Origin of the sequence: Mesorhizobium sp. M0001, assembly GCF_040324255.1 — a bacterium.
Lineage (GTDB): Bacteria > Pseudomonadota > Alphaproteobacteria > Rhizobiales > Rhizobiaceae > Mesorhizobium.
Genome location: NZ_JAMYVS010000002.1, coordinates 421,003 through 645,761 on the forward strand (window position 1 = coordinate 421,003; position 224,759 = coordinate 645,761).

The 224,759-nt window shown below is 63.4% G+C and carries 214 protein-coding genes, 3 tRNA genes and 1 pseudogene (2 of these 218 only partly in view); 101 read left to right on the forward strand and 117 right to left on the reverse strand.

What is annotated here, in order from left to right:
• A protein-coding gene (locus NKK50_RS07005) for an ABC transporter substrate-binding protein (RefSeq protein ID WP_352543218.1) crosses the window boundary here: on the reverse strand, window positions 1–762 show its 5' portion. It extends 531 nt beyond the left edge of the window; the window shows 762 of its 1,293 coding nt (coding positions 1–762); its start codon is at window positions 760–762; the stop codon falls past the left edge of the window.
• A gap of 317 nt (window positions 763–1,079) precedes the next feature.
• Between NKK50_RS07005 and NKK50_RS07010 the strand changes: the two genes are divergently transcribed.
• Genes NKK50_RS07010 through NKK50_RS07040 form a run of 7 tightly spaced genes read left to right on the forward strand, consistent with a single transcriptional unit; the run spans window position 1,080 to window position 7,395 of the window.
• Window positions 1,080–2,354 (forward strand): extracellular solute-binding protein, encoded by a 1,275-nt coding sequence (locus NKK50_RS07010; RefSeq protein WP_352460753.1) that lies wholly within the window; start codon window positions 1,080–1,082, stop codon window positions 2,352–2,354.
• A gap of 49 nt (window positions 2,355–2,403) precedes the next feature.
• Window positions 2,404–3,336 (forward strand): carbohydrate ABC transporter permease, encoded by a 933-nt coding sequence (locus tag NKK50_RS07015; RefSeq protein ID WP_352543219.1) that lies wholly within the window; start codon window positions 2,404–2,406, stop codon window positions 3,334–3,336.
• Window positions 3,333–4,190: a carbohydrate ABC transporter permease gene (locus tag NKK50_RS07020; protein WP_352543220.1), complete on the forward strand. Its 858-nt coding sequence runs from the start codon at window positions 3,333–3,335 to the stop codon at window positions 4,188–4,190. Before NKK50_RS07015 ends, NKK50_RS07020 begins: the two co-directional genes overlap by 4 nt.
• Window positions 4,187–4,927, forward strand: coding sequence for a PIG-L deacetylase family protein (locus NKK50_RS07025; RefSeq protein ID WP_352543221.1), 741 nt, complete (start codon window positions 4,187–4,189; stop codon window positions 4,925–4,927). The genes NKK50_RS07020 and NKK50_RS07025 overlap by 4 nt, the downstream gene beginning before the upstream one ends.
• On the forward strand, window positions 4,924–5,799 hold the full coding sequence (locus tag NKK50_RS07030) for an ROK family protein (RefSeq protein WP_352543222.1): 876 nt from the start codon (window positions 4,924–4,926) through the stop codon (window positions 5,797–5,799). Before NKK50_RS07025 ends, NKK50_RS07030 begins: the two co-directional genes overlap by 4 nt.
• A complete protein-coding gene (locus NKK50_RS07035) occupies window positions 5,796–6,566 on the forward strand; it encodes a GntR family transcriptional regulator (RefSeq protein ID WP_023683130.1) in 771 nt (256 codons plus the stop codon). Before NKK50_RS07030 ends, NKK50_RS07035 begins: the two co-directional genes overlap by 4 nt.
• A gap of 37 nt (window positions 6,567–6,603) precedes the next feature.
• Window positions 6,604–7,395: a sugar isomerase domain-containing protein gene (locus NKK50_RS07040; RefSeq protein ID WP_352543223.1), complete on the forward strand. Its 792-nt coding sequence runs from the start codon at window positions 6,604–6,606 to the stop codon at window positions 7,393–7,395.
• A 62-nt stretch (window positions 7,396–7,457) separates the two neighbouring features.
• Here the strand turns inward: NKK50_RS07040 and rsgA are convergent, their stop codons facing one another.
• Entirely contained in the window at window positions 7,458–8,471 is a 1,014-nt protein-coding gene (rsgA, locus tag NKK50_RS07045; RefSeq protein WP_352543224.1) for a ribosome small subunit-dependent GTPase A, read from the reverse strand.
• Window positions 8,472–8,657: 186 nt separating this feature from the next.
• On the opposite strand from rsgA, the gene NKK50_RS07050 reads away from it, so the two are divergent.
• On the forward strand, window positions 8,658–8,795 hold the full coding sequence (locus NKK50_RS07050) for an endonuclease/exonuclease/phosphatase family protein (protein WP_023691904.1): 138 nt from the start codon (window positions 8,658–8,660) through the stop codon (window positions 8,793–8,795).
• 459 nt (window positions 8,796–9,254) lie between these two features.
• Here NKK50_RS07050 and NKK50_RS07055 read toward each other — a convergent pair whose 3' ends face one another.
• A complete protein-coding gene (locus NKK50_RS07055) occupies window positions 9,255–10,850 on the reverse strand; it encodes a GMC family oxidoreductase (RefSeq protein WP_352543225.1) in 1,596 nt (531 codons plus the stop codon).
• Window positions 10,851–11,155: 305 nt separating this feature from the next.
• Here NKK50_RS07055 and NKK50_RS07060 point away from each other — a divergent pair, with 305 nt between their 5' ends.
• From NKK50_RS07060 to NKK50_RS07075, 4 genes are all read left to right on the forward strand, one after another.
• Window positions 11,156–12,226 carry a sugar ABC transporter substrate-binding protein gene (locus NKK50_RS07060; protein ID WP_023744122.1) on the forward strand — a complete coding sequence of 357 codons (1,071 nt, stop codon included), beginning with the start codon at window positions 11,156–11,158 and terminating at the stop codon, window positions 12,224–12,226.
• Window positions 12,227–12,385: 159 nt separating this feature from the next.
• Window positions 12,386–13,369, forward strand: a complete 984-nt coding sequence (locus NKK50_RS07065; protein ID WP_023733555.1) for an ABC transporter permease — start codon at window positions 12,386–12,388, stop codon at window positions 13,367–13,369.
• Window positions 13,370–13,374: 5 nt separating this feature from the next.
• Entirely contained in the window at window positions 13,375–14,877 is a 1,503-nt protein-coding gene (locus tag NKK50_RS07070; protein ID WP_352543306.1) for a sugar ABC transporter ATP-binding protein, read from the forward strand.
• A gap of 4 nt (window positions 14,878–14,881) precedes the next feature.
• Window positions 14,882–15,850, forward strand: a complete 969-nt coding sequence (locus NKK50_RS07075) for an ABC transporter permease (RefSeq protein WP_352543226.1) — start codon at window positions 14,882–14,884, stop codon at window positions 15,848–15,850.
• Between the two features lie 74 nt (window positions 15,851–15,924).
• Here the strand turns inward: NKK50_RS07075 and gloA are convergent, their stop codons facing one another.
• The gene (gene gloA, locus NKK50_RS07080; protein WP_023726498.1) at window positions 15,925–16,335 is read right to left on the reverse strand and encodes a lactoylglutathione lyase; all 411 of its coding nucleotides are present in this window, start codon (window positions 16,333–16,335) and stop codon (window positions 15,925–15,927) included.
• Window positions 16,336–16,495: 160 nt separating this feature from the next.
• On the opposite strand from gloA, the gene NKK50_RS07085 reads away from it, so the two are divergent.
• A complete protein-coding gene (locus tag NKK50_RS07085; protein WP_352543227.1) occupies window positions 16,496–17,932 on the forward strand; it encodes an FAD-binding oxidoreductase in 1,437 nt (478 codons plus the stop codon).
• 3 nt (window positions 17,933–17,935) lie between these two features.
• Complete coding sequence (locus NKK50_RS07090) at window positions 17,936–18,730, forward strand: FadR/GntR family transcriptional regulator (RefSeq protein ID WP_023671079.1); 795 nt, start codon at window positions 17,936–17,938, stop codon at window positions 18,728–18,730.
• 323 nt (window positions 18,731–19,053) lie between these two features.
• On the opposite strand, the gene NKK50_RS07095 is transcribed toward NKK50_RS07090, so the two are convergent.
• From NKK50_RS07095 to NKK50_RS07110, 4 genes are all read right to left on the reverse strand, one after another.
• On the reverse strand, window positions 19,054–19,941 hold the full coding sequence (locus tag NKK50_RS07095; RefSeq protein ID WP_352543228.1) for an AraC family transcriptional regulator: 888 nt from the start codon (window positions 19,939–19,941) through the stop codon (window positions 19,054–19,056).
• Window positions 19,942–20,271: 330 nt separating this feature from the next.
• On the reverse strand, window positions 20,272–21,039 hold the full coding sequence (locus tag NKK50_RS07100; RefSeq protein ID WP_352543229.1) for a DUF1829 domain-containing protein: 768 nt from the start codon (window positions 21,037–21,039) through the stop codon (window positions 20,272–20,274).
• On the reverse strand, window positions 21,036–21,566 hold the full coding sequence (locus NKK50_RS07105; RefSeq protein WP_023713329.1) for a hypothetical protein: 531 nt from the start codon (window positions 21,564–21,566) through the stop codon (window positions 21,036–21,038). Before NKK50_RS07105 ends, NKK50_RS07100 begins: the two co-directional genes overlap by 4 nt.
• A 154-nt stretch (window positions 21,567–21,720) precedes the next feature.
• Entirely contained in the window at window positions 21,721–22,626 is a 906-nt protein-coding gene (locus NKK50_RS07110) for an NAD(P)-dependent oxidoreductase (protein WP_023710864.1), read from the reverse strand.
• A 122-nt stretch (window positions 22,627–22,748) separates the two neighbouring features.
• Between NKK50_RS07110 and NKK50_RS07115 the strand changes: the two genes are divergently transcribed.
• From NKK50_RS07115 to NKK50_RS07125, 3 genes are all read left to right on the forward strand, one after another.
• The gene (locus NKK50_RS07115) at window positions 22,749–23,489 is read left to right on the forward strand and encodes a FadR/GntR family transcriptional regulator (protein WP_023710865.1); all 741 of its coding nucleotides are present in this window, start codon (window positions 22,749–22,751) and stop codon (window positions 23,487–23,489) included.
• Window positions 23,490–23,733: 244 nt separating this feature from the next.
• A complete protein-coding gene (locus NKK50_RS07120) occupies window positions 23,734–24,720 on the forward strand; it encodes an aldo/keto reductase (RefSeq protein ID WP_023710866.1) in 987 nt (328 codons plus the stop codon).
• 208 nt (window positions 24,721–24,928) lie between these two features.
• Window positions 24,929–26,077, forward strand: a complete 1,149-nt coding sequence (locus NKK50_RS07125; RefSeq protein WP_352543231.1) for an extracellular catalytic domain type 1 short-chain-length polyhydroxyalkanoate depolymerase — start codon at window positions 24,929–24,931, stop codon at window positions 26,075–26,077.
• Window positions 26,078–26,130: 53 nt separating this feature from the next.
• On the opposite strand, the gene NKK50_RS07130 is transcribed toward NKK50_RS07125, so the two are convergent.
• The 4 genes from NKK50_RS07130 to NKK50_RS07145 all read right to left on the reverse strand — a co-directional run bounded on the left by NKK50_RS07130 (window position 26,131) and on the right by NKK50_RS07145 (window position 28,772).
• Window positions 26,131–26,751 (reverse strand): hypothetical protein, encoded by a 621-nt coding sequence (locus NKK50_RS07130; protein WP_050596050.1) that lies wholly within the window; start codon window positions 26,749–26,751, stop codon window positions 26,131–26,133.
• A gap of 183 nt (window positions 26,752–26,934) precedes the next feature.
• Window positions 26,935–27,540, reverse strand: coding sequence for a general stress protein (locus NKK50_RS07135; RefSeq protein ID WP_023750125.1), 606 nt, complete (start codon window positions 27,538–27,540; stop codon window positions 26,935–26,937).
• A gap of 31 nt (window positions 27,541–27,571) precedes the next feature.
• A complete protein-coding gene (locus NKK50_RS07140; RefSeq protein WP_023671088.1) occupies window positions 27,572–28,324 on the reverse strand; it encodes a DUF4142 domain-containing protein in 753 nt (250 codons plus the stop codon).
• Window positions 28,325–28,583: 259 nt separating this feature from the next.
• Window positions 28,584–28,772: a hypothetical protein gene (locus NKK50_RS07145; protein ID WP_023671089.1), complete on the reverse strand. Its 189-nt coding sequence runs from the start codon at window positions 28,770–28,772 to the stop codon at window positions 28,584–28,586.
• 129 nt (window positions 28,773–28,901) lie between these two features.
• On the opposite strand from NKK50_RS07145, the gene NKK50_RS07150 reads away from it, so the two are divergent.
• From NKK50_RS07150 to NKK50_RS07165, 4 genes are all read left to right on the forward strand, one after another.
• Window positions 28,902–29,276 carry a hypothetical protein gene (locus tag NKK50_RS07150; RefSeq protein ID WP_023750126.1) on the forward strand — a complete coding sequence of 125 codons (375 nt, stop codon included), beginning with the start codon at window positions 28,902–28,904 and terminating at the stop codon, window positions 29,274–29,276.
• Between the two features lie 195 nt (window positions 29,277–29,471).
• A complete protein-coding gene (locus NKK50_RS07155; RefSeq protein ID WP_023671091.1) occupies window positions 29,472–29,681 on the forward strand; it encodes a hypothetical protein in 210 nt (69 codons plus the stop codon).
• A gap of 516 nt (window positions 29,682–30,197) precedes the next feature.
• A complete protein-coding gene (locus NKK50_RS07160) occupies window positions 30,198–30,746 on the forward strand; it encodes a dihydrofolate reductase family protein (protein WP_023698777.1) in 549 nt (182 codons plus the stop codon).
• A 692-nt stretch (window positions 30,747–31,438) separates the two neighbouring features.
• Window positions 31,439–31,873: a hypothetical protein gene (locus NKK50_RS07165; protein ID WP_023671095.1), complete on the forward strand. Its 435-nt coding sequence runs from the start codon at window positions 31,439–31,441 to the stop codon at window positions 31,871–31,873.
• Window positions 31,874–32,282: 409 nt separating this feature from the next.
• Here the strand turns inward: NKK50_RS07165 and NKK50_RS07170 are convergent, their stop codons facing one another.
• The 7 genes from NKK50_RS07170 to NKK50_RS07200 all read right to left on the reverse strand — a co-directional run bounded on the left by NKK50_RS07170 (window position 32,283) and on the right by NKK50_RS07200 (window position 39,235).
• Window positions 32,283–33,095, reverse strand: a complete 813-nt coding sequence (locus NKK50_RS07170) for an SDR family NAD(P)-dependent oxidoreductase (RefSeq protein ID WP_023704072.1) — start codon at window positions 33,093–33,095, stop codon at window positions 32,283–32,285.
• A complete protein-coding gene (locus tag NKK50_RS07175) occupies window positions 33,095–34,087 on the reverse strand; it encodes a sugar phosphate isomerase/epimerase family protein (protein ID WP_023704071.1) in 993 nt (330 codons plus the stop codon). Before NKK50_RS07175 ends, NKK50_RS07170 begins: the two co-directional genes overlap by 1 nt.
• Window positions 34,088–34,113: 26 nt before the next feature.
• Window positions 34,114–34,881, reverse strand: coding sequence for an SDR family NAD(P)-dependent oxidoreductase (locus NKK50_RS07180; RefSeq protein WP_023700956.1), 768 nt, complete (start codon window positions 34,879–34,881; stop codon window positions 34,114–34,116).
• A 29-nt stretch (window positions 34,882–34,910) separates the two neighbouring features.
• Complete coding sequence (locus NKK50_RS07185) at window positions 34,911–36,017, reverse strand: ABC transporter ATP-binding protein (RefSeq protein ID WP_352543232.1); 1,107 nt, start codon at window positions 36,015–36,017, stop codon at window positions 34,911–34,913.
• 25 nt (window positions 36,018–36,042) lie between these two features.
• Window positions 36,043–36,948 (reverse strand): carbohydrate ABC transporter permease, encoded by a 906-nt coding sequence (locus NKK50_RS07190; RefSeq protein ID WP_023671100.1) that lies wholly within the window; start codon window positions 36,946–36,948, stop codon window positions 36,043–36,045.
• Window positions 36,941–37,876, reverse strand: a complete 936-nt coding sequence (locus NKK50_RS07195) for a carbohydrate ABC transporter permease (RefSeq protein WP_023700958.1) — start codon at window positions 37,874–37,876, stop codon at window positions 36,941–36,943. Before NKK50_RS07195 ends, NKK50_RS07190 begins: the two co-directional genes overlap by 8 nt.
• 93 nt (window positions 37,877–37,969) lie before the next feature.
• Window positions 37,970–39,235 (reverse strand): ABC transporter substrate-binding protein, encoded by a 1,266-nt coding sequence (locus NKK50_RS07200; RefSeq protein WP_352543233.1) that lies wholly within the window; start codon window positions 39,233–39,235, stop codon window positions 37,970–37,972.
• A 145-nt stretch (window positions 39,236–39,380) separates the two neighbouring features.
• On the opposite strand from NKK50_RS07200, the gene NKK50_RS07205 reads away from it, so the two are divergent.
• The gene (locus NKK50_RS07205) at window positions 39,381–40,586 is read left to right on the forward strand and encodes an ROK family transcriptional regulator (RefSeq protein ID WP_023671103.1); all 1,206 of its coding nucleotides are present in this window, start codon (window positions 39,381–39,383) and stop codon (window positions 40,584–40,586) included.
• Window positions 40,587–40,615: 29 nt separating this feature from the next.
• On the opposite strand, the gene NKK50_RS07210 is transcribed toward NKK50_RS07205, so the two are convergent.
• Window positions 40,616–41,656 carry an aminopeptidase gene (locus NKK50_RS07210; protein ID WP_031197615.1) on the reverse strand — a complete coding sequence of 347 codons (1,041 nt, stop codon included), beginning with the start codon at window positions 41,654–41,656 and terminating at the stop codon, window positions 40,616–40,618.
• A gap of 238 nt (window positions 41,657–41,894) precedes the next feature.
• On the reverse strand, window positions 41,895–42,128 hold the full coding sequence (locus NKK50_RS07215; protein WP_023671105.1) for a hypothetical protein: 234 nt from the start codon (window positions 42,126–42,128) through the stop codon (window positions 41,895–41,897).
• 185 nt (window positions 42,129–42,313) lie between these two features.
• Between NKK50_RS07215 and NKK50_RS07220 the strand changes: the two genes are divergently transcribed.
• Both NKK50_RS07220 and NKK50_RS07225 read left to right on the forward strand, forming a co-directional pair.
• Window positions 42,314–44,314 (forward strand): AI-2E family transporter, encoded by a 2,001-nt coding sequence (locus tag NKK50_RS07220; RefSeq protein WP_023833638.1) that lies wholly within the window; start codon window positions 42,314–42,316, stop codon window positions 44,312–44,314.
• Window positions 44,315–44,443: 129 nt separating this feature from the next.
• On the forward strand, window positions 44,444–44,602 hold the full coding sequence (locus NKK50_RS07225) for a hypothetical protein (RefSeq protein WP_023744144.1): 159 nt from the start codon (window positions 44,444–44,446) through the stop codon (window positions 44,600–44,602).
• Window positions 44,603–45,033: 431 nt separating this feature from the next.
• Here the strand turns inward: NKK50_RS07225 and NKK50_RS07230 are convergent, their stop codons facing one another.
• Entirely contained in the window at window positions 45,034–45,402 is a 369-nt protein-coding gene (locus tag NKK50_RS07230) for a response regulator (RefSeq protein ID WP_023747091.1), read from the reverse strand.
• Between the two features lie 155 nt (window positions 45,403–45,557).
• On the opposite strand from NKK50_RS07230, the gene NKK50_RS07235 reads away from it, so the two are divergent.
• From NKK50_RS07235 to NKK50_RS07245, 3 genes are all read left to right on the forward strand, one after another.
• The gene (locus NKK50_RS07235; RefSeq protein WP_031203896.1) at window positions 45,558–47,351 is read left to right on the forward strand and encodes a PAS domain S-box protein; all 1,794 of its coding nucleotides are present in this window, start codon (window positions 45,558–45,560) and stop codon (window positions 47,349–47,351) included.
• A 192-nt stretch (window positions 47,352–47,543) separates the two neighbouring features.
• The gene (locus NKK50_RS07240; RefSeq protein WP_023704064.1) at window positions 47,544–47,837 is read left to right on the forward strand and encodes a hypothetical protein; all 294 of its coding nucleotides are present in this window, start codon (window positions 47,544–47,546) and stop codon (window positions 47,835–47,837) included.
• Between the two features lie 409 nt (window positions 47,838–48,246).
• Entirely contained in the window at window positions 48,247–53,205 is a 4,959-nt protein-coding gene (locus NKK50_RS07245) for an autotransporter outer membrane beta-barrel domain-containing protein (RefSeq protein ID WP_155923521.1), read from the forward strand.
• A 162-nt stretch (window positions 53,206–53,367) separates the two neighbouring features.
• Here the strand turns inward: NKK50_RS07245 and NKK50_RS07250 are convergent, their stop codons facing one another.
• From NKK50_RS07250 to NKK50_RS07275, 6 genes are all read right to left on the reverse strand, one after another.
• Entirely contained in the window at window positions 53,368–54,600 is a 1,233-nt protein-coding gene (locus NKK50_RS07250) for a MalY/PatB family protein (protein WP_050591263.1), read from the reverse strand.
• Between the two features lie 49 nt (window positions 54,601–54,649).
• Window positions 54,650–55,774: an amino acid ABC transporter permease gene (locus tag NKK50_RS07255; RefSeq protein ID WP_502896489.1), complete on the reverse strand. Its 1,125-nt coding sequence runs from the start codon at window positions 55,772–55,774 to the stop codon at window positions 54,650–54,652.
• Between the two features lie 18 nt (window positions 55,775–55,792).
• A complete protein-coding gene (locus NKK50_RS07260; RefSeq protein ID WP_023735056.1) occupies window positions 55,793–56,980 on the reverse strand; it encodes an amino acid ABC transporter permease in 1,188 nt (395 codons plus the stop codon).
• 171 nt (window positions 56,981–57,151) lie between these two features.
• Entirely contained in the window at window positions 57,152–58,165 is a 1,014-nt protein-coding gene (locus NKK50_RS07265) for an amino acid ABC transporter substrate-binding protein (RefSeq protein WP_023735055.1), read from the reverse strand.
• Between the two features lie 152 nt (window positions 58,166–58,317).
• Entirely contained in the window at window positions 58,318–59,277 is a 960-nt protein-coding gene (locus NKK50_RS07270; RefSeq protein ID WP_023700965.1) for a LysR family transcriptional regulator, read from the reverse strand.
• A gap of 283 nt (window positions 59,278–59,560) precedes the next feature.
• Window positions 59,561–59,650, reverse strand: a tRNA-Ser gene (locus NKK50_RS07275).
• A 361-nt stretch (window positions 59,651–60,011) separates the two neighbouring features.
• On the opposite strand from NKK50_RS07275, the gene NKK50_RS07280 reads away from it, so the two are divergent.
• The 4 genes from NKK50_RS07280 to NKK50_RS07295 all read left to right on the forward strand — a co-directional run bounded on the left by NKK50_RS07280 (window position 60,012) and on the right by NKK50_RS07295 (window position 62,969).
• Window positions 60,012–60,743 carry a DUF2569 domain-containing protein gene (locus NKK50_RS07280; RefSeq protein ID WP_245271389.1) on the forward strand — a complete coding sequence of 244 codons (732 nt, stop codon included), beginning with the start codon at window positions 60,012–60,014 and terminating at the stop codon, window positions 60,741–60,743.
• 111 nt (window positions 60,744–60,854) lie between these two features.
• A complete protein-coding gene (locus tag NKK50_RS07285; protein WP_023691865.1) occupies window positions 60,855–61,178 on the forward strand; it encodes a hypothetical protein in 324 nt (107 codons plus the stop codon).
• 251 nt (window positions 61,179–61,429) lie between these two features.
• Window positions 61,430–62,419 (forward strand): BMP family lipoprotein, encoded by a 990-nt coding sequence (locus NKK50_RS07290; protein ID WP_023671120.1) that lies wholly within the window; start codon window positions 61,430–61,432, stop codon window positions 62,417–62,419.
• An 88-nt stretch (window positions 62,420–62,507) separates the two neighbouring features.
• Entirely contained in the window at window positions 62,508–62,969 is a 462-nt protein-coding gene (locus NKK50_RS07295; RefSeq protein ID WP_023704058.1) for a GNAT family N-acetyltransferase, read from the forward strand.
• On the opposite strand, the gene NKK50_RS07300 is transcribed toward NKK50_RS07295, so the two are convergent.
• Together NKK50_RS07300 and NKK50_RS07305 are read right to left on the reverse strand one after the other, a co-directional pair.
• Window positions 62,964–63,353 (reverse strand): hypothetical protein, encoded by a 390-nt coding sequence (locus tag NKK50_RS07300; protein WP_352539059.1) that lies wholly within the window; start codon window positions 63,351–63,353, stop codon window positions 62,964–62,966. The genes NKK50_RS07295 and NKK50_RS07300 overlap by 6 nt on opposite strands.
• A 13-nt stretch (window positions 63,354–63,366) precedes the next feature.
• The gene (locus tag NKK50_RS07305) at window positions 63,367–63,573 is read right to left on the reverse strand and encodes a SlyX family protein (RefSeq protein ID WP_196813821.1); all 207 of its coding nucleotides are present in this window, start codon (window positions 63,571–63,573) and stop codon (window positions 63,367–63,369) included.
• Between the two features lie 221 nt (window positions 63,574–63,794).
• Here NKK50_RS07305 and NKK50_RS07310 point away from each other — a divergent pair, with 221 nt between their 5' ends.
• The 6 genes from NKK50_RS07310 to deoA all read left to right on the forward strand — a co-directional run bounded on the left by NKK50_RS07310 (window position 63,795) and on the right by deoA (window position 70,083).
• Complete coding sequence (locus NKK50_RS07310; protein ID WP_352539060.1) at window positions 63,795–65,327, forward strand: ABC transporter ATP-binding protein; 1,533 nt, start codon at window positions 63,795–63,797, stop codon at window positions 65,325–65,327.
• The gene (locus NKK50_RS07315; RefSeq protein ID WP_023817233.1) at window positions 65,324–66,463 is read left to right on the forward strand and encodes an ABC transporter permease; all 1,140 of its coding nucleotides are present in this window, start codon (window positions 65,324–65,326) and stop codon (window positions 66,461–66,463) included. Before NKK50_RS07310 ends, NKK50_RS07315 begins: the two co-directional genes overlap by 4 nt.
• A gap of 1 nt (window position 66,464) precedes the next feature.
• Window positions 66,465–67,436, forward strand: coding sequence for an ABC transporter permease (locus NKK50_RS07320; RefSeq protein WP_023683182.1), 972 nt, complete (start codon window positions 66,465–66,467; stop codon window positions 67,434–67,436).
• A gap of 107 nt (window positions 67,437–67,543) precedes the next feature.
• Window positions 67,544–67,936, forward strand: a complete 393-nt coding sequence (gene cdd, locus NKK50_RS07325) for a cytidine deaminase (protein ID WP_023683183.1) — start codon at window positions 67,544–67,546, stop codon at window positions 67,934–67,936.
• Window positions 67,937–67,948: 12 nt separating this feature from the next.
• Window positions 67,949–68,764 (forward strand): purine-nucleoside phosphorylase, encoded by an 816-nt coding sequence (locus tag NKK50_RS07330; protein WP_023749829.1) that lies wholly within the window; start codon window positions 67,949–67,951, stop codon window positions 68,762–68,764.
• Window positions 68,764–70,083, forward strand: a complete 1,320-nt coding sequence (gene deoA / locus NKK50_RS07335; protein ID WP_352543235.1) for a thymidine phosphorylase — start codon at window positions 68,764–68,766, stop codon at window positions 70,081–70,083. Before NKK50_RS07330 ends, deoA begins: the two co-directional genes overlap by 1 nt.
• 9 nt (window positions 70,084–70,092) lie before the next feature.
• Here deoA and NKK50_RS07340 read toward each other — a convergent pair whose 3' ends face one another.
• The 3 genes from NKK50_RS07340 to NKK50_RS07350 form a co-directional block, all read right to left on the reverse strand.
• The gene (locus tag NKK50_RS07340; RefSeq protein WP_023695614.1) at window positions 70,093–70,656 is read right to left on the reverse strand and encodes a TIGR02281 family clan AA aspartic protease; all 564 of its coding nucleotides are present in this window, start codon (window positions 70,654–70,656) and stop codon (window positions 70,093–70,095) included.
• A 129-nt stretch (window positions 70,657–70,785) separates the two neighbouring features.
• Window positions 70,786–71,415 carry a uracil phosphoribosyltransferase gene (gene upp, locus NKK50_RS07345; protein ID WP_023671129.1) on the reverse strand — a complete coding sequence of 210 codons (630 nt, stop codon included), beginning with the start codon at window positions 71,413–71,415 and terminating at the stop codon, window positions 70,786–70,788.
• A 121-nt stretch (window positions 71,416–71,536) separates the two neighbouring features.
• Window positions 71,537–72,508, reverse strand: coding sequence for an adenosine deaminase (locus NKK50_RS07350; protein WP_023695615.1), 972 nt, complete (start codon window positions 72,506–72,508; stop codon window positions 71,537–71,539).
• A gap of 134 nt (window positions 72,509–72,642) precedes the next feature.
• Here NKK50_RS07350 and ubiE point away from each other — a divergent pair, with 134 nt between their 5' ends.
• From ubiE to coaBC, 3 genes are all read left to right on the forward strand, one after another.
• Window positions 72,643–73,419 (forward strand): bifunctional demethylmenaquinone methyltransferase/2-methoxy-6-polyprenyl-1,4-benzoquinol methylase UbiE, encoded by a 777-nt coding sequence (ubiE, locus tag NKK50_RS07355; RefSeq protein WP_023691856.1) that lies wholly within the window; start codon window positions 72,643–72,645, stop codon window positions 73,417–73,419.
• A gap of 31 nt (window positions 73,420–73,450) precedes the next feature.
• The gene (gene ubiB / locus NKK50_RS07360; protein ID WP_023671132.1) at window positions 73,451–75,025 is read left to right on the forward strand and encodes a 2-polyprenylphenol 6-hydroxylase; all 1,575 of its coding nucleotides are present in this window, start codon (window positions 73,451–73,453) and stop codon (window positions 75,023–75,025) included.
• A 67-nt stretch (window positions 75,026–75,092) separates the two neighbouring features.
• Window positions 75,093–76,559, forward strand: coding sequence for a bifunctional phosphopantothenoylcysteine decarboxylase/phosphopantothenate--cysteine ligase CoaBC (gene coaBC, locus NKK50_RS07365; RefSeq protein WP_352543236.1), 1,467 nt, complete (start codon window positions 75,093–75,095; stop codon window positions 76,557–76,559).
• Between the two features lie 120 nt (window positions 76,560–76,679).
• Here the strand turns inward: coaBC and NKK50_RS07370 are convergent, their stop codons facing one another.
• From NKK50_RS07370 to NKK50_RS07405, 8 genes are all read right to left on the reverse strand, one after another.
• Entirely contained in the window at window positions 76,680–78,116 is a 1,437-nt protein-coding gene (locus NKK50_RS07370) for an MFS transporter (RefSeq protein WP_023735050.1), read from the reverse strand.
• 193 nt (window positions 78,117–78,309) lie between these two features.
• Window positions 78,310–78,789: a DUF992 domain-containing protein gene (locus NKK50_RS07375; protein WP_023671135.1), complete on the reverse strand. Its 480-nt coding sequence runs from the start codon at window positions 78,787–78,789 to the stop codon at window positions 78,310–78,312.
• Window positions 78,790–78,878: 89 nt separating this feature from the next.
• Window positions 78,879–79,352 carry a DUF992 domain-containing protein gene (locus tag NKK50_RS07380; protein ID WP_023671136.1) on the reverse strand — a complete coding sequence of 158 codons (474 nt, stop codon included), beginning with the start codon at window positions 79,350–79,352 and terminating at the stop codon, window positions 78,879–78,881.
• A gap of 259 nt (window positions 79,353–79,611) precedes the next feature.
• Entirely contained in the window at window positions 79,612–80,466 is an 855-nt protein-coding gene (locus NKK50_RS07385; RefSeq protein ID WP_023671137.1) for a tetratricopeptide repeat protein, read from the reverse strand.
• Between the two features lie 203 nt (window positions 80,467–80,669).
• Entirely contained in the window at window positions 80,670–80,948 is a 279-nt protein-coding gene (gene rpsU / locus NKK50_RS07390) for a 30S ribosomal protein S21 (protein WP_023671138.1), read from the reverse strand.
• Between the two features lie 176 nt (window positions 80,949–81,124).
• Window positions 81,125–81,511 (reverse strand): SET domain-containing protein, encoded by a 387-nt coding sequence (locus NKK50_RS07395; RefSeq protein ID WP_023671139.1) that lies wholly within the window; start codon window positions 81,509–81,511, stop codon window positions 81,125–81,127.
• A gap of 105 nt (window positions 81,512–81,616) precedes the next feature.
• Entirely contained in the window at window positions 81,617–82,375 is a 759-nt protein-coding gene (locus NKK50_RS07400) for an SDR family oxidoreductase (RefSeq protein WP_352543237.1), read from the reverse strand.
• Between the two features lie 134 nt (window positions 82,376–82,509).
• Window positions 82,510–82,878: a DUF2568 domain-containing protein gene (locus tag NKK50_RS07405; protein ID WP_023695619.1), complete on the reverse strand. Its 369-nt coding sequence runs from the start codon at window positions 82,876–82,878 to the stop codon at window positions 82,510–82,512.
• A 202-nt stretch (window positions 82,879–83,080) separates the two neighbouring features.
• Between NKK50_RS07405 and NKK50_RS07410 the strand changes: the two genes are divergently transcribed.
• The 6 genes from NKK50_RS07410 to NKK50_RS07435 are packed head-to-tail and all read left to right on the forward strand — an operon-like array spanning window position 83,081 to window position 88,930.
• Entirely contained in the window at window positions 83,081–84,334 is a 1,254-nt protein-coding gene (locus NKK50_RS07410; RefSeq protein WP_023725217.1) for a sarcosine oxidase subunit beta, read from the forward strand.
• A complete protein-coding gene (locus NKK50_RS07415) occupies window positions 84,334–84,756 on the forward strand; it encodes a hypothetical protein (RefSeq protein ID WP_023710913.1) in 423 nt (140 codons plus the stop codon). Before NKK50_RS07410 ends, NKK50_RS07415 begins: the two co-directional genes overlap by 1 nt.
• Before the next feature lie 12 nt (window positions 84,757–84,768).
• The gene (locus NKK50_RS07420; protein ID WP_023683197.1) at window positions 84,769–85,080 is read left to right on the forward strand and encodes a sarcosine oxidase subunit delta; all 312 of its coding nucleotides are present in this window, start codon (window positions 84,769–84,771) and stop codon (window positions 85,078–85,080) included.
• Window positions 85,077–88,070, forward strand: a complete 2,994-nt coding sequence (locus tag NKK50_RS07425) for a sarcosine oxidase subunit alpha (RefSeq protein WP_352543238.1) — start codon at window positions 85,077–85,079, stop codon at window positions 88,068–88,070. The genes NKK50_RS07420 and NKK50_RS07425 overlap by 4 nt, the downstream gene beginning before the upstream one ends.
• Window positions 88,063–88,647, forward strand: coding sequence for a sarcosine oxidase subunit gamma (locus tag NKK50_RS07430; RefSeq protein WP_023691852.1), 585 nt, complete (start codon window positions 88,063–88,065; stop codon window positions 88,645–88,647). Before NKK50_RS07425 ends, NKK50_RS07430 begins: the two co-directional genes overlap by 8 nt.
• 52 nt (window positions 88,648–88,699) lie before the next feature.
• The gene (locus tag NKK50_RS07435; protein ID WP_023691851.1) at window positions 88,700–88,930 is read left to right on the forward strand and encodes a hypothetical protein; all 231 of its coding nucleotides are present in this window, start codon (window positions 88,700–88,702) and stop codon (window positions 88,928–88,930) included.
• A gap of 138 nt (window positions 88,931–89,068) precedes the next feature.
• On the opposite strand, the gene NKK50_RS07440 is transcribed toward NKK50_RS07435, so the two are convergent.
• Window positions 89,069–89,302 carry a DUF680 domain-containing protein gene (locus NKK50_RS07440; RefSeq protein ID WP_023671148.1) on the reverse strand — a complete coding sequence of 78 codons (234 nt, stop codon included), beginning with the start codon at window positions 89,300–89,302 and terminating at the stop codon, window positions 89,069–89,071.
• A gap of 186 nt (window positions 89,303–89,488) precedes the next feature.
• Entirely contained in the window at window positions 89,489–90,133 is a 645-nt protein-coding gene (locus NKK50_RS07445; protein ID WP_023671149.1) for a TetR/AcrR family transcriptional regulator, read from the reverse strand.
• A gap of 153 nt (window positions 90,134–90,286) precedes the next feature.
• On the opposite strand from NKK50_RS07445, the gene NKK50_RS07450 reads away from it, so the two are divergent.
• A complete protein-coding gene (locus tag NKK50_RS07450; protein ID WP_352543239.1) occupies window positions 90,287–91,081 on the forward strand; it encodes a hypothetical protein in 795 nt (264 codons plus the stop codon).
• A 250-nt stretch (window positions 91,082–91,331) separates the two neighbouring features.
• On the opposite strand, the gene NKK50_RS07455 is transcribed toward NKK50_RS07450, so the two are convergent.
• The 3 genes from NKK50_RS07455 to NKK50_RS07465 are packed head-to-tail and all read right to left on the reverse strand — an operon-like array spanning window position 91,332 to window position 93,687.
• The gene (locus NKK50_RS07455; protein WP_023728438.1) at window positions 91,332–92,363 is read right to left on the reverse strand and encodes a phosphotransferase family protein; all 1,032 of its coding nucleotides are present in this window, start codon (window positions 92,361–92,363) and stop codon (window positions 91,332–91,334) included.
• Window positions 92,360–92,875: a MaoC family dehydratase gene (locus NKK50_RS07460; RefSeq protein ID WP_280790513.1), complete on the reverse strand. Its 516-nt coding sequence runs from the start codon at window positions 92,873–92,875 to the stop codon at window positions 92,360–92,362. The genes NKK50_RS07455 and NKK50_RS07460 overlap by 4 nt, the downstream gene beginning before the upstream one ends.
• Window positions 92,872–93,687: an SDR family oxidoreductase gene (locus tag NKK50_RS07465; protein ID WP_023695624.1), complete on the reverse strand. Its 816-nt coding sequence runs from the start codon at window positions 93,685–93,687 to the stop codon at window positions 92,872–92,874. Before NKK50_RS07465 ends, NKK50_RS07460 begins: the two co-directional genes overlap by 4 nt.
• A 126-nt stretch (window positions 93,688–93,813) precedes the next feature.
• On the opposite strand from NKK50_RS07465, the gene NKK50_RS07470 reads away from it, so the two are divergent.
• The 3 genes from NKK50_RS07470 to NKK50_RS07480 are packed head-to-tail and all read left to right on the forward strand — an operon-like array spanning window position 93,814 to window position 96,306.
• Window positions 93,814–95,052, forward strand: coding sequence for an acyl-CoA dehydrogenase family protein (locus NKK50_RS07470; protein WP_023686451.1), 1,239 nt, complete (start codon window positions 93,814–93,816; stop codon window positions 95,050–95,052).
• Complete coding sequence (locus tag NKK50_RS07475) at window positions 94,955–95,257, forward strand: zinc-binding dehydrogenase (protein WP_084558271.1); 303 nt, start codon at window positions 94,955–94,957, stop codon at window positions 95,255–95,257. Before NKK50_RS07470 ends, NKK50_RS07475 begins: the two co-directional genes overlap by 98 nt.
• 11 nt (window positions 95,258–95,268) lie before the next feature.
• A complete protein-coding gene (locus NKK50_RS07480) occupies window positions 95,269–96,306 on the forward strand; it encodes a zinc-binding dehydrogenase (RefSeq protein ID WP_023744172.1) in 1,038 nt (345 codons plus the stop codon).
• A 181-nt stretch (window positions 96,307–96,487) separates the two neighbouring features.
• Here NKK50_RS07480 and NKK50_RS07485 read toward each other — a convergent pair whose 3' ends face one another.
• The 3 genes from NKK50_RS07485 to NKK50_RS07495 all read right to left on the reverse strand — a co-directional run bounded on the left by NKK50_RS07485 (window position 96,488) and on the right by NKK50_RS07495 (window position 101,778).
• On the reverse strand, window positions 96,488–99,619 hold the full coding sequence (locus NKK50_RS07485; protein ID WP_023671158.1) for an efflux RND transporter permease subunit: 3,132 nt from the start codon (window positions 99,617–99,619) through the stop codon (window positions 96,488–96,490).
• The gene (locus NKK50_RS07490; protein WP_023744173.1) at window positions 99,616–100,779 is read right to left on the reverse strand and encodes an efflux RND transporter periplasmic adaptor subunit; all 1,164 of its coding nucleotides are present in this window, start codon (window positions 100,777–100,779) and stop codon (window positions 99,616–99,618) included. Before NKK50_RS07490 ends, NKK50_RS07485 begins: the two co-directional genes overlap by 4 nt.
• Before the next feature lie 171 nt (window positions 100,780–100,950).
• Window positions 100,951–101,778, reverse strand: a complete 828-nt coding sequence (locus NKK50_RS07495) for a MurR/RpiR family transcriptional regulator (RefSeq protein WP_023686446.1) — start codon at window positions 101,776–101,778, stop codon at window positions 100,951–100,953.
• Window positions 101,779–101,925: 147 nt separating this feature from the next.
• Between NKK50_RS07495 and NKK50_RS07500 the strand changes: the two genes are divergently transcribed.
• From NKK50_RS07500 to NKK50_RS07570, 15 genes are all read left to right on the forward strand, one after another.
• Window positions 101,926–102,744, forward strand: a complete 819-nt coding sequence (locus NKK50_RS07500) for an N-formylglutamate amidohydrolase (protein ID WP_023686445.1) — start codon at window positions 101,926–101,928, stop codon at window positions 102,742–102,744.
• Between the two features lie 17 nt (window positions 102,745–102,761).
• On the forward strand, window positions 102,762–104,306 hold the full coding sequence (locus tag NKK50_RS07505) for an amino acid permease (RefSeq protein ID WP_023691842.1): 1,545 nt from the start codon (window positions 102,762–102,764) through the stop codon (window positions 104,304–104,306).
• Window positions 104,307–104,384: 78 nt separating this feature from the next.
• Window positions 104,385–105,941: an amino acid permease gene (locus NKK50_RS07510; RefSeq protein WP_023744174.1), complete on the forward strand. Its 1,557-nt coding sequence runs from the start codon at window positions 104,385–104,387 to the stop codon at window positions 105,939–105,941.
• Between the two features lie 79 nt (window positions 105,942–106,020).
• Complete coding sequence (locus NKK50_RS07515; protein ID WP_023744175.1) at window positions 106,021–107,391, forward strand: glutamine synthetase family protein; 1,371 nt, start codon at window positions 106,021–106,023, stop codon at window positions 107,389–107,391.
• 88 nt (window positions 107,392–107,479) lie between these two features.
• The gene (locus NKK50_RS07520; protein ID WP_023744176.1) at window positions 107,480–107,935 is read left to right on the forward strand and encodes a DUF7662 domain-containing protein; all 456 of its coding nucleotides are present in this window, start codon (window positions 107,480–107,482) and stop codon (window positions 107,933–107,935) included.
• Window positions 107,932–108,351 carry a type II toxin-antitoxin system VapC family toxin gene (locus tag NKK50_RS07525; protein ID WP_031197611.1) on the forward strand — a complete coding sequence of 140 codons (420 nt, stop codon included), beginning with the start codon at window positions 107,932–107,934 and terminating at the stop codon, window positions 108,349–108,351. Before NKK50_RS07520 ends, NKK50_RS07525 begins: the two co-directional genes overlap by 4 nt.
• A gap of 13 nt (window positions 108,352–108,364) precedes the next feature.
• On the forward strand, window positions 108,365–109,750 hold the full coding sequence (locus NKK50_RS07530) for an aldehyde dehydrogenase family protein (protein WP_352543240.1): 1,386 nt from the start codon (window positions 108,365–108,367) through the stop codon (window positions 109,748–109,750).
• 18 nt (window positions 109,751–109,768) lie between these two features.
• The gene (locus NKK50_RS07535; protein WP_023744178.1) at window positions 109,769–110,941 is read left to right on the forward strand and encodes an iron-containing alcohol dehydrogenase; all 1,173 of its coding nucleotides are present in this window, start codon (window positions 109,769–109,771) and stop codon (window positions 110,939–110,941) included.
• A 239-nt stretch (window positions 110,942–111,180) separates the two neighbouring features.
• Window positions 111,181–112,287 carry an ABC transporter substrate-binding protein gene (locus NKK50_RS07540; RefSeq protein ID WP_023671169.1) on the forward strand — a complete coding sequence of 369 codons (1,107 nt, stop codon included), beginning with the start codon at window positions 111,181–111,183 and terminating at the stop codon, window positions 112,285–112,287.
• A gap of 63 nt (window positions 112,288–112,350) precedes the next feature.
• Window positions 112,351–113,265, forward strand: coding sequence for an ABC transporter permease (locus tag NKK50_RS07545; RefSeq protein ID WP_023671170.1), 915 nt, complete (start codon window positions 112,351–112,353; stop codon window positions 113,263–113,265).
• A complete protein-coding gene (locus tag NKK50_RS07550; RefSeq protein ID WP_023671171.1) occupies window positions 113,262–114,053 on the forward strand; it encodes an ABC transporter permease in 792 nt (263 codons plus the stop codon). Before NKK50_RS07545 ends, NKK50_RS07550 begins: the two co-directional genes overlap by 4 nt.
• A gap of 30 nt (window positions 114,054–114,083) precedes the next feature.
• Complete coding sequence (locus NKK50_RS07555) at window positions 114,084–115,148, forward strand: ABC transporter ATP-binding protein (protein WP_023725205.1); 1,065 nt, start codon at window positions 114,084–114,086, stop codon at window positions 115,146–115,148.
• A gap of 148 nt (window positions 115,149–115,296) precedes the next feature.
• Window positions 115,297–116,850 (forward strand): cation:proton antiporter, encoded by a 1,554-nt coding sequence (locus tag NKK50_RS07560; RefSeq protein WP_023704038.1) that lies wholly within the window; start codon window positions 115,297–115,299, stop codon window positions 116,848–116,850.
• A gap of 88 nt (window positions 116,851–116,938) precedes the next feature.
• Entirely contained in the window at window positions 116,939–117,847 is a 909-nt protein-coding gene (locus NKK50_RS07565) for an endonuclease/exonuclease/phosphatase family protein (protein WP_023833586.1), read from the forward strand.
• Window positions 117,848–117,854: 7 nt separating this feature from the next.
• On the forward strand, window positions 117,855–118,700 hold the full coding sequence (locus NKK50_RS07570; protein WP_023833585.1) for an EamA family transporter: 846 nt from the start codon (window positions 117,855–117,857) through the stop codon (window positions 118,698–118,700).
• A gap of 119 nt (window positions 118,701–118,819) precedes the next feature.
• Here the strand turns inward: NKK50_RS07570 and NKK50_RS07575 are convergent.
• The 14 genes and pseudogenes from NKK50_RS07575 to NKK50_RS07640 all read right to left on the reverse strand — a co-directional run.
• Window positions 118,820–119,083, reverse strand: a pseudogene (locus NKK50_RS07575) (MFS transporter); the annotation flags it as partial.
• A gap of 115 nt (window positions 119,084–119,198) precedes the next feature.
• Complete coding sequence (locus NKK50_RS07580; RefSeq protein WP_023683219.1) at window positions 119,199–119,516, reverse strand: Dabb family protein; 318 nt, start codon at window positions 119,514–119,516, stop codon at window positions 119,199–119,201.
• Between the two features lie 20 nt (window positions 119,517–119,536).
• Complete coding sequence (locus tag NKK50_RS07585; protein ID WP_023833584.1) at window positions 119,537–121,165, reverse strand: GMC family oxidoreductase; 1,629 nt, start codon at window positions 121,163–121,165, stop codon at window positions 119,537–119,539.
• 12 nt (window positions 121,166–121,177) lie between these two features.
• On the reverse strand, window positions 121,178–121,939 hold the full coding sequence (locus tag NKK50_RS07590; RefSeq protein ID WP_023825182.1) for a 3-ketoacyl-ACP reductase: 762 nt from the start codon (window positions 121,937–121,939) through the stop codon (window positions 121,178–121,180).
• On the reverse strand, window positions 121,936–123,438 hold the full coding sequence (locus NKK50_RS07595) for a GMC oxidoreductase (RefSeq protein ID WP_023833583.1): 1,503 nt from the start codon (window positions 123,436–123,438) through the stop codon (window positions 121,936–121,938). Before NKK50_RS07595 ends, NKK50_RS07590 begins: the two co-directional genes overlap by 4 nt.
• 5 nt (window positions 123,439–123,443) lie before the next feature.
• Window positions 123,444–124,559 (reverse strand): ABC transporter ATP-binding protein, encoded by a 1,116-nt coding sequence (locus NKK50_RS07600; RefSeq protein ID WP_023671180.1) that lies wholly within the window; start codon window positions 124,557–124,559, stop codon window positions 123,444–123,446.
• A gap of 20 nt (window positions 124,560–124,579) precedes the next feature.
• Window positions 124,580–125,539, reverse strand: coding sequence for a carbohydrate ABC transporter permease (locus tag NKK50_RS07605; RefSeq protein ID WP_023671181.1), 960 nt, complete (start codon window positions 125,537–125,539; stop codon window positions 124,580–124,582).
• Window positions 125,536–126,486 (reverse strand): carbohydrate ABC transporter permease, encoded by a 951-nt coding sequence (locus NKK50_RS07610; protein WP_023671182.1) that lies wholly within the window; start codon window positions 126,484–126,486, stop codon window positions 125,536–125,538. The genes NKK50_RS07605 and NKK50_RS07610 overlap by 4 nt, the downstream gene beginning before the upstream one ends.
• A 253-nt stretch (window positions 126,487–126,739) precedes the next feature.
• On the reverse strand, window positions 126,740–127,993 hold the full coding sequence (locus tag NKK50_RS07615) for an ABC transporter substrate-binding protein (RefSeq protein ID WP_032888198.1): 1,254 nt from the start codon (window positions 127,991–127,993) through the stop codon (window positions 126,740–126,742).
• A gap of 58 nt (window positions 127,994–128,051) precedes the next feature.
• Window positions 128,052–129,563 (reverse strand): aldehyde dehydrogenase family protein, encoded by a 1,512-nt coding sequence (locus NKK50_RS07620; protein WP_023833582.1) that lies wholly within the window; start codon window positions 129,561–129,563, stop codon window positions 128,052–128,054.
• Window positions 129,564–129,573: 10 nt separating this feature from the next.
• The gene (locus NKK50_RS07625) at window positions 129,574–130,350 is read right to left on the reverse strand and encodes an enoyl-CoA hydratase/isomerase family protein (protein ID WP_023744185.1); all 777 of its coding nucleotides are present in this window, start codon (window positions 130,348–130,350) and stop codon (window positions 129,574–129,576) included.
• On the reverse strand, window positions 130,343–131,944 hold the full coding sequence (locus NKK50_RS07630; RefSeq protein WP_023833581.1) for an acyl CoA:acetate/3-ketoacid CoA transferase: 1,602 nt from the start codon (window positions 131,942–131,944) through the stop codon (window positions 130,343–130,345). Before NKK50_RS07630 ends, NKK50_RS07625 begins: the two co-directional genes overlap by 8 nt.
• Window positions 131,941–132,951 (reverse strand): Gfo/Idh/MocA family protein, encoded by a 1,011-nt coding sequence (locus tag NKK50_RS07635; protein WP_023833580.1) that lies wholly within the window; start codon window positions 132,949–132,951, stop codon window positions 131,941–131,943. Before NKK50_RS07635 ends, NKK50_RS07630 begins: the two co-directional genes overlap by 4 nt.
• Window positions 132,948–134,006 carry a LacI family DNA-binding transcriptional regulator gene (locus tag NKK50_RS07640; RefSeq protein WP_023744188.1) on the reverse strand — a complete coding sequence of 353 codons (1,059 nt, stop codon included), beginning with the start codon at window positions 134,004–134,006 and terminating at the stop codon, window positions 132,948–132,950. Before NKK50_RS07640 ends, NKK50_RS07635 begins: the two co-directional genes overlap by 4 nt.
• A gap of 229 nt (window positions 134,007–134,235) precedes the next feature.
• On the opposite strand from NKK50_RS07640, the gene NKK50_RS07645 reads away from it, so the two are divergent.
• The 7 genes from NKK50_RS07645 (at window position 134,236) to NKK50_RS07675 (ending at window position 139,589) form a co-directional block, all read left to right on the forward strand.
• The gene (locus NKK50_RS07645; protein WP_023744189.1) at window positions 134,236–135,390 is read left to right on the forward strand and encodes a dihydrodipicolinate synthase family protein; all 1,155 of its coding nucleotides are present in this window, start codon (window positions 134,236–134,238) and stop codon (window positions 135,388–135,390) included.
• Window positions 135,391–135,494: 104 nt separating this feature from the next.
• Entirely contained in the window at window positions 135,495–136,565 is a 1,071-nt protein-coding gene (gmd, locus tag NKK50_RS07650) for a GDP-mannose 4,6-dehydratase (protein ID WP_023686427.1), read from the forward strand.
• 9 nt (window positions 136,566–136,574) lie between these two features.
• Window positions 136,575–137,540, forward strand: coding sequence for a GDP-L-fucose synthase (fcl, locus tag NKK50_RS07655; protein ID WP_352543241.1), 966 nt, complete (start codon window positions 136,575–136,577; stop codon window positions 137,538–137,540).
• Between the two features lie 81 nt (window positions 137,541–137,621).
• The gene (locus NKK50_RS07660) at window positions 137,622–137,828 is read left to right on the forward strand and encodes a hypothetical protein (RefSeq protein WP_081732499.1); all 207 of its coding nucleotides are present in this window, start codon (window positions 137,622–137,624) and stop codon (window positions 137,826–137,828) included.
• A gap of 406 nt (window positions 137,829–138,234) precedes the next feature.
• A complete protein-coding gene (locus tag NKK50_RS07665; protein WP_023671192.1) occupies window positions 138,235–138,699 on the forward strand; it encodes an Hsp20 family protein in 465 nt (154 codons plus the stop codon).
• Between the two features lie 181 nt (window positions 138,700–138,880).
• Window positions 138,881–139,186, forward strand: coding sequence for a DUF982 domain-containing protein (locus NKK50_RS07670; RefSeq protein ID WP_023701027.1), 306 nt, complete (start codon window positions 138,881–138,883; stop codon window positions 139,184–139,186).
• 115 nt (window positions 139,187–139,301) lie between these two features.
• Entirely contained in the window at window positions 139,302–139,589 is a 288-nt protein-coding gene (locus NKK50_RS07675) for a DUF982 domain-containing protein (protein ID WP_031197745.1), read from the forward strand.
• Window positions 139,590–139,696: 107 nt separating this feature from the next.
• On the opposite strand, the gene NKK50_RS07680 is transcribed toward NKK50_RS07675, so the two are convergent.
• A tRNA-Val gene (locus NKK50_RS07680) sits at window positions 139,697–139,771 on the reverse strand.
• A 115-nt stretch (window positions 139,772–139,886) separates the two neighbouring features.
• Window positions 139,887–140,249 (reverse strand): cell cycle two-component system response regulator CpdR, encoded by a 363-nt coding sequence (gene cpdR / locus NKK50_RS07685; protein WP_023671195.1) that lies wholly within the window; start codon window positions 140,247–140,249, stop codon window positions 139,887–139,889.
• 164 nt (window positions 140,250–140,413) lie between these two features.
• On the opposite strand from cpdR, the gene NKK50_RS07690 reads away from it, so the two are divergent.
• Window positions 140,414–141,355 carry an N-formylglutamate amidohydrolase gene (locus tag NKK50_RS07690; protein ID WP_023704024.1) on the forward strand — a complete coding sequence of 314 codons (942 nt, stop codon included), beginning with the start codon at window positions 140,414–140,416 and terminating at the stop codon, window positions 141,353–141,355.
• 337 nt (window positions 141,356–141,692) lie between these two features.
• Window positions 141,693–142,466: a histidinol-phosphatase gene (gene hisN / locus NKK50_RS07695; RefSeq protein WP_023671197.1), complete on the forward strand. Its 774-nt coding sequence runs from the start codon at window positions 141,693–141,695 to the stop codon at window positions 142,464–142,466.
• Window positions 142,467–142,478: 12 nt separating this feature from the next.
• On the opposite strand, the gene NKK50_RS07700 is transcribed toward hisN, so the two are convergent.
• The 4 genes from NKK50_RS07700 to NKK50_RS07715 all read right to left on the reverse strand — a co-directional run bounded on the left by NKK50_RS07700 (window position 142,479) and on the right by NKK50_RS07715 (window position 144,960).
• Window positions 142,479–143,309 (reverse strand): helix-turn-helix domain-containing protein, encoded by an 831-nt coding sequence (locus tag NKK50_RS07700; protein WP_352543307.1) that lies wholly within the window; start codon window positions 143,307–143,309, stop codon window positions 142,479–142,481.
• A gap of 125 nt (window positions 143,310–143,434) precedes the next feature.
• The gene (locus NKK50_RS07705) at window positions 143,435–143,668 is read right to left on the reverse strand and encodes a DUF1127 domain-containing protein (protein WP_352543242.1); all 234 of its coding nucleotides are present in this window, start codon (window positions 143,666–143,668) and stop codon (window positions 143,435–143,437) included.
• Window positions 143,669–143,671: 3 nt separating this feature from the next.
• Complete coding sequence (locus tag NKK50_RS07710; protein WP_352543243.1) at window positions 143,672–143,833, reverse strand: hypothetical protein; 162 nt, start codon at window positions 143,831–143,833, stop codon at window positions 143,672–143,674.
• A 167-nt stretch (window positions 143,834–144,000) separates the two neighbouring features.
• A complete protein-coding gene (locus NKK50_RS07715; RefSeq protein WP_023828232.1) occupies window positions 144,001–144,960 on the reverse strand; it encodes an alpha/beta fold hydrolase in 960 nt (319 codons plus the stop codon).
• Window positions 144,961–145,417: 457 nt separating this feature from the next.
• On the opposite strand from NKK50_RS07715, the gene NKK50_RS07720 reads away from it, so the two are divergent.
• Entirely contained in the window at window positions 145,418–145,885 is a 468-nt protein-coding gene (locus NKK50_RS07720) for an Hsp20 family protein (RefSeq protein WP_023671202.1), read from the forward strand.
• A gap of 157 nt (window positions 145,886–146,042) precedes the next feature.
• Window positions 146,043–146,807, forward strand: a complete 765-nt coding sequence (locus NKK50_RS07725; protein ID WP_352499066.1) for a sulfite exporter TauE/SafE family protein — start codon at window positions 146,043–146,045, stop codon at window positions 146,805–146,807.
• Here the strand turns inward: NKK50_RS07725 and NKK50_RS07730 are convergent.
• Together NKK50_RS07730 and NKK50_RS07735 are read right to left on the reverse strand one after the other, a co-directional pair.
• Window positions 146,804–147,700 (reverse strand): MBL fold metallo-hydrolase, encoded by an 897-nt coding sequence (locus NKK50_RS07730; protein WP_352543244.1) that lies wholly within the window; start codon window positions 147,698–147,700, stop codon window positions 146,804–146,806. The genes NKK50_RS07725 and NKK50_RS07730 overlap by 4 nt on opposite strands.
• Window positions 147,701–147,718: 18 nt before the next feature.
• Window positions 147,719–148,768 carry a threonine aldolase family protein gene (locus NKK50_RS07735; RefSeq protein WP_023686416.1) on the reverse strand — a complete coding sequence of 350 codons (1,050 nt, stop codon included), beginning with the start codon at window positions 148,766–148,768 and terminating at the stop codon, window positions 147,719–147,721.
• A gap of 507 nt (window positions 148,769–149,275) precedes the next feature.
• On the opposite strand from NKK50_RS07735, the gene gltB reads away from it, so the two are divergent.
• Window positions 149,276–154,027 (forward strand): glutamate synthase large subunit, encoded by a 4,752-nt coding sequence (gene gltB, locus NKK50_RS07740; RefSeq protein WP_352543245.1) that lies wholly within the window; start codon window positions 149,276–149,278, stop codon window positions 154,025–154,027.
• A gap of 140 nt (window positions 154,028–154,167) precedes the next feature.
• Window positions 154,168–155,622, forward strand: a complete 1,455-nt coding sequence (locus tag NKK50_RS07745; RefSeq protein ID WP_023686414.1) for a glutamate synthase subunit beta — start codon at window positions 154,168–154,170, stop codon at window positions 155,620–155,622.
• Here NKK50_RS07745 and NKK50_RS07750 read toward each other — a convergent pair.
• Window positions 155,619–156,824, reverse strand: coding sequence for an SGNH/GDSL hydrolase family protein (locus NKK50_RS07750; RefSeq protein WP_023744195.1), 1,206 nt, complete (start codon window positions 156,822–156,824; stop codon window positions 155,619–155,621). The genes NKK50_RS07745 and NKK50_RS07750 overlap by 4 nt on opposite strands.
• A gap of 103 nt (window positions 156,825–156,927) precedes the next feature.
• On the reverse strand, window positions 156,928–158,151 hold the full coding sequence (locus NKK50_RS07755; RefSeq protein WP_023744196.1) for a lytic murein transglycosylase: 1,224 nt from the start codon (window positions 158,149–158,151) through the stop codon (window positions 156,928–156,930).
• Between the two features lie 206 nt (window positions 158,152–158,357).
• On the opposite strand from NKK50_RS07755, the gene galU reads away from it, so the two are divergent.
• Complete coding sequence (gene galU, locus NKK50_RS07760) at window positions 158,358–159,263, forward strand: UTP--glucose-1-phosphate uridylyltransferase GalU (RefSeq protein WP_023671956.1); 906 nt, start codon at window positions 158,358–158,360, stop codon at window positions 159,261–159,263.
• Here the strand turns inward: galU and NKK50_RS07765 are convergent, their stop codons facing one another.
• Complete coding sequence (locus NKK50_RS07765) at window positions 159,264–161,048, reverse strand: outer membrane beta-barrel protein (protein WP_352543246.1); 1,785 nt, start codon at window positions 161,046–161,048, stop codon at window positions 159,264–159,266.
• Window positions 161,049–161,198: 150 nt separating this feature from the next.
• Here NKK50_RS07765 and NKK50_RS07770 point away from each other — a divergent pair, with 150 nt between their 5' ends.
• Complete coding sequence (locus tag NKK50_RS07770; protein WP_023686410.1) at window positions 161,199–162,194, forward strand: KpsF/GutQ family sugar-phosphate isomerase; 996 nt, start codon at window positions 161,199–161,201, stop codon at window positions 162,192–162,194.
• An 88-nt stretch (window positions 162,195–162,282) separates the two neighbouring features.
• Here the strand turns inward: NKK50_RS07770 and NKK50_RS07775 are convergent, their stop codons facing one another.
• The 12 genes from NKK50_RS07775 to NKK50_RS07830 form a co-directional block, all read right to left on the reverse strand.
• Window positions 162,283–162,747 carry an NfeD family protein gene (locus tag NKK50_RS07775; protein WP_352543247.1) on the reverse strand — a complete coding sequence of 155 codons (465 nt, stop codon included), beginning with the start codon at window positions 162,745–162,747 and terminating at the stop codon, window positions 162,283–162,285.
• A 37-nt stretch (window positions 162,748–162,784) separates the two neighbouring features.
• Window positions 162,785–163,735 (reverse strand): SPFH domain-containing protein, encoded by a 951-nt coding sequence (locus tag NKK50_RS07780; RefSeq protein WP_023695711.1) that lies wholly within the window; start codon window positions 163,733–163,735, stop codon window positions 162,785–162,787.
• Window positions 163,736–163,893: 158 nt separating this feature from the next.
• Window positions 163,894–164,958 carry a ferrochelatase gene (gene hemH / locus NKK50_RS07785; protein WP_023683248.1) on the reverse strand — a complete coding sequence of 355 codons (1,065 nt, stop codon included), beginning with the start codon at window positions 164,956–164,958 and terminating at the stop codon, window positions 163,894–163,896.
• Window positions 164,959–165,114: 156 nt separating this feature from the next.
• A complete protein-coding gene (locus tag NKK50_RS07790) occupies window positions 165,115–167,142 on the reverse strand; it encodes a 5'-nucleotidase C-terminal domain-containing protein (RefSeq protein ID WP_352543248.1) in 2,028 nt (675 codons plus the stop codon).
• Between the two features lie 197 nt (window positions 167,143–167,339).
• A complete protein-coding gene (locus NKK50_RS07795; RefSeq protein ID WP_023671949.1) occupies window positions 167,340–167,717 on the reverse strand; it encodes an Omp10 family outer membrane lipoprotein in 378 nt (125 codons plus the stop codon).
• A 188-nt stretch (window positions 167,718–167,905) separates the two neighbouring features.
• The gene (locus NKK50_RS07800; RefSeq protein WP_023691759.1) at window positions 167,906–169,351 is read right to left on the reverse strand and encodes a homospermidine synthase; all 1,446 of its coding nucleotides are present in this window, start codon (window positions 169,349–169,351) and stop codon (window positions 167,906–167,908) included.
• 126 nt (window positions 169,352–169,477) lie between these two features.
• Window positions 169,478–170,716 (reverse strand): hypothetical protein, encoded by a 1,239-nt coding sequence (locus tag NKK50_RS07805; RefSeq protein ID WP_023833566.1) that lies wholly within the window; start codon window positions 170,714–170,716, stop codon window positions 169,478–169,480.
• A gap of 2 nt (window positions 170,717–170,718) precedes the next feature.
• Window positions 170,719–171,642 (reverse strand): heme-dependent oxidative N-demethylase family protein, encoded by a 924-nt coding sequence (locus tag NKK50_RS07810; RefSeq protein ID WP_023704010.1) that lies wholly within the window; start codon window positions 171,640–171,642, stop codon window positions 170,719–170,721.
• A gap of 52 nt (window positions 171,643–171,694) precedes the next feature.
• Window positions 171,695–172,357: an aminotransferase class IV family protein gene (locus NKK50_RS07815; protein WP_032888325.1), complete on the reverse strand. Its 663-nt coding sequence runs from the start codon at window positions 172,355–172,357 to the stop codon at window positions 171,695–171,697.
• The gene (locus NKK50_RS07820; RefSeq protein ID WP_023833564.1) at window positions 172,306–173,451 is read right to left on the reverse strand and encodes an aminodeoxychorismate synthase component I; all 1,146 of its coding nucleotides are present in this window, start codon (window positions 173,449–173,451) and stop codon (window positions 172,306–172,308) included. Before NKK50_RS07820 ends, NKK50_RS07815 begins: the two co-directional genes overlap by 52 nt.
• A gap of 163 nt (window positions 173,452–173,614) precedes the next feature.
• Window positions 173,615–174,331, reverse strand: coding sequence for a helix-hairpin-helix domain-containing protein (locus NKK50_RS07825; protein WP_023751323.1), 717 nt, complete (start codon window positions 174,329–174,331; stop codon window positions 173,615–173,617).
• Window positions 174,332–174,745: 414 nt separating this feature from the next.
• Window positions 174,746–176,584, reverse strand: coding sequence for a M3 family oligoendopeptidase (locus tag NKK50_RS07830; RefSeq protein ID WP_023833563.1), 1,839 nt, complete (start codon window positions 176,582–176,584; stop codon window positions 174,746–174,748).
• 145 nt (window positions 176,585–176,729) lie between these two features.
• Here NKK50_RS07830 and NKK50_RS07835 point away from each other — a divergent pair, with 145 nt between their 5' ends.
• The 3 genes from NKK50_RS07835 to NKK50_RS07845 all read left to right on the forward strand — a co-directional run bounded on the left by NKK50_RS07835 (window position 176,730) and on the right by NKK50_RS07845 (window position 180,678).
• Entirely contained in the window at window positions 176,730–178,268 is a 1,539-nt protein-coding gene (locus NKK50_RS07835) for a sigma-54-dependent transcriptional regulator (RefSeq protein ID WP_023686396.1), read from the forward strand.
• Window positions 178,269–178,657: 389 nt separating this feature from the next.
• The gene (mepK, locus tag NKK50_RS07840) at window positions 178,658–180,484 is read left to right on the forward strand and encodes a peptidoglycan L,D-endopeptidase MepK (protein WP_352543249.1); all 1,827 of its coding nucleotides are present in this window, start codon (window positions 178,658–178,660) and stop codon (window positions 180,482–180,484) included.
• Between the two features lie 120 nt (window positions 180,485–180,604).
• Window positions 180,605–180,678 (forward strand) — tRNA-Gln (locus NKK50_RS07845).
• A 137-nt stretch (window positions 180,679–180,815) separates the two neighbouring features.
• Here NKK50_RS07845 and NKK50_RS07850 read toward each other — a convergent pair.
• Entirely contained in the window at window positions 180,816–181,454 is a 639-nt protein-coding gene (locus tag NKK50_RS07850; protein ID WP_023704005.1) for a 2-dehydro-3-deoxy-phosphogluconate aldolase, read from the reverse strand.
• A 174-nt stretch (window positions 181,455–181,628) separates the two neighbouring features.
• Between NKK50_RS07850 and trhO the strand changes: the two genes are divergently transcribed.
• Window positions 181,629–182,555 carry an oxygen-dependent tRNA uridine(34) hydroxylase TrhO gene (gene trhO / locus NKK50_RS07855; RefSeq protein WP_023704004.1) on the forward strand — a complete coding sequence of 309 codons (927 nt, stop codon included), beginning with the start codon at window positions 181,629–181,631 and terminating at the stop codon, window positions 182,553–182,555.
• A gap of 23 nt (window positions 182,556–182,578) precedes the next feature.
• Here trhO and NKK50_RS07860 read toward each other — a convergent pair whose 3' ends face one another.
• Window positions 182,579–182,941, reverse strand: coding sequence for a YybH family protein (locus NKK50_RS07860; protein WP_023733472.1), 363 nt, complete (start codon window positions 182,939–182,941; stop codon window positions 182,579–182,581).
• 203 nt (window positions 182,942–183,144) lie between these two features.
• Between NKK50_RS07860 and NKK50_RS07865 the strand changes: the two genes are divergently transcribed.
• On the forward strand, window positions 183,145–183,882 hold the full coding sequence (locus tag NKK50_RS07865) for a tellurite resistance TerB family protein (protein WP_023671935.1): 738 nt from the start codon (window positions 183,145–183,147) through the stop codon (window positions 183,880–183,882).
• A 357-nt stretch (window positions 183,883–184,239) separates the two neighbouring features.
• Complete coding sequence (locus NKK50_RS07870) at window positions 184,240–185,001, forward strand: SDR family oxidoreductase (protein WP_023683264.1); 762 nt, start codon at window positions 184,240–184,242, stop codon at window positions 184,999–185,001.
• A gap of 12 nt (window positions 185,002–185,013) precedes the next feature.
• Here the strand turns inward: NKK50_RS07870 and NKK50_RS07875 are convergent, their stop codons facing one another.
• The gene (locus NKK50_RS07875) at window positions 185,014–186,198 is read right to left on the reverse strand and encodes a pyridoxal phosphate-dependent aminotransferase (protein WP_023707642.1); all 1,185 of its coding nucleotides are present in this window, start codon (window positions 186,196–186,198) and stop codon (window positions 185,014–185,016) included.
• Window positions 186,199–186,281: 83 nt separating this feature from the next.
• Here NKK50_RS07875 and NKK50_RS07880 point away from each other — a divergent pair, with 83 nt between their 5' ends.
• The 4 genes from NKK50_RS07880 to denD are packed head-to-tail and all read left to right on the forward strand — an operon-like array spanning window position 186,282 to window position 189,215.
• Entirely contained in the window at window positions 186,282–186,968 is a 687-nt protein-coding gene (locus NKK50_RS07880; protein WP_023701049.1) for a GNAT family N-acetyltransferase, read from the forward strand.
• Between the two features lie 15 nt (window positions 186,969–186,983).
• A complete protein-coding gene (locus tag NKK50_RS07885) occupies window positions 186,984–187,955 on the forward strand; it encodes a cation diffusion facilitator family transporter (RefSeq protein ID WP_023707643.1) in 972 nt (323 codons plus the stop codon).
• 58 nt (window positions 187,956–188,013) lie between these two features.
• A complete protein-coding gene (locus NKK50_RS07890; RefSeq protein WP_023671929.1) occupies window positions 188,014–188,220 on the forward strand; it encodes a hypothetical protein in 207 nt (68 codons plus the stop codon).
• An 11-nt stretch (window positions 188,221–188,231) separates the two neighbouring features.
• A complete protein-coding gene (denD, locus tag NKK50_RS07895; RefSeq protein ID WP_023671928.1) occupies window positions 188,232–189,215 on the forward strand; it encodes a D-erythronate dehydrogenase in 984 nt (327 codons plus the stop codon).
• A 10-nt stretch (window positions 189,216–189,225) separates the two neighbouring features.
• Here the strand turns inward: denD and NKK50_RS07900 are convergent, their stop codons facing one another.
• From NKK50_RS07900 to NKK50_RS07915, 4 genes are all read right to left on the reverse strand, one after another.
• A complete protein-coding gene (locus NKK50_RS07900; RefSeq protein WP_502896490.1) occupies window positions 189,226–190,392 on the reverse strand; it encodes a nickel/cobalt transporter in 1,167 nt (388 codons plus the stop codon).
• 8 nt (window positions 190,393–190,400) lie between these two features.
• The gene (locus tag NKK50_RS07905; protein WP_023671926.1) at window positions 190,401–191,069 is read right to left on the reverse strand and encodes a DUF1007 family protein; all 669 of its coding nucleotides are present in this window, start codon (window positions 191,067–191,069) and stop codon (window positions 190,401–190,403) included.
• Window positions 191,070–191,158: 89 nt separating this feature from the next.
• Window positions 191,159–192,058, reverse strand: a complete 900-nt coding sequence (locus NKK50_RS07910) for a LysR family transcriptional regulator (protein WP_023671925.1) — start codon at window positions 192,056–192,058, stop codon at window positions 191,159–191,161.
• A 2-nt stretch (window positions 192,059–192,060) separates the two neighbouring features.
• Window positions 192,061–193,260: an amidase gene (locus tag NKK50_RS07915; RefSeq protein WP_023740970.1), complete on the reverse strand. Its 1,200-nt coding sequence runs from the start codon at window positions 193,258–193,260 to the stop codon at window positions 192,061–192,063.
• A gap of 536 nt (window positions 193,261–193,796) precedes the next feature.
• Between NKK50_RS07915 and odc2 the strand changes: the two genes are divergently transcribed.
• Both odc2 and NKK50_RS07925 read left to right on the forward strand, forming a co-directional pair.
• Window positions 193,797–194,930 (forward strand): ornithine/lysine decarboxylase, encoded by a 1,134-nt coding sequence (gene odc2 / locus NKK50_RS07920; protein WP_023671923.1) that lies wholly within the window; start codon window positions 193,797–193,799, stop codon window positions 194,928–194,930.
• 147 nt (window positions 194,931–195,077) lie between these two features.
• Window positions 195,078–195,749: a GNAT family N-acetyltransferase gene (locus tag NKK50_RS07925; protein WP_023833562.1), complete on the forward strand. Its 672-nt coding sequence runs from the start codon at window positions 195,078–195,080 to the stop codon at window positions 195,747–195,749.
• A gap of 69 nt (window positions 195,750–195,818) precedes the next feature.
• Here NKK50_RS07925 and NKK50_RS07930 read toward each other — a convergent pair whose 3' ends face one another.
• The 7 genes from NKK50_RS07930 to flhA all read right to left on the reverse strand — a co-directional run bounded on the left by NKK50_RS07930 (window position 195,819) and on the right by flhA (window position 201,390).
• Window positions 195,819–196,103: an SCP2 sterol-binding domain-containing protein gene (locus NKK50_RS07930; protein WP_023714024.1), complete on the reverse strand. Its 285-nt coding sequence runs from the start codon at window positions 196,101–196,103 to the stop codon at window positions 195,819–195,821.
• Between the two features lie 194 nt (window positions 196,104–196,297).
• A complete protein-coding gene (locus tag NKK50_RS07935; protein WP_023714023.1) occupies window positions 196,298–196,846 on the reverse strand; it encodes a hypothetical protein in 549 nt (182 codons plus the stop codon).
• Between the two features lie 28 nt (window positions 196,847–196,874).
• The gene (locus tag NKK50_RS07940) at window positions 196,875–197,291 is read right to left on the reverse strand and encodes a hypothetical protein (protein ID WP_023671919.1); all 417 of its coding nucleotides are present in this window, start codon (window positions 197,289–197,291) and stop codon (window positions 196,875–196,877) included.
• A 13-nt stretch (window positions 197,292–197,304) separates the two neighbouring features.
• On the reverse strand, window positions 197,305–197,877 hold the full coding sequence (locus NKK50_RS07945; RefSeq protein WP_023703994.1) for a rod-binding protein: 573 nt from the start codon (window positions 197,875–197,877) through the stop codon (window positions 197,305–197,307).
• 291 nt (window positions 197,878–198,168) lie between these two features.
• A complete protein-coding gene (locus NKK50_RS07950) occupies window positions 198,169–198,552 on the reverse strand; it encodes a hypothetical protein (RefSeq protein ID WP_023740974.1) in 384 nt (127 codons plus the stop codon).
• A 1-nt stretch (window position 198,553) separates the two neighbouring features.
• Entirely contained in the window at window positions 198,554–199,306 is a 753-nt protein-coding gene (gene fliR / locus NKK50_RS07955; protein WP_023686374.1) for a flagellar biosynthetic protein FliR, read from the reverse strand.
• A complete protein-coding gene (gene flhA / locus NKK50_RS07960) occupies window positions 199,303–201,390 on the reverse strand; it encodes a flagellar biosynthesis protein FlhA (RefSeq protein ID WP_023671908.1) in 2,088 nt (695 codons plus the stop codon). The genes fliR and flhA overlap by 4 nt, the downstream gene beginning before the upstream one ends.
• A 122-nt stretch (window positions 201,391–201,512) precedes the next feature.
• On the opposite strand from flhA, the gene NKK50_RS07965 reads away from it, so the two are divergent.
• Window positions 201,513–201,812 (forward strand): putative quinol monooxygenase, encoded by a 300-nt coding sequence (locus tag NKK50_RS07965; protein ID WP_023817284.1) that lies wholly within the window; start codon window positions 201,513–201,515, stop codon window positions 201,810–201,812.
• 39 nt (window positions 201,813–201,851) lie between these two features.
• Here NKK50_RS07965 and NKK50_RS07970 read toward each other — a convergent pair whose 3' ends face one another.
• Window positions 201,852–202,166 (reverse strand): hypothetical protein, encoded by a 315-nt coding sequence (locus NKK50_RS07970; RefSeq protein ID WP_155923513.1) that lies wholly within the window; start codon window positions 202,164–202,166, stop codon window positions 201,852–201,854.
• Window positions 202,167–202,336: 170 nt separating this feature from the next.
• On the opposite strand from NKK50_RS07970, the gene NKK50_RS07975 reads away from it, so the two are divergent.
• The 8 genes from NKK50_RS07975 (at window position 202,337) to NKK50_RS08010 (ending at window position 209,113) form a co-directional block, all read left to right on the forward strand.
• On the forward strand, window positions 202,337–202,603 hold the full coding sequence (locus NKK50_RS07975; protein ID WP_023744218.1) for a hypothetical protein: 267 nt from the start codon (window positions 202,337–202,339) through the stop codon (window positions 202,601–202,603).
• A 90-nt stretch (window positions 202,604–202,693) separates the two neighbouring features.
• Window positions 202,694–203,347: a helix-turn-helix domain-containing protein gene (locus NKK50_RS07980; protein ID WP_027049833.1), complete on the forward strand. Its 654-nt coding sequence runs from the start codon at window positions 202,694–202,696 to the stop codon at window positions 203,345–203,347.
• Window positions 203,348–203,384: 37 nt separating this feature from the next.
• On the forward strand, window positions 203,385–204,461 hold the full coding sequence (locus tag NKK50_RS07985; protein ID WP_023686368.1) for an extracellular solute-binding protein: 1,077 nt from the start codon (window positions 203,385–203,387) through the stop codon (window positions 204,459–204,461).
• A 22-nt stretch (window positions 204,462–204,483) separates the two neighbouring features.
• The gene (locus tag NKK50_RS07990) at window positions 204,484–205,356 is read left to right on the forward strand and encodes an ABC transporter permease (RefSeq protein WP_023671903.1); all 873 of its coding nucleotides are present in this window, start codon (window positions 204,484–204,486) and stop codon (window positions 205,354–205,356) included.
• Window positions 205,356–206,153 (forward strand): ABC transporter permease, encoded by a 798-nt coding sequence (locus tag NKK50_RS07995; protein WP_023671902.1) that lies wholly within the window; start codon window positions 205,356–205,358, stop codon window positions 206,151–206,153. The genes NKK50_RS07990 and NKK50_RS07995 overlap by 1 nt, the downstream gene beginning before the upstream one ends.
• The gene (locus NKK50_RS08000) at window positions 206,150–207,265 is read left to right on the forward strand and encodes an ABC transporter ATP-binding protein (protein ID WP_023735029.1); all 1,116 of its coding nucleotides are present in this window, start codon (window positions 206,150–206,152) and stop codon (window positions 207,263–207,265) included. The genes NKK50_RS07995 and NKK50_RS08000 overlap by 4 nt, the downstream gene beginning before the upstream one ends.
• A gap of 35 nt (window positions 207,266–207,300) precedes the next feature.
• Window positions 207,301–208,686, forward strand: coding sequence for an NAD(P)/FAD-dependent oxidoreductase (locus NKK50_RS08005; RefSeq protein WP_023710965.1), 1,386 nt, complete (start codon window positions 207,301–207,303; stop codon window positions 208,684–208,686).
• A gap of 58 nt (window positions 208,687–208,744) precedes the next feature.
• Window positions 208,745–209,113 (forward strand): cupin domain-containing protein, encoded by a 369-nt coding sequence (locus NKK50_RS08010; protein WP_081725355.1) that lies wholly within the window; start codon window positions 208,745–208,747, stop codon window positions 209,111–209,113.
• A gap of 23 nt (window positions 209,114–209,136) precedes the next feature.
• On the opposite strand, the gene NKK50_RS08015 is transcribed toward NKK50_RS08010, so the two are convergent.
• The 16 genes from NKK50_RS08015 to fliF form a co-directional block, all read right to left on the reverse strand.
• Window positions 209,137–210,780, reverse strand: a complete 1,644-nt coding sequence (locus tag NKK50_RS08015) for an MFS transporter (RefSeq protein ID WP_352543250.1) — start codon at window positions 210,778–210,780, stop codon at window positions 209,137–209,139.
• A gap of 223 nt (window positions 210,781–211,003) precedes the next feature.
• The gene (gene asnB, locus NKK50_RS08020; protein ID WP_352543251.1) at window positions 211,004–212,872 is read right to left on the reverse strand and encodes an asparagine synthase (glutamine-hydrolyzing); all 1,869 of its coding nucleotides are present in this window, start codon (window positions 212,870–212,872) and stop codon (window positions 211,004–211,006) included.
• A 71-nt stretch (window positions 212,873–212,943) separates the two neighbouring features.
• The gene (fliQ, locus tag NKK50_RS08025; protein ID WP_023671896.1) at window positions 212,944–213,210 is read right to left on the reverse strand and encodes a flagellar biosynthesis protein FliQ; all 267 of its coding nucleotides are present in this window, start codon (window positions 213,208–213,210) and stop codon (window positions 212,944–212,946) included.
• 24 nt (window positions 213,211–213,234) lie between these two features.
• A complete protein-coding gene (gene flgD, locus NKK50_RS08030; RefSeq protein ID WP_023671895.1) occupies window positions 213,235–213,642 on the reverse strand; it encodes a flagellar hook assembly protein FlgD in 408 nt (135 codons plus the stop codon).
• Window positions 213,642–214,085: a flagellar biosynthesis repressor FlbT gene (gene flbT, locus NKK50_RS08035; RefSeq protein WP_023695743.1), complete on the reverse strand. Its 444-nt coding sequence runs from the start codon at window positions 214,083–214,085 to the stop codon at window positions 213,642–213,644. The genes flgD and flbT overlap by 1 nt, the downstream gene beginning before the upstream one ends.
• Window positions 214,082–214,429, reverse strand: a complete 348-nt coding sequence (flaF, locus tag NKK50_RS08040; RefSeq protein ID WP_023671893.1) for a flagellar biosynthesis regulator FlaF — start codon at window positions 214,427–214,429, stop codon at window positions 214,082–214,084. The genes flbT and flaF overlap by 4 nt, the downstream gene beginning before the upstream one ends.
• 30 nt (window positions 214,430–214,459) lie before the next feature.
• Window positions 214,460–215,503: a flagellar hook-associated family protein gene (locus NKK50_RS08045; protein ID WP_352543252.1), complete on the reverse strand. Its 1,044-nt coding sequence runs from the start codon at window positions 215,501–215,503 to the stop codon at window positions 214,460–214,462.
• 3 nt (window positions 215,504–215,506) lie between these two features.
• Window positions 215,507–216,961 (reverse strand): flagellar hook-associated protein FlgK, encoded by a 1,455-nt coding sequence (flgK, locus tag NKK50_RS08050; protein WP_023735027.1) that lies wholly within the window; start codon window positions 216,959–216,961, stop codon window positions 215,507–215,509.
• Window positions 216,962–217,137: 176 nt separating this feature from the next.
• The gene (locus tag NKK50_RS08055; protein ID WP_023691731.1) at window positions 217,138–218,391 is read right to left on the reverse strand and encodes a flagellar hook protein FlgE; all 1,254 of its coding nucleotides are present in this window, start codon (window positions 218,389–218,391) and stop codon (window positions 217,138–217,140) included.
• Between the two features lie 91 nt (window positions 218,392–218,482).
• Complete coding sequence (locus NKK50_RS08060; protein WP_023683295.1) at window positions 218,483–219,151, reverse strand: response regulator transcription factor; 669 nt, start codon at window positions 219,149–219,151, stop codon at window positions 218,483–218,485.
• A 220-nt stretch (window positions 219,152–219,371) separates the two neighbouring features.
• Window positions 219,372–219,959 carry a transglycosylase SLT domain-containing protein gene (locus tag NKK50_RS08065; protein ID WP_373432824.1) on the reverse strand — a complete coding sequence of 196 codons (588 nt, stop codon included), beginning with the start codon at window positions 219,957–219,959 and terminating at the stop codon, window positions 219,372–219,374.
• Window positions 219,892–221,277: a flagellar hook-length control protein FliK gene (gene fliK, locus NKK50_RS08070; RefSeq protein ID WP_023686354.1), complete on the reverse strand. Its 1,386-nt coding sequence runs from the start codon at window positions 221,275–221,277 to the stop codon at window positions 219,892–219,894. Before fliK ends, NKK50_RS08065 begins: the two co-directional genes overlap by 68 nt.
• Window positions 221,274–222,704, reverse strand: coding sequence for a MotC family chemotaxis protein (locus NKK50_RS08075; protein ID WP_023744229.1), 1,431 nt, complete (start codon window positions 222,702–222,704; stop codon window positions 221,274–221,276). The genes fliK and NKK50_RS08075 overlap by 4 nt, the downstream gene beginning before the upstream one ends.
• The gene (locus NKK50_RS08080; protein WP_023686352.1) at window positions 222,701–224,047 is read right to left on the reverse strand and encodes a MotB family protein; all 1,347 of its coding nucleotides are present in this window, start codon (window positions 224,045–224,047) and stop codon (window positions 222,701–222,703) included. The genes NKK50_RS08075 and NKK50_RS08080 overlap by 4 nt, the downstream gene beginning before the upstream one ends.
• A 31-nt stretch (window positions 224,048–224,078) precedes the next feature.
• The gene (locus NKK50_RS08085; protein WP_023686351.1) at window positions 224,079–224,705 is read right to left on the reverse strand and encodes a hypothetical protein; all 627 of its coding nucleotides are present in this window, start codon (window positions 224,703–224,705) and stop codon (window positions 224,079–224,081) included.
• A 3-nt stretch (window positions 224,706–224,708) separates the two neighbouring features.
• Window positions 224,709–224,759, reverse strand: the 3' portion of a protein-coding gene (fliF, locus tag NKK50_RS08090; RefSeq protein WP_023686350.1) for a flagellar basal-body MS-ring/collar protein FliF. It continues 1,590 nt past the right edge of the window; the window shows 51 of its 1,641 coding nt (coding positions 1,591–1,641); its start codon lies beyond the right edge, outside the window — the gene reads right to left on this strand; it ends in the stop codon at window positions 224,709–224,711.

Here is a 224,759-nt window from a genome sequence, read left to right on the forward strand (position 1 = left end):
ATTGTCGAGGAAGGGGCCGGTGGTGTTGGCGTCGGCTGTCGCCATCGACGGCACGCTGGCGCCCGACTTGATCAGGTCTTCATAGAGCTGGAAAGTCTCCGCGGCCTGCGGGCTGTCGAGCACCGGCTTGCCGTCCTTGACCAGGTCGCCGCCATTGGAGACCAGCAGCGAGGCGAAGGGGTGGACGACGCCGGCCGCCCAGGAGTTGATCATGCCGAAGCCTTGCTGTCCCGCATCCTGGTTGGTCAGCTTCTTGGCCGCATCCTTGAACTCGTCCCAGGTCTTGGGTGGCGCCGCGATGCCGGCCTGCTTGAACAGCGCCTTGTTGTAGTTCAGCGCATAGACGTCGATTTCGTTGGGGATGCCGTAGAGCGTGCCGCCGACCGAGGCGGCGCTGGTGATGCCCGCCGGCCATGCGGCCTTGACCTCGCTGGCCACCGCATCGGGGGCGGGCGCGACCAGCTTGTCGCGCGCCAGTTCCGGCAACCAGAGATCGTAGATGCCGCCGATCGTCGGGCCGTCCGCGCCGCCGCCTTGCGAGCGCAGCGTGGTCAGGAGGTCGCCGAAGGGGACGGCGCGCACGGTGACGCTGACATCCGGATTGGTCTTGGCATAATCCTTGGCCGCCGCTTCCAGCAGCGCGACCGTCTCCGGCGACCAGTGGGTGAGATAGGAGATGTTGACCGACTGCGCCCAGGCCGTGGCGGGCAGGATGGCGAGGCCTGCGGCCAGTGCCAGTTTCGACGTCCAGGCAAACGACATTCCTCATCCTCCCTATTGGTTCGCATGAGGTTATGACAAGTCAGCGCGGCGACGCAAGGGCTTGCTGGCGAAAAAGTCTCACATGGTACGGTCACAGATTTCTTTGCGGCGCTGGAATGTGGGTATTTGTCGTTATGTAACAAACAGTTGCGGGTACTGCAATGTCGCGAGGGGGCCAAACGCCGCCATTCCTGAGGCGCAGCAGACCTCTTGCGAATACCGCTATGTCATTATAATGACTTTTGCCGAACCAATGGCTTCTCACGGCACGGGAACGCCGCGGGACGCCAAGCACAGAGAACAATGGGAGACTGGCAATGAGCATGCTTTCACTTCACCGGCGCGCAGCGCTTAGGCTGATCGGCGGCCTTGCCGCCGCCTGCGCCGGCGTCTTTGCCTCATTGCCGGCGCGAGCCGCCGACAGCACGGTGACGCTGTGGAGCTGGCGCACCGAGGACGAGGCGGCGATGCGCCGCATCTTCGATGCCTTCGAGGCGAAGAATCCCGGCATCAAGGTCGCCATTCAGTTCACGCCGGATGCCGACTACCAGAACCGGCTGAGCACGGCGCTGCGCGGCGGGCGCGGGCCCGACATCGCGCAGCTCAAGGCCTATGGCGAATTGCAGCCCTTCGTCGAGGCCGGCTATCTCGACGCGCTGGACGACAGCGTGCCGGAGCTGAAGAACATGGAGGACGCGGCGCTTGGCGGCGCGCGCGGCCGCAGCGACGGCAAGCTCTATGGCGTGCCCTACTCGGTGCCGATGATGGGCGTCTTCTACAACCAGGATATTTTCACCGCCCAGGGCATCGAGATCCCCAAGACCTACAAGGATTTCACCGCTGTCTGCGAGAAGCTGAAGGCGGCCGGCATCACGCCGATCGCCACCGGTGGCGCCAACGGCTCGGCCTGGGAGCTGGAGATCGCCGTCGGCGCGGTCGGCCCGACCATCTATGGTCCTGATTTCTACGACGAGATGATGAGCGGCAAGGCGACCTTCCAGGATCCGCGCTATGTGGCGGCGCTGAAGCGCTTCGCCGAGCTGAAGCCGTATTTCCCCGACGGCTTCGCCGGCATCGACTACACCACCGCCACGCAGCAGTTCATCGGCGGCAAGGCGGCGATGTTCCTCGGCGGTTCGTTCGAGAACGGCAGCTTCAAGGCGCAGAACCCGAAGCTGAAATTCTCGATCTTCCCGTTCCCCGCCGACGATGCCGGGGCAAAACTCTACACCTCGGCCTTTTCCGACGGCTCCTATGGCCTGGTCTCCGAGAGCCAGAACAAGGAAGCCGCGACCAAGGTGCTGGGCTTCATGGCTTCGGCAGAGTTCGCGCAGATGTTCGCCGACGAGCTCGGCTGGCCGCCGGCCCGCACGGATGTGACGGTGAAGGATCCAGTGCTGGCCTCGATGATGGAGATGGCGAAGAATTCGACGCCCTATCTGACGCTGGTCGGCTTCCGCTGGCAGTCGCCGACGGCGTCTTCGGTGCTGCAGTCGGAGATCATCGACATGGTCGAAGGCAACATCGCGCCGGAGAAGCTGGCGGCCGACATGCAGGCCGCAGTCGCCACCTGGTTCAAGCCGAAGCAGTAGGCGCGGCCGGTCGCAAAGCGGCCGCGCCTCTCACGGACCAGAAAAGCGCATGAGCACCCTTCGCCGCACCAGCAGCCTTCGCCGCACGCAGCAGCGCATGGCCGTGCTGTTCACCCTGCCGGCGCTGGCGGTCTATGCGCTGTTCGTCCTCTATCCCCTGGGGATGTCGCTCTGGGGCAGCTTCTTCGTCTGGAAGGGGCTGCGCATGGTCGAGTTCGCCGGCCTGTCGAATTTCTCAAGGCTGTTCGTTTTCCCCAGCGGCGCGCGGCTCTACGGCGCGCTGTGGCACAACACCGCCTGGTTCTTCGGCATCATGCTGTTCCAGAACGGAATCGGGCTTTTGTTCGCCTGGCTGCTGTTCCTGCGCGACAGGGGTGCTGCGTTCTTCCAGTCGGTGTTCTTCTTTCCGGCGGTGCTGAGCCCGGTCATCGTCGGCGCGCTGTGGCGGTTGCTTTTGGCACCGGGCGGCGTCGTCGAATGGGCGCTGAACGGGCTTGGCCTGCACCAGGGCAGCCTGACCGTGCTCGGCAACAGCCACACCGCGCTCGCCATGCTGATCGCCGTCGATGCCTGGAACTGGATGGGCCTGCCGGTGCTGATCTACACGGCAGGTCTGCGGCAGATTTCCGGCCAGATTTTCGAGGCGGCAAAACTTGACGGCGCCGGCAATGCGCGCATGCTGTTCTCGATCGCGCTGCCGCTGCTGATGCCGGCGCTGGGCACGCTGACGACGCTGTCGTTCATCAACACCTTCAACCAGTTCGACATCGTCTATGTCATGCAGGGCGTGCAGGGCAATCCGGCCTATTCGACCGACACGCTGGTGACCTACTTCTACCGGCTGGCCTTCGGCGCGGAAGGCGCTGTCGGCATCACTGATATCGGTCTGGCGCTGGCGCTCGGCACCATGCTGTTCTTGATCCTCAGCATCGGCACGCTCATGATGCTGCGCTTCTTCGACCGCCGCACGGTGCAGCTATGAGCGCGCTGGCGATTTCGCAAAGGCCGGCCATCTCTCGGCAACTGGCGCGGCTGCCCGGCTGGACGGTGCTGATCGTATGGACGGCGGCTGTGCTGTTGCCGCTCTACATCCTCATCGTCTCCTGTTTCAAGACCACGGCCGAGATCTACGACAACAGGCTCGGCCTGCCGCAAAGCTTTGCCTTCGATAATTTCGTCAACGCCTGGACGCGCGCCGATCTCGGCCAGAATTTCATCAACAGCCTGATCGTCACCGGCGGCGCTGTCATCCTCACCATCGTCGTCTCGGCCATGGCCGCCTATCCGCTCAGCCGATACAGACTCGGCTGGAATGCCATCATGCTCGGCCTGTTCCTGTCAGGCATCATGCTGCCGATCCGGCTCGCCTCGGTCGAACTGTTCACGCTGATGCGCAATCTTGGCCTGCTGGATTCGCTGACCGGGCTGATCCTGGTCTATTCGGCGATCCGCATTCCCTTCGCCGTGTTCATCTTCGCCAATTTCATGCGCGTCTTGCCCTCCGAGTTGGACGAGGCGGCGCGCATGGACGGCGCCGGCGAGGTGCGCATCCTGTTCCAGATCATCCTGCCGATGGTCAAGCCGGCGGTGTCGATCGTGGCCATCTTCACCGCGATCGCGGTGTGGAACGATTTCTTCTTCCCGCTGATCTTCATCTTCGACGACCGCTACAAGACGGTGCCGCTGGCGATCAGCGTCTTCGTCGGCCAGTTCCGCACCGACTGGGTCCTGGTGTTCGCCTCGCTGGCGATCTCCATGGCGCCCATCCTGATCATGTATTGTTTGCTGGCCCGCCAGATTCGCGAAGGGGTCGGCACCGGAGGAAGCATGAAATGATCGAAGACAGGATCTACGCCGCGAAATCCATCCTGGTGGTCGGCGCGCACGCCTTCGATGCCGAGGTGATGGCCGGACCGCTGGCCGCCGCCGCCGTCAAGCGCGGTGCCGCCGTGACCTTCCTGCATCTGACCATGGGTGAGCAGGGCCATCCGTACCTGGTTCCCGCGCATTATTGCTTGCAGAAGGAAGAGGAAGCGGGCAGCGCGGCGGCGCGGCTCGGCGTCACCATGCGTGGCTTTGGCCTGCGCGACGGCTTCCTACCTACAGACGATCAGACGGCGCTCGAAGTGAGCGACATCATTCGCGAGCTGAAACCCGAGATCGTCATCACCCATTGGCACGGCAGCTGGCACAAGGACCATCGCGCCGCCGCGCATTTGACGAAGACCGGCATCTTCTTCGCCGGACTGCCGACCGTTGCCAGCGACCATCCGGCGCACACGCCGCAACTGCTTCTGTTCGGCGAGAACTGGGAGGACGATGACGGATTCCGGCCCGAGCATCTCGTCGATGTCAGCGACGGGTTCGAGGCCTGGCGCGACGCGGTCATGGAGTATGAACTGGCGCGCGGGCTGAGCAGCTTCCCCTATGTCGACTATTACAGTTCGCTCTACCGGCTGCGCGGCTGCCTGCGCGGCACGCGCCATGCGCAAGCCTTCACGGCGGCGTCGCATTCGTGGAATGCCGGCAGCGGCCTGTTCTCGCTCCCCTTCGGCAAAGGGTCCGGTCGATGACGCGGGTACTCGCCATCGATCTCGGCGGTACCAATCTGCGCGCCGCCATCTCCACCGGCGACGTCAACGCGCTGGAGATGCTTGGCAGCGAGCCGGCGCCGGCAACCCTTGATGCCTTCACCGCCCGCATCAACGCGCTGTGCGCGGAGGCCGGGTCGGTCGAAGCGCTTGGCATCGCGGTGCCGGGACTGGTCGAGGGCCCGGTCTGCCGCTGGATTCCGAACCTGCCGTTCGTCGACGGCGTCGACATCCAGACGCTGTTTCCCAAACTGCGCGTAGCGCTCGGCAATGACGCGCAGATCGCGCTGCTGGCCGAGGCCGTCGAAGGCAGCGCGAAGAACATGTCGGATGCGATACTGCTTGCCATCGGCACCGGCATCGGTTCGGCGGTGCTGGCCAATGGCCGTATCGTTGCCGGCGCGCATGGCGGCGCCTGCTCGTTCGGCTGGGCCTGCGCCGACGTGAGGGATCATGGTGAAGAGCGCAGCGGCTGGCTGGAGCGTGTCGCTTCCGGTCGCGCGCTCGATGGCCTTGCCGGCCAGATCGGGCTGGCCGACGGCCGCCAACTGATCGCCGCTGCCCAGGCCGGCGAACTCGCCGCACTCACCTTGCTTGAACTGCCGGCACGCCAGCTCGGCACCGCGCTTGCCGGCGCCGTCGCGCTGCTCGATCCACAGGCGGTGCTGATCTCAGGTGGGCTGGCCGATGCGATGGACGTGATCCGGCCGCCGCTGCTTGCGGCGCTGCGGCGCCAGCTGCCGCCGCATCTGCGCGGCATCGAAATCAAGTCCGGTCAATTCGGCTCCCGCGCCGGTCTTGTCGGCGCGGCGCTGGCCGGCGGTGTGGGGCAAGGGTGGAGGCAGGTGCGATGAGCGAAGCAAGCTTTCAGCAGCCGGACCGCAGACGGCCGGAGCCGCTCTGGTATCAGGTCGAAGAGGCGATCCGCGCCATCGTCAAGAGCGGCGAATGGGCAACGGGCGACCAGATCCCGGCGGAGGACAGGCTGTGCGCCCTGTTCGGCGTCAGCCGTATCACGCTGCGCCACGCGCTGCGCAATCTCGAGGAGGCCGGGCTGCTCAGGCGCGAACATGGCCGCGGCACGTTCGTGCGCTCGACCACGCTGGTCGCCGGCACGCGTGAGCTGACCAGCTTTACCCAGGAGATGGGCAATATGGGCGTGGTCGCGGGCTCGCGTCTGCTCGACTGCAGCCTGACCACCGCCAACGCGGCGGCTGCCGGCGCGCTGGAGATCGAAGAGGGCGATCCGGTGGTGCGCATTCGCAGGCTGCGGCTCGGCAACAACGAGCCGATCGGCATCCAGACGGCGCAGCTGTCGGCGGTGCGCGTGCCGGGCTTCCTCGATGCCGGCCTGCTGCAGGGCTCGCTCTACGAGGCGCTGGAGCGCCATTACGGGATCGTGCCGGTGGCCGCGCGGGAGAACTACCGGGTCGGCGCGGTCGGCGCGGCGGACGCCGAACTGCTCGACCTCGCCGTCGGCAGCCCGGCCTTCGTCGTCGAACGCATCACCACCGACGAGCGCGGCCCGTTCGAATTCACCGTCTCGATCATGCGCGGCGACCGCTACGAAATCCGCTCGACGCTGCGCGCCGGACGCGTGCCGCTGAACCCGAGAAGCTGATCCATTCCAGACCGACACAGCAAACAGGAGTACCCACGTGTCCGATCTCTACATCCACCGTCTCGCCGCCCTCATCGACCAGGCTGCGAAAGCCAATGAAGAGGCCTTTGCACAGGCCGCCAGCCGCTTTGCCGACTCCCTCGAGGGCGGCGGGCTGGTGCATCTCTATGGCTCCGGCCATTCGGTGCTGCCGGTGCAGGAAGTGTTTCCGCGCTATGGCAGCTATGTCGGCTTCAACCCGCTGACCGACCCGCGCGTGATGTGGCACAATGTGCTCGGCGCCGGCGGCGTGCGCGAGCTTTTGTGGCTGGAGCGTACGGAAAGATACGCCGAAAAATTCCTCGACCACCAGCCGCTCAACAAGGGCGATTCCATCATCATCTTCGGCCATAGCGGCCGCAACTCGTCGGGCATCGACACCGCGCTCTACGCCAGGAAGCGCGGCATCTTCGTCGTCGCGGTCACCAGCAAGAACAATCTGGACAAGCCGGCGACGCACTCCTCCGGCAAGCGGCTGGCGGATGCCGCCGACCTCGTCATCGACACCTGTTCGCCGATCGAGGACGCCATCGTGCCGGTCGAGGGCTGGAGCCGGCCGGTGTCGGGCTCATCGACGGTGCTTGCCATGATCCTGGCGCATGAGCTGATCGCGCGCACGGCCGAGCAGCTCGCCAAGCGCGGCATCGAACTGCCGGTCTTCGCCTCGCCGACCATTGCCGGCGTGACGCTGCACGACACCGACGTCATCTACGGCGTCTACCGCGAGCGCATGCTGGAGGCGCAGCAGAAGCACCTGCCGACCTTCCAGGCAACGATGCGCGGAGAGTGAAAGCACGGAGGCCCGGCACATGGCCAGGCCTCCAATTTCTCTCGCTGGAATTTTCCGGATGTTCAACGCCGCTTCGGGCGCGCGACAGGAGATTTGTTGCCGCGCGGGCCGCTCTGAACCGGCGTGTTGCCCTGGTTTTCCTCCGACAGCTTGCGCCAGCGGGCAAGGCGCTCAGGGTCGAGCGTACCCGCCTTCAACGCAGCCTGCACCGCGCAGCCCGGTTCGTGGACATGGGTGCAGTCGCGGAACTTGCACAGCGGTGCGAGCTCGGTGATTTCGGCAAACAGCGTGTCGATGCCGGATGCGACGTCGCTGACATGCAGCGTGCGCATGCCCGGCGTGTCGATCACCCAGCCGCCGCCGGCAATGGCGTGCAGCGATCTGGCTGTGGTAGTGTGGCGACCCTTGGCATCGTGCTCGCGAATGCCCGCCGTCTGTTGCGGCGATTGCTGCGCCGATCCGGCCAGCGTGTTGACCAGCGTCGATTTGCCGACCCCGGAGGAGCCGACCAGCGCCACCGTCTGCCCTGCGCCACACCAGGGAGCAAGCGCCGCTGCGGCATCGGCGACGCGCGGGTTCAGCATCACCACGGCCAGTCCACGCTGCAGGGCGGCGGCCTGGCTTTGGTAAGCCTCGGCATCATCAGCCGTGTCGGCCTTGGTCAGCAGGATCACCGGCGTCGTTCCGGCCTCGTTGGCCAGCGCGAGATAGCGCTCGAGCCGGGCGATGTTGAAATCGGCATTGCAGGACGTCACGATGAACAGCGTGTCGACATTGGCCGCGGCCAGCTGCGGGATCCTGCCGCCCTGCGTGCGGCGCTCCAGCACCGTCTTGCGGGTCAGGCGGCGGCACAGCAGATGCGTATGCGGTTCGACCAGCACCCAGTCGCCGACGGCGTATTCGCCGGTGTTGGCATTGGCCGGCAGCGTCAGATCCACTGGCCCTGCCCGGGACAGGCCGGCCAAGCGGTCGCGGTGCACCGAGGCGATCCGCGTCGGGACGAGGTCTGCCTCATCGGCTTCAAGCTGGTCGCCGAAGAAATCCGTCCAGCCCAGGCTTGCGAGGGAGGCCGTCACGGCTTTGACCAGGGGGACGGCGTCACAGACATCGGAGAGTATCCTTTGGCAAAATGGGCGCGGACCCTCGGGGCGGTTGTTCAAGCCGTGTATGGGCGGCATGGCGGAATTTGGCAAGCCGAACCGCGCCGATGGCCGAGCCGTTTCGCGCACCACGTTGGAACGCATCGCGGCGGTGGTTCGTTGATGCGCTTACGCGTCGTTACTCTCAATGTCTGCAACACGGAAGGCGAACCGGAGCGCCTGGCGGCCATCAACCGGGAGCTGAGGCGGCTCGACCCCGATCTGTCGCTCTCCAGGACGTCGTCCAGACAGCCGATGTGAAATCCCTCGATACGCTGCCGATGGTCTTGATTTGCATGCCACGCATCAGGCCTCGTCGTCGACCTCGAAGTTGGCAGGGACGGCTGAGGATGGCAGGTCGAGAAGCCTGCCAAAAGGGGGAGGGGGATGGCCGGTACCGCAGGGGGCGGGGGGTTGGGATGGGGTTGCCTGAAGCACCGGCCAAAGCGGGACAAGTCCCACGCCCACAAGCTAGCAGAGCTTGGATCGGTTCATATGGTGTGATCGCGGAACTGGCGCAAAAGCGCTTTCACATCCCCGCGCAGGCGTCGGCAACGAGCCCGCAACCGGGGGTTTCCGGTCGGTTGGTGGGTTGCGCAAGCGTCGGTTGAAGGCGCTGCGGGAGGCTGTCGTTTTTAGTGCGGTTCGAGTGCTATGCGCTCAGCGACAGGTGCTCAAGGCAGGGCAATCGCGTGGCGCCACCACATGCGATTGTCCTGCTTACGCCACCGGCAGCGTTCGCCCCGTAATCAGATCCGCAGCCTTCTCCGCAATCATGACCACGGCCGCGTTGGTGTTGGAGGACACGATGCTTGGCATGACCGAGCTGTCGCAGACACGCAGGCCTTGCAGACCGCGCACGCGCAACTCGGGATCGACGACGCTGTCGGCATCGCCGCCCATCCGGCAGGTGCCGACTGGGTGATAGGCGCTGCGGCCATGTTCTCGGGCGAAGGCTTCGAGTGCTGAGCGCCCCTGCATCGCCTTGCCGGGCAGATGCTCGCGGCTGATGTATCTGGCGAAGGCTGGCTGCGACAGGATTTCGCGGCTGATCTCGATGCCGTCGATGGCGCGTTCGAGATCATAGCGCTCGGCGAACGGGTTGGGGTCGATGATGGGCGCATCGCGCAGGTCCGCGGACTTGAGCGTGACGCTGCCGCGCGAACGCGGGCGCACATGGTAGGAGTTCAGCGTGCAGCCATTGCCGCCGGGAACCGAGCCGATGCCTTCCTCAACGCCGGCGCCGGGCAGGAAATGGAACTGGATGTCCGGCGTCTTCTCCGCGCGGTCGCCCCACCAGAAGCCGCCGGACTCTACAATGTTGGAGGCCACCGGCCCCTTGCCGAACAGCGCATATTCAAGACCGGCGACCGCTTGCCAGCGCTTCTTCTTGTAACGGTCGATGCCGTGCGGTCCGTTGAGCTCGGCGACGACATCGACGTCCATGTGATCGTGCAGATTCTGGCCGACGTTTTTGGAATCGTGGACCACCTCGATGCCGTGCTGGCCGAGATGCACGGCCGGGCCGATGCCGGACAGCATCAGCAATTTCGGCGAGCCGATGGCGCCGGCGGCGACGATGACTTCGCGCTCGGCGCGGAGCAGTTCGGTGCGGCCATTGACGATGATCTCTACACCGATGGCGCGGCCGTTCTCGACCACGATGCGGCTGACCGAGGCGTCGGTGCGTAGCGTCAGATTCTTGCGGCCGAGCGCCGGCTTCAGATAGGCGACCGCCGTGCTCGAGCGTTTCCCCCGACGCGTCGTCGTCTGGTAGAAGCCGGCGCCCGCCTGCTTACCGGCGTTGAAGTCGGCGCGGAAAGGAAGGCCCGCCTGCTGCGCCGCCTTGACGAAGATGCGGGTCAGCGGATGCGGCGCGCCGCTGGAGACGCCGAGCGGGCCGTCAGTGCCGTGCTGCGCATCGGCAAAAGTGTCGTTGCCCTCGGAGCGGACGAAGTAGGGCAGCACGTCGGCATAGCTCCAGCCGGCACAGCCATTCTCAGTCGCCCAGCCGTCATAATCCTCAGGGCAACCGCGGGTGAACACCTGGGCGTTGATCGAGGAGCCGCCGCCCAGCACGCGGGCCTGCGGATAGACCATGGTGCGGCCGTCGATCTCCTTGCCGGGCGCGGTGTCATAACCCCAGATCAGCGGCCCCGACGTCATCTTGAAGAAGCCGACCGGCAAATGGATGTAGCGGTCGGTGTCGGGCGGACCGGCCTCGAGCAGCACGACGGACACGTCCGGGTCCTCGCTCAGCCGGGCGGCCAGAATGCAGCCAGCCGAACCGCCGCCGACAATGATGTAATCCGTCATTTCCACTCCCGGGTTCTCTTTGTTGGAGCATGATCTCCGGACAAAACGGTTTCCCGATTTGTCCGAGAAAACCGGTTCCCACTTCTAGGGATCATGCTCCGGCGGGCGATGAAAATCACCGCCCCTTCCTCTTGCGCGCGACGATCTCAAGTCGCTTGTGCCACGTCAAGAGAAAGGGTATGGTTATCGTGTTGAAGGGTTGTCGTACAAGTGGAGGAGCTTGACGATCCTCACCAGGAGGTCCCGGCCGCGCTCCCTGCGCAAGATGCCGGGCGGAACAGAATTCAATCGGGAGGTTTCGAGGTATGAACGACACGAAGAATTTTGCGGTCAACCGGCGCACGCTGATGATGGGCGCCACCGCCGGCGTGGCGGCACTCGCGATGCCGAGCGTGCTGCGCGCGCAGGAAAAGCCGACGCTGGTGACGTCGATCCGCTCGCTGTCCAACCCCTATCACGCGGTGTGGAAGACCGGCGCGGAAGCGTATGCCAAATGGGCCGGGCTGGAACACGTCACGCTGGTTTCGGAAGGCAACAGCGAGAAGGGCATTGCCGACATCAAGGCGATGCTGGCCAAGACCGGCGGCAACATGGTGCTGAATTCCGATCCCAACGACACGCCCGATGCGCGCCCGATCGTCGAGGCCTGCGCCAAGGCCGGCGCCTATGTGGTGACGCAGTGGAACAAGCCTGGGGATCTGCACCCGAAGGATTTCAACCCGAACTATGTCTCGCATATCGAGTTCGACGGCATCGACAGCGGCAAGACCATCGCCGAGATCCTGTTCAAGACCATTGGCGGCAAGGGCGGCATCGTAGCGCTCGGCGGCCTGATCTCGACCACGGCGGCGATCGAGCGCAAGAAGGGCCTCGACGCAGCCCTTGCTGCCAACCCAGACATCAAGCTGCTCGACTTCCAGGTCGCCAACTGGAAGTCGACCGAAGCCTTCGACCTGATGGGCAATCTGCTCACCCGCTTCGGCGACGACATCAAGGGCATCTGGGCGGCCAATGACGATATGGGCTCGGGCGCTCTGGAAGCGTTGCGTGCCGAAAATCTCGCCGGCAAGGTGCCGATCGTCGGCGTCGACGGCATCAAGACGGCGGTCGATGCGGTGCGCACCGGCGAATTCGCCTGCACGGTCACTTCGGATCCGTTCTGGCAGGGCGGCATGGGTCTAGCCATCGGCTACAACGCCAAGATCGGCAAGTTCGACCCGACCAAGGAGCCCCCGGAGCACCGCGAGTTCTACGGCAAGGCGGTGCTGATCTCGCACGACAATGTCGAGGAATATTACAAGACCAATGTCGATGCGAAGCCCGAGATCGACTGGAACGATCTGTGGGGCCGGGTCACCGGAGCAATCCGCACCTGATCCATCGGAGTGGGCTGCAACTCCCTGGCGGCCCGCTTCCTCCCGCAGCCGTCGCGATCCCCTTGTCGCGACGGCTGTCACCAGCAGACGGGAAGCGGTTTCTTGACAATCCATACAGAACCCCTGAAGTCCGTTTCGGACATCGAGCGGACGACGCCCATGACACCGTTCCCCGGCCGCATCGCGACATTCCTGGGCGGCAGGCGCTGGCGCAGCCTGGCGCCGCTGGCGGTGCTGATTGTACTCTGCGTACTCATCGCCATTGCCAACCCCAATTTCATCGAGCTGCGCAATCTGGTGCGGCTTGCGAATTCCGCCGCCGTGCCGCTGACGCTGGCGATGGGGCTGACCTTCATCATCCTGATGGGCAGCATCGACCTCGCAGTCGAAGGCACGCTTTCGGTGGCGGCGATGGTGCTTGTGCTGCTCGCCGCCAATGACGGCAACGGCAACGACTATGGCTGGTGGGCGGTGCTCGCTGCCATCGCCGCCGGCACCGCCATGGGCTTCGTCAGCGGTCTCGTCCAGGCCATGCTGCGCATCCCGTCCTTCATGGGCACGCTCGGCATGTGGTTCATCGGCCTCGGCCTGTCGGTCTATATGCTGGGCGGCACGGCGATCAAGCTGAACGACGCCTCGATCCGCGACCTGGCCTTGCACCGTTTCCTCGGCCTGCCGGTGGCGGTCTGGGTTGCGTTCGGCGCGTTCCTGCTCGCCACCGTCATCCAGTATCACACCAAGCTCGGCCGCCACATATTGGCGATCGGCGGCGACGAGGATGTCGCCAAGCTCTCGGGCGTCAATGTCGTGCGCGTGCGCATCACCGCTTTTGCGCTGGCCGGTTTCTTCTTCGGCATTGCCGGTGTGCTTGCCGCCGCACAGCTCGGCCAGTCGCACGCCGTCATCGGCGACGGCAGGCTGTTTGCAGCGGTCACCGCAGTGGTCGTCGGCGGCACCGCTTTGACCGGCGGCGAGGGCGGCGTCGTCAACACGCTGATCGGTGTGCTGATCGTCACCGTGCTTGCCAATGGCATGATCCTGCTCGGCATCTCGCCCTACATCCAGCAGACGGTGCAGGGTCTGATGATCATCGCCGCGGTGGCGCTGTCGCTCGACCGTGTCCGCCTGAAAATCGTCAAGTGAACGCCATGCTGCAGGCGTCCAACATCATCAAGAATTTCCCCGGCGTCCAGGCGCTGCGCGACGTCTCCATCGAGGTGCGGCCCAATGAAGTTGTCGGGCTGATCGGCGAGAACGGCGCCGGCAAGTCGACGCTGATGCGGGTGCTGGCCGGCGGCTACCGGCCGGATGGCGGCTCGCTCACGCTGGATGGCGAACAGCTGCGCATGCGCAACGCCCGTGATGCGGCCAGGCATGGCATCGGCATGGTGTTCCAGGAGCAGTCGCTGGTGCTGAACCTGACGGTTGCCGAAAACATCTATCTCGGCGGAGAGGACCGCTTCACCCGCTTCGGCCTCGTCAATTGGCGCGCCATGAACGCGGCGGCGCGGCGGCAACTGGCCAAGATCGGCATCGACATCGACGTCACCGCGCGCACCTCCGAACTCACCTTCGCGGCGCGCCAGATGGTCGAGCTCGCCAAGGCGCTGACCCTGGAGGAAGTGGTCGAGCGGCAGTTGCTGATCCTGCTCGACGAGCCGACCTCGGTGCTCAACGCCGCCGACATCGAGGTGCTGTTCGCGCGGGTGCGCTCGCTCAAATCCCGCGCCAGCTTCGTCTTCGTCTCGCACCGCCTCGACGAGGTGCTCAATATCTCCGACCGCGTCTACACGATGAAGGATGGCGCCGTCGTTGCCGAACATCGTGCAGCCGAAGTCACCGCGCCGGAGCTGCACGAGATCATGGTCGGGCGCGGCCTGCAGGCCGAATATTTCCGCGAGGCCCGCCAGCTGGCGCCGCGCGATATCGTGATGGTCGAGGCCAAGGGGCTTGGCGCCAACGGTTTCTATCACGGCGTCGATCTCTCGATCCGGGCCGGCGAGATCGTCGGCATTGCCGGCGTTGTCGGCTCCGGCCGCGAGGAGGTGACGCGCACCGTTGGCGGCTTCGTCCAGCATGATGCCGGCGAGATGAAAATCGCCGGCGATGCCGTGCGCTTCTCCTCGCCGGAGCCGGCGGTGCGCAAGGGCGTCGGCTATGTCCCGCGCGAGCGCCGGCTCGAAGGGCTGGTGATGTTCCTGTCGATCGCGGAGAACATTTCGCTGGCCGATCTCTCCAGCGTCATGCGCCATGGCGCCATCGATTATGGCAAGGAGCGCCGGCTTGCCGCCGACTGGATCAAGCGGCTGCGCATCAAGGCGCCCGGCCCCGATGCCGCCTGCCGCAAGCTCAGCGGCGGCAACCAGCAGAAGGTGGTGCTGGCGCGCTGGATGACGGCGGGCTCGCGCATCCTGGTGCTCGACCATCCCACACGCGGGCTCGATGTCGGCGCCAAGGAAGAGGTCTACGAATTGGTGCGCGACCTCTCCGCGCAAGGCGTGGCGATCCTTTTGATTTCCGACACGCTGGAGGAAACGATCGGCCTGTCGCACCAGGTGCTGGTAATGCGCGATGGTGCAATCACCGCGCGCTTCGATGCCAGCCCGGGCAACAAGCCGAACCAGGTCGATCTTCTCAGGGCAATGGTGTGAGCCGATGAATGAAGCGTTCTCCATCAGGCGGGTTTTCGAGGGCAAGTGGACGCAAGGCGCCATTCCGCTGGTGCTGCTGGTCGGCCTGCTTTTGATCATCGAGATCGCCGCGCCCGGCTTCCTGACCGGCGAGACCGTGGCGCTTTTGTTTGCCAACACTGCCGTGCTGTTCATCCTGGCGACCGGCGTCACCTTCGCCATCCTGCTTGGCGGCATCGATTTGTCGATCCAGGCGGTGGCATCGCTGGCCAGCGTCATCCTGGCGCAATTGCTGCCTTCGCTCGGCCTTGCCGCCTTTCCGGTGGCGATCCTGTCGGGGCTTGCCTTCGGCATCCTGAGCGGCGTCGTCCACGTCAAGCTGCGCGTGCCGTCCTTCGTCGCGACGCTCGCCACCGGCGGCGTCGTCACCGGCTTGGCGCTCTGGGTCTCCAATGGCCGCGCCATCACGATCGAGGAGGATGGTCGCGAAAACACCGCCTGGATCAACGCCACTGTCGCTGGCATTCCCGTGGTGGTGCTGATTTCGGCGGTGATCGGCATCGCCGCCTTTCTGGCGCTGCGCTACACGCGCTTCGGCCGCCAGGCGATCGCGGTCGGCGCCGGCGAGCCGGCGGCGTGGGCCGCGGGCATCAATGTCGACCGCACCAAGATCATCGCCTTTGCCGCGTCGGGTATGCTCGCGGCCATCGCCGGCATCGTGCTGGCAGCCAGGCTGTCGAGCGGTTCGCCGGTGCTGGCCAACCAGCTGCTGCTGCCGGCCATCGCCGCCGTCATAGTCGGCGGCACGGCGATCACCGGCGGGCTCGGCGGCGTTGCCCGCACGGCGGTCGGCGCGCTGATCATCTCGATCGTTCGCATCGGCATGACCTTTGTCGGCGTCAACATTTTCCTGGAAAACATGGTGTTCGGCGCCGTGCTCATTGCCGCCGTCGCCATCACCATCGACCGCAGCAAGATCGCGGTCATCAAGTGATCCCGCCTCCCAGGCAAGCGCGGACAGGACGGGACCGCATCGGCGCGAGGCCGATGCGGTCCGGCCCGATCGGATCACATCGTGTCGAGGCCGATCAGCTCGATCTTGTAGCCGTCGGGGTCTTCGACGAAAGCGATGTGGGTGGTGCCGTGCTGCATCGGGCCGGGCTTGCGCTGGATCTTGGCGCCGCGCTTTTCCAGTTCGGCGCAGACGGCGTAGATGTCGTTGACGCCGAGCGCCAGATGGCCGAAGCCGGTGCCGATCTCGTAGGGCTCCTCGCGGCCCCAGTTCAGCGTCAGCTCGACGACGGCTTCCTTTTCCTCGGGGCCGTAGCCGACAAAGGCGTTGGTGAACTTGCCGCCGGGGTAGTCGTCGCGGCGCAGCAGGGTCATGCCAAGCACCTCGGTGTAGAAGGCGATCGACTTGTCGAGGTCGAGCACCCTGATCATGGTGTGCATATAGCGAAAGCCCGGGGCGTCGCTCATTGGGGGAGTCCTCCGAATTCTGTGATTTGCGGGTCTGATCATCCACATCGAACGCTTGACGGCAAATGGCCTCGCTTGATGTTCTAAATCAGGGTTGTATGATAACACGACAACGCAGGTATTTGTCCAGTCGTTTTGCCAAGGGGCCCAGAGCCAATCCATGAATGCCGCGCCCTCCGCATCGCAGATCGCAGCCCTCGCCGGCCTGCTGCCGAACGGTGGGCAGCTGACCGATGAAGCGGATCTGGCGCGCTTCAGCCGCGATTGGTCGGGCGATCATTTCGGCCGGCCGCTGGCCGTGGCGCGGCCCTCTTCGGTGGAGGAGATGTCGGCGCTGATGCGGTTCTGCCATGCCGAGCGCATTCCGGTGGTGCCGCAAGGCGGCCTGACCGGGCTCGTGGGCGCCGCAGTGGCGGCGGATGGCGGCGAGATCGTCATCTCGCTGGAGCGCATGAACCGTATCCGTTCGATCAGCCCGATCGACTTTGCCATGGTGGTCGAGGCCGGCTGCATCCTCGAGGACGCCAAGCGCGCGGCCGAAGCGAGCGACTGCCTGCTGCCGATCACCTTCGGCGCGCAGGGCAGCTGCCGCATCGGCGGCAATGTCGCCACCAATGCCGGCGGCTTCAACGTGCTGCGCTACGGCATGACGCGCGACCTGGTGCTTGGCCTGGAAGTGGTGCTGGCCGACGGCCGCATCTGGAACGGGCTGAAAGTGCTGCGCAAGGACAATCGCGGCTATGATCTGAAGCAGATCTTCATCGGCTCGGAGGGCACGCTCGGCATCGTCACCGCGGCGGCGCTGAAGCTGTTCCCCAAGCCGACGCAGATCGAAACCGCGCTGGTCGGCTTGCGCTCCGTCGAGGACGCGATGGCACTCTATGCAAGGGCGCGGCGCGATTGCAGCGATTTGCTCACCGCCTTCGAGCTGATCCTGCGCGGCGGCATCGAGATCACCATGCGCGAGGGCAAGGATTTTCTCGATCCGCTCAGCCAGCCCTATCCCGTCTACGTGCTGATCGAGGTGTCGTCGGGCGGGCTGATCGACCTCTCCAATATGCTTCTGGATTTTCTCGGCAGCGTCGAGGACATCGTCGAGGACGGCGTCATCGCTTCGACCAGGGCGCAGGGCGAGCGGCTGTGGCTTTATCGCGAGATCATGGTCGAGCGGCAGGGCAGGGGAGGCCGCTACCTGCGCACCGATGTGTCGGTGCCGATCTCCAGGCTTGCCGATTTCGTCACCGATGCGCTGGCCGCCTTGGAGAAAGCCCGGCCCGACGCCCTGGCTGTCACCTACGGCCATGTCGGCGACGGCAACATCCACCTCAACGTCGTGCCGCCGGAAGGCATGGGCACCGAGGCGATGGAACATCTGTTCGAGCAGGCGGAAGCCGAGATCTTCACTGTCGTCGACCGCTATGGCGGCTCGATCAGCGCCGAGCACGGCATTGGCCGGGTCAAGCAGAAGGCATTCCTCGACCGCATCGATCCGGTGACGCTCGACCTCGCCGCCGGCATCAAGGACGCATTCGACCCGCGCCACATTCTCAGCAACGGCCGCATTCTGGCGCCGGCACCCGCCGTCGACTATAGGTGAGCGATGACGCTGAAACTCGACAAGGTCAATCGCGGCCCACACCTCTCCACTCTGGTGGCCAGTTCCATCTCGCGCGAGATCGCGCAAGGGCGGCTGAAGCCGGGTGACCAGCTGCCGACCGAGGCGGCGCTGGCAACCACTTTCGGGGTCAGCCGCAACGTGGTGCGCGAGGCGATCGCGCGGCTGCGCTCGGAAGGCCGAATCTGGTCGCAGCAGGGGCGCGGCGCCTTCGTGGTCGAGAGCAACAACCCGACGGTGCTGACCATCGACCATGAGACGCTGCAGCGCGCCGACTCGTTTCGCAATCTGTTCGAACTGCGTGGCATCCTCGAAGTGCAGGCGGCGGCCCTTGCCGCAAAACGGCGCAGCGACGCCGATCTCAAAGCCATGGGCGATGCGCTGTCCGGCATGCGCGCCGCCCCCTATGGCAGCGTCGCCTGGCTGCGCAGCGACCTCGAATTCCACCGCACCGTCGCCGAGGCGACGCGCAATTCCTACATGGGCCAATTCCTGGTCTTCGTGTCCGAGCGGGTGCGCGAAAGCATTCTCGCCGCCGGCAACCAGCAAAAGTCGGACGACATGGCCCGCATCACGCTCGGCGAACATGAGCGCATCCTGAGAGCGATCCGTGCCGGCGACGCCGAAGGGGCGCAAGCCGCGATGCGCGACCATCTGGCGGGCGCGGCGCTGCGGGTGGGGTTGCATGAGGGGGAAGCTGCGGAGATAGCGCCGGGGCCTGAGGCAGCGTCTCCGGTACGGCATTCGCGGTTGCGGAAGGCTGTGCGCGGGCAGGCTTAGGGATAGCCTTGCCTTGTCCGCGCGCTGGGCCAATCGCCTATGGCGGCGCTGACCCCCACTCCGTCTCGGCTTCGCCGAGCCACCTTGCCGGGGCGAGCCACGGGTCTCGCCCGTCCTTCGGACCCCCCATTTCATGGGGGATGAGGAAATGCCAATCTCCGAGATCGCAGCCCTTCAAAAGCTTTGGTTTCCTCTCCCCCACGAATGTGGGGGTAGAGGTGGCTCGGCGAAGCCGAGACGGAGTGGGGGAGCGCCATATCAGATTTCACACGGTCGTCGGCTCAACCAGCTCAGGGCCGGAGATAGGCCGCCACCCCACCGCGCTATTTCAGCGGCAGAAACAGCTCAAGCACCACTTCGCGCACCGGTCCGTTCGACGAAAAGTGCCGCTGGCAATAGATCGGAAAGTCGCGCGCCTCCTCGCCGCTGGCCGGAAGCCATTCGCGGTAGAGGTAGAGCGCTGCGGGCTCGAGATTGTTGGTGTTGCCGGGATAGCGCAGCACCGCGCAGCGTCCGCCGGGGATCACGCCGGCCTTCATCTGCGCGGCCTCGATCGGCCCGCCTTCTACCGGCAGGTCGGTTCCGGCACAAATATCCATGCTGTAATCGGCCGGGTTCGCCGGCTCCCTTTCGGAACGGAAGATGTTGAAGGTCGGGCTTGTCTCGGGCGAGAGCCCGGCCGCCTTGCGCCAGGCGATGAAGCGCTGGATGGTGTCCTGGAGCGTCGCCCGGTCGCCGCGATGCTCCATGATCGCCACCGGCGTCGGCGGCACATCGCGGATCATCACGTCGGCGGGTTCGAAGATTATCTGCATGAGCGTGGTCCTTGCTTTGTCGAGCGGCCCGAAGGCCATGAGCCACGCCCCCCAGTCGGGAGACTTCCGGAACGACGAAGGCGATTGTCCGAACCGTTGCCGAAAGGCGCGGGCGAAGGCATCCGGTGCGTCGTAACCGGCATCCATCGCTATGTCGGTGACGCTTTGGGCGTCGCTCTCGGCAAGCCGGTACGAAGCGCGCTTCAGGCGGGCGAGCTGGACATAGCGATGCACGGACAAGCCGAAGGTTGACGTGAACTGCCGGTGGAAATGGTATTTCGAGAACGCCGCGACGCCGCTCAACGCTTCCAGGCCCAGATCGCCGTCCAGATGCTGGTCGATGTGGTCCAGCACCCGCTGCATCCGGGCATGGTAGTTTTCAAGTGGCGTCTTCATTCCGTGTCTTCCGTGGCGGCACCAGATAGGCGCTCCGGGGCATGTCGCGCTCGACCGATCTTGCGGTTTGACATGGATGGGCTGGTGGGCGCCAGCGGGTGCTAGAGGCGCACCTGATCTGCCTGAGATTGAAGCGGCCGCGGAGTCAGTGTCACGGGCGCAGGAGGTTGCGTCCGGTGCGGCATTCACGGCTGCAGAAGGCCGTGCGCAATCGGGCTAGGGTGTAAAGGTACGCCGAAGACACCCAAAGCGATGCCCGCTAAGGCAAAAGACGCCCGCGTTCTCCGCTACGACTGACGTGGAGTGCGCCAAGCATGAGGCCGAAGAATTTCATAACACTTTGCGATGTCGCTCATAGCTCAACGCTCTCTGTGTACCCTGCGCGAAAGACGCCAAGGGTACGAGATCAGCAACTTGTTCCATCAGCGCTGCATCATCGTGCTCAAGGGCACGGTCAAACACCGCGAAGCGTTCATTTGGCTCGTTGAGCGCAGCCTTCACGTCGGAAAACGCGACGTACTTTGCAGCAATCGAGTTATGATGCGGCGCGACAGCATCAATAAGCAAGATCGGCGCGGCGTCACGCCTTACAACCGCAAAATCAAAAACATGCTGCTTGCCGCTCTTGCCGCGCAAACTGAATCTCTCCTCCGTAGGCATATCCTTCGGGACTGTCTTCTCAAGAATACGGCCTATCCGCTCCTTGAGAGATGTTTCTGCGGCAGCCACAAACTTTGCTACAGCGGCATTCGCGGTCGCAGCGGAAGCGTTTGCTACAGCTAGGATAGCCGCCGTAAGCCATTCTTTGTCTGAAACACGAGCCACAAGGACATTGCCTCGCTCAGTCAGATTGAAGCGCGCCGCCTGCTCTTCCATGACGTTGGCAATCAGTCGAGGATCACGCCCGTGTGCCCACGCTGAGCGATATGCGTTGCCGGAATCGTGGACTTCGAAACCATCACGCTTCTTGCTGACAAAAACATCCACCGGCTCGAAAGAAGGATATAGGCAATGAGTGGGCACACGAATACCCTCCTCGGTCGCCTTGAGGATCTCGTAATCAGCTAGCAGACCGGCGATTTCGTCGCTCAGAGTCATGGCTTTTGTTCCAGGCGCATTGTCCGTTGTGCAGGCACATCGAATGATCTCTGATCATGGGACAATGTGAGGTTAACGCGGCCGCAAAAATCGGCAAGTACCTGCGGCAGCTTTCGTACTTGCACATTTATGGGGCGCCTATATGGCAAACCACCCCAGCCACTGTTCCTGACAGCGTCGACATTGTCGTACCACGCATGCTCATGAACACCGCACACCCTTGGTGGCAAGTTGAACTTCCCGGCGTCATGGGGATTTGGCTTACACTCATCTGGCTGCGCGACATCGACACGCCAGATGGGCTGCCCCCTAAAGATTAAACTCATCGACGGATATTCGGGAAAGCGAAAGCGGAAACGAAGATGCGCCCTGACGATCCCGATATCGTCCTCAATAGGCCATTTCGCTTCTTTGTCCCCTATCCTTGTGGAGTCGGTCCACTCCGGCGGGCCGCCCTGAAGCGATTTCGCACCAGCGAGAAAGTCATTGACCTGGTTCAGCTCGGTAGCTGACGGTTTGATGAACATGACGCACCGTAACGGTGGAATCTCTTTTGGAAACAGTCTCTTTCCAACTGTTCACAGAATTTTGGCGCGTCGAGTAATACTGCGAAGGATGCAGATGGGCAGTTGGCTTGCGCGTTCGAATACTAAATCGCCGCGCCGTATCGCTCCAGCGCTGTCACGTCTCCGCCGCCCCCACCAGCGAAACCCCGTTCAACCCCGCAACAATATCCGATAGCGCCGGCACGAACTTCTCGCCATGACCCGTCGTGACGGCCATCGCAAACCCATTGCGCACCGCGGCGCCGATCGGGTTGGCGATGCCGGCGGCTTGGGCGAAGGAGGCGAGGTAGGTCATGTCTTTCAGCGCGTTGGCGATGGCGAAGCGCTGGGCGTTTTCGTTGCGGTTGAGGACGAAATCGAAGAACGCCTGGTAGAAGCCGCAATCCATGCGGCTGCCTGATATAACGCTGTTGAAGACCTGCGGCGTCAGGCCGGCCTTGGCGCCGAGGCTCAGCGCTTCCGAATAGATCGCGGAATAGCCCATCGAGATGAAATTGTTGAGCAGCTTCATGGTGTGCCCGCTGCCGGTCGGGCCGGTGTGGACGACACGCGCGGCGAAGGCCTCGAGCACCGGCCGGGCGCGGGCGACGATTTCGGCCGCACCGCCGACCATGACGTCGAGCTTGCCCTCGGTGGCTTCCTTGGGCGTGCGCGCCAGCGGCGCGTCGATCAGCGTCATGCCCTGCTCCGCGAGGTCGGCGGCAAGCGCTGTCGTCGATGACGGGTTGGAGGTCGAGCAGTCGATGATCAGCAACGGCTTAGCTGCCGCAGCAAGGCCATCCTGGCCTTTGACCAGCGCTTCGACCTCGTCCGAGCCGGTGACGCACAGGATGACGATGTCGCTCGCGGTGGCGAGCGCGCGCGGGCTTGGCGCTTCGGTGGCGCCGGCGGCGATCAGCCGGTCGGCGGCCGTGCGGCTGCGGTGGACATGCACCGTCAGCGGCCAGCCCTTGCGCAGCAGATTGTCGGCCATGCCGGCGCCCATGCTGCCCAGGCCGATGAAGCCGATGCGTTCTTTCATGCAATCCTCCCATGGCTCGTGCCGGCGGGCCGAACTTTCGTCACCTTGCGGCGGGCACCCGTCGATGCAATTCTTTGAATAAGATTCGGCCTTCGAACAAGAATCGAACCGGAGTGCCACCGATGGCGGAGCCCATGACTTTCGACGCCATACCGCAGGCGCCCAACCTGCGGACGGGTCTGGTCAACACGCTGATTGCGCAGATCGAATCCGGCGACCTTGCGCCGGGGCAGCGGCTGCCGACCGAGCAGGAGATTGTTGCTGCCACAGGCGTCAGCCGCACCGTGGTGCGCGAGGCGCTGGCGGCGCTGCGTGCGCGCGGGCTGATCACCACGCGCCAGGGGCTCGGCGCCTTCGTCGCCAAGGATCCGCCGCCGAAGACGTTTTCCGTGCTGCCCGACGATCTCGAATCGATCGACGAGGTGCTGCGCGTGCTCGAACTGCGCATGGGCATCGAGGTCGAAGCGACCGGCCTTGCCGCCGAGCGGCGCAGCGAGGCGGCGCTCCAGCAGATGAGCGCGCGGCTCGATGCGCTGGAAGCGGCGGTGCGTGCGGGCGGCTCCGGCTCGGAAGAGGATTTCGGCTTCCACCGCGCCATTCTCGCTGCGACGCAGAACCCGAATTTCACCCGGTTGTTCGACACGTTCGGCAGCGCCATGGTCCCGCGCCATTGGACGCGGCTCGACCGGATGACGGAGGCTGAGCGGGAAAAATATCTCGACCGCATGCAGCGCGAGCATCGCGCCATTCTCGGGGCAATCGAAGCCAGGGACGTCAATGCCGCGCGGCGCGCCATGCGCAGCCATCTGACCAAAAGCTATGCCCGCTTCGAGGATCTGCGCAACAAGGCTGTTCACGATTAGGGGGCCAACCACGGTTGACGGACTGCTCATCCGGCGACCCCGCCGAGATAGAGTTCGTGCATCAGCGAAATGTTCCTCCCGGCTCCCACTGTTGCAGTCTTACCCCGTTGTCATACAACCCTGTAATCTGGTAAATCCAGGGAAGAGGGATGTCAATCGCGTTGCCATGCGATATGAGGCTCCCGGAAAAATCGCAATCATGGAGCCGGCATTGCCGGCGAAGCCGCAAGTCAGGAACAGCGAGATGCATTCACGGAAATTTGGCCGTACCGGCAGATCAGTCAGCGAGATCGGCTTCGGCGCGTGGGCGATCGGCGCCGCCTGGGGCGAGGTCAATGATGACGATGCGGTCGCAGCCCTGCATGCCGCGCTTGATGCCGGCGTCAGCTTCCTCGACACCGCCGACGTCTATGGCGACGGCCGTTCGGAAAAGCTGATCGCACGGGTGATGAAGGAACGCGGTGGCGCGCGCCCGTTCATCGCCACAAAGGCCGGACGGCGGCTGCCGAAGCAGACCGTCGAAGGCTACAGCGTCGAGAACCTCAACGGCTGGATCGACCGCAGCCTGAAATACCTCGAGACCGACACGCTCGACCTGGTGCAGCTGCATTGCCCGCCGACCGATCTTTACTACCACCCGGAGGTGTTCGAGCGTCTCGACCGTTTGGTGGAGCAGGGCAAGATCCGCAATTACGGCGTCAGCGTCGAGCGTGTCGAAGAGGCGCTGAAGGCGATGCAATATCCCGGCGTCGTCAGCGTGCAGATCATCTTCAACGCCTTCCGCCAGCGCCCGGCCGAGCTGTTCTTCGACCAGGCGAAAAAGAACGATGTCGCCGTCATCGCCCGCGTGCCGCTGGCCAGCGGCCTGTTGTCCGGCAAGTTCAGGGCGGACACCAAGTTCGAGACCACCGACCATCGCCTGTTCAACCGCAATGGCGAAGCCTTCGATGTCGGCGAGACGTTTTCGGGCGTGCCCTTTGACGTCGGGCTGGCGGCGGTCGAGAAGGTGCGGCCGCTGGTGTCAGGCGACACCACCATGGCGAAATTCGCGCTGCGCTGGATCCTGATGTTCAACGCGGTGACGGTTGTCATCCCCGGCGCCCGCAATCCGGCGCAGGCGGTTTCCAATGCGGAAGCGGCTGAGCTTGCGCCGTTATCCTCCGAGTTGATGGCCAAGGTGAAGGCGGTCTACGATGAGAACATCAAGCCCTACGTGCATCAGCGCTGGTGAGCCAGCGCCTGCCGCCCTCGACCGGCTGACTGACCAGAGGTCAGCCGGGGCAAAATTGCGCTCGTCGTTACAAGCTGTGCAGCGGATCCTTTGATCCACCGGTCATTTAATCGGCCGTGCCGCTTGTTATTGTGCAGTGCAGCAACGATATTGCTGCGTGTGCGTTGTGTGCACGAGTCTGCCCATTCCGGCGCGCAAGGATACCAATTTGCGAGACATATCCGATACGATCGCCCGGCTGAGCGCGATGCGCCGCCGGCCAGCCGTTGCAGGGCTGAGCAAGGACGACCACCTGTCCGAGATGACAGGGTTCGGGTCCAATCCCGGCGCCTTCCGCGCGCGGTTTTATCTCCCTGAAAACCTGCCGAAGGAGGCAGCGCTGGTCGTGGTGCTGCATGGCTGTACCCAGACTGCCGCCGGCTACGATCATGGCTCCGGCTGGACCGAACTTGCCGACGAGCAGGGTTTTGCCGTGCTTTTCCCCGAGCAGCAGCGCGCCAACAACGCCAATCTTTGCTTCAACTGGTTCGTGCCAGGCGATATAAGCCGCGACAGCGGCGAGGCGCTGTCCATCCGCCAGATGATCGAGGCGGCGGTGGTCACCCACGGTCTCGACCGCAAGCGGATATTCGTCACCGGTCTTTCCGCCGGCGGCGCCATGGCGGCGGTGATGCTGGCGACCTACCCGGACGTGTTTGCCGGTGGCGCGATCATTGCCGGGCTTGCCTATGGCAGCGCCTCGACCATCCCCGAAGCCTTCGACCGCATGCGTGGCCATGGCGGACCGTCCAGAACCGACCTGCAGCGTCTGTTGCGGGAAGCTTCGCCGCACAAGGGGCCGTGGCCGAGGATTTCGGTCTGGCAGGGCTCGGCCGATACGACAGTGGTGCCTTCCAATGCCGACGCGGTGCTGGCGCAATGGCAGGGCGTGCACGGCCTCGCTCAAGCGCCGACACGCACGGAAAAGGTCGACGGTCAGAGCCGAAAAGTCTGGTCCGACGGCAAAGGCCGCGACGTGGTCGAGGCATACAGCATTGCCGGCATGGGCCATGGCACGCCATTGCAGGCGGGCGGCGACAATGCTCTCGGCAAAGCAGGGCCGTTCATGTTGGATGCCGGGATTTCCTCGACGCGCCACATCGCCCGTTTCTGGGGGCTGACGAAGCCAGAGGTACGACGCACGGCGAAAGCCGAGGCCGGTTCAGGCACTGCATTGCAGCCTTTCTCGCCGAAGGAAAAACCGCGAGCCGTCCGTGTCGATCCGGCCCCGGAGCCTGTCAATCCGCCAGGCGGTCCGGCGGGCGGGATTACCAAGGTCATCGAGGACGCGCTGCGGGCAGCGGGATTGATGCGCTGAGGCTGAGGCTCGCCCCGCACACGCCCAAAATACAAGGGCAAGCGCCAGCATCATTATCGCAGCAGGCCTTCGTCCTCGAACGCATCCCAGCCCTTCAATCCGGGCGCCGGGCCGTCCGTGTCCCGGGCCTTCCTCGCAGTGCGAGCCTGGTCGGTGCCCTTTCCCGCGCGCGTCAACGCGGCCTTGCCCGCGCCGCGCCGCCTGTTCTCGGCGACTTCCTGGACATCCTGCTCTCTCCACACGGTTGCCAGATCGCGGTCCAGGACGTCCTCGATGTGGCGTGGGTCGAAAACGTGGAAGGTCACAGACTTTGATCGCCCACGCATCTTGACCGTGCGTGTGCCGGCGCTTTGCAGCCGACCGTCCTTGAGCCATTTGTGGCGCTCGCGCGAAGAGATCGTAAGGATATCCTCGACCTCGCGTGGAAGCACAGGCAGCGCCTCCACTCCCTCCAGTGTTTTGGAGATACTGGCAGAGGCGGCCTTGAACGCTTCCGCTTCGGATCTCGACATTCGCAATGCGATGCGCCCCGTCTCGGCCTTGACGTGCTTCCTGACTGCCCATGGCAGGCGGGCTCTGACTTCACGTTCGATCCCCTTGGAGCGCACGGCGGACCCGAGTGTCGCTGACGGCGACAACGGCCATTCGGCAATCAGTTGCGGGGACGGGCTCATGCCTTCCTGGGGCTGGTTTCGTTGGTTCGATGCTAACACGGCAAGAGCCGGTAAAGCCAAGGCAACAGCGAAAAGGGGCAGGTCCGATGAGAACCCGCCCCCTTACGGCCGAATCTGAACGTCGCTTGCAGCGCGCCGACAGCACCCTCGGCCCCGCCGCCGTACGGCGGCGGGGCTCGATGATCAGAGTGGGCTGGCCTTGCGCGTTTTGTCGCGCTCGGCCTCGATGTCGGTGTAGGGGTCGGCATCGGCATCGAAGCCGGTCCAGCCACCGGCTTCATAGGCGCGTCGGCGGTCTTGCAGATCGACCGAGTTGGACTCGCCAAGAATACGCTCGGCCTCGTCGGCGAGTTCGTCACTGACCCTGGCGGTCACCATCGTGCCACCGCGGCGAACGCCCTCCGCATAGACATGCGCATCCCTTTCGGGGACGCCGGACTCGGTCAGCGCCCCGACGATGCCGCCGGCAGCGCCACCGACGACCGCGCCGCCAACGGCGCCGACCGCGGTGGCGGCCAGCCATCCTGCGGCCACGACCGGACCGACGCCCGGAATGGCCATGATGCCAAGCCCTGTCAGAAGCCCGCCGGCGCCGCCAATGACGGCTCCGAGACCGGCGCCGCCGGCTGCATCCTCGGCGGCGTTGGAGGTGTCGCCATCGTCGTACCAGTCGTCCGAATTGTTGGCGACGATGCTGATGTCGGCCTGCGGCACGCCGATTGCCTCCAGTTCGCCGACGGCATCGGAGGCATCATCGTAGTTGTCGAAAAGTCCGGTTACGGTTTTCATGGTCTTGATCTCCTCGATCTGGTTCAGAGGTTCAGTTGGCGCCGGCAACGACGTTGCCCTGATAATCGAGCGCCACGGTCGTGGTCTTGCCATCCTTGGTGGCCTGACCGCGCCAGATGCCCTGGTCGTCTTTGGTCAGCTTGGACACGCCGGAGAAGCCGGCATCCTGAATGCGGCTCTTCGCCTGATCCTCGGTGAAGCTGTTGGCACCCGGGACCGGGGCGGCCGGATTGGTGGTGTCGGTCGTGCTCACGGCCGGGGTGGTGGAGCTGGTGGTCGACGATGCATTGTCGGCGGAAGCGATCTTCTCGACCATTTCCTGATGCATTTTGAGCGTCGGCAAGGTCTCGGAGGCGAAGGTCTTCAGCTGCGCGTTGTCGCCGTCCTTGGCGTAGCTCTCGAACAGCGTGACCGCCTCCGAATGCGCATCGCGCTGCATCTGGACATAGGGCTTGTCGACGGCATCGTTGGCATTCTGCAGAGCCTCCAGATCGGCCTTGTGCTTGGCGTCCAGCTCCGTCGGCACTTTCAGCTTCTGTTCGCCGGCGATGGTCGCAAGCTTGGCGTTGGCGGCGCCGTGATCGTCGATCATCTTCTTGGCGAAATCCTTAACGCCTTGATCCTGGGCCTTGCCTTCTGCGATCTTGCTGGAATCCACTTCGAACAGGCCGCCGATGGCGGCCTTGTCGACAAAGTCCTGAGCACTGTCGGCGGCGAAGGCGGGCAGGGCGAAGACCATGGCTGTGGCGGTGGCCAGCGAAGCTAGAAGAACACGTGTTTTCATGGACAGAAATCCTCGTTGGGGCACACATCGTGCTGTGAGCCTAACCAGTGCGGCCAAGCTTTGTTCCGCCGCCAAAGCGTTATAGCCGGGAGGGTCGATGCCGCGATGATGGCCCCTCGTCAGCGGCTTTTTGCGCCTTTGCCATGCCGACGCTGAGGACGGCGACCCGCTCGATGGGCGCCTTGCAAGTCGATCAAAAAGGGAAACGAGGCCCTTCGCCGCCGGCAAGTGAACACCGCCCGCGGTGACCTATCGAGGTTCAGCGATCGTTGCGTTCGAGGCGGCGCGCAACCTCTGTTTGTGCGACCTGCAGCAGCGTGTCTATTTCGAACATCGCCGCCGCATGGCCGCCGTCGCGAATGACACGGCGGGCGCGGTGGAGCAGGTCGGAGACCGTCCGCAGCGTTTCAGCATGGCTCGATCGATTCGACAAATGCGTGCCCTCCATCAGCCACAACCGTTGGATCGGGAGAGTGTTCCCAAAGTTAGCGGCCGGCCGGGCGAATGACTGTGACGCAGGCAGCGGAACCATCCTTGTCCGTTGGCCGTTCCCCCTGCCTCAACGAAAGGAACAGCCATGGCCGACAACGACACCCCGAAGGACACCGCGAAGGACACCCCCAAGGACACCCCGAAGATTTCCGCCCGAGAGGCCCAGGAGGCCCTGGAGAAGCAGGTCGCATCGCTGAGGCGCGAGATCAGCAAGATCAACCGGACGCTTGCCGACCGCGCAGAAGATGCCGTCGGCGAAGCCGGCGGCTGGTACGGCAGTGCGACCGAGCGCGCGGCACGGGCAACGCAGCAGCTGAGATCGCAGGCGCAGACGGTGTCCGAAGCCGTCCAGCAAAATCCCGGCACCATCAGCAGCGCTTTCGTGCTTGGTGGCATTGCCGGGTTGTTGATCGGCATGCTGCTCGGGCAAAGCCAGGAACGCGACCGAAGCTGGTTCTAGCGGCGTATCTTATGAATATTGCGCCCGCCGGCTTTGCTGGCGGGCTTTGTATGGACGCCAGATCACTGTGGCTTTGAGTGAAAAACTCCCCGCTCGGGTAAACGGGATTTGTGGTCGGCGCCGCCTGGACGGCGCCCTGACAGTTGAGTTTCCCTGCCGCGGTCGTATGTTGTTGACCGCAGTGGAGGATCACAAATGCCCATTCGACGCAAAGCCACCGAGGCCGGCGTTTTGCAGCCATCCGAACTCGAGCTGTTGGGCCGTGTATTCGAGCAGCTTAAGCGCGACGGTCAGTCGCCCGAAGCACGCGACGCCATCGCATCCCGGATTATCGCGAACTATATGGCCGGCGTGGTCGACGAAGCCGAGCTCGTCAGTCTTTCGAGGCAACCGCTGGGCCGGTAGTGCGCTTTCCATTCCGGGTTCAGAAGAGTTTCAGGTCGTCAAATCAGAGGGATAAGGCAATGCCGGCTGACCCACCGATAGAGCGACGGTCGCATATCCGTGATCTTGTTCTGAAGGAAGCGACAATCCGCGTTGGCGACGCCAGTATCAATTGTCTGGTTTGCAACCAGCACGCTCACGGTGCGGAGCTGCGGGTGAAGGCCGATACCGCAATCCCCGACCGTTTCGTGCTTCACGTGCCGGTCGATCATACCAGCTATCGCGCCGTGGTGCGGTGGAGACGGAACGAGCGACTTGGGGTGCAACTCGATTCGGGACGGCAGGCGTAGATGGCGGTAGCCGGGACGGATCACCCAGCTGTTCAAGTGCAGGGTTGATGGGACAAGGCAGGGCTCGTTTGCGGCACGAACGCTTCTTTCTATGCTGCTTGCGATTTGCAATCAGTTGCTATAGCGTCTCACTGCTTGCAAATTACAAGCGGTTAATCCGTGAACCGACTATGTGAAGGCGCTGCTTATGGCCAAACTTATCTTGGGAATGAACGTTTCCATCGATGGCTATGTCGATGACCTTGCCGGAAATCTGGTCATGGGCGCACCAAGCCAGAAGCACTTCGAGTACTGGATCGAGACGATTCGCAACCATGCCGGCGCTGTGTATGGCCGCCGGATGTACGAGGTCATGCGCTATTGGGACGATGATCGCGCGGAATGGGATGCTTCGCTTCGCCAGTTCGCGACACTCTGGCGCAAGCTGCCCAAATGGGTCGTTTCGCGCACACTTTCACGGGTCGGCCCCAACGCCACCCTCATCTCCGGCGATATTGAAACGCAGATTCGCGAGATCGCGGCCCGCACCGAGGGTATCCTGAGCGTTTCCGGTCCGGAACTGGCCGGTCTTATGACCGGGCTGGGCCTGATTGAGGAATATCACCTGCACGTGAGGCCGTTCGTGCTCGGCAAGGGCAAGCCTTTCTTCCACGAGGCAAGGCCTCCGCTGCAACTGGTGTCGAGCACATTGATCGATGACGATACGGTTCATATGATCTATGTGCCGCGAGGCTGAACGACGAGGCGCTTCAGCGCCAACATGCGAACCAACACGTACGTTCGCAGTGGGCCTGGTCCCGGCCTTCGCACCGAGGTCTCACATGTCAGCTTGCGTGCTGGGTACCCAAGCAGCAGAGGGTCTGCTGTCGGCCGAAAATCTGCCGGTCAGCAATGCGCCCCATGCCGGTCAAAGAGGCCCTGCCGCCGTTCCTCCATAAGCAGACATTGCAGACCTACAAGGACATCGCTTTTACGCCCGAAGCGCCGCTTCGGTTGGTCCTTCAGTGACCTGGCGGCCCAAGGGCGTCGTCCTCCACCGCCCGCCCTCGTCCGCAACTCACCGTTGCCAGCGGCTCTGCTCCTGGCCTTCCCCCGATGACCGAGCGGGTAGTGAAACATCATGGTCAAGCCTGAAAAGCAAGGTCCAACCTACCGCCTTTCCAGGCCTGCGTCATCATCGTCCAGCAGTTCAGGATCCTGCGTGCGCCAGCCGGGTCCGCCGGGTCGGCCGGCGGCACAGTTTTTTTCATCCCGCTGGAACATTGGCGAAGGAATGCAGTTGGGGTCGCTGCAGATGCCGCCGCGTGGTGCCTGTGGGCGATTGGTGGCAACACCTGATCGGCCGCCGCTCCTTTACGAGGCGGCTTAGCGTGTGAGCCAATCCTGCAGCAAAGGCCTTGGGATTGGAACGACCAACAGGAGGCAGTCATGAAGCACCAGACACTCGATCAACTCCAGTCAGTCGCGGACATCAGTCCACTATCGCCGGCTCTGCTGGCTACAAGGACGCAACGGATAGAGCGGTGGGCGGAACTGCTCTATCGAAATCCGACGCGCTCCCTTGTGGCTCTCACCGGGACTGAGCATCTGCATCCCTCTGTCCGCGGAGAAGCGCGCGCGGTCGGATCGGCGATCAGTGTCGCCTTTGACGATCCACTGCTGCGTGCATCGGGCATGCAATCGGATACCTACGGGGAAGCCAGACGCTTCTTCGAACTCTCCGATTGGCAGTTGCATGAGATCGTCTGCAGTTGCCACACCGGCGCCACCATGCAGGCTGGCTGGGCCGCCGGGCGTGTCCGCAGGGTCCTCAATGGGAGCAAGATATTGGCTTGGCTGAGAAAAGGATTCATGCCGCACTGAGACACAGCGCTTGCGCCTGAAGAAGCATGCAGGCTCCAGCAGAGATTGCGTCGGCTCCGCGAAGGCATGGCTGACCTCAATGGAGTAGGGCGGCCGAGTTGCTTGCGACTTCAGAAATGACGTTCACCATTGCTTAGTGGACCTCGTCAGGGTGATCGGCAAGTTCGTGAATAGCGAGTACCAGCGCCAGTTTCGACCAACCGGTCGGCAGCGCCCTCGTGACCAAGCGGGGTTACTTATCCTCGGTGCGTCACATGTGCGCTTCGTCAGCGGTATAGCCTGCCAATCCCTCCACAGCCGTTTTGACGCTGCGAAAAGCTCGAGGCGTGAGGGGGCAATTTAACCGAGGAATCCCGAAAACGGACCTTCCGCTTTCGGCCCCGAAATTGAAATCCGAGGCACCCCGCCATCACCCCGGAAAGATCGTAAACCCGCCATCGACGCGGAGCACCTGCCCATTGATAAATCGTGCGCGGGGGCCGGCTAGAAAGGCCACCGCCTCGGCGATCTCCTCCGGCTCGGCATAGCGGTTCAGCGACTTCTTGCTCGAATCCATGCGCTCCGGATCGACCGTGCGGGTCGCCTGGAAGCGTGCCGTCTTCGTGGCGCCTGGGCTGACCGCGTTGATGCGCACGCCGTCGTCGATCAGTTCCTTGGCGAGACAGCGCGTGTAATGCACGACCGCGGCCTTCAAGGTGGAGTAAACGACCTCGGGCGAGCAGCCGAGATGTGCCGCCGCGGAGGCGATGTTGATGACGGAGCCGCCGCCGCGCTGCTTCATCGGCGGCAAGAAGGCCTGGCAGACCAGCATCGTGCCGATCAGATTGTTCTCGGTGAGCACGCGGATGTCGTCCAGTTCGATGTCGAGGGCGTTGTTCGGGTTCGGCTTGCCGCCCTTGGCGCCGATGTCGCCGCCGGCGCAATTGACCAGCACATGGACGTCGCCGAGATCGGCCTCGATCCTGCGCTTCATCTCGGCCACCGCCTTCTGGTCGCCAATGTTGCCGGTCACCGACGTGACCTTCGTGCCGTGCCGCTTCAGGCGCTCGACCACTTCGCCGAGATTGGCGAACTCGCCGTATTTGGCCGGCGCCGTTTCGTCCATGTCGTGGATCGCGACATTGGCGCCGAGTTCCGCCAGGCGCTCGGCCATCACGCGGCCGAGGCCACGGCCGGAGCCGGTTACGAAGGCGGTCAGTCCATCGAGTTCACGTGCCGTCATCAGATCTTCTCCATCAAACCAAATTTGCGCATGTTGGCCGCGCTGCGCCGGATCATGTCGAGCTCATAGGAAATCAGTGAGACGTCGTCTTCGCGCTCCCAGGGCGTGCGGGTGTCGGCATCGTCGGGCAGCCGGTTGCGCTGGGCTGCCGCCAGGCAGGCGGCAAACTCGCGCGCCGTCTTCGGGGGATAGCCTCGCCACCAGTCGTCGCTGAGATAGCGGACATGCCGGGCCTCCAAGGCGCCCGGTTCGAGAACGGCGGTCATGCGATCGTGGTGCTGGCCAAGAATGGCGAACAGCTCGGCAAACGGCACCGCACCGTCGCCGATGGCACAACGGATCAGCCGATAGCCTTCGGTCGTGAACTGCACGCGGTAGTCCTTGAGGTGGACATGGCGGACATAGGGGGCGATCACCTTCGTAAAATCGAGCGGCGCTTCGCCGACCGGGAACGTGTTGCCGGTGTCGAAGGTGACGCCCACACTGTCACCACCTAGCGCGCAGAATTCGACGAGTTCCCGGCTGGTGAAGTCCTGGTGGTTTTCGATCGCAAGGACATACCCTTCGGCATTCGCGCGGGGACCCCATTCCACCAATCGCTCTCGAATGATGCCGACGTACTCGCTCCATTTTTCGCCGGCGGCGTTGCGGTCTCCGCAGAGAATGGGCGTCAGCGCCGTCCGGATGATTTTGGCCTTGAGCAGGCGCGCGGCCCGAAACGCATCGTCGAGCGGTTCGCCCACCAGCAGGCCGCCGCTGACGACCGGCGTGATGCCAAGGCCGGCGAGCCGTTCGCGCAGCGCGATCACCGCGTCGTCGGAAAGCTCGCTCAGCCATGGCACCCAGATCTCCAGCACGCGCGCGCCGAGTTCGGTCGCGAGCGCGATGAAACCTTCGAGCCCCGCTGGCTGCGGATTGGCGCGTGGCGTGCCGCGGCCCTGGAGGCCGAGATGATAGGTCAGGCCGTAGGGGTTCAGGCCGACCTCGAGCATGAAGCGATCCTTTGAGTCAGGTGTCGTCATCTCAGGCCGGCATCCACGGTGATCGACTGCTTGGTGATCATGCGGCTGTCGTCGGCGGCGAGGAACAGCACCGTGCGCGCGATCTCCTCGCCGAGCAGAACCTTGCGGATCACCTGGCGCTGCACGACCTGATCGACCGAACCTTGGGTCTTGTACCAAAGCTCCCGCTGCCGGTCGGTGATGACGGCGCCCGGCTCGATGGCGTTGACGCGGATGTTGTCGGGGCCAAACGCCCGCGCCAGCGCGAAGGTCAGCCCGACCACCGCAGCCTTGGCCGCCGCATAGGGCGCCATCTCTGATGCGCCGAAACGCCAGGCGATCGAGGAAAAATTGACGATCGAACCAAAGCCCAATTCCTGCATGTGCGGATGCACGGCCTGGGCGGCAAAGAAGTGGTGCCTGAGGTTCACATCCTGGGCGTGGTCCCAGTATTCCTGCGTCACGTCGGCGACCGAGAGGCGATTGTCGTCGGCGGCGTTGTTGACCAGCACCGCGACAGGCCCGACACGGTCGCGCACCGTGCCGATCGCGGCCTGGAGGGCGGGGATATCGGTCACGTCGCAGCGCAGGAACAGGGGCGCGTGCGCTGCCGCGGCGGCGAGGTCGCGGGCAAGCTGCTCGCCGGCCTCCTGCTGCAGATCGAGAAACGCGACGCGCGCGCCATTGGCGCAGAAGGCGCGGACCGTGTCGGCGCCGATGCCCGACGCACCGCCGGTGATCAGCACGACACGCTCGGACAGGCTCGGATAGGTGGCGAAGGACAAGGCGGAACTCTTTTCAGATCAAGCTTCGGTCAGATCAGGCGTTGGGTCGTCGGGTCGAACAGGCACGCACGCGACATGTCGATGCCGAGCGTCACCGTCTCGCCCATAAGCGGCGTGCCGTCGGGGTCGAAACGGCCGGTGATTTCCTTGCCGCCCAGGCGCAGGACGGCCATGGTCTCCGCGCCTGTCGGCTCGACCAGTTCGACCACGGCATCGATCTGCGCGATGCCCGGCTTGCGGCGCGCAAGGTCGGGATCGAAGCGGTAGATATGCTCGGGACGGATGCCGAGCACAAGCTGTCGCGGCGTGTCGGATGGGAGCGCCTGGACGATCGGCAGGCTGGCCGTCTTGCCGTCGGCGGTCTGCAGGACGACAGTCGGGCGGCCGCCTTCCTGGCTCAGTTCCGCGGCCAAAAAATTCATCGCCGGCGACCCCATGAAGCCGGCGACGAACATGTTGGCCGGACGGTTGTAGATCGTGGCGGGATCGTCGAATTGCTGGACCTCGCCCTGGTGCATCACGGCGATGCGCGACGCCAGCGTCATCGCCTCGACCTGGTCGTGGGTGACGTAAACCGTGGTCTTGCCGACGCGGTGATGCAGCTTCTTGATTTCGGTGCGCATGTCGACCCGCAGCTTGGCATCGAGATTGGAAAGCGGCTCGTCGAACAGGAACAGTTTGGGATCGCGAACCAGCGCCCGGCCCATGGCGACGCGCTGGCGCTGGCCGCCCGAGAGCTGTCCGGGCTTGCGCCCAAGCAGCGGTTCGATCTGCAGGAAGGCAGCAACTCGACTGACGGCCTCGTCCTGCTGCGGCTTCGGGACGCGGCGGCTTTCCATGCCGAAGGTGATGTTCTCGCGCACCGTCATCGTCGGGTAGAGCGCGTAGGACTGGAACACCATGGCGATGTCGCGGTCCTTCGGCGGCACCGAATTGACCAGCCTTCCGTCGATGCGGATCTCGCCGGAGGTAACAGATTCGAGCCCGGCGATCATCGCCAGCAGAGTGGACTTGCCGCAGCCGGACGGTCCGACCAGCGCGATGAACTCGCCGTCCTGCGCCTCGAGATCGACGCCCTTCAGCACCTCGACCGCACCGTAGTTCTTGCGCAGCGATCGGATGGTCAATGTCGACATGCAATGCCCTTCACTTGACCGCGCCTCACTTGATCGCACCCTGGGTCAGGCCGCGGACGAAATACTTGCCGCCGAAGAGATAGATCAGCAGCGGCGGCAGCGCGCCGATCAGCACGGCGGCGCTCATGACATCGTAGGCGCGCACATTGGTGCCGCTTGCCGTCAGCGCGACGAGCGCTGCCGTGATCGGCTGTTGCTGCCCGGAGGTGAAGACGACGCCGAACAGATATTCGTTCCAGATGCCGGTGAACTGCCAGATCACCGTGACGATCAGGATCGGCGAGGAGAGCGGCAGAATGATCTTGCGGAAGATGCGCCAGAAGCCGGCGCCGTCGATGCGCGCCGCCTTGATCAGGTCGTCGGGGATGCTGACGTAGTAGTTGCGGCAAAACAAAGTGGTGAACGAAATGCCCTGGATAACGTGGATGAGGACGAGCCCGTAGACCGAATTGCTGAGGCCGAGATTGCCGAGGATGAACGCCCACGGCATCAACGAAATCTGGCCCGGAATGAAGACGCCGAGCAGCATGCAGGTGAACAAAGCTTCCGAACCTCTGAAGCGCCATTTCGACAGGATGTAACCGTTCATCGCGCCGACCGCCGTCGAGATGATCGTGGCCGGGATCGTCATCTTCAGGGAGTTGTAGAAGTTGCGCTGCATGCCCTCGCAGGTGCCGCCGATGCAATAGGTGCTCCAGGCCTGGCCCCAGGCATCGAGGCGGAAGCTGCGCGGCAGCGAGATCAACCCGTTGCGCGCGATCTCCTGCTGGTCGCGGAATGAATTCAGCACCACCACCAGCAACGGGACCAGGTAGATCGCCGCGAAGACGACCAGCAGCCCATAGATGGCGAAGCGGGTGAGAAAATGCCGGCGCGACGCGACTGCGGCAGCGCGACGGTCGAGCGACTGGTCCAGGGAGACGTCAGCCATGGCCGGCTTCCTTGCGCCGGCGCCAGACCACCCAGAATGAATAGGGCACCAGCACCACGGCAACAGCGGCAAGCATCATGATGGCGGCGGCCGCACCTTCGCCGATCTGGCCGCGTTGAAACATCAGGTCATAGACGTAGATGGCGGGGAAGGTGGTCGAGATCCCCGGGCCGCCTTTGGTCAGGGCCGCCACGAGGTCGAAGGTCTTGATGGCGAACTGGATCTGGATGACGGCGACCGCCAGGAAGATCGGCGCAATGGTTGGCAGAAGCACCTTGCGATAGATGCGGAACGTCGATGCGCCGTCGATCTGCGCGGCCTTGACGAGGTCCTGATCCACCGAGCGCAGGCCGGCCAGGAACAGCGCCATGGCAAAGCCCGAGGCCTGCCAGACACCGGTGATGATCACCGCGTAGATCGCATAGTGCCGGTCGCTGGCGAGTGCGAAACTGAAGCTCGCCCAGCCGAAACCGCGCACCATGGCCTGGATGCCGTCGGTCGGATTGTAGAGCCAGCTCCAGACCGTGCCGGTGACGATGAAGGAGACGGCCAGCGGATAGAGGAAGATCGTGCGCCAGGCCGCTTCGCCGCGCACGCGCTGGTCGATCAGGATCGCCAGCAGCAGTCCCACCGCCATCGAGCCGACGATGTAGAAAGCGCTGAAGAAAAACAGGTTGTTGTAGGCGATGTTCCAGCGCCGGTTCGCCCACAGCGACGCGTAGTTGTCCAGGCCGACGAAGCCGTAGGTCGGCAGCAGCGAGGAGTTGGACAGCGAGATATAGAGCGTCCAGCCGGTGAACACGAAGACGTAGACGAAGCTCGCCACGAGAGAGGGGCCGAGCACCAGCAAGGGCATCGCGGAGCCCAGCCGCTCGCGCCAGGGGCGGGCGGGCGCCGGTACCGACAGGATCAGGTCGTGATTTGACATTCAGAGCACGGAGATTGGCAGAGCACAGGACTGGCGGAGCGCGGGACCGGGATGGCGGATGGCCGGGTGCGGATGGCGCCCGGCCATTGCCATCTATTTCTGTGCTTCCGCCGCGTCGGCCATCGCGTTGGCGCCATCCTCCGGCGACATGTCCGGCGTCGCCACGAACTCGGTAATGGAGTCCATGATCGCGCCGCGCATCTTCTGCGGGATGGTCATGTTGTGGGCCATCGAGCGGACCAGTGTGCCGTCCTTGATCGAAGCCTGCAGATCCTTCTGCGAGACCTGCTGGCACGGATTGAAGCCCTTCGACAGATCGATATCCAGGCGTGCAGGGATCGAGCCCTTGGCCTGGTTGAAGACCGTCTGGAAGTCGGGCGACAGGATCAGGCTGGCCAGCAGCTTCTGGCCGTCGATGTAATCCTGGTCCTTCTGCTTGAAGAACACGACCGAGTCCGAGTTGAGGATGAATCCGGGTTTGCCCCAATCGGTCGGCGCCTGGGCGCAGACATAGTCGGTGCCTTCCTTGAAGCCGGCGGCGGTCAAAAGGCCGATCGTCCAGTCGCCCATGATGTGGAACGCCGCGTCGCCCTTGCCGACCAGCGCCGACATCGAATCCCAGTCGCGGCCGACCATGCCCGGATCCATATATTTGCTCGTCATCAGGCGCATCTGCGTGAAGGCCTTGACCATTCCCGGGCTGCGCATGGACTCGACATCGCCTTCCACAAAGGCCTTACGGTAGAGATCGATGTCCTGGCCGTAGAGCACGACCTCGAACACCGTCGAATCCGTCCAGTCGGCGGTCGAATGCGAGATGCAGATCTTGCCTGTGGCGACGATCTTGTCGCAGGCCGCATTGAACTCGGCCCAGGTCTTGGGCATTTCCGCCACGCCGGCCGCCTGCATGACCTTGGGCGAGGCCCAGAGCCAGTTGATGCGGTGGATGTTCATGGGCGCGGCGACCCATTTGCCGGTCGGCTTCATCACCGGAAGCAATTCCGGCGCCACCACTTTCTCCCACCCTTCCGAGGCCGCCAACTCGTCGAGATCGGCGGTCATGCCGGTCTCGTTCCATTCGGCGATCTCAGGGCCCTTGAGCTGCACGGCAGGCGGGGCATTGCCGGCGATCACGTCGGCGCGCAGCTTGGCCAGCGTATTGGCGGTGTGGCCGGCGATCGAGGTCTGTTCCCATTTGCCGCCCTTGGCGGTGAACATCTCGCCGAGCTTGGCGATCGCCTGGGCGTCCGATCCGGTCGCCCATTGGTGCAAAAGGTTGGTCTTGGGCTCGGCGAAGGCTGTTCCGGCGAAAAATGTGCACGCAGCAGCGGCCGCAAGCGCGGTCATGACGGACTTCATCGTTTCACTCCCATATCGTGTTGCACGGTTCGTCTCGACCGCTTATGGCCGCGGTTTGAAGCCGCCGCCAGCGAGATGCGTCAATCTCGAGTTCTTTCCAAGATGACATATTGGAGCTATCAGTCAACGATGTTTATGTTGAGCCATGACAAAACCTTCGCTTAGAACCTGGCTGATCGACAGACCCTCCGCGTCGCCGGAGAGCATGATCGTGCGCTGCCTGAGCGAGCGCGGCGCACTCTCCGCGTTGCAGATCGCACGCGCCACCGGTCTGGCGCGCTCGACGGTGTCAACCGCGCTTAACGGCTTGAAAAAGTCTGGAATGGTGATCGAAGCCCCGACCAGCCGCGACGGCATCAGAGGCATCGGCAGGCCAGCCGCGGCGGTGACGCTCAATCCGACAGCGGGCACCTGCGTCGGCATTCACCTGGCTCTTCAGCAGATACGGCTCATCGTCGCCGATGTCTCGCATTCCGTCATTGCCGAACAAAATATTCCAATGGCGCTGGACTACCAGCCGCAACAGGCGGCCCAGGCGGTCAAATCGGCAATTGCCCAATCTTACAGGGAAAACGGTCTGCCGGTGGCGGGGCTCCTGGGGGTTGGTGTCTCCGTCTCCGGTCCTGTCAGCCGCGATGGAGTGGTGCTGCGCGCCAGCATGGTTCCAACATGGGCCGGCGTCAACATACGAGATGTGTTCGGCCCCGTTCTGGAACAGCCGATCTTCGCCGACAACGAGAGCAACTGCGCGGCCATTGCCGAGCTGATGTGGGGTGCGGCCGTCGGCCAGGACGATTTCGTGCTGTTCAAGATCGATCTGGGTGTCGGCGGGGCCATTGTCCAGCATGGCCGGCTGGTGACGGGCGTCGCCGGCGGCGCCGGCGAATTCGGGCACATCAGCATCGATCCCGGCGGCGACCTTTGCCGCTGCGGCAATCGCGGCTGCCTGGAGCTCTACGCGAGTTTTACCCGGCCGCTGGAACAGATTTCGCGTGTCGTTGGGCGGCAAGTCACCATGGACGATGTCATCGCCATGGCCGAGCAGGGCGACGTCAGGGCGTTGCGGATGATCGAGGATACCGCCGAGATCGCCGGCCGGGGTCTCGGCCTGATCGGCTCGGTGCTCAATCCGCCGCTTATCATCATCGGCGGCCACATGGCTTTGGCAGGGGACATTCTGTTGACGCCGCTGATCGCGTCCTATGAACGCCATACGCTGATCAAGTCCCGCGATATCGCTCCCGCCCTGCGCACGCGCATCATCGTTGGCAAGCACACCGAGAACGATGCCTTGCTGGGCGCGGTCGGCCTCGTTTTGAGACACCAGACGAAGGAACTGTCGCTGGGGTGATCGTCAGGACCTGCCTGTGCTTGTTCAAGTCAATTGCACGTGTCGGCAGCCTTGAGCGCTTCGGCGCGGGACGATTTGGGCAAATCCGCGATCCGCCGGACAGAAGCGTAAAACCTTGGATAGTTGCCCGAACACAGGTCGAACAAGCGAAGAAAGGCCGGAACCTGTTCACCGTAGACAGAAGTTGCCGCGAGCTTGGCGTTGTTTATCGGGGCAGCGAACCAGGCGTCGTATCCCCGGTATCCCGCCCAGTGCCTGTCGCGCATCTGCCGGTAGCGCGCCCGCATCCTCTCGATCGCGGCTTTCTTTGCAGTCGCCATCTTTTCCGGGGTGCGGGGACTACCATAGACCTGCCTTAGCTCGTCGCGCGTCTTCGCCACCAGTCCAAGAAAATCGGCGCTGCGCTTGCGATCGGCTTCGTAGCGGCGCAATCCGGCCCGGTCGCCGGCGGCGCGGAGCCATTTCCTGACGCCGCTGGTTTCGACGGCAACGGCGAACGCCTCGTTGAATGCGGAATCGCCATCCACATAGAGGCGCTGATGCGCCAGCTCATGAAAAACAAGGCTGGCGAGATAGGTGTCGTCCTGACGCAGCATGGTGCTCAGTAGCGGGTCACTCGACCAGCCAAGCGTGGAATAGGCGGTGACGCCCGAGACATAGACGTCCAGCCCCTGTCTTTGAAGTTCGACTGCGTTCTCAGTCGCGGATTTCCGGGAGAAATAACCCCGGTATGGAACGCAGCCGAAGACCGGAAAGCACCATGTTCGTGGCGCAAGCGAGAATTGCGGCGCGGCAAAAACGGCCCAGGTCACGGCATCGCGATGGATGTCGACATAGCTGCGGTAGCTGTTGTTTTCGGGCAGTGCCAGCTCATCTGTCCCAAACCGTCTTATGGCGCTGGCCGACGTCAATTTGGCGCGCAATGCTTCAGGCGTCGAAGGATCACGGATGAGTTTTGCAATATTTTTGCGGGCGGCCATGATCTGCGCGTGACCCTGCAACGACTGCGCGTAGTAGGAAATGCTCGTGCAGCCGGTCGCCCCGGACGCGATGATCGCCGCGGCAAGCATCCGAAGAACGCGCTTCACTGTTTGCCCACCCTTGCCCATCTCCCCATGCAGCAAACGTCCTGGTCACCCTCAAACAGGAGGCACCGGTTTCCGTCAAGAGCTGCAGGGGTAGGGGGCGACACCGACCTGGGCAGGGCGATGCGGCCATTCGCCTACGATTGACGAAAGTCCGCCGCAGGGCGGAGCGAGCGAGATACGGACCGTCCGTCGAGGCGCGGTTCCCCCAAGCTGCCGCGCGCTACTGGTCCGAAAACCTCACGCTCACGCCGCGCTGGCGAAAATAAGCCTGCATCAACTTACGGCCCGAGCGGTTGTTCTGCGCCAATTTTGCCGGATCGAACACCGCCTGTTTTGCGCCCTCTCGTGTCAGCGCTGCCTTGAGCGTCGCGATATGGGCGTCGATGTCGGCATTGTCCGCCCGCAGCGAGGCATAGATACTTTCGGTCGCTTCGGCCACAGTCGGTTCGCTCACAGATGTCGTCCTTTGGTTAGTTGGGCGGCGGCTTTACCACAGATTTGCGGCTCCGACGATATCGACTGAACCGTCAGAGCACAGCGCCCAGGGCGCAAAACCGCAAAACGTATGTATTCGGCCCTGCTAAACATTGCCCGGCAGGCGAATGGGTCTAACTATCGTTACGAAACGGGGGGAATCAGGTGGCTGCCAATCGTCGAAACGAGATCTCATCGTCCGAGCGAGGGCTAGGACGGATTCTTGCGGCAGGCAATGCCCATCCGCGCACAGCTCTGCCTACCGTGGCAACCATCGTCACGACAGTAGCTGCGCTGTATTTCGGTCGTGAGGTGTTCCTTCCCATTGCCATCGCGCTGCTTTTGACCTTTGCGCTGGTGCCGATGGTCTCCGCACTGAAGCGTGTCGGCTTGCCTCGGCTGCCCGCAGTGCTTCTGAGCGTGATTGGCGCATTCGCGGCCCTGGGCCTGTTCAGCTTCATTGTTGCGACCCAGGTAAGCGAGCTTGCTCAGAACATTTCCGTCTACCAGACAAACATTCTGACCAAGGTGCGTTCCCTCAAGGAGACGGGCGTTGGTGGCGGCATAATTGCCAGGCTGAGTGGGGTGATCGAGCGCGTCGGTCAGGAGATCGACAAGCAGGATGTGGCGCCGCCTGCGGCCGACAAGCCCCGGCGCGAGCCTGTTCCCGTCGAGATCGTCGCCCGCGAGAGACCTCTGGAGGTATTGCAGAACATCATCGGACCGTTGATCAGCCCGCTGGCATCAGCTGGCCTGATCATCATCGTCGTCATCTTCATGTTGCTTGAGCGCGAGGATCTGCGCGACCGGTTTATCCGCCTCGTCGGCTATGGCGACCTCCATCGCACAACGCAGGCATTGCAGGATGCCGGCAAACGGGTTGGCCGCTATCTGATCATGCAATTGGTGGTGAACATCGTCTACGCCATACCAATCGCAATTGGCCTTTGGGTGCTCGGCATTCCCAACGCGCTGCTGTGGGGGTTGCTGGCACTGGCGCTGCGCTTCGTTCCCTATATCGGCCCTGTTATCGGCATGCTGCTGCCCTTGTTTCTGGCCTTGGCGGTTGCGCCCGGCTGGTCGCTGGTGCTGTGGACCGCCGCACTGTTTGTCGTCATGGAATTGGTAACCGGCAACGTCATCGAACCGTGGCTCTATGGCTCGCGCACGGGACTTTCTCCTTTGGCAATCATCGTTGCGGCAATTTTCTGGACATGGTTGTGGGGGCCGCTCGGCCTGGTCCTTTCGACGCCGCTGACAGTTTGCCTCGTCGTCCTCGGGCGACATGTTCCGCAGTTCGAATTTCTCGACGTCCTGTTTGGCAACGAGCCCGTCCTTGAAGCTCATGCCCGGCTCTATCAACGGCTCCTGGCCGGCGATCCCGACGAGGCAACTGACCATGCCGAGGAGATCCTCGAGGAGAAGTACCTGATCGATTTCTACGACACGGTCGCCATTCCTGCTCTCCTGTTGGGCGAGCAGGACCGCATGCGAGGCGTGATGGGCGATCAACAGCGAAGGCAGGTGGCGGCGAGCGCCCAAATTCTTGTGGCAAATCTTGCCGACGATGCACAGGAAGAGGCAAGCGAGGAAGATGCGCCGACAACCACCGCCGAAGGGACCGCGAGCAAGGAAACAGATGGCATCGAAGAGGAAGAGATCGAACTGCCCGACGGCAAGGACATGTCGGTGCTTTGTGCCGGCGGTCGCGGTGAACTCGACGATGCCGCTGCCGCCATGCTCGCTCAGGTGCTGGAGGTGCAAGGTGCTACGGTGGCGAAGGCCAGTTTTGCCGATATGGAGCCGGCAGGTATTCGTCGTCTCGAACTAGAGGCGATCGACACCGTCGTGGTCGGTTTCCTGAACCGGGATTCGCTCAAGCATGCCCGCTTTCTGGTCCGCAGACTGAAGCGCGCCAAGGCAGGTTTGAGAATTGGGATTGTGTTCTGGTCAGACGCGGAGCAGGGCGATGTCGGGCAAGAAAGGCAAGCTTTGGCCGCCGACATCAGCGCCGATTTCGTAGCCCACGGCATGGTCAACGCTGTGCTTGGCGCACTTTCTCCAGCGCCGGCCGTTCCCCTCAAAGTCGTTTCGAAACGCCGCGATCGACGGCGTCCGGCCCCTCGAAAACGGATCCCGGCCCAGGCAACGGCCGCAACAGCCTAGCAGCACCGCCATGTCTCAGATTGCCGCGCCGGCGCTGGAATCTCTGGTGCGACGGCAAGATCGTCCCCACTCGCAAGCCATGGAACAATCTCGCGGCCTTGCGGTTCCTAACATCGAAGGAGAACCCCCATGCTTAGATTCCTTATCCGCCTCGGCGCGATCTACGCGGCGTTCCAGATCGGCCGAGAGTTCGGCCGCAAGGAGACCGAAATCATGCTCCTGCCGCCGCCCGTTGACTACGAGCGGCACCCCACGTCAAGAAACGAAACCGATTTCGGAGAGGCATAGGACCGCTCAATCTGTCTGGTCGATTTGGCCCATGCTGGCGCCGTCCCTGCGCGGGGCGCATTATCCTGCGAACGAACCGGCCTCTTGGCTGTGCCAGGATGGATCCGGGTAATGCAAATTGAGCCGCTATCTCCGCCGCTCAAACGCGGCATAACGAGGTTGACCGTGCGTCGAGGAATGAGTCTCTCGCAGATCTTGGCGTTGAGCCGATGGAGAAGGCATGACCAGCACGGGCAAGGCACGACCCTAAGAAAGTGGAAGGGAAGAAGCACTGGTGCTGTCAATTGCCAGGGGGACCGGCATCACCGAGGATCAAGCGCGCGATCTTGTTCGCCTGATCGGCACCGGCCGCAATTCGCTGTTTCCGTGAGGCGCGGCAGCTGCTCCGGCAGCGCCTGAGCTACTTTAGACCGAAGGTGCTCAGAGCACGGCTATCCCGTCGCCTTATGTTGCCCGGCGGTCATCGCTTTGAGAGCCCGGACCACCTCTGCAGGTCCGGCGGGTTTCATCACTCTTACGCCAGACGAGAACGCTTCGGGGGTTTCCTCGAGCCCCAAGCCGGAATAGACGATGAAAGGAACCGCCCGCCCTGCCAAGGTTTTTGCCGCGTCAACAGCCTCGCCGTCCGACAGCCTGACGTCCAGGATCGCTGCGGCGGGGGTATGGTCCGCAAGAAAACGTTTCGCCTGGGAACATGTCGCCGCCAATGCCACGGCAAAGCCCGCCTCCGAAAGAGTGGACTCCATATCCAGTGCTATCAAGGCTTCGTCGTCGACGACAAGGACCAAGGGTTTGCCCATGCGCGGATGATCGCACGTTTGTAGATGGAAGACGAGTCGAGGCTACGACCCTTTTAGGGTCCGGTTCCCGTACGCAGCGGGTCGAGACCGCGAGCAATGGGAACCAACTGATCCAAGCCGCATTATATTTGGTTGGACTGGACAAGGTGTTTGGGATGCATGAAGCAACACAGGCGAATGTTGTCGCCTTCGAAAACCGGGGGGTGTCCAGCAATGACGGTCTGGATTTCGATTACAAGGATTTCTTCGAAAACGGCGCCGTTGCCCTCCATCTGGTGAACGCAGACGGCGTAATCGTGCATGCCAACCAGGCTGAGCTCGACCTTCTCGGCTATCCCGCAGAGGACTACCTCGGTTGCCACATCGCCGAGTTCTATCCCGACCGGGACGTCATAGAGGACATTTTGGGTCGCCTTGCCAATGGCGAGAAGATCGTAAGATATCCGGCGCGATTGAGGGCCAGCGATGGATCGATCAAGCACGTCGAAGTCACCTCAAGCGGACATTTCCGGGACGGCAAGCTGATCAACACCCGGTGCTTCACGGTCGATGTAACCGACTTGGTGCACACCCGCTCGGAGCTCAGGCAGCATGACAGTACCTATCACCAGATACTCGACGGCCTACCCGTCGCCATCTACACGACCGATCAGGATGGGACGATCACCTACTACAACCGCGCCGCGGCCGATCTGGCAGGCAGGGAGCCTGAAATCGGCAAGGATAAATGGTGCGTGACGTTCAAGCTGTTCACTGCCGACGGCAAGGAATTGCCGCACGATGAATGCCCGATGGCCATTGCGCTCAAGGAGAACAGGCCGGTCCGCAATCAGCAAGCTGTTGCGCAACGTCCCGACGGATCGTTTTTTCCGTTCCTGCCCTACCCGACACCGCTGCGGGACGAGCACGGCGCTCTGATCGGCGCCGTAAACATGCTGCTGGACCTGACGGACCGCCAACGTGCCGAAGAAACCAGGCAGCACCTCTCAGCGATCGTGGAATCCTCATTTGACGCGATCGTCAGCAAGGATCTCAACACCATCATAAAAAGCTGGAACCAGGGCGCCGAACGGCTTTTCGGCTATACCGCCGACGAAGCGATTGGCCGGTCGGTGACCATGCTGATCCCCGAAGACCATCAGGACGAGGAACCCCGCATTCTCCAACGCATTCGCCGCGGCGAGCGCGTCGAACCATTCGAAACGACCCGCCAGCGCAAGGATGGCAGCCTGGTTCCGGTTTCACTGACGATATCGCCCGTGCGTAACGCAACCGGGCAGATCACCGGCGCATCGAAGATAGCGCGAGACATCACGTCGACGAAGGAGAATGAATATCGCATCCGCATGCTGATGCGCGAGGTCAACCACCGGGTGAAAAACCAGTATTCGGTCATCCTGTCGATGATCCGGGAGACCAACAAGCGATCGGAGACGCCAAAACAATTTGAAACCCAGGTGCGCGAGCGCATCATGGCGTTGTCACGATCTCACGACCTGCTTGTATCGGCGGATTGGAAGGGTGCCACGATCAGCGACCTCTTGGCGGCCCAGGTCGAGCCTTTCCCGCGGGGGGATTTGATCGAAATGTCGGGCCCATCATTGGTGCTCAGTCCCAACGCAGTTCAGTATCTCGGGATTGCCTTCCACGAACTGGCGACCAACTCGGCCAAATACGGGGTTCTCTCAGGGGACAAGGGCCGGATCTCGGTCACATGGGGCATCACCGGTTCCGGTGCTTCGAGGCTCTTTCACCTCACCTGGGTCGAAACCGATGGGCCGCAGGTTCAGACTGTCGGACAAGGTGGCTTTGGAACCGTGGTGCTGAAGCGGGTCGCGCCCGCAGCGGTTAGTGGGCAGGGAATTCTCGAACACGGTCCGCATGGCATAACATGGAGCTTGGAAGCGCCTTTGGCTTCCGTAGCAGCTTCTGCCGTCCATGAAGCTTAGAAGCAGGAAGCAGCCCTGCAACGAGCATTCGTCAATTGGAAGCCCTTGATGCGGCCTTTGCCGAGCGAAAACCCCGTTTCCGCTAAAGATCGCCAGAGCCATTGCTAAAGTCGACAGAGCAAATCACCGGCAGAGGGCGCATTTCGTTGCACGGAACGGGACAGGACCGGCGTAGCCAGAGGCGAGGTAACTATGGACATCGACGAGTTCCGTGCGACCCTTCAGGGTGTAGAGCCCCCGGCGAATCTTGGGATGGCGCTCCACGCTCTATGGTGGGATAGACAGGGCGATTGGGAGCGGGCGCATGAGTGTGTGCAGGCCAACGAATCTGATCCGGCCTCTGTATGGGTTCATGCCTATCTGCACCGCAAAGAAGGCGACCTTTCTAATGCAGCCTACTGGTACCGCCGCGCCGGGCAGCCTGTGGCAACTGGCAAGCTAGACGCAGAGTGGGAGTCGATTACAGAATCACTTCTTGCAGGATAGTGAGGGTCGCCCAAGGGGCAGCCTAGCGCCTCATCGCCCCCGTAGAGGCGAAACTCACCTCCGCCCGATGGGATCGGCTGGGCCCAGGAGGTCCGAACGTTTCCGCATAAATTCATGCAGCGAGATTGTTCTCGCGATTCCGTAAGGTCTCTGTTTAATAAGCTATATCTAATATTGACTATTTTCTGTCGCTCAAAAGTCGCAGACTTCATTTTACTGATCACCGTTAGCTTCTTGGTAGCTCTCACGACTATAAACTTCTTGCGGGCGAATAGCTTTCATGCTGCCTTCGCGCACTCAGGAATCAGGGAGCTTAGGCATGGCGGAGCGGATTGCGCGTGATGGGTTTTGGGTTTTGCATCTCGCGCGCTTGCCGCAAGTCGTGTCGCTTCGCTCCGGCACTTCCGCCTTGACGATCCTAACTGTTGCCCTTGCGCTGAGCGCCGCGCCAGCTCGGGCCGATGGCGGCAATGGCAGCAGCGCAGGCGCTGGACAAGGTGGCGTTGACGGCGCGCTCGCGAGTGCCACGGGTCAGAATGCCGCCAATGGCGCGACCGCTGGTGGCGGTGGTGGCGGCATTGACCTCACGACGGGTGACGGGGCGCCAGGAGGATCGGGAGCGGTAAGTGGGACAGCCAACAACCCAAATGGCGTTGCCGGTGCCACTGGTGCTACGGGTCTGGTCATCTCGACAGACGGGACCATTGCAACCAGCATCAGCGGCGGGGCCGGCGCTTTGGGCTCCCCTGGCACGAATGGCGTCGTCAGGAGCGGCGGCGGTGGCGGTGGCGGTGTGGGCGTCAGTGCCACGGCCGACGTTACAGTCACTGGCACAGGATCGGTGAGTGGTGGCACTGGCGGCCGAGGTGGGACCAATGGCAACAGCGGCAGCGGTGGCGGCGGCGTCGGCATATTCTCGTCCGCAAACGTGTTTGTAGAGGCGGGCGGCAGCGTTACCGGCGGCACGAGTCTTTCCACAATTGGGGTCCAAGCAGGTGCTGGCGGCGGCGCAGCTGCCATCGTCCTGATGGGCGGCGGGACAATCCAGAACAGCGGGAATCTGCTCGGGGGTGCCGGTGGAAGAACAGTTCTCGGCGGCGGTGGGGACGGTGGCGCCGCTGTTCTGCTGCTTTCAGGTGGAACCGTCATCAACAAGCTAGGTGCGACGATCGTTGGCGGCAGTGGCGGTCAGGGCTCCTTGGCAGGCGGCGATGGCGCCGCAGGGATCAAGGGCGCCAACATCGCGGTCATCAATGCGGGTACGATCAGCGGCGGTGCCGTCGGCACCGGTGGCGGAACGCCGGCAGCCGGCAAAGCCATCCAGTTCACCGGCGGTGTCAATTCGCTGGAGATTCAGGCCGGCTCCACCATCACAGGCAATGTGGTCGCTTTCAGCGCCGCGGATACATTCAAGCTGGGTGGCGATATCAGCGCCAGTTTCGGTGTGTCGCAGATCGGCGCTGGCGCCAAATATGACGGGTTTGGGTTCTACGAGAAAACCGGAAACAGCACCTGGACCCTAACGGGGACGACAACTGCCGTCACGCCTTGGACCTTGTCCGGCGGGACCCTGCAAATTTCGAGTGACAACAATCTGGGCGCCCTCTCGGGCGGCTTGACCTTCGACGGCGGCACGTTGCGCACGACCACCAGCTTCGCCACCAATCGCAATGTCCTGATCAATTCGACCGGCGGGTTTGACACGGTGGCAGGCACGCAGTTGGACGTGTCAGGCCAGGTGACCGGCACCGGCACACTGGTCAAGAGCGGCGCCGGCACGCTCAACGTCAGCAATTTGTCCAACAACTATACGGGTGGCAACATCGTCAATGCAGGAACGCTTGCCGGCAACACCGTGGCGATCCGTGGCGACATCCTGGACAACGGCGCTGTCTCGTTTCTCGACCTCGGCCCCCACACCTTCGGCGGAAATATCTCCGGCTCGGGCAGCGTCGACATCGAAGGCTTCGGCACGCTGACGCTGACCGGTGCCAACACCCACAGCGGCGGCACCAAGGTCGGGACCGGCAAAAGCATCTCGGTCGCGTCGGACCAGAATCTGGGTGCCGCGACGGGCCTGCTGACACTCGACGGCGGCGAACTCGGCACGACAGCAAGCTTCGCCATGAGCCGCGATGTCAACCTCACTTCCGCCTATGGCTACTTCCGCGCGGCGGCGGGTACGACGCTGACCGCCAATGGCGAGCTGAGCGGCGTGGGCGGCGTCTACAAGGAGGGCGCCGGCACCCTGGTGCTCAAGGGCGACAGTACCTATTCCGGCCGCACCACCGTCGACAGCGGCAAGCTTATCGTCGAGGGCTCGCTCGGCAGCACCGAAACGACGGTAAACAGCGGCGGCACGCTGGGCGGCTCCGGCTCGATCGGCGGCGCGGTGATCGTCGCCGATGGCGGTGTGCTGGCGCCGGGGTCCAGCCCTGGCACGCTTACGGTCGGATCGCTCAGCCTGAGCTCCGGTTCTATGCTCGACTACGAGCTCGGCCAGGCGGGCATTGTCGGCGGCGGTGTCAACGACCTGATCGAGGTGACCGGCGCGCTGACGCTGGACGGCAGCCTCAACATCACCGATGTCGGCGGCTTCGGGCCTGGCGTCTACCGGCTCATCAATTATGGCGGCGCCCTCACCGACAATGGTCTCGAGCTCGGCAATCTGCCGGCCGGTGTCACGGCCGCCGACCTGACGGTGCAGACCTCCGTCGCCAACCAGGTCAATCTCGTCAGCAGCGTCGGCACCGACTTGCTCTTCTGGGATGGTGACGCGGCCGGCAACGCCAACAATGATCTGGTCGACGGCGGCAACGGCACGTGGACGGCGACAAGCCTGAACTGGACGATGAGCACCGGCCTGGTAACTGGCGCGATGAAGCCGCAGCCCGGCTTCGCCATCTTCCAGACGCTCGGCGGCACCGTCATCGCCGACGGCAGCGCCGGCGCGCTTGCGATTACGGGAATGCAATTCGCCGCCGATGGCTACCGCATCGAAGGCGACGCCATCACGCTTGATGGCGCTGGCGGCGAGAGCATCATTCGGGTCGGCGACGGCACGGTGGCCGGAGCAGGTTACACCGCCACCATCGCCTCCGTGCTAACCGGGACCAGCAGCCTGACCAAGACCGATGCGGGCACGCTGGTGCTGTCCGGCGCCAACACCTACACGGGCGGCACCTCCGTCCTGGGCGGCGTGCTATCTGTTTCAGCCGACAACAATCTTGGCGTTGCCGCTGGCGGCCTGACGCTCTCCGGCGGGACGCTGCGCAACACAGCGGCGTTCAGCTCGGCGCGCGACGTCACGCTTTCGTCGGCCGGCGGCACCTTCGACACTGTGGCCGACCTGACCTTGTCCGGTGCGATCTCTGGCGCTGGCAGCCTTGCCAAGACCGGCGCCGGCACGCTGACGCTTACGGGAACGAACAGCTATGGCGGCAACACGTTGGTCAGCGCTGGCACGCTGGTCGGCGATGCAACCTCGATTCGTGGCGACATCGGCAATTCCGGCACTGTCGTGTTCGACCAGGCGGCGGACGCCAGCTTCGCCGGCGATATCTCCGGCACCGGCGCAATGATGAAGGATGGCGCCGGCGTGCTGACGCTGTCAGGCACGTCGCTGCTGGACTGGACCGTCAATCAAGGCGGCCTCGTCTCGGCAGCCGAGCGCTTCGGTGGCGATGTCGCGATCGGCGCCGGCGCCTCCTTCACATTCGACCAAGTCGCCTCCGCCAGCTATGCCGGCGTGCTCTCGGGCGCCGGTACGTTCATCAAGGACGGCCAAGGCACGCTGCTGCTCGCGTTGGACAACTCAGGCTTTACCGGCGCCACTACGGTCAGCGGCGGCACCCTTGCCGCGGGCGCTGCGAACGCGTTCAGTTCCTCCTCGCAGTTTTCCGTCGCCTCGGGCGCCACGCTCGATCTTGCCGGCACGTCCCAGACGATTGCGGGGCTGAGCAACGCCGGAACGGTGCGCATCGCGGGTGGCGACCCAGGCGACACACTTACCGTCAGCGGCGACTATATCGGCAATGGCGGCGCCGTCATCCTCAACACGGCGCTCGGTGGTGACGGTTCGCCGACCAATATGCTGGTGATCGCCGGCAACACGTCAGGGACTGGTACCCTTCAGGTCGTCAATTTCGGCGGGTCGGGCGCCCAAACGGTCGGAGGCATCAAGATCGTCGACGTCGGCGGCGCCTCGAACGGCAGCTTCTCGCTCGACGGCAATTATACCTTCGAAGGCGATGCAGCGGTCGTCGCGGGCGCCTACGCATACAGGCTCTACAAGAACGGCGTCAGCACACCGGCCGATGGCGATTGGTATCTGCGCTCGGCCCTGGTCAACGGCGATCCCGATCCGCAGCCGCTCTATTCGCCCGGCGTGCCGCTGTACGAGGCCTATGAAGGGGTGCTGCAGGCGTTCAATGAACTGGGCACCATGCAGCAACGCATTGGCAATCGGTCGTGGGGCGAGGGTGCTACGCCGCAAGGTGCGGACCTGCCAGGCCAGGGCTCGGTCGACGGCAAGGCGATATGGGCGCGCATCGAAGCTGCCCATGCCGAGATCAAGCCGGAGACGTCGACCTCCGGCACGAACTATGACGTGACCACCTGGAAGCTGCAGGCCGGCGTCGATGGCCTGCTGCACGAAAGCGACGCCGGTACCCTGATCGGAGGGATTACGGCCCACTACGGAACCGCGTCGTCGGACGTGTCCTCGATCTTCGGGGCAGGGTCGATCGCTGCCACCGGCTACGGCGTCGGCAGCACGCTCACCTGGTTCGGCAGCGGTGGCTTCTACGTCGACGCGCAGGCCGAGGCGACATGGTATGACAGTGACATCCGGTCGGCCACGCTGGGCACCACGCTTGCGGACGGCAACAACGGTTTCGGCTACGGGCTGAGCGTGGAGACCGGACAGACGATCGCCCTCAACGGCAACTGGTCGCTGACGCCGCAGGCCCAGCTTGCCTATTCCTCGGTCGACTTCGACGCGTTCACCGACCCGTTTGGCGCCGTCGTGTCGCCCGGCAGCAGCAACAGTCTCGTCGGCCGCCTCGGCCTCTCCGCGGACTATGAAGACCAGTGGGTGGACGATGCGGGGCAAGTCAGCCGCACGCACATTTACGGGCTCGGCAACCTTTACTACGACTTCCTCGACGGAAATGATGTCGATGTGTCTGGCACGAAACTGGTCAGCGAAAATCAGGCGCTGTGGGGCGGTGTCGGCCTTGGTGGCTCGCTGAGCTGGGCGGACGGTCGCTACGCCGTCTTCGGAGAAGGGACAGCGCGGACAAGCCTCAAGGATTTTGGCGATAGCCACGCCCTGGGCGCCAAGCTCGGGTTCGCTGTGAAATGGTAGCGGCGATCAAGCTGGACATGTCGACCTTGGCTTGAGGGTCGTGTCCGGCACGGCTATGGAATCCGGACTTGCGGGCCACCCGGCTCGTCGGCCCTCGGACGTTTCCTTACCGGCTGCCGGCATCAAGTACCAGGCTCGAATCCGAAGCACCCTGGCGCTCGATCACAGGGATGCCAGCGCGCTGGACATGCGCTCCAGCCCTTGGCGCAACAGGGGACGCGGGCAGCCGACATTCAGGCGAATGAAGCCTTCGCCGCCAGGCCCATAGACGCGGCCGTCATAGAGATTAACCCCGGCCCGATCGACAAAGAATTTCTGAATTCCACCCACTCGGCCATCGAGCGCGCACGCGTCCAACCACACCAGAAACGATGCGTCGGGCCGCATGGGCGTGATGCCTGGAAGGTGTTCACCGGCGAACTCGCAAACCAGATCGATGTTGCCGGCGATGTAGCGCGTGAGTTGGTCGAGCCACGGCGCGCCGCTGCTGTAAGCAACCTCCAGGGCCAGGCGGCCGAAAAAGTTCGCATTCACCATGAATGACGCCTGCATTGCGGCAAGAAGCGCCTCGCGGCGCTTTTTGCTGGCTACCGAAATCGTTGCCGAAGGAACCCCGGCAAGATTGAAAGTCTTCGTTGGAGCGGTGCAGATGAACGATTTCTCCGCAGCATCTTCCGAGATGGAGGAGAAGACGATGTGGGGGCGATCCGACAACCTTATGTCGCAGTGAATGTCGTCCGATATGACCAGGATGCCATGGCGCTCGCAGACGTCGTTGAGCGCCGCCAATTCTTCGCGTGTCCAGGCCATTCCGGCAGGGTTGTGAGGATTGCACAGCAGGAATGCCTTGGCACCGCCGGCCGCCAGTTTCTCGAAATCCTCCAGATCGAGTTCATATCTGTTGTTCCGCAGCCTCAGCCGGTTCGTAAGCAGAACCCGCCCGTTTCCCTGAACAACTTCGAAATAGGGCGAGTACACGGGCGACTGCACAATGACGCCGTCACCGGGCTTGGTGAAGGTTCGCAGTATCGCAGCCACCGACGGCATAATCGCCGGCGCGGGAAGCAAGGTCTCCAGTTTCGGCGACCAGTTGTGCCGGTGCGCGAACCACGATTGCACGATCTCATAGTGGCGCGGATCGCGGCGTGTGTAGCCGTAAATGCCATGCTCCGCGGCCTCGCGCAGTCGCGCGATGACGGTTTCTGGAGCGCGGAAGTCCATATCCGCCGTCCACAGCGACAGCAGGTCCTGGCCCTCGACCTGGGGAGAGAACTCGTCCCACTGGTTGGCCCATTTGACGGATCCGAACTGCTGACGGTCGTGGATCTGGTCGAAATCTATTCCCGCGATATGTCGTTGCCCAAGCGCCGATGCGGGCGTGTCTGCACAAGCCATTTGATAGTCACCTTGCCGCGGGCATTGCTTGCGGCATCATCAGCGCCTCCTAGGATTTGTGGCCACGCGCCAATTGGCGCTCCACAGATTGCGAGTAACGCGACATGCCGAAGCAAAAGCTCCAGTAGACCAGCCCCGCAAAGAGGTAGCCGGTTGATGAGATCGTCGGGCCTGCCCAGTTCGGATCGACGCGCGCCGTTTCGACGGCCTTCAGAAAATCCGCGATGCCGACGACGGCGACCAGAGTCGTGTCTTTGAACAGACCGATGAAGGTCGAGACGATACTCGGTATGACGATCGTCAACGCCTGAGGGAGGACGATCAGGCGCATCATGTCGAAGTAGCCGATCCCGAGCGCCTTGGCCGCTTCGTGTTGGCCCTTCGGGATCGCCTGAAGGCCGGCTCTCACGACCTCGGCCATATAGGCGGACGAGAACAACGCTATCGCGATGAGCGGGCGCAACAGACGATCAGGTGTCAGATAATCCGGGACGAAGAGCGGCATCATGAAGTTCGCCATGAACAACACTGTGATAAACGGCACGCCGCGGACGACTTCGATGAACGTGACGCAAACCGTCTTGACGAAAGGGAGTTCCGATCTGCGTCCAAGCGCCAGGATAAGCCCGATCGGTAGCGAGAAGACGATACCCACGATCGACATCAGCAACGTGATCAAGAGACCGCCCCAGAGCGTCGTATCGATGACAGGCAAATGAAGCCAGGCAACGCCGCGCACGAGAACGAACGCGGCCACGGGGTAGACGAGGAAGAACAGCAACGCCGCCATTTTGCGCCGCGGAGCCTTCGTCCACAGGAGCCAAACGATGAGGATGGCGCCGATCGCCTGCGCAAGGTCCACCCGCCACCGCTCGGAAACCGGATACGCGCCGTATCGCAGGTAGTCGAACTTCTCGGCGATGAAAGGCCAGCAAGCCCCCTGGCTGTTCGCACGGCAAGCTTCATGGCCGCCGCTCCAGACCGCGTTGAAGATCGCAAAGCTCAGGAAGTGATGCATCAGCCACGTGGCGAGGAGGACAAAGCATATTGTCAGCGCGCCTGAAGACGGCGTCGAAAACAGGTTCTTTTTCATCCAGCTCACTGGACCCGGTCGAACGTCCGCGGGAGGCGCCATGGCTGGTATGAGCGCGCTGATCACAATTGGCGAACGCATGGACTGATCGCTCATCCGTCACCTTTCAACAATTGCAAAATGTTGGTTGCACGCGTTCATGACCAACGACGTGGCAAGGGAGGTGACGAGATAGACCGACAGAGTAATCGCCATGACCTGGACGGCGGCTCCGGTCTGATTGAGCACCGTGCCGGCAAAGATCTGAACGAGGTCGGGATAGCCGATGAACACGGCAAGCGACGAGTTCTTGATGAGGTTGAGATACTGGCTTGTCAAAGGGGGAATGATGATACGCAGCGCCTGGGGAACGACGACCAGACGAAGCGTCTTGCCCGGCGCCAGCCCCAACGCATGCGCAGCCTCGGTCTGGCCCTTTGGCACTGCCTGAATTCCACCTCGCACGATCTCGGCGATGTATGAACCGGTGTAGACCGACAGACCGATCAGGAGAGCGGCAAACTCCGGATAGAGCTGATGCCCGCCTTGAAAATTGAAACCCCGTAGCTGCGGGGCGACGAACGAGACCGGCTCGCCAGCCGCCAGGAACACGACCAGCGGAAATCCTATCAAGGTCGCCAGACTGACCAGAAGCACCGGCAGCTGCCTGCCCGTCCGTCTCTGGATGCTCCTGGCGCGAAACCAGAACGCAACGCAGCAGGAAATGGCCGCAACGAATGCCAGGCCCACCAGACCCGCTCCCGGATGCAAATGAATCTCCGGAACGATGAGGCCGCGATTGTTGAGGTAGATGCCGCCGGGAATGGCGATGGACGCCTTCGGCGAGGGCAACGGCTTGAGGACGGCGTTGTACCAGAACAGCAGCTGCAGCAATAACGGAACATTGCGCACAAGCTCGACATAGGCGGTCGCCACCTTCGAAACGATCCAGTTCGGCGACAGGCGGGCAACGCCGATGACGAAGCCAAGCAACGTCGCAAACAGGATTGCGAGGAGACTGACGTAGAGGGTGTTGACCACTCCCACCCAGAACGCCTGACCGTAGCTGGACAATGCATCGTACGGTATCAGGGTTTGATTGATGTCGAAGCCGGCAGACTCATTCCAAAAGTCGAATGAGAGCGGAATCCCCCGGACCCGCATATTCGATGCAGTCTGCATGCCGATGCCCAGCGCCAAGGCCAGCAGGCAGCCGGCGAGCAAGAGCTGGTAGAGGATGCCCCGCACCTTCGTATCGTGCAGCGACAACCTCCTGCGCGACGGCGCGGGAAGCGACAAATGGGACATGGGCTGTTCCTATCGGGTCCGTGCAAGGCGCTGACGGTAACACGCCAGCGCCTTGCAACCATGCCTTTGCCTAAAGCGCGTCGGGTTTGAACGGACTCAGGCGACGCGCTTTAGGGTCTTCGTTATGCATGTCGTTGTCTCAAAACCGGGGCCATTTTTGAGCGACATGCATTAGCGGATCGGCGGAGCGTACTGAACGCCGCCTTGGTTCCAGAGCGCGTTCATGCCACGCTCCATTTTCAGCGGCGAATCCTTGCCGACATTGCGTTCGAACACTTCGCCGTAATTGCCGACCTGCTTGATCACCTCGACCGGCCAGTTATCGCCGAGCCCGATGTCCTTGCCTATGCTGCCTTCCACGCCAAGCAGGCGGCGGATGCTGGGATTGTCAGACGATTTCATGGCATCGACGTTCTTGGAGGTGACCCCGTATTCCTCCGCGGCCACCATGACGTAGAGCGTCCACTTCGCCACATTGAACCACTGGTCGTCACCCTGCCGCACCGCCGGGCCAAGCGGCTCCTTGGAGATCAGCTCGGGAAGAACAATGCTGTCGTCCGGCTTGGCCATGCGAAGCCGCGACGCGTTCAAGGTGGAGGTGTCTGCGGACAAGACGTCGCAACGTCCCTCCTCATAAGCCTTCACGACAGCTTCCTCGTCTGCGAAACCAACCGTCGTGTACTTGATCGACTGCGAGCGAAAATAGTCGGCAAGGTTCAACTCGGTCGTGGTGCCCTGGGTGACGCATATCGATGCGCCGTCAAGTCCCTTGGCTGACGTGATATTGTCCGCCTTGCGCACCATGAACCCCTGGCCGTCATAGAAATACGTGCCGGCAAACAGTATGCCTAGCGACGTATCGCGGGACGATGTCCAGGTTGCGTTGTGGGCGAGAATGTCGATCTCTCCCGACTGCAAGGCGGTGAAGCGATCCTTTGGCGTCAATGGGATGAACTTGACCTTTTGCGCGTCCCCGAGCACGGCAGCGGCCACGGCGCGACAATAATCGACGACAAATCCGGTCCATTTGCCTTCATTGTCGGGAAGGCTGAAGCCAGCCGTGGCCGAATTCGTGCCACAGGTCAGCACGCCATTTTTCTTGACATTGTCGAGGGTTGCGGACCACGCCGAGGAGGCGGTGCACGCGATGGCGAGGGCAAGTAGGCCCTTGAACGTTGATCTCATTTCGGCATTCCCCTGTTATTGTTGAAGGGAATGTGCTCTCCAGCCCAAGTATTCGTCAAATCGATTGTTCTCATTGTGAAAATGAGCGCTGCTCATAGTTGCGAAGCACTCCCAGCTGAAAAGTGGTTGAGTGGTGAAGCAGCGCCCGCGACCTATTTTACGGCCGACCCCGGTGCTCCGAGGGTGCCTTGGTGTCTCTTGCTCCGCGATTCGTTGTAGATTCCCACGATGATTTCCCGGAGCCACCTGGTTCCCGGGTCATTCGCCATCTGGCGGTGAACAATAAGCCAGGCATTCACATTCGCTATCGGAAGGGGTGGCGGGACCAACGTCACCTCACTCCTCTCATCCAGCATTTGCAGGATGGCATCACCGCAATGGGTAATCAGTTCAGTGCCGCGAAGCGCCCAGGGCAGCACCGGATAGTTCGAGATGGTCGCAACGACATTGCGGCGAAGACCCATCTGTTTGAGGGCGGCATCCGCGAGGCCTTCCGCCAGGCCATCTGCGGAAATCTGGAGGTGGGAACTGGCCAGATAGGTTTCCAGCGTCATTGCGCTTCTGGCGATCTTGCTTCCGCTCCACACTGCGCAAAACAATCGGTCCTGGCCAAGCTCCACCTTCAAGAGACCTGGGTCGTCGCGTATCGCTGCTCCCGTCAGCGCGCAGTCAACTTGTCTCAGATAGACCGATGAACCGATTTCGGGTCCGTTTGCGGGAATGACGTTCAGCGTCGCGCCAGGAGCTTGCCTGGAAAATTCTCGAATGAGGCCCGGGATGAAAACCATGGCATGATAATCTGTAAGTCCAACGCGAAAGTTGCGCCGCGTCGTTGCTGGATTGAAGATCTGATGCCGGTCGATCGATGCGCGGATCGTTGCGAGTGCGGCGGAAATATTCGACAGCAGCTCAACTGCCCGGGGAGTCGGCCGCATCTCGCCGCCATCTCTGGTGAACAATTCATCCCGCAATAGATACCGAAGCTTCGACAGGGAGTGGCTTACAGCTGATTGTGTTCTGCCCAATTCGGTAGCCGCCCGCGTCACGCTCCTTTCCCGCATCATCACGTCAAAGACCCGCAATAGATTGAGGTCGATATCGTTATAATTCATGGAATTACCTCATCTGCGACCTGAGACCGCACCAGGCGGCACTAACGCGTTGGTTGCGACGGTGACAGATGGGGCACGAAGAGTGAAGACAGAGGTCCGGCTACGCCTTTGAAACTCTGGCGGTTGAACAGGTGACGGCGACCGCCGGATCGCTCCGCGGCATTTCTGCGCCTGGCTTGGCGAGCAAGCCGGCAATCCGCCATGAACCCAGGGCGAGCATGTGAAGTAAAGTCAGCCGCACCCGCTGGGATGGAAAATCGCAGCGGTTTCAATGGCTTGATAATGGCGGAGAGAGCGGGATTCGAACCCGCGTTACGGTCTCCCGTAAACACACTTTCCAGGCGTGCGCCTTCAACCACTCGGCCACCTCTCCGTCCTTGCATTCGCGCCCGGCCGGTTTTGCCACGCGGGTTGGGGAGATGCATCCCTTTGGGATTTGCGGGAAGACCCGCTTGATGGACACCGCCAACCAGCGGATGCCCTTCCCGGCGCCCGTCAATCAAACAGGCGCGGGGCTCATCTAGTCGATCCGGCGCCGAATGCCAAGCCATAACGGCAGTCTATTCGCTTTGCCGGCCATGCATCGTTTCGCGGGGCCGCCAACGCCTCCGCTTCAAAGGTGCTTTCGGCTCTGAATGGTGTGCACGGGCGAGGCGGCAGAGCCGGGCGCGCTTGACTTCGGCCCGGGCCCCCTGTCGAGTGAGGCGGAGGCTTTGCGGGGGCAACGTCCAGGCATGACATCGAGCAATGAACAGCCGGCCAGCGGAACGCCGGCCGCAGGCGTGCCAGGCAGCGGGCTGCCGCTGCCTGGGCGTTCGGACCTGTCCTTCATCCCGGTGGGCTGGCTTGTCGTCGTCATGGCATGGTCGGCCTACGGGCTGGTCTCGGCCCGGTGGCTGGTCGGCAGCTCCGGCCTGCCGGATACAGTCTTCTACCTGCTGCTGGGCGGGCTCGCCGCCAACATCATCACCATCCTGTGGGGGCTTTACCTGCTCGGCCTCGCCTTCGGCCGCTCGGAGCACTTTCCGCGCCAATTCATCATCTGGCAGATCGCCATCATCGTCTTTCTGTTGGCGCGGCAAGCCTATACCCTGGCCGTGCCCGATTTCGTCTTCTCCGCCAGGGGCCTGACCATCACCGGCGCCGAAATCGGTATCGGCCTGTTCTGCATTTACCTGCTGCGCCGCCATGCCGGACCCGCAGCCGTCTATACCGAGCGGCAAGCGCAAACACCGCAGGTCTTCGCCTCGGTTGTCGCCGCGCTGGTCGGCATCCTCCTCGGCGCCGTCGTCGGCGCCGTGGCCGGCTTCGCGCTCGGGGCAGGGATCGCCGAAGTCACCGACATCAGCTGTTTCGAAGGCGGCTGCGGTTATTTCGCGGTGTTCATCGGCCTTGTCGGGCTGGTGGTCGGCGCCATCGTCGGCGGTATCCTCGGCGTCTGGCTCGTTCATCGGCGCAAGCGATAGACTTCAAATTCGCGTAAGCCGATTGCGCGCCGGGCGTACGCATTCTATTCCTCGCCTGTGACCGGAAGGTCCTCGGGAGGAGCTTGAGGACCAGGCCGGGGGAAAGATCTGATGTTGCGTTTTTTGTTTCGCCTCGCGGCCATGGTCGCACTCTCGGTCGCCGTCATCATGGCGGTACTCGACGCGACGCGCTCGGTGGCGGCTTCCGCATTGGTCATGACGCCGCTGAATTCGAGCTGGCTGGCGGTTTCGCCCGACACCCGCGCGGCCTTCGAGACCTTCGTGCGCGCCAAGGTCAATCCGATGATATGGGATGGCGGCATCGCCTGGGTGCTTGCCCAGCCGGGGTTTGCCGTGTTCGCGGTGCTTGCCTTCATCCTCTATGCGATCGGCTACCGGCGCCGGCGGCGCGGCGGAGAATTCGCGCCGGGCTGATGGGTTGTCCCGGCGGACTTGCGACGACAATGCGGCAATCGTCCGCGGCAGTCATTGCCCAAGCCTGCTTTTCCAAGGGGAGGCATGCTTTTCCAAAAGGTCAAAATTCCGCGTGAATTTTGTTTCGGGCCGTGCCAGATTGCCCTGAGCGGGAGGGGAGTACACTCCTGGCTGATGCCGCATGTCTGCCGGAGAACCGGGCAGGCGGGCGGCGCGTAACGGAAAAAAATAACCGACAGGGTGTGGATCACATGAAACGTATCGTTCTCGGCCTCCTGGCCGCAACCGCAATGGTTCTTCCGGCTTTCGCCGCGGATGTCCAGCCGGCCATCCTCTACGATCTCGGCGGCAAGTTCGACAAATCCTTCAACGAGGCTGCCTATCACGGCGCCGAAAAGTTCAAGACCGAGACCGGCACCGCCTATGTCGAGTTCGAAGTGTCCAATGCCTCGCAGCGCGAGCAGGCGCTGCGCCGCTTCGCCGAAGACGGCCGCAACCCGATCGTCATGGCCGGCTTTGCCTGGGAGGATGCGCTGAAGGTGGTCGCGAAGGAATATCCCGATCTCAACTTCGCCATCATCGACGATGCCGTCGATATGCCCAATGTCCGCTCGCTTGTCTTCAAGGAAAATGAAGGCTCCTATCTCGTCGGCATCATGGCGGCGATGGCCTCGAAGTCCAAGAAGGTCTCCTTCATCGGCGGCATGGACATTCCGCTGATCCGCAAGTTCGAATGCGGCTATGTCGGCGGCGCCAAGGCGGCCGGCGCGACCGATGTCATCCAGAACATGACCGGTGACACGCCCGCGGCGTGGAACGATCCGGCCAAGGGCGGCGAAATTGCCAAGACGCAAATCGACCAGGGCTCCGACGTCGTCTATGCCGCGGCCGGCGGCACCGGCGTCGGCGTGCTGCAGGCGGCGGCGGATGCCGGCAAGCTCGGCATCGGCGTCGATTCCAACCAGAACGGCCTGCAGCCCGGCAAGGTGCTGACCTCGATGCTGAAGCGCGTCGACGTGGCCGTCTACACCGCCTTCATGGACGGCAAGAACGGCACCTTCAAAGGCGGCCTGCAAAATCTCGGCCTCAAGGAGGGCGGCGTCGACTACGCCATGGACGACAACAACAAGGCGCTGGTCACCGACGAAATGAAGGCTGCCGTCGAAAAGGCCAAGGCCGACATCATCGCCGGCACGATCCAGGTGCACGACTACACCGCCGACAACGCCTGCCCGTATTGATCTGTATCCATTAGAGTTGAAACCGCCGGGCGAGAGTCCGGCGGTTTTGTTTTTGGGTTTGACGGGGGCCGCAACTTGAGAGGCGAGAGTGAAGCCGACCATCGGACCGATGACCGAACGCGATGTTGATGCAGTGGCGCGACTGCGCATCGCCGCCTTTTTCGAGGGCAGCGCAAGAACGCTGAATGAGGACGTCGCCGGGCTTCGCGAGTTGCTCAACGGAGATGGCTTCGAGGCGGCGCTTGTGGCGCGGATAAGGGACGTCCCGGTCGGGACCTGCCTGCTGGTTCGCCACGAACTTGAACCCGCGCATGAACTGACGCCTTGGCTGGCGGGATTGGTCGTCGATAGCGACCACCGCGGCAAAGGGATCGGCCGCGCGCTGGTTGCAGCCATCGAAGCGCATGCAACCGCGATCGGTGTGGAGAGGACCTACCTCTATACCTGGGTGGCGCGAGACTTCTATGCCGGGCTCGGTTGGGCAGTGGTCGAGTCGTTTGAGCAGGACGGCTACCCGATGCTGCTGATGTCGCGCGAACTCGGCCTATAGCTGTCCGACGAGATAACCCAGCGCGAATACCATGATCAGCGCGATGGCGATGACGGCGCCGCGTCGGCCACCGAGCGAATGCACGCCGACGCCATAGGGCTTCCGCTCCAGCCTGCTGATCACCGGCTTCGCTTCGCCCTGGCCGACCACACGCATCTGCGGCAGTTCGGCGATGCGTTGCGAGATCAGCCGCCAGCGATCGCCGTCGCCCGAGGGCCGCCCCGTGCGGTCGAAGACATGCATGCGCTCGGCCAGCCGTATCACCGTGTCGCGGAAGGCGGGATCGATCTCCAGGTCGCGCTCGGCACGCTCGCGGTCGCGATCGTTCATCAGGCCAAGCACATAATCGCCCGCCCGCGCAACGCGATCGCTTTCACTGGCCATCGGCTTCTCCTTGCTACCAGTGCGGCGGTTTGGTTATCGGCACGTCGGGTGCCGATTGTTCCTCCAGCGCCATGAAGCGCCCGGTCAGCGCATCGAGCTTGCGCTGCATGCGTTCGATCGCCGTCCACTGTTCGGCGATCTGGCCCGACAGTTCCTCGATGGTCTTTTCCTGTTCAGCGGCGCGGATTTCCAGCGTCGTCAGCCGGTCGACAGGCATGATCATTCGAAACTCCCTAGGTCTTGGTGCACGCAGTTGCAGCATGATGATGCGACTGTTGACCCTTGCATATTAGTGAATGTGAAGGTCTGCGGCCACGTTCGAAATTGACAAGCGCACCGGGATTTGTCGAGAGTGGCCACTGCGCCGCCAATTGGCACGGGTGGGGCATCATGCTAGGCGTTTTGACCAAGCGATAAAAAAATAAGAGTGGGACAGGCTGCATGGCGCAAGCCGCAATCGAACTGATCGGCATCAACAAGAGTTTTGGCGCCGTTCACGCCAATCGCGACATCAATCTGGAGATCGCACGCGGCACCATCCACGGCATCGTCGGCGAGAACGGCGCCGGCAAGTCGACGCTGATGTCGATCCTCTACGGCTTCTATCAGGCCGACAGCGGCGAGATCCGTGTCGGCGGCAAGCCGGCGTCGATCAAGACCTCCAACGACGCCATCGCGCTCGGCATCGGCATGGTGCACCAGCACTTCATGCTGGTCGACAATTTCACCGTGCTGGAAAACATCATCCTCGGCGCCGAAAGCGATGCGCTGTTGAAAAAGAGCATCGCCAAGGCGCGCTCCGAACTGGAGCGGCTCGAGCGCGAATACGGGCTGGAAGTCGATCCCGACGCCATCATCGAGGAATTGCCGGTCGGCCTGCAGCAGCGTGTCGAAATCCTGAAGGCGCTTTATCGCGGCGCCGAGATCCTGATTCTCGACGAGCCGACGGGCGTGTTGACGCCGGCCGAGGCCGACCATCTGTTTCGCATCCTCAGGCAATTGAAGGACCAGGGCAAAACGGTGGTGCTGATCACCCACAAGCTGCGCGAGATCATGGCCATCACCGACAATGTCTCGGTCATGCGCCAGGGCACGATGGTGGCGACGCGCGAGACCAGCAAGACGACAGTCGGCGAACTGGCCGAACTGATGGTCGGGCGGCGCGTGCTGCTGCGGGTCGAAAAGGGCGAGACGGAGGCCGGCGCGGTCAAGCTCGCAGTCAAGAACCTGACGGTGAAAGACCAGCGCGGCGTCACCATGGTCGACGACATCTCCTTCGATATCCGCGCCGGCGAGATCGTCGGCATTGCCGGTGTCGCCGGCAACGGCCAGTCCGAACTGCTCGAGGCGATTTCCGGCATCAGGCGCGCGGTTTCCGGCTCGGTGATGCTCGATGGCAAGCCGATCGACCTGACCGGGGCCGCCGATCCCGGCGAGTTGCGCGACCGTGGGCTCGCCCATGTGCCGGAGGACCGCCATCATGTCGGCCTGGTGCTGGCCTTCGAGGAGAACGAGAATTCGATCCTCGGCTACCACGACGACCCGCGCTACCTGAAAGGGCCGTTCCTCAACATCGACGCCATCATGGCTGATGCCAAGGACAACATCGAGAAATATGACATCCGGCCCGGCAATCCGCGTCTGAAGACGGCGAATTTCTCCGGCGGCAACCAGCAGAAGATCGTGCTGGCGCGGGAAATGGAGCAGGACCCCGGTGTTCTGATCGTCGGCCAGCCGACGCGCGGCGTCGATGTCGGCGCCATAGAATTCATCCACAAGCGGCTGATTGCCATGCGCGACCAGGGCAAGGCGGTGCTGGTGGTGTCGGTCGAGCTCGACGAGATCCGTTCGCTGTCCGACCGCATCCTGGTGATGTTTGCCGGGCGCATCGTCGGCGAACGTGGCCCTGAGGCGACCGAGGGCGAGCTTGGCCTGCTGATGGCAGGCATCGATCGCCAGGAGGCGGCAGAGTGAGCACGCCTTACGCCAAACTGCCGGCCTGGGCCGATTATGGGCTGATCCCGCTGATCAATCTGTCCGTGGCCTTCATCGTTGCCGGTTTCGTCGTCATGCTGGTCGGCGAAAACCCGCTTCGTGCCGCCGTCATCCTGGTCGAGGGCGCTTTCGGCAAGGGAACCGGCATTGCCTTCACGCTGTTCTATGCCACCACCTTCATCTTCACCGGCCTGTCTGTGGCGGTGGCCGCGCATTGCGGCCTGTTCAACATCGGGACCGAGGGCCAGGCCTATATTGCCGGCCTTGGCGTGGGCGTGGTCTGCCTCGCCTTCGACACTGTGCTGCCGTGGTGGCTGACCTTTCCGCTGGCGATCGTCGCCGGAGCCGCCGTCGGTGCGCTGTGGGCGCTGATCCCGGCCTATCTGCAGGCCAAGCGCGGGTCGCACATCGTCATCACCACCATCATGTTCAACTTCATCGCGGCCTCGATCATGGTCTACCTCCTGGTCGGGCCGTTGAAGCCGGCAGCGTCGCAGGCGCCGCAGACGCGCAACTTCCTCGCCGGCGCCGAACTGCCCAAACTCAACTGGATCATCGAACTGTTCGGCGCCAAGATCCGCTCGGCGCCGTTCAACATCTGCTTCCTGCTGGCGCTGCTCATGGCATTCCTGGTCTGGCTGCTGATCTGGCGCACCAAGCTCGGCTACGAGATGCGCACCTATGGCCACAGCCCGAAAGCGGCGCGCTATGCCGGCATTTCGGAGACCCGCATCATCATCATCGCGATGATGATTTCGGGCGCGCTGGCCGGCATGATGACACTCAACCCGGTGATGGGCGACCAGCACAATGTGGCGATCGATTTCGTCTCCGGCGCCGGCTTCGTCGGCATTGCCGTGGCGCTGATGGGCCGTCTGCATCCGGTCGGCATCGTGCTGGCGGCGATCCTGTTCGGCATGCTCTACCAGGGTGGCGCCGAACTCGCCTTCGAAATGCCGGCGATTTCCCGCGACATGATCGTCATCATCCAAGGCCTGGTCATCCTGTTTGCCGGTGCGCTGGAGCACATGTTCCGGCCCTACGTCCAGGCGCTGTTCGCCTCGTTCAGTCCAAGGTCGGTCGGCATCGAAGCGGTCAAAGGGAAGGGCGCCTGAGATGGACGTCTTCATCGCCATCGTGCAGATCCTGGACTCGACCATACGCCTGTCGGTGCCGTTGCTGCTCGCTTGCCTTGCCGGCCTCTATTCGGAACGCGCAGGCGTTTTCGACATCGGGCTGGAAGGCAAGATGCTGGTCGGCGCCTTTGCAGGTGCGGCCGCCGCTTCGGTCTTCCATTCGGCCTTCCTCGGTCTCGGCATGGCGATCGTGATGTCGGTCGCCTTTGCCTTGGTGCACGGCTTCGCCTCGATCACCCATCGCGGCAACCAGATCGTCTCCGGTGTGGCCATCAACTTCGTCGCCGCCGGCTCGACCATCATTCTGGGCCAGGCCTGGTTCCAGCAGGGCGGGCGCACGCCGGCGCTACAGCCGGGCGAGCGTTTCGAGGCCATCACTCTGCCAGGTGCTGCCGCGATCCATGATGTGCCGATCATCGGGCCGATCTATTCCGAGCTGCTCTCTGGCCATTCGATCCTGGTCTATCTCGCTTTCGCCATGGTGCCGTTCACCTGGTGGGTGTTGTTTCGCACCCGCTTCGGCCTGCGCCTACGCGCCGTCGGCGAGAACCCGGCCGCCGTCGACACCGCCGGCATCTCGGTCGCCTGGCTGCGCTACCGGGCGCTGATCTGCACCGGTGTGCTGACCGGCATTGCCGGCGCCTACCTCTCGATGGTGCAGAATGGCGGCTTCGTGAAGGACATGACCGCGGGCAAGGGCTACATCGCACTGGCGGCGCTGATCTTTGCCAAATGGCGACCGGTCAACGCTATGTTCGCCTGCCTTCTGTTCGGCTTCCTCGACGCGGCGGCGATCCGCCTGCAGGGTTCGCCGCTGCCGTTGATCGGCAAGGTGCCGGTGCAGTTCATGCAGGCGCTGCCCTATGTGCTGACCGTGATCCTGCTTGCCGGCTTCATCGGCAAGGCGATCCCGCCGCGCGCCGGCGGCGTGCCTTATGTCAAGGAACGTTGATCCGGGCGCCCAGGAGCACTGAGCCGAACATGCGGCTGGTGCTCGAAAGGCGCCAGCAAAACGCAAATGGCCGGGTTTTGACCACGATCGTCGGAGAGAACACCTGAATGTCGCATGATCTGTTCGAAGCCGCGCAGGAGGCCATGGCCAAGGCCTACGCGCCCTATTCGAAGTTTCCGGTGGGTGCGGCGTTGCGCACCGAGGACGGCCGTGTCTTCACCGGCGCCAACATCGAGGTCGCGTCCTATCCGGAAGGCTGGTGCGCCGAGACCACGGCGCTCGGCCATTACATCATGGGCGGCGGCGGCAAGATCGTCGAGATCGCCGTCATTGCCTCGCGCATGGCCAAATGCTCGCCCTGTGGCGGCTGCCGGCAAAGGCTGGCGGAGTTCTGCCGGCCGGACACGAAGCTCTATCTTTGCGACAACACCGGCGTGGTCGAGACCGTGACGATGGGCGACATGCTGCCCTACGGGTTTCGTGGCGACATTTTGAAGTGAGAGTTGGCTGATATGAAGGAAGCTCTGGACCACCTCGTCGAAAGGCTGGACGGGTTGGCGCCGACCACCGCCATGGTGCTGGGGTCGGGCCTTGGCGGGCTTGTCGACCAGGTCGAGAATGCCGTGCGCATCTCTTATGCCGACCTGCCGGGTTTCCCCCGCAGCGGGGTGACTGGCCATGCCGGCGAGGTGGTCGCGGGGCTTTTCGCCGGCACGCCGGTGCTGATGCTGTCCGGCCGCGCCCATTACTACGAGCACGGCGTTGCTGCTGCAATGCGGCCGGCGCTGGAGGTGCTTGCCGGCATCGGCATCACCAAGCTGATCCTTACCAATGCCGCCGGCTCGGTCGATCCCGACATGCTGCCAGGATCGGTGATGCTGATCACCGATCACATCAATTTCTCCGGCTCCAACCCGCTGATCGGCGAGCCGAGCGACCGCCGCTTCGTCGGCCTGACCGAAGCCTATGATGCCGGCTTGCGCGCGGCGATCGAACGGGCGGCGAAGGCGACAGGGACGGCGCTGCACAAGGGCGTCTATATGTGGTTTTCCGGTCCGTGTTTCGAAACCCCTGCTGAAATCCGCATGGCGCGCATCATGGGCGCCAATGCGGTAGGGATGTCGACCGTGCCGGAGGTCATTCTCGCCCGCTTCCTTGGGCTTCGCGTAGCCGCCTGTTCGGTGATCACCAATCTCGCCGCCGGGATGACCGGGGCGGAACTGTCGCACCAGGAGACCAAGGACATGGCGCCGATCGGCGGCGCACGGCTGGCGACGATCCTTGCGCATGTGTTCCAGGATGGGTTGCCGGAGCCAAAGGGCACCTGATGCTTCCCCAGGAAATCATCCGCCGCAAGCGCGACGGCCAGAAACTGTCCGCACAGGAGATTTCGGCTTTTGTCGCGGGCGTGACTTCGGGCAGCGTCTCGGACGGCCAGGTCGGCGCCTTTGCCATGGCAGTGTTCTTCAACGGCATGAACCGCGACGAGGCGGTGGCGCTGACGCTCGCCATGCGCGATTCCGGCGATGTGCTCGACTGGTCCGACCTGCCGGGTCCGGTCACCGACAAACATTCGACCGGCGGCGTCGGCGACAATGTCTCGCTGATGCTGGCGCCGATCGTCGCCGCTTGCGGCGCCTATGTACCGATGATCTCCGGCAGGGGCCTTGGCCATACCGGCGGCACGCTGGACAAGATGGATGCCATCCCGGGCTATATCAGCCAGCCGGATATCGCGCGCTTCCGCAAGACGGTGCTCGAGACCGGCTGTGCCATCATCGGCCAGACCGCCGATCTCGCGCCCGCCGACCGTCGGCTCTATGCGATCCGCGATGTGACCGGAACGGTGGAATCGGTGCCGCTGATCACTGCTTCTATCCTGTCGAAGAAACTCGCGGCTGGCCTGCAGTCGCTGGTGCTCGACGTCAAGGTCGGCAATGGCGCCTTCATGGAGAAGTCGCGCGACGCGACAGCACTGGCCAACAGCCTGGTCGAGATCGCCAACGGCGCCGGCCTGAAGGCCTCGGCGCTGGTCACCGGTATGAACGAGCCGCTGGCGTCGGCGGCCGGCAACGCGGTCGAGGTGCGCAACGCCGTCGATTTCCTCACCGGAAGGTTCCGCGACAAGCGACTGGAGGATGTGACGCTGGCGCTGGCCGCCGAGATGCTGCAATCGGCAGGGCTGGCGTCGTCCAATCAGGACGGTCTCAGGCGCGCGGCCGAGACGCTGGCCGGCGGCCGCGCGGCGGCCGCCTTCGCGCGTATGGTCGCAGCCCTTGGCGGTCCCGCCGATTTCGTCGACAAGCCGGAAAAATACCTGCCGAAAGCGGCGGTGGAGTTTGCGGTCAAGGCGACAGGCAACGGTTTTGCCACCGCTATTGCCACCCGCGATATCGGCCTTGCTGTGGTCGGGCTCGGTGGCGGGCGCACGCGGCCGGACGACAGGATCGACCATGCGGTCGGCATCACCAGGCTGCTGCCGCTCGGCGCCGAGGTGCGGGCCGGCGAGCCGCTGGCGCTGGTCCACGCCCGCACGCAAGTGGAGGCCGAAGCGGCCGCAGCCGCCGTGCTTTCGGCCTATACGATCGGGGCGTCGAAACCAGCCGCCGACAAGACTGTCATCCGGCGCGTGCTGCCGCGCGGGTAGCGGAACGCGCTACTGCACCAGTAACAGTGTGCCGTTTTCGACCTGGTATTTTGCCAGCCGCTGCAAAAAGCTCATGCCAATGAGGTTGGTGCGCAGAGCCTTGTCGTCGAGCACTACCGCCTGGACGTTGTCGACGCTGATCTTGCCGATCTGCAGGCGATCGATGTTGACCACGGCGGCCCTGATCGCGCCATTGGCGGTGTTGACCTGCTGGTTGAAGTCCGACGGGTTGAGCGAGATGCCGATGCGGCGCGCCGTCGAGGTGTTAATGGCGACCAAAGTGGCGCCGGTGTCGATCATGCCGTCGACCTGGCGGCCGTTGAGCTTGAAGGCGGAGGTGAAATGGCCGCGCTCGTCAGCCGCCACCAATACTTTGCGCCCAGTGGGCAGCGGTGCGGCCGGCTTGCCGGGAACCGAGGCCATGTTCAGTTCGGGCTGAGGCTGCGCGGACGGCTTGCCGGCGACGGTCGACTTCAACAGGTTGTCGAGAATCTGCGGATTCGACTGATAGACGATCGGGATCGATGCCGACGTTCCGGCGAACACGCCCAGAATGACAAGCTTGCGCAGCATGAATGGACCTTCGTGAAGGCCCATTCTTGCCCACGTATGGTGTGTGCCGCTTTAACGCCAACCCGAAACCGCGGCTTTGCGTAAACGGGCGGTAAACGACTGGATGTCAGCTGGCCTTGCCAGCCGCCGTCATTTGGTTCCGTACATGCGGTCGCCGGCATCGCCGAGGCCGGGCATGATGTAGCCCTTCTCGTTGAGCTGGCGGTCGATGGAAGCGGTGAACACGGGAACATCCGGATGCGCCTTGGTGAAGCGCTCGATGCCTTCTGGCGCCGCCAGCAGGCAAAGGAAACGGATGTTGGTGGCGCCGCGCTCCTTCAGCTTGTCGATGGCCGCGATGGCCGAGTTCGCGGTCGCCAGCATCGGATCGACGACGATCACCAGCCGGTCGGCGAGATCGCTCGGCGCCTTGAAGAAATATTCCACCGCCTCCAGCGTTTCGTGATCGCGGTAGAGGCCGACATGCGCGACGCGGGCCGCCGGGACCAGGTCGAGCAGGCCTTCGAGCAGGCCATTGCCGGCGCGCAGCACCGAGGCGAAGACCAGCTTCTTGCCCTCCAGCGTCGGCGCTTCCATGGTTTCCATCGGCGTTTCGATGGTCGTCGTCGTCAGTTCGAGGTTGCGGGTGACCTCGTAGCCGAGCAGGAGCGAGATCTCGCGCAGCAGCCGCCGGAAACCAGCGGTCGACGTCTCCTTCTTGCGCATGATGGTGAGCTTGTGCTGGACAAGCGGGTGGTCGACGACGGTGACGCCCTGCATGGGTTGCTCCAGTGAATGGTGAATAGTGAATAGTGAATAGTGAGCAGGTTTGCGAGTCCCGATGGATCGATCATTGCCGTTGACAGGCCGAAGCGCCGGCAAACCAATCACCAGTCACCAGTCACCTCTTCGCATCGAGCCGGGCAAGCAGCGCGCTTTTCGTCTTCCTGTCGACGAAAGCCGCCTCGATCGCGGTTCGGGTGATGGCGGCCAGCGCCTTTTCGTTCATGGCGAAATGCTCGGCGGCGATGTCGTATTCGCGCTTCAGCGAAGTCCAGAAATAGGGCGGGTCGTCAGAATTCAGCGTCACCTTGCAGCCGGCTGCCTGCAGCGCAGGGAAAGGGTGATCGGCGAAACTGTCGTAGACCTTGAGCGCGATGTTGGAGCCGGGGCAGCATTCCAGCACGATGCCCTCATCGGCGATGCGCCGCACCAGATCGGGGTTTTCGATGGCGCGCACGCCATGGCCGATGCGCGACGGGCGGATATGGTCGAGTGCGGCCTGCACCGTCTCCCATCCGGTCAGCTCGCCGGCATGGATGGTGATGCCGAGGCCGGCTTCGCGGGCGATCTCGAAGGCCCTGACATAATCCTCCATCTCGCCCATGCGCTCGTCGCCGGCGACGCCGAAGCCGGTGACCAGCGGATTTCCGCAGCGCGCCGCAAAGCGCGCCGCCTGCTCGATCGACTCGACGCCGACATGGCGTACGCCGGTGACGATCATGCGGCCCTCGATGCCGGTCTTGGCTTTGGCGCGCAGCATGCCTTCGCCGAGCGCATCGGTATAGGCCTTGGGCGACAGGCCGGCCCTGACGGCATGGTCGGGCGAGGTGAAGACCTCGGAATAGATGGCGCCGTCGCGGGCAAGGCTGGTCAGATAATGGTCGGCGAGGCGGGCATAATCCTCCTCGGTGCGGAACAGGTCGGCGGAAAAATCATAAGCCGCCAGGAACGAGGTGAAATCATGCCAGACGAAGGAGCCGTTCTGGATATAAAGCGAGGTGTCCTTGCCGTATTTCTGCGCCTGACGGATGACGAGTTCGGGCGCCGCTGCCCCCTCGATGTGGCAGTGCAGTTCTGCTTTCAAAGGCATGCAGTTATCCCGTCTCATCAGTCCAGGCCGTAAAGCCCACCACCTGGAAGCGCGGCCGAACACCGCGCCTTAAACAATAGCGCCCGCACCATCGATCGGCTATGGTCCCGCCGGTTTTATGACGGATCAAAATAATGTCAGTTGAGAGAACCACGGCCGCGGGCGGCATGGAAACCTCCTATGGTTTCAAGAAGGTAGGGCCAGGCGACAAGCAGCCTCTGGTCAATGAGGTTTTCCACAAGGTGGCGAACCGCTACGACCTGATGAACGACCTGATGTCGGCCGGGCTGCACCGGCTGTGGAAGGATGCCATGGTGACATGGCTCAATCCGCCGAAACGTCCGGGCTGGAAAGTGCTTGACGTGGCGGGCGGCACCGGCGACATCGCCTTCCGCATTGTAGACGCCAGCCATGGCAACACGCATGCCACGGTGCTCGACATCAACGGCTCGATGCTCAGCGTCGGCCGTGACCGCGCGGAGAAAAAGGGCCTGTCCGGCAACACCGATTTCGTCGAGGCCAATGCCGAGGAACTGCCTTTCACCGATAGCACCTTTGACGCCTACACCATCGCATTCGGCATCCGCAACGTGCCGCGCATCGATGTCGCGCTGACGGAAGCCTTTCGCGTGCTGAAGCCCGGCGGACGGTTCCTGTGCCTGGAGTTTTCCGAGGTCGAGATGCCGCTGCTGGACAAGGTCTACGAAGCCTGGTCGTTCAACGCCATTCCGCAGATCGGCAAGATGGTGACGGGCGAGGGCGAACCCTATTCCTACCTGGTCGAATCGATCCGCAAATTTCCCAATCAGCAGAACTTTGCTGCCATGATCACCCGCGCGGGCTTCGAGCGCGTGTCGTTCCGCAACTATTCCGGCGGCATTGCCGCCCTGCATTCGGGCTGGAAGCTTTGAGGCACCACAGTTTGCAGCAGCAGGGTAGGCGATGAGCAGCGTCGGCGCCGCCTTTCGGCTCGCGCGGGCCGGCTGGGTGCTGGTCCGCGAGGGCGTGATCGCAGCACTGCCGGGCGACGAACTCGGCGGCCTGCCGAAATTCGGCTGGCGCATGGCCCGGCTCTTCACCCGCCGCCGCGCACTCGCTTATGAGCGCAGCGACCGGCTGGCCAAGGCGGTGGTCCGGCTCGGACCCTCCTACGTCAAGCTCGGCCAGTTCCTGGCGACGCGGCCTGATGTCGTCGGCAACGACATGGCGCTCGACCTCGCCATGCTGCAGGACAAGATGCACACTTTTTCGCAGGCGGAAGCGGTGGCGGCGATCGAGGGCTCGCTCGGGCGCAAGATCGGCGAACTCTATACGCAGTTCGGCGGGCCGGTCGCGGCGGCCTCCATCGCCCAGGTCCATCCCGCGCAGGCCATGCATGACGGTGTCGATACCAAGGTGGCGGTGAAGGTGATCCGGCCTGGCGTGCGCCGCCGCTTCTTCCAGGATCTCGAAAGCTATTTCCTCGCCGCCCGGCTGCAGGAGAAATACATCCCGTCGTCGCGCCGGCTGCGGCCGGTCGAGGTGACCGAGACGCTGGCGCAGACCACCAAGATCGAGATGGATCTTCGCCTCGAGGCGGCCGCACTTTCGGAACTGGGCGAAAACACCAAGGACGATCCGGGCTTCCGCGTGCCGTCGGTCGACTGGGAGCGCACCGGGCGCGATGTGCTGACCATGGAATGGGTCGACGGCGTCAAGATGAACGACATCGCCGGGCTCGCTGCGGCGGGGCACGATCTGAAGGCGATCGCCACCAACCTGATCCAGTCGTTCCTGCGTCACACGCTGCGGGACGGCTTCTTCCATGCCGACATGCATCCAGGCAATCTGTTCGTCGAGGCCAATGGCAATATCGTCGCCGTCGATCTCGGCATTGCCGGACGGCTCGGCAAGAAGGAGCGCCGGTTCCTCGCCGAAATCCTCTACGGCTTCATCACGCGCGACTATCTGCGCGTCGCCGAGGTGCATTTCGAGGCCGGCTACGTGCCGCGCCAGCACAATGTCGCGGCTTTCGCGCAGGCCATTCGCGCCATCGGCGAGCCGATCCATGGCCAGCCGGCTGAAACCATCTCGATGGCGAAGCTTCTCACGCTGCTGTTCGAGGTCACCGAACTGTTCGATATGGCCACGCGGTCGGAACTGATCCTGTTGCAGAAGACCATGGTGGTGGTCGAAGGCGTCGCACGCACGCTCGACCCGGCCTTCAACATGTGGAAGACGGCCGAGCCGGTGGTCGGCCAGTGGATCGCCGGCAATCTCGGGCCGAGCGGCCTGCTGATGGACGCGCGCGACGGCGCCAAGGCGCTGCTGGCGCTGGCCCGCCAGGCGCCCGATCTTGCCGCCCGCACCGAGCGGCTGTCACGCGAGATCGATTTTATGGCGGAGCACGGCCTCCGCTTCGACGAAGCGACATCGCGCGCCATCGGTAAGGCCGAAGCGCGCTACACCCGCTCGGGCCGGCTGGCGCTATGGGTGATCGCGCTGACGCTGGTGTATATCGCGTGGAAGCTGCTCTGATCGCTTGCATCGCTAGCAACTGTGGTGCTAGCGTTGCAGTCGCGCTATTGATGTCGCGGAGCAAGTCATGGGCACCATTACTGTCCGCAATCTAGCTGACGACGTGAAGCAGAAATTGCGTGAGCGCGCTGCGGCGCGCGGGGTGTCGATGGAGGAAGAGGCGCGTGATGCGCTTGCCAAAAGCGTGCTGTCGGCGGAAGCCGGCATGCCCGAGAGCGAAACCCTCTATGCAACAATCCGCCGCCTGGTTGAGCCTCATGGAGGTTTTGACAACGATCTGTCCCAGCGAGGTCAATCCACAAAAACGCACAACACCCTCGACGGCAAGCGCATCCTGCTGATCATCGGCGGCGGCATCGCCGCCTACAAGGCGCTGGACCTGATCCGCCGGCTGCGCGAGCGCGGTGCGGCGGTGCGCGTCGTGATGACATCGGCGGCGCAGGAGTTCGTCACCACGCTTTCGGTCGGCGCGCTTTCGGCCGACCATGTCTTCACCGAACTCTTCGACCGCAGTGACGAGCACGATGTTGGCCATATCCGCCTGTCGCGCGAGGCCGACCTCTTGGTGGTGGCGCCGGCCACCGCCGACCTGATGGCCAAGCTCGCCAACGGCCATGCCAACGATCTGGCCTCGACGGTGCTGCTCGCCACCGACAAGAAGGTGCTGATGGCGCCGGCGATGAACCCGAAAATGTGGTCGCATGCCGCGACGCGCCGCAACCGGGCGACGCTCGCCAAGGACGGCATCGCCTTTGTCGGCCCGGCCAGGGGCGAGATGGCCGAGAGCAATGAGGTGGGCGAAGGCCGCATGGCCGAGCCGCTGGACATCGTGGCAGTGATCGAGGCACTGCTCGACAGCAGGCCGAAGCCGCTGGCCGGCCGCAGGATCATCGTCACCTCGGGGCCGACGCATGAGCCGATCGACCCGGTGCGCTACATCGCCAACCGCTCTTCGGGCAAGCAGGGCCATGCGATTGCGGCAGCGCTGGCAAGACTGGGCGCGGATGTACGCCTGATCTCCGGTCCGGTCAGCATTGCCGATCCGGCCGGCGTTGTGACGACACATGTCGAGACCGCGGCCGAGATGAAGGCGGCCGTCGAACAGTTGTTGCCGGCGGACGCCGCGGTCTTCGTAGCTGCCGTCGCCGACTGGCGCACCGCTGGCACGGCCGGCGAGAAGATCAAGAAGGTGGCGGGCCAGGGCCCACCGGCGCTGCAAATGGTCGAAAACCCCGACATTCTCGCCAGTGTTGGTCATCACGGGCAACGGCCGGGGCTGGTTGTCGGCTTCGCCGCCGAGACGCAGGACCTGATTGCGAATGCCGAGGCCAAGCTGAAGAAGAAGGGCGCCGATTTCATTGTCGCCAACGATGTCTCGCATGAAAGCGGCGTCGGCCCCACCGGCGTCATGGGCGGCGACCGCAACAAGGTGCGCATCGTCTCGAAGGACGGCGTCGAGGAATGGCCTGAGATGGGCAAGGACGAGGTGGCGGCGCGGCTCGCCGCGCTCATCGCCGAGCGTTTGCAAGCCTGAGCGGCCGCCGGTTCCGCAATCGGGCAGGCCATGGTCTTGCAGGCAGCCTTGTGGCCGAGGGCATTTGACGCCGACAGCGCCGGCGGAATGCTGTCGCCAAATTCTCGATCCGCCGTGCCCTCAGCCTGTCGCCAATTGCGGCCGGCGTGCCGCCAAAGCCATCTTCAACGCCGCCAGGCAACCGACAATGCCAAGTGGCACGAAGGCCAGGTACAGCCAGCCGGCGACGTGCGCTGCTGCCTCGCGGTTCAGCCCGTCCGAAAAGCCGCTGGCATTGGCGATGATGCCGGCCATGGCGGCGCCCACGGCGTAGCCGATGCGCTGCATGGTCGGCACGGCGGCCGAGGCGATCGTCTGCTCGCCGTCGCGGGCCGAGGCAACGATGATGCGGGTCAGGAAGGGCCATGACACGCCGAAGCCACCGCCTTGCAACAAAGCGCAGAGCAGGATCACCGGGATCGAGCCGGCGGGGATGGCATAGGCGAAACCGGCGAGGCCGGCTGCAATCATCAGCGCGCCGATGACGAGGATCTGCCGTTCGCGCTGCAGCGGCGCATTGGCGACGGCGATCGACAGGATTGACCAGGCGATCGATTCGGCGGCGATGATGTAGCCTGTGGTCAGGATCGGGATGCCGTGCAGCGTGGTAAGCAGAAGCGGCCCGTAGATGGAAAAAGAGACTGTCGCCACCGAGAAGGCGGCAACCATGCTCATGCCGCTGCCGACCGGCGAGCGCCATGAGAACAGGCCCGACGGGAACAGTCGCGATTGCGGCTTCATGGCGTCGACGAAAACGAACAGCGCCAGGCCGGCGAGGCCGAGGACCAGCAGCAGCGACGATCGAAGCAAGGCGACGTCGACGCCTGCGGTGGCGATCAGCACGACGGCGATGGCGAGGCAGCCAAGTGCTGCAAAGGGGAAGGGCGGCGAGGTGCCGGCGGCGGCTTGCGGCTTCGTCGCTTCCGGCGTGTTCAGGACGATGAAGCTTGCCGATGCCATGGCGATGCCACCCAGCACGAAGACGCCGAAGGCCCAGCGCCAGGACAGGAGTTCGACCATGATCGCGCCGAGCATCGGGCCGCTGAAGGCAGCGACGCCCCAGATCGCCGACATGATGCCGAACAGCTGTGGCCAGATGCTGCGGTTAAACAGCCGCTCGACCGAGACGAAGGCCAGCGACACCAGCGCACCGCCGCCGAGACCCTCGACCAGACGGCCGCCAAGAAACACCGGCATGGACGGCGCGGTGGCGCAGATCAGTGCGCCCACGGCATAGAGCAGGGCGGCGACCGTGACGTTGGAGCGTAGAGCGACATAGCTGACCAGCCGCCCGGCCGCTGCGCCGGCGACAATGGCGCCGAGCTCGTAGACGGCCAGCGACCAGCCGACGAACTGCACACCGGCGAGGTCCCCGACCATGGCCGGCATGACCGTCGCCACCATCGTCTCGTTGGTGGCGTGCAGCAGGATGCCGAGGCTGATGAAGCAGAAGCGCGCGAGGTCGCCGCTTGCCCACAATGCCCGCCAGTCGACCTTGTTGCTGGTGATTCCAGTCATTCTTTTACCCTGCCTTTGCATATCTCGATGCCGGCGCATGGCGCCAGAAGCCAGTCGGGCTTTCCGGCGGGGCCATGCGCGCTGTTTCAGTCAGGCGAGTTGTAAAACCTCAAGCGCAGTTGAGCTCAAGTGGCTTTTTATCGAAGTGCAAACGGTCGAGATTGGCCGGAAGCCTCTCCGCTTGATGCGCCGGTCAGTTCTCAATGCTGCGCAGCTGAAACTGGCTGACGCCGATCGCAATGTTGATACCGGTCTGCGTCTGCAGGCTGAGCGGCTGCAGGGTGAAGGCCTGCGAGGAGCCGCCGACCAGGAGATTGGCGCCGGCGCCGACCGCCGCGGTCACTTCGGCGCTGGCGCCGATATAGTCGCCGGCCAACGCGCCGGGCGCATAGATGTTCCTCAGCGGCGTCAGCACCAGCCATTGCATGACGGTCTGCTTGGTGGTGCCGATGTCGAGCCCGTATTTGTTGACGGCGCCGAAATAGGCTTCCGGCGAAAAGCTCTTGTCGGCCGGCGTGAAGGTGCAGCTCAGATCCTTGCTGGAGCCGAAGATGAAGCCGGTGCCGCCGCCGATGGCGCAATCGAGCACACCGAGTTCGATACCCTGGCCTTGCGCTTGGGCCTGGGCGGTACAGATGATGGTGATAGCGGCGGCGATGGCTGGTTTCAGCACGGCGGATCCCCCAAAAAGCATGCGGCGCGAAACAGTAACCTGTTCCGCGCCGCGCGTAGAGGGATCAGTCGATCCTTATTTGCCGATGCTTATTTGAACGAGTGGATCAGCTCCAGGGAGGTCACGGCGACCGCTACATTGACGCCGGTCTGCGCCTGGACGCTGAGCGGCTCCAGCACAAAGGCGCCGTCCAGCCCGCCGACCAGCAGATTGGCGCCGCCGCCGGTCACCACGCTCGCCTCGGCGTTGACGCCGTAATAATGGCCGGCAAGGTCGCCCTCGTCATGGCCGCGGGTGGCGGCCAGAACCGCCCACACCAGCTGGCCCTGATGCGTCTGGCCGAGATCGACGCCGAGCTTGGAGATCATCCCCGTGTATTTCTCGGACGGCCCATGGTGATAAGGGCGGAACGTGCAGTCGACGCCCTTGTTCGACGTGATGACGTAACCGACGCCGCCGTCGATGGTGCAATCGAGCGTGCCGAGCTGAAGCTTGCCGGCGCTGGCGGGAACGGCAAGCAGCGTCGTGGCAAGTGCCGCGGCACAGATGATTTTCTTGATCATGGGTCAGTCCTTTCGAAAATGCCTTCAACAACGGTTGAATGGCCCGGAGCGTTCCGCTGAAAACTTGGCGCGATCAAGGCAGGGGTTAACGCTTTGCCCCCGGTGGTTAAGATTGGGTGATAGTGGGGTTTTCTGGATACGCAATCTCAAGGGGAAGCGCTCTGCGCTTTCCCTTGGGAGAAACCGCTCACGCGGCGCACTGCATCAGGAATAGAACGTTGTTATAAAAGGCCGCCGATGGCGGCGCGCCGGCTGCATCTCAGCCGGCGGTGGCGCCCGATGTGCGCGACAGGCCGTCCTTGGCCGGCTGGTAGGTCGGGTCGAGATGGACGGCTTCGCGGTAGGCCTTCGAGGCCTTGACCTTGTCGCCGCGGCGCTCGTAGATCAGCGCCTGGTTGGACCAGGCTTCGGCGTTCTTGCCGTCGAGCTTGATGGCCATGTTGAAGTCGGAGAAGGCGTTGTCCTCGTCATTCATGGCGAGATAGGAGAGGCCGCGGCCGTTATAGGGTTCGGCCGCGTCCGGCGCCAGGGAGATGGCGGTCGAGAAATCCTCGATGGCAAACTTGTGCTGGCCCTGGCTTTGATAGATCAGGCCGCGATTGTGATAGGCGCGGGCATCCGTGGTGTCGAGCTGGATCGCCTTCTGGAAATCGTTGAAGGCCTGCTGGGTCTGGCCGGCCTTGCGATAGAGGTTGCCGCGGCCGATATAGGCGGCGTCATAATTTGCATTGATCTGGATCGAGCGGTTGTAGTCGGCAAGGGCGGCCGCCTGGTTGCCGAGGAAGCGCTGGATCAGTGCCCGGTTCGAATAGGCCTGGTAGAAATTCGGGTTGAGCTGGATGGCGGTGTCGAAATCCTTCAGCGCCGCCTGGTACTGGCCGCCACGGCCATAGGCCGAGCCGCGCACATTGTAGCCTTCCGGATCCTGCGGATTGCGCTGGATCACCGCCGACAGCGAGGAGATGTTCTCGCTTGAGCCTTGCGCCTTGTCGATGTTGTTGAATTCGCCGGTCGGAACGCTCTGGCAACTGGCAAGCACCAGGCCGGACATCAGGGCTGCCGCCAGGGCCAAACCGCGCATTGTGGTTTTGCGCTCTACGCCGATTGCGTTCATGTCTGCCCTGTCCTCACTTCAGCCGCGCCGTCCAGGTCCCCCTCCGGGCCGGGTCACAGATTGTCGTAACAAAATCTAGAACGCCGTTTGCGCGTTCAAGGGAACGGCCTCCAACAGAATGGCGGCGCTCCAAACAAAAAGGTGGCGGCGATTCCGCATCGCGCCACCTCAGAGTATCCTTCGAAAAGGACGAAAAATTGGCGTCAGAACCGCGGCGGACGCGGAGCACCACCAGGACCACCGGCGGCGCCGGCAGCAACCGGGCGCGGCGTCATCGGCAGCAGGCCTTCGCGCTGGGCGCGCTTGCGGGCCAGCTTGCGGGCGCGGCGAACGGCTTCGGCCTTTTCACGGGCGCGCTTCTCGGAAGGCTTCTCGTAATGGCCGCGCATCTTCATTTCGCGGAAAATGCCTTCGCGCTGCATCTTCTTTTTGAGAGCGCGAAGCGCCTGATCAACGTTATTGTCGCGGACGAGTACCTGCACGGGCAATCCTGTCTTTCGGGTTTGATATCAACAGGCAAGTGACCATAGCCACATGCCTCCGCGGCGCTTTACACCACGAATTGTGGCGGCTGATAGCAGAATCAGGCCGCGCTGTCCACACTGGAAATGAAGGACAACCGCCAATTTGCCACGGCAGCCCCGAGATAGGGCGCCAACTAGGCGCTGGCCAGATGGAGCCGTGCGAAATCCTCGAAGAATTCGCCGTAATCGCAGGTAATTTCCTCGCCGGCTGATATATCTCGAGTGGCGGTGGCGCCGCCATATTGCGAAAAATCCGTGTTCGGCCGCTCGGCGTGGTTCATGAAGCGGCCATTATCGACTTCATAGACCATGAAGCCGGGACGGTCGGGGCTCGGATAGGCATAGCGGTCGAGCAATTCCTTGAGGTGCGGCGGCGCCGCCTCGTATTTGTCCATCGGGATCAGCCGGTCGAAATCCGGATCGAGCCGCCAGATCGAGGCGCCCTTCCTGATCGGCTCGGCGGCGAACACGCCGACGCCTTCGATTGCGCTCTGGGCGACATAGGTCCTGATCAGCAGCATGTCCGTCCTCCTCACCCGAAACCGAATCGCCAAATCGCGTGGAAAAAGCAAGTCCGGTTTCGGGTTCTATGGCTGATCGGCGCGGGCGATGACCCGCGAAATGCTTCACGTCCGGGTGATCGAGACGCCGCCATCGGCAAACAGCGCCGATCCTGTGGTGAAGCTCGACGCATCCGATGCCAGGAAGAGCGCAGCGCGGGCGATCTCTTCAGGCACAGCGACACGTTTCAAGGCATGCAGGTTTTCCACGAAAGCGCGTGATTCCGGCGTCTTGAATGTTGCCGACGGGGTGTCGGTGCCACCCGGCATCAGCGCGTTGACCCGCACGCCCCTGGGGCCGTATTCGGCGGCCAGTACCTGCGTCAGGCCGATCAGTCCGGCCTTGCTCGCGGCATAGCTGGTCATGCCCGGCATGCCGACTGTGTGACCGACGAAGGTCGAGGTGAAGATCAGCGATCCGCCGCCGCGTTCGACCATCGCCGGCACCTGGTATTTCGCGCCGAGAAAGGCGCTGGTCAGATTGGCGTCGAGCGTCTCGCGCCATCCGTCCAGCGACAGTTCCGAAATCGGACCCATCGTTCCGACGGAGCCGACATTGTTGAAGGCGATATCGAGCCCGCCGAATTTTTCGACGGCGAGATCGACGAGGGCTTTTGCATAGGCTTCGTCGCGGACATCGCCGGCAAGCGCGACTGCCGTGCCGCCGGCGTCCTCGATTTCGACGACCAGCGCATCGAGTTCGGCCTGGCGGCGGGCGGCGATGACGACCCTGGCGCCTTCTTCGGCGAAGAGTTTTGCGGTGGCGCGGCCGATGCCGGAACTGGCGCCGGTGACGATTGCTATTTTACTGGTGAGTACGAACATTTTCTTACATCCTTTCATCGCGCCGGCTGTGCCGGCAACCGGGATGTTGATCGCAGTTCGGGACGGTGCTAGCCACCCGATACGTGCTCGACTTGCTGAATGGCTTCGCCGCGGCACAAGCGCCGCGCGCCGGACTATTGCTTCAGCAGCCAGCCGAGGCGGTCGAGCGAAAATGCGTAGCTGATGGCGATGAGCAGCGTGATGACAACGCCCGTGGTTGTGTGACCGGCGGCATAGAATCCGGCTGCACCGCCAAACAGGATGGCCAGTTCAAGCACCAGCCTGACTGCGCCTGGTACAGGAACCGGCGCGCGTCCGGACCGGCTTGGGTCGCCGCGCACCGCGAAGGTTCCCCACAGCGCAGCTGCAATGATCGGCAAGGCCAAGGCGAGGAGCCAGCGCCACCATCCGCCGGAGAGGCTCCAGCCGGCAAAGCCGAGGCCAAGCAAGGCGGCAAGTTCCAGCAGGAAACGCAACGTCAGATTCCACCAGGCGTTGCCCATATCCGTCCTCCAGAGTCTCGCGATCGCCAGTGTGTCCGAACGCAGCCATGCCTGCCAGCTCGGGCAGGTCTTTTCCACCGCGGCGCAAAACGGCAAGCGCCGTCGCAAACAGCGCAAGGATGGAAGCGCCCTTTCGCTAGTGATACACCTCGCGCGCCGGGGCTGCGTAAAATACCCCACCGCCATTTGCGAGGCTGGAACGTTGAAAAAATATTCGGTATTCGCCATCGCCCGCGAGGCCATGCGCGGCCACAAGGGCTGGGAGGAACAATGGTCCTCGCCGGAACCGAAGAAGGAATATGACGTCATCATCGTCGGCGCCGGCGGTCATGGCCTGGCCACCGCCTACTATCTCGCCACCGTGCACGGCATCACCAATGTCGCGGTGCTGGAAAAGGGCTGGCTAGGCGGCGGCAACACCGGGCGCAACACCACCATCATCCGCTCCAACTATCTCTATGACGAGAGCGCCGGCATTTACGACCATGCGCTGAAGCTGTGGGATGGGCTCTCCCAGGAACTCAACTACAACGTCATGTATTCGGCGCGCGGCGTCATGATGCTGGCGCACAATGTGCACGACATCCAGGTGCTGAAGCGCCATGTCCATGCCAACCGTCTCAACGGCATCGACAATGAATGGCTGACGCCTGAGCAGGCGAAGGAATTCTGCCCGCCGCTCAACATTTCCAGGCAGGCGCGCTATCCCGTCGTCGGCGCCGCCTTGCAGCGGCGAGGCGGCACGGCGCGTCATGATGCGGTGGCCTGGGGCTATGCGCGCGGCGCTTCGGCGCGCGGCGTGCACATCATCCAGAATTGCGAGGTCACCGGCGTCAAGCGGGCGGCCAATGGCGCGGTCATGGGCGTCGACACGACGCGCGGCTTCATCAGCGCCAAGAAGGTCGGCGTGGTGGCTGCAGGCCACTCCTCGGTGATCATGAACATGGCCGGCGTGCGCATGCCGCTGGAAAGCTATCCGCTGCAGGCGCTGGTGTCGGAGCCGGTCAAGCCAGTGGTGCCGTGCGTGGTTATGTCGAACACGGTGCACGCTTATATCTCGCAGTCCGACAAGGGCGAGCTGGTGATCGGCGCCGGCACCGACCAGTATGTCTCCTATTCGCAGACCGGCGGCCTGCATATCCTGCAGCACACGCTCGACGCCATCTGCGAGATGTTCCCGATCTTCACCCGCATGAAGATGCTGCGCTCGTGGGGCGGCATCGTCGACGTGACGCCCGACCGTTCGCCGATCCTGGCCAAGACGCCGGTGCCCGGCCTCTACGTCAATTGCGGCTGGGGCACGGGCGGCTTCAAGGCAACGCCCGGCTCAGGCCATGTCTTTGCCCACACGATTGCCAAGGACGATCCGCATCCGATCAACGCGCCCTTCACCATCGAGCGCTTCCGCACCGGGCGCCTCATCGACGAGGCAGCAGCGGCGGCGGTGGCGCACTGATGATGGTGGAACTGGCTGTAGCGGTGCCGCTGGTGCTGGCGGGGGAGCAGGACCTGTTCCATTTTCCGTCACCGGACGAGGTGCGGACGCAGCCGATCAGCCGCGCCGGCAACGAAGCCAATTGGCCGTTTTCGATCGACGCCGGCATTCTGGCATGCGTGTGGAGCGGTGGCCAGAAGGTGGTCATCTTCATGGAGAACAGGCCCTCCGATCTCGGCGAGGACGACACATTCGAGCCGCGCAGCGTCATCGTGACGACCGATCCGTTTCAGCTCACGATCGGCAACATGGCGTATCGCGAGCTGTTTCGCCCCGCCGCAAGCGTGGAGGAGCGCATTCGGCTCGTCGCGCCTTTTGCGGCGATGGGCCAGAGGCTTTGCAACCAACCGGCCGGCGCGCATGTCGGCCACGGCGAATTGTAGGAACGAACGATAATGCTTCTCATCCGCTGCCCCTATTGCGAGGAAGAGCGCCCGGAGCTCGAGTTCCGTAACGCCGGCGAGGCGCATATTGCGCGTTCGGCCAACATGGCGGGCGAGAGCGACGACGATTTTGAAAAGTTCTTCTTCATCCGCTCGAACCCCAAGGGCATCATCTATGAGCGCTGGCGCCACATCCATGGCTGCGCACGCTTCTTCAATGCGGTGCGCGACACCGTCACCGACAAGTTCGTCATGACTTACAAAGCCGGCGAGCCGAAACCGTCCAAGCTGCCCAAAAACTCCAACGAAATGGCTTCCAAATGAGCGGCGCGTTCCGCATTCCGAGCGCCGGCCGTCTCAGCCAGGCCAAGACCGCGCGGTTCTCTTTCGACGGCCAGTCTTACACCGGCATCGAAGGCGACACGCTGGCCTCGGCGCTGCTTGCCAATGGCGTGCATCTGGTGGGACGTTCGTTCAAGTATCACCGTCCGCGCGGCTTCCTGTCGGCCGGAGCGGAAGAGCCAAACGCGCTGGTCGAGGTCAAGCGCGACGCCGCGCGCAAGGCGCCGAACATCCGCGCCACCGTGCAGGAACTTTATGACGGGCTTGTCGCCCAATCTCAGAACCGCTGGCCCTCGCTCGCCTTCGATGTCGGCGCGGTCAGCGATCTGGCATCGCCGCTGTTTTCGGCCGGCTTCTACTACAAGACCTTCATGTGGCCGAAGGCAGCCTGGAAGAGCCTCTACGAGCCGAAGATCCGCGCCGCGGCCGGCCTCGGCGTTTCGCCTGACAAGCCAGATCCCGACCATTATTCGTCGCGCTATGCGCATTGCGACGTACTGGTGCTAGGCGGCGGTGCGGCCGGCATTGCGGCAGCGCTCGCCGCTGCCGAAACCGGCGCGCGTGTCATCCTCGCCGATGAACAGGCCAGCTTCGGCGGCAGCCTGCGCTTCGAGAGCGGGGCGAAGATCGACGGCCAGGACGGTTATGCCTGGGCGCAAGGCGCGGTGGCCAAGCTCACCGCCCTGGACAATGTCCGCGTTTTGTCGCGCACGACGGCGTTCGGCTACTACGCGCAGAACTTCGTCGGCCTGGTCGAGCGGGTCAGCGACCATCTGCAAAACCCCGGCCGCGATTTGCCGCGCGAGCGCCTATGGCAGGTACGCGCCAAGCGCGTGGTGCTGGCGACCGGCGCCATCGAACGCCATATCGTGTTTGCCGACAATGACCGGCCCGGCATCATGCTGGCCTCGGCGGCGCGGACTTATCTCAACCAGTACGGTGTCGCGGTCGGCAAAAATGTCGGCGTCTACACCACCAATGACTCGGCCTACTCCGCCGCGATCGACCTGAAGAAGGCCGGCGTCAACGTGGCGGCGATCGTCGACCTGCGCGACCATCCGACCGGACCTGTGATCGACGAGGCGAGGGCGCTCGGCATTGAGGTCAATTTCGGCCGCGCGGTGATCCGCGCCGGCGGCAAGTTGCGCGTGACCTCGATGACGGTTCAGCCGAAGAATGGGGGCGGCGAGCGCACCATTCCGGTCGATGCCATCCTGATGTCGGCCGGCTGGACGCCATCGGTGCATCTGTTCTCGCAGTCGCGCGGCAAGGTCGCCTTCAATGACGAGACCAAGCGCTTCGTGCCGGGCATCTATGCGCAGGACTGCGTTTCGGTCGGCGCCTGCAACGGTACGGATGGGCTCTCGGCGTCGATCGACGAAGCCTATGCGGCCGGCGCCAAGGCGGCGAAGGATGCGGGCGGCAAAGTGGCCAAGGGCGTTAAGCCGAAGGTCGACGCGTCGGAAAGCTGGTCGCGCGGCATGCTGGGCGCGGCGCCCGGCGCCGGGCCGGACAAGACGGTCAAGGCCTTCGTCGATTTCCAGAACGACGTCACCGCCAAGGACATCCGCCAGGCGGTGCATGAAGGCATGCGCTCGATCGAGCACGTCAAGCGCTTCACCACCAACGGCATGGCGACCGACCAGGGCAAGACCTCCAACATGCACGGCCTGGCGATTGCCGCCGAGACGCTGGGCAAGCCGATCCCCGAGGTCGGGCTGACCACGTTCCGCGCACCCTATACGCCTGTCACTTTCGGCGCGATCGTCAGCCATTCGCGCGGTCCGCTGTTCGACCCGACACGCAAGACCGCGATCCATCCCTGGGCGGAAGCTCAAGGCGCGGTGTTCGAGGATGTCGGCCAGTGGAAGCGCGCCTGGTATTTCCCCAAACCCGGCGAGGACATGCACAAGGCGGTCGACCGCGAATGCGTCGCTGTGCGCAGCAATGCCGGCCTGTTCGATGCCTCGACGCTGGGCAAGATCGAAGTGGTCGGACCGGATGCGGCCAGGTTCATGGAACTGCTCTACACCAATCCATGGGAGAAGCTGGAACGCGGCCGCTGCCGCTATGGCATCATGCTGCGCGAGGACGGCTTCATCTATGATGACGGCGTCGTCGGCCGACTGGCGCCGGATCGTTTCCATGTGACGACGACAACCGGCGGCGCGCCGCGCGTCATGAACCACATGGAGGACTATCTCCAGACCGAGTTCCCGCATCTCAATGTCTGGCTGACGTCGATCACCGAACAATGGGCGGTCATCGCCGTGCAGGGGCCGAAGTCGCGCGACATCATTGCACCGCTGGTCGAAGGCGTCGACATGTCGGACGAGGCGCTGCCGCATATGTCGGTGCGCGAAGGCAAGATCTGCGGCGTGCCGACCAGGCTGTTTCGCATGTCGTTCACCGGCGAGCGCGGTTTTGAAGTCAACGTGCCGGCCGATCACGGCCAGGCCGTCTGGGAAGCGCTGTGGGCCGAGGGCCAAAAGCATGGCGCGACTGCCTACGGCACCGAGGCGATGCACGTGCTGCGCGCCGAAAAGGGCTACATCATCGTCGGGCAGGACACGGACGGTACGGTGACGCCGAACGATGCCGGGCTCGACTGGGCGGTCGGCAAGAAGAAGACCGATTTCGTCGGCATTCGCGGCCTGACGCGGCCCGATCTGGTCGCCAAGGGCCGCAAGCAGCTGGTCGGCTTGAAGACCAAGGACCCGAAAGTGGTGCTTGAGGAAGGCGCGCAGATCGTCGCCGACCCGAAGCAGGCGATCCCGATGAAGATGATCGGTCACGTCACATCCAGCTACTGGTCGGAAAATTGCGGTCGCTCGATCGCGCTGGCGCTGGTTGCCGGCGGGCGCGACCGGATGGGCGACACGCTCTATGTGCCGATGCCGAACGGGATGATCGAAGTGGAGGTTACCGGCATGGTGTTCTTCGACGAGACGGGAGGGCGCCTCAATGGCTAAGGCTGCTGCAAAGAAGACGGCCCCAGCTGCAGCGCCGTCGGTCGAGCGCCGCCCGGCCCTGGCTGAACGCGTCGTTTCCGCAACGGATGTCAAGGTCGAGGTGCTGCCGCCGGCGGAGCGCATGTCGCTGCGCGCGCCGGAGGCTTCCGTCGCGGCGCTGTCGAAGGCGCTCGGCCTGACCTTGCCGAAGCAGCCGAAAACTTCGGCGTCGAAGACAGGGCGCACGGCGCTGTGGCTTGGCCCTGACGAGTGGCTGGTTATCGATGAGGCTGGCAAGGATCCGCTGGCCGATCGTGCTGGGGTTGCCGCATTGCATTCGGCGGTCGGCATCTCGCACCGCAACGTCGCCTTCGCCGTCACCGGCCCGGCGGCTGCCGCCGCGATCAATGCAGGCTGCCCGCAGGATTTGTCGCTCGAGGCTTTTCCGGTGGGCGCGGCGTCGCGCACCATTCTCGGCAAGTGCGAAATCCTGCTGTTGCGCACGGCAGCCGACGCTTTCCGGGTCGAGTGCTGGCGTTCCTTCTCGGACTATGTCTTTACTTTCCTGTCGGAAGCAGCCAGCGACGCGGCGGCGTAGGAACGTTTGACGGGTCAAGCCGTTCTGCTTCCCCCATCAGGGAGAACATACGATGCCGTCGAAAGCGCCGCCGAAGTCAGCTGGCAAGACGTCCGCCGTGCGCTCACTCGAACATGAGCAGCATCACGAGGTGACTGCCGAAGAAGAGGAACTCGAGGAAGGCCTCGAGGACACGTTTCCGGCCAGCGATCCGGTGTCGATCACCTCGACCGCCATCCCAGGCGCGCCGGCAAGACCCGGCAAGGCCAAGACGGTGCCGGGTCGCAAACCGCGCAAGAAATAACCCGTTCGGCTACGCCAGGTTTGAACTCAGGAAAAGCCGGCTTGCGCTGAGGAAATGGGCGCTGAGGAAAAAACGGGCGGCCGGGATTATCCTGCCGCCCTTAAATTAATCGTTGTGCTGTGGTCGAGCCCGATCAACTTAGAACGTGCTCGGCACGATCCATGGGTTGATCTCGATGCCGAGACGCGGGCTCTTGGCCTTGACGTCGGACTTTTCGACCGAGCCGGTCACGGCGCAATCGAGCTTGGCATTGGTCGTGGTGTCGACGCAGGTGGCGGCGGGGGCCTGCTTGGTCGAGTGTGTGTTGTTGGCGGCGAAAGCCGAGCCGGAGAGAGCCAGCACGGTGGCGAGAGCGAGAAGGGTCTTGTTCATGTCTGTCTCCATCGGTTAAATTCTTTTCGTACATGTACGATACAACGTACACATACGCCCACCGAGATGGGTTTTCAAGTCGAAAAGCGTACGCGTACGACAAATTTTTTTGAATGCCGAAAATTGCGGCGCACTGACACAGCCGAAGCTGTCAGGCCGGACGTTGAATTGGAGGGGCGGGGATGCTCAGCAGTCGACCGGGGTCTCGGTCAGCGGCGGCACATTCTGAGTGCTGAGCGTGGCGAGTGTGAAATCGCACATCCGCGTCACGAAAGCCTGCGGATCCCCGAAGGGGTAGAACGGGAACGTGATCAAAAGCGAGATGGTGCCGTGGCCGACTGCCCAAAGCATGGTGGCGATGGCGCGCGGATCGCCCTGCAGCTTGCCTGCAGCAACGCAGGCCTCGACCCTGGATATCAGCGCTTTCATCGCCGGGTTGGCCTCTTCCATGTCCTCATAGCTTCTGCCTTCCGGCAGCTTGGTCTTTTCGGTCATGAACACGGTGCGGTATTCGTTGGGGTTGCCGAGCCCGAAGGCGGCATATTCGGTCATCACCGCACGCAAGGCCTCGATCGGATCGTCGGAAGGATGCTCCTCGATGCGGCGGGCAAGTGTTTCGAAGGCATCCTCGGCCAGCGCAAACAGGATGTCTTGCTTGTCGGCGAAGTAGGAATAGACCGACATCGGAGCATAGCCGACCCGCTTGGCCAACTTGCGGATGGTCAGGCCTTCATAGCCCTCTTCCTTGACGAGCTTGTGGGCTGCGTCGAGCAGTTCGGAACGCAGTTCGGCCTTTTGTTTCTCGCGGCGTTTCTGAACGCTCAGTGGCAAGATCCGGTGCCTTTGGTTGGTTGTGCATGACTGAATATATACGCTGTACGGAAACGGGCAAGGGCGCTGTCAGGGACATCAAAAAGCGACCTCAAGCTTTCTCTCGAATAGTCGTGCCCGTCTGGTCCATTTCGCCGGCATCTATGTCACAGCATGTGTAACCTGGGCGCACGCAGGCAACATCGACTGTTACAAACAAAGCCTATTTGGCGGCTCTGCAAGAAATTTCGGTTTTCGGGGGCCTCTATGGCTGCGATAGAGCTTTCGTCCGGGCTGCCGGGCGCACATCCACTTTCTCATGGCGCAAGGCTGGCGCTCAGGCGAGTCGTGATAGTCGCATGGCTGGCGATCGCAATCGGCTTCGCCATGGAAGCGCTTATTCTGACTGCCGGATTTGCGGCAGGTTCGCACCCGGCCCCGACCCAGGTTCTGATAGACTTGGCGCAAGGCGTGACCTGGTCATTCTTCGTCTGCGCCGGCGTCAGCCTCGGCACGGCGATCACCAAGGTGCGAGCCTCGCTTGGCGGCCTTATCGCCATGATCTCGGGGCCGCTGGCCATGGGCATCGCCAAAGGTACGCAAAAGGTGATGGTGAGCGCGCTTGATGTATCGGCAAAGCCCGTGATCCTGTCGCTCACCACGCTCGGTATGTTGCGGGCGATCGAGTATGGCTTGCTGGGCTGGATGCTGGCTTCGCTGGCATCCAAGGAAAAACCTCGCTCGCTGCATTTCATGCTGGCGGGTGCCTTGGCCGGCGCGGTGTTCGGCGGCGGGATCACGGCGCTGACGATCGAGACCGCCGCAGCCAAGGACATTGCGCTGGCATTGCCGCAGGCTGTCGCCACCGGCCTCATTGAGATCGTGTTTCCGATCGGATGCTCGCTGGTCGTCTACATCGCCCTGCAAGTCAGCCGGCACATGAAGTTCATTTCCAGCGATGCGCGCTAGAGCCGGATGATTTCAGGTCGAATTGACCTGAATCTGAATCCGGCTCTAAATCAAATAGATAGAGCATGATGTCGTCCGAAAACCGCTTCACACTTTTCGGCATCATGCTCTGTCTACAGACGGTGATCGGTTTGCGTCCTGTTTCCAGGCCGGTTGCCACCGCCTCCGTGTGGGCTTGCTCCCCGGTCGGGGAACGGAACTGATCCGATCTGTCATCAAATCGCGCCGACCACACTATCTCATTGTCTACTCAGGTTCGGTCGATCAGCTTGGCGGCAAGGTGCGACAGCAGCTTCACCGCTTCGCCATAGGTCCTGGCCTTTTCGGGATTGGAGGCGTTGCCGTCGAGCGCCCGTTTGTAGACGCCCTGACAGATGGCCGCCAAGCGGAAGAAGGAGAAGGCGAGGAAGAAGCTCCAATTGTCGATGCCGCCCAGCCCGCGCCGCCGGCAATAGGCGGCGACGTACGCGTCCTCGGAAGGAAGGCCGAGGGCGGCGCGGTCGACGCCGCCAAGACCGCGAAAGCCCGAGGCGTGCGGCAGGCGCCATTGCATGCATTGATAGGCGATGTCGGCGAAGGGATCGCCGAGTGTCGACAGTTCCCAGTCGAGCACGGCCAGCACTTTCGGCTCATTGTGCGCGAAGATCATGTTGTCCAGCCGGTAGTCGCCATGCACGAGAGATTTTCGGCCGTCATCGGCCGGAATATGCGTCTCCAGCCACGCGATCAGCAGGTCCATGTCGGCGACCGTGCCGGTCTCCGAGGCGCGGTACTGGCTGGTCCAGCGTGCCAGCTGGCGTTCGAAGTAATTGCCGGGTTTGCCGAAATCGCCGAGCCCGACCGCCTCGACATCGACGTCGTGCAGGGCGGCCAGGGTGGCGTTCATGGCATCGTAGAGGGCGGCGCGCTCATCGTTGCCAGCGGCCTCCGGCACTGCCGGATCCCAGAAGATGCGGCCGTCGAGAAAATCCATGACGTAGAACATGCGGCCGATCGGCGTCGCCTCCGCCGACAGATGCAGCATCGCCGGCACCGGCACGGCGGTGCCGGCCAGCGCCTTCATGACCGTGAATTCGCGGTCGACCTGATGCGCCGATTTCAGCAACTGGCCCGGCGGCTTGGCGCGCAGGACATAGCGGCCGCTGGCCGCGGTCAGCAGATAGGTCGGGTTCGACTGGCCGGATTTGAATTTTTCGATTGCGGAAAGCCGTGCAAAACCAGGGATGTGCGCCTCGAGGTAAGGGGCTAGCGCTGTCTGGTCGAGCGTATTGGCGTCGCTCATGCGGTCTCCGGCTCACGCTCGATCAGCGTCAGCGTCAGCCAGCGCGCGGTCAGCGCCGGCTTCTTCGAGCCTTCGATCTCGATGGTCACGTCATGCGCCGTCTGCACCCAGCCCGACGGCCTGACCTTGACGTCGGCCAGCACGAAGCGGGTGCGGATGCGCGCGCCGGTCTTCACCGGCGCCAGGAAGCGCAGCGAATCGAAACCGTGGTTGACGCCCATCTTGCCCTTTTCCAGCGGCGGCATGGTCTCGAAGGTCATCGCCGAGAGCAGCGACAACGACAGGAAGCCATGCGCGATGGTGCCGCCGAACGGCGTCTCGTTTTTGGCCCGCTCGGGGTCGCAATGGATGAACTGGTGGTCGTCGGTGGCGTCGGCGAACTGGTCGATCATGGTCTGTGTGACCTCGCGCCATGGCGAGACGCCGACTTCCTTGCCGACGCTGGCCAGAAGCACATCGAGACTGATCGGTTCCACTGCGGTGTCCTCCCCTTGCCGCCGACCGCGGCTCATTCCTTGAACAGTGTCAGCCCATGCTGCACCGACTGCCCGCCGTCGATCGGCAGGATGGCGCCGGTGACATAGGAGCCGGCGCGGCTGCACAAATAGAGCGTTGCGCCGCCGATGTCATCCGCCACGCCGATACGTCCGATCGGCACATGGCTGCCGACATGTCTGGCCTTTTCTTCGGTGCCGGTGGCAAAGGCGGTCATCCGGCTCTGGAAGGGGCCGGGCGCGAAGGCGTTGACGGTGATGCGCCGCGCCGCGAGCTCGATCGCCAGCGTGCGCGTCAGGTGGTGAACGGCGCCTTTGGACGCGGTATAGGAATAGGCGTCGTCGGCCAGCGGCTGCGTGCCCATCACCGAGCCCAGATTGATGACGCGGGCCGGATCGGCATCGCTCGCGGCGGCTTCCAGCAGCGGCAGCAATTCGCGCGTCAGATGGAAGACGGCGGTGACGTTGACGGCGAACACCTTGGCCCAGCCGCTATAGGGAAAATCCTCCAGGGAGGCACCCCAGGATATGCCGGCATTGTTGACCAGAATGTGCAGCTTCTCGGTGCGCGCCTTGACCTCGCTGACCAGCGCGGCAATGCCGGCTTCGCTCGAGACGTCACCGGCGAAACCTTCGGCACTGCCGGAGCCGCCGAGCCCGTTCAACTCAGCGGCGACCTTGATGCAATCCTTGCCCTTGCGCGAGGCGATCATCACGGTAGCGCCGGCCTGGACCAAAGCGGTCGCAACCATGCGGCCGATGCCGGTCGCGGCTCCCGTTACCAGCGCGGTCTTACCCGCGACTGAGAACAGTTCTTCCAGATAGCTCATCGCAATTCCTCCGCGCCTTTCTGCTCACGGTCCGGGGCGAAAGGGCTCGCGTTGACAAGGCTAACCGAAGTACGGTCATCCTTGCCACGGGTAAAGTGCCTGGATGCGTGAAAGGGTTGGAGACCGATGGCGGACATCAATCTCGGCATGACCGAGCGGCTGAAGCCGATCCACGCCCGCGTCGCCGCTATGGTGCGCGACGAGATCATGCCGCTCGATCATGAGTTTTTGAGCGAGGTCGGCAAGGGCGGCGACCGCTGGGTCTATACCGCGCGGCAGACCGAAATCCTCGAAGGGTTGAAGAAAACGGCCAAGGATCGCGGCCTGTGGAATTTCTGGCTGACCGGCTCCGAGCGCGGCTATGGGCTGTCAACCGTCGAATATGCCTATCTGGCCGAGGAGATGGGCAAGGCGCATCTCGGCGCGGAGACCTTCAATTGCTCAGCGCCCGACACCGGCAATATGGAGGTGCTGGAGCGCTATGGCTCGGAGGACCACAAGCAGGCATGGCTGGCGCCGCTGCTCGAGGGGAAAATCCGCTCGGCCTATCTGATGACGGAGCCGGATGTCGCCTCCTCCGACGCCACCAACATCGCCATGCGCTGCGAAAAGCAAGGCGGCGACTATGTACTCAACGGCGAGAAATGGTGGGCGTCGGGGGCCGGGGACCCGCGCTGCGCCATCTACATTGTCATGGTTCGCACCGGCGAAGCCGAGACGCAGCACCGCCGCCATTCGATGATCCTGGTGCCGTCCGGCACCAAGGGCGTGACCAAGCTGCGGCCGATGCAGGTCTATGGCGACGACGACGCGCCGCATGGCCACATGCATCTTCGCTTCGACAATGTCAGGGTGCCGGCCGGAAACCTGATCCTCGGCGAGGGCAGGGGGTTCGAGATCGCCCAGGGGCGGCTTGGCCCCGGCCGCATCCACCATTGCATGCGCGCCATCGGCCAGGCCGAAATGGCGCTGGAGCTGCTGTGCCAGCGCTCGGTGCGCCGCGAGGCCTTCGGCCAGCCCTTGGCCAAGCTCGGCGCCAATTTCGACATCATCGCCGAATGCCGCATGGAGATCGAGATGGCGCGGCTGCTCTGCCTCAAGGCGGCGTGGATGATCGACCAAGGCGATGCGCGCGCAGCCGCGCCCTGGATCAGCCAGATCAAGGTCATCGCACCGCGCGTCGCGCTCAAGGTCACCGACGAGGCCGTGCAGATGTTCGGGGCGCAAGGCATCAGCCAGGACACGCCGCTGGCACGCTCATGGACGCATCTGCGAACCCTGCGCCTCGCCGACGGGCCGGACGCCGTGCACCGCCGGCAGGTGGCGCGTACGGAGCTCAGGAAATACACGCAGGAAAAGGTCTGAGCGGATGAAGGCCATTATCGCCCGCGATTTCGCGCCGCTCGGCCAGCTCGTCCATGCCGACAATCTGAAGGAACTGGTCGGCTGGCATCTCGCCGGCAAGGTTTGGCCGGTCATCGAAGGCACTTATCCGCTGGCCGATGCCGCCGCCGTGCTGACGCGCGTGCTTGGCCGTGGCGCATCCGGCAAGCTCATCCTCAAACGTTAAGGAGCCCCGCCATGGCGATACCTTCAGACATGAGAGCACTGCTGCTGATCGGCGACGGCTACACCAGGACGCCCTCCGGCAGCGTGCTGGAGGCGATGGAGCCGTATCTCACGCTGGGCAGCATCGGCGTGCCGACGCCCGGACCGAGCCAGGTGCTGATCAAGGTCAGCCTCGCCTCGATCAACCCGTCCGACGTCATGTTCATCAAGGGCCAGTACGGTCAGCCGCGCGCCAAGGGCCAGCCGGCCGGCTTCGAGGGTGTCGGCACGGTCGTTGCCAGCGGCGACGAGCCCTATGCGAAAAGCCTGATCGGCAAGCGCATCGCCTTCACCACCGGCGTCACCAATTGGGGCGCGTGGGCGGACTATGCAGTTGCCGAAGCTGCCGGCTGCATTCCGCTGCTCGACACGGTCCGCGACGAGGATGGCGCGGCGATGATCGTCAACCCGCTCACGGCGCTCGCCATGTTCGACATCGTCAAGCAGACGGGCGAAAAAGCCTTCATCATGACCGCCGGCGCCAGCCAGCTTTGCAAGCTGATCGCGGGTCTCGCCAAGGAGGCTGGGTTCCGGCCGATCGTCACCGTGCGCCGCGACGAGCAGATTCCGCTGTTGAAGGAGATCGGGGCTGCCCATGTGCTCAACGAGAAGGCGCCGGATTTCAAGGCAGCACTACGCGATGTGGTCAAGGCCGAGCAGCCGCGCATCTTCCTCGATGCCGTGACCGGGCCGCTGGCCTCGGCGATCTTCGACGCCATGCCGAAGCGCTCGCGCTGGATCATCTATGGACGGCTCGATCCGGACACCACTGTCATCCGTGAGCCCGGCCAGATGATCTTCCAACACAAGCACATTGAAGGCTTCTGGCTGGTCGAATGGATGCGCCAGTTCCGCGACAAGCGCGGCCCGGCGATCATGGAAGCACAGAAGCGCTTTTCGGATGGGCGCTGGTCAACCGACGTGACGGCGGTGCTACCGCTGGATGAGGCGATGGCGAAGGCCCCGGCGGAGCTGGCCAAGCCGAACGGGAAGGTGTTTATCAGGCCGTGACTTTCTACCCTCCCCCTTGTGGGGAGGGTCGACGAAGAGCAATTTTGCTCTTTCGTCGGGGTGGGGGTCTTGGCTCCTACCTCTGTTATTCGCGGGAGCGCTGGACCGACGTTAGTTGGCGCTGCACCCCCACCCCGGACCTGCGGTCCGACCCTCCCCACAAGGGGGAGGGTAAGCGGAGCTACTCCGCCGGCTCGACATTGGCGTACGCCGCTTCCTCAAGCTCCCGCTTCAGCCTCGCTTCCTCATGCGCCTTCGGCGTGACGAAGCGGCCGAGCAGGAGGTAGGCGACCGGGGTCAGGAACAGCGTCGAGACGGTGGCGAGACCCAGCCCGCCGACGATGACCCAGCCGAGCGCGATGCGCGCTTCGGCACCGGCGCCGGCGGCCAGCACCAGCGGGACCCCGCCGAGGATGGTGCAGATCATCGTCATCATCACCGGCCGCAGGCGGATGATCGAGGCCTGCTCGATCGCCTCGCGCACGCCGAGGCCGCGGTCGCGCAGCTGGTTGGCGAATTCGACGATGAGGATGCCGTTCTTGGCCATGACGCCGACCAGAAGCACGAGGCCGATCTGGCTGTAGGCATTGAGGCTGGTGCCTGACAAAAGCAGCGCAAAGATTGCGCAGGCAAGGCCAAGGGGGACCGTCGCCATGATGATGACGGCGCTGACGAAGCTTTCGAACTGGGCGGCGAGCACCAGGAGGATGATGACCAGCGCGAAGCCGAAAATGGTGATCATGGCGCTGTTGGTCTCGCCGAGCGTCGCGGCTTCGGCCAGCGGCAGGACGCGGCTGCCCGGCGGCAGCAGCGGGGCGGCGATCTGCTCGGCAACGCCGAGCGCGTCACCCAGTGCGAAATTGCCGTTCAGGTTCGAGGTGATCGCCACCGAAGGCTGCTGCTGTTCGCGGGTCAGCGACGGCGGCACGGCGCGCTCGGTCAGCGTGGCGATGGTCGACATTGGCACGAAGCGGCCGTCGGCGGTCTTCAGGAAGATGTTTTCCAGATCGGTCGGATCATTGATCGGGTTGGTGGTCGAGACCAGCTTCACGCCATAGCTGCGGTCGGCGATGTAGACATCGACGACATCGTTGCCGTCGAGCATGGCCTGCAAGGTGTTGGCGAGACCCGATATGTCGATGCCGAGATCGGAGGCGCGCTCGCGGTCGATCGCCACCGCCAGCTGCGGCTGCGTCGGGTCGATGGAAAGCCGCGGCGTCTGGAAGCGCGGATCGGCCTGCATCCGGGCGATGATCTTCACCGCCGCGTCGCCGAGCGCCTTGCGGTCGTTGCCGACCAGCGCGAATTGCAGGCCGTTGCCGGCGCCGCGAATGCCGAGGCTATTGGCCTGCACCGGGAAGATGCGCACGGATGGCACCTGCCGGGTCAGCTGGCTTATCTGCGCCATGATCTCCTGCTGGCTGCGCGTGCGCTCGTCCCACGGCGCCAGCGTCATCACCATGAAGCCGGAATTGTAGGCGCCGTTCTGGCCGGCGTTTTCGAAGGTCGAGACGATCTCGCCGGAATCGCGCAGCGGCTGGATCAGCCGCTCGATCTTCTGCATCTGCTGCGTGGTGTAATCGAGGCTGACGCCTTGCGGCGCGTTGATGCGCAACAGCACGACGGCGCGGTCCTCGCTCGGCGTCAGTTCCTGGCGGATGGTGCCGAACAGGCTGAAGGCGACGCCCGCAAACAGCACCGCAACCAGCAGCACGATCCACGGCGCGCCGAGGCAGGCATGCAAGGCGCGCTTGTAGGCCGCGTTCAGCGCGCCACCGACGCGCGCGCCAATGCCGTGACCGCCTTCATGGTGGAGCGATGCGCCGGTCAACATGCGCGAGGCCAGCATCGGGCACAGCGTCAGCGCCACCACGCAGGAGAGCAGCACCGACATGGCGAGGACGAAGCCGAATTCGCGAAACAGGCCGCCGGTCTGTCCCGGCAGGAAGGAGATCGGCACGAAAACGGCAACGAGCGTCAGCGTCGTGGCGATGACTGCGAAGAACACTTCTTGGGCGCCGAGCACGGCGGCGGCACGAGGCCCCATGCCTTCGTTGCGCCGTCGCACGATGTTTTCCAAAACGACGATGGCGTCGTCGACGACAAGGCCGGTCGCCAGCACCAGCGCCAGAAGCGTCAGAATGTTGATGGAGAAGCCTGCGAGATAGATGGCGGCGATGGTGCCGATCATGGCGACCGGCATTGACAGACCAGGGATCAGCGTCGCGCGCCAGTCGAGCAGGAAGATGTAGATGACGATCAGCACCATGGAGATCGACAGGCCGAGCGCGATCTCGACCTCGTGCACGGCGCCGTTGACGAAGACTGCGTCGTCGCTGGTGATCTTGATCGACATGCCCTTGGGCAGGTTTTCCTGCAGCTTGGCGACGGCTGCTTTCACTCCGGTGGAAATATCCAGCGTGTTCGATTCCGCCTGACGGATGATGCCAAGGCCAATGCCGGTCTTGCCGTCGGAGCGCAACGAGGTCTGGCCGATGTCGGGACCGAGCGTGACGGTGGCGACGTCGCGGATGCGCGTCGTGCCGCCGATGATGATGTTTTCGAATTCTTCCGGCGTCGTCACATCGGCCGTGGTGCGGACGATGAGATCCTGGTTGGTGGTGGTGATCGAACCGGCTGGTGAATCGAAAGCGACCGAGGCAAGCGCTGCCCTCAGATCGGCGACAGTGAAGCCGAGGCTGGCGAGCTTGTTCTGGTCGACATCGATGCGGAAGATCTTGTCGCGGTCGCCATAGACCTGAACGTCGGCGACGCCGGGCACGGCGGCCAGTTCGTCCTCGATCTGGTCCTGGACGATCACCGTCATGTCCTGCACCGACATGGTGTCGGAGGTGACGGCCAGTCGCATCACGGCATCGGAATTGGCATCGGCCTTGACGATGCGCGGCGGGTCGGCGGTCTCCGGTATCATGTTGGCGACACGGCCGACCGCGTCGCGCACGTCGGAGGCGGCGACGTTCAAATCGACGCCGTCGTTGAACTCGATGGTGACGCGGCTCTGGCCGAAGGAAGAGGTCGACGAGATCGACTTGACGCCGGAGACGCGGGCGACCGCGCCCTCGATGGTGTCGGTCAGTTCACGGTCGACGGTTTCGGCGGCGGCACCCTCGAAGGCCGTCGACACGGTGACCACGGCGCGGTCGACGTCGGGCAGTTCGCGGATTTCGACGCCATAGAAGGCGGCAAGGCCGGCCACTGCGATCAGCGTGTTCAGCACGAAGGCCATGACCGGCCTGCGGATGAAGAGAGCGGTGAAGCCGGTTTCGCTGGCGGTGCTGACAGGCGCGGTCATGAGCCTTCGGCGGCGTCCGCGGCGCGCTTGTCCTGGCCGGCGATGCGGACCGCGCCGCCTTCGCTGACGCTCTGGGTGCCTTCGGTCACCACCATGTCGCCATCCTCGATCTCGGCGTCGATCAGCACCGTCTCGGTGTTGCGCTGGATGATGCGCACGGGAACGCGCCTGGCCTTGCCGTCCTCGACCTGCCAGACATAGGCGCCGTCGGAACCCCACAGGATTGCCAGCGGGCTGACGGCCGGGTAGGTGTCGCCGGGGAAGCGCATGGTGATGCCGAACGACATGCCGGCGCGCAGCGAATCCGCTGGATTGGCGATTGCAGCCTTGACCAGCAGAGTGCGGCTCTTTTCGTCGATGTGGTTGTCGATGGCCGACACAGTGCCGGTATAGGCCTTGCTCGGATTGGCGATCGGCGTCGCCGACAGTTGCGCGCCGACCTTGACGGCGGCGGCGAAGCGCTCGGGCACCAAGAAATCGACCAGGATGGAGGAGCGGTCGTCAAGCGTGGCGATCGCCGACTGGCTGGTGACGTAATTGCCGGCCGATATCGGCAGGATGCCGACCGTGCCGGCGATAGGGGCGACGATCGAACGACGCTGCAAGGCGAGTTCGGCATCCTGCAGCGCCAGTTTGGCGCCGGCCAGCACCACTTGGGCATCGGCGACGGCGACCGGGGTCGCGGCGTTGGAGGCCCTCAATGATTTCACCCGCTCGAGCTTGTCCTGGGCATCCTGCAAGGCGAGCTTGGCACGATCCTGCGAGATCACCTCGGTCTCGGAATCGAGAACAGCGATGATCTGCCCCTTGTCGACGCGGGTACCGGACTGGACGAGGAATTCAACCAGCCGGCCGGAGCTGTACGGGTTGACCGTCACCGAGGCATTGGCGCGGCCGGTGCCGATCGCCTGCAGGCGATCGTTGATGGTGGCGGTGGCCGCAGGCAAGGCGACGACATTTGCCGGGCGGCCGGCAGCGTTGCGACCGCCTGCCTGTTTTGTCGTGTCGACCGCACCGGTTGTGGCGGGCGCCGAAGCATAGGTCCAGTCGATACCCCAGCGTGCCAGAACCTCCGGCGCGCCCGGGAAGAATCGCGCCCAGGCGAGGACAGCCGCGACCAGGATCACAAGCGCAAAAACGATCTGTTTCCAGGCGACCATCGACACTCCGGTTGGCAAAACGTCTACCGGTTTCACCAAGCAAAAAAACGCGCAGCGACGCACCCGGTATGTGCGAAGCCGCCGCAATATCATGGCTTTATGGCAATTCTGCCGCTTCCATGCACATTAAATCTGCGTAATTTTGCGCACCTGCGGCCGGGATTGAGCGTGTCAGCGCAGGCTTTCCAGGTCGCGGATGCGCTTGGCGCTGTCGGCCTCGAGCTGCCTGGTGACAGCGCCGATCAGCGTCTCGGCGACAACGAACAGAGCGGCGGAAGAGTCCCACGCCGAAGGCACGGCGGTGCGTCCTGCAATGACATGGCGGGCGAAGCGGGCGATCGGCGATAGCCACTGGTCGGTGAACAGCACGATCTGTACGCCGCGCTGATGCGCGGTCTCGGCAAAGCGTACCAGACTGTCCTGGTAGCGCCTGATGTCGAAGATCACCAGCACGTCGCGCTTGCCCATGTCAATCAGCCGGTCGCGCCAGATGCTCTCCTGACCGGCGAGGTGATAAACGTCGGGCTGGATGATGGCGAGGTGGGCGGCCATGTAGCGCGCCAACGGATCGGTGAAGCGGCCGCCGATCAGGAATGTCTTGCCGCGCCGTTCGGCGAGCCTTTCGGCGATGTCGGCAAGCTGCCTGTCGGACAGATGCCTGAAGGTCTCGCGCATATTGTCCAGCGTCGCCTCCAGCATTGGCGACACGGCACTGCTGCCCGGTGAGGCCGGATTGAGCGTGCGCGATGCCGGCGACTGCAATTGCGCCGCCAGTTCGTCCTGCAGCGCCGACTGGAATTCGGGATAGTTCTGGAACCCCAGCCTGGAGACAAAGCGCAGGATGGTCGGCGACGATACGCCGGCGGCGGTCGAGAACTCGGCGACCGTCTTCAGCCCGATCAGCGGATAGTTGGCAATCAGCGTTTGCGCGGCGCGGCGCTCGCCGGCCGGCATCGTGCCGATGCGGTCCGAAATCAGTTCGGCAATGCTGGAAATCATCGTTTTCCCCACCCCTGAGCCCGTCCAGACCGCTTCCCCGAAATCGCGTTTGACAAAGCCGGACAAACTGTATGAAATCATCCACAGGGACGCAATGACGCAAAATACGTAACATAAGATACAGCGCTCCCCAGGGGACGGCAGACTATGGAGAGAGCACGGCCCGCCAGCCTTGCATCGTCTGATACCGTAGGGGTGACGAACCCCGGCGGGTCCAGCCCTTTCGTGCTGACCTGCGACCACGCTTCCAACTTCCTGCCATCCGAATTCGGCACGCTTGGCCTGCCGGCCGAAGATCTCTCCCGCCACATCGCCTGGGACCCCGGCGCGCTGCCGGTGGCCCGCCGCATCGCGACCGCCCTCGATGCGACGCTCATCGAAACCCGCATCTCGCGCCTGATCATCGACTGCAACCGTCCGCTCGACGCACCGGACCTGGTGCCGCCGGTCAGCGAGACGACGGCCATTCCGGGCAATGCCGGCCTGTCGGACAGTGAGCGCGCCGAGCGCATCGCTTTGTCGTGGCGGCCGTTCCACGACACGATCGCATCGATCATCGACGACCGGCAGGCGCGTGGGCAGGAGACCCGGCTGGTGTCGGTGCATTCCTTCACCCCGGTCTACAAGGGCAAGAACCGGCCCTGGCATATCGGCATCATCCACGATGACGACCGCCGGCTGGCGTCGCCGCTCATAGCGGCGCTGCAGCGGCTCTCCGGCGTCAGTGTCGGCATCAACGAGCCCTATTCGCCGGCCGACCGCGTCTATTTCACTTTGGAGCGCCATGCACGCTCGCGCGGCCTTGCCTGCGCAATGATCGAAATCCGCAACGACGAGATCTCCGGCGAGACCGGGCAGCGGAAATGGGCGGATCTGCTCACAGGCATTTTTTCTGACCTGGAACCCGAGGAGGCCAAGGGTTCCCGGCGACACGCAGTGGGAAAGTCAGTTCAATCGGCCAGCTAGAAAAACAGGGGACGAAAATGGCAGGACCGGACAAATCAGACGCTGAAAGATCGGAGGATGTAAAAACCCTCCATAGCATGGGCTATGCCCAGGAGTTGGCTCGCCGCATGAGCGGCTTCTCGAACTTCGCTATTTCCTTTTCGATCATTTGCATTCTGGCGGGCGGCATCACGTCCTTCCCGCTGGCCATGGCGACCGGCAGCGGCTTCGAGGCGACTGTCGGCTGGGTCATCGGCGGCGTCTTTGCACTTGTCGTTGCCGCGTCCCTTGGCCAGATCGGCTCGGCCTATCCGACGGCCGGCGGTCTCTACCACTGGTCGTCAATTCTCGGCGGGCGCGGCTGGGGCTGGGCCACGGCCTGGATCAACTTGCTCGGCCTGGTCTTCGTCGTCGCCTCGGTCAATGTCGGCGTCTACGCGCTGTTCAAGGACCTTGTCTGGTCCGGCGTGTTCGGTAACGACGTCTCCGCGTGGGGCTATCAGGAGCAGGTGATCGGCGTTGTGATCATCACGGTCGCGCAGGCGCTGATCAACCATTTCGGTATCAGGCTCACCACCATGCTGACGGATTTCTCGGGCTACCTCATTCTGGTCGTCGCCGTCGTGTTGACCGCGATGTTCCTGATCTGGGGCGCAAGCTGGGATTTCTCGCGGCTCACCACCTTCGTCAACAACACCGGTGATCCAGGCGCAGGCTACGTTCCGACCGCACGGACGGCACTCGTCGCCTTCCTGATCGGCCTGCTCTACCCACTCTACACCATCACCGGCTTCGACGCTTCGGCCCACACGTCCGAAGAGACCCACAATGCCCGCGTGGCGGTGCCGCGCGGCATGATCCATTCGGTTCTGTGGTCGCTGGTGTTCGGCTTCGTCATGGCCGTTTCGTTCGTACTGGCCAGCCCCGATCTGGCAGCGACGGCCAAGGATGGCGCCAATGCCTGGTTCAATCTCTTCAACAATCTGCCGGCGCCATTCCTGCTGAAGAGCATCATTGCCATCGCGATCGTGCTGGCGAACTTCATCTGCGCGCTCGCCGGACTGACGTCGACCTCGCGCATGATCTTTGCCTTCGCGCGTGACGGCGGCCTGCCCGGTTCGTCGGTGTGGAAAACCGTCAGCCCGACATGGCGCACGCCCGTGGCGGCGATCTGGCTCGGAGCGGTGCTCGCAGTCGCAGCGACATTGTACTCGCCGGCTTTTGCCGCACTGGCGGCCGGCTGTGCATTGTTCCTCTACGTGTCCTACGCCATGCCCGTGGCCGCCGGCCTGCTTGCCGAGGGCAAGAGCTGGACCGAATTCGGCCCGTTCCGCCTCGGCATCTGGTCCAAGCCGTTCGCCGTCATCACGGTGCTTGGCGTTCTGGTGCTGATGTATGCCGGCATCCAGCCGCCCTTCGACATCCTGATCAACTATGCCATCGGCCTGATCGTTCTGCTGGTGGTTCTGTGGTTCGGCATCGAATCGCGCCGCTTCAAAGGCCCGCCGATCGGCGCCGACATTGCTCGCCGCGCTTCCGAGATCGCGGCCGCGGAAGCAGCCGTCGGCCAGACGGCAGGCTAACAGCAAAGACTAGATGCTCCGGCCGGCGCAAGCCGACCGGGGCAGGGCCGGCCAGCTAAGAATGCAAAGGGGACTACAATGGCAGCACCGGGTTATTCAGACACAGACAAGGCGGAAGACGTAAAGCACCTCCATTCCATGGGCTACGCCCAGGAACTTGAGCGGCGGCTAAGCCGCTTCTCCAACTTCGCCGTTTCCTTCTCCATCATCTGCATCCTGTCGGGCGGCATCAATTCGCTGGCGCAGGCAACGTCGGGCGCCGGCGGTATCGGCATCGGCATCGGCTGGCTGGTCGGCTGCTTCGTCTCGCTTACCTTCGCGGTCGCCATGTCGCAGATCAGCTCGGCCTATCCGACGGCCGGCGGCCTCTATCACTGGGGTTCGATCCTCGGCAATCGCGGCACCGGCTGGGTGACGGCCTGGCTCAACCTGCTCGGCCTGATCACCGTGCTCGGCGCCATCAATGTCGGCACCTGGACGTTCTTCATCGGCGCCTTCGGGCCGACGCTCGGCATCGAGGGTACGCTGACCAATCAGATGATCTTCCTGGTCATCATCACCGGCGCCCAAGCGCTGATCAACCATCTCGGCATCAAGCTGACTGCGAAGTTGACCGACTTTTCGGGTTACCTGATCTTCTTCGGCTCGATCCTGATTGCTGTCGTCTGCCTGTTCTCCGCCGAGACCTGGGATTTCAGCCGGCTCTTCACCTTCCACAACTACTCGGGTGAGGCCGGCGCCAGCGTCTGGCCGTCCGTCTCGAACGCCTGGGTGTTCGCTCTCGGCCTTCTGCTGCCGATCTACACCATCACCGGCTACGATGCTTCGGCACACACTTCCGAGGAAACCATCAAGGCGGCCTCATCGGTGCCGCGTGCGATGGTGATGTCGGTTATCTGGTCGGCGGTCTTCGGCTATTTGTTCCTGGCCGCCTTCGTACTGATGATCCCCAACATGGACGACGCCGCCAAGCAGGGTTGGAACGTGTTCTTCTGGGCCTTCGACCAGCGCGTCAGTCCCGGCCTCAAGGAGTTCGTCTACCTCGTCGTGTTCATCGCCCAGCTGTTGTGCGGCCTCGCAACCGTCACCTCGGCTTCGCGCATGATCTTTGCCTTCTCGCGTGACGGCGGCCTGCCGGGCTCGTCGGCACTGGCCAAGGTCAGCCCGACCTATCGCACGCCGGTGGCGGCGATCTGGACGGCGTCGGTCCTGTCGGTGCTGTTCGTCTGGGGTTCGACGCTGGTTTCGGTCGCCGGTACTTCGGCCTACACCATCGTCGTGTCCTGCACCGTCATCTTCCTGTTCCTGTCCTTCACCGTGCCGATCGTGCTCGGCATGCTGGCCTGGGGCACGCCGAAGTGGGACAAGATGGGACCGTGGAACCTGGGCCGTGGCATCTTCATGCTGTTCGGCGTTCTCTCGATCGTGTCGATGATCCTGATCTTCATCATCGGCATCCAGCCGCCGAACGACTGGGCGCTGTACATCACCGTCGGCTTCTTCATCCTGACGGCGATTATCTGGTTCGCCTTCGAGCGCAATCGCTTCCAGGGCCCGCCGCTGGGCGACATCATCGCGGCGCGTCAGGCAGCGATCAAGGCCGCCGAACAGGCGGTCGGCGAAACCGGCCACTGACGTCACCATCATGGCCATGGCCGGCGTGCAGCCGGCTATGGTTTCGTCCTCAACGACCAAGCACTGGAGTGCCAAAGGAATGGCCGGAAATTTCTCGTTCGATCAGTTGAAGAAAGCGGTCTCCAATGGCGAGATCGACACGGTGCTGGCCTGCATCGTCGACATGCAGGGGCGGCTGGCTGGAAAGCGTTTCCTGGCGCAGTACTTTGTGGATTCTGCTCATGACGAGACGCATGGCTGCAACTATCTGCTCGCCGCCGACATCGATATGGAGCCGGTGCCGGGCTACAAGGCGGCAAGCTGGTCGAAAGGCTATGGCGACTTCGTCATGAAGCCGGACCTGGCGACGCTGCGGCGCATTCCGTGGCTGGAAAAGACGGCGCTGGTGATCTGCGACGTGCTCGACCACCACACCCATGACGACCTGCCGCATTCGCCGCGCGCGATGCTGAAAAAGCAGGTCAAGCGGCTCACCGAACGCGGCTATATCGGCTACTTCGCCTCGGAGCTCGAATTCTATCTGTTCAACGAGACCTATGATTCCGCCCGCAAGAAGCACTGGCAGGGCCTCGATACCGCTTCGCCCTATATTGGCGACTACCAGATCGGCATCACCACCAAGGAAGAAGGCGTCATGCGCCGGCTTCGCAACGAGATGGAAGCGGCCGGCATTCCGATCGAGAATTCCAAGGGCGAATGGGGCCCGGGCCAGGAAGAGATCAATGTGCGCTATGCCGAAGCGCTCGACATGGCCGACCGCCACGTCATCCTGAAGAACGGCGCCAAGGAGATTGCCGAGTCCGAAGGCAAGTCGATTTCCTTCATGTCGAAATACAATTACGGGCTCGCCGGTAATTCCAGCCACATCCACAATTCGCTGTGGAGCGCCGACGGCAAGACGCCATTGTTCTTCGACAAGAAGGCGGACTGGACTTTGTCCACGCTTGGCCAGCAATGGGCGGCTGGGCAGCTCAAATACGCCAAGGAGTTTACCTGGTTCCTAGCGCCCTACATCAACTCCTACAAGCGCTTCCAGGCCGGCACCTTCGCACCGACCAAGATCATGTGGAGCGAGGACAACCGCACCGCCGGCTTCCGCCTGTGCGGCGAGGGCACCAAGGGCATCCGCATGGAATGCCGCATCGGCGGCGCCGACCTGAACCCCTATCTCGCTTTCGCAGCGCTGATCGCGGCCGGCCTTGCCGGCATCGATGAGAAGCTCGAACTGCAGAAGCCGTTCGTCGGCGATGCCTACCAGGCCTCGCGCCTGCCGGAGATCCCGAAAACGCTGCGTGACGCCACCGAGACGCTGGCCAAGTCGAAGATGCTGAAGCAGGCGCTCGGCGACGATGTGCTCGAACATTATGTCCACACCGCAAAGTGGGAGCAGTTCGAATACGACCGCCGCATTACGGATTGGGAACTGCACAGAGGGTTCGAGCGGTACTAAAACTTTATACAGCTTTAATGTTGACAATGTGGTGAAGTTAGTACCATATGGTACCTGTAAACTGCAGTGCTACATTGAGGAGTTTGCGATGTCCAAATATGCGCCGCTCAAGGATTTTCTCATTGCCCAAAATGTCGATCGCGTCCCGATGTCATTCGCCGAAATCGAGAGAGTGCTCAATCTGCCGCTGCCCGCATCGAAGCAATACCCTGCATGGTGGAGCAACAATCCGAGCAACAATCCCATGACAAGGGAGTGGCTTGAGGCTGGGTTCGAGACCGAATCCGTCAATATAGGGAGTGGGAAACTGGTATTTCGCCGCGTTCGCAAAGTGCCGATTTCGGCGCCGCCCAGTGGTAGCGTGCCTGCCGCGCCAAAGGAGGCGCGCGCGGATCGCCACCCCGGTTTTGGTTTCATGAAGGGCCTGATAACAATCGAAGCCGGATTTGATATCACCAAACCTTTCGATGACGAGCCATGGGACCGGGGCTATCTGGGCGGTGAGGCTGACGCGCGTGACGGCAAACTTGCGGTGAGTAAATGAGCGAAGGGCCAAACCTGCTTCTGGATACATGTGCGATGATCTTTGTCGCCAACGATAGTCTGATCGATCCGCACGCAAGCCGGGAGATTTCGGAAGCGGCCTATGACGGCCGTCTGTATCTTTCGCCGATGTCGGCATGGGAGATCGGAATCGGCGTAGCCAAGGGCCGGCTCAATCTGCCATTGACGCCACTCGACTTCGTGGAGCGTTTCATCGACCGAATGTCGGCAAAGCTCAGCGCTATCTCACCAGCCATTCTGATTGCGTCATCCAACCTGCCCGGTCCGCCTCATGGTGATCCCATGGATCGGATACTGATGGCAAGTGCGAGAGCGTTGGACATGGTTCTGGTGACGCGTGACGAGCCCATCCTTCGCTATGGCCGCAACGGCCATCTGCGTACGCTAGCCTGCTAAACTGGAGCATCCTTTGGAAACCGTAAAACTCAAATCGCCCATCGATGGTTCGATCTATGCCGAGCGACCGATCTCGACCGACCAGGCGATCAATGCCGCGGTCGAGCGCGCCAAAGCGGCGCAGGAGAAGTGGGCGCTGAAGCCGATCGTCGAGCGCGGCAAATTTATGCTGGCGATGCTCGAAGCGCTGGTCGCGATGACCGACGAGATCGTGCCGGAGATCGCCTGGCAGATGGGGCGACCGGTGCGCTATGGCGGCGAGTTCGGCGGCGTCAGGGAACGCACCAATTACATGGTCGAGATCGCTGAAGCCGCGCTGAAATCCGTGCCGGCATCCAACCCGAAGGACGGCTTCCGACGCTATGTGAAGAAGGATCCGCTCGGCGTCGTCATGGTGATCGCGCCGTGGAACTATCCCTATCTGACCGCCGTCAACACCATCGTGCCGGCACTGATGGCCGGCAATACTGTTATCCTCAAACATGCGGCGCAGACGCTGCTGGTCGGCGAACGGTTCCAGCAGGCGTTCGACAAGGTTGGGCTGCCCAAGGGCGTGTTCCAGAATGTCGTGCTGAACCATGCCCAGACTGAGAAGCTGCTCGGCTCGGGCAAGATCGACCATGTCAATTTCACCGGTTCGGTCGGCGGCGGCCGCGCCATCGAGAAGGCGGCGGCCGGCACCTTCATGACGCTCGGGCTCGAACTCGGCGGCAAGGATCCGGCCTATGTGCTGCCCGACGCCAAGCTCGACCATGCGGTGGCCAATCTGGTCGACGGCGCCTTCTACAATTCCGGCCAGTGCTGCTGCGGCATCGAGCGCGTCTATGTGCATGAGAAGGTCTACGACCAGTTCGTCGAAGGTTTCATCGCCGAGACGAAGAATTATGTGGTCGGCAATCCGCTGGAACAGGCGACGACAATGGGGCCGATGGCGCAGGCGCGCTTTGCCGACCTGATCCGCGAGCAGAAGGCCGAGGCGCTGCGCAAGGGTGCAATCGCACACATCAATATGAAGGTGGCTAACGACAAGGCCGGCTCGCCCTATCTGGCGCCGGAAGTGCTGACCGGCGTCGACCACCAGATGAGCGTCATGCGCGAGGAAAGTTTTGGCCCGATCGTCGGCATCATGAAAGTGCGCAACGACGAGGAGGCGATCGCGCTGATGAACGACAGCCCCTACGGGCTGACCGCTTCGATCTGGACCGGCGATATCGAGCATGCGGTGGCGATCGGCGACCGCGTCGAGACCGGCACCGTGTTCATGAACCGCTGCGACTACCTCGATCCGGCGCTGGTCTGGACCGGCGTCAAGGACACCGGCAAAGGCGTCGCCCTTTCGGCGCTCGGCTACGACAATCTGACCCGGCCGAAATCTTTCCATCTGCGCGAAGCCATCTGATTTTTTGAAAGACAAGACATGTCCAAGCTGATCTCCAAATGGAACTACCCGACCACCGTCCGCTTCGGCGCCGGGCGCATCAAGGAACTGCCTGAGGTGCTCGCTGCCACCGGCATTAAGCGGCCGCTATTCGTCACCGATCCGGGGTTGGCGAAACTGCCGGTCGTCGCTTCGACGCTGAAAATCCTCGACGACGCCAAGGTATCCTATGGCGTGTTCTCCGAGGTGAAGCCGAACCCGGTCGATTCCAACCTCACCGCCGGCATCGCCGTGTTCAAGAAGGGCAAGCATGACGGCGTCATCGCCTTCGGCGGCGGTTCAGCGCTCGATCTCGGCAAGCTGATCGCGTTCCAGGCTGGCCAGACGCGGCCGATCTGGGACTTTGAGGATGTCGGCGACTGGTGGACGCGCGCCAATTCGGATGCCATCGCGCCGATCATCGCCGTGCCGACCACTGCCGGCACAGGCTCGGAAGTCGGGCGTGCCGGCGTCATCACCAATGAGGCGACGCACACCAAGAAGGTCATCTTCCATCCGAAGCTTTTGCCGGCAATCGTTATTGCCGATCCGGAACTGTCGGTCGGCATGCCCGGCTTCATCACCGCCGGCACCGGCATGGATGCGCTGGCACATTGCCTCGAAGCCTATTGCGCGCCGGGCTATCACCCGATGGCCGACGGCATTGCCGTCGAAGGTGTGCGCCTGGTGTTCGAGAACCTGCCCAAGGCCTACGCCAACGGCAAGGACCTTGTCGCGCGCGCCCACATGATGAGTGCGGCCGCCATGGGTGCTGCCGCCTTCCAGAAGGGTCTTGGCGCCATCCACTCGCTGTCGCATCCGATCGGCGCGCTCTACGACACCCATCACGGCATGACGAATGCGGTGTTCATGCCCTATGTCTTGGCCTTCAATCGCGACTCCATCGAGGAGCGGATTGCCCGGCTCGCTGCCTATTGCGGCATCAAGGGTGGCTTCGACGGCTTTGCCAAAGCGATCATCAAGCTGCGCAAGGAATTGAAGGTGCCGCATGCGCTGCCCGATCTGATCAAGGGGCTCGACATGGACAAGAAGCGCAAGGGGCTGATCGCCGACATGGCGGTGGTCGATCCGACAGCCGGCGGCAACCCGGTCAAGCTGACCAAGAAAGCAGCGCTGACGCTGCTCGAGAACACTATCGCCGGCACTGTCTGAGGCGGTTTCTGCGCCGGACGTGATCTAAAAACGAAGGGAAAGGAAGGGCAAGGGGGCAAAAAGCAAGGCAATAAACCATTAGCCGGGAAATTAAGTCGAGGCTAATTGCTACAGCCGGTTAAAAAGAGTTAACTTTTCGTACCGCCGGGGGCCAGTTTCAAAAAGCTTTCATCTGGCTGTCATATGAAACCGATACCGCATCGCAGGCGTCCAGGACGCCAGTTCAACGGAGAGAACACATGTTCAAGTTCACAGGGAAAGTGCTTTCCCTTTCGGCCGTCGCCCTCATGGCGACCTCTGCTATCTCGTCGGCCCAGTCCATGGATGAACTGGTTGCCGCTGCGAAGAAGGAAGGCCAGCTCACGACAATCGCGCTGCCGCATGACTGGTGCGGCTACGGCGCCGTCATCGACGGCTTCAAGGCAAAGTATCCTGAGATCACCATCAACGAACTCAACCCCGATGCCGGCTCCGGCGACGAGGTCGAGGCGATCAAGGCCAACAAGGACAACAAGGGCCCGCAGGCGCCCGACGTCATCGACGTTGGCCTGTCCTTCGGCCCGACCGCCAAGGCTGACGGCCTGATCCAGCCCTACAAAGTGTCGACCTGGGACTCGATCCCCGACAGCGCCAAGGATGCCGATGGTTACTGGACCGGCGACTACTATGGCGTGCTATCCTTCCTGGTGAACAAGGACCTCGTCAAGGAAGCGCCTGCTGACTGGGCTGACCTGCTGAAGCCGGAATTCGCCAACACCGTGGCGCTTGCCGGCGACCCGCGCGCCTCGAACCAGGCCATCCAGGCCGTCTACGCGGCCGGCATTTCCGGTGGTGCGGCTGCCGGCGAAGCTGCTGGCACTGCTGGTCTCGACTTCTTCAAGAAGCTTAACGCCGCCGGCAATTTCGTGCCGGTCATCGGCAAACCGGCGACCCTGGCACAAGGCCAGACGCCGATCCTGGTGACCTGGGATTACAATGCACTTGCCGGTCGCGACACGCTGAAGGGCAATCCGCCCGTCGACGTCGTCGTGCCCAAGACCGGTGTGGTTGCCGGCGTCTATGTGCAGGCGATCAGTGCTTTCGCACCGCATCCGAACGCTGCCAAGCTCTGGCTGGAGTATCTCTACTCCGACGAAGGCCAGATCGGCTGGCTGAAGGGCTATTGCCACCCGATCCGCTTCAACGATCTTGCCAAGAACGGCAAGCTCCCGGCGGACGTGATGGCCAAGCTGCCGCCGGCCGAGGCTTACGCTGCCGCGGTGTTCCCGACGCTGGACGAGCAGGGCAAGGCAAAGGAAGCCGTCACCAAGAACTGGGATGCCGTCGTCGGCGCCAACGTCAAGTAAGGCTTGAAACCAACCGGGCGGCCTCGCGGCCGCCCGGTGTTCCTCGGAGACGGTAGCCGGCGCATGACAGATATCTCGCTTTCCGATCACGCAGTTGCCGGGAAGACCGCGCCCCCCAGTGAGGCGCGTGCAATGCGACTGCCGACGCAATGGCTCGGCGTTGCGCCATTCTTCATCTTCGCCATCATGTTCCTGATCCTACCCACGCTCTATCTGATGCTGGGTGCATTCCAGAACGATGCCGGCGAATTCACGTTCGAAAACATAGCAGCACTGGCGCAGCCATCGATTGTCGCCGCCTACTGGATCTCGCTCAAGGTCAGCCTTTCCTCGTCGCTGATCGGCGCCTTCGCAGGTCTCGGCATCGCCATCGCCATCGTGCGCGGCGGCCTGCCGGAGTGGATACGTTCGGCGACGCTGACATTCTCCGGCGTGGCTTCCAATTTCGCCGGCGTACCGCTGGCCTTCGCCTTCATCGCCACGCTCGGACGCCTCGGTCTCGCCACGGTGCTGCTCAACACCGTGTTCGGCCTCAACATTTATGCGCACGGCTTCAACATCCTATCGTTCTGGGGCCTGACGCTGACCTATGTCTATTTCCAGATTCCCCTAATGGTGGTCATCATCACGCCGGCGATTGACGGCTTGAAGAAGGAGTGGGGCGAGGCTGCGGCGACGCTTGGCGCCACCCAGACGCAATACTGGCGCATGGTGGTCATCCCGGTGATCTGGCCGAGTTTCCTCGGCACGGTCATCCTGCTCTTCGCCAATGCCTTCGGCGCCATCGCCACCGCCTATGCGCTGACCGGCTCTTCACTCAACATCGTACCGATCCTGCTCTATGCGCAGATACGCGGTGACGTGCTGCACAATGCCCATCTCGGCTATGCGATCGCCTTCGGCATGATCGTCATCACCGGGCTGGCCAATGTCTTCTACATTTGGTTCCGGACGCGCTCGGAGAGGTGGCTGAAATGAAGTCCGGAAAATTCTGGGCCTGGGTCGTCTTCGGGCTGGGCGCGGCCTATTTCTTCATTCCGCTGATCGCGACGGTGGAATTTTCCTTGCGCATGCGGCGCGGCGCTTATTCCTTCGACGCCTATCAGATCGTGCTTGGCGACCCTCGTTTTCAGGCGACCTTTGGCTACTCAGTGCTTGCCGCCATCTTCACCATCATTCTGGGCGTGTTGATCGTGGTGCCCGCCGCCTACTGGATTCGACTGCGCCTGCCGCAACTGCGGCCGATCGTAGAGTTCATCACGCTGCTGCCGCTGGTCATTCCCGCCATCGTCATCGTCTTCGGCTATATCAGGATGTACGGTTCGAATTCGCCGCTGCCGTTCCTGGCGACCGACATGGGCACAAATGCCTTGCTGGTCATCGGCTATGCAATGCTGGCGCTGCCCTACATGTATCGCGCGGTCGATACCGGACTGCGCACCATCGACGTCAGGACGCTGACCGAAGCGGCGCAGATCCTTGGCGCCGGTTGGGGCACGATCATTGGTCGTGTGATCCTGCCCAATGTGCTGATCGCCGTGCTGTCGGGCGCCTTCCTTACCTTCGCCATCGTCATTGGCGAATTCACCATGGCCAGCTTGCTCAACCGGCCCGCCTTCGGCCCCTATCTGCAAAACGTTGGCGCCAACCGCGCCTATGAGCCGGCGGCGCTTGCCATCATCGCCTTCGCCATCACCTGGGGCTGTATGTCGCTGATCCAGATCCTGTCCCGTTTCGCGCCGAGATCGGCGAACCGCCCGAACTGATCGACAAAGTACTGATCGAAAGAAAAAGCCATGGCCGAACCATTCCTCTCCATCCAGCATGTGCGAAAATCCTTCGGCGCCACCACCGTGGTCGAAGATTTCAATCTTGATGTCGAGCCGGGCGAGTTCGTTTCCTTCCTTGGGCCATCGGGTTGCGGCAAGACCACCGTGCTGCGCATGGTCGCCGGTTTCGAAGAGCCGTCGGCGGGCAAGATCGTCGTCGCAGGCAAGGACATCACGAGGCTGAAGCCCAACCAGCGCAATGTCGGTATGGTGTTCCAGGCTTACGCGCTGTTCCCGAACCTGACCGTGGCGCAAAATATCGGCTTCGGCCTGAAGGTCGCCGGCATGGCAAGGGCAGAGATCGATTCCCGGGTCGCCGAGATGCTCGACATCATCAAGTTGCCGCAGATGGCGGACCGCTATCCCTATCAGCTCTCGGGCGGCCAGCAGCAGCGTATCGCGCTGGCGCGTGCCATCGCGCCGAAGCCGAAGCTGCTTCTGCTCGACGAGCCGCTGTCGGCGCTCGACGCCAAGGTACGTGTGTCGTTGCGCGAGGAAATCCGCTCGATCCAGAAGAAGCTCGGCATCACCACCATCTTCGTCACACATGACCAGGAAGAGGCGCTGTCGATCTCCGACCGCATCGCGGTGATGTATGGCGGCAAGGCCGAGCAGGTCGGCACGCCGTTCGAGATCTACAACCGGCCGGCGACCAAGTTCGTCGCCAATTTCGTCGGCACGCTGAACGTGCTCGAAGGCACTGTCACCGATGCCGCGTCCGGCAAGGTGCGCGTCAACACGCAGGAAGTCTCGCTAATGGGCAAGCTCAACGGCTCGAAGTCCGGTGACACGCTGTCGCTGGCGCTGCGACCGGAGGCGATTTCGCTCGGACGCCAACCCGGGCGCGATTCAAGCCTGTCGGGCGAAATCTCCGAAGTGCACTTCCTCGGCTCGGTCATTCGCGTTCGCGTCGGCATCGGCGGCAACACGGTGTCGCTCGACACCTTCAACAGCCCGGCAACGCCACCGCCCGCGGTCGGCGAGAAGGCCGACATATCGTTCTCATCAAGCGATATGCTGGTGCTGCACTAGCAAGCAGCATTTTGGCGCGACCGAGGCGGTCGATTCGAGCTGGCGCGATGAACGGCCGTATCATTGCCGGACCCCGAGTGCTGGATAATCAACAGCATCTTGCCATCCAGCCACTGCCCATGATGCCGCTTCGCCGCTACGATGGGCCATGGCGCTATTCGAACTTACCCTCATCCTGCTTCTGGCTGCCGTCGCGCTGACGGCGCTGTCGCGGCGGCTGGAAATTCCCTATCCGTCCCTGCTGGCTCTGGCCGGCGTCGCGATTGCCTTCGTACCCGGTGCGCCGACGATCGAGATCGATCCGGAGCTGGCGCTTGCCCTGTTCATCGCGCCGGTGCTTCTCGACGCCGCCTATGACACGTCGCTGCGCGACCTCAAGCGCTACCGGCTGTCGCTCGCGTTGCTCGCGCTGGGCGCCGTGGTCTTCACCACCGTGGTGGTTGCCTTGGTCGGCTGGAAGATGGCCGGCCTGCCGATCGCGGCGGCAATCGCGCTTGGCGCCATCGTCGCGCCACCGGATGCGGTGGCCGCATCCGCCGTGCTCAGCCAGTTCAAGGTACCGCACCGCATCACCGCCATCCTGCAGGGCGAGAGCCTGCTCAACGATGCCACGGCGCTGCTGATCTACCGGCTGGCGGTTTCGGCCGCGCTTGGCACGATCATGCTCAGCAACGCCGTTCCGGTGATCCTGCTGGCAACGATCGGCAGTGTGATCGCGGGCTATCTGTTTGGCCGCGTCTCGCTGCTGGCGCTCGGCCGCATCGAGGATGCGGCGAGCAGCACGGTGGTGCAGTTTGCCGGAACCTTCGCCGTGTGGATCATCGCCGACAGGCTCGGCCTTTCCGCCATCATCACCATCGTCGTCTATGCCATGACCATTGCGCGCAGGGCGCCGCGCCAGTCGTCGGCGAGACGCCGCGTCAGCACCTATTCGGTCTGGGAGTCGGCCGTGTTCGTGCTCAACGTGCTGGCTTTCGTGCTGATGGGCCTGCAGGCACGCACGATCGTTGGCAGGCTGGCCGGCGACGGGCAAGGCGAAGCATTCCTTTTCGCCGCAACGGTGCTGGTCGTCGTTATCGTCGCGCGCCTTGTCTGGGTGGCGAGTTACGTCGCGATCATCCGGTGGCTTGCCCGCTTCGGCAGCCAAGAGGCAAGGCGGGAATTGCCGACATTCGGCGGCGCCGTCATTGTGGGCTGGTGCGGCATGCGTGGGTTGGTGACGCTGGTGGTGGCCATTGCGCTGCCGGCCGATTTTCCCGGCCGCGACCCGATCGTGCTTGCCGCCTTCGCGGTGGTGCTGGGCACGCTGGTGCTGCAAGGCATGACGCTGAAGCCGCTGCTGCGCTGGATCAACTTCGACCCCGATAGAACCGTCGACAATGAGGTGGCGCAGGCGCGCGTCGCCATCATGCAGGCAGCACTGGACGTGCTGAGCCGCAAGACATCTGCGGCCGCCGCCGTCGTGCGCGAACAGTATGAAGCGCAGCGCCTGATTGCGGAAAACCCGGAGGACGCTCAGGCGGCGACCGAATACGACCGGCTGCGCCTCTATGCCATCAACCGCCAGCGCGACACGCTCGAGGAGTTGCGCAGCAACGGCACGATCGGCGACGAAGCCTACCACCGGCTGGAGGAAGAGATCGACTGGGCCGAACTGGCGGCATCGCCGGCGGGCCGGTTCCAGCCGCTGACCACATCATAGACGCTGGCCCAGTTCCGCCGTCGTGCCGGTACATTGCAACCAATCTGCCGAACCGCTACTGCCAAAGCGAAATTGAGCCGGATAAGCAATGAAGCTGGTCAGCTACAACATCCAGTACGGGTTCGGCGGCGATGGCCGTTACGATCTTTCGCGCGGCACCAAGCTGGTCGACGGCGCCGATATCATCGCGCTGCAGGAGGTCGAGCGGCATTGGCAGCGCACCAATGAGGACGACCAGCCGGAGGTCCTGTCCAAGCTGCTGCCTAGCTATTACTGGGTCTATGGCCCGGCCTTCGACATGGACGCCAGTGAGCAGCGCGACGGCCGGGTCGTCAACCGCCGCCGCCAGTTCGGCACCATGCTGCTGTCGAAGCTGCCGATCGCCTGGTCGCGGCTGCACGCGCTGCCCATGCGCCGCACGCTGCGGCCGCTCAACACGCGCAACGCCGCGCTCGAATGCATGATCCGCACGCCGGCCGGACCGGTAAGGGTCCTGTCGCTGCATCTCGCCCATATCGCGGCGGAGGAGCGTCTGGAGCAGATCGACTATCTCTTGGCCGAGCATCGCCGCGCGCCGTCCGAGGGCGGCCCGTGGAGCGGCGCGGACGATGAGCCTTCGCGCAACTGGACCAGCGGCGAGGCCGAGCCGGAGAACCCGACGGCGGCGATCTGGATGGGCGATTTCAACATGGAGCCTGGCAGCGCCGAATACAGCCGCATCGTCGGCAGCACGCCCTATCATCGCGGGGCGGCCTATCTCGACGGCTTTGTTGATGCCGCTGCCGTCGCTAGCGAGCCGGCTGCCGATTACCACACCCATGTGAAAACGATCGACAGGAAAGTGGCAAAACGCCGGCTCGACCATTGCTTCGTCGGCGGTATGTTCGCCGACCGTGTGCGCTCGGTCAGTGCCGATATAGGCGAGATCGCTTCAGACCATTTTCCGGTCCGGATCGATATCGATCTCGAAACGCCTTTGAGCTCGGGAGATCGGTGAGCCCTCGATGACGCTTTTCGTCTTCTTCGCGGTGCTTGCCGCCGCCGCCATGCACGCGATCTGGAACGCGCTGGTCAAGGTCCATCTCGATCGCTTCCTGTCGATTACGCTGATGACACTGGGCATGGGGTTTGCCGCGCTTTTCGTGCTGCCCTTCGTCGAGTTTCCGAAGGCCGAAGTGTGGCCTTTCATCATCGCCTCGGTGATTTTCCACATGGGCTACCGGACCTTCCTCATCGGCGCCTACAAGGCCGGCGATTTCGCCCAGACCTATCCGCTGGCGCGCGGCACGGCGCCGCTTTTGACCGCCCTCGGCGGCGTTGTCGTGGTGCAGGAGATGCCGGCGCCTTTCGCCATCCTCGGCATCCTGCTGCTGTCGGCCGGCACGTTGGTGATGTCGTTTCGCGGCGGCGCGCATCTGGAGCGGATCAATCTGCGGGCGGTCGGCTTTGCGCTCGGCACTTCGATCTTCATATCCAGCTACACGCTCTCCGACGGCAGCGGCGCGCGGCTGGCCGCAACGGCAACGAGCTATGCCGCATGGCTGTTCATCTGCGATGCCACGTGGGCGCTGGTGCTGTGCCTCATCTTTCGCGGGCCCAAGGCGCTGCCCGTGCTGGCGCGCGACTGGAAGGCAGGCCTGTTCACCGGCGTGCTTAGCGGCGCGGCCTACTGGATCGTCATGTGGGCGATGACCAAGGCGCCGATCGCCTCGGTGGCGTCGTTGCGCGAGACGTCGATCCTGTTTGCCATGATGATCTCGGTTTTCGCGCTCGGCGAGAAGATGACAGGCTGGCGCGGCGCCGCCGCGCTCAGCATCGTCGCCGGTGTCGTGGCCCTCAGACTGGGCTGAGAGCCTGATACTTCAGCAGAGCACCGTCATCACCTGTCCGCGCCGTTCCGGACTGAAGCGGATGACGACGATGATGCAGACGGCGACCACGCCGGCAAACAGCGCCAGCGCGTAGCCACGAGATTGGGCGAGAAGGCAGCCAGCGCGCCGATCACCGAATAGCTGACGATGTTGAGCATCAGAATGGGCTTGCGGCCATATTTGTCGGCCAGCCTGCCGAAGAAGAAGGCGCCGATGAAGCGTGTCGCCAGCGTCAGGAACAACGCTTTGGAGACTGCCGGGACGTCAGTGTTGAATTCGGTTGCGATATCGGTGAGCAGGAACGTCAGAAGGAAGAAATCAAAAGCGTCGAGCGTCCAGCCGAGGAAGGAGGCAAGGACGGTTTCTTCTGCTGCGCGGTGAGAGCCACGACGTTCCTCCTAAACGCCCCCGGGGAACGATATGTTCCTTGGGGCGCAAAAGAGAACAGGCGTCAGCCGGCTTTCGAAAGAAGCGCGGTCACTTTTTCGTAATGTCGAGATCGAACACCATCAGCCCGTCGGTGCCGCCTTCGAGCGCTGCGACCAATCGGGCGCCGGCGCGCTGATGCGCTTCATGCACGAGATAGGCGTCGCGGGCGGCGGCATCGCGGAAGTCGATGGTGAAGGCATGGCTGAAGCCGCGCGCGAACGGCTCCGGGCTGACATTGGTGCTGAAATGGACCGTGTCCATGCCGTCGACGACGGAGCGCAGTGCTTCGAGATCGGCGTGGATTGCCGTGCGCTCGGTGGCGGGCACATCGCTGCGGAAGCGTACGAAGACGCAGTGTCTGATCATTGGTTCGTTCTCCTAAGTGGCTATGCGGCCCGATTGCCGGAGAACACCGCCGGCGGAAGCGGCTCGCGGCCGAGGATGATGTCCGCGCCTTTTTCGCCGACCATGATGGTCGGCGCATTGGTGTTGGAGGAAGGCACGCGCGGCATCACCGAGGCATCGCAGACGCGCAGGCCCTCGATGCCGCGCAGGCGCAGGTCCGGTGTGACCACCGCCATATCGTCATGGCCCATGCGGCAGGTGCCCACGGGGTGATGGTCGGTCTTGGCGGTGCGGCAGGCATAGTCGATCAGCTCGTCATCGCTGGCGAGCGATCGTCCGGGCAGCACCTCGCGCAACACGTAAGGTGCAAGCGCCTTCTGCCGCATGATCTCGCGCGCAAGCCTGAGGCCCTTGATCGACATGGCGCGGTCATAAGGGTCCGACCAATAGTTGGGATCGATCAGCGGGTGGTCGGCCGGGTCGGCGCTGCTCAGCCGCACCGTGCCGCGCGAGCGCGGGCGCAGGAAGGCCGAGTTCAAGGTCACGCCGGGGTTCTTCAACCTCTCGACGCCGGCCTCGATGCCGGAGCCGAGTCCCAGATGGAACTGGATGTCGGGCGAGGCGGCGGTCGGATCGGCGTACCAGAAGCCGCCGGTCTCGAACAGGCTGGAGGCGACCGGCCCTTTCTTCAGCAGCAGATACTGCAAGCCGGCCCACGCGGTGCGGTGCAGCTTGGCGTAGTTGTCATAGGTGTGGTCGCCGGTGCATTCGGCGATGACGAACAAATCGAGATGGTCCTGCATGTTGGAGCCGACACCGGGCAGATCATGCACCGGCGTCACGCCGACCGATTTCAGGTGATCAGCCGGGCCGATGCCCGACTGCATCAACAGCTTCGGCGAACCGATGGCGCCGGACGAGACGATCACTTCGCGCTCGGCGCGCATGATGGTCTTCTCGCCGCCGGGTTTGTCAACGATCTCGACGCCGGTGGCGCGGCCTTTCTCGACGACGATGCGGGTGACCAGCACATCGGTTCGGACCGTCAGGTTCTTGCGGGCGCGGATGGGCTTCAAATAGGCGACCGAAGCGGATGAGCGCCGGGCGTCCTTCTGGGTCAGCTGGTAGTAGCCGACGCCTTCCTGGCTAGCGCCGTTGAAATCCGGGTTGAAGGGGATGCCCATCTCTTGGCCGGCGCGGAAATAGGCCTCGCAAATCGGCAGCGGCGAAATCGGGTTCGACACGCCGAGCGGCCCCTGGTCGCCGTGAAAATCGTTGGCGAAGCGCTGGTTGTTCTCGGCGCGCTTGAAATAGGGCAGCACGTCGCGATAGCCCCAGCCCGCGAGGCCCTCTTCCTTCTCCCATGCGTCGTAGTCGCGAGCGTTGCCGCGCGTGTATATCTGGGCATTGATGGACGAGCCGCCGCCGACCACCTTCGCCTGCGTATACCAGAAGACGCGGTCCTGCATGTGCCTCTGCGGCACAGTCGACCAGCCCCAGGAAGCGATGCCCTTGGTCATCTTGGCAAAGCCCGCCGGCATGTGGATGTAGGGGTGCCAGTCCTTGCCGCCGGCCTCGAGCAGCAGCACGGAATTCGCTGGATCCTCGCTCAGCCGGTTGGCCAGAACGCAGCCGGCCGGGCCGGCACCTACGATGATGTAGTCGGTCATAACTCTATCCACCTACAGTCGAGGCACGGAGAGCGCGCCGTCGACATTGATAATCGAGCCTGTGGAAAAGCCGAGCTTGCCGGCGGCAAGCGTCGCCACCACGGCGCCGATGTCCGATGCTTCGCCCCAGCGTTTTGCCGGCACCAGGCCGCTGTCGATAAGCGCGTCGTATTTGGCTGATACGCTCGCGGTCATGTCGGTGCGAATGATGCCGGGCCGCAGTTCGAACACGCCGATGTTTTCCGGCGCAAGCCGTAGCGCCAGGTTCTTCACCCACATCGAAAGGCCGGCTTTCGAGATGCAGTAGTCGGGGCGTTCCGGCGAGGCCATATCGGCGCTGACCGAGGTGATGGTGATGATCGAGCGCGGATGATTGCTGGGAGCCGCCAGCATCGCCTTGGCGACGGCCTGGCTAAGGAATACGGTGCCGCGCAGATTGATGCCGAGCGCACGGTCGAAGTTTTCGGGCGTCAGTTCCAGCAGGTCGCCGCGCACCACGGCGCCGACGCCGGCATTGTTGACGAGGCAGTCGATGCGGCTGAAGGCACGTATGGCGGCGTCGACGAGGGCCGTGTGATCCTCGAGGTTGGCGATATCACAACGGACATAGGCGAACTCCGCACCCCGTGCGGTGATGTTGGCGGCCAGTTCGTCCGGCGCTTGTTCGGCAAGGTCGGCGATCAAAATGTCGAAGCCGTCCCCGGCCAGCGCCTCGGCGCAGGCGAGCCCAATGCCGCGCGCACCGCCGGTGACGATTGCTGCGGGGCGGGTCATGCCGCGAGGTCCGTTCGGCGAATATGCTCGGCCACGCGCAGCGCCTGTGCCGCAATCGACAGCGCCGGATTCACGGCGGCCGAGTTCGGCAAAAAACTGGCGTCGACAACGAACAGGTTCGGGTGGTCGAAGGCGCGGCAGAAAGGGTCGAGCGGCGACGTCGCCGGATGGTCGCCCATTTTCACCGTGCCGCACTGGTGCGAGGGCGTGCGCTTGTCGAAGGGACGCGACAGCACGATGGGATAACCGCAGGCGCGGAAGTTCTCACGCATCACCCTGGTCAGCCCGTCCAGCGACTGCATGTTGGAGCGCCGCCATTGCATGACGATGTCCTTGCCGTCGACCATGATGCGGCTTTCCGGATCGGGTAGATCCTCGCACATCAGATACCAGTCGACAGCGTGACCGGCCATGTAATCGAGCGCGAATTTCGGCACGTGTTTGACGTTGGCCTTCAACATGTTGCCGTCGATCTTGCCGAGCAGCTGGACGTTGCCGAGCGGCTTGCCGCCTTTGCCGTCGGAGAGATAGTAGTCATTCAGCATCAGCGTCTTCTGGTAGACGCTGTCGTTCCTGCGGCGCGGATCGATCGCCAGCATGGCGCTCGAATTATGGTTCATGAAATTGCGGCCGACCTGGTCGGAGCGGTTGGCGAGGCCTTTGCCATCTGGTGAAGGCGAGCGCAGCAGGATGACGGCGGAATTGACCGCGCCGGCGGACAGGATGACCAGCTTCGGCGCGACTTTCTTCAGCTCGCCATTCTGACGGTAGTGAACGGCAGCGATGCTTTTGCCGTCGGACGACGCTTCGAGATATTCGACATGGCAGCCGGTTTCGAGCCGGATATTGCTGTCCTTGAGTGCAGCCGTCAGCGGTCCGGTCTGCGCATCAACCTTGCCCTGGGCGGTGTTGGGGAATGCGTCCCAGCCGGTCTTGCCCTCTTTCAGCCAGGTGTCGATGTCGACGCCGAGCGGCAGCGAGGCGGGGTGCAGGCCCAGTCCCTTCAGCTCGGCGCGGGCGCGCGCAATCGGCGCTTCGTCGGGCACCGGCTTGAAAGCATAGGGGATCGAGTGGAACGGTTCGGTCGGGTCCTCGCCGAGCGAGCCGCGGACGCGAAACAGCTGCTCGGCTTTCGAATACCAAGGCTCGAATTCATCGTAGGAAAACGGCCATGCCGGCGAGACGCCACCGAAGTGCTCCATGGCGGCGAAATCCTCTTTGCGGTAGCGGATCAGCACCGCGCCGTAGAATTTCGAATTGCCGCCGACATAGTAGTAATTGCCGGGGTTGAAGGCGCCGCCGCCGGGCTCGCGCCACATCTCCTTCGGACGGTAGTGGCCATCGACGAAGATCGAGCGCGTGTCGCGGGCATGCGGCGTTGCCGGCAAGGGCTCGCCGCGCTCCAGCATCAGGACCGAGGCGCCGCTGCCGGCCAGGCCGGAAGCGATCGTAGCGCCGCCGATGCCGGAGCCGATGATGACGATATCGGGGCTGACCATCTCGATCAGCGGATGCGGTGTTCGGTCGCCGGATCGAAGAACACGGCCTTGGTCAGGTTGAAGGCGAGCGGCGTGCTGGTGCCCGGCTGGATGTTGGCGTCGGCCCGCAACCGCGCCACCACGCCCTTGCCGCCGAGATTGGTCACCGCGAACGTGTCGGACCCTGCCGGCTCGACCACTTCGATGTGCAGGTCGGCAGTGGCAATGTTGGAGGCGTTGCGTTCCGCACCTTCCGGATCGGTCAGCGCTTCCGGGCGCACGCCGAAGATGATCGGCTTGCCCTGGAATGCCGAAAGACCCGCCGGCGCGTTGGCCATCGGCAGCGTGATCGGCTCGCGCGCCTCGCGCTCCAACACGACGGACAGCGCATTGCCCGACGTGGCAATGGTCGCCGGGATCAGGTTCATCGCTGGCGAACCCATGAAGTCGGCGACGAACAAATTGGTCGGGTTGTTGTAGATCTCGGCCGGGGTGCCGAACTGCTGCACCTCGCCGTCGCGCATGACGGCGATCTTGGTAGCCAGCGTCATCGCCTCGATCTGGTCGTGGGTGACGTAGACGATGGTTGTGCCGGTGGTGGCATGCAGGCGCTTGATCTCGATGCGCATGTCAACGCGCAATTTGGCGTCGAGGTTGGACAAAGGCTCGTCGAACAGGAACAGCTTGGGGTCGCGCACCAGCGCCCGGCCCATGGCGACGCGCTGGCGCTGGCCGCCGGAAAGCTGGCTCGGCTTGCGCTGCAGGAGGTGGCCGATCTGCAGGACCTTGGCCACCTTGTCGATCGCCTTTTGGCGTTCGTCGGCCGGCACGCCGCGCATCTCCATGCCGAAGGAGATGTTTCCGGCCACCGTCATGTTCGGATAGAGCGCATAGCTCTGGAACACCATGGCGATGTCGCGCTTGGATGGGTGCAGATCGTTGATGGCGCGGCCGTCGACGCGGATTTCGCCCTCGGTGATCTGCTCCAGGCCGGCAATCGTGTTGAGCAAGGTGGACTTGCCGCAGCCGGACGGGCCGACCAGCACCAGGAAGCCGCCCTTTTCGAGCTCGACATCGATGCCCTTCAGGATCTCGACATTCCCGAAGCGCTTCTTCAGCCCATCAATTTCCAGAAAAGCCATGGTCGTTCCTTCCGAATTGATCAGCCCTTGACCGCGCCAGCCATCAGCCCGCGCACGAAATAGCGGCCGGCGACGACATAGACGATCAGGGTGGGCAGAGCCGCGATCATCGCGGCCGCCATGTTGACGTTGTATTCGACGACGCCGGTCGAGGTGTTGACGACGTTGTTGAGCGCCACCGTCATCGGCATGGAGTCGCCTGTGCCGGCGTAAGCCGAAGCGAACAGGAAGTCGTTCCAGATGTTGGTGAACTGGTAGATGACGGTGACGACGAAGATCGGCATCGAGTTCGGCAGCATGATGCGGCGGAAGATCTGGAAGAAGGAGGCGCCGTCGACCTGTGCGGCCTTGATCAGCTCGTTCGGGAATGCCTCGTAATAGTTGCGGAAAAACAGTGTAGTGAAGCCGATGCCGTAGACGACATGGACGAAGACCAGGTTGACCGTCGGATTGCCGAGACCGAAACTCGTACCCGTCGCATTCTGCAGCTTCACGCCGAAACGTCCCAGGCTGCCGAGGATGGTCGCCATCGGCAGCAGCACCGACTGGAACGGAATGAAGCAGGCAAACAGCATCAGCCCGAACACCAGCGTGGCGCCGCGAAAACGCCATTTGGTCAAGACGTAGCCGTTGAGCGCGCCGAGCATGGTCGAGATCAGTACGGCTGGAACCACCATCTTGATCGAGTTCCAGAAATAGCCCTTGATGCCGGCGCAGGTGAGGCCGACGCAGGTCTCGCCCCAGGCCTTCAGCCACGGGTCGAAGGTCGGCGCCGTGGGCAACGCCAGCATGTTGCCGTTCTGGATCTCGTCCATGGTCTTGAACGAGGTCACCAGCATGACGAACAGCGGCATCAGATAAAACAGCGCAAACAGCGCCAGAAGCCCGTAGATGACGATGCGGTTGAGGGTCTTGGTGCTCATGCCGCCGGAGGCCTTTTGGGAAGCAGCGGGGCGGGCAGGGGTGGCGACAGCGCTCATCGCGGCTTCTCCCGCAGTTCGGAATAGAGATAGGGCACGATGATGGCGACGATGGTCATCAGCATGATCACGGCACTGGCCGAGCCGACGGCCATTTCGTTGCGCTTGAAGGTGTACTCATACATGAAGTTGGACGGCAGCCAGGCCGAGCCACCGGGGCCGCCGCTGGTCAGCGCCACCACGAGATCGTAGGACTTGATGGCAAGGTGCGCGAGCACGATGAAGGCCGACAGGAAGATTGGCCGCAGCAGCGGAATGACGATGCGGCGGTAGAGCTGAAAGGTGGTGGCACCGTCGATCTGCGCCGCCTTCATGATCTCGCCGTCAATGCCACGCAGGCCGGCCAGGAACATCGCCATGATGAAGCCGGAGGCCTGCCAGACGCCGGCAATGACCACCGTGTAGATGACGAAATCCTTGTTCTTGATCCAGTCGAAATGGAAGCTCGTCCAGCCCCACTGATGCAAGGTCTGCTCAAGACCGAGGCCGGGGTCGAGGAACCATTTCCAGGCGACGCCGGTGACGATGAAGGACAGCGCCATCGGGTAGAGATAGATCGGCCGCAACACGCCTTCGCCGCGAATCTTCTGGTCGAGCAGGATGGCCAGGAACAGGCCGAGCGCCAGGCAGATGGCGATGTAGAGAAAGCCAAAAATGCCCATATTGACGATCGACGTGTACCAGCTCGATGGCGGGTCGGAGTCGAACGTCCAGCCCCACAGCCGTAGATACGCGCGTGGTCCGGTAATGACATAGGACGGGAAGGTCTTGGAATTGGTGAAGGACAGATAGACAGTCCACAGGATAAAGCCATAGACGAAGACGATGGTGATGGCGAAGCTCGGCGCCAGCACGATCTTCGGCAGCGCGTCCTGCAATCGCGCGCGCACGGAGGGGCGAGACCGCTCGGGTGTCAGCTTGATCTGGGTCGTCGCTACACTGCTCATGAGGCTCCTCCCGTTAGGGTCGTCCGTGCTCTGCCGTCAGGAGGCAAGGCGGCCCCGTGCATACGGGTCTCTGGTCGGCATGGTGTTCAAGAGGGTTTCACCGTTTCACGGAAACGGCGAACCTCTCTAACTCTTTCTTTTACGCAATTCCGGCCGGAAAACCGCTCACACTTTTCCTGGAATTGCGCCAGCCGGCCAATCCTGAGGCGACCCTTCCCCGCCGAAGCGGGAAAGGTGTCTTGCTGGCCAGGGCTTACTTGGCGTCGTCGATTGCCTTGACCAGTTCGGTCACGGCTTCGTCCGAGGTCTTGATCTGACCGTGGACGAACTTCGAAACGACGTCCTTGTAGGCATTGGCGACCGCCGGAGGCGCGCCATAGCCCTGGGCAAGCGAGCCGAACAGTGTGCCGCCTTCGTTGGCAGCCTTCAGGTCGGCGATGCCCTTCTTGCCGCACGCGTCGAAGTCGGTGTCCGGAACGTCGGTACGGGCGGGAACCGAACCCTTGACGACGTTGAAGGCCGACTGGAAGCTCTTCGACAGGGTGGCGGTGGCCAACGCGACCTGGGCGGCCTTGCGGTCGTCCGGAACGTTGAACATGCCGAACATGTCGGAGTTGTAGACCACCGAGCCTTCCGTGCCCGGGAAGCGATAGCACAGGAAGTCGGTGCCCGGCGTTTTCTTGGCGGCGTTGAACTCGCCCTTGGCCCAGTCACCCATCACCTGCACCAGGGCATCGCCCTTGATGACCATGGCGGTGGCAAGGTTCCAGTCGCGGCCCGAGAAGTTCGGGTCGACATAGGTGACGAGCTTGGCGAGGTTGTCGAACGACTTCTTCATCGTGTCCGACTTGAGGGACTCGTCGTCGAGGTCGTTGAAGGCCTTCTTGTAGAACTCAGGTCCGCCGGTCGACAGCACAACCGAGTCGAACATGGTGGCTTCCTGCCAGTTCTGGCCGCCAAGGGCGAGCGGAATAACGCCAGCCGCCTTGGCTTTGTCGAGCAGGGCGACGAAGTCGTCGAAGGTCTTTGGCTCGGTGCCGCCGATCTTGTCCATCACCGCCTTGTTGATCCACAGCCAGTTGACGGAGTGGACGTTGACTGGAGCAGCGACCCACTTGCCGTCATAGACGGAGAACTTCTGCAGGGCTGCCGGAACCGACTTGTCCCAGCCTTCCTTCTTCGCCGTCTCGGTCAGGTCGCCCATGACGCCGGCCGCCGCATAGTCGAGCACGGTGTAGCCGAGCATCTGCGACGCGGTCGGGTAATTGCCGGCCGCGACCATCGCCTTCAGCGCAGTCATGGCGGCGTCGCCGCCACCACCGGCCACCGGCACGTCCTTCCAGGCATAGCCTTCCTTGGCAAGGTCGCCCTTGAGGACGTTGAGAGCAGCCGCTTCGCCGCCCGACGTCCACCAATGCAGCATCTGCACTTCCTTGACGTCCTCGGCATGGGCCGAGAAAGCAAAGGCCGTCGCCAGAGCCGTTCCGATAAGCATTTTGCGCAACATGTTCTACCTCCCTTGTTGCATTACACGACCGGTGGAAGCCCACCGGGTTCTTCCAAACTCAGCCGACCCACCAACCGGTGCGCTGGCCGCGATGAAACTGGATTGTCTTTTCCTCGGTATAATCCTCGACAGCGCGTTTGCCGAGTTCGCGTCCGATGCCGGACTGCTTGTAGCCCCCGAATGGCAGCTCGGGAAAGCCTTCCATGAATGTGTTCACCCAAACGGTCCCCGAACGCACACCACGCGCCACCGACATACAAGTGTCGATGCTGGCGCTCCACACCCCTGCCGACAGACCATAGGGCGTGTTGTTGGCGATGTGCAACGCCTTTTCAATCGATCCAAAAGTCAGCACGGAGAGCACCGGGCCAAACACTTCCTCGCGCGCAATAGCCATGTCTTCGGTAACGCCGCGAATGATGGTCGGATCGAGGTACTGGCCGGCATTGGACGCCAATTGGCCGCCACCGCTATAGACATTGCTGCCGTCTTTTGCTGCTGCCGCAACGTAATCTGCGACCTTGGTCAGATGGTCGGCGGAAATCATCGCGCCAACCTTGGTTCGGTCGTCGAGTGGGTCGCCGACCGTTACCTTGGCGGTCAGGGCCTTGACAGTGGCGAGGAAATCGTCGGCGATGGCTTCATGCACGATCAGCCGACTGCCGGCATTGCAGCATTCGCCGGCGTTGAAGAAGCCGCCGAACACTGCTGCGTCAGCGGCCGCCTCGAGATCGGCATCGGGGAAGACGATCTGGCCGTTCTTGCCGCCGAGCTCCATCGAGACTTTCTTCAGCGACTGCGCGGCGGAAGCCATGGTCATCTTGCCGACGCGGGTAGAGCCGGTGAACGACACCATCTCGACCAGCGGATGGCTGACCATCGGCCCCCCGACATCGGCGCCGAGGCCGGCCAGGATGTTGACGACGCCCGCGGGCAGGCCGGCCTGCATCAGGATGTCGCCGAGCACGAAGGTCGAGGCCGAGGTCATTTCGCTCGGCTTGACCACCGCGGTGCAGCCGGCGGCGAGCGCGAAGGGCAGTTTCTGGCTGACGATCAGGAACGGGAAATTCCACGGGGTGATGATCGAGACGACGCCGATCGGCTCGCGCAGGACCACGCCCAGCATGGCGTCGCCGAGATTGGCGTAGCTTTCGCCGTGCAGCGTGCGGGCGAGCGAGGCGGCATAGCGCCAGATGTCGATGGCGCCGCCGATCTCGCCGCGCGCCTGGGCGATCGGCTTGCCGGATTCCAGCGCATCGAGTCGGGCGATGTCTTCGAGCTGGGCCTCGATCAGGTCGGCCGTCTTGAGCAGGATGGCTGCGCGCTCGGCCGCCTTCGTGCGCGGCCACGGGCCGGTCTCGAATGCCTTGTGCGCGGCCTGCATGGCCGCCTCCACCTCGGCCTCGCCGGCCTGCGCATAGCGCGAAACGGTGAAGCCATGGCCGGGGCTGTTGCGCGCAATCGTGCGGCCGTCACGGGCATCGACATGCTTGCCGTCGATCAGGAGCTTGTAAACCTTCGGCGCCTTGGACGCCTCGGCCGGCATGGAAATGTTGAGCGGTGCGTTCATCATGCTTTCTCTAAGATCTGGAAAAGGCCGGCCTCTGCTTGGCCTTGAAGGCGCTCACGCCGGCTTTGAGGTCGCCGGTCAGCGCAACGAAGCCGCTGGCGAGCGCCTCGGTGGCGGCCGCACTTTCCTCGCCTTCGGCGACTGCGATCATCAGCTTGGCGGCTTCGGTTGCGAGCGGCCCGCGCCCGGCGATTTTTTCGGCCCAAGTCCTGGCCTCTGCCAGCGCCTGGCCGGTCTCGACCACACGATCGACAATGCCGAGGGCGAGCGCGTCGGGGGCGGCAAAGACCTCGCCGCCGAGCGCCATGCGGCGCACGATCTGCGCCCCGAAGCGGCGCACGGCGCGCTGCGTGCCGGACCAGCCGGGGACGACGCCGATCGATGTCTCGGGAAAGCCGAGCTTCACCTGCGTTTCGGCGACACGGAAGTCGCAGGCGACTGCCAGCTCCAGCCCGCCACCCAACGCATGGCCGGAAAGCACCGCGATGGTCGGTTGCCGCAGCCGCGCCAGTCGGTCGAAGACGCGGTGGCCGTAGCGCACCCATTGCACCTGAAAGTCGGCAGCGCTCATCTCGCCCCAGGCCTCGACATCGCCGCCGGCGCAAAAGCCCTTGCCTTCGCCGCGGATCAGCGCGACGCGCACGCCTTCAGCCATTTCGGCTTCGTCGAGCGCTGTCTCGAGCGCGCGCAGCATTGGAATGTCCAGCGCGTTGAACTTCTCCGGCCGGCGCAGCGTGACGATACCGATGGCGCCGTCCTGCTCGAAGGTGACGAGGCGCTCAGCCATGCGCGCCTCCGAGAGAAGCGCCGCCATTCAGCGACAGGCCGATCGGCCGATCCTGGTACAGCGCCGCCGGTGTCACCTTGAGGTCGTTGGCGACGCCGAGCGGTGTTTCGGACTGCGCCAGCACATCGCGTTCGAGGTCGATGCCAGGCGCCAGTTCCGTCACCATCAGACCGTCCGGCGTCAGCTTCATCACGCAGCGCTCGGTGACGTAGGTGATGTCCTGCCCTTGTGCGACGGCGCGCTTGCCGGAGAAGGAGATGTGCTCGACCTCGTTGACCACCTTCTTCACCTTGCCTTCTGCATCGATGCGAATGCCGCCATCGGCGAGCGACAGTTTTGCGCCGGCATTGAAGAAGCCGGAGAAGACGATCTTTTTCGCCCGTGCCGTGATGTCGACAAAGCCGCCGGCCCCGGCGGTGACATGTGGCCGGGCCGAGAGTTTCGACACGTTGACGGAGCCATGGCGGTCGATCTGCAAGAAGGAGAGCAGCGAGGCATCGAAGCCGCCGGCCTGGAAATAGATGAACTGGTGCGGCGAGGGCATGATCGCCTCGGCATTGGAAGCGCAGCCGAACTTGAAGTCGAGCAGCGGCACGCCGCCGACGGCGCCCTGCTCGATCACCCAGGTGACTTTGCCGTGCTGGTCTTCCTCGAGAAGGATACGCGGCACGTTTGCCGAGATGCCGAAGCCGATATTGACCGCCATGCCGTCGCGCAATTCCATGGCGACGCGGCGCGCGATTACTTTCTGGACGTTCATCTCAGCGTTGCGGAAGCTGGACAACGGCCGGAAGATCTCGCCCGAAATCGCCGGGTCGTAAGGCGTCAACGTCGTCTGCAACTGGTTCGGCGCCACCACGATGTGGTCTACCAGCACGCCGGGCACGCGCACGTCATGCGGCTTCAGCGTGCCGTTCTCGACGACGCGCTTGACCTGCGCAATGACGATGCCGCCATTGTTGCGCGCGGCGAGCGCCTGTTCGAGGCCGCCCAAATAGGCGCCTTCATGCTCGTAAGTGAGGTTGCCGCGCTCGTCGGCGGTGGTGGCGCGGATGATCGAAACGTTGGGCACGATCGAGCGGAAATAGAGCCATTCCTCGCCGTCGAACTGCTGCACCGAGACGATCGGCTCGCTTGCAGCCTCATTCATGGCGCAGCCCTGGTGGCGCGGGTCGGCAAAAGTGTCGAGGCCGACCTTGGTCAGCACGCCCGGCCGCTTGGCGGCGGCCTCGCGGTGCATGTCGAAAAGGATGCCGGAGGGCACGTTGTAGGCGGCGACCGAATTGTCGCCGATCATCTTCCATATCTGCGGCGGCTCGGACGAGGAGGGGCCTGAGGGATAGGAGCCGCAGAGCGTGCGCTTCAACAAGCCGGGCTTGGCCAGATGGTCGATGCCCTTGATGCCATACATGTCGCCGGCGGCGATCGGATGCAGCGTGGTGATGTCTTTCGGATGGCCTTCGGCGTCGAAGCGCTCGCCGATGGCAGCCAGGACGGCGTCAGGGCAGCCAAGGCCGCTCGACGACGAGACGGAGACGGTCATGCCGTCCTTGATGAGGCTTGCTGCTTCAGCGGCGGAGACGAGCTTGCTCACACGACACCTTTCGGATCGATAGTGACGGCCTTGCCGGACTTTGCCGACTGCAACGCTGCTTCGGCTGAGGCCAGCGACCAGACGCCGTCCTCGCCGGTGGCGGAGGGCTGGCCTTCTCCACGCATGGCGGCATGGAACTGGCGCAGCGACCTGGCGTAGAGGTCTTCTCGGTCGAAGCTCAGTTCTTCCTCGCCTTTGGCGGTGCGTAGCAGCACCGAGCCGACTGGCTTCTGCGTCATCACATTTTTTGCGACCAGCGAACCTTCGGAACCATGCACCTCAAAGCCGGTATCGGCGAACTTGGTTGTGAAGCCTTCATGCGACTGGGCGATGATGCCCGACCCGAAGCGCCAGATGCACATGGCGCCGTCTTCCAGCCCGCTGCTGGCCATGCCGGCCAACTGGGTGAAGGCCGAAATCTCGACCGGGTCGTCGCCGAGCACGAAGCGCAGCGTGTCGGCATCATGCACGGTGATGTCGAGCACCACGCCGCCGCCGGACTCAGGCTTGGTAATGCGCCAGCCCTGCAGGTTTTCCGGCAAATAGACGGAATGGAAGACGCGCGCGGCAATCGGCTTGCCGATATGGCCGGCTGATATGGCGTCGCGCATGGCGCGGTGGGCGCCGGCATTGCGCAGATGATGATTGGTGCCAAGCACGACACCGGCTTCCTTGGCGGCGGCGACCATTGTGCGCGCGTCGGCGCTGTTCAGCGCCAGCGGCTTTTCGCACAGAACATGCTTTCCCGCCTTGATCGCAGCCAACGCCTGTTCGAGATGCAGTTCATTGGTGGTCGAGATGTAGACGGCGTCGATTTCGGCGCCGAGCAGGTCGTCCAGCCTCGAGACGGCAAGCGGAATATTCTGTTCCGCGGCATAAGTCTTGGCGCGCTGCGGACTGGAGCTCATCACCGCCGCGATCTCGCCACCCTCTTGCGCGCGGATGGCGTTGATCATGAACTGTTTGGCGATCGTGCTGGCGCCGATCAGTCCCCATTTGACGCTCATGCCGCGTCTCCCATTCCTGCTGATGTGTCCTGGGCGCCGCGATCGGGACCGCAGCTGTCCCTGACGACTAGATTGACGGCGCCGATATGGTCCTCGGCATGCGTGATGCGCGACTGGATCATCTTCAGCATGACGTGGGCGGCGCGTTCGCCGAGGCCGGGTGTGTCCACCGAGACGCTGGTCAGCGCCGGCATATAATGCTCGGCCTCGACCACGTCGTCGAAGCCGACGACGGCGAAATCCGCGCCGGGCTCCAGCCAGCGCTTGCGCAGCGCCAGCATGACGCCGAAGGCGACGGCGTCGTTGAAGCACAGCGCCGCCGTCGGCGGCTCGGCCATGGCAAGGGCGGTTTCCAGGCAGGCGATCCCGCCCCTGCGGCTGGTCTCGCCTTCGACGACAAGCACGTCGCGTCTGGCCATGCCCAATGTCTCGCAAGCTTCACGAAAACCGCCCAGGCGCTCCTGATAGACGACCAGGTCGGAGGTGCCGCCGAAGAAGGCCAGCCGGCGATGGCCCTTGCCGATCAGATGGGCGGCGGCGAGATACGCGCCGCGATGGTTGTCAGGAGCGATCACCGGGATGCGGCTGTCCGGCAGGCGGCGCATGGCGAAGACGACCGGCACGCCCGCCATCTCGAGGCGACGGAAGGCGCCCGGCGTGGTGCCGCGTGCCGGTGACACGATCAGGCCTGCGACGCCCTGTTCCATCAGCGACTTCAGCACTTCTTCCTGGCGCACCGGGTTCTCCGCCGTGTTGGCGATGAAGGGCACGATGCCGGCTGACTGGAAGACGCGCTCCATGCCGACCGCCAGTTCGGCGAAAAAGGGGTTGGTGAGATCGTTGATGACCATGCCGATGACGTTGGAATGGGCTTTGCGCAGATTGGCGGCGCCGCGGTTGTAGACATAGCCGACATCCTCGATCGCCTTGCGAACCTTGACCGCGGTTTCAGGCCGGATCAGCCCTGAGCCTTGCAGCACAAGCGACACCGTCGATTTGGACACACCAGCCTCGCGGGCGATGTCCAGGATCGTTGCCTTGGCCCGGCTGGCCATGTCGGTGGTTTCCTCCGCTTAAATGGGCAAATCTATTGGAACGTTCTAATCACTCTGCCAACCGAGAGTCAATCGGGATTCTTGCGGAGATCGATAAGGTGATGAATGTGGTTCCTAGCAAGGACTCTTAGCCTTCTTCGGCATTTGGACCGGTTCAATCGCCGCAATCATAAAGGTTCTTGATTTATTGGAACGTTCCATTTATAGGATGCCGAAAACGGAGGTTGCCATGGATATCACCCTGCCTACGCAGAATGGCGGCCGCGTCAGCTACAAGCTGGCGGGCAGTCCGGTCGAGCCCGTAATCGGTGCGGTTTTCCCGCGCATCGCCTATGCCGCGGCCCATGTCGTCGCCGATCCTTTCGCGATGACCGACCCCTGGTCGAAGCCTGCGGTCGATTGGGACAAGACGATGGCGTTTCGGCATCATTTGTGGCGGCTTGGCTTCCGCATCGCCGAGGCGATGGACACCTCCCAGCGCGGCATGGGTTTCGACTGGGCGAATGCGCAGGAATTGATCCGCCGCTCGATCGCCGAGGCGCGCAGCGTCGAAGGCGCAGACCTCGCCTCGGGCGCCGGCACCGATCATCTGGCGCCGGGAGCTGCCAAAACCCTCGACGAGGTGACCGCCGCCTATGAGCAGCAGTTCGCTTTCATAGAAGGGCAGGGCGGCAAGGCGATCATGATGGCAAGCCGGGCGCTGGCAGCCGTGGCCAAGAGCTCAGATGACTATGTGCACGTCTACGATCGCATCCTCAGCCAGGCATCCGGCAAGGTCATCCTGCATTGGCTGGGCGACATGTTCGATCCGGCACTGAAAGGTTATTGGGGCAGCGGCAATTTCGAGGCCGCGCTCGACACCGTCGTCGCCATCATCGAGCGCCATGCTAATAAGGTCGAGGGGATAAAGATATCGCTGCTCGATGCCGGCAAGGAAGTTGCCTTGCGCAACCGGCTGCCGGAAGGCGTCGTCATGTTCACTGGCGACGATTTCAACTATCCCGTACTGATTGCCGGCGACGGGAAGCGGCACTCGCACGCCTTGCTCGGCATCTTCGACGCCATCGCGCCGGTCGCCAGTGCGGCGCTGGCGAAACTGGCTGAGGGCGACCGCGCCGGCTATGACGCGCTGATGGCGCCGACAGTGCCGTTGTCGCGCAAGATCTTCGAGGCGCCGACGGAGTATTACAAGGCCGGCATCGTCTTCATGGCCTGGCTCAACGGCCATCAGGACCATTTCGCCATGGTCGGCGGCATGCAGTCGGCGCGCGGCATCCTGCACTATGCCGACATCTTCCGCCTTGCCGACCAGGCAGGGTTGCTCGCCGATCCCGAGCTTGCGCTGGCCAGGATGAAGCATTTCTGCGCGGTTGCAGGTGCCTGAGAACGACACAATCGCTGGCTGAAACCTATCCCACGTATGGAGGATTTGCGTTCTCGCGCCAAATCTGTATTCGGTTGCCGGGATTGGATGCGGACGGAGCGGCAATGACGGAAAAAGTGGCGCTCATCACCGGTGTAACCGGGCAGGACGGGGCCTATCTCGCAGAATTGCTTCTGCAGAAGGGCTATATTGTCCATGGCGTCAAACGCCGCTCGTCCTCGTTCAACACCGAGCGCGTTGACGACATCTATGTCGATCCGCACGAGCGCGGTGCGCGTTTCTTCCTGCATTATGGCGACCTGACCGACGCGACCAACCTTATTCGCCTGGTGCAGGAGACACAGCCCGGCGAGATCTACAATCTCGGCGCCCAGAGTCATGTCCAGGTGAGTTTCGAGACGCCGGAATACACCGGCAATGCCGATGCGCTGGGAACACTCAGGCTGCTCGAGGCGATCCGCATCCTGCGCCTGGAGAAGTCGGTGCGCTTCTATCAGGCATCGACGTCGGAGCTTTACGGCAAGGCGCGCGAGGTCCCGCAAAGCGAGGCGACGCCCTTCCATCCGCGCTCGCCCTATGCCGCCGCCAAGCTTTACGCCTACTGGATCACGGTCAACTACCGCGAGGCTTACGGCATGTTCGCCGCCAACGGAATCCTGTTCAACCACGAAAGCCCGACACGCGGCGAAACCTTCGTCACCCGCAAGATCACGCGGGCCGTCGCCTCGATCCATCACGGCCTTCAGGCCACGCTCTATCTCGGCAATCTCGACGCCAAGCGTGACTGGGGCCATGCGCGCGACTATGTGGAGGGCATGTGGCGCATTCTGCAGCACAGTGAAGCCGACGATTTCGTGCTGGCGACCGGTGAGGCGCATTCGGTGCGCGAATTCGTCGAACTGGCTTTTGCCGAGACCGGACGCACCATCCGCTGGCAAGGCGAGGGTGTCGATGAAGTTGGTGTCGATGCCGGTTCGGGCACTGTCCTGGTGCGCATCGATCCGCGCTATTTCCGGCCGACCGAGGTCGACCTGCTGCTCGGCGACCCCGCCAAGGCCAAAGCCAGGCTGGGGTGGTCGCACACGACCGGCTTCAGGGATCTGGTGGCGGAAATGGTGCAGGCCGATCTGGCGCGCACCGCCGGCGGCACGCGGCAGAACAGCCGTTCTGCGTGAGGCAGGTTCATGGACGCGACATTTGATCTGAAAGGCAAGCGTGTCTTCGTCGCCGGGCATCGCGGCATGGTCGGTTCGGCCGTCGTGCGCCGGCTGGCGAGCGAGGACTGCGAGATACTCACCGTATCGCGCGACAGGCTCGACCTGCTCGACCAGGCAGGGGTGCGGCGCTGGATGGCCGAGCACAGGCCGGATGCGGTGGTGATGGCGGCCGCCAAAGTCGGCGGTATCCTGGCCAATGACCGGTTCCCTGTCGATTTCCTGCAGCAAAACCTGGTTATGCAGGGCAATGTCATTGACGGCGCCTTTCGCAGCGAGGTCGGCAAGCTTTTGTTTCTCGGCTCGTCCTGCATCTATCCAAAGCTCGCGCCGCAGCCGATCAGGGAAGACGCGCTGCTGACCGGTCCGCTCGAACCCACCAATGAATGGTATGCGATCGCCAAGATCGCCGGGCTCAAACTGTGCCAGGCCTATCGGCGCCAGCATGGCGTCGACTACATCTCGGCGATGCCGGCCAACCTTTACGGTCCTGGCGACAATTTCGATCTCCAGTCCAGCCATGTCGTGCCGGCCCTGATGCGAAAGGCGCATGCACTGGCGCTGAGCGGCGGCAACAGCCTCGAGGTCTGGGGCTCGGGCACGCCACGGCGTGAATTCCTGCATGTCGACGACGCCGCCGATGCCTTGGTCTGGCTGTTGAAGAATTATGCCGGCGACAGCCACGTCAATGTCGGTTCGGGCGAGGATGTCACCATTGCCGAGCTTGCCCAGACCGTCGCATCGGTCGCCGGCGTCGAGGCTATCGCCTTCGATACGACCAAGCCAGATGGCACGCCGCGCAAGTTGATGGATGTTTCGCGGCTGTTTGCAACGGGATGGCGCCCGCGCTACGCGCTTCGCGGTGGATTGGAACAGACGTATGCGTGGTTTCTCAACCATGTTGAGAAGGGTGATGTCCGCCTCGGCGCGGCCTGATTCCAATTTTCCTTGAACCATTTCGCTGCCGCCCGCGACCAAGCGGTGTGTAGCAAACACGGTCCATCAAGGAGAACGTCAATGTTTATCACTTCAAGAAACGCATTTCTCGCCGCCATCGCGGTTTCGGTGCTGGCAGGGTGTCAGACGGCACCGCCGAGGGAATGCGAGAAGACCAAGCCCGGTGTCACCTACAACGGCAAATGCTGCGGCATCGGCACCCCGTGCCGTGAAGGCAGCAACGCCCCTCATGACAAGCCCGACAGGCCCGATCCGCGGCCGCAATGATCCGCGAGCCTGAAACGTCCCGGCACGTGCCGGGACGTTTCGCCCTCCGACAGGGTGGATTTACGGATCGGAAGGCCGCTACCCGGTTCCTTGCTGGCCGGCATTTGAGTACGAAACGGGACGGCGGGGCAGTAGACGATGCGGTCGCGCAGATCGCGCGAAAACTTCCCGCCGGATCTGTACTTCAAGGGGCTGTTCGACTGTTCGAAGGGAAGGTCCTGGAGAAACTCAGATTTCGCTTTCCGTCGATGGGAGGATGCTACTAAAAAAAATTCGAGATGCTCTTGAACTCATTTGGGGCGCCTCCTAATTCGATTTCCGCTAAGGCCATAAGGCTCGGCAAAAAATGGCGGCGCCGCACGGGGCGGCGTCCTTGTACCCATGTTGCTTCAAGGAGGATGTGGCTATGAGAACCTTTGATACCCTCTATCGGACCACCGTCGGTTTCGACCGGCTTTTCGACATGCTCGACAGCGGCACGCGTCCAGACTGGCCGCCCTATAACATCGAGAAGGTCGACGAGAACGATTACCGTATCTCGATGGCCATCGCAGGCTTCAGCCAGGATGAGGTTGAGCTGACCCAGCATGGACCCGAACTGGTCGTGGTAGGCCAGAAGGCTGATGATCAGAGCGGACGCCAGCTGCTGCACCAGGGCATCGCCTATCGCAGTTTCAGGCAGACGTTCAAGCTTGCCGACCACATGAAGATCAAGGCAGCCAAACTGGAGAATGGCCTCCTCTCGATCGACATCGTCCGTGAGATTCCCGAAGAGCTGAAGCCGCGCCGCATTAGCATCGGCGTGGGCGACACGCCGACGGCCGCCACTCAGATCACGCAAGACACGGACCGCGCGCGTAAAGCCGCGTAATCCTGTCGATCTGTCACTTTGAACTGCGGGTCCGCCTCCCGGTTTCGGCCGGGAGGCTGTGATTGCGGAGAAACGAAGATGATCACTGCAGGACGTACTGGCGCGCATCTGTCGCGCGCCCGCAGTTGGCCTGGACCGCGCAAACCATGAACTCAATGGTTCGTTCGATTTGGAGGATCATATGAACGATCGGATGTTTGACAGCGCCGTTTTCGTGAAAAGCGGCGACAACCTTGTTCAGGAAATCACGTGTCTCGAGGACGCTCTGGAGTTCCTCTATGAATGGCCGAAGGACAGGCGCGGCCCCATTCACCAAACCGCATTGCGGGCCTGCCAGCGAGCTTTCGATAGCGATTATCCGCTTTCCGCAGCCAGAGACGCGTTCAGCGGTTTTGCGAAAGCAGCCAGAATCCTTGAGGAAGAAGTATCCACGACAATGCCGTGGATGATGGGCAGAGGTGGCGAAGGCGGAGGAGTGACTGCCTAAAGCGCGTCGCGCTGAAACCGATTCATGCGACACGCTTTAAGTCTTTGCTTTGATGCATGTCGTTGTCCCAGACCCGCGGCACACTTCTGCGTGACATGCATTAGGAAAGGAGGTCATGATGCTATCGAAACCTTTTGAAAAGCCAGTCCGGGTGTGGGTGGGCTTGGGCTTTCCCCGCCAACTCAACACGGTCGCAGATGCCTATCAATTCGCATCCGAATGGTGTGGCAACAGCCCGGAGCAGAGAGCTGCTATTCGCGCTTGCAAAGCCGCTCTGATTGGTGATGTGGAACCCGAGACAGCACGAGGCGTCTTCGTCGCGTTCGCTCGCAAGAAGGATATTCTTATGGAGGACGGCATCGAGCCTGCGCCTTCAAGGACGCTAAGCCCGCACCACGTCTAAAGCGCGTCGCGTTTGAACGAGGCGGCTGCCACAAGCGGTGGCCGCCTTACCGGCTAAGTTGTCGAAGGGGTGCGCCAAAAACGGGCTTGGCCAAGTGATCGAAAGGATGGTGGGCGTGACAGGGATTGAACCTGTGACCCCTGCAATGTCAATGCAGTGCTCTCCCGCTGAGCTACACGCCCATCCGAAGCCGCGCATACACCATTTTTGGTCCAGCGCGTCAATAGCCGGAAAAGGGAAAGAAAGGCTCGTTTTGTCGCGCCGCCGACGAAGCGGCGAGATCACACTGTGCGCGCTTCAGGCGGCCTGCAGCATTTTTTCGACCTCGTTGACGAGATCGCGCAGGTGGAAGGGCTTGGACAGCACCTTGGCGTCTTTCGGCGCCTTGGAATCGGGGTTGAGCGCGACGGCCGCGAAACCGGTGATGAACATCACCTTGAGGTCGGGATCGATCTCGGTGGCGCGGCGGGCGAGTTCGATGCCGTCCATCTCCGGCATGACGATATCGGTCAGCAGCAGGGAGAAAGGTTCTTCGCGCAGCCGCTCGTAGGCGCTGGCGCCATTGTCGAAATCGCTGACGTGGTAGCCGGCCCGCTCCAGTGCCTTGACCAGGAACCGGCGCATGTCGTCGTCGTCTTCCGCCAGCAGAATGCGTGCCATCTTGTCCCGTCCGAATCACCCCAGCCAAGCCTGCCGTCCGGCAAGCCCGTTAACCATCCTGTATATGAGGAGCTGACGGTAAACATCAAGTGAACGTTGGCGGCATTAATCCTGATTTGACGCGGTTCCTGACATGCCGAAATGCTGGACATGCGGCCGATGAGGTGGCAGTTTCCCATCATGATGCATTGCTGTTTCCGGGTTCGTTCAAATTGACGACGGCAGCCGAAGATTTTTCGGTCGTTCCACCCTTCGAAATCCGATCGGGCGCCGAGCAGCGCGTTCCCTTCGTCTTCAACTCACCGCATAGCGGCCGCTATTATCCAGACCGCTTCCTGGCCATGGCGCGGCTCGACCGGAACGCCATCCGCCGCTCCGAGGATTGCTATGTCGACGAGCTGTTCGGCAGCGCGGTGGTGCTGGGCGCGCCGATGCTGGCGGCGAATTTTCCGCGCGCTTACCTCGACGTCAACCGCGAACCCTGGGAACTCGACCCGCGCATGTTCGCCGAGCCGGTGCCGTCCTTCTGCAACATCCGCTCGGCGCGTGTCGCCGGCGGGCTCGGCACCGTGCCCAAGCTGGTGGGCGAGGGGCTCGACATCTATTCCGGCCGTCTGCCGCTGGCGGAGGCCGTCCAGCGCATAGAGGCGGTCTACAAACCCTATCACGAGACGCTGAAGCGGCTATTGACCAGAACCCATGCCAGGTTCGGCTATGCCGTGCTGATCGACTGCCATTCGATGCCGGCGAGCATCAGGGTGGGCGACAGCGGCCTGCGGCCGGATTTCATCGTCGGCGACCGTTTCGGCATCTCGGCCACGGCGGCCCTGACCGAGACGGCGATCGGCCTGCTCATCGGCATGGGCTACACCGTCGCCCACAACAAACCCTATGCAGGCGGTTTCATCACCGAGCATTACGGCCGGCCGGCGCGCCATCTGCATGCGCTGCAGATCGAGGTCAATCGCGGCCTCTACATGAATGAGCGGACGTTCCAGAAATCGGCCGGCTTCGATGCGCTGGCCGACGATATGGCGCGCTTTTCGGCCGACCTGATGGCGATGCCCGACCACCACTTCATCGACCTGCCGCTGGCCGCCGAATGACGCCGGAGCGGCGGCTGTTCATGCAATCCCGCGCTGGCCATCCCGCAGCGTAAAAAAAGACCGCATCGTTTGCACGACACGGTCGAAGTCTAGGGAGGAAACGCCCAAGGAGGGCATGGACAGGAAAACCTGTCCGAGAACAAATTTATTGTGCGATGCACAAATGTCAATCGATCCCACGCTTTTTTAATTCACTCTGATGTGGAAATGCGTTTCGATGGTCCCGATGTGTGACATTTCGGCAACGCTGATGTCTCTGATAAATCGATAAACCGGCTTGTTTTGGCGGGAAAGTGCCGGCAGACCGGGTTGGCACTCTGTAATGCGGGAGAATCACGTGGACATCAGCATCGATTTCATGCGCCGGATCGCGCAAGCGGCGGCGGCTGAAACCTTGCCGCGTTTCCGCGCACAGGGCGCGGTGGCCAACAAGGAAAAAGGCAGTTTCGACCCGGTCACCGAGGCCGACCGCGAGGCCGAGCGCGCCATTCGGGCGCTGATCTCGGCTGAGTATCCCGATCACGGTATCCTTGGCGAAGAACATGGCAGCGAAAACATCTCCTCAAGGCATGTCTGGGTGATCGATCCGATCGATGGTACCCGCGCCTTCATCTCAGGCTTGCCGGTGTGGGGAACGCTGGTCGGATTGACGGTCGACGGTGACGCCGTCGCCGGCATGATGGCGCAGCCGTTCACCGGCGAGCTGTTCTACGCCAACGCTTCCGGCTCCCACTACGAAGGCCCCGGTGGGCCGCGGAAGCTGTCGACCCGCAAGAGGACGAAGCTTGACGAGGCGACCTTGTTCACCACCACGCCGGCGCTTTTCAAGGGCGAGGCGCGCACCCGCTACGACGCGTTCGAGAAACAGATCCAGCTCGCCCGCTACGGAGCCGATTGCTACGCCTTTGCCATGATCGCGTCCGGCAGCGTCGACATCGTCGCCGATCCCGGATTGAAACCCTACGACATCGTGGCGCTGATCCCGATCATCGAAAAGGCCGGCGGCGTCGTCACCACATTCGAGGGCGGTCCGGCGGAAAAGGGCGGCGACATCCTGGCCGCCGCAACGCCGGAGCTTCATGCGGCTGCAATGGCAGCCCTGCGGGGCTGATAGTCGACCCGATCAGCGCGGCTTGATCGAGCGCTGGAATTCCGCCGGCGTTCGCCCGTAGACCTGCCTGAACGCTGAGCTGAAATGGCTGTGGCTGGAGAAGCCGAGGTCCAGGCCGAGCGTGGTCAGATTGTCGTAGCGGCCAAGCAGGTCGAGCGCGCGCGCCAGCCGCAGGCGCAGATGGTAGCGATAGAGCGGCATCGCCTCGACCTGCTGGAAAACCTGCGTGAGATAAACCGGTGATACCCCGACTTCAGCGGCGATCTCGGCCAGCGTCCAGCGCCGCGAAAGATCCGAGGACAGGACGAGCTTGGCGCGATCGACCAGCTTCTGCCGGCCAGCGCTGGCGCCGGCGGAATGCGAGGTGCGCTCGCCGAGGGAGCGCCGCACCAGCGTCAGCGCCAGGGTTTCGGCCTCCAGCGTTTCGGCAATGTTGCGGCTCAGGCTGTGGCGCAGCACCGCCACCAGCGCCTGAGCCCGCGGGTCGATGCGGCGGCGCTGACGACGAAACGCCACGGCGCTGCCCGAGCGCAACTGCTCCTTCGGCCTCAACTCCTGCAGTTGCGCCTCCTCGACAACGAGATCGAGGCAGGAATCGCCACCCTCGACGGGATGGCTGATCCGGTAGCCTTCGGCGTTGTTGAAGAACAACAACTGGTTGGCTTCGGCGACCGCATCGTTGCGGCCGACATGGCGCACGAAGACGCCGCGATAGGGAAACACAAGATGCGTGGCAGCGGTGCACTCTTCTTCGCTCTTGTGCCGGCATTCGCCGCTGCAGAGGACATCCCTCACCCTGCCGGTGCCGGTGTCCAGAAGCGTCTGTACCGTGAACTGCGACATGGTGAGCTGAGACATGGCCGTTGCATTCTACCCTTGCGCCGAAAGCTGCTCCGGCACATTAGGCGATTGGCTTGTCCAAACCTGTCAGGAGACTTCACCTGTCGGGCCCTTCGTACGGCCATGGCTCAGTCCCACAAACGGCGCATGTATTCGCAGTGAGCGTCGCTGCGCGACAGTCCGATGTCCTTGAGCTGTTCGTCGGTCATTTCGAGCAAGGCAAGGCGGCTTCGGCGGCTTTCCAGTTGACGGCCGATCCAGTTGGCCGCCGCGATGCCTTGTGTCCGCAAGGACCGCCGGAACGTCGCGGTTTGAGTTGTCGGCTGATGTGCGAGGCATTGCGCTGCATGATCGGGGCGCATCGCTCAGGCTTCCCCGTTGCCGGCGCCGGCCACTGCGGCGCCGGCTTCGTTCAGCGCAATCGCGCATTCCTCGCAGCAGACCTCGACGGTCTTGCCGCCGACCTTGACGCGGATCGGGTTGGCGTCCAGCTGGCAATCGCAGGCAGCGCAGGTTTTCTCGGTCATGACGTCATCTCCTTGGCGTTCGGTTCGACCCGGAGAGATGAGCATTCCGGGGCGGCACCGGCTGTCAGAATCTTTAGCTCTTTGGGTGCTGCCGGCGCTGCTCCTGACAGAAGGCTGTCAGCAGGCGACGCAAGCTCAAGGCGCCGCAACATGCAGCGCCGGCGGCATCAGGCTGTCGGGTCGTCGTTGCCGGGTATGAAGGCGTCGAAGGCGGCGAGCAACTGCTCGCGATAGACATCCGCCTCCTGCAAGATCTCGTGTTTCGAGCCATCGATCATCAGCAGCGAGCCGAGGCGCAGACGCCTGGCATAGGCTTCCACGGCCTTGGTCGAGACGACCTGATCGGCGCCGGCGGCGATCATCAGCAGCGGCACCTGGATCCTGGCCATGAAGTCGGGCTCACTGATGGCTTCGCCTGCCTTGATTGCCGCCTGCAGCCAGCGGATCGTCGGCCCGCCGAGCGCCAGTTGCGGATAGTGCTCGTAGATTTTCGTGTTGCGCTGATAGCGCCCGGGGTCCGATGTCACCTTGTTGAGGGCGAAGGGCAGGGTTTCCCTGGGACGCGGACCCCAGGCGGCGTAGAGCCGACCGAGGCCGAGAAAGCACAATACCGAGCAGACGCGGCGCGCCGTTTTTGCCGACACGGGCGAGTCGGGCACCGTCAGGAAAGGCGCAATCAGCACCATTCGACGCACCCGGTTGACCATCGACGGCGCCGCGAGCAGCGCGATCACGGCGCCCATGGAATGGGCGAGGATGTAATACGGGCCGCGGCAGTCGGGCAGCACGATGTCCTCGAAGAACTGTTCGAGGTCGCCGGTGTAATCGTAGAAGGAGCGGACATAGCCGCGTTGCGGGTCGGCGATCAGCCGGTCGGAATCGCCTTGGCCGCGCCAGTCGAGCGTGGCGACGCCGAGGCCGCGGTCGGTCAGGTTGCGGATGGTTTCGAAATATTTCTCGATGCACTCGTTGCGGCCGGGCAGCAGCACGACGGTGCCTTTCAGCGGCCGGGTGACCGCGGCAAACAGGCCGTAGCGGATCTTCTTGCCGTCGCGCGTGGTGAAAAAGCCGCCGCCGACATTTTGCGGCGGCGGATTGCCTGGCGTGGGATGGAAGAGATCCGTCATTAGGCGCTTGCGTGTTCGTGGTGTCTCACCCGGCAGGGGCGTCGGCATGGTGATAGACGCCAATGGATGAAAAGCAAAGGGAGGGCGCCAAGGGGGCGGACGAACAACGAGCAAGGCCGGAAGCAGCCTGCGGCGGCGTGCTTCCGGCCTCTGTCGATCCGGGAGGAAGGGACATTACACCCGGTCGGCCTCGTCGCGGCGCTTTCATCCGGCGCCGCCTGGTTCTTTATCGTGGGGCACTCTAGCGCCGGCCGGCTGAACGGGCGCCGAAGCGGCGGTTCATCTGCCGTTCATCGACGCCTCGATTGGCGCTCTTCGAAAATCCTTGAAATGCGCTTTTGCGCTCCCCAAATGTCGGATGCAGCCGCCGATCTTGGGGCTGCTGGTCCACCGAAACGCCTTTCCAGGGTTTCGCACCGGCCACACGCAAACATGTTGCTCAACAGGAGAACACCTCATGCGTCACGTTGATTTTTCCCCGCTCTATCGCTCGACCGTCGGCTTCGACCGACTGTTCACCATGCTCGACTCGCTGGCCCAGCCTGATGGCGCGCAGACCTATCCGCCCTACAACATCGAGCGCACCGGCGAGGACGCCTATCGCATCTCGATGGCGGTTGCCGGCTTCTCGGACGAAGAGATTTCGATCGAAGCCCACCGCAACGTGCTGACCGTCAAGGGTGAGCGCAAGGAAGAGGGCAATGGCGAAGGCTCCGAGCTGCTCTACCGCGGCATTGCCTCGCGTTCGTTCGAGCGCCGCTTCCAGCTTGCCGACCATGTCGAGGTCGTCGGCGCCACCCTGAAGAACGGCCTGCTTTTCGTCGACCTTAAGCGCAACATCCCCGAGGAGCTGAAGCCGCGCAAGATCGCGATTACCGCCTCTTCGGCCAACGCCAAGCAGATCGAGGCCAAGAACGCCGCGTGATCAAGACGGCGGCGTCACAACGCCCAAGGTTGAAAGCGTCTCCTCCCGAGACGAAAGCGGCGCCGCGAGGCGCCGCTTTTTTTCGCCGCAGCCTCTGTCACCCCAACCGAAGAGTTCTGGCTCTTTTGCGGCGGGCGCCGTCTTCCCATGAAGGGCGATGTCTGATCTCTCGGCGGATTTTTCCCTGGCCCTAACGGCAACCATTGCGGTGACCTTCCTGCTGGCCGGCATCGTCAAGGGCGTTACCGGTATGGGACTGCCGACGTTGGCGATGGGGCTGCTGGGCACAATCATGCCGCCGGTCGCCGCGGCTTCGCTGCTGATCGTGCCGTCCTTCGTCACCAATATCTGGCAGCTGTTTGCCGGCCCGAGCTTCGGATGGATCCTCAGGCGGCTGTGGCTGATGATGGTCGGCATCGTCGCCGGCACGCTGGCCGGCTCATGGCTGCTGGCCAGCGACAATGTCAAATGGACGACGGCCGGCCTCGGGGCGGCGCTGATCGTCTATGCCGTCTATACGCTGCTGGAGCGGCAGTTGACGGTTCCCGCGTCAGCCGAGCGCTGGTCGTCGCCCATCGTCGGTTTCCTTACCGGCATCGTCACCGGCGGCACCGGCGTGTTCGTCGTGCCCGCTGTACCTTACATTCAGGCGCTGGGCTTGAGCCGTGACGATCTGATCCAGGCGCTCGGCCTGTCCTTCACCGTGTCGACGATCGCGCTCGCTGCCGGCCTTGCCTCGCACGGCGCGTTCCAGGTCGGGCATGTCGCCATGTCGTCGCTGGCGGTTGCGCCGGCCTTGCTCGGCATGTGGCTCGGACAGTTGCTCCGGCAGCGGATCAGCCCGGCGACCTTCCGGCGCTGGTTTCTTGTTTTCCTGATCTTGCTTGGCCTCGAGCTTTTGGCGCGGCCTTTCCTTGCTTAGCCACCGGTGCCGGTTGCGAGAACGGCCTCGACGTTTTGCCGGTGGACGGGCTCGTACAGCGCGAAGTACTCGACCGCGCCCGTGGCGAATATGTCGGCGCCGAAGGTTTTCAGATCCTGCTTCGCAAGTTCAGGCTCACGCCGGCAGCGAAGCAGTTTTTGAACGTAGGCTTGCGTCGCGGCGATGAGGCCTTTGTCGTAGCCGCCTCGCTCAATCGCTTCGAGCGAGCCGTGATTGGGCAAGATGCGGTCTATCGACCAGCCGGCCATGCGTTCGAGATCGACCAGATGTTGCGCCAGCCGATCCGCCTCGCTGACATAGGTGATCGGATCCTCGAGCGTGTCGCCCGCCAGGAGCAGGCCGGTTTCGGGCATGAACAGCACCGTGCCGTCATGGCTGTGGATTTCGACCTGACGCAGTTCGACGGCGATCGATCCAACGGCGAGGTCAAGACTGCCTGCGAAGGTCCTGTTCGGCAGCACGAGAGGCTTGATCGGTGGAACACCGCTTTCGATCTCAGCCCGGTTGTTCGCGAGCGCCGAGGCGGTGAGCGTGTTGGCGATAATCTCGCATTCCTGAAACACCTCATTGCCGGCAATATGATCGTCATGCCAGTGGCTGAGCACGACCCGGATCGATGTTGCGCCCATGTCTTCGAGCGTCTGCCTGATGAAGCGCGCGTGAGGCAGCGAAATATGCGTGTCGTAGACAAGCGCCTGCGAGCCATCGACGATCGCATAGGTGCAGATGCCGAGGGCATAGGCGCCGTCGTCGAGCCAGTTCGGCTCGTCCGACCAGGCGCGAACGCCGTCAACGCGGCCATCGTAGAAGCCGAGCACGTTTGGCGCCGGGCGAACCAGCCGCATGGTTGAGCCGAGAGGTGGCTTTGTCATTGGCGCGGTCTCGCGGGTTCAGGCGATCATCTGGCCGAAGCGATCGACCTCATCTGAAGTCGTGGCAAAGCTGGTGACGAAGCGATAGAGCAACTCGTCCTCGCCGACATGGCCGTCGAAGCCGTGCGGCCTGTGCCAGTCGTAAAAGGCTGCGCCGACGGATTGCAGCCTTTCGGCTTCCGCCTTTTTCATCACCGCGAACACCTCGTTGGCCTGCGGCAACCAGGCGAGCTTCGCCGTTGCCGAATCCTCGATCGCAGCCGCCAGGCGTGCGGCCATGGCATTGGCATGACGGGCCGTGTCCAGCCACAGGCCGTCCGTGAAGTAGGCGTCGAACTGCGCTGCGATGAAGCGCGACTTGGAGAACAGCTGTGCGGCGCGCTTGCGCAGGAAGGACAGCTCCTTGGCGCGGTCTAGATCGAACAGCACCACCGCTTCGGCGCACCAGCAGCCGTTCTTGGTGCCGCCGAACGAGACGATGTCGACGCCGCGCTTCCAGGTCATTTCGGCCGGCGTCGTCTCAAGCGCGACCAATGCGTTGGCAAAACGGGCGCCGTCCATATGCAGCGGCAGGGAAAAGCGTTTGGCGATCTCCGAAATGGTGGAAATGTCGTCGAGCCCGTACACTGTGCCGACTTCGGTCGATTGGGTGATCGAGACGGCCGTCGGGCGTCCCCAATGGACGATTTCGGGTGCGAAACGGGCGACGGCGCGTTCAAGATTGTGCGGATCGATCTTGCCCAGGGCGCCGTCGACAGCATGGAGACGCGAGCCGCCGCTGAAATATTCCGGCGCGCCGCATTCGTCCTCGATGATGTGCGATTCGCGGTGCGCAAAGGAAATGCCGCCGGGCTTGTTGTAAGCGGCCAGGGACAGCGAGTTGGCCGCCGTGCCGGTAGCGACGAAGAACACCGCGACCTCGCGTTCGAAGATCTCGCTGAAACGCTGGTAGACGGCCCGGTCGAGATCGCCATCGCCATAGGCGGTCGAAAAGCCGCCAGCATTGGCTGACAGCCCGGCGGCAATGTTGGAATGGACGCCCGCCCAGTTGTCGGATGCAAAGAACATCAGGAAAGTCCCTGCCTGGTTGAGAAAGTCTGGTTGCGACAAGAGCGCGACCATGGCCGTTTCGGGGTTGGACGCGCAAGGGCCAAGGGCTGAAAAAGCGGTACAGCCAAAGGCGATCACGAAGGAGTGCCGGGACCGAAATTTCGTTTCAACAGCGCCCGACGTAATTTTCTGTCGCCAAACGTCCAAGAATGGTGAATCGGTCTTGTGTGCGCCCAGGATTTCTGCCATAAAAATTTAGGACAGTAGTGCTGTCTTATTTTGTCGCACAAGTCAGGCTGGATTGGCGTATCATTTGGGCCACTCCGGCCGTTGCCGCGAGCGACGGGTAGACGGCTCGGCTGTGGCCTGTACGATACCGGATACGAACCGGCGGTGCACCGCACGGTCCGCCAAGGATTTCGAAAAGACGTGCCGCAAGAATGAGAGCGGAAGCCAGTCGCTTCCCAAGGTAGACCAGCGCCCCAAATGCTAGACGTGCAAGGGGCCGGATCGGAGGACAGGACGATGACGGAACTGACGCCATCTGCGATTATCGGCCAGGCCGCGCAGACGAAAGCGGCAGCCGTTAAAAATACCGTTCTGACCAAAGAAGGCCGAACCACCAACGGCCTGACCGGCAACGGTATGGCCGCGCAGGGTCTCTACGATCCGCGCAACGAGCATGACGCGTGCGGCGTCGGCTTCATCGTCAACATGAAGAACGTGAAGTCGCACCAGATCGTCAAGGACGGGCTCTTCGTGCTCGAAAACCTGACGCATCGCGGCGCTGTCGGCGCCGATCCGCTGATGGGCGACGGCGCCGGCGTGCTGGTGCAGGTTCCCGATCATTTCTTCCGCGAAGAGATGGCGGCCCAGGGCGTCGAACTGCCGGCGGCAGGCCAATACGGCGTCGGCCACTGGTTCATGCCGCAGGATGCGGCACTGCGCGCCCATATCGAAGAGATCATCGCCGAGTCGGCGCAGTCAGAAGGGCTGCCGCTGCTCGGCTTTCGCGACGTGCCGGTCGACAATTCATCGCTGTCGAAGGCGCCCGATATTGCGGCCTCCGAACCGTTCCATCGCCAGGTCTTCATCGGCCGCACATCGGACATTGCAGATGACGAGGAATACGAGGCCAGGCTGTACCTGCTGCGCAAGGTGATTTCCGGCCGCATCTACGCCGAGAACAACAACAAGGATATCGGCGCCTACTGTGTGTCGCTATCGGCGCGCACCATTGTCTACAAGGGCATGTTCCTGGCCTACCAGGTCGGCGCCTATTACAAGGATTTGTCGGATCCGCGTTTCGAGACCGCGCTGATCCTCGTCCACCAGCGCTTCTCGACCAACACCTTCCCGTCATGGAAGCTCGCGCACCCCTACCGCATGGTCGCGCATAATGGCGAGATCAACACGGTGCGCGGCAACAACAACTGGATGGCGGCGCGCCAGGCCTCGGTCGATTCCGAACTGTTCGGCAACAACATCTCGAAGCTGTGGCCGATCTCCTATGACGGCCAGTCCGACACGGCGTGCTTCGACAATGCGCTCGAATTCCTATTCCAGGGCGGCTACAGCCTCAGCCACGCCATGATGATGCTGATCCCGGAAGCCTGGGCCGGCAACAAGCTGATGGATGCCGACCGCAAGGCTTTCTACGAATACCATGCAGCCCTGATGGAGCCGTGGGACGGGCCGGCCGCGGTCGCCTTCACCGACGGCCGCCAGATCGGCGCCACGCTCGACCGCAACGGGTTGCGGCCGGCGCGCTACATCGTCACCGACGACGACCGCGTCATCATGGCGTCAGAGGCCGGCGTGCTGCCGGTGCCGGAGGAGAGGATCGTCAAGAAGTGGCGGCTGCAGCCCGGCCGCATGCTTCTGATCGACCTCGCCAAGGGCCGCATCATTTCCGACGAGGAGATCAAGTCGGAGATCGCCACCAGGCATCCCTACAAGACTTGGCTTAACAACACGCAGCTGATCCTCGAGGATCTGAAGCCGGTCGAGCCGCGCGCGCTGCGCAAGGATGTCAGCCTGCTCGATCGCCAGCAGGCTTTCGGCTACACGCAGGAAGACACCAAGCTGTTGATGTCGCCGATGGCGACCACCGGCCAGGAAGCCGTGGGTTCGATGGGCACCGACACGCCGATCTCGGCGATGTCGGACAAGTCGAAGCTGCTCTACACCTATTTCAAACAGAATTTCGCCCAGGTCACCAACCCGCCGATCGACCCGATCCGCGAGGAGCTGGTGATGAGCCTGGTGTCGTTCATCGGGCCGCGGCCGAACATCTTCGACCTGGTCGGCAATTCGCGCCGCAAGCGGCTCGAAGTGCGCCAGCCGATCCTGACCAATGGCGATCTGGAAAAGATCCGCTCGATCGGCCACACAGAGGACCGTTTCGACACCAAGACCATCGACATCACCTACGGGTCGAGCGAGGGCGCGGCCGGCATGCAGGGCGCCGTCGAGCGTCTGTGCGAGCGCGCCGAGGCGGCCGTTGCCGGCGGCTACAACATCATCATCCTGTCCGACCGCCAGGTCGGTCCCGACCGTATCGCCATTCCGGCACTGCTGGCGACGGCTGCGGTGCACCACCACCTGATCCGCAAGGGTCTGCGCACCGCGGTCGGCCTGGTCGTCGAATCCGGCGAGCCGCGCGAAGTGCATCATTTCTGCTGTCTCGCCGGCTACGGCGCCGAGGCGATCAACCCCTACCTTGCCTTCGACACGCTGCTCGACATGCACAAGCGTGGCGAACTGCCGGCGGAGGTCGACGCCTACGAGGTGGTCTCGCGCTACATCAAGTCGATCGGCAAGGGCATCCTCAAGGTGATGTCGAAGATGGGCATCTCCACCTACCAGTCCTATTGCGGCGCGCAGATATTCGACGCCATCGGGCTGAAGTCGGATTTCGTCGACAAGTACTTCACCGGCACAGCGACGCTGATCGAAGGTGTCGGCCTGGACGAGGTCGCGGCTGAGACGCTCAGCCGCCACACCGACGGTTTCGGCAACGATCCGGTGCTGCGCAACAGCCTCGAGGTCGGCGGCGAGTACATGTACCGCATGCGCGGCGAAGCCCATATGTGGTCGCCCGACGCCGTCGCCACCTTGCAGCACGCCGTGCGCCAGGGCTCGTGGGAGACGTTCAAGGAGTATTCCGCGCAGATCGACAGCGAGACGGCCCGTGCCCAGACCATACGCGGCCTGTTCAGGATCAAGCTTGCGGAAGAGACCGGCCGCAAGAAGGTGGCGATAGAGGACGTGATGTCGGCGGCCGATATCGTCAAGCGCTTCTCGACAGGGGCGATGTCGTTCGGCTCGATCTCGCGCGAGGCACACACGACGCTGGCGCGCGCCATGAACCAGATCGGCGGCAAGTCGAACACCGGCGAGGGCGGCGAAGAGGCCGACCGCTATCTGCCGCTGCCCGGCGGCGGCAAGAACCCCGAACGTTCGGCGATCAAGCAGGTCGCCTCGGGGCGGTTTGGCGTCACCGCCGAGTATCTCGTCAATTCCGATGTCATGCAGATCAAGGTCGCGCAGGGCGCCAAGCCCGGTGAGGGCGGCCAGCTGCCCGGCCACAAGGTCGACGCGACCATTGCGAAGGTCCGGCACTCGACGCCCGGCGTCGGCCTGATCTCGCCGCCGCCGCATCACGACATCTATTCGATCGAGGATCTGGCGCAGCTGATTTACGATCTGAAGAACGTCAACCCGGCGGCCGACGTCTCGGTAAAGCTGGTGTCGGAAGTCGGTGTCGGTACGGTTGCGGCGGGCGTCGCCAAGGCGCGCGCCGACCACATCACCATCTCCGGCTATGATGGCGGCACCGGCGCGTCGCCGCTGACCTCGCTCAAGCATGCCGGCAGTCCATGGGAAATGGGCCTTGCCGAGACGCACCAGACGCTGGTGCTGAACGGGCTGCGCTCGCGCGTTGCACTGCAGGTCGATGGTGGCTTGCGCACGGGGCGCGACGTCATCATCGGTGCGCTGCTCGGTGCCGACGAGTTCGGCTTCTCGACCGCGCCGCTGATCGCGGCCGGCTGCATCATGATGCGCAAGTGCCACTTGAACACGTGCCCGGTCGGCGTCGCGACGCAGGATCCGGTTCTGCGCAAGCGTTTCAAGGGCACGCCCGAGCATGTCATCAACTTCTTCTTCTATGTTGCGGAAGAGGTGAGGGGGCTGCTGGCCGAGATGGGCTACACCCATATCGACCAGATCATCGGCGACAGCGACCTGCTGGAAAAGCGCGAGATGATCCAGCATTGGAAGGCGCGTGGGCTCGATTTCGGCAAGATGTTCTTCAAGCCGGACGCGCCGCATGAGGCGGTGCACTGGACCGAACGGCAGAAACACCCGATCGACGATGTACTCGATCGCAAGCTGATCGAACTGGCGAAGCCCGCGCTCGAAAGCAAGCAGCCGGTCAAGATCGAGGTCGACATCCGCAATGTCGATCGCTCCACGGGCGCCATGCTGTCGGGCGAAGTCGCCAAGCGCTTCAGGCACAAGGGCCTGCGCGAGGACACGATCCAGGTGAAGCTGACCGGCACCGCCGGCCAGTCGTTCGGCGCCTTCCTGGCGCGCGGCATCTCGTTCGATCTCGTCGGTGCGGCCAACGACTATGTCGGCAAGGGCCTGTCGGGCGGACGCATCGTCATCCGGCCGCCGGAGGAGTCCAGGATCGTCGCGGCGGAATCGATCATCGTCGGCAACACCGTCCTCTATGGCGCGACCGAGGGCGAGGCCTATTTCGCAGGTGTCGCCGGCGAGCGCTTCGCGGTGCGCAATTCGGGCGTCGCCGCCGTCGTTGAAGGCGTCGGCGATCATGGCTGCGAATACATGACCGGCGGCATCGTCGTCGTCATCGGCCAGACCGGTCGCAACTTCGCTGCCGGCATGTCGGGCGGCGTGGCCTATGTTCTGGATGAGGCCGGCGATTTCGCCGCGCGCTGCAACATGGCGATGGTCGAGCTGGAGCCGGTTCCGGAAGAAGACGATCTGATGGAAAGGCTGCTGCATCATGGCGGTGACCTCGACCACAAGGGTCGCGTCGACGTCTCGGGCGACATGACCACCCATGACGAGGAACGGCTTTACCAGCTTATCTCGAACCACGTCCATTTCACCGGTTCGGTACGCGGCCGCGAGATACTCGACGACTGGACGACCTTCCGGCCGAAATTCCGCAAGATCATGCCGGTCGAATACCGCCGCGCGCTGATCGAGATGGAACGCATGCGCATGGGCGTGGCGGCGGAATAGGTTTTTCGACTTGCCGGGAGGCGCAGGCTTCCCGGCGGAACTTTCAGCGACAGTTTGACCTCGGATGCAAGGTTGCCACGGCTGCCTCAAGGGGTTAACGGGTGCGAAAACCGCACCATCTGGACAGCAGGAACTGGACTATGGGCAAGGTAACAGGCTTTCTCGAAATCGACCGGCAGGTGCACAAGTACCAGCCGGCCTCCGACCGCATCCGGCATTTTCGTGAATTCACGCTGCCGATGTCGGACAAGGAGGTCGAGAAACAGGCGGCGCGCTGCATGGATTGCGGCATCCCGTTCTGCCACGGGCCGACCGGTTGCCCGATCCACAACCAGATCCCGGACTGGAACGACCTCGTCTACAATGGCGACTGGGACAATGCGATCCGCAACCTGCATTCGACCAACAATTTCCCCGAGTTCACCGGCCGCATCTGCCCCGCGCCCTGCGAGGAAGCCTGCACGCTGAACCTCGAGGACATTCCGGTTGCCATCAAGACTGTCGAACAGGCAATCGCCGACAAGGCTTATGAAACCGGCCATATCCGGCCTTATCCGCCAGAGAAGAAGACGGGCAAGCGGGTCGCTGTCATCGGCTCCGGCCCGGCAGGGATGGCGGCGGCGCAGCAGCTTGGCCGCGCCGGCCACGAGGTCAGCGTTTATGAGCGTGAGAGCCGTCCCGGCGGGCTGATGCGCTACGGCATTCCCGACTTCAAGATCGAGAAGCACTATATCGACCGCCGCATCGAGCAGATGCAGGGCGAGGGCGTGACCTTCCATTGCGGCGTCAATGTCGGCGTCGACAAGCCGGTGGCAGAGTTGCTCGCCGGATACGATGCGGTGCTCTATTGCGGCGGTTCGGAATCGCCGCGTCCGGCCAATATTCCGGGCGACGATCTCGGCGGCGTCTATGACGCCATGCCCTATCTGGTGCAGCAGAACCGCCGCGTCGGCGGCGAGCCGATCCAGTCGGTGGCCTGGCCGTCGCATCCGATCATCGCCGGCGGCCAGCATGTCGTCGTCGTCGGCGGCGGCGATACCGCGTCCGACTGCGTCGGCACCGCCTTCCGCCAGGGCGCGGTGCGTGTCACCCAGCTCGACATCCGCCCGCAGCCGCCGGAGAAGGAAGACAAGCTTTCGGTCTGGCCTTACTGGGCGACCAAGATGCGCACCTCGTCCTCACAGGCCGAAGGTGCGGAGCGCGAATTCCAGGTGGCGACGCTCGAATTCATCGGCGAGGACGGCCAGCTGACCGGCGTCAAATGCTGCGAAGTCGACGAGAAGCGCAAGCCTATCCCCGGCACCGAATTCGTCATCCGTGCAGACCTCGCCTTCATCGCCATCGGCTTTGCCGGACCGGCTGCCGCCGGCGTCGCGAAAGAGCTGGACGGTGAGATGAAAATCACCACCGACAGCCGCCGTTCCCGCAATGTCGAAGCCAACGATCGCGACTACAAGACCAGCGTCGACAAGCTCTACGCCGCAGGTGATGTGCGCCGCGGCCAGTCGCTGGTTGTGTGGGCGATCCGCGAAGGCCGCCAGGCCGCGCGCTCGATCGATGAAGCGCTGATGGGGTCGACGGTACTCCCCCGTTAACGGTTGATCGCCGTCGTCGTATCCGTCGCGGCAGCGGCCTTGGGCGGCCACGAGAAGTCGTCGGCGCGGCCGGGCGAGGCCTCGGGCGCCTTGCCTTCGAGGATTAGTTTTTCGCCGGGCAGATCCGGATTGGCTTTCGGCGCCGCCGCCGCACCGAGAAGTTCGGTACCGCCGTCGAGCGCCGGATCGTTGAGCAGCATCGGAACGGTGCGGTCGACCACGATCGGGGCGGCGGGCAGCGACGGCGCCTCGACCGGGGCGCCGGCCGGTGCGGCAGCCGTCACCACGCTTCCCGGCGCTGCCAGGCCGAGGATCTTGGCCAGCGGCTTTTCGGTGTAGAAGGCGAGCTTTCGCTTGCCGGCTTTCGAGACGTTGATGCCGTCGTCGGAGCGCAGCCGCACGGCCTGGCCGTTAATGTCGGGGCCGGTCGAGACAAAGGCGCCGTTCTCGTCGACGAACCCATCCCAGACATCGACGAATTCGCCGCCGTTCTTCTCGGCAGCCGAGTGGTAGATGTCGTTGAATGCCAGCATGTCGGAGGTCATCTTCGGCGTCTTGAAGGCTGGCATGCCGACCCACAGATAAGGCACCTTGGTCGCCGCCAGTGCCTTTCCCAAGGCTTCGGTCCGGCGTTCGTATTCCTTGGTCCAGTTCTCGGAGCGCGGCTGCTCGCGCACTTCGTTGACGCGCATCTGCTGGCGGTCGTTGGAGCCGAGCATGACGACGACCACGGAGGGTTTTTCGGTCTCGACCAGCGATTTGACCTGTTCGGGCCAATTGTAGACATCATCGCGCACGAAACCCGAAGAACCGTTGGCGCGCTCGACGATCCTGACGTTGGCATTGTCGGCAAAGGCTGTTTCGAGGCCTTCGGCCAGGCCGTAGGCCATGAAATCGCCGATCACCAGAACGACGCGGGCATCCGGTGTCTTCTCGACAATCGGAGCGGAAGGTTCAACGGGTGCACGGGGCTTCTTCTTGACCTTCGGCTTTGCCTTGCGGACGTCGAGCGGCGGCTCGATGCGTTCGCTGCGGCGCGGGAACAGAAGGTCGCGCAGCGACCAGCCGCGGTTCTGCGGTTGTTCCTGCGCCAAAGCCGGTGTGTCGAAACTGCCGGCGACCCCCGTCGCCAGGACAACGATGGCCAGAACGAGGATCGGCAAGCGGAAAACGATCACACGGATACGCGCTGCCGAAACCAAGCACCCTCTCCATCCCTTGGTGCATGGCCCTCGCAGCGGATCATGCACACATCAATGCTACGGCATCCCTTGTGCGCCGCAATGCGCGGCGCTGCCGATGGCTCTATTTCTTTCTGAGCCATTTGAGCACTTCCATGCTCGGATACCCGTCCTGGGTCAAGCCGACCGTTGCCTGATAGGTCATGATGGCGGTTTTCGTGCCGTCACCGATCTTGCCGTCGAACTTGCCGTCGTAAAGTCCGTGCTGCGAAAGCCGCTTCTGCAACTCCTGCCTTTCCTCGAAGGACAGTTTGGTGAAAGGCCGCTTCCAGTCCTGCACCAGACCATTAGAACCGGCGATTTCGTCGGCAAGAAGGCCGACGGCCAGGGCATATTTGTCCGCGTTGTTGTAGGCCTTGATGACGGAGAAGTTCTTGATCATCAGGAAGGCCGGTCCGCCGCGGCCGTCCGGCACTTTCAGGGTCGCCTTGTCGGTTGCGTTCTTGAACGGCTTGCCATTGGCCCTGGCGACGCCGAGCGCCTGCCACTGCGCCAATGTCTTCGAGCCGGCCGGCAGTTTGCCCGCCGGAATGGTGACCTCGTAGCCCCAGGTCTTGCCGCCCTGCCAGCCATTCTTCTTCAGCAGATTGGCTGATGTCGCCAACGCATCGGGGATCGAATTCCAGATGTCGCGCTTGCCGTTGCCGTCCATGTCGACGGCATAATGCTGGTAGCTGGTCGGGATGAACTGGGTCTGGCCCATGGCGCCGGCCCAGGAGCCCATCAGGTGGCTTTCGTCGATGTCGCCGGTCTGCAGGATTTTCAGCGCGGCGACCAATTGGGTGCGGGCGAATTTCGAACGCTTGGCGTCGCCATAGGCGAGGGTTGCCAGCGAGCGGATGACATTGCGCATGATGTCGTCGCGCTTGAGGATCTCGCCATAATTCGATTCCATCGACCAGATGGCGAGCAGGATGTAGCGGTCGACGCCGAACCTGGCTTCGATCCGGTCCAGCCACGGCTTCCATTTCCTGGCCATCTGCTGGCCGACGGCAACGGACTGGTCGTGGACGCGGTTGTCGAAATAGTCCCAGGCGGGCGCGGTGAACTCGGGCTGGGTGCGTGCCTTTTCCAGCACCACCGGGTCGGGTTCATTGATGCCCCGGAACGCTCGGTCGTAGACCGCGCCGGAAACGCCGCCCGCCACGGCCGTGGCGCGGAAGCCGGCGACCCATTGCCGAAACCCGGCATCGGCGAAGGCCGGTCCGGCCGGCATCAGCAAGGCGAGCGAGAGGCTGGCCGCCGTCAGCACGCTGGTAAAGAGTTTTGCGGCACTGCGAACGGACATATTTTCCCCTTTCTCTATCTCAGGAAAGACCATTCATCGCCGAACCGGGTTAGCAATTGGTTTACCATAGGCGGCGCCTGGAACGAAAAGACACCTGGATGCTTTACCGGTTGATGTTCCCTCAATGGCCCGATAATCCACAATTCCGGCGCGAAAATGTCGCGAGGCGGGATTGCCGGGCACGCCCTCAAACGGATAATTGACGCATGAAGCGAGTTCGCAAGGCAGTTTTCCCGGTCGCCGGTCTCGGCACACGGTTTCTCCCGGCCACCAAGGCCATTCCCAAGGAGATGCTGACCGTCGTCGACCGGCCGGTCATCCAGTATGTCGTCGATGAGGCGCGCGAGGCCGGCATCGAACATTTCATCTTCGTCACCGGCCGCAACAAGGCGGTCATAGAAGACCATTTCGATATCCAGTTCGAGCTCTATGATACGCTGGCACAGCGCGGCAAGGACGATCAGCTGGCCCGCTTGCAGCGGCTGCAGCCGGCGCCGGGGCAGACCTCGTTCACCCGCCAGCAGGTGCCGATGGGGCTCGGCCACGCCGTCTGGTGCGCCCGCGAACTGGTCGGCGACGAACCCTTCGCGCTGTTGCTGCCCGACATGATCATGCAGTCGGAGAAGAGCTGCACGAAGGCCATGGTCGAGCTCTACGAGGAGACGGGCAACAACATCATCGCCGTGCAGGAATGCGATCCGGCCGAGACCCACAAATATGGCATTGTCGGCCGCGGCGAGGACACGCATCACGGCTTCCGCATCACCGAGATGGTCGAAAAGCCGAAGACCGGCACCGCACCGTCCAATCTCTACATCAACGGCCGCTACATCCTGCAGCCCGAGATTTTCAAGATCCTCGAAAGCCAGGAAAAGGGCGCCGGCAACGAGATCCAGCTCACCGACGCGATGCTGAAGCTGGAAAAGCAGCAGCCCTTCTTTGGCTACCACTTTCAGGGCCGCACCTTCGATTGCGGCTCGCCGGAAGGCTTCGTCGAGGCCAATGTCGCCTTCGCGCTGTGGCGCAGCGACATGAACGAGAACATGGCCGGCGTCATCCGCACGCTGCTCGATGAGATGAAGCCGTCCGAGCGTCGCGGCGCTGCTTTTTAGCTACCGCTGCAGCTTCAGCCCCAAATAGATGCTGTTGGCGGTGTAGTTGCGCCCGGGCAGATTGCTGGTCAGCTTTTCGGTGCGGGCGCGGCTGGTGAGGCCGACATAGCGGTTCAGCCACCAGGTCAGCCCGGCCTCTGCACTCAGCGTCATGTCATGGCCGTCGGAGCCGGTGTAATTGCGCCAGTCGAGCCCAAGGGCTGCGTTGCCGGTCAGGTCGGCGCGGATCTGCCGCTCGCCGGTGAGGCGGCCGGAATAGAGGATGTCGCCGCTCTCACCGGCATTCGTTGTGCCTTCGACCGTGGTTCGCCCGGTGAGGCCGATGATGGTACCGCGCTCGGGCGACCATTTGAGGTCGGCATTGATGGTGGCTCCCGAAATCGCCTCCAGGTTCTTGTCGTCGATCGCCTCCCTCAGCCAGCCGGCCGAGAACTCACCCTTGAGCTTCTCGCCCATGTCGACTTCGATACCGGCGCGCGCGCCAAGCCGGGTCGAAGAGCGCTCGAAGCCCTTGTTGTCGATCCGTTGGTCATATACCCGGCGGCCGAGCTCAATCTCAGCAAAGGGCGTCAGAGCCGGGGAAATTTCATAGCCGGTCCGCAACGTTGCAGTGTAGAGCGTGTTGTCCTGGTCCTTCTGCGACAGCGAGGTGCCATCGGTAAGTTCGGCATCGCCATAGATGTCGTGAGAGACGGCGCCGGTCAGCGCAAAGCGCAGCTTGCCGACATCCTTCTCGACGGCGAGGCTGCCGTCGACAGTCTGGCGGATCGGCTGCGAGGTGACGCCGGCAATGGCGTCGGGCGCGGAGGCCGATTCCGGCGCAATCTCGTAGCCGAGCTTGGCGATGGCGCGCAGTTCATTGTCGAGGTCGACATTGTACGTGCCTTGGATACGGCCGCGTGCCTCATTGATCTTCTGGCCCGAAATGGTGTTGCGGAAATTGCCGTAGCCGTCGATGACCGCCGAATTCTCGCGCCAATCGGAGGCGGCGGAGAAACGCAGCGCCGTTTCGGACAGCACCGCCGACTTGCCGCCAGCGCTGGAATCGGCGTTCGACGTGACGGCAACGCCCTGCTCGAGCGTCGGCCGCAGCAGGAACGAGCCGAGCTTGATGCCGGTTGCCGCGTACGGGTCGTCCTCGAGCTTCTTCTTCTGGCCCTCGATGGCGCCGGTGCGCTCGGCGCCGGGGTCGAGCTTTCGTCGGTCGACACCGCCGACGGTGAGGACACGGCGGTTCGCTGTGTCCTGATCGGCGTCGCCTGCCGCAGTGCCGTCCGGAGTCGTTCCGGTGGTGGTCTGGTCCGTGGCTTTGCCAGGCTTCTTCTTGTCGGCAGCCTTGGTTTTGTCCTTGGCCTTGTCTGCATCCGCGGCGGCGCGTTGCTTTGCCGTCGATGGCCGGCGTGGCTGGACGGTTGGCGGCTTGTCGGCGAACGAATCGTCGATGGTCGCCGGCGGGTCGAAAATGCTGTTTGCGCCGGCCTGTGACGGGTCGGTGTCGTCAGGCAAGGCGCCATCGCTGGCCGGCACATAAGCGGTTGGCGTGTTTCCCGTGGGGGCGGTGTCGGCAGGGGCGGGCTTGACCTGCGTGTTGGCCTTGCTCAATTGCCTGGCCCGGCGCTGCTGGTCGGACAGGATCGCCGATTCCGAAACTTCGCCGCGCAGCTCGGTCTCCTGGGCATGAAGCGCAGTTGGCCGCAGCAAAGCGAGCACGCTCGTCGCCAGAAGCAGAGCGCAAAACGCTCTGCCCGTTCGACCTTTTTTCTCTTGAGGTTGGGCCCGCGACATCGTCACCACTGCTTGCGCGGCGCAAGCGCGCCATACTTACCGAACCGTAAACGGGGATGGTTAACGGAGGGTTGAAGGGGTGCCTGTCGGACATGGCTGGACGGCAATTCTGTTGGACAGGCGAACGGCAAAGCGCTAATCGCATCAGCCATGCATGCGGGATCCCCAGAAAAGAAGCCTTTGGAGGCTTCGGTCGCCTCGGCGCTGAGAACGGTAGCCACGGAACAGGCCGGCGTGGCGGCATTGGCCGCCGCGCTGGAGAACGAACTGGCCGAACCTTTCGCCCGCGCCGTCGACATGGTGTCGCGCATCAATGGCCGCGTCATAGTCACCGGCGTCGGCAAAAGCGGCCATATCGGCACTAAGATCGCGGCCAGTCTGGCTTCGACCGGCACGCCTGCCTTCTTCGTCCATCCGGCGGAGGCCAATCATGGCGACCTTGGCATGATCGCCAGAGACGATGCCATCATTGCCATGTCATGGTCCGGCGAGAGCAAAGAGTTGATGGGCATCGTCGCCTATTCCAGGCGCTTCTCGATCCCGCTGATTGCGATTACCGCGGGCGCGGCCTCGGCGCTGGCGCGCGCGGCCGACGTGGTGGTGCTCCTGCCGTCCGCGCCGGAAGCCTGCCCGCACGGTCTGGCGCCGACGACATCGACCCTGCTGCAACTGGTGGTCGGCGATGCGCTGGCCATAGCGCTGCTCGAAGCGCGCGGCTTCACGCCCGACCATTTCCGCACGTTCCACCCCGGCGGCCAGCTCGGCGCCAACCTCACGCAGATCCACGAGATCATGCATGTCGGCGACAGGCTGCCGCTGGTGTCTTCCGGCACGGGCATGCGCGAGGCGATCCTCGAATTGTCGAACAAGGGCTTCGGCTGCGTGGCGATCGCGACGGCGGATGGCGCGTTGGTGGGCATCATCACCGATGGCGACATCAGGCGTCACATCGGCAGCAATCTCATGGAAATGAGCGTCGATCAGGTGATGACGAAAAAGCCGAAGACGGCCACACCGGACACGCTGGTGGCGACGGCGCTGCAGATTATCAACAATTCGGCCATTACGAGCCTGATGGTGGTCGAAGGCAGGCGGCTCGTGGGACTGGTTCATCTGCACGACCTGCTGCGCATCGGCGCCGCCTGAAAAAATCAAAGGACGCGTCGCGTTCGGGAAGCCCTAGGCGACGCGGCCTGATTTTTCCGGATCGAAAGCGCCATGCGCTTTCGAAATGTCAAACTGCCTCGACGGTCAGTTCCAGATCGGTGTCGGCCGAACTGACGACGCGCACCTGCGTGCCGGCCGGCAGGTCGGGACCGGAGACGCGCCACAGCGTGTCGCCGAGTTTGATGCGGCCGCGACCGTCCTTGATCGGCTCGGCCAGCGTTGCCATCCTGCCGACCAACTGCGCGCCGCGCCGGTTGAGCAGCGGCTGGTCGCTAGGGGTATTACGCCCACCAACCAGCTTCTTTCCGGCAAAGGCCGAGACCAGCGACAGGGCCAGGAAGGCGAGGACCTGGACTTCCCAGGCCCAGAAGCTTGCGTCCCAGACGAGCAGGGAAATCGCACCGATCACCAATGCGGCGATGCCGATCCACAGCATGAATATTCCTGGCGCGATGACCTCCATCACCAGGAGGACGAAGCCCAGAACCATCCAGTTCCACGGACCAAGTTCGGAAATGATGCGGTCGAACATGGGAGTGCGCTCCTATGATCTCAGTTCTCAGCTAGCCTCAATTCTCGCCTGGGCGAACCACCGGAGGGCGGGCGGCCTGCCTGGCGGCGCCGGCGGTGCCTTCGCTGCGGAACACCTCCCTGGCGATCTCGCTTATGCCGCCGAGCGTGCCGATCAGCGCCGAGGCTTCCATCGGCATCAGCACGACCTTGCTGTTGTTGGCGGTACCGATCTTGCCCATCGCTTCGGTGTATTTGAGCGCCACGAAGTAGTTGAGTGCCTGCACGTCGCCCTTGGAGATGGCTTCCGATACAACCTGGGTGGCTCGCGCTTCGGCCTCGGCCGAGCGTTCGCGTGCCTCGGCGTCGCGGAAGGCGGCTTCCTTGCGGCCTTCGGCCTCAAGGATCTGCGACTGCTTGAGGCCTTCGGCGGCGAGGATCTGCGCACGCTTGTTACGTTCAGCCGTCATCTGACGACCCATCGATTCGATGAGGTTGGCCGGCGGATTGATGTCCTTGATCTCGACGCGGGTGATCTTGATGCCCCACGGATGCGCCGCTTCGTCGACGACGCGCAGCAGGCGCTCGTTGATGGCGTCGCGGTTCGACAGCAATTCGTCGAGGTCCATCGAGCCCATGACGGTACGGATGTTGGTCATCGTCAAATTGAGAATGGCGTTCTCCAGGCCGGCGACCTGGTAGGCGGCCTGCGCCGCATTGAGGATCTGGTAGAAGGCGATGCCGTCGACGCCGACAATGGCGTTGTCGCGCGTGATGATTTCCTGGCTCGGAACGTCGAGCACCTGCTCCATCATGTTCATCTTGGCGCCGATTCGGTCGACGAACGGCACGATGAGGTTGAGGCCGGGGCTTAGTGTTTTGGTGTAACGACCAAAGCGCTCCACCGTATAATTATAGCCTTGCGGGATTGTCCGGATGCCTTTGATAAGAAGCACCAATACCAGAAAGGCAAGCGCACCAATCGCAATACCGAAACCACTGAAGTCCATTTGAATCTCCCTCAGATGCCGGCCATGGCGTTGATTCCATGCAACCGACTTCACCAAACACTTAGGTGTGTTTCAATAATGTTACAATCAGGTGATCGTTGATTATTGGTGCATGGAATAGCGCAACTGCGGCGATCGATCGCCGCAACGTGGCGGCCTCAGACCCAGCCCGACAGCTCGCGCCGCACCATCGCCTCGATCACCGCCATGCCTTCTGCACTGTCGTTGAGGCACGGGATGTGGGCGAATTTCTCGCCGCCGGCGTGATGGAAGGTCTCGGCCGCCTCGCGGCCGATTTCGTCCAGCGTCTCGATGCAGTCGACGGAAAAGCCTGGGTTGACGATGGCGATCGATTTCACGCCGTCCTTCGCCAGTTTCTCGACCGTCTTGTCGGTGTAGGGCTGCAGCCATTCCTGGGCGCCGAAGCGCGACTGGAAGGTGATGATCAGCTTCTTTTCATCCCACCCCAGTCGTTCACGCAACAGCCGTGTCGTCTTCTGGCAGTGGCAGTGATAGGGATCGCCCTTCTCGAAATAGGGCTTCGGGATGCCGTGATAGGAGGTGATGACCACCTCGGGCTCGAAGTCTAGCGTTGCCAGATGCCGTTCGATCGAATGGGCGAGCGCCTCGATGTAGACCGGCTCGTCATAGTAGGGCGGAACACTGCGCACGGCAGGCGCGCGGCGCATCTTCATCAAGGCGCGAAACAGCTGGTCGTTGGCGGTCGCGGTGGTGGTCGCGGAGTATTGCGGGTAGAGTGGGAACGACAGGATGCGGTCGCAGCCTTGCTCGACCAGCCTTTGCGCGACGCTCGCGGTCGAGGGGTTGCCGTAGCGCATCGCCCAGTCGACCACGACATCGGGTAGGTCGATGAGCGCTGCGGCCAGCTTTTCGCCCTGCGCCCGGGTGTAGGTGCGCAGCGGCGACTCGTTCCTCTCGCGGTTCCATATCCTGGCGTAATTGGCGCCGGACTTGTTCGGTCTCGTGGTCAGCACCAAGCCGTAGAGGATCGGATACCAGATCGCCTTGTTGAGCTCGATGACCCGCGGATCGGACAGGAATTCGCGGAGATAGCGCCACATCGGCTTGAAATCGGTGCCGTCCGGCGTGCCGAGATTGACCAGCATGACGCCGATCTTGCCTGCCTTTACCGGCGGATGTCCGGCCGGTAGCGGGTCGAGCGCTTTCGCGGCTTTGGGGTCGACAGGCGTGGAAAGCGTCATGAAGGTCTCCCGACACCGCGAAAACCGACGATGTCGGGCGAAACTAGCGATGCGGCGCGAGTTTTCAATGCTGCGTCTGGCCGCACCTTACCTTGAAAGCCAAAAACCCGTCCGGTTACCCGGACGCGTTTTGCTGGTCGCAAGTGCGAAGCGAGGTTACTTCGCCGGAATGGTCAAGGTCGCGCCGACAGGAAGCCGGCGTGGTTCGTAGCCTTTGTTGGCCTCGGAGATCACCTTCCACTTGGCGCCGTCGCCGTAGGCCTTTTTGGCGAGATCCCAATAGGTATCGCCGGCGACGATGACATGGCTGGCTTCGGCCGGGGCGGCGTCAGCCGGCTTTGCCGGAGCAGGTGCGGCTTCGGCCGGTTTTGCCGGTTCGGCCGGAGCCGGCGTTGCCGGGGCGGTTTCCGCCGGGACAGTCGGCGGCGTGGTGGTGATGTCGCCGGAGCCTGCCGGCAATGCGGGCATCGCCGGCTCCGCCGGTGCAGCCTCGGCCGGTTTTGCCGGTTCCGCTGGAGCAGGTGCCGGTTCGGCTGGTTTTGCCGGCTCGGCGGCCGGGGCAGCCGCTACGGTTGCGGCAACCTCGGTGATGCGGCCGTCGAGCTTGGGCGTATAGGGCCGGTGCGCGGCGAGATAGTCGGCGACCACCTGTTCGAGGCCCGGGCCGTAATCATAGGCGTTCTTGGCCTTCTCGGCGAAGACCTTGTAGCCGTCGCCGCCCTGGCGGACGTAATTGTTGGTGGCGACCAGATAGTCCTTGTCCGGATTGATCGGCGCCCAGGCACCGTTCTGCATCACCTCGACCGACTTGACTCGGCCGGCATTGGGCGCGACCGACTTGTCGAAGGAGTATTTGAGACCTGCCACCTGCGGGAAGCGGCCGCCGCCGTCCTCGAACTGGCTGACGCCGTTTTCCAGCCCGGCAACCAGATCCTTGCCGGAAATCTGGAAGGTCGCCAGCGTGTTCTGGAACGGCAGCACGGTCAGCACCTCGCCCATGGTGACGGTGCCCTTGTCGATCGAAGCACGCAGGCCGCCGCCATTCGAGACGACGATCTCGACGCCCTGTCCCTTGACGCGGTCGAGGATGGCGTCGGAGACGAGGTTGCCCATCGCGCATTCCTTGGTGCGGCAGCTTTCGCGGCTGCCGTCGATGGCCTCGGTGGTCTCGGCCACTTCCTTGTTCTTCAGCGCCTCGATCGGCGCGCCAAGCTCCTTGATGCGGGCAAGAACGGCCGGATCGGGAGTGATCGACTTGTCGAGGAAGATCGGGTCGCCGCTGGCTTCCTTGACGTTGCCATTGTCGTCGAACACGACCTTGAATTCGCCGAGATATTTCGAATAGGACGCGGCCTGCACCACAGGCACCTTGGAGCCGTCGGGGTTGTCGACCATCGTCGGGTAGGGGCCTTCAGCCTTCGGGTCGGTGTTGGACAAAAGCGAATGGCTGTGGCCGCCGACCACCACATCGATGCCCGGGATCTTGGCGATGACATCGCGCTCGCGCCTGTAGCCGATATGGGTGACGGCAATGATCTTGTTGACGCCTTGCGCCTTCAGCTTCTCGACCTCGGCGGTGATCGACTTGACGTCGTCCTCGATGGTAATGTTGGGGCCGGGAGAGGCGAGTTCCGGCGTGTCGTTGGTCACGGCGCCGACAATGCCGATCTTCTGGCCGCCGACCTCAAGCACAATCGACGGCTTGATCTTGCCTGCGGCGCCGGACTTGTCGTTGGGCACGACATTGGCGCTGACGATCGGGAACTTCGCCTTGTCGAGATAAGGCACCAGCGCGCTCTCGCCATCGTCGAATTCGTGGTTGCCGAGCGTCACCGCGTCGGGCTTGATCTGATTGAGGAATTCCTCCTCCGCCGTGCCCTTGTAGGTGATGTAGAACAGCGATCCCTGAAAGCTGTCGCCGGCATTGAGCAGCAGCACGTTCTGGCCTTCGAGCTTCTTGCGCTCCTGTGCGATCGCGGTGACCAGCCGGCCGGCGCCGCCGATGCACTCACCCTTGGTCTCTTCCTCGGCCGAGCAGGTCGACTCGTATTTGTTGTTGCCTTCGATGCGGCTGTGCCAATCGTTGAAATGCAGGATGTTCAACGTGTAGTCGGCAAAGGATGGTGCGGCCGACAGGCCGAGTGTCGAGGCAGAGAGGGCGGCAATGGCGGCGAGCTTCTTCATCTTCGTCTCCCGGATATGATCAAAGGCGTTTAACGCTCTTGCCCGACTGCAGGATAACAGCCAGCATTTCGGGTATGTTCACATCGCGGTTGTGGCGATGCAAGAAGAATCAGGGCGGATAACCGGCATCGGTTTGCCGGCATAAAAGAGGCGGCGGCATCGCGGCGCCGCCATCCGCAAAGCCGCATGGGAAAGGTTCAGCCGCGCCTGGTCAGCACGAAGTTCTGCCCGGCGGAGCTGGTGCAATTCAGCTGGTTTATGGACACCAGCAGGCAGTTGAAAGCGATTGGCTGCTGCCGGATAAGCGAGGTTCCGTTGATCTCGACCGAGGTGGCGCCGGTCTTGGTGTAGCTGCCGTCAGCGAATTTCTCACCGGTCTCCGCCGAAACGGTGGTGAAGACGCCGCCGTTCAATGTCGAGACCGCCTTGCCTTCGGCGTTCAGCCATGAGCCTTCGACGCCTCGCGCCTGCGATGAGATCGGTGGCCCGTCGGAGCCGCCGGTGGTGCAGGCGGCAAGCATCGTCGCAAGAACGCCCGCCGCGCCCGCAGAAAGAATTTTGCGCGCAATCGTCATATCAAATCCTCTCCTGACGCATCGGCCCAATCGTCAAACGACGTTTTGGGGAACACGATGTGCGTGGCCTCAAGTTTCCAGAGCCGTCCCTCGTGCGTCCAAATGGATGCACACTGCTCTCGTCCGCATCCCTTCAATCGCCCGATTTCCGGGCGATTGCAAGGCAGTGAGGCAGGGGTATGGAACCGCTATCGAACGAGGATGTTGCGGAATTGCCACGGGTCGCTTTTGTCGAGGTCTTCGGGAAACAGGCCCGGACGGTTATCGAGCGGCGTCCAGTCGGTGTAGTAGCCCTTGACCGGTCCGAGATACTGGGACTGCACTTCCAGGCAGCGCTTGTAGTCCATCTCGTCGGCCTCGACGATGCCGGCTTCCGGGTTTTCCAGCGCCCAGACCATGCCGGCGAGCACGGCCGAGGTGACCTGCATGCCGGTAGCGTTCTGGTAGGGCGCCAGCTTGCGGGCTTCGGCCAGCGACAGCTGCGAACCGTACCAGTAGGCGTTCTTGGCATGGCCGTAGAGCAGCACGCCAAGCTCGTCGACGCCGTCGACCAGCTCGTTTTCGTCGAGCACATGGTGGACCGGCTGCGGCTTGCCGGCAGCGCCGAACATTTCGTGGAGTGACAACACGGCGTCGTTGCAGGGGTGATAGGCATAGTGGCAGGTCGGGCGGTATTGGACCTTGCCCTTCTTACCGCGCACGGTGAAGAAGTCGGCGATCGAGATCGCCTCATTATGCGTCACCAGGAAACCGTATTGCGCGCCCGGCGTCGGGCACCAGGAGCGCACGCGGGTGTTGGCGCCGGGCTGTTCGAGATAGATCGCAGCCTTGGAGCCATGCTTGTGCTCCTTGCCGTTCTTCGGCATCCATCTCTCATGCGTGCCCCAGCCGAGCTCGGCCGGCTGCAGCCCTTCCGAGATGAAACCTTCGACCGACCAGGTGTTCCAGAACACGTTCATCGGCTTCGGCTTCTTGGTGCGCTGGGTGTCGCGCTCGGCGATGTGGATGCCCTTGACGCCGGCCTTCTTCATCAGCTTCGCCCAGCCGTCACGGTCGTCCTGCGCGGGTTCGGAAAACTCGAGGCCGAGGTCGCCGGCAAGGTTCAGCAGCGCCTGCTTGACGAACCACGAGACCATGCCCGGATTGGCGCCACAGGTCGAAACCGCGGTAGCGCCGCCGGGCTTGTCGTGCTTCTCCTTGATCAAGGCTTCGCGCAGCGCGTAGTTGGTGCGGCTGGCATTGTCGGCCTTGGCGTCGAAATAGAAGCCGAGCCACGGCTCGACGACGGTGTCGATGTAGAGCACGCCGAGCTTGCGGCAGAGCCGCATCAGGTCGACCGAGCCGGTATCGACCGACAGATTGATGCAAAAGCCCTGGCCGCCGCCATTGGTCAAAAGCGGCGTCAACAGTTTCTTGTAGTTCTTCTCGGTCACGTGCTCCTGGACGAAGGCGATGCCGCGCTCGTCGAGCAGCTTGCGGTCGGTGTCGAGCGGGTCGATGACCGTCATGCGCGACTTGTCGAATTTGAAATGGCGCTCGATCAGAGGCAGCGTTCCCCGTCCGATCGAACCAAAGCCGATCATCACGACAGGGCCGGTGATTTCACCGTAAACGGGCCAGTTTTCATTCGCCATTTTATCGAGCACTCCTTCAAGCAACGCGCCAAACGGCCGTTCGACCGCCGCGCGACAAACCATAGATCATTGTCACAATAAAGCGAAAAGCAGGGATAAGGTTAGTTCCCGGCCGTGCAGATACGCCTACGGTTCGAGCAGTTTCGCGAATTCCGGTGTGAACAGCGCTTGTGCTTCGGAGACCGGCATTTCAACGAGATCGCCGCCGCAAGCCTGGATGACGTTGGGCAAACCTTGCAGGCCGAAGACCAGAACCTGCCTGTCGCCATCGCGCTTCAGGCTGGCGCCGAGATAGTCGCCGATCAAATCGTCGATGCCGCATTCGGCCTCGTAATCCACCTCGGTCTGGTCGCTGGGCTTCTTGCGCTTCTCTTTGACGAAGGTGGCCAGCGAGGGGCCTGGCTTGCCGTCGACCGTATCGGAAAACATGTCCTGAAGGGTAAGCAAGGCGCCACGGCGCACGTCCATGACATAGGCGTCGGAATAGTTGTTCGGATGCGCACCGCCGCAATAGAGGCTGCCGGATTCGGACCAACTCATCAGCTTCGGCGTCAATGACGTAACTTTGAACGTCGAGTCTTCATAGCCGCCAAGCGAATCGTCATCCATGCCCTCCATCGGTGGTCCATCGTGGAAGCCGGCGTATTGCAGCGCCGCGCACGTCAAGGCGCTGAGGCTGTCATGCCAATGGCGGTTCTGCAGCAAGGCATTGGCGGCTTCGATCGGCGCGCCGCCGGCGAGATCGACGATGCGCGGCCTGGCGAATTTGGTGCGCGGATCGGTGACATAGCTGTAGGCTGCATCCGGCCAACCTTCCTTGGCGTCTGCCTCGGGCGCGAAATCCAGCTTGAGATAGTCGTAGGGCGATGCCGCCATGGTGATCGGCGCATCGTCGCCCGAGAATGTCATGTCGGTGAAATCATAGAGATCGCGTGGCGTCGTCGCCGGCGTCTCCGTCTGGGCACGGCTGGCGATCCTTGTCAGCTTCAGCGGCAGGGTCTTCTTGGCCGTCCAGGTGCCTTCCAGCGTCTTGCCCTTGTCGGCGGAACTCAACCGCCAGACGGCGCCGATGGGTGGAGCCTGGCCGTCGCCGCACTTCTTGGCATCGCAGGCTTCTTCCTCGGCCAATTGAAAGGTGGCGCCCTTGCTCGACTTCGCCTGCAGAGGAATATCGACGCCCTTGGAGCGGTAGAAATAGCGCGCCGCCAGTGCCTCTCCAGCCGTCGCCGGATCACCGGTAAACTCGACGACGATGTCGATGTTGCCGAGCTTCCCCGCATAGGTCACCGGTTCCGCATGCGCTGTTGCCGGCAACGCCAGGAATGCACCGAGCAGGACGGCTAGCTTCAGAACATGTCGGATCATCGTCACTCCTTAGCCATGGTTTGCAGGCGTTGCACCAGCCGGTCACGGTCTGATGTCATCCCCTTGTAGTCGAGTTGAGCCTCATCCAGCGCCTGCAATTGCGCCGCGAAAGAGGCGGCAAGCGTTGCCCGGTCGGGATGCCGCGCCAGCACTTTCAGCGGGTCGAGATGGATGCGGATGGTGAACAGGATGTCGCGCGACAGAGGCAGTTTGCGCAGCGTCTGGCGCTCCACGCGGATGAAGGCATGGGTGTTGACGTCGCCGTCGGGAAATCGCGAGGGGCGCCTGGTGGCGCGGTCGATGCGCTCGACATTGGAGAGCGGATGATAGAGCGCGTCGCCGGCCTGGATCGACCAGTTGAAGCGTTCGACAGCCTGACCCTGCAGGCCGTCGAACATGCGGTTGATGAGCTCGGCCGGCCTGGTGCCCGGACCGAAGCCGGGCACCGGTGCGTGGATCTGCTGCAGCGGCCGGCCGAATTTCTCGACCAGCGACCAGGATGACGGGAAGCACAGCGAGCCGGCGGCGAGTCGCCAGCCCGTGTCGTCACGGCGCATCAGGATCAGGTCTTCCTGGACGAGCAGCGACGCTGCGACCAGCGGGGCATCGGGGAAGGTGGCGTCAGAGTCGGCTTTGGCGCCAATGACCTCAACCCCGGCATTGGTGCGCCGGTACATCCCGGGAAATGTCGACAGCAGATGTGCTTCGATGAGGCCGCGCACTTCGCGCTGGGCGTCGCGCGTGCCGTCTTCCTCGACAAACACCTTGTCGGGGATTTCGGCATACAGCCGGCGCTTTTCGGCGAGATGGTCGAAGAGATACCGGTCGACCTCGATCCACTTGTCGAGTTCGAGCGGCTTCAGCCCGATGGTGAAGAGCTTTGAGGAGCCATCATAGGGCGTGTGCGTGGGCTGACGAGAATTCATGCTTCGCTAGAAAGTGTCCAATGCCGGCGGTTATTCTCGCAGCCGCTTCGTATCAGGCCAATGTTGCCGGGATCAAGCCGCGCAGAGAATTGCCGACGAACAGTGTTTTGGCGGATTTCAACTCGTCATAGCTGTAGATCGCCTCCTGGGCGCGGCCTTCGTCCAGCAGCTCGGCGCGCAATACGCCAGGCAGCAGGCCGCAGTCGAGCCTGGGTGTCATCAGCATGCCATCACCGAAATCGGCGAAGACGTTGGTGATGGTGCCTTCGCAGATTTCGCTGCGCTCATTTGCGAGCAACACTTCGTCGGCCTGGGTGATCAGATATTCGGAGCGGGCGTGGGTGTAGATCTGTCGCCGGCTGGTCTTGTGGCGCAGCAGCGCGTCCGAGGAAGAGAGCCGGACCCGCGCCAGTCGCAGCCGCCAGACCTTGTCGGCGGCGAACGGCTCATAGGGCTGGACCGAGGCGGTCACTTCGCCATTGCGCTGCAGGGCGAGCCGGGTGCGCAGCGCCGTCTGCTGCGCCCCGATAGTATTCGCCAGCACCTCGCCGATTAGCTGCGGATCGCAGGCAAAGCCGAGTTCTTCCGCCGAGCCGTAAAGGCGCGCGAGATGGCGTTCGAAGCGCAGAAAGCCCTGGCCGGGCTCCCAGCGCATGGTCTCGATCAGCTCGAAATCGGCGGTGTCCCCGTCGCGAAGCGCGCCTTCAGCAGACACTCCTGATACTCCTCTTGCGCCGTCGAATCGAAGACGACGCCGCCGCCGACATTGTAAACGGCCTCGCCACTGGAAAAGAGCGATATGGTGCGGATCGCCACCGAAAAGCGCATCATGCCGCCAGGCGCGATCCAGCCGATGGCGCCGCAATAGACGTCGCGCGGTGTCTCTTCCAGCTCGTGCAGGATTTCCATGGCGCGGATTTTCGGTGCGCCGGTAATCGAGCCACAGGGAAACAGCGCGCCAAAGATTTGGCGGATGCCGAGATCAGGCAGAAGCTTCGCCCGCACACGGCTCACCATCTGATGGACGGTCGGGTAGCTCTCGATGCGGAACAGTTCCGGCACTTCGAGCGTGCCGATCTCGCTGATCAGGGAGATGTCGTTGCGCAGGAGATCGACGATCATCCGGTTCTCGGCCTGGTTCTTTTCGTCGCTGCGCAAGAAGGACTTCAACCGCGCGTCCTCGGCCTTGGTCGCGCCGCGCGGTGCGGTACCCTTCATCGGATGGGTTTCGATCATGCCTTCGGCATTGATCTCGAAGAACAGCTCGGGCGAACGCGACAAGACGATGGGATCGCCGAGCGAAATCAGTGCGCCATACTTGACCGGCTGGCGTCCTGTCAGTGCGTCGAAGGCAGCAACCGGATCGCCCGACCATTGGGCACGGACCGGAAAGGTCAGGTTGCCTTGGTAGCAGTCGCCCTTGCGGATGTGGTCGTGAAGGCGCGCGAAGCGTTTGGCGTAGTCCTGAGCGGACCAACTGGCCCTGGCGTCGAAGATGGGGCCATTGGTGGCCGGCGCATCGTTGCGCGGCACGGCCTCTTCGGCCGGAGCATCGAAGACACCCAGACAAACCAATGGCGCGCGCCGGCCTTCAGGCAGCAGCGGCACGAGTTTCGGTTCGAGCAGATAGCCCGCTTCGTAGGAGAAATAGCCGGCCAGCCATTTGCCGGCATCGCTCGCCGCCTGCGCAGCCGCCAGCGCCGGCAGAAAATCCTTGGCATCATAGGCAATGATGATGTCGGCCGGGTGGTCGAAGACCAACTGACGGCCGCTTTCATCGTTGCGGAAAATGGCAGAGGGCAGGGGCATGGGGCTCGGGTACTGCGGTCGATGACGCCAGAACCGCTCTATATGGGGGCCGGGCGGCGTGCAATCGAGGGAGCGGCGTCGCAGGGCGCAAAGACAGTGGCGAATGCAAAAACAAAGACGGCGCCCGAGAGCGCCGCCTTCTGGTTATGTTGCCGATGACGGATCAGCTGTTGTTGGCGGTCCCGGCGCTCGGGAATTGGCGTGCGAACTCCTTTTCGTCGCCGGCGGCAAGCAGCTTGGCCTGCTCGACCCACTTTTCGCGAGCGATGCGGCCGTCGAAATTCAGCGTGTCCTCGATGCGCTTGACGTCGGCCGCGGTCCAGCCGGCGATCTGCGCGTAGGTCGTGACGCCAAGGCCCTTGAGCAGTTTGTCGTTGACCGGGCCGATACCGATCAGGCGGCGCAGATTATCGGCCTTCCCAGCTGCCGGGGCGGCCTTCTTCGGGACGGCGGCGGGCTTTGAAGCAGCGGCTTTGGGCGCGGCCTTGGCGGCGGCAGGTTTGCTGGCCGCTGGTTTTGCGGCCGCGGATTTGGCCGCAGCTGGTTTGGCCGCGGCGGGTTTGGCGGGGGCCGGTTTCGCGGCCGGGGCGGACTTGGCCTTTGCCGCTGTCGATACCAGCGCGGCCGGCGCCGAACTTGAAGGCTTGGCGGATGGAGCCGATGTTTCACGCAGCCGGCGTTCGAGATCGGCGCGGGTCTTGCCGCAGGCGTCGAGTTCGCCAGTCAGGCGATCGGCGTCGGCGCGCAGTCTGTCACGCTCGCTGCGGGTGCGGTCGAGATCGCCGCGCAGGCTGTCAAGTTCGCCGCGCAGCCGGCCCCAGATAAACCAGCCAACCAACACACCTACAAGGAACGCCAGGACAATGTAAAAGAAGGTCATCGTCTCTCTCCAGTCGGATCCGTCCGCCGCCGTCCCAAGTCATGACCTTGGCAGATCGGATCATCCAATGTGGTTCGGCGGCTCAGGGAACAGCCGGTCTGTCGTCGAGTGTCGGCGTTCGGCTTTGCCGCCCATTGCCAACCGTCGCTGTCGCATTCGTCAGACCGCTGCCATGGGCCGGGATGCTGTCCGGCCTTAAGCCGCGCGCCCGGCTGAGCTTCGGTCGGAAAGCTATCATACGGCTTCGGGAAAGCTAACGGAAAATTTCGCCGGAGAGTTATTCAAGAACAGGTATTTAGAACAAGAACAGCGCTGCCGTCACATGCATCCCGGCTAAACTGTTCTGCGATTCTGCAAAGTCGAGGCCGCTGCTGAACCTGCCACTCTGCGCCATCGGTCCAATGGGTGCGCGCATTAACTGTCGAGCGCTTCCAACTCGTCGATCAGGCCGCCGATCACGCCAAGCCCGATCTGCCAGAAGGCGGGGTCGGTGGCGTCGAGGCCGAAGGGCGCGAGAAGCTCCGAGTGATGCTTGGTGCCGCCGGCGCGCAACATCTCGAAATACTTATCCTGGAAGCCATGCTCAGCGTTCTGGTAGACCGCGTAGAGCGAGTTCACCAGGCAGTCGCCAAAGGCATAGGCGTAGACGTAGAAGGGGGAGTGGACGAAGTGCGGGATGTAGGTCCAGAAGACCTCATAGCCCTCGCGCAGCTTGATCGCCGGCCCCAGGCTTTCGGCCTGCACCTCGAGCCAGAACTGGCCGAGCTTGTCGGAGGTCAGTTCGCCGTTCTTGCGCTCTGCATGCACCTTGCGCTCGAACTCGTAGAAGGCGATCTGGCGCACGACCGTGTTGATCATGTCCTCGACCTTCTGGGCGAGCATCGCCTTGCGCTCGCGCTTGTCGGTGGTCTGGTCGAGCAGCGAACGGAAGGTCAGCATCTCGCCGAACACCGAGGCCGTCTCGGCCAAAGTCAGCGGCGTCGAAGCCATCAGCGCGCCCTGGCCGCCGGCCAGCACCTGATGCACGCCGTGGCCGAGCTCATGCGCCAGCGTCATCACATCGCGCGGCTTGCCCATGTAGTTGAGCAGCACGTAAGGGTGCGCCGAAGGCACGGTCGGATGGGCGAAGGCGCCGGGCGACTTGCCGGGCCTGACCGGCGCGTCGATCCAGTTGCGGTCGAAGAAGGTGCGGGCGATCTCCGCCATGTCGGGGGAAAAGCGCTGATAGGCCGACAGCACAGTGTTCCTGGCGTCGTCCCAAGGGATCACGGCCTGCGGCGTCTCGGGCAAGGGGGCGTTGCGGTCCCAGTGGTTCATCACCTCCATGCCGAGCCAGCGCGCCTTCATCGCGTAGTAGCGATGAGACAGGCGCGGATAGGCTTCGCGCACGGCCGACGCCAGCGCATCAACCACGCTGCGCTCGACGCGGTTGGCGAGATGGCGTGAATCGGCGATGTCCTCGAAGCCGCGCCAGCGGTCGGAAATCTCCTTGTCCTTGGCCAGCGTGTTGGTGATCAGCGTGAAGGTGCGCAGGCTCTTGCGGAAGGTTGCGGCCAGCGCTTCGGAGGCGCGGCGGCGGACCTCCCCATCGGCGTCCTGGAGGCGGTTCAGCGCCGGCTCCAGCGTCAGTTCCTCGCCGTCTATGTCGAAGCGCAGATCGGTCATCGTCTCGTCGAACAGCCGGTTCCAGGCACCGCGTCCGGTGATCGATTTCTCATGGAACAGCTGCTCGACCCGGTCCTCGAGCTGGTAGGGCTTGTCCATTCTGAGGTCGAGCACCCAGGGGCGGTAATGGGCAAAGCCGGCGTCGGCGGCGAGGGCTGCTTCGAGCGCCTTGTCGTCGATCAGGTTCAGCTCCAGCGCGAAGAACAAAAGATGCGCGCTGGCGTCGGTCATCTTCTCCTGGATGTCGCCATAGAGCTTTGCGCGCTGCGGATCGGCGGTGTTGCCGGCATAGATCAGGCCGGCATAGGAGACGATGCGGCCGATCAGTTCCTCCAGCGCCTCATAGGCTGTCAGCGCCTCGCCAAGCCTGCCGGCGCTGCCGCGCTCGGCCTCCGCAGCCAGCGTGCCCTTCCAGCGGTTCTCGAAGGCGACGGCATCGGCCGCCGCCTTGGCAAGGTCGCGCTTCAGTTCGGGCGCCTCCATGCCGGAATAAAGATCGGCGAGATTCCATTCCGGCAGGTCGCCGAGTTCCGCCGCGCTTTGACCGGACGCTACCGCCGCAAGCTGCCGATCGAGAATCCTGCTCATCAACAATTACCTTCTGGAATCAAGGGGAAAGGACAAGCCGGTCAAATCCTAAGGAATTCGTTCACCGGGTTTTTTGAAACCTTGTTTAGAACCCTGTGCCAAGATGATCCATGGGAATTTCCCAGGCGGGCAACTCAAATCAGTCATGACAGGTTCCATTCTTATAGTCGATGACGATCCCGTGCAGCGCCGGCTGCTCGAGGCGGCGGTGACGAAATTCGGCCACAGCGCCATCGTTGCCGATGGCGGCGAGGCCGGTCTGAGCGCGCTTGACGGACCCAATGCGAGGGATATTTCGGCAGTCATCCTCGACCTTGTCATGCCGGGCCTCGACGGCATCGGCGTGCTGAAGGCGATGCGCGAGCGCGGCATCACTGTTCCCGTCATCGTGCAGACTGCGCAGGGCGGCATCGAAACGGTGGTTTCGGCGATGCGCCACGGCGCTTTCGATTTTGTCGTCAAGCCGGCGTCTCCCGACCGGCTGCAGACCGCGATCGGCAACGCGCTCAAGGTCGAGGCCGTCGAGGACGAGGTCAAGCGCACGTCGCGGCGTCGCGGCGGCCACCTGACATTCAAGGACATGATTACGCACAGCCCGGCGATGGACCGGGTTATCCGCCTCGGCCAGAAGGCTGCGGCCTCCAACATCCCGATCCTGATCGAGGGCGAATCGGGCGTCGGCAAGGAATTGGTGGCGCGCGCCATCCAGGGCAGCGGCGAACGCCGCACAAAGCCGTTCGTCACCGTCAATTGCGGCGCCATCCCCGACAATCTGGTCGAATCGATCCTGTTCGGTCACGAAAAAGGTTCGTTCACCGGCGCCACCGAAAAGCACACCGGCAAGTTCGTCGAGGCGCATTCGGGCACCCTGTTCCTGGATGAGATCGGCGACCTGCCGCTCGACGTGCAGGTCAAGCTGTTGCGCGCCGTGCAGGATGGCGAGGTCGATCCGGTCGGCGGCCGTTCCACCGTCAGGGTCGACATCAGGCTGATCTCGGCCACGCACCGCAACCTTCTGCAGCAGGTCAAGGACGGCAAGTTTCGCGAGGACCTGTTCTACCGGCTCAACGTTTACCCGATCGTCGTGCCGCCGCTGCGCGACCGCCGCGACGACATCCCCTATCTGGTCAAGCATTTCATGGACAAGGTGGCGCCGGCGGGCAATCGCCTGCACGGCATCTCGGATGCCGCACTGGCCATGCTGCAGGCCTATGATTGGCCGGGAAACATCAGGCAGCTGGAAAACGCCGTGTTCAGGGCCTCGGTGCTTGCCGAAGGCGATGTGCTCACGACTGACGAATTTCCGCAGATCCGGGCGCAGGTCGACGGCACCGTCAATCTCGACGCCGATGCGTCCTTGTCGGACCCCGGCATGGCCTTGAGCACCGGATCGCAAGGCGATGGCGCGCAGACTGATGATGCCGGTACTGCAGCTGCCGAGCTCGCCCCTCCGGCCAGGTTGCTTCAGCGTTTCGGCACATTGAGGGCGCTGGACGAGCGTGGCAATGTGCGTGCGCTGGCCGATGTCGAACTCGAAATGATCAAGCTCGCCATCGACCATTACAACGGCCAGATGAGCGAGGTCGCACGGCGTCTCGGCATCGGCCGCTCGACGCTCTACCGCAAGCTCAAGGAATACGGCATCGACCCGGAAACCGGCCGCCTCGACCGCCTTGCCTCCTGAACGCCGAATTCCACAGCTTGCCAACGCAAGGCCGGGACCAGCTTGCCATGCCACATCCGGCGCTGCATAAGGGTTGGGGCGGGAATATGGCTGATGCGGACAGCGTTGTTCACGCATTAAGGCCAGCGGTAACAGATCGTGTAGCGGGAAAAGGCTGAATCTTGATCTAAACCAGCAGTTTACCAAGAAATCCTGTGTATTATTTTTGACGGGATATCGCCACGGTGTTACCGCATTTCGGCTTCAATAAGCGATGATTAACCATTAGGATCGATATTCGGATGTGAGAACCACGCATCCGTTTGGACAAATCCGGGGACAAACGGCAGCCTGCAAGGCCTTTTGATTTGAACAAAGTCGAACGACACAGAAACGGGCGGCGCGATCACATGGGCGTCTGGCCGAGATGGCTGGCAGCGTTGATCGTTGCGTTCGCTTTCCTCGCCGCAACTGCTGCCGGCGCCAGCGCTGAAACGCGCTCGCTCAAGCTCTATCACCTCCACACGCACGAAAAGGCCGAGATCGTCTACAAGCGCAATGGCCGCTACGATCCGGCAGGCCTCAGGAAGATCAACGTCATCCTGCGCGACTGGCGTCGCAACGAACCGACCAAGATGGATCCGCGCCTGCTCGATCTGGTCTGGGAAGCTTACCGGCAGGCCGGCGCCACCGACTACATCCAGGTCGTTTGCGGCTATCGCTCGCCGTCGACCAATTCGATGCTGCGCAGCCGCAGCCGCGGTGTCGCCAAGGAAAGCCAGCATATGCTGGGCAAGGCGATGGACTTCTACATTCCGGGTGTGCCGCTGAAAAAGCTGCGCAACATCGGCCTGAAGATGCAGGGCGGCGGCGTCGGCTACTATCCGTCGTCGGGTTCGCCCTTCGTCCACATGGACGTCGGCAATGTGCGGCATTGGCCAGGCATCAGCCGCCAGGAACTGGTCAGCCTGTTCCCCAATGGCAAGACGCTGCATGTGCCGAGCGACGGCAGGCCGTTGCCGGGTTATGACCAAGCGCTCGCCTCCTACAAGGCGCGCAAGGGCGCCGGTTCTCCTGCCATCATGATGGCCAGCGCAGGCGGCAGCACCAAGAAATCCGGTGGCTTCCTGTCCGCGTTCTTTGGCGGTGGCGGTGAAGACGAAGCCGACGACAGCGCCGATGTCGCTACCGCCGCGCCGCCGCCGAGAAGCGTGAAGCCGGTGCTGGCTGCCACGAGCAACAACAACAGCAATCTGCCTGGCATCGCGATCGTGTCGCCGCAGAACGCCAAGCGCGCCAACATTCCGCAGCTTGCCGACGACAGCGCTGACGATTCGGAGCCGCAGGACACGCCGGAGACGATCATCGCCGCGCTGCCCGCCAAGGAAGTGCCGCTGCCCGCTTTCGCACCGCGGCCGAAGGCCGATGTCGGCGCGCAACAACCTGAGACCGTGCCGTTCGGCGTGGCCGATGCCACCACCGAACAGACGGTGGCGACGGCGCAGGCGCCGGCCAATGTGCCGTTCGGCACGGCCGATGCGAGCAATGCCGACCAGGGGGCCGATCAAGCTGCCGCTCCGGCGCAGGTCGCGGTCAACGTCCCGTTGCCGACCTGGCGTCCCGACCGCTCTTCGCCGCCGGCTGAGCTTGCGCCGCAGGACAAGGGCGTTCTGCTGGCGCTGGCCGATACGGCTGCCCACAAGCAGACCGCAACCGACGCGTTCTCGGTGCTGCCGTCGCAGCGTCCGGACGAGGTCAAGGCGGTTCTCGAACAGGCCAGCGCCGCCGATACAGCCGGTGCTACCGACGACTATCAGGTTGCGTCGCTCGAGCCTCGCTCGGCGTTCAACGATCCGTCAGGTGTCGATGCCGCATCGCCGCGCGGTGCTATTGCTGCCCGTCCCGCCGGTACCGATCCAGCCTCGGTGATCGGCGCCGGCGTCAAGACGACACGCAAGGAAGCAAGGGCTTCGGCTCGCGACCTGAAGCCAGGACCGAAGGCAGTGGTGGTGGCGGCCGAACCGCAGGCGACGCGCTGGGCGCTGAGCAGCGGCGACAACATCGCCACCGTTTCCAGCCCGACGACTGCGCCGCGCTATGCCTACAACATCGTGCATACGCCGCCGAGCGAGGTCTACACCGCAGGCTTCCAGGCGGACAACCAGATGGCCGATGCCAACCGCTTCACCGGCAATGCCGTAAAATTCCTTTCGGTCGCCCGCTTCCAGACGAAGTAAGGGCGTGACCGGGGCGTTATCGACTCGAAGCCGCGCTGGGCAACCCGTGCGGCTTTTGTTTTTAGCGAGATCTCGAGCACTGGCTTCCATCGCCACAGAATGCTAACCACCAAGCTGCATTCCCGCTTCGTCTAATGGTAGGACAGCGCCCTTTGAAGGCGTGAATCGAGGTTCGAGCCCTTGAGCGGGAACCAAAATCTCAACGCGTAGCAAACCCGGTCGGCGCAGCTGGCGGGTTTTTGTGCCGAGTGCAATTCCGGGAACACTGTGATTTTCCCGGGAAAGCGCGGAGCGCTTCCCTTGGGATTGCGCAAAGATAAAGTAGCGGAGGTTATTTTCCGAGCTTGCTCGCGGTCTGTGCGAGCGCCTCGATCTCATCCCACTTGCCGGCCTTGACCAACTCGTCCGGCGCCACCCACGAGCCGCCGACGCAGATAACGTTGGACAGGCTGAGATAGTCGGCGGCGTTCTTGGCCGAGATGCCGCCGGTCGGGCAGAATTTCACGTCGGCCAGCGGCGAGGCAAAGGCCTTCAGCGAGGCGATGCCGCCGGATTGTTCGGCCGGGAAGAATTTCAGGAACCGCAGGCCGGCCTCGCGGGCAGCCATGATCTCGCCGGGCGTGATGGCGCCGGGCAGCAAGGGAACGTCGCTGTCCTTGGCCGCCGCCAGCAACTCGCGCGTGATGCCGGGGCTGACGATGAACTTCGAGCCAGCCGCCGCTGCCTGGTCGAACTGCTTGGCATCGAGAATTGTGCCGGCGCCGACAATGGCGCCCTCGACCTCACCGGCCACGCGGCGGATCGCTTCCAGCGCATCGGCGGTTCTCAGCGTGATCTCGATCGCCGGCAGGCCGCCGGCGGCCAGCGCCTGGGCGAGCGGGACGGCGTCCGCGACATTGGCGATCTTCAGCACCGGAATGACCGGCTGGCCATTGAGCAGCGACAGGAGCTTTTCGGTCTTGCTGGGCATTGGCTTTTCTCTCCCTGGGTGATTTCAACCGATTAGCAGAAGGCCGATTCCGAGTCCACGAAACTCGGCCTGCCGCGATGTCACATGTCGGCCAACGAGCCTGCGGGCGAATACCGACGAAGTGTCTTTAGCTCTGCCTTGAATCCGCTTTGACCACGGTCTAGTGGCTTGGCGATGACCAACCATGAACCCGTGCGCGTCGCCGCGCTCTACAAATTTGCGAGGCTGGGCGACTTCGACGCGCTGCGGGTCTTGCGCACGCCGCTTGCCGCCTTCTGCTGCGGGCGCGGCATCAAGGGCACGCTGCTTCTGGCGCAGGAGGGCATTAACGGCACGGTCGCCGGCAGCGAAACCGACATAGCCGACCTGATCGCTTATCTCGAGGCCATCGAGGGTCTTGCCGATCTCGAGGTCAAATACAGCACTGCCGCCGAAATGCCGTTCCATCGCATGAAGGTGCGGCTGAAGCGCGAGATCGTCACCATGGGCGTCGAAGACCTCGACCCGGCGACGGGTGCGGGGACCTATGTCGCGCCGGCCGACTGGAACGCGCTGATCTCGGACCCCGGCACCATCGTCATCGACACACGCAACGCGTACGAAGTGTCGATCGGCACGTTCGAGGGCGCGGTGGACCCGCGCACGTCGAGCTTTCGCGAATTCCCGGCCTGGGTGGAAAAACACCGCGACCAACTCGACGGCCGCAAGGTTGCGATGTTCTGCACCGGCGGCATCCGCTGCGAAAAGGCGACGGCCTATGTGAAGTCGCTCGGCTTCGAGGATGTGTTCCATCTCAAGGGCGGCATCCTCAGATATCTCGAAGAGGTGCCGGCCGAAGACAGCCTGTGGCAGGGCGAGTGTTTCGTCTTCGACGAGCGGGTCTCGGTGTCGCATGGGTTGACCGAAGGCGAGGCCGAACTCTGCCGCGCCTGCCGGCATCCGCTGACGCCGGAGAACCGGCTGTCGCCGCATTTTTCCACCGGCGTGTCATGCCCGCATTGCTACGAGGCACGCTCGGATGAGGATCGCACCCGCTATGCCGAGCGCCAGCGCCAGGTCGAACTTGCGCAGGCGCAGGGCAGGGGACATATCGGCAGTTAAGTGCCGCCGACGCCCTGACTGGATCACCACACGACAGAATAGCGGTCGATCACCCACAGCCATGTGCCGTCGGCCTGCCGGCGCGCGACCTCTGAGGTTATCGAGCCGTCGGCAAGCCTGGTCGACGTCAACGCGAGTTCGCCGTTAATGGCCGCCGGGCGCTGCTCGCCGCGCTGGAATTTTCGCCAGCTCGCGGCAAAGGCTTCGAACAAAGCGCGGATCGCCTCATGGCCACGCGTCAATTCGGCTGCTCCGGTGTCGATGACGGCATCGGGTTCGAACAGCGCTACCATGCCCTCAATGTCTCCCGCCCATTGCCGATCAATTAGCAGGCGCTCCAGATCCTGGGGATCTCGTGCTTGGTCGCGGTCTGGCTGATCGGTCACGGCAAAACTCCTCCCTCGCCGACGTTGCGGCGACACTAACCGAAGCCGAGGCGGGTTTCGACACATCGAACTTGATTTGCGGCATTGCCGGCGCCGATAGCAAAGCGCCGGTCCGTCATTGTAATGTCAACAATCGGGACCTACGTCTGCAACGTCCAAAACCTGCCCGTCCACGTTGGCGCGGGCCCTTTTCTGGAGGCACCATGTTCGACCCCAAGAAGCTTCTCGACGATCTGCTCGGCTCGCAAGTTCCCGGCACAACCGGCACCGTTCGCGACAAGGCCGGGCAGGCTGTGCAGATGGCCAAGGACAATCCGCTGGCCGCCGGTGCGCTGGCCGCGGTGCTGCTTGGAACCGGCACGGGACGGCAGGTCACCGGCACGGCCGTGAAGCTCGGCGGACTGGCTGCGATCGGCGGTCTCGCCTACAAGGCCTACCAGAATTACAAGGCCGGCAATGCACCCGAGCAGGCGCCGGCGGCCGGCCAGCCGGAATTGCTGCCGCCGCCCGCCGACACCGGCTTTCATCCTTCACAGGCGCCACAGGGGGAGGACGAGTTCACGCTGACCCTGGTGCGGGCGATGATCTCGGCGGCCAAGGCCGATGGCCATGTCGATGACGCGGAACGCCAAAAGATCGCCGGCAAGCTCAGTCTGGCCGGCATCGGCACGGAAGCGGAAAAGTTTCTGATGGCCGAGCTGGACAGCCCGCTCGACCTCGATACGCTGGTCGCAGGCGCCAAGACCGATGAGCAGAGGCTCGAGCTCTACACGGCGTCCCGACTGACGATCGACCCCGATACGCGCGCCGAACGCGGCTATCTCGACCTGCTCGCCGGCCGGCTCGGCCTGCCGGATGCGCTCGTCGATCATGTCGAGGCGACGGTGTCGGCGGCCAAGGTGCCGGTTCCGTCAGGCACGGCGCCGAACCCGCGCTGGTAGACAACGCAGCCGCGCGCCTGGGGCAGGGGCGCCGAGGCCGGAAAAAATGCGTTAACGTCTCGTTTACCGAGGAAGCGCATGATTTTAGTCAGTCGGATCGGCTTTTCCTCCTCCCAAGCCCGGTTCAGATCAGGGGGCGGTCGCCAATGACCGCCCTTTTTGTCGGACCGATCACATAAAGCGCGTGGCGCTTCATGTTTTTGTCCTGATGCATGTCGTTCTCTCAGAACCGGGGCCACTTTTGAGCGACATACATTAGTGTCCGGCTTGCCATGATCGCCCTCATTTGCGATGGGTCGGTGCATTCGGATGCACCCCGATCTGTGCCGGGGATGCGCGGCGCGCAGGAGCAAAATCATGACAGTCCTCACAGAGAAAACCGCCATTGTTACCGGCGCCGGCACCGGCATCGGCAAGAGCGTCGCCACGGCGCTGCTCAAGGCGGGCTGGAACACGGTGTTTTGCGGCCGCCGCAAAGCGGTGCTCGATGCCGCCATTACCGAGGCCGGGAAAACGGACGCCAAGGCGCTGGCGGTTGCCTGCGACATCAGCAAGGCCGGCGAAGTCGATGACCTGTTCGAGACGGTGGCCGCAGCCTTCGGCCGCGTCGACCTGCTCTTCAACAATGCCGGCATGAGCTACAAGTCGACGCCGATCGACGAGATCCCGGTCGAGGTCTGGAACGATATTGTCGGCGTCAATCTCACCGGATCGTTCCTATGCGCCCGCGCCGCCTTCGGCGTCATGCGCAAGCAAAAGCCAATGGGCGGCCGCATCATCAACAATGGCTCTGTGTCGGCCTATGCGCCACGGCCGGGCTCGGTGCCCTACACCGCGACCAAGCACGCCATATCGGGGCTGACCAAGACGCTGGCGCTCGACGGCCGGCCCTATGACATCGCCTGCGGCCAGATCGACATAGGCAACGCGCTGACCGATATGGCGCACGCAATGACGGTCGGCGTGCCGCAGGCCAATGGCACCATCGCCGCCGAAGCGGTGATGGACGTCCAGCGCGTCGCCGACGCCGTCGTCCACATGGCCAGCCTGCCGCTCGATGCCAATGTGCTGTTCATGACGGTGATGGCGACCAAGATGCCGTTCGTGGGGCGTGGGTGAAGAGCCGAAGGCCTACCTCTTCAAAAACGACTCGATCCGCTCCAGCGCGCGCAAGATGTTCTCTTCGGAATTGGCGTAGGAGAGCCTGATGTAGCCTTCGCCGAGAATGCCGAAATCGGGGCCGCCGATCAGCGCCACGCCGGCCTCCTCGAGCAGTGCCGAGGCGAGCTTCTTGGCCTTCCAGCCGGTCTTCGAAACATTCGGGAAGGCATAGAATGCGCCCTTGGGCGTGATGCAGGAGACGCCGGGCAGCGCGTTCAGCCCCTCGACCACGATCTTCCTGCGGTTGTCGAAGGCGCGCATCATCTTGTCGACATCGTCCTGGGGGCCGTCGATGGCGGAGATGCCGGCGAACTGGCTCGGCGCGTTGACGCAGGACCAGCAATTGACCGCCAGCTTGCGGACCTTGTCGTAGAGATGCGCGCCCTTGTCGCCATTCGGCCAGATCGACCAGCCCATGCGCCAGCCGGTCATCGCCCATGTCTTCGACCAGCCGTTGAGCACGATCAGCCGGTCGCGAATTTCCGGAAAATTGAGCAGCGAAAAATGCGTCTCGCCGTCATAGGTCATGACGTCGTAGATTTCGTCGGAGAGGATAGCGACCTGCGGATGCGCTTGCAGTCCCTTCACCAGCTTCTCGATCTCGGCGCGCGGCGTGACGCCGCCGGTCGGGTTGGCCGGTGAGTTGAGGATCAGGAGCCTCGTCTTCGACGTGATCAGCGCCAGCGTCTCTTCTGCCGAGAAGGCAAAGCCGTTCTCCTCGCGGATCGGCACCGGAATGGGCGCGGCGCCGGTGAACTCGATCATCGAGCGGTAGATCGGAAAGCCTGGGTCTGGATAGAGGATCTCGGCGCCGGGTTCGCCGAACATCAAGATGGCCGCGAACATGGTCGGCTTGCCGCCGGGCAGGATCATCACATTTTCCGGCGAGACCTCGACGCCGGTGGTGGCCAGCGTGCGCCGCACCACCGCTTCGCGCGTCGCCAGCAGGCCGTTGGCCGGGGTGTAGCCATGGTGACCGTCGCGCAGCGCCTTGATCGCTGCGTCGACAATGTGCTGCGGCGTTTTGAAGTCGGGCTGGCCGATGCCGAGATTGACGATGTCGCGGCCCTGTTGAGCCAGTGCAGTGGCGCGCGCCAGCACGGCAAAGGCGTTTTCCTCGCCGAGGCGGTCGAAGGCCGAAATCGTGTGGAGCATTTTTCCCGTCCGTGTGGTTCTTGCTGTTAGGTCGCGTTTTTGTGAGCGTCTGCTCACAAAAGTCAAACGGATTGGAGTTTTGCGTGTCGGAAAATCTCAAAGATTGGCAAGCGCGTCCGCGGCCCGAGCGCAAGCCCATTGACGGCCGCTATGTCCGGCTCGAACCGCTGAGCGCCGAAAAGCACGGCGATGGGTTGTACGAGGCGTCGTCCGTGCCCGACATCGATGGACGCTTTGCCTGGCTGCCCGACTACCCGCCGCAAACCCGCGCCGATTTCCAGCCATGGCTGGATAAGGTCGAGGCGAGCGAGGATCCGCTGTTCTTCACCGTCATCGACAAGGCCAGCGGCAAGGTCGCCGGGCGACAGACGCTGATGCGCATCGATCCCACCTATGGCGTCATCGAGATCGGCAACATCTATTGGGGGCCGCTGATCTCGCGCAAGCCGGCAGCGACCGAGGCGCAGTTCCTGTTCATGAAGTATATTTTCGACGGGCTCGGCTATCGCCGCTACGAGTGGAAATGCAACAACCGCAACGAGCCGTCAAAGCGCGCGGCGGAACGGTTCGGCTTCAAGTTCGAGGGCATTTTCCGCCAGCATCTTGTGGTCAAGGGTGAAAACCGCGATACCGCATGGTACTCGATCATCGACAAGGAATGGCCGGCGCTGCGCAAAGCCTATGAGGCATGGCTCGATCCCGCCAATTTCGATGGCGAAGGCCGGCAGAAGCGGCGGCTCGAGGATTTCCGCGCCGAGTTCGGCGCGTAACAGGAGTTTTTTCCGATGGCGCACAGCCATGATCATGGTTCGCATGCTGGGCATGGCGCCGGCCACGTGCATGGCTCGACCGACAAGAAGCGTGTGCTGATCGCAGCCTGCCTGACCGCCGGCTTCATGGTGGCCGAAGTGCTTGGCGGCCTTTTGACGGGATCACTGGCGCTGCTGGCCGACGCCGGCCACATGCTCGCCGATTCGATCGCGCTCGGCCTTGCCTGGTATGCCTTCCATCTTGGCGGACGGCCGGCGACCGTGCGCCTCACCTATGGCTTCGGCCGGGTCAAGACGCTGGTCGCCTACACCAACGGCATCGCCATCTTCGCCATTGCGCTGTGGATCGTCTACGAAGCCTGGGGCCGGCTGATGACGCCGGCGCCGGTGCTGGGCGGGCCGATGCTGGTGGTGGCGATCATAGGGCTCCTGGTCAACATCGCCTCGTTCTTCGTGCTGCATGGCGGCGACCGCGACAGTCTCAACATGCGCGGCGCCATCCTGCATGTGCTGGGCGACCTGCTCGGCTCGGCGGCGGCGATCGTGGCGGCGCTGGTCATTCTGGCGACCGGCTGGACGCCGATCGACCCGATTCTGTCGGTGCTGGTCTCCGTGCTGATCTTGTCCACCGCGTGGTCGCTGATGCGCGAAGCCGCTCATGTGCTTCTCGAAGGCGTGCCGGCAAGCCTCGACCGCGACCTCATCGCCAAGGACATTGCCGGCACCGTCAAAGGCGTGCGCGAAGTGCATCACATGCATGTCTGGTCGCTGGACGGGTCCAGCAACATGGCGACGCTGCACGCCTGCCTCAATGATGGCGTCGATGCGCACCAGGCGGTCAGCGCCATCAAGAAGCGGCTCGCCGCCGAACACGGCATCAGCCACGCCACCGTCGAGCCGGAATTCGGCCAGTGCGCTGACAGCTATGACGAGCACGATCATGACCACGACCATGGTGCGCCACCGCATCACGGCCATTACCACTGACAGGGAATTTCATGGCATTGGCATCCGAGTTGACGAGTTCCCGCTGTAACGGGACGGCATGATGGATCGCGACAACAGAAACGCGCTGATTGCCGCAGCCTGGATCATGCTGCTGTTCGGCATCGCGGCGTTCTATCTGCCGACGGTGATGCTGGCTGTCGGCAATATCTCGACCGTACTTGCCGGCATCGTCGGCATCGCCTTCGTGCTGGCATTCTTTCTGGTGTTCTGGTTGCGGGGTCGCAGCCAGAACAAGGGCAAATAAGAGGCTTTGAAATGCGCATCCTGATTACTGGCGCCGCCGGCATGGTCGGCCGCAAACTTGTCGACCGGCTGGCCAAGGACGGCACGCTCAACGGCCGCAAGATCACCGGGCTCGACCTGCACGACATCGTGCCGCCGCAGGCGCCGGCGATGGATGGCATCAGCATCGCCACGCATACCGGCGACCTTGCCGACGCCGGTGCTGCCGAGAGCCTGGTCGCCTCACGCCCCGACGTCATGTTCCATCTCGCCGGCATCGTGTCGGGTGAGGCGGAAGCCAATTTCGATCTCGGCTACCGCGTCAATCTCGACGGCACACGGGCGCTGTTCGACGCCGTGCGGCTGGCGGGCTTTGCGCCGCGCCTCGTCTTCACCTCGTCTATCGCGGTGTTCGGCGCGCCGTTCCCGGATGTGATCCCGGACGATTTTCATCCTACGCCGCTAACCTCCTACGGCACGCAGAAGCAGATGAGCGAAGCGCTGCTGGCCGACTATTCCAGGCGCGGCTTCTTCGACGGCATCGGCATAAGGCTGCCGACCATTTGCGTGCGGCCCGGCAAGCCGAACAAGGCGGCGTCAGGGTTCTTCTCCGGCATCATCCGCGAGCCGCTGAGCGGCCATGAGGCGATCCTGCCAGTGCCGCGCTCGGTGCTGCACACCCATGCCAGCCCGCGCTCGGCGGTGAACTTCCTGATCCATGCCGCCGGGATCGACAGTGCCGCCGTCGGGCCACGCCGCAACCTCACCATGCCGGGCGTTGCCGTCACCGTCGGCGAGCAGATCGAGGCGCTGGAACGCATTGCGGGCACCAAGGTCGTGAAGCTGATCCGCGAACAGCCGGATGAGACCATCTGGGCGATCGTCAAGGGTTGGCCGACGCGCTTCGAGTCGCGCCGTGCAAGGGACTTCGGCTTCAGCGCCGAAAACAGTTTCGATGAAATCATCCGCGCTCATATCGAGGATGAACTGGGCGGAATGATCGCGGGTCAGGCCTGACCCGCCGAGGTCATACAGTTCCGGACAGGCACGCCGACAACAGCAACAGCCCGAACAGGAAGACGAACGCGGCGCCGCCGATTTCGACGACTGTGTGGATACGGTTGCCCATGCGGCCATCGCCGGCGAAATAGACCGCCCAGTTCTTGGCTGTCACCGCGATCGTCGCCAACGCCGAGACTGTGATGGCGGTGCCGATAGACATCGCCAGCACCGACAGCAGGCCGCCGAGCCACAGGCCGTTGAGCAGCGCGAAGCTGAGCACAATCAGCGCGCCGGAGCAGGGGCGGATGCCGACGGCGGCTACAGCCGACCAGGCCGTGCGCCAGTCGAAGCGATCGCCCGACAGCAGCGCCGGATCAGGCGCATGCGAATGGCCGCACGTGTCGCAGACCTCGCCGGCCGGTTGATCGTGAGCGGCGTGATTGTGATGAGCGTGGTCGTGATGGGAATGATCGTGTGTGTCGTGGTCGTGCGCAGCGTGATCGTGATGATCATGCGAATGGTCGTGATGCACATGCAAGGCATGCGAATGCGCCGCGTGGCTGTGACCGGCATGCGAATGGCCGCCATGGGAATGACCGGCGTGGGCTGCCGACAGGCTGTAGGCGGGCGCCTTGCCGAACCAGCGCAGGACCGTAGGCCCGAGCTTGCGCCACAGCAGCCAGGCGCCGAACAAAGTGACGAATACATAGCTCATGATCTCCATGAACCAGGCTGCGTCGGTCATCGAGATGGCGGTGCCGCGCAGGACGAAATAGGCAAGCAGCATCACCAGGATCGCGGTCAGGCCCTGCAGCAGCGCTGAGACGAAGGACAGCAGGATACCGCGCCTGAGCGCCACTTCATTGGCCACCATGTAGGACGAGATCACCGCCTTGCCGTGGCCGGGGCCGGCGGCGTGGAAAATGCCGTAGGCGAAGGACAGGCCGATCAGCAGCCACATCTTGCTGCCGTCCTCGCGCATTGCTTTCATCGCCGTGGCCAATGCGCGGTAGAATTCCTGCTGGCGCAGATTGATCCACATCAGGATGTGGGCGAACGGGCCGGTGGTGGGCGCCATGCCGTCATTGACACCGATGCCGAGTGAACTCTGGGCATGGGCCTGCCCGAGAAAGTGCGTCATCAGCAGGGCAGCGGCCACGAGGCCGAATGCCAAACGCAGGGACGTTTTCATCACCGGATCTATCCTTCTGGCGGGCAATTCAGTTCGAGCTTGGTGGCGAAGATCTTGCTCATGTCGGTGCCTGTCGGGTCGTTGAAGAACGCGTCCGTCAGGGTCTTCTGGTTTTCCTTGATCGCCTCGTCCGGGTCGGGCCGGATGACGCTCTTGGTGCAGTTCGAGGGCAGGCCTTCCACCGTGATGTTGCTATCCTCGGTGAAGTCGATCGCTGTGTAGAAGGTTGGATCGTAGACGCCGAAATCGATCTTGCCGGCGAGCTTGATCGGCACCTTGGGTTCGGATTCGAACAGGATGATCAACTGGTCGTTGTCGAAATTGGCCATCAGATGCGGTGGCGGCGTCATAGGCACGTCCTTGCCGTCGACGGTGACGAGCTGGAAATAGTTGAATTCGGCCAGCGAGGCATGAACGGTGTCGGCGACATCCTTCAGCTCCTTGTCGTCAAGCTTCAGGTCGGAGTTCTTGTCGAACTCCATCATCACCGTACTCGAAAACAGATCATCGAAACGCCAGAGGTGACGCAGCGCTTTCACACTTTGGTGATCCGGCGAGAGGATCACGTCGAGGCGGGCCTCGGCGAAGACATGAGGATGCGCGCCAGCCGCTCCGACGGAGGCAAAAGTCGTCGCCAGGGCCGAAGCCAGCATGATTGCGTGCCGTTTCAGATGCATTCTCGGTCGCTGTTCCATCGGCCTCGGAGAGATTTCGAGAGGTTACCAGAAACGGGGCGAAATTGGGACCGCGGCACGGCAGGACCGGCTCAAGCGCTCTCGCGGTTCTTGAACCATTGCACCAGGAAATCGACGAAGACACGGACCTTGGCCGGCAGATAGCGGCGGTGCGGGTAGACGGCGAAAATGCCGCTGCCCGACTGGATGCGGTCGTCGAGCAAGGACACCAGCAGCCCGGATGCGAGGTCGGGTGCGGCGATGAAATCCGGCAGGATGGTGAAGCCCAGACCGGACACGGCGGCGGCTCGCGCGGCCATCGGGCTGTTGACCTCGATCGGACCCGATACGTTGACACTGACAGACTCCTCGCCATCGCCCCTGAAGCGCCAGTTGGCGAGCGAGCGGCCATTGGTGTCGACGATGCAGGGCAAGTTGGCGAGATCCTGCGGGCGCGTCGGCTTGCCGTGCTTGGCGATCAGCTCCGGCGAGGCGCAAAGCTTGATCGAAAACGGCCCCAGGCGGCGGGCGATCAGCGATGAGTTCTCCAGCCGCGAGATGCGCACGGCAAGATCGAAACCTTCCTCGACCAGATCGACAAAGCGGTCGTCGAGATGGATGTCGAGCACGATGTCGGGATGCTGTTTGGCGAAGTCGATGAGCGACTGGCCTATCGGCGCGTCGGCGAAGGTGCGCGCCGCGGAGAGCTTGATCCTGCCGCGCACGTCGCCGGAGGATTCGCGCACGGCGTCGGCTAGGCTGTCGACCTCGCGCACGATTTCCGAAGCGCGGCTGTAATAGGTATGGCCGGCCTCAGTCAACGAGAACTGCCGCGTGGTGCGGTTGAGCAGCAGCGCGCCGAGTTCGTCCTCGAGTTCGCGCACATATTTCGACAGCAGCGCCTTGGAGCGACCGATCTTGCGCGCGGCCGCCGAAAAGCCTTCGGCCTCGACGACGTCGATGAAGGCGCGCATGCGGGTCAGTGTATCCATCATCAGGCCTTTCGTGCCGCATCGAGAATTCGCCGGCCGAGCCGTATCAGGGCAATGTCGCTGCCGGGAGGGCCGAGCAGCGAGAGGCCGAAAGGGGCACCGTCAACCGAGCCCAGCGGCAGGGTGATTTGCGGAAAGCCTGACAGACCCGAAAGGCACAAAAGATGCAAGGCCCTTTCGCGGTAGGCCTGGAGCTGCTGCGGCTCGCTTTTGACCAGAGGTGCGGGGCCTGGAACGGTGGGCAGGACAAGAAACCCGTCCTGGCCGAGCAGCGCGGCTAGCTCGGAGCGGAACGTCAGGCGGCGCACCGCCTCGGCCCGCGCGGTCTTTTCGTCGATCGTGCGGCCAAAACCAAAGCGCTCCTCGACGCCCGGCCCGAGATCGCGCTCGCCAGAAATGATCCAGGCGCCATGCTGCTGCCAGGCCTCGGCGGCCTGGAGGCGGCGAAAGCACCAGTAGAGCTCGTCGGGGAAGGAGGCGAAGCTGTACTCTTCCGGCGCCGGCTCACCGATAAGACTGGCGGCCAGCGCTCTCATCCTGGCATATTCGGCTGCCTCAGCGGGGCCGGCCACGAAAGCGTCCAGCCAGCGGATCGAAAGCGGCCGGGTGAGCGGATACGGATGCGGGTCGCGGCCGAGCAGCAATTTGCCGATCGTCTCATAGGTCTCGATGTCGTCGGCGAACCAGCCGAATGTGTCGAAGCTCGGCGCCAGCTTCATCGTGCCTTCGAGCGAAATGCGGCCATGCGTGGTGCGCAGCCCGATCAATCCGCAAAAGCTCGCCGGGGCGCGGATCGAGCCGCCGGTGTCCGAGCCGGTAGCGATATCGGCAAGCTTGCCGGCCACCGCCGCCGCCGAGCCTGACGAGGAACCGCCGGTGACGCGATCGGGAGCGGCCGGGTTCACCGGAAACGGAAAATGCGCGTTCTGGCCCATCAGCGAGAAAGCGAACTCGTCGGTCTGCGTCTTGCCGATGAAGCGCGCGCCGGCGTCGAGAATCATCTGCACGGCCGGTGCCGTGCTGGACGCGGCATGCGCCTCGTCGAACTTCACCGGATTGCCGCAACCGGTGCGGTAGCCGGCGACGTCGTAAATGTCCTTTACCGCCAGCCTGAGCCCGGCCAGCGGCCCCAGTTCCGCATTGGCGACCGGCATGCGGCGCAGGTCAAGAAAGGCGTTGAGCGGGCCGTGCGTGCCTGGCATCGTTCGATATCCGTATACAGGCCCAGCATTGTTCGATGCCGGAAATTTTACAACCTGGGATACGATTTTTATTGATTGTGAAATCTTTCGATCTTATATCGCGCTTGCCCAAAGTCGCACGTGCCTGTGGGTGTCCGCCGATCCTCGAATGGTGAGGGAAATCGGTAAGGTAACTGGAGCTAACCCCTCCAGTCGGTCTAGCGGCCAACCGCCAGCCCGAGGACACCTTGAAGCAACGACGGTGCGGGCCTTTCTGGTGTTCTGCCGGTCGTCCAAAGACCGGGGTTACTGAAGAGGCACACCTTCATTGCCGGCAGTGCGGACGGGTCTCCCATCCAAGCCAAGGCAGACAAAGCGAACCGAGGCCGGGCAAGGCCAAGGTTCACCGCCGCGAGACGGCGTTTCATGGTTCCGGGGTCTCCACCGGCTGGTTCCATGAACTTCCGTCCCGCCTTTGTTTGACCGCGCGTCGCGAGGCCGAGAGCCCGCGTCCGCAGCCTTATTGCGCGCCGCAAGGCGTTAATGGAGAGACCCCGATGGCCACTCAGCGCATCCTCGACTTCCTCGCCACCCGACGTCCGTCCGGCCCCTGCCTCGTCGTCGACCTCGATGTCGTGCGCGACAATTTTCGCGCCTTCGAAAAGGCGCTGCCCGATTCCCGGATCTACTATGCGGTGAAAGCAAATCCGGCGCCGGAAATCCTGCGCCTGCTTGCTGCGATGGGCTCATCCTTCGACACCGCTTCCGTTGCCGAGGTCGAGATGGCGATGGACGCCGGTGCGCCGGCGGACCGTATCTCCTTCGGCAACACCATCAAGAAGGAGCGTGACATTGCACGCGCCTACCAGCTCGGCATTCGGCTGTTTGCCGTCGATTGCGTCGAGGAAGTCGACAAGATCGCCCGCGTCGCTCCCGGCGCCCGCGTGTTCTGCCGCGTGCTGACCGACGGCGAAGGCGCCGAGTGGCCGCTGTCGCGCAAGTTCGGCTGCGTGCCGGCGATGGCCGTCGACGTGCTGCGCCATGCCAGGACGCTCGGCCTCGACGCCTATGGCGTGTCGTTCCATGTCGGCTCGCAGCAGACCGACCTGACGGCGTGGGACCGTGCGCTGGCCGACGCCAAGAAGGTGTTCGCCACGCTCGCCGATGAAGGCATCGTCCTCAAGATGGTCAATATGGGCGGCGGTTTCCCGACGCGCTATCTGCGTGACGTGCCGGCGGCCCAGGCCTATGGCCAGGCCATCTTCTCGGCGCTGCGCAAGCATTTCGGCAATGCGATCCCTGAGACCATCATCGAGCCGGGTCGCGGCATGGTCGGCAATGCCGGCGTCATCAAGTCGGAAGTCGTGCTGATCTCGAAGAAGGCCGAAAACGACAATGTGCGCTGGGTGTTCCTCGACATCGGCAAGTTCGGCGGTCTGGCCGAGACGATGGACGAGGCGATCCGCTATCCGATCGTCACCCGCCATGACGGTTCGGAGACCGCACCTTGCGTGCTCGCCGGCCCGACCTGCGATTCGGCCGACGTGATGTACGAGAAGACGCCGTATCCGCTGCCTCTGTCGCTGACCATCGGCGACGATGTGCTGATCGAAGGCACCGGCGCCTACACGACCACCTACTCGGCGGTCGCCTTCAACGGCTTCGAGCCTCTCCGATCCTACGTGATCTGACGGCTTCGGCCTTCAGATCACCCCAGGCGGACGTTTGCGTCCGCCCGGGTTCGCCTGTGGAACAAGCTCCGCTCGTGAAGGATCGCGGAAATGGACATTGTAAATTACATTGACGGTGCCGTGGGAATCTCCCCCCTCGAGGGGGAGATGGCAGGCAGGCCAGAGGGGGTCGTCTCGCGTGAAGCGCCGGCATCCCTCGTCCACGACGCGGTGTCGCGTCAGGTCGTGCCGACCCCCTCTGTCGCCTTCGGCGACATCTCCCCCTCGAGGGGGGAGAGTGCCCGCGCCATTGTTGTCGTCGCCGAAATTGCGGCAGACATTGCATCGCGTGAAGCGTTGCTCGATCGCGCCATGGGGCCGATGCGGCGCAAGAAATCGTCGGAGAAGCTGCGGCGTGGCCGCCGGCCTTCCGAAGGCCTCGCCTTCGTGGCGCGTGATGCGGCGGGCGCGGTGATCGGCACTGTGCGGCTGTGGGATGTAAGGCTGGGCGAGGGCGGCCCGGCGGCGCTCCTACTCGGGCCGCTCGCCGTCGATCCGGCGCTGAAGAACGCCGGCATCGGCTCAGCGCTGATGCGCCACGCTTTGGCCGAGGCCGCGCGTCTCGGCCATGCCGCGGTGCTGCTGGTCGGCGATGCGCCTTATTACGGTCGCTTCGGCTTTTCGGCGGAGAAGACCGGCGCGCTAGCCATGCCTGGTCCGTACGAGCGGCACCGCTTGCTGGCGTTGGAGCTGATCGAGGGTGCGCTCGACGGCGCGCATGGCACGCTGAGGGCTGCAGGTCGCAAGCTCAAGGCACAGAGGCTGTCGCTGGCCGCCTGATTGTCCAAAAACAAACGCCGCCGGTCCTTTGCATTTCAGCGAGGGCGGCGTTTTGTTTTTGCGAAGGGCTCAGCCGATCAGCTGGCTGAGCGCCATGGCGACCGACATATCGCCTTCGACCTTTATCTTGCCGGACATGAACGCCATGGTCGGATTGAGGTCGCCGGCGATCAGCGAATCCAGATCGTCGAGCGACAGCTTGATGGTGCAGTCGGTCGGCGCATCGGTGTTTGAGACGGTCGCGCCATCGATGACGATGACGCCGTCGGTGCCGGTGTCGAACTTCACGGAATGTTCGAACCCGGCGCTCGCCACGCGCGACCTCATCTTCTCGGCAATGTCCTGAACGCTCATGACTGTTCTCCTGGTCTCGTTGCGTTTTGCCGCGCTTCAGTGACCGGCCTCCGCCGAAGTCGCTGTCTCGCGCGTACCGCGATCCTGGTCGCTTGGCGCATATAGCTTCGAGTTGACGTAAACGTCAACGCGCGATGCGTCATCTCGTTTCAGTCGGAAGGAATGCGGCAGAGACATTCACCCTGCGATGAAGGTTAGTGTTCAGCAGCGGACTTCGCCGCCTCGGCCTGGGCCGATTCCGCCGGGGCCGGTTCGGTCGGCGTGGCCGGATCCTTGCGGCGGCGCATGGCGTTGTCGCGGATTTCGTCCTTGGTCAGGAAGTTGACCTGGTCGATCAGCACTTCATGCACCAGGTCGGCGCCGACGCGCGCGTTGACGGTGTCGCGTATGGCCTTGCGGAAGGCATCGAGATCGATGGTTTCCTTCTTGGTGAAGTCGATCTGAGGATTGGAGTAGAGATAGGAATAGACCTGATCGGTCATCAGGGCTTCGGCCGGAATCGACATCTTCTTTATCTCGGCCGGCTCGACCGTGTAGACGAGCTTGGTGAGGAAATAGCCGTCGATCTTGGAATCGCGGATCAGCGGCACCGAGATGATGTCGGTCTTGACGTAGTCGAGGCCACCCAGCATCGGTTTCGGCGTCTCGCCGACGCCGCGCTCACCGGCCGCCTGGAACGAATAGAACACGGCGCCCAGCGTGGCGGCGCAGATCCAGATCGCGGCGGCGATGAATTTGATCACCGGTTGTTCCCGCCTGGTGCCGAGATCATCAGCTCGCCCAACCGAATTCGCCGGCCGAATAGGTGCCGTCGGCTTCGGCGCGCTGAATGGCGTTCTTCAACAGCGTGGCGACTTCGTTGACCGCGTTGAGGTGGGCGAGGATTGCAGCCTCGTTTTTCGCGAGCTTCTGGCGCAGCCGCGCCAGACTGTCGCGATGCTGTTCCAGGAATTCGATCTCGTTGGCGCCCTTCATGGCGCGGGTCAGCTCATAGAGGTAGCGGCTCTTGCGGGCGTTGGAGGCCTTGAGGTCATAGCTGGTGTCGTTCTTCAAACCGGCCGTCTCTTCCTCGACCGCTTCCTCGATGCGGCCGATGATGGCGGCAAGGTTGCCCGGCCGTGCAAACGGGATCGGCGCTTCGGACGTACGCGCCGGCAGGTTGGAAGAGTATTTTGAAAAATCGGCCATTGAAAATCCTGGTCTAGATCTTGATTTCGGTTTTGATGGTCGTCTCGTCGCCGGTCATCGACCGTGCGGCCTTGCGCTGCAATTCCTCGACCAGCGAGGTGGACAGCCGGGTCTGCTGGTCGATCTCGGTCTTGTGCGGCCCGGTTGACACCGGGCCGATCGGCACGGTGCGCTTGCCGTCCTTGTAGTGGTCGGCGAGCAGCGATTTGGCGATGCCGATCCCGCCGCGCTCGGCCATGACGTCGGCGACACGCTCGGCAAGCTGCGATTTCCACATGTCGCCGGCCAGCCCCTTGCCGTAGACGCCCTCGGTGTCCTTGGGCAGCATGTTTTGGATGAAGGTCTGCAAGACCATCGCCTCGAACTTCTTGAACTTGCTGGCGGGATCGGCATTTGCGGCGGCCGTGTCGGCGGTAGCGCGCGACAGGATCGAGCCGGCATCGACCGAAGCAGCCATGTCGACAGAAAAATTACCGCCAACGCCGTTGGCCCGCTTGGCCAGCGCGGCACGGGCAGCCTCGATATCCGCCGGGTCGACGGCTCGGGCAACATCGAGAACGATGTCACTGGGTGGAGAAATCGCCAAGAAAGTCCGCCTCTTTGCCGGGTTTCCTGAGCGACCATGCCGCAACAAGCTTGTGGCAGGCTTGCCGGTTTGAAATCCTTCGCCGGATGCTGGGCCATTGCTATCAGCAGCGGCAAGTCCGGCTGGGTCGATGCGATCTGGTCGTTTGCGGTGGGCGCTGCCGGCGTCGCCATGGTCAGATCGTAGGTGGCGTAGGCGCAGAGGCCGAACACGGCGCCGTACACCCAATACAGCCCGCCGCACGGAACGAAACCGAACGCCGTCCGCAAGTGACGCGGCTTTAACTTTCGATTATTCCTGCCCGCGCTTCTGCGCGATCAGATCGAGCCGGTCGCGGTCGGAGCGTTCGCGTTCGTCCTGTCGGCGCACGTCCTTGTAGGCGCGCTCGACCATGTTGGTGCGCGCCGTCGCAGTGGCGATGAGCGTGACCTCCTGCCTGGCGCTTTCCAAGCTCGCTTCCTGCCGGACCAGCGCATTGGCGATGCGGCGATGGTAGAGGTCAGGGAACAGCACCGCCAGCGACTGATCGGCGTCGAAATGCTGGACAAGTTCCCTGGCTTCGGTCTCGGCGGTTGCGGCCGCCGCCAGGAAGGCCGCATGGCGCGTCTCGTGCAGGGCCTTCAGCTGCTCCTGCACCTTGACCAGTTTCTTCAGCCGTTCCTTGCGCGTGCTCATCTCACCTCGCCAGCGTCAGATCGACAAAGCCGTCGACGAACAGCGACAGCATGGTGCCGATGGCGAAGTAGAAGATGATCATGCCGCCGGCGATGACGAAAGGCAGCGAGATGAAGTAGACCGGAATCTGCGGCGTCAGCTTGTTGACGAAGCCGATGGTCAAATTGACGAGGATGGCATAGGCGATGAACGGGCTGCCGAGCCGGATGACCAGGAAAAAGGCGTCCGACACCGTGTCGGTGAGATCGACCAGTGCGGCCTGCGGGTTGAAGAAGACGTTGACCGGCGCCACCGTGTAGGAGGCGACCAGAGCGCGGATGATCTCGTGGTCGAAATCGAAGACGAAGAGCAGCAGCAACGCTGAAAACGAGATGATGGCGGCGAGGGCCGCCTGCGGCTCCGGCTCCTCGATGGCGGGGCCGCCGGTGCCACCATAGCCGATCAGCATGGCGATGGCCGAACCCATGAAGCGCAGCGCCTCCATGTAGAGCCTCGTCATCGCGCCGATCAGCCCGCCGACCAAAAGTTCGGAGATGATCATCGGCGCCAGCACCTGCGGACGCGCATCGACGAAGGGAAAGATCTTGTCCCACAGGAAGGCGAGCAGGCCACCGGTGGCGGCGATCGACGCGAACAGCCGGACCTGGATCGGCACGCGGGCGCTGGACAGGCCCGGCATCAGCATGAAGCAGGCGCCGATGCGACAGAAGGCGAGGAAGGCGGCGATGACGACGCCTTGCGACAGTATGTTCACGAGATCGTCCCGAGCACCTTGATCTCGACGCCCTTGGCGATTTCGACATGGGAGAGAACGGGAAGCGTCGTGAACAGGCGCTCGATGATCATGCGCACATAGGGGCGAGCATCGGGCGCGGTGACGAGGACAAAACGCTCGCCGGCCTCGAGATGCTTGCGGATCGCCTTGGTCGCGTCCTGGCCGAATTCCTCCAGCTGGCGCGGGTCGATGTCGAATTCGCGCACCTCGCCCTTGGCGTCGCGCTTGAGGCTCTGGTGGAAGGCGAGGTCCCAGCGGTTGCCGAGCCGCAGCACCTTGAGCATGCCGCCCTCGGAGAGATCGCCGCAGATCTGCTGGGCCATGCGGATGCGGACATGCTCGACGATCTGCTCGGTGCGGCGCACATGCGGTGCGATCTCGGCGATAGCCTCGATGATCAAATGCAGGTTGCGGATCGATACGCGTTCGGCCAGCAGCAGTTTCAGCACCGCCTGCAGGCCGGGGTAGGAGATGTGCGAGGTGCATATCTCGTCGGCCAGCTTGCGGTATTCCGGATCCTGGCGCTCGAGCAGCGCCTTCATGTCCTTGTAGGACAGAAGCTGCGGCAGGTTGTTGCGGATCACCTCGGACAAATGGGTGAGCAGCACCGACATGTTGTCGGCAAAGGTATAGTTCTCGCGCTTCAGATCCTCGGCGAAGGTTTCCAGCACCGAGAAGGCGCGCATGCCGAAGGCCGGCTCGCGGATTTCCTCGCCGGGAACGTCGGGCAAATCCCGGTTGCCGAGCAGCACCATGATCTCGCCGACGCGCATCTGGTATTCGGCGACGACGGTGCCGTGGACCTTGATCTGATAACTCTTCGGCGGAATGCCGAAATCGTCGGCGACGCGCACTTCCGGCACAACGAAGCCGTATTGCGTGGCAAACTTCTTGCGCATCTTGGCCATGCGGAACACCAGTTCCTGATGCGACACCAGCAGCCGCGTCGACAGCTGCTTGCCGATCAGAAGCTCGATCTCGGCGGTGGTCAGCGAAGCCTTGACCGAGTTCTTCTCTTCCTCGACCTTGTTCGCCTTCTCCAGATCCTTGATCGCTTCGGCGGCGGCAGCCTCGCGGTTGGCGCGCATCGGGATGACGTAGCCAAGGCCGGCCATGCCGGCGGCTAGCGTGAAGAACGGGAAGAACGGCAGGCCGGGCATCAGGCCGAGCAGGACGAGCAGCGAGGCCGCGACATAGAGCGCGCGCGGATGCGCGCCGAGCTGGCCGAACACCGCCTGGTTGGTCGAGCCGCGTGTGCCGCCCTTGGACACAAGCAGGCCGGCGGCGAGCGAAACGATCAGCGCCGGGATCTGGGTGACCAGGCCGTCGCCGACCGACAGTTTGATGAAGACATCGGCGGCTTCGCCCATGCCCATGCCGTGCCTGATATAGCCGATGGCGATGCCGCCGACGATGTTGATTGCGGTGATGATGAGGCCGGCAATGGCATCGCCGCGCACGAATTTCGAGGCGCCGTCCATCGAGCCGAAGAAGGAGGATTCCTCTTCCAGCTCGCGGCGGCGCAGTTGCGCTGTCTTATCGTCGATCATGCCGGCGGACAGGTCGGCGTCAATCGACATCTGCTTGCCGGGGATGGCGTCGAGGGTGAAGCGGGCGCCGACTTCGGCAATACGGGTGGCGCCCTTGGTGATGACGATGAAGTTGACCACAATCAGGATCATGAAGACGATCAGGCCGATGACGAAATCGCTGGCCATCACCAGTTTGGAGAAGCCGGCGATGACATAGCCGGCGGCGTGCGTGCCCTCATTGCCATGCGACAGGATCATGCGCGTGGTGGCGATGTTGAGCGACAGCCGCAACATGGTGGCGATGAGCAGCACGGTCGGGAAGGACGAGAAATCGAGCGGCCGCTGGATCCACAGCGCCACCATCAGGATCAGCACCGACAATGCGATCGAGAAGGCGAGGCCGATGTCGATGAGGAAGGCCGGGATCGGGAGGAACAGCACGGCCAGGATGATGACGATGCCGATGGCGAAGAAGACATCGCGGCCGTTCTTGGCCACTGTTCCTGTCGCTAAGCTTTCGCTGACCGCCATGTCGTCCCCAATCACAAGCCTGCCGAGCACGCGACAGTCGTTCGAGCCTAACCGGTCAAGCTTGCGCGAGGTGGGAGGACTGGTTACCTGCCAGGACGACAGAGGCCTTGAGGAGAGAGATCATGCTGGTGATCATCGGCACCATTCGCCTGCCGGCGGAACGGCTCGACGAGGCAAGGCCGGCCATGCGGCGCATGATACTGGGCAGCCGGGCGGAGCCCGGCTGCATCGAATACTCCTACGCGCAGGACGTGCTCGACGTCGGGCTCATCCATGTAACCGAGGTGTGGAGCGACAGGGCCGCGCTCGACGCGCATTTCCGCTCGCCTCACATCGCCGATTGGCGGGCGAGTTGGGCATCGCTCGGCATAGGCGAGCGCAACCTCATGCTCTATGAGGCCGGCGAGCCGAAGCCGATCTGAGGACCGGGCACAGTCAAGAAGGCGTAGGCCCAAGAAAGTCTAGCAGGCGTTGAGCTGTCTGCAGGACCATCCGCCGCCATCGGTATCGTGGCAGTCTTCATAGCTGCCGTAGCAGGTGTTCGTCGAATTGCGATACCAAGGGTAGCCGCCAGGACAGCAAACATCTTGTTGTGCAGTCTGGATAAATTCCTTTGCCGGCCGGCTTTGGCTTTCCGGATTGCCTCCCGCCAAAAAAAGAGACATCGGGTGTGACACAACAGACCTAACCGGCATATCCATGCTTGAATTGCTCACCGCAGACGAGCTCAAAAAAATCATGCCAACAGCCAATGAAAAAAATCCCCGCGCACTCATCTTCTCCTCCTTGAGGGAAATAGAGACGGGCAAAAATAACACAGCTGCGTCGATTGCGTAAGCGATCGCTCATATACCTCGACACGCTCGCGGGGAATTGAAGCGGGGCGGCAAGCCTGACTGCGCCTCAGCGCCAGAATGGCGCCGCAAGCAGCCGGCATTATGTCGGCGTGCTGATCGTCGCCGAACTGCACAGCGATCCGTCCGATGGTGAGACGCCGGTGCTGGCGCCGGCCAAATTCCGGCATGCGGTGCTGGTGCCGACCATGAACGTCCAGTCCACCGCCGAAACCTCCAGCGCGCCGTCGCCGAGGAACTGGCGGTGGTCGAGAATTTCGACAACCGGGCCGTTGTCGGCTTTTGACCGAGGGCCATCTGATGCGACGCTACGCCGAGGACTCGACAATGCGCGGCGCGACCTGTCGGGCGAAGACTAGGCCTCGGCCGGCATCTTAAATGTCCCTACTCGGCGCTTGCCACGTGTACAGTGTCACTGTACAAATTGTTCAGTGGGAGAAAAAGACGGGATGAGCACCGACCAGGCTCCGGTCAAGAATGGCGTCGCCTCGACGGCGACGCATGCCCATCAGATGCTGGGCCAGCGGCTGAAGAGCCTGCGTCTCGGCCGGCGGCTTTCGCTGCGCGAACTCGCCGAGCTGACCGGGACCAGCGCCAGCTTCATCAGCCAGCTCGAGCGCGGCCTGACCGGCGCCAGCACCGCCTCGCTCAACCAGATGGCCTCGGCGCTTGGGGTGAGCGTGGCGATGCTGTTCGAGGATAGTGCCGCCGGGCAGCGCGGGGTCTTGCTGCGCAGCGAGCGGCCGAGCCTGCCGCCCAGCGACGGCTGCCGCAAGATGCTGCTCTCGCGTCCCCCTTTAAGCGACATGGAAGTCTATGTCGGCGAGTTCGAAATCGGCGGCTCGACCGGCCCAGCGCTCTACACCCATGGCGACGCGCACGAGATGCTCGTCGTGCTGCGCGGCATCGTCGAGGTTTCGCTCGGCGATGTCAGGCATGTGCTGGAAGAGGGCGACAGCATCGAATACGCGACATCGACAGCACATCGCTCAGAGAACATCGGCAGTGGCCGAGCCGAGGTGATGTGGATCATTGCGCCACCGACTTCGGTGCGCGCCGAACTCGATCAATACAGGGCCTGGAAACCGCTCGCAGCCAGGTAGGTTCAATCCATGCGGGTCAAATGGGAGAACAATAATCATGCTGAAAACAAGACATCTTGGCCTTGGCGCCGTGCTGGCGCTCGGCGTTCTGGCAACCGCAGCGTTCGCGCAGGAAAAGCCTGTCGCGGGTGAGGTCAAGGAAGGCTCGCTCAAGGGCAAGACGCTGACGCTCGTCTCTTATGGCGGCATCTACCAGGACGGCCAGGCCGCCGCGCTCAAGGAGTTCGTCGAAAAGTCCGGCGCCACGCTGCTCAATGACGGGCCGACAGAGATCGCCAAGCTGCAGGCGCAGGTCGAATCCGGCAACGTCACCTGGGACGTCGTCGACACCGCCGACCTGCCGCCTTACGTCTATTGCGGCAAGCTGTTCCAGAAGCTTGATTTCAGCAAGCTCGACGTCTCCAAGGTGCCCGAGGGCCAGGTCGGCGAATGCTCGGTGCCGGCCATGAACTACGGCGTCGTGCTGATGTACAACAAGGAGAAGTATGGGGATAACCCGCCCAAGAACTGGGCCGATTTCTTCGACACGGCAAAATTCCCCGGCACGCGCGCGCTCGACGGTTCGGGCGACCCGACGGGCGGCCTGCTGGAGCAGGCGTTGAAGGCCTCTGGCGGCGACCCGAAGGCGATGACGGTGGCCGACATCGACAAGGCCATCGATGTCATCCGCAAGCTCGGTCCCGACACGATCTATTGGAAGACCGGCGCTGAATCGCAGCAGCTTGCCGAATCTGGCGAAGCCGACATGCTGATGATGTGGACCGGACGTGCCATGACGGCGGTGAAGAACGGCGCCAAATATGCGCCGGCCTGGCAGGACTGGCTGGTGGTGATGGACCAGATGACCATTCCGGTCGGCGTCAAGGATACGGATGCGGCTTATGCGCTGCTCAATGCCTATCTCGGCAAGGGGGCGCAGGAGATCCTGGCGCAGCAGACCTCCTATACGCCGATCAACAATGACGCGCAGCCCAAGGTCGATGCGTCGGTCGCCGCCTTCCTGACCAACACGCCCGAGCGCCAGAAGCAGGGTTACAAGCAGAACATCAAGTTCTGGGTCGAGAACTTCCCGGTGGCGCAGGAGAAGTGGTCGGCGCTGATGGCCGGCAACTGAACAGCCAAGTGAGAGCCAGGCCGTGAGCGCGTCCGAACCCATCGCCCAACCCGCCGCCCATGCGCGGTCGGGTCGGGCATGGCGGCCGTTCGCGCTCACGGCGCCGGCGCTCATCCTGCTCGTCGCGGTGATCGGGTATCCGCTGCTCACCATCGTGCTGCGCAGCCTGTCGGAACCTGAGTGGGGGCTGCAGAACTATGCCTGGTTCTTCGGCGCGCCGGTCAACCTGACAGTGCTGCAGCGGACTTTCGTCATTTCGGCCTGGGTGACGCTGGTCTGCGTCATCGCGGCCTATCCCTATGCCTATCTGATGACCGCGGTCGGGCCGCGCGTCCGGCTGGTGCTTGTGCTTTGCGTGCTGATCCCGTTCTGGGTGAGTGGTGTGGTGCGAACGCTGTCATGGGTGATCCTGCTGCAGGATTCGGGCGTCATCAATTCGTTGCTGCGCTCGGTCGGGTTCGGCGCGGTCAAGCTGATCCGCACCCAGACCGGCGTGGTCATCGGCATGGCGCAGGTGCTGTTGCCGTTCATGATCCTGCCGCTCTATTCCGTGATGCAAGGCATCGACCTCAGGCTGATGCGTGCGGCGCAAAGCCTCGGTGCGCGGCCGTCGCGCGCGTTCTTCACCGTCTATCTGCCGCTGTCGCTGCCCGGCGTCTATGCCGGCGCGGTCATCGTCTTCATCCTGTCGCTCGGCTTCTACATCACGCCGGCTTTGCTCGGCGGCCCGCGCTCGACCATGCTGTCGACGCTGGTGCAGACGCAGGTGCTGAGCCTGCTGCAATGGGGCAGGGGCGGCGCCATGGGCGTCGTTCTGCTGGTCACCACCTTCGTGCTGCTGGCGCTGGCAGCACCTGTGATGCGGTCCAGGCATCGGGAAGCGGGGCGGCGCTGATGGAGATGAAGCCGCTCACCCGCGTTCTTCTCGGGCTCGTCTGCCTGCTGGTGGCGATATGGCTGGTGGCGCCGACGCTGGTCGTGGTGCCGATGTCGTTCAACGAAAACAAATCGCTGGCGTTTCCGCCGCAAGGCTTTTCCTGGCAGTGGTACCAGAATTTCGCCACCAATCCGGACTGGTCGAACAGCTTCCTGAATTCGCTGAAGGTCGCCTCGATCGTGGCGGTGCTGGCGACGGTGCTCGGCACGCTTGCCACCTTCGGCCTCGACCGCATGAAGGCGCGGCCGGCGAACCTTTTGCGTATGCTGATGCTGACGCCGATGGTGGTGCCGGGCGTGGTGCTGGCGATCGGCATCTATGCCGTCTATCTCGACACGCAGCTCGTCGGGACGCTGCTCGGCTTCGTGCTGGCCCACACCATCCTTGCGCTGCCCTTCGTGCTGATCGCGGTCTCGGCCAGTCTCGAAGTGTTCGACCGCCGGCTGGAGACAGCCGCAGCCAGCCTGGGCGCCGGCGCACTGACCACGTTTCGCACGGTGACGCTGCCGCTGATCGCGCCGGGCGTGCTCTCGGGCCTGCTGTTCGCCTTCGCCACCTCGTTCGACGAGATTGTCGTGTCGCTGTTCATCACGAACCCCTATCTCAAGACATTGCCGGTGCAGATCTTCGCCTCGATTACGCGCGATGCCGACCCGACGGTGGCGGCCGTCGGCACGATCCTGCTTTTCGCGACCACGATCCTGATCGCCGGCGGCATGCTCCTTCTTGGCCGCGAGCGGAAAGGACGCCAATGAATCCGAAGCCGACAAGCAAGGGCGCCTCGATCGATCTCGAAGCGATCAGCAAGGCCTATGGCGGCTTCAAGGCGCTGGACGGCGTGTCGCTGCGCATCGAGCCCGGCGAGTTCATGACGCTGCTTGGCCCCAGTGGTTCGGGCAAGACGACGACGCTCAACGTGATCGCCGGTTTTACCGACGTCACCAGCGGCAAGCTTTTGGTTGGGGAAAAGAGCGTCGTCGGCGTGCCGGCGCACAAGCGCAACATCGGCGTCGTCTTCCAGCACTACGCGCTGTTCCCGCATATGAGCGTCGGCCGCAACGTCGCCTATCCGCTGACGCTGCGCGGCGTCGACCAGGCGACGCGGCAGACACGCGTGGCAAGGGCGCTCGACATGGTCAAGATGGGCGATTTTGCGCATCGCTATCCCAGCGAATTGTCGGGAGGCCAGCAGCAGCGCGTGGCGTTGGCACGCGCCATCGTCTTCGACCCGCCGCTGCTCTTGATGGACGAGCCGCTCGGCGCGCTCGACAAGAAGCTGCGCGAATGGCTGCAGCTCGAGATCAAGCGCATCCACCGCGAGCTCGGCACCACCTTCGTCTATGTCACGCATGATCAGGAAGAGGCGCTGGTGCTGTCCGACCGCATCGCCGTGTTCAACCGCGGGCGCATCGAGCAGGTCGGCACCGGCCGTCAGCTCTATGACGAGCCGGCAACGCTGTTCGTCGGCCGCTTCATCGGCGATTCCACCGTGCTGCGCGGCAAGGCGCGCAGCGATGGCAACAGCACCGCGCTGAGCATCGCCGGCGAGACGGTGACGGTACCGCGTAAGCTGTCGGGAGAAGCCAGTCCGGTGATGCTGCTGCGTCCCGAAAAGCTCGCGATCCAAAGAGCCGGCCAAAGTGCTGCCAATGGCGCCAACCGCCTGTCGGGGACGATCGCGGAAGCCATCTATCTCGGCTCGGAATCGAAATACGAAGTTAAGCTCGCCGACGGCTCGGCCGCGATCGTGCGCTCACCGGTGACCGGCGAGAGTTTTGGCCTCGGCGACAAGGTCGAGCTCTGCTTCGACGGCAGCGACGCCAAGCTGCTGGCGGACGACGCAAGCGCCGAGACCACACTCACCTGATCCCATCTGGCCTGATCCCATCTGAAAGTCATTCCATGCAAGCCAAGCGCAACGGCGACATATCGTTCTGGTATGCGGATCTGGGGGCGGTTCCCGTTCCGCGCCCGCCCTTGCCTGGAAACATCGAGGCCGATGTCGCCATTGTCGGCGCCGGCTATACCGGCCTGTGGACCGCCTACTATCTGAAAAAGGCGAAGCCATCGCTGCGCGTCGTGATCGTCGAGCGCGAAATTGCCGGCTTCGGCGCTTCGGGGCGCAATGGCGGCTGGCTGTCGGGCGGCTTCAGCTGGTCGCGCGAAAAATATCTCAAGACATCGAGCCGCCAAGGCGTGATGGCGATGCAGGCGGCGATGGCAGGCTGCGTTGATGAAGTGATCCGGGTCGCGACCGAGGAAGGCATCGACGCCGACATTCGCCGCGTCGACAATCTGACGGTGGCCACCAACGCAGCGCAGTTGGAGCGCGTGCGCGAAGAATGCGAGACGATCCGTTCCTGGGATGTCGACCCGAACCGCGTCGAGATGCTGGACGCCGCCTCAACGCGCACGCGCATCAACATCCGTAACGTCATGGGCGGCTTCGTCGTCCATGGCCAGGCGCGGGTGCAGCCGGCCAAGCTGGTGCGTGGGCTTGCCGATGCCGTCGAGCGGCTGGGCGTGCCGATCTATGAGAAGACGACGGTGACAAGCATCGCCAAGGGCAGCGTGACGACAGACCGCGGTACGGTGCAGGCGGAGACGATCATCCGCGCGACCGAGGGTTTTACATCAGGCATCCCCGGCGAGGAGCGGACCTGGCTGGCGCTCAACAGCGCGCAGATCGTGACTGAGCCGCTGCCGCCCGACCTGTGGCGCGACATCGGTTGGGAAGGGCACGAACTGCTCGGCAATGCGGCGCATGCCTATTGCTATGCCCAGCGCACGCGTGAGGGACGCATCACGATGGGCGGACGCGGCGTGCCTTATCGCTACGGCTCGCGCACCGACGTCAACGGCCAGACGCAGCAGGCCACGATCGACCAGCTGCACACGATCCTGACGACGCTCTTGCCGCAGACCAAGGGATGCCGCATCGATCACGCCTGGTGCGGCGTGCTCGGCGTGCCGCGCGACTGGTGCACCACGGTCGGCCTCGATCCCGCGACCCGCATCGGCTGGGCCGGCGGCTATGTCGGCCTCGGCGTGTCCAGCTCCAACCTTTCGGGGCGCACGCTGGCTGACCTTGTTCTCGGGGCAAACACCGAGCTGACGAAGCTGCCCTGGGTCAACCGCAAGGTCAGGCCATGGGAACCGGAGCCCTTCCGCTGGCTGGGCGTGCATTCGATGTACCAGCTTTATCGCATTGCCGATGGCCGCGAGGCGGCAGGGCTTGCGCGCACCTCGAAGCTGGCCGCGTTGGCCGACAGCATCACCGGCCACTAAAGCCATTTGTTCTCACGCAATTCCGGGGCAGACCCCTTTCCTGGAATTGCTCTTATCCATGGAGCTAGACTTGATCGATCTTTCGACCTTCCACGATCTCGCCAAGGCCGAGATCGGCGCGTTCTCTCCTAAGCCAAGCTCGATTGAAGGCGATCAGGTCGAGGCCGTGCGCTCGTTCTTTCAATCGCCTGACGGGACTGTCGATGTCGGCATCTGGGAATGCACGCCCGGCCGCTTCACCGCCGATCGTTCGGACTCGTCGGAGATCTGCCACATCATTTCGGGGCGCGTGGAACTGAGCCGCATCGATGGCGAGGTGCGGGAACTCGGTCCGGGCGATCTCCTCGTCCTGCCGCAGGGCTGGAAGGGCGAGTGGCTGATACGCGAGACCACGCGCAAGCTCTACATGATCCAGAGCGCCGGCTGACCGGCGCTACGGCTATGGCGAGCTCAGTGATCGATCGGCCCCTTCGGCGAGACCAGCGCGGTGCCGGCGGTCGTCGGGCGCTCGATCAGGCGGCGCACGCGCGGCGGTTCGTCGCCGCTGTGCAGCGCCCGCACCCGCTCGCCGACGACGGCGTCGGCATGGGTGGCGCGCCGGTTGTGGCGGATGTATTCCAGCCAGGTCGGCGTGTGGTAGTGTTCGATCCAGACTGCGGGATTTTCTAGGTCCCGAGCCAGCGTCCAGTTGCGGGCGCCGTCGCGGCGGCGGATGCGCCCGCGCTCGGCCATGGTGGCGAGGAATTCGGGTACATCTTCGTCGCGGATAATGTACTCTATCATGATGGCGATGGGGCCGCTGCGCGGCTTCAGGTCGAGGCCGAGATGCGGCTCCTTGAAGCGGTTGAGCGGGTCGAGGTTGAGAGTCGTCTGCTGCGGCAGCGGCAGGAACAGGCCGATGGCGCCGCCAACAAGCATCGCGATGGCCGCCGCAATCAGCGCGGTTTCGGCGCCATGCGCATCGGCAACGACGCCCCAGATCCAGCTGCCCAGCGCAATGCCGCCGAAGGTCGCCGTCTGGTAGACCGACAGCACCCGGCCGACGACCCAGCGCGGCGTCGACATCTGCACCGTGACGTTGAAATGCGACAGCGCGATCACCCAGCAGGCGCCGCCGATGAGCAAACCCGCCGCAGTCTGCCAGGCATTGAGGCTGATGGCGGCATTGAAGGCGCAGACGGCAAAGCCGGCGAAGGCCATCCGCACCATCGTCTCGCTGGACAGCAATTGTCTGAGACGCACGCTTATCAGCGCGCCGCCGACGGCGCCGATGCCGAAGGCGCCGAGCATGATGCCGTAGGTCAAGGCATCGCCCTTGACGACGTCGCGCGCCACCAGCGGCAGCAGCGCCAAAACCGCGCCGGCGCTGAAGCCGAAGGCGGAGCCCCTGACCAGCACCTTGCCGATGTTGGGCGACATGGCGACATAGCGCAGGCCGGCGCCCATGGCGGCGCCCAGCGACTCGCGCGGTAGCGTCGAGACCGGCAGCTCCGGCTTCCAGCGGAAGAGCACGATGATGAGACCTATATAGCTCAGCGCATTGGCGGCGAACGCAGCAGCCGCACCAGCGGCGGCAACGATGATGCCGCCGATCGCCGGGCCGACGCTGCGTGTCAGGTTGAAGCCCAGTGAATTGAGTGCAACCGCGGCCGGCAGCTTGTTGCGCGGCACCATGTCGCCGACCGATGCCTGCCAGGACGGGTTGTTGAGCGCCGTGCCGCTGTCGATTAGGAAGGTGAAGGCAAGCAGCGTCCACGGCGTCATCCAGCCGTTCCAGGTGAACAGCGTTAGAAGTGCAGAGACGACCAGCATGAAGATTTGGGCGATCAGCATCACCTTGCGCCGGTTGAAGCTGTCGGCGATGGCGCCGGCGACGAGTGCAAACAGCATGATCGGCAGAGTGGCCGAGGCCTGGACCAGCGCCACCTGATAGGGCGACGTGGCGATGGTGGTCATCATCCAGGCGGCGCCGACGCCCTGGATCAGGCCACCGAAATTCGACACCAGGCTGGCCGACCAGACGGCGCGGAAGATGCCGTGCCGGAACGGCGCCAGCGCCGAAACGCGTTCGCTGTCCGGCTCGTCATCGATCATCAGACCTGTCCCACCTTAACGTGCTGGTTTCGTCCGCGGGGACGACAATCATGGCATCCGTTTGAAATAGAGCACGACATCCAAAAGGGCGAACGCGTCTTCGAAAAAGATCATGGTCCAACAACAGGATAGCAAGGCGAAAATACGTCAGCCGGGAATGGTCCGCTACCCAGAGCGATGTTCTCATTGGTCCACTGCGCGGGGCTGTCGGCCGCGCGCGAAGTCAGCTTCTGTCCCGGGCAGCGGTATGCAAGGCTTCGGTCAGCGTGCCTGTCGTCTCGCCGCCGGCGTGAAGGCGCAGGAAAAGCTCCATGCCGACAAGCCGCAGCCTGGACGGTTGCTCGCGCCGCGCCAACTGGACCATGTCCTCCAAATTCGCGGCGGGCCATTTCAAGGCATCGCGCAGGAAACCGCCGCGTAGCAAAGTCTCCGTGCCGGCCGAAAATTGCGACGACATCTCGAAGCCGATCTTGCGCGCCTGGACGTTCTGGCGCGGAATATGCTTTTCAGCGACCTTTCGCAAAAGCCATTTTCCTGTTTTGTCGCGGTATTTCTGCCGCCTCGGCAAATGGATGGCGAAGTCGATCAGGCGGTTTTCCAGGAACGGGACCCGCAGTTCCACGGACGCCGCCATGCTCAGCCGGTCGTGCCGGTGCAGGATGTCCTGCAGATGCGAATAGAGGTCGTAGAGGCAACTACCGAGAAAGGCGCGATCCGCGGGCGGCATAACCGGCTCCAGGCGGTCGAAGATCTCGGTTTGCAGAAAATTCAGCTCCGGCGACAAAGCACGCAGGACCATGCTGCGATCCATTTGTGAGTGGCTTCCAGCCGAGACCTTGTAGGGGGCATGACGCTGTTGCTCGAATCTCCGGTCGAGCGAGCGCTTCGAATGGACCAGGCGCCGGGGCCACGACCAGGAACGCCACTTCTTCATGCTCAAGGCCTGCAAGGGGTAGCCGCCAAACAATTCGTCTGCGCCTTCGCCGGTGAGCAGCACCTTGACGCCATCGGCCCGGCATCGTTCGGCAAGCGCCAGCAGTGCGACATGGCTGGCGTGCCAGCCATCGCTTTCAAGATGCCAGATTACCCTTGGCCAAAGTTCGAAAAACCGGTTCCTGTCGACCTGCACCCGGCGCAAGGGCACGCCGACATGGCGGCCGGTGCGTTCGGCGTCTTCGGCCTCGCTGTTGCCGAGCTGCGGGTCGACGACATAACCGTGGACTTCCGGCCTGAACCGCTTTGCCAGCGCCGTTATCAGGCCGGAATCGACACCGCTGCTGCAGGCGGTGGCAACGCTGGTATCGGCGATGCAGTGAAGTCCGACGCTGTCCTTGAGCAACGCCTCGAGCGTCGCCATGTGTTCAGCATCAGCGGATGCATCGCCGGTAATGCGCGCGGTCTCCAGCACGTCCAGCACATGCCAGAAGCGGCGCCTCTCGATAACGCCATCGGTGATCTTCCACAGGCCGGCGGGCGGCAGGCGCTCGATGCGGTCGAACAGGCTGTAGCTGGAATCGCGGCTCTGCCAGGCAAGCCGCAAGGTGATCTCGCGGCTGTCGATGTCGCGCGGAAAACCGTCGCAGGCGAGGATCGCCTTGTCCTCCGAGGCGAACAGGATTCGCTCCGGCGTGTCGGCCACCGACATCGGCTTGATTCCAAGACGGTCACGCGCAAGCCACAGCGCACTGCTGCGAGCGTCGAAATAGGCGAAGGAAAACATCCCGTCGAACAGCGGCACGGCTTTTTCGGGACCCCAGTGATGCAAGGCTTCGAGAACCACTTCGGCATCGCAGATGGTTCGAAAGACGACGCCTTGCGCCTGCAGCGTTTCGCGCAACGAGCGGTAATTGTAGACCTCGCCATTGTAGACGAGAACGCCATCGCCGGAAGAAGTCAGCATCGGCTCACGGGCGGCGGGCGAGGGATCGATGATGGTAAGTCGGCGGTGACCGAGGGCCAGCCGATTGTTGTGCCAGCTGTCATGATCGTCGGGGCCGCGATGTACCAGCGCCTGCATCATGCTGGCGACATCCGACAGGTCGTTGGCGTCGATCGGGTTTCGTTTGCGCCAGACGCCGGCTATTCCGCACATGGCCTGCCGGTGAGTTCTGCCTGAGTCATGGCCTGCAATCTAGCCGGAACACAGCCGCCTGCAAGCGCTGCCTAGAACCCGTTTTCAATGCGCTCGAAGATGACGTTGGTGAAGGCCGAGATCTGGCTGCCGATGAACGGACCGGTCAGCGCCACGACCAGCATGATGGCGACGATCTTGGGCACGAAGGTCAGGGTGATTTCCTGGATCTGGGTCAGGGCCTGGATCAGGGCAATGCCGATGCCGACCACCATGGCGACCAGCACCACCGGCGCGGAAGCAACAAGCACCGTCCATACCGCGTACTGGACGATGTCTAGGGCGTCGGCCTCGTTCATGTGAGCGCGCCTCTATGGAACTGTCTAGCTGGCCGGCTTTATCGAAACGCCCGCGCCGACCGGCACTTCGGTGCCGTTCTGCAGCACGGCGATCACGCCGTTGCTTGCAAGCTTGACCGAGGCCACGACGCCGGTCGTCTTGCCGTCGGCCGAGGTGATCGAGCGGCCGATCAAGGCATCGGCCTGCGACAGCGCCGAGGACTGCATGATCTGGTCGAGCTTGGTGTTGGTCTGCACCGATTGCTCTACCTGCGAGAAGGTGGCGAGCTGGGCGACATACTGTGTCGAATCCATCGGTTTCGTCGGATCCTGGTTCTTCATCTCGGCGATCAACAGCTTCAGGAACGACTGGTAGTCGACCGCTGTCTTCGACGTCTGCTGGGTGCCCTGGTTGGCGCCCGTGGGGATCGTCGTCGTCATGTCCACATTCATCAGTATTGTGCTCCCACGGCCAGCGGGCGCTTCGCACCCAGAACATCGTCATTGCCGCCAAGTGCGCGGCGTTCGAGCGGATAAAGCGCGCGGATAGCCTTCAGCGCTTCATAGATATGGTCTTCGCCGACCATGCGGTCGATCTGCTTCAGCGCGCCACTGATCTGCTCATCCTCGAAGCTTGCCAAAAGCAAGGGCAGCGAGCGGCGGAACATGGCGCGCGCCTCGATGGCGCCGGCCGGGTTCATCAGCATCACCTGCAGGATGAAATAGAGCTGCTTGAGCGGCGTCGAGGCATCGTCGGCCTGGATGACATGGTTCTCGAGCAGGAACTGTACGTCGTTCATTAGCTCGACGGTGACCTTGCGGTCGACGCGGATGACGGCGCCGTTGATGTAGATCTTCTCGTTCGGCTTCAGCGATATCTTCAGCGTGTTGGTCATTGAATGCCGTCCCGGATGATCTGGGACACTTCGATCAGCCCTTCGAAATTGTCGGTGCGGCCCTGGCGGATGTCCTCGGCCTCGCGCAGCAGCCACAGGCCGATGGAGATGAGGTTGGCGCGCAGTTCCTTGGGCAGGACATTGTCGCTGGAACCGAGATCCTCGACGAAGGTGGTCCAGACCCGGTTGGTGAAGTGCAGCGCTTCGACCGCCTCCATCGAGGTGTGGCCGACCGCCGCCGCCGCCGCCAGCATTTCGATCGAGCGGGTCAAAAGCTGCCGCTCGCGATCTTTCGCATCGGCAACGGAGTCGGTCTGGATGTCGGCGTAGGAGAATTGGTACATCGTTTGGCTCTACCGTTGCGGTTGAGATTGTCAGGTCAGGTAGTTCAGCAGGCTCATCTGCTGCAGGCGCGCCGTCAGCGCGAAGGACGTCTCGATATGCTGCGTCAGATCCGCGACGCGGGTGGCGGCCTCGGCCGGATCGACGCCCTCCAGATCGAGGATATGGCGCTCGAACAGGTCGACCTGCGTCTTCATGCGGTCGCTCGCGTCGGAAACACGCTTCTCGGCAAGGCCGGTCTCGGCCTGCAACTGGCCGAGTCCGCCCAGCGCCTCGCCGACCATCGCCTGGGCGCGACCGACGACGGTGGTCTTCGCCGCCTGGCTGATGTTGCCGGAGAGCAGGCCGGTGACCAGGGCGGAAGCCATGGCGAGCTTGCGGATGCTGTCTTCATCGGCGCTGGCCGAGGTCTGGGTGGTTTCGCCCAGCGAAATGCGGCTGACGATCTGCTGGTCGGTGGCGTTCGACCAGTTGGCCTGCCAGCCGGCGCCCATGAACTGCGGCACGACATTGCTGGTGATGAAGCCGTCCATCTGGGCGGCGGTGATGTTGGCGGCGAGCGGATCGGTCTGCGTGAAGCCGAAATACGACGAGAAGGAAGCGTCGAACGCCGCCTTGGCCGGCGAGCCGGCGGCGGTGAAATCGTCGATCGGCTTGACGTCGGTGTTGGTGCCGGCAAACAGATATTCGCCGTTGACGCTGGCATTGAGGATAGAGGTCATCTGCTGCACGGCGGCCTTGCCGGCTTGCTGCGTGATGGTGCTCGAGGAATTGCCGGCGGCGGTCAGTGCGGTCAGCAAATTCTGCGCAGTGTCGGAAAGCTGGCCAAGCGCAGCCTGCGTCGAGGACAGCCGAGCGGTGACCAGCGAATTGGAATCGATGATGACGTTCAACCGGTCGAGGTCGCGCGAGAAGGTGACCGCCTGCGAGGTGCGCGCGCCGAGCGCCAGACCGACATCGGCGACGGTGCCGGTCGTCGATTCCTTGGTGGCTTTGACCAGTTCGCCCTGCATGCGCATCTGCTGATAGCGCGCGGCGTTGGAGAGAGCGGCTGAGGAGACGGATGTGGCTTTCATGGCTTATCCCACGGCATCGAGCAGGGCCGACAGCATGTCGTCGACGGTTTTCATCATGCGCGCCGAGGCCTGATAGGTGTGTTCGAGGTCGAGCAGCAGCGACATCTCCTGGTCGACATTGACGCCGGTGTCGTTGGACAGCGCCTCGGCGGTGCGCGATGCCAGCGCTTCCTTGGCGTCTGCATTGCTCGAGGCCTGCTGGCGCTGGCCTTCGAACCAGCCAATGGCATTGGCGGCGTAGTCGGAGACGCTGGACGTCACGGTGATGCCGGCCGCAGCGTCGAAAGGCATCGGCTTGTCGAGCTTGTCGCCATAGCCGATCAAGAGCTGCGAATAGGAGGCGTCGCCGGCGGTGTTGGCGATATAGGCCGCACCATTGGCGCCGCCGTCGCGCAGCAGCACCGGATTGCCGCCGACGCTCGGGTCCATTGCGGCGTTGACCTTGATCGAGCCGGCAAGCCCGTCGATCAGCGTGCCGGCGGCCGGAATGGCGGGCGCACCCGACCAGGTGAACAGGCCGGTTCGGTCGGGCTGCGAAGGTGCTGTTTCGGCAAAGGCGGTGATGAGGCCGCGCGCCACTTCGTCGAGCTGGCTCTGCATCGTCGCCGCGACGCCGTCGCGCAAGGTGATGAGCCCGGCGAGCTTGCCGTCGGCGCTGGTGTTGCCGCCAGCCCCGGCGCTGACCGGCACATTGTCGATGTAGATGGTGTTGCCTGGTGTGCCGGCCGTGTAGCCCGCCGACGGGGTGAAACTTACCGAGCGCGGAATGGTCTCGAACAGTGTCGTGCCATCCTTGGTGGTGATGACCATGTCGTTGTCGCCACGCGTGAAGGTCGACACCGGCACATAGTCCGCGATCTTCTTCAGCAAAGCGTCGCGCTGGTCGAGCGCGTCGGATGCGTCGGTACCCGAACGGGTTGCGGAGATGACCGCCTTGTTGGCGTCCTGGAACTGACTAAGCAGCGAGTTGAGATCGTTAACCGCCGTTGATATCTCGCCATCGGCCTGGGTGCGGAAATCCTGGATCGCGTTGGTGCCGTCGTTCAGAGCGCGCACCACCTGCTGGGCCGCGTCGATGACGCTGGAGCCGAGGTTCTGGTTGGATGGCGTAGCGGCGTAAAGCTGCAGCGCGTTCTGCAGCTTGCCGATCGCGGTCGAGGCAGAGGAGGCGTTGTCGACGCCGTTGACGGCAACGGCGAGGCGGTCAATTCCGCTGTAAAGCGTGCTCTGGCCGCTCCATGCCGATTGCGCGCTAAGGTTCTGGCGAAACAGCAGGGCGTTGGTGGCGCGCTGGATCTCGACCGAGCGGGCGCCGGGCGCGCTGCTGACGACGACCGCCGTGCGGCGGGCATAGTCGGGGTTGCTGGCGTCGGCAATATTGCGGGAAAGGACGCTGGTCTGCTTCGATGTGGTCTGAAGCGACTGTTGGGCTATGGTCAATGCGGAAGTCAGCGACATGCGGGTCTTTCACGAGGCCAGTGGGGAGGGGATGACGTCTCTGCCCTGTCGGCGGCGTCGGCGTTCGGAAACCTGCAATTCCAGACCACCCCGGCCGGTTTGCCGGTGTGGCCTTGAATTCGAAATCCGCGCACCGCGCTGCTCTGGTTTGGGTTCATTCCCCTGGCGCCCGTCGTTTATCTCTTCAGGTTGACAAGGACATCCATGAGGTCGGAACCGGTCTGGAACACTTTCGAGTTAGCGGTGTAGCTGCGCTGCGCCGCGATCATGTTGGTCAATTCCTCGGCGATATCGACGTTGGAATTTTCCAACGCGCCGGAGATGATGCTGCCGAGCTTGCCTTCATTGGCGAAGCCGATGCGCACGGTGCCGGAGTCGGTGGACTGCGCATAGACATTGCCAGGCAGTGCGGTGAGGTTGTCGGCGCTCTGGACGTCGGCCAGTGGGATCTTGAACAGCGGCTTGGTCGAGCCGTCCTGATACTGGGCGTAAATGACTCCGTCCTCGCCGATCTGGATCTTTTCGATCGTGCTGGGCGCGTTGCCGTTGACCTTGGCTTCGGAGACCGTGAAGCCGGTGCCGAGCTGAGTCAGCTTGGACAAATCGAGGTCGAGCGACGCACCGCCCGGTACGGGGATGGTAATCGAATCGACGGCGCCGGTGAGTTTGCCGGTGGTGGTGTCGAAGGTCAGGTTGGCCGTGGCCAGCGCGCCGCCCGTATAGGGAAAGGATGTGCCCGGCGTCGCCTGGGACTGGTCGAACACAGAGACCGACCAGGTGCCGGTCCCGGTGTTGGTGAAATAGAGGTCGAGCAGCTTCTTGTTGCCGAGATTGTCGTAGGTGACCATCGAGGATTTCGACGTGTATTCCGCCGTCGGGCTGTTGGTGGACGGCAGCGGACCGGCGGGCGGCGTGGCGCCGGCCGGCAGATTGGCGTTGAAGTTGCCCGCGGTGCTGGGCGTCGCGGTCATTTCCTGGTCGGAGATCTGGACCGGCACCAGCCCTTCGAAACCGTTGGCGGTGGCAGCCGGTGTGCCGTTGGCGTAGCTGTAGGCCATCAGCTGGTAGCCGGCGGCGTTGACCAGTCTGCCCTGAGCGTCGGGAACGAATGCGCCGGCGCGGGTGAGGAAAGGCGTTCCGCTGGGGTCCTGGACGACGAAGAAACCGTTGCCGTTGACCGCAAGGTCGGAAACCGAGGTCGTGTACTGCAGCACGCCCTGGGCGCTGATGGCCGAGCGGATGGTGGTGTTGACGCCGCCGGAATTATAGGCGCCGCCGACCTGCGGCATGATCAGCGTCGAAAACTCGGCCGAGGATCGCTTGTAGCCGGTGGTGTCGGAATTGGCGATGTTGTCGGCTGTGGCCGAAAGGCGGTTGGCCTGCGCGTTCATGCCGGAAACGCCGGTCCGCATCATTCCGTAAAGGCTCATCGAACGTCTCCTCAATGCCCAACATCGTTGGGCCCATCTGTGGTCGCGAGGATATAATTTCTGTCTTGCGCGAGGCTGGCGCAGACCGCCATCAGAACACCAGCCGGTAGCCAAGGAAGCGCTTGGAATCTATCGGGTCCTGGCCGAGCTTTTCGCGCAGCTTCTTGCGCAATTTGGAGATGTGGCTCTCGACGACGTTCTCCTCGACCTCTTCGTCGAAGATGCCGTAGATGGCGTTGAAGACCTGGGTCTTGGTGACGCGGCGTCCGCGGTTGCTCGCCAGATATTCGAGGATGCGGCGTTCGCGGCGCGGCAGAGGCAACGGCTGGCCATCGATCTCGGGATCGCGGCCGTCCATGAAGATGCGCATGGCGCCGATCTCGGTATAGCTGACGTCCTCATGGGCGCGGCGGCGGATGGCGGTGATGCGGGCCAGGATCTCCCGGATATGGACCGGCTTGCGGATGACGTCGTCGACACCGCTCTCGAACAGCCGCAGCGTATTTTCAAGCGAGTGCTGTTCGCTGAGCGCGATAACCGGAGCGCCGGTGCGGTCGCGGATCTGGCGTGGCGAGATGGCGCCTTCGCGGCAGTCGCCGATGAGGAAGGCTCGGACCGATCGCAAATCCGTGTCGGCGGCCGATGTCACCCACTCGCCGAATTCACCGGACGCGAAGCCTGCACAGGCGACGCCCTCACGATCGAAAAGTGAATTATAGCCTTCAGTTACGAGCTCACGCTCGTCAACGATTACAATCATCGGCCCCGCCTCCGAATCAGATCATCTGCCCCGTGGGAAGAGCCGTAACCGGTGCCGGGAATCCTGAACAACCATCATTTCTTGTAGCTATTTTCTTGGGAGTTATTTCGAGTTTCGAAATAACCGCAATCAGGAGGTTGTATCGTTGGTTGCCGAACGGGTGACGTGGCACGTCACCCGCCGGGCGTGGATTTGCAGCCGTTCGCAAGAGATGATTCACCTAATGGTTGCAGAAGTTGCGGGCGTTCGGGGTCCATTTGCCGAAGCCCGTGGCGACCATATTGGCGATGACGCGGCAGACATAGAATTTCTGCGCGGGGTCATTGTCGGGGCCGGCGTGGTAGCGGGCGACGGCCATCGACCAGCTGACATGACGCGCATGCAGGCTGGCCAGGAAGCGCGCGGCATAGTCGACATTCTGGCGCGGGTCCAGCATGTCGTCGACGCTGCGGAAATGCGCGGCGTGATAATGATGGTTGATCTGCATGCAGCCGAGATCGATGAGTGTCTTGCCCTCGCGCCGGGCTGCTTCGAAGGCGGCCAGGGCCTCGGTGCGGTTCCTTGGAAATACCGCTTTCCCCTCTATATTCAACGCATTAGGCTGCAGGCTTCCCTTCTTGCCGGTCTCGGTCAGTCCGACCGCATAGAGGATGCCGGCCGGCACGCCATAGCGATCGGCGGCACGCAAAATCTCGGGCTCGCAAGGGTTGGTGGCGGCGGTGGCCGGCTTGGTGGCGAGGCTAGATAAACATATCGTCGCCAGCACGCTCGCGAGCAGGCGCGCCAGCGCGGCCGAATTCCTGGGCATCGTCATTGCGGTTTCTTCCCGACTGGTGGCCGCCCGAACCCGTATTGTTGCCGCTCGAGTTTCCGGGCTGAAAAGCGGACTGGTCGCGGCCTTGCGGCATTGGATGCGAGTTCGCTGCATCGCTGCGGGCCGCTGCGTGGATCGCTATCGAGGGTTGCAGGATGGTCACCTTGTCGACATCGAAGCCGAGCCCGCGCAACGACTTCACGATGGCGTCGCTGTCGGTGGCGAGACGGCGGTAAGCCTCATGGGTTTCGGGCTTCAATTCTATCGAAAGTTGTTCTCCGGAAAGCCTGAGACTGGCGGTGACCATGCCGAGCTCTGCCGGGTGAAGCTCGATCTTCAATATATGTGTCGGAACGGCAACAGAACCGGCCGTCTGGGCGGTCGTCGACGGCGTCGAAACCGCTTGCCGCAGGCCGTTATCCGAAGCCAGCGCGTCGATAAGCGCCGAAGTCGTTTGGTTTATCGGACTATGCGCCGGCGCGGGGAAGCTCTGTTCGGCGACAATGTCGACGCGCGCAGCGAATGGCGGCTGTTTTCCCTGTGTGGACGATGCCGCGGAATGGGCTCCATCGACGGACTTCGCCGACGGCGCGGACCGTTTTGCCTCGGGTGCCGAAACGTCGCTTGCCGTCTGGCCCGCCGGTAGAGGAGGCGTCGGACCATCCTGGTGCGGCAGTTTGCCGGACTGGAGCCCGATCGCGGGCAGCTTTTGCCCCTGATCCTGTGCGGAAACGCTGGTACCGGGCTTGGCCCGTTCCGATCGCGTCGTCGTGTCGAGTCTGTTGTCAATGCCGGACGCTGCGCGGTGTCTCTTCAGAGGCGACGTCTGTGCAGAAGTGGCCTCGCCAGCGGGCGCCGGTTGCCCAGTCTGTCCATTCGTCGCGATGCCGTTCCCGCTTGTCCGGACCGTTGAGAAATGCCTGATATCGTGCAGCGCCAGCACCAGTGGCAAATGATCCTGCAGCGATCCTGCATCCGCGTCTCGTCCGGCCACCTCAGCGTCCTTGGATGGTTTGTCCGGGCCACTATCGGCATGTTCTTTTGCGGCCTTGCCGGCAGCGGATTTCGTCCCCGTTTTGCCAGACTGGGTGTGTGGGATTTCGCTTTTGCCGGGACCGGCAGGGCTGCGTTTGGCCCAATGCAGCTCGTGCGACGCGGCCTCAATTGCTCCCTGGCCTATCGGTGTCGGCGCATCGTCGTCGCCGCGCACCATGTCGCCGAAGCTTTTGTCGCCGCCCTTGGCGTTTGAGGCCGACTGCTTCGATCCGGCGTGCGCGGGAGCCGGCAGGGCCTGGCCAACATTGGTGGTCATTTCGGGGCTGCTCCAAGCATCTGGTCGATCAAATCGAGCTGGTGACGCGTCCTCGCCATGGCGGCGTCGGTGGGATCGGTAGGCTCTACTGCGGCGGGGGCCGGCACCGATGCCGGCACGACCGGAGCCGCATCGCTGGCCGAGGCGACTGCAGGCGTTTCCGCCGCCTTTGGCTCGGGCGTGCTCGGTGCCTGCGCGGCCGGCTCACTTGCCGCCTTCGGTTGGTCGGTTGCGGGCTGTTCACTCGACGTTGTGGCGGCTGGCTGTTCCGGCATCGCGCCTTCGACCGGCGGCAGCTCTGGCTCGTCGGGTCTTTCCACGGCCGCGGTCTTGACCGGCTCCTGCCTGGCCGCGGCAGGTGCGGGCTTTTCGGCAGGCAGCGGCGCCGGCGGGGCGATGACTTCACCCGCCACGGCCTGCGCGGCATCGAGCAGGTCGCGGTCGCTTTGCGAAAGCTGGTTGCGATCGATCTTGTCCAGCTTGGCGCGGACCTCGCCGATGGTGCCGGACGTTACCGTGGACAGGCTGGAATAGAGCTGGGCGCGCGGATCGTCCTGATTGTGGATGCCGTCGCGGCCCCGTTCAGCCCTGGCCGAGGCAAAGGCGGAGAGATCGGCAAAGCCGTCGATCGCGGCGCGGCGGGCGATGCGCAGATAGATCACCTTCTCGCGTTCTGGATCCATCATTGCGGTGATGTCGGCGAGCTTGTCCTGGCTGATCGCCATGTGCAGCGTGATGACGCCGGAGACGAAGGCGTCGGCGAACTGGCTGGCATAGGGCGAATAGAGGTAGTCTTCGACGTATTGGGTTGAGGCAAGCGCGAAACGCGCACCGTCGCCTTGCGCGGCGGCGATGCCGACCGAGCGGCGCAGTGCTGCTTCCTCGACCAGCGTGCCGGGGCTGAGCAGGCGAGCATCGTCGAGCAGCGCAAGCGCGCTGACCGGTTGCTCGGTGGCGAGAAGCGAGCCCTTGACCAGCGCCAGAAAGGCACCGACATCGGGGGGCAGGGTCATCGGATCGATCGGCTTCAGCGCCTCGATCGCAGCCGCCTGCCGGCCGTTCAGATAATCGACAATGCCCTTGGCGATGGTCAGGCTTTGCGGGTCGGTCTTGGCGCGCGACACCGCCGCCTCGACGGTGACGGGGTTGCCGCCACTCATGCCATAGACCAGCAAGGCGCGAAAATTCTTCGGGTCGCTGAAATCATCTGCGTCCGCCGCGCGCAGCCTTGTGTCGGCCATTTCGAGCAGCTTGGCCTGCATCGGCAGCGCGGCGTGATCGCCGGCGGCGATGCGGTCCTGCACAAGCTGCAGCGAGCGCACCAGCTGATAGGGCTGCAAGCCGTCCTCGGCGAAGGCCGATGGCGGATGGACAGCGCTCAGCAGCAGCAGCCCGACCGCGCGGCCGATGATGGCGGCGCGCCTCATCCGTCGGTCGCCATCAGGATTTCGATGCGGCGGTTCGCGGCCGCCATCGGGTCGGCTGCAATTTTCGGCTCGCGATCGGCGAAGCCGGCGACCTCGGTGATGCGGCGCTCGTCGACGCCGCCGCGCACCAGCATGTAATAGGCGGAATGGGCGCGCGCCGTGGACAGCCGCCAATTGTCGTAAGTGTCGCTGCGGAACGGCCGCGCGTCGGTGTGGCCGTTGATGCTGATCGTGCCTTTCTGCTCGTTGACGATGCGGCCGATCTTTTCCATCGCCAGCACCAGTTCACGCCTAGGCACCGCCGATCCGATCTCGAACATGCCGAAATCGAACTGGTCCGTGATCGAAATGACGACACCCTTGTCGGTGGCTTCGACGGAGACGCCATTATGCAATTTGTCGCCTGGCTTGAAGGCCTCGGCCAGTTCCTGCTTGACCTGCGCCGCGGCTCTAACAGTGGCGGCCGTCGGCGCTTTTTCCGCGGCTTCGGGTTTGGGTGCGGGTTGTGCTTCGGCGGCTTCGGCCTTTGCAATTTCGGCCTTCGCTGCTTCAGCCTTGGCCTCTGCTTTGGCTTCAGCCTTGGTCAGCGGCTTATCGGAAACGGATTTCGCCAGCGGCTCGAGCGGCGCCGCGGCCACTGGCGGCGCGGCCGGCACGGCCTTCACCTCCGCCACTTGCGTCTGTGCCGCCTTGTCACCCGGCTTCAGGGGATCGCCTTCGATCTTGGTGCGTTCGGCGGTGGCTTCGGCGCCTGGTGCAGCCACCTGCTGCGACCAGAAATCCGGCGCGAACGGGTCGCGGTAGGATTGGCCGCCGGATGCGCCGGTAGCCGGGCCGGACGCCTGCGCGCCGCCATCGCCCTTCTCGCTGACATTTTGCATGACGCCGGTGTCGGTGGCGATTTCCGACAGCACCGCATAGGGATCGGCAAACAGATGCTCGTCGGAAAGATCCGTCTTTGGCGCCGATTCCTTCGATTGCTTCTTGTCGGAAGTACCGGCGCCGCCGACGCCGTCCTGTCCGGCCTTGCTGGTCTTGTCCCGCGGGTCGTCCGCCGTCAGCCCGACCTTGCTCGGGCCATCGCCGAGGTCTTCGAGGCCCTTGCGGCTGGCGTTGCGATCGACCAGCTTGACCGGATTGAAGTAGCTGGCGACGGCTGCCTTGGTCTGCTCGTTGGCGGCGTTGATCAGCCACATGACGAGGAAGAAGCACATCATGGCAGTCATGAAATCGGCAAAGGCGATCTTCCAGACGCCGCCATGGTGGGCGTCGTCGTGGTCGTCGTGGTTGCGCCGCACGATGATGATCTCATGCCTGGCGTCTGCGGCCTCGACAACGCTCATGACGTCCACTCGTTCGTAAGAGGGCCCTCGCTCATGACAGGGCCTCCGACAAGGCGGCCGACCATTCGGCAATGCGGGTTTCGAACACCGCCTCGTCAATGGCGACGGTAAGGTCGAAGCCGGGCGCCTCGACGAAATCGAGATTGGCCGCGCGTGGGCCGAGCGAAGCCTTCAGCGTCTCGAACAATGACAGCGGTCCGCGCACGGCGATGCGCACCGCCTCGCTGTCGCCGACGGCTTCGCGGATCGTGCCGGCAAGGGTTTCCAGCGAACGCTTCTGCAGATCGTCGCTGACAAGGCCGCCAATGATGCGCGCAATGGTGGCGCCGACGAGGTCGCTGACCTTGGCCTCCATGATCTCGATGCGGGCAGTGACGACCGCGCCGAGATCGCCGCCGAAACTTTCTAGAAAGGCCTTTGCTTCATCGGCGTTGGCCTGTCTCTGCGCCTCGAGCGCTGCCTGGTGGGCGATGGCAAGGCGGGCTTCAAGGGCGGCTTCGGCATCGATGACCGCTTCGGCGATCAGCGCGCCGATGTCGGCCTGCGGCGCCGACGTCTCCGGCCTTGGCTCGGCCATGGCGGCGAGCGAGGGCTGGCCGGCACGCTGGCTGCGTGCGCCGAAATCCGGCAAAAGGTCGAAAAGCGCTGCCGAGGCCATGGTCTATACCGCTGCTTCCTGGGCCGCCCATTTGCGCAGGATCTGCGCGGTGCG

What these genes read in the sequence shown, in the direction of transcription:
- NKK50_RS07010 (WP_352460753.1), top strand. Translation starts at nt 1,080, where the DNA reads ATGAGCATGCTTTCACTTCACCGGCGCGCAGCGCTTAGGCTGATCGGC.
- NKK50_RS07015 (WP_352543219.1), top strand. Translation starts at nt 2,404, where the DNA reads ATGAGCACCCTTCGCCGCACCAGCAGCCTTCGCCGCACGCAGCAGCGC.
- NKK50_RS07020 (WP_352543220.1), top strand. Translation starts at nt 3,333, where the DNA reads ATGAGCGCGCTGGCGATTTCGCAAAGGCCGGCCATCTCTCGGCAACTG.
- NKK50_RS07025 (WP_352543221.1), top strand. Translation starts at nt 4,187, where the DNA reads ATGATCGAAGACAGGATCTACGCCGCGAAATCCATCCTGGTGGTCGGC.
- NKK50_RS07030 (WP_352543222.1), top strand. Translation starts at nt 4,924, where the DNA reads ATGACGCGGGTACTCGCCATCGATCTCGGCGGTACCAATCTGCGCGCC.
- NKK50_RS07035 (WP_023683130.1), top strand. Translation starts at nt 5,796, where the DNA reads ATGAGCGAAGCAAGCTTTCAGCAGCCGGACCGCAGACGGCCGGAGCCG.
- NKK50_RS07050 (WP_023691904.1), top strand. Translation starts at nt 8,658, where the DNA reads ATGCGCTTACGCGTCGTTACTCTCAATGTCTGCAACACGGAAGGCGAA.
- NKK50_RS07055 (WP_352543225.1), bottom strand. Translation starts at nt 10,850, where the DNA reads ATGACGGATTACATCATTGTCGGCGGCGGTTCGGCTGGCTGCATTCTG.
- NKK50_RS07060 (WP_023744122.1), top strand. Translation starts at nt 11,156, where the DNA reads ATGAACGACACGAAGAATTTTGCGGTCAACCGGCGCACGCTGATGATG.
- NKK50_RS07065 (WP_023733555.1), top strand. Translation starts at nt 12,386, where the DNA reads ATGACACCGTTCCCCGGCCGCATCGCGACATTCCTGGGCGGCAGGCGC.
- NKK50_RS07070 (WP_352543306.1), top strand. Translation starts at nt 13,375, where the DNA reads ATGCTGCAGGCGTCCAACATCATCAAGAATTTCCCCGGCGTCCAGGCG.
- NKK50_RS07075 (WP_352543226.1), top strand. Translation starts at nt 14,882, where the DNA reads ATGAATGAAGCGTTCTCCATCAGGCGGGTTTTCGAGGGCAAGTGGACG.
- gloA (WP_023726498.1), bottom strand. Translation starts at nt 16,335, where the DNA reads ATGAGCGACGCCCCGGGCTTTCGCTATATGCACACCATGATCAGGGTG.
- NKK50_RS07085 (WP_352543227.1), top strand. Translation starts at nt 16,496, where the DNA reads ATGAATGCCGCGCCCTCCGCATCGCAGATCGCAGCCCTCGCCGGCCTG.
- NKK50_RS07090 (WP_023671079.1), top strand. Translation starts at nt 17,936, where the DNA reads ATGACGCTGAAACTCGACAAGGTCAATCGCGGCCCACACCTCTCCACT.
- NKK50_RS07095 (WP_352543228.1), bottom strand. Translation starts at nt 19,941, where the DNA reads ATGAAGACGCCACTTGAAAACTACCATGCCCGGATGCAGCGGGTGCTG.
- NKK50_RS07100 (WP_352543229.1), bottom strand. Translation starts at nt 21,039, where the DNA reads ATGACTCTGAGCGACGAAATCGCCGGTCTGCTAGCTGATTACGAGATC.
- NKK50_RS07105 (WP_023713329.1), bottom strand. Translation starts at nt 21,566, where the DNA reads ATGTTCATCAAACCGTCAGCTACCGAGCTGAACCAGGTCAATGACTTT.
- NKK50_RS07110 (WP_023710864.1), bottom strand. Translation starts at nt 22,626, where the DNA reads ATGAAAGAACGCATCGGCTTCATCGGCCTGGGCAGCATGGGCGCCGGC.
- NKK50_RS07115 (WP_023710865.1), top strand. Translation starts at nt 22,749, where the DNA reads ATGGCGGAGCCCATGACTTTCGACGCCATACCGCAGGCGCCCAACCTG.
- NKK50_RS07120 (WP_023710866.1), top strand. Translation starts at nt 23,734, where the DNA reads ATGCATTCACGGAAATTTGGCCGTACCGGCAGATCAGTCAGCGAGATC.
- NKK50_RS07130 (WP_050596050.1), bottom strand. Translation starts at nt 26,751, where the DNA reads ATGAGCCCGTCCCCGCAACTGATTGCCGAATGGCCGTTGTCGCCGTCA.
- NKK50_RS07135 (WP_023750125.1), bottom strand. Translation starts at nt 27,540, where the DNA reads ATGAAAACCGTAACCGGACTTTTCGACAACTACGATGATGCCTCCGAT.
- NKK50_RS07140 (WP_023671088.1), bottom strand. Translation starts at nt 28,324, where the DNA reads ATGAAAACACGTGTTCTTCTAGCTTCGCTGGCCACCGCCACAGCCATG.
- NKK50_RS07145 (WP_023671089.1), bottom strand. Translation starts at nt 28,772, where the DNA reads ATGGAGGGCACGCATTTGTCGAATCGATCGAGCCATGCTGAAACGCTG.
- NKK50_RS07150 (WP_023750126.1), top strand. Translation starts at nt 28,902, where the DNA reads ATGGCCGACAACGACACCCCGAAGGACACCGCGAAGGACACCCCCAAG.
- NKK50_RS07155 (WP_023671091.1), top strand. Translation starts at nt 29,472, where the DNA reads ATGCCCATTCGACGCAAAGCCACCGAGGCCGGCGTTTTGCAGCCATCC.
- NKK50_RS07160 (WP_023698777.1), top strand. Translation starts at nt 30,198, where the DNA reads ATGGCCAAACTTATCTTGGGAATGAACGTTTCCATCGATGGCTATGTC.
- NKK50_RS07165 (WP_023671095.1), top strand. Translation starts at nt 31,439, where the DNA reads ATGAAGCACCAGACACTCGATCAACTCCAGTCAGTCGCGGACATCAGT.
- NKK50_RS07170 (WP_023704072.1), bottom strand. Translation starts at nt 33,095, where the DNA reads ATGACGGCACGTGAACTCGATGGACTGACCGCCTTCGTAACCGGCTCC.
- NKK50_RS07175 (WP_023704071.1), bottom strand. Translation starts at nt 34,087, where the DNA reads ATGCTCGAGGTCGGCCTGAACCCCTACGGCCTGACCTATCATCTCGGC.
- NKK50_RS07185 (WP_352543232.1), bottom strand. Translation starts at nt 36,017, where the DNA reads ATGTCGACATTGACCATCCGATCGCTGCGCAAGAACTACGGTGCGGTC.
- NKK50_RS07190 (WP_023671100.1), bottom strand. Translation starts at nt 36,948, where the DNA reads ATGGCTGACGTCTCCCTGGACCAGTCGCTCGACCGTCGCGCTGCCGCA.
- NKK50_RS07195 (WP_023700958.1), bottom strand. Translation starts at nt 37,876, where the DNA reads ATGTCAAATCACGACCTGATCCTGTCGGTACCGGCGCCCGCCCGCCCC.
- NKK50_RS07200 (WP_352543233.1), bottom strand. Translation starts at nt 39,235, where the DNA reads ATGAAGTCCGTCATGACCGCGCTTGCGGCCGCTGCTGCGTGCACATTT.
- NKK50_RS07205 (WP_023671103.1), top strand. Translation starts at nt 39,381, where the DNA reads ATGACAAAACCTTCGCTTAGAACCTGGCTGATCGACAGACCCTCCGCG.
- NKK50_RS07210 (WP_031197615.1), bottom strand. Translation starts at nt 41,656, where the DNA reads ATGCTTGCCGCGGCGATCATCGCGTCCGGGGCGACCGGCTGCACGAGC.
- NKK50_RS07225 (WP_023744144.1), top strand. Translation starts at nt 44,444, where the DNA reads ATGCTTAGATTCCTTATCCGCCTCGGCGCGATCTACGCGGCGTTCCAG.
- NKK50_RS07230 (WP_023747091.1), bottom strand. Translation starts at nt 45,402, where the DNA reads ATGGGCAAACCCTTGGTCCTTGTCGTCGACGACGAAGCCTTGATAGCA.
- NKK50_RS07235 (WP_031203896.1), top strand. Translation starts at nt 45,558, where the DNA reads ATGCATGAAGCAACACAGGCGAATGTTGTCGCCTTCGAAAACCGGGGG.
- NKK50_RS07240 (WP_023704064.1), top strand. Translation starts at nt 47,544, where the DNA reads ATGGACATCGACGAGTTCCGTGCGACCCTTCAGGGTGTAGAGCCCCCG.
- NKK50_RS07250 (WP_050591263.1), bottom strand. Translation starts at nt 54,600, where the DNA reads ATGGCTTGTGCAGACACGCCCGCATCGGCGCTTGGGCAACGACATATC.
- NKK50_RS07255 (WP_502896489.1), bottom strand. Translation starts at nt 55,774, where the DNA reads ATGCGTTCGCCAATTGTGATCAGCGCGCTCATACCAGCCATGGCGCCT.
- NKK50_RS07260 (WP_023735056.1), bottom strand. Translation starts at nt 56,980, where the DNA reads ATGTCCCATTTGTCGCTTCCCGCGCCGTCGCGCAGGAGGTTGTCGCTG.
- NKK50_RS07265 (WP_023735055.1), bottom strand. Translation starts at nt 58,165, where the DNA reads ATGAGATCAACGTTCAAGGGCCTACTTGCCCTCGCCATCGCGTGCACC.
- NKK50_RS07270 (WP_023700965.1), bottom strand. Translation starts at nt 59,277, where the DNA reads ATGAATTATAACGATATCGACCTCAATCTATTGCGGGTCTTTGACGTG.
- NKK50_RS07280 (WP_245271389.1), top strand. Translation starts at nt 60,012, where the DNA reads ATGACATCGAGCAATGAACAGCCGGCCAGCGGAACGCCGGCCGCAGGC.
- NKK50_RS07285 (WP_023691865.1), top strand. Translation starts at nt 60,855, where the DNA reads ATGTTGCGTTTTTTGTTTCGCCTCGCGGCCATGGTCGCACTCTCGGTC.
- NKK50_RS07290 (WP_023671120.1), top strand. Translation starts at nt 61,430, where the DNA reads ATGAAACGTATCGTTCTCGGCCTCCTGGCCGCAACCGCAATGGTTCTT.
- NKK50_RS07300 (WP_352539059.1), bottom strand. Translation starts at nt 63,353, where the DNA reads ATGGCCAGTGAAAGCGATCGCGTTGCGCGGGCGGGCGATTATGTGCTT.
- NKK50_RS07310 (WP_352539060.1), top strand. Translation starts at nt 63,795, where the DNA reads ATGGCGCAAGCCGCAATCGAACTGATCGGCATCAACAAGAGTTTTGGC.
- NKK50_RS07320 (WP_023683182.1), top strand. Translation starts at nt 66,465, where the DNA reads ATGGACGTCTTCATCGCCATCGTGCAGATCCTGGACTCGACCATACGC.
- cdd (WP_023683183.1), top strand. Translation starts at nt 67,544, where the DNA reads ATGTCGCATGATCTGTTCGAAGCCGCGCAGGAGGCCATGGCCAAGGCC.
- NKK50_RS07330 (WP_023749829.1), top strand. Translation starts at nt 67,949, where the DNA reads ATGAAGGAAGCTCTGGACCACCTCGTCGAAAGGCTGGACGGGTTGGCG.
- deoA (WP_352543235.1), top strand. Translation starts at nt 68,764, where the DNA reads ATGCTTCCCCAGGAAATCATCCGCCGCAAGCGCGACGGCCAGAAACTG.
- NKK50_RS07340 (WP_023695614.1), bottom strand. Translation starts at nt 70,656, where the DNA reads ATGCTGCGCAAGCTTGTCATTCTGGGCGTGTTCGCCGGAACGTCGGCA.
- upp (WP_023671129.1), bottom strand. Translation starts at nt 71,415, where the DNA reads ATGCAGGGCGTCACCGTCGTCGACCACCCGCTTGTCCAGCACAAGCTC.
- NKK50_RS07350 (WP_023695615.1), bottom strand. Translation starts at nt 72,508, where the DNA reads ATGCCTTTGAAAGCAGAACTGCACTGCCACATCGAGGGGGCAGCGGCG.
- ubiE (WP_023691856.1), top strand. Translation starts at nt 72,643, where the DNA reads ATGTCAGTTGAGAGAACCACGGCCGCGGGCGGCATGGAAACCTCCTAT.
- ubiB (WP_023671132.1), top strand. Translation starts at nt 73,451, where the DNA reads ATGAGCAGCGTCGGCGCCGCCTTTCGGCTCGCGCGGGCCGGCTGGGTG.
- coaBC (WP_352543236.1), top strand. Translation starts at nt 75,093, where the DNA reads ATGGGCACCATTACTGTCCGCAATCTAGCTGACGACGTGAAGCAGAAA.
- NKK50_RS07370 (WP_023735050.1), bottom strand. Translation starts at nt 78,116, where the DNA reads ATGACTGGAATCACCAGCAACAAGGTCGACTGGCGGGCATTGTGGGCA.
- NKK50_RS07380 (WP_023671136.1), bottom strand. Translation starts at nt 79,352, where the DNA reads ATGATCAAGAAAATCATCTGTGCCGCGGCACTTGCCACGACGCTGCTT.
- NKK50_RS07385 (WP_023671137.1), bottom strand. Translation starts at nt 80,466, where the DNA reads ATGAACGCAATCGGCGTAGAGCGCAAAACCACAATGCGCGGTTTGGCC.
- NKK50_RS07395 (WP_023671139.1), bottom strand. Translation starts at nt 81,511, where the DNA reads ATGCTGCTGATCAGGACCTATGTCGCCCAGAGCGCAATCGAAGGCGTC.
- NKK50_RS07400 (WP_352543237.1), bottom strand. Translation starts at nt 82,375, where the DNA reads ATGTTCGTACTCACCAGTAAAATAGCAATCGTCACCGGCGCCAGTTCC.
- NKK50_RS07405 (WP_023695619.1), bottom strand. Translation starts at nt 82,878, where the DNA reads ATGGGCAACGCCTGGTGGAATCTGACGTTGCGTTTCCTGCTGGAACTT.
- NKK50_RS07415 (WP_023710913.1), top strand. Translation starts at nt 84,334, where the DNA reads ATGATGGTGGAACTGGCTGTAGCGGTGCCGCTGGTGCTGGCGGGGGAG.
- NKK50_RS07420 (WP_023683197.1), top strand. Translation starts at nt 84,769, where the DNA reads ATGCTTCTCATCCGCTGCCCCTATTGCGAGGAAGAGCGCCCGGAGCTC.
- NKK50_RS07425 (WP_352543238.1), top strand. Translation starts at nt 85,077, where the DNA reads ATGAGCGGCGCGTTCCGCATTCCGAGCGCCGGCCGTCTCAGCCAGGCC.
- NKK50_RS07430 (WP_023691852.1), top strand. Translation starts at nt 88,063, where the DNA reads ATGGCTAAGGCTGCTGCAAAGAAGACGGCCCCAGCTGCAGCGCCGTCG.
- NKK50_RS07435 (WP_023691851.1), top strand. Translation starts at nt 88,700, where the DNA reads ATGCCGTCGAAAGCGCCGCCGAAGTCAGCTGGCAAGACGTCCGCCGTG.
- NKK50_RS07440 (WP_023671148.1), bottom strand. Translation starts at nt 89,302, where the DNA reads ATGAACAAGACCCTTCTCGCTCTCGCCACCGTGCTGGCTCTCTCCGGC.
- NKK50_RS07450 (WP_352543239.1), top strand. Translation starts at nt 90,287, where the DNA reads ATGTGTAACCTGGGCGCACGCAGGCAACATCGACTGTTACAAACAAAG.
- NKK50_RS07455 (WP_023728438.1), bottom strand. Translation starts at nt 92,363, where the DNA reads ATGAGCGACGCCAATACGCTCGACCAGACAGCGCTAGCCCCTTACCTC.
- NKK50_RS07460 (WP_280790513.1), bottom strand. Translation starts at nt 92,875, where the DNA reads ATGAGCCGCGGTCGGCGGCAAGGGGAGGACACCGCAGTGGAACCGATC.
- NKK50_RS07465 (WP_023695624.1), bottom strand. Translation starts at nt 93,687, where the DNA reads ATGAGCTATCTGGAAGAACTGTTCTCAGTCGCGGGTAAGACCGCGCTG.
- NKK50_RS07470 (WP_023686451.1), top strand. Translation starts at nt 93,814, where the DNA reads ATGGCGGACATCAATCTCGGCATGACCGAGCGGCTGAAGCCGATCCAC.
- NKK50_RS07480 (WP_023744172.1), top strand. Translation starts at nt 95,269, where the DNA reads ATGGCGATACCTTCAGACATGAGAGCACTGCTGCTGATCGGCGACGGC.
- NKK50_RS07485 (WP_023671158.1), bottom strand. Translation starts at nt 99,619, where the DNA reads ATGACCGCGCCTGTCAGCACCGCCAGCGAAACCGGCTTCACCGCTCTC.
- NKK50_RS07490 (WP_023744173.1), bottom strand. Translation starts at nt 100,779, where the DNA reads ATGGTCGCCTGGAAACAGATCGTTTTTGCGCTTGTGATCCTGGTCGCG.
- NKK50_RS07495 (WP_023686446.1), bottom strand. Translation starts at nt 101,778, where the DNA reads ATGATTTCCAGCATTGCCGAACTGATTTCGGACCGCATCGGCACGATG.
- NKK50_RS07500 (WP_023686445.1), top strand. Translation starts at nt 101,926, where the DNA reads ATGGAGAGAGCACGGCCCGCCAGCCTTGCATCGTCTGATACCGTAGGG.
- NKK50_RS07505 (WP_023691842.1), top strand. Translation starts at nt 102,762, where the DNA reads ATGGCAGGACCGGACAAATCAGACGCTGAAAGATCGGAGGATGTAAAA.
- NKK50_RS07510 (WP_023744174.1), top strand. Translation starts at nt 104,385, where the DNA reads ATGGCAGCACCGGGTTATTCAGACACAGACAAGGCGGAAGACGTAAAG.
- NKK50_RS07515 (WP_023744175.1), top strand. Translation starts at nt 106,021, where the DNA reads ATGGCCGGAAATTTCTCGTTCGATCAGTTGAAGAAAGCGGTCTCCAAT.
- NKK50_RS07520 (WP_023744176.1), top strand. Translation starts at nt 107,480, where the DNA reads ATGTCCAAATATGCGCCGCTCAAGGATTTTCTCATTGCCCAAAATGTC.
- NKK50_RS07525 (WP_031197611.1), top strand. Translation starts at nt 107,932, where the DNA reads ATGAGCGAAGGGCCAAACCTGCTTCTGGATACATGTGCGATGATCTTT.
- NKK50_RS07535 (WP_023744178.1), top strand. Translation starts at nt 109,769, where the DNA reads ATGTCCAAGCTGATCTCCAAATGGAACTACCCGACCACCGTCCGCTTC.
- NKK50_RS07540 (WP_023671169.1), top strand. Translation starts at nt 111,181, where the DNA reads ATGTTCAAGTTCACAGGGAAAGTGCTTTCCCTTTCGGCCGTCGCCCTC.
- NKK50_RS07545 (WP_023671170.1), top strand. Translation starts at nt 112,351, where the DNA reads ATGACAGATATCTCGCTTTCCGATCACGCAGTTGCCGGGAAGACCGCG.
- NKK50_RS07550 (WP_023671171.1), top strand. Translation starts at nt 113,262, where the DNA reads ATGAAGTCCGGAAAATTCTGGGCCTGGGTCGTCTTCGGGCTGGGCGCG.
- NKK50_RS07555 (WP_023725205.1), top strand. Translation starts at nt 114,084, where the DNA reads ATGGCCGAACCATTCCTCTCCATCCAGCATGTGCGAAAATCCTTCGGC.
- NKK50_RS07560 (WP_023704038.1), top strand. Translation starts at nt 115,297, where the DNA reads ATGGCGCTATTCGAACTTACCCTCATCCTGCTTCTGGCTGCCGTCGCG.
- NKK50_RS07565 (WP_023833586.1), top strand. Translation starts at nt 116,939, where the DNA reads ATGAAGCTGGTCAGCTACAACATCCAGTACGGGTTCGGCGGCGATGGC.
- NKK50_RS07570 (WP_023833585.1), top strand. Translation starts at nt 117,855, where the DNA reads ATGACGCTTTTCGTCTTCTTCGCGGTGCTTGCCGCCGCCGCCATGCAC.
- NKK50_RS07580 (WP_023683219.1), bottom strand. Translation starts at nt 119,516, where the DNA reads ATGATCAGACACTGCGTCTTCGTACGCTTCCGCAGCGATGTGCCCGCC.
- NKK50_RS07585 (WP_023833584.1), bottom strand. Translation starts at nt 121,165, where the DNA reads ATGACCGACTACATCATCGTAGGTGCCGGCCCGGCCGGCTGCGTTCTG.
- NKK50_RS07590 (WP_023825182.1), bottom strand. Translation starts at nt 121,939, where the DNA reads ATGACCCGCCCCGCAGCAATCGTCACCGGCGGTGCGCGCGGCATTGGG.
- NKK50_RS07595 (WP_023833583.1), bottom strand. Translation starts at nt 123,438, where the DNA reads ATGGTCAGCCCCGATATCGTCATCATCGGCTCCGGCATCGGCGGCGCT.
- NKK50_RS07600 (WP_023671180.1), bottom strand. Translation starts at nt 124,559, where the DNA reads ATGGCTTTTCTGGAAATTGATGGGCTGAAGAAGCGCTTCGGGAATGTC.
- NKK50_RS07605 (WP_023671181.1), bottom strand. Translation starts at nt 125,539, where the DNA reads ATGAGCGCTGTCGCCACCCCTGCCCGCCCCGCTGCTTCCCAAAAGGCC.
- NKK50_RS07610 (WP_023671182.1), bottom strand. Translation starts at nt 126,486, where the DNA reads ATGAGCAGTGTAGCGACGACCCAGATCAAGCTGACACCCGAGCGGTCT.
- NKK50_RS07615 (WP_032888198.1), bottom strand. Translation starts at nt 127,993, where the DNA reads ATGTTGCGCAAAATGCTTATCGGAACGGCTCTGGCGACGGCCTTTGCT.
- NKK50_RS07620 (WP_023833582.1), bottom strand. Translation starts at nt 129,563, where the DNA reads ATGAACGCACCGCTCAACATTTCCATGCCGGCCGAGGCGTCCAAGGCG.
- NKK50_RS07625 (WP_023744185.1), bottom strand. Translation starts at nt 130,350, where the DNA reads ATGGCTGAGCGCCTCGTCACCTTCGAGCAGGACGGCGCCATCGGTATC.
- NKK50_RS07635 (WP_023833580.1), bottom strand. Translation starts at nt 132,951, where the DNA reads ATGAGCGTCAAATGGGGACTGATCGGCGCCAGCACGATCGCCAAACAG.
- NKK50_RS07640 (WP_023744188.1), bottom strand. Translation starts at nt 134,006, where the DNA reads ATGGCCAGCCGGGCCAAGGCAACGATCCTGGACATCGCCCGCGAGGCT.
- NKK50_RS07645 (WP_023744189.1), top strand. Translation starts at nt 134,236, where the DNA reads ATGGATATCACCCTGCCTACGCAGAATGGCGGCCGCGTCAGCTACAAG.
- gmd (WP_023686427.1), top strand. Translation starts at nt 135,495, where the DNA reads ATGACGGAAAAAGTGGCGCTCATCACCGGTGTAACCGGGCAGGACGGG.
- fcl (WP_352543241.1), top strand. Translation starts at nt 136,575, where the DNA reads ATGGACGCGACATTTGATCTGAAAGGCAAGCGTGTCTTCGTCGCCGGG.
- NKK50_RS07660 (WP_081732499.1), top strand. Translation starts at nt 137,622, where the DNA reads ATGTTTATCACTTCAAGAAACGCATTTCTCGCCGCCATCGCGGTTTCG.
- NKK50_RS07665 (WP_023671192.1), top strand. Translation starts at nt 138,235, where the DNA reads ATGAGAACCTTTGATACCCTCTATCGGACCACCGTCGGTTTCGACCGG.
- NKK50_RS07670 (WP_023701027.1), top strand. Translation starts at nt 138,881, where the DNA reads ATGAACGATCGGATGTTTGACAGCGCCGTTTTCGTGAAAAGCGGCGAC.
- NKK50_RS07675 (WP_031197745.1), top strand. Translation starts at nt 139,302, where the DNA reads ATGATGCTATCGAAACCTTTTGAAAAGCCAGTCCGGGTGTGGGTGGGC.
- cpdR (WP_023671195.1), bottom strand. Translation starts at nt 140,249, where the DNA reads ATGGCACGCATTCTGCTGGCGGAAGACGACGACGACATGCGCCGGTTC.
- NKK50_RS07700 (WP_352543307.1), bottom strand. Translation starts at nt 143,309, where the DNA reads ATGTCGCAGTTCACGGTACAGACGCTTCTGGACACCGGCACCGGCAGG.
- NKK50_RS07705 (WP_352543242.1), bottom strand. Translation starts at nt 143,668, where the DNA reads ATGCGCCCCGATCATGCAGCGCAATGCCTCGCACATCAGCCGACAACT.
- NKK50_RS07710 (WP_352543243.1), bottom strand. Translation starts at nt 143,833, where the DNA reads ATGACCGAGAAAACCTGCGCTGCCTGCGATTGCCAGCTGGACGCCAAC.
- NKK50_RS07715 (WP_023828232.1), bottom strand. Translation starts at nt 144,960, where the DNA reads ATGACGGATCTCTTCCATCCCACGCCAGGCAATCCGCCGCCGCAAAAT.
- NKK50_RS07720 (WP_023671202.1), top strand. Translation starts at nt 145,418, where the DNA reads ATGCGTCACGTTGATTTTTCCCCGCTCTATCGCTCGACCGTCGGCTTC.
- NKK50_RS07725 (WP_352499066.1), top strand. Translation starts at nt 146,043, where the DNA reads ATGTCTGATCTCTCGGCGGATTTTTCCCTGGCCCTAACGGCAACCATT.
- NKK50_RS07730 (WP_352543244.1), bottom strand. Translation starts at nt 147,700, where the DNA reads ATGACAAAGCCACCTCTCGGCTCAACCATGCGGCTGGTTCGCCCGGCG.
- NKK50_RS07735 (WP_023686416.1), bottom strand. Translation starts at nt 148,768, where the DNA reads ATGTTCTTTGCATCCGACAACTGGGCGGGCGTCCATTCCAACATTGCC.
- gltB (WP_352543245.1), top strand. Translation starts at nt 149,276, where the DNA reads ATGACGGAACTGACGCCATCTGCGATTATCGGCCAGGCCGCGCAGACG.
- NKK50_RS07745 (WP_023686414.1), top strand. Translation starts at nt 154,168, where the DNA reads ATGGGCAAGGTAACAGGCTTTCTCGAAATCGACCGGCAGGTGCACAAG.
- NKK50_RS07755 (WP_023744196.1), bottom strand. Translation starts at nt 158,151, where the DNA reads ATGTCCGTTCGCAGTGCCGCAAAACTCTTTACCAGCGTGCTGACGGCG.
- galU (WP_023671956.1), top strand. Translation starts at nt 158,358, where the DNA reads ATGAAGCGAGTTCGCAAGGCAGTTTTCCCGGTCGCCGGTCTCGGCACA.
- NKK50_RS07765 (WP_352543246.1), bottom strand. Translation starts at nt 161,048, where the DNA reads ATGTCGCGGGCCCAACCTCAAGAGAAAAAAGGTCGAACGGGCAGAGCG.
- NKK50_RS07770 (WP_023686410.1), top strand. Translation starts at nt 161,199, where the DNA reads ATGCATGCGGGATCCCCAGAAAAGAAGCCTTTGGAGGCTTCGGTCGCC.
- NKK50_RS07775 (WP_352543247.1), bottom strand. Translation starts at nt 162,747, where the DNA reads ATGTTCGACCGCATCATTTCCGAACTTGGTCCGTGGAACTGGATGGTT.
- NKK50_RS07780 (WP_023695711.1), bottom strand. Translation starts at nt 163,735, where the DNA reads ATGGACTTCAGTGGTTTCGGTATTGCGATTGGTGCGCTTGCCTTTCTG.
- hemH (WP_023683248.1), bottom strand. Translation starts at nt 164,958, where the DNA reads ATGACGCTTTCCACGCCTGTCGACCCCAAAGCCGCGAAAGCGCTCGAC.
- NKK50_RS07790 (WP_352543248.1), bottom strand. Translation starts at nt 167,142, where the DNA reads ATGAAGAAGCTCGCCGCCATTGCCGCCCTCTCTGCCTCGACACTCGGC.
- NKK50_RS07795 (WP_023671949.1), bottom strand. Translation starts at nt 167,717, where the DNA reads ATGACGATTGCGCGCAAAATTCTTTCTGCGGGCGCGGCGGGCGTTCTT.
- NKK50_RS07800 (WP_023691759.1), bottom strand. Translation starts at nt 169,351, where the DNA reads ATGGCGAATGAAAACTGGCCCGTTTACGGTGAAATCACCGGCCCTGTC.
- NKK50_RS07805 (WP_023833566.1), bottom strand. Translation starts at nt 170,716, where the DNA reads ATGATCCGACATGTTCTGAAGCTAGCCGTCCTGCTCGGTGCATTCCTG.
- NKK50_RS07810 (WP_023704010.1), bottom strand. Translation starts at nt 171,642, where the DNA reads ATGAATTCTCGTCAGCCCACGCACACGCCCTATGATGGCTCCTCAAAG.
- NKK50_RS07820 (WP_023833564.1), bottom strand. Translation starts at nt 173,451, where the DNA reads ATGCCCCTGCCCTCTGCCATTTTCCGCAACGATGAAAGCGGCCGTCAG.
- NKK50_RS07825 (WP_023751323.1), bottom strand. Translation starts at nt 174,331, where the DNA reads ATGACCTTCTTTTACATTGTCCTGGCGTTCCTTGTAGGTGTGTTGGTT.
- NKK50_RS07830 (WP_023833563.1), bottom strand. Translation starts at nt 176,584, where the DNA reads ATGAGCAGGATTCTCGATCGGCAGCTTGCGGCGGTAGCGTCCGGTCAA.
- NKK50_RS07835 (WP_023686396.1), top strand. Translation starts at nt 176,730, where the DNA reads ATGACAGGTTCCATTCTTATAGTCGATGACGATCCCGTGCAGCGCCGG.
- mepK (WP_352543249.1), top strand. Translation starts at nt 178,658, where the DNA reads ATGGGCGTCTGGCCGAGATGGCTGGCAGCGTTGATCGTTGCGTTCGCT.
- NKK50_RS07850 (WP_023704005.1), bottom strand. Translation starts at nt 181,454, where the DNA reads ATGCCCAGCAAGACCGAAAAGCTCCTGTCGCTGCTCAATGGCCAGCCG.
- trhO (WP_023704004.1), top strand. Translation starts at nt 181,629, where the DNA reads ATGACCAACCATGAACCCGTGCGCGTCGCCGCGCTCTACAAATTTGCG.
- NKK50_RS07865 (WP_023671935.1), top strand. Translation starts at nt 183,145, where the DNA reads ATGTTCGACCCCAAGAAGCTTCTCGACGATCTGCTCGGCTCGCAAGTT.
- NKK50_RS07870 (WP_023683264.1), top strand. Translation starts at nt 184,240, where the DNA reads ATGACAGTCCTCACAGAGAAAACCGCCATTGTTACCGGCGCCGGCACC.
- NKK50_RS07875 (WP_023707642.1), bottom strand. Translation starts at nt 186,198, where the DNA reads ATGCTCCACACGATTTCGGCCTTCGACCGCCTCGGCGAGGAAAACGCC.
- NKK50_RS07885 (WP_023707643.1), top strand. Translation starts at nt 186,984, where the DNA reads ATGGCGCACAGCCATGATCATGGTTCGCATGCTGGGCATGGCGCCGGC.
- NKK50_RS07890 (WP_023671929.1), top strand. Translation starts at nt 188,014, where the DNA reads ATGATGGATCGCGACAACAGAAACGCGCTGATTGCCGCAGCCTGGATC.
- denD (WP_023671928.1), top strand. Translation starts at nt 188,232, where the DNA reads ATGCGCATCCTGATTACTGGCGCCGCCGGCATGGTCGGCCGCAAACTT.
- NKK50_RS07900 (WP_502896490.1), bottom strand. Translation starts at nt 190,392, where the DNA reads ATGAAAACGTCCCTGCGTTTGGCATTCGGCCTCGTGGCCGCTGCCCTG.
- NKK50_RS07905 (WP_023671926.1), bottom strand. Translation starts at nt 191,069, where the DNA reads ATGCATCTGAAACGGCACGCAATCATGCTGGCTTCGGCCCTGGCGACG.
- NKK50_RS07910 (WP_023671925.1), bottom strand. Translation starts at nt 192,058, where the DNA reads ATGGATACACTGACCCGCATGCGCGCCTTCATCGACGTCGTCGAGGCC.
- NKK50_RS07915 (WP_023740970.1), bottom strand. Translation starts at nt 193,260, where the DNA reads ATGCCAGGCACGCACGGCCCGCTCAACGCCTTTCTTGACCTGCGCCGC.
- odc2 (WP_023671923.1), top strand. Translation starts at nt 193,797, where the DNA reads ATGGCCACTCAGCGCATCCTCGACTTCCTCGCCACCCGACGTCCGTCC.
- NKK50_RS07925 (WP_023833562.1), top strand. Translation starts at nt 195,078, where the DNA reads ATGGCAGGCAGGCCAGAGGGGGTCGTCTCGCGTGAAGCGCCGGCATCC.
- NKK50_RS07930 (WP_023714024.1), bottom strand. Translation starts at nt 196,103, where the DNA reads ATGAGCGTTCAGGACATTGCCGAGAAGATGAGGTCGCGCGTGGCGAGC.
- NKK50_RS07940 (WP_023671919.1), bottom strand. Translation starts at nt 197,291, where the DNA reads ATGGCCGATTTTTCAAAATACTCTTCCAACCTGCCGGCGCGTACGTCC.
- NKK50_RS07950 (WP_023740974.1), bottom strand. Translation starts at nt 198,552, where the DNA reads ATGAGCACGCGCAAGGAACGGCTGAAGAAACTGGTCAAGGTGCAGGAG.
- flhA (WP_023671908.1), bottom strand. Translation starts at nt 201,390, where the DNA reads ATGGCGGTCAGCGAAAGCTTAGCGACAGGAACAGTGGCCAAGAACGGC.
- NKK50_RS07965 (WP_023817284.1), top strand. Translation starts at nt 201,513, where the DNA reads ATGCTGGTGATCATCGGCACCATTCGCCTGCCGGCGGAACGGCTCGAC.
- NKK50_RS07970 (WP_155923513.1), bottom strand. Translation starts at nt 202,166, where the DNA reads ATGAGTGCGCGGGGATTTTTTTCATTGGCTGTTGGCATGATTTTTTTG.
- NKK50_RS07980 (WP_027049833.1), top strand. Translation starts at nt 202,694, where the DNA reads ATGAGCACCGACCAGGCTCCGGTCAAGAATGGCGTCGCCTCGACGGCG.
- NKK50_RS07985 (WP_023686368.1), top strand. Translation starts at nt 203,385, where the DNA reads ATGCTGAAAACAAGACATCTTGGCCTTGGCGCCGTGCTGGCGCTCGGC.
- NKK50_RS07995 (WP_023671902.1), top strand. Translation starts at nt 205,356, where the DNA reads ATGGAGATGAAGCCGCTCACCCGCGTTCTTCTCGGGCTCGTCTGCCTG.
- NKK50_RS08000 (WP_023735029.1), top strand. Translation starts at nt 206,150, where the DNA reads ATGAATCCGAAGCCGACAAGCAAGGGCGCCTCGATCGATCTCGAAGCG.
- NKK50_RS08005 (WP_023710965.1), top strand. Translation starts at nt 207,301, where the DNA reads ATGCAAGCCAAGCGCAACGGCGACATATCGTTCTGGTATGCGGATCTG.
- NKK50_RS08010 (WP_081725355.1), top strand. Translation starts at nt 208,745, where the DNA reads ATGGAGCTAGACTTGATCGATCTTTCGACCTTCCACGATCTCGCCAAG.
- NKK50_RS08015 (WP_352543250.1), bottom strand. Translation starts at nt 210,780, where the DNA reads ATGATCGATGACGAGCCGGACAGCGAACGCGTTTCGGCGCTGGCGCCG.
- asnB (WP_352543251.1), bottom strand. Translation starts at nt 212,872, where the DNA reads ATGTGCGGAATAGCCGGCGTCTGGCGCAAACGAAACCCGATCGACGCC.
- fliQ (WP_023671896.1), bottom strand. Translation starts at nt 213,210, where the DNA reads ATGAACGAGGCCGACGCCCTAGACATCGTCCAGTACGCGGTATGGACG.
- flgD (WP_023671895.1), bottom strand. Translation starts at nt 213,642, where the DNA reads ATGAATGTGGACATGACGACGACGATCCCCACGGGCGCCAACCAGGGC.
- flbT (WP_023695743.1), bottom strand. Translation starts at nt 214,085, where the DNA reads ATGACCAACACGCTGAAGATATCGCTGAAGCCGAACGAGAAGATCTAC.
- flaF (WP_023671893.1), bottom strand. Translation starts at nt 214,429, where the DNA reads ATGTACCAATTCTCCTACGCCGACATCCAGACCGACTCCGTTGCCGAT.
- NKK50_RS08045 (WP_352543252.1), bottom strand. Translation starts at nt 215,503, where the DNA reads ATGAAAGCCACATCCGTCTCCTCAGCCGCTCTCTCCAACGCCGCGCGC.
- flgK (WP_023735027.1), bottom strand. Translation starts at nt 216,961, where the DNA reads ATGTCGCTGACTTCCGCATTGACCATAGCCCAACAGTCGCTTCAGACC.
- NKK50_RS08055 (WP_023691731.1), bottom strand. Translation starts at nt 218,391, where the DNA reads ATGAGCCTTTACGGAATGATGCGGACCGGCGTTTCCGGCATGAACGCG.
- NKK50_RS08060 (WP_023683295.1), bottom strand. Translation starts at nt 219,151, where the DNA reads ATGATTGTAATCGTTGACGAGCGTGAGCTCGTAACTGAAGGCTATAAT.
- NKK50_RS08065 (WP_373432824.1), bottom strand. Translation starts at nt 219,959, where the DNA reads ATGCCCAGGAATTCGGCCGCGCTGGCGCGCCTGCTCGCGAGCGTGCTG.
- fliK (WP_023686354.1), bottom strand. Translation starts at nt 221,277, where the DNA reads ATGACCACCAATGTTGGCCAGGCCCTGCCGGCTCCCGCGCACGCCGGA.
- NKK50_RS08075 (WP_023744229.1), bottom strand. Translation starts at nt 222,704, where the DNA reads ATGAGGCGCGCCGCCATCATCGGCCGCGCGGTCGGGCTGCTGCTGCTG.
- NKK50_RS08080 (WP_023686352.1), bottom strand. Translation starts at nt 224,047, where the DNA reads ATGAGCGTTGTCGAGGCCGCAGACGCCAGGCATGAGATCATCATCGTG.
- NKK50_RS08085 (WP_023686351.1), bottom strand. Translation starts at nt 224,705, where the DNA reads ATGGCCTCGGCAGCGCTTTTCGACCTTTTGCCGGATTTCGGCGCACGC.